The organism is Rahnella contaminans (assembly GCF_011065485.1).
GTDB classification, from domain to species: Bacteria; Pseudomonadota; Gammaproteobacteria; order Enterobacterales; family Enterobacteriaceae; genus Rahnella; species Rahnella contaminans.
This window is the reverse complement of the sequence record NZ_JAADJS010000002.1, coordinates 864,223-1,094,908: the sequence shown is the minus strand read 5'-3', so window position 1 is coordinate 1,094,908 and position 230,686 is coordinate 864,223. Positions and strand designations below refer to the sequence as shown.

223 protein-coding genes, 13 tRNA genes, 2 other RNA genes, 1 pseudogene and 1 riboswitch (2 of these 240 running past the window's edge) are annotated in these 230,686 nt (G+C 53.8%); of the genes and pseudogenes, 107 read left to right on the top strand and 132 right to left on the bottom strand.

All coding sequences use genetic code 11. From position 1 onward, the window contains the following. Window positions 1-374 carry the 3' portion of a YceI family protein gene (locus GW579_RS14295; RefSeq protein ID WP_152325586.1) on the top strand. 205 nt of this gene lie to the left of the window's left edge, so the window shows 374 of its 579 coding nt (coding positions 206-579); the start codon falls outside the window, past its left edge; the stop codon is at window positions 372-374. A 71-nt stretch (window positions 375-445) separates the two neighbouring features. On the opposite strand, the gene trhO is transcribed toward GW579_RS14295, so the two are convergent. Further along, window positions 446-1,501 carry an oxygen-dependent tRNA uridine(34) hydroxylase TrhO gene (gene trhO / locus GW579_RS14290; RefSeq protein ID WP_101077224.1) on the bottom strand — a complete coding sequence of 352 codons (1,056 nt, stop codon included), beginning with the start codon at window positions 1,499-1,501 and terminating at the stop codon, window positions 446-448. A gap of 231 nt (window positions 1,502-1,732) precedes the next feature. On the opposite strand from trhO, the gene GW579_RS14285 reads away from it, so the two are divergent. The 4 genes from GW579_RS14285 (at window position 1,733) to mdtG (ending at window position 6,279) form a co-directional block, all read left to right on the top strand. Further along, complete coding sequence (locus GW579_RS14285; protein WP_165059603.1) at window positions 1,733-2,830, top strand: NADH:flavin oxidoreductase/NADH oxidase; 1,098 nt, start codon at window positions 1,733-1,735, stop codon at window positions 2,828-2,830. A gap of 350 nt (window positions 2,831-3,180) precedes the next feature. Beyond that, a complete protein-coding gene (locus tag GW579_RS14280) occupies window positions 3,181-4,116 on the top strand; it encodes a Kdo(2)-lipid IV(A) acyltransferase (RefSeq protein ID WP_152325584.1) in 936 nt (311 codons plus the stop codon). A 199-nt stretch (window positions 4,117-4,315) separates the two neighbouring features. Continuing rightward, complete coding sequence (locus tag GW579_RS14275; RefSeq protein WP_152325583.1) at window positions 4,316-4,750, top strand: DoxX family protein; 435 nt, start codon at window positions 4,316-4,318, stop codon at window positions 4,748-4,750. A 290-nt stretch (window positions 4,751-5,040) separates the two neighbouring features. After that, complete coding sequence (mdtG, locus tag GW579_RS14270) at window positions 5,041-6,279, top strand: multidrug efflux MFS transporter MdtG (protein WP_165059601.1); 1,239 nt, start codon at window positions 5,041-5,043, stop codon at window positions 6,277-6,279. Window positions 6,280-6,302: 23 nt separating this feature from the next. Here the strand turns inward: mdtG and GW579_RS14265 are convergent, their stop codons facing one another. After that, window positions 6,303-6,659 carry a hypothetical protein gene (locus tag GW579_RS14265; protein ID WP_152325581.1) on the bottom strand — a complete coding sequence of 119 codons (357 nt, stop codon included), beginning with the start codon at window positions 6,657-6,659 and terminating at the stop codon, window positions 6,303-6,305. A gap of 131 nt (window positions 6,660-6,790) precedes the next feature. After that, the gene (locus tag GW579_RS14260) at window positions 6,791-7,189 is read right to left on the bottom strand and encodes a VOC family protein (RefSeq protein WP_165059599.1); all 399 of its coding nucleotides are present in this window, start codon (window positions 7,187-7,189) and stop codon (window positions 6,791-6,793) included. A gap of 226 nt (window positions 7,190-7,415) precedes the next feature. Between GW579_RS14260 and GW579_RS14255 the strand changes: the two genes are divergently transcribed. After that, on the top strand, window positions 7,416-7,823 hold the full coding sequence (locus tag GW579_RS14255; protein ID WP_152325579.1) for a MysB family protein: 408 nt from the start codon (window positions 7,416-7,418) through the stop codon (window positions 7,821-7,823). A 15-nt stretch (window positions 7,824-7,838) separates the two neighbouring features. Here GW579_RS14255 and GW579_RS14250 read toward each other — a convergent pair whose 3' ends face one another. The 3 genes from GW579_RS14250 to GW579_RS14240 all read right to left on the bottom strand — a co-directional run bounded on the left by GW579_RS14250 (window position 7,839) and on the right by GW579_RS14240 (window position 12,431). Further along, window positions 7,839-8,084: a YceK/YidQ family lipoprotein gene (locus GW579_RS14250; RefSeq protein ID WP_165059597.1), complete on the bottom strand. Its 246-nt coding sequence runs from the start codon at window positions 8,082-8,084 to the stop codon at window positions 7,839-7,841. A 236-nt stretch (window positions 8,085-8,320) separates the two neighbouring features. After that, a complete protein-coding gene (mdoH, locus tag GW579_RS14245; RefSeq protein ID WP_165059595.1) occupies window positions 8,321-10,903 on the bottom strand; it encodes a glucans biosynthesis glucosyltransferase MdoH in 2,583 nt (860 codons plus the stop codon). After that, window positions 10,896-12,431: a glucan biosynthesis protein G gene (locus GW579_RS14240; RefSeq protein ID WP_152325576.1), complete on the bottom strand. Its 1,536-nt coding sequence runs from the start codon at window positions 12,429-12,431 to the stop codon at window positions 10,896-10,898. The genes mdoH and GW579_RS14240 overlap by 8 nt, the downstream gene beginning before the upstream one ends. Window positions 12,432-12,760: 329 nt before the next feature. Between GW579_RS14240 and mdoC the strand changes: the two genes are divergently transcribed. Next, window positions 12,761-13,945, top strand: a complete 1,185-nt coding sequence (gene mdoC, locus GW579_RS14235) for a glucans biosynthesis protein MdoC (RefSeq protein ID WP_165059593.1) — start codon at window positions 12,761-12,763, stop codon at window positions 13,943-13,945. 99 nt (window positions 13,946-14,044) lie between these two features. On the opposite strand, the gene GW579_RS14230 is transcribed toward mdoC, so the two are convergent. Beyond that, the gene (locus tag GW579_RS14230; protein ID WP_165059591.1) at window positions 14,045-15,079 is read right to left on the bottom strand and encodes an HlyD family secretion protein; all 1,035 of its coding nucleotides are present in this window, start codon (window positions 15,077-15,079) and stop codon (window positions 14,045-14,047) included. Window positions 15,080-15,137: 58 nt separating this feature from the next. After that, window positions 15,138-16,748 carry an MFS transporter gene (locus GW579_RS14225; protein ID WP_165059590.1) on the bottom strand — a complete coding sequence of 537 codons (1,611 nt, stop codon included), beginning with the start codon at window positions 16,746-16,748 and terminating at the stop codon, window positions 15,138-15,140. 255 nt (window positions 16,749-17,003) lie between these two features. On the opposite strand from GW579_RS14225, the gene GW579_RS14220 reads away from it, so the two are divergent. Together GW579_RS14220 and GW579_RS14215 are read left to right on the top strand one after the other, a co-directional pair. Continuing rightward, window positions 17,004-17,768, top strand: coding sequence for an IclR family transcriptional regulator (locus tag GW579_RS14220; RefSeq protein ID WP_165059740.1), 765 nt, complete (start codon window positions 17,004-17,006; stop codon window positions 17,766-17,768). Window positions 17,769-17,806: 38 nt separating this feature from the next. Beyond that, entirely contained in the window at window positions 17,807-18,253 is a 447-nt protein-coding gene (locus tag GW579_RS14215) for a universal stress protein (RefSeq protein WP_152325572.1), read from the top strand. A 73-nt stretch (window positions 18,254-18,326) separates the two neighbouring features. On the opposite strand, the gene GW579_RS14210 is transcribed toward GW579_RS14215, so the two are convergent. The 3 genes from GW579_RS14210 to GW579_RS23900 form a co-directional block, all read right to left on the bottom strand. Then, window positions 18,327-18,620: a hypothetical protein gene (locus tag GW579_RS14210; RefSeq protein WP_338105846.1), complete on the bottom strand. Its 294-nt coding sequence runs from the start codon at window positions 18,618-18,620 to the stop codon at window positions 18,327-18,329. A 393-nt stretch (window positions 18,621-19,013) separates the two neighbouring features. Then, on the bottom strand, window positions 19,014-19,355 hold the full coding sequence (locus GW579_RS14205; protein WP_152325571.1) for a DUF2502 domain-containing protein: 342 nt from the start codon (window positions 19,353-19,355) through the stop codon (window positions 19,014-19,016). Window positions 19,356-19,606: 251 nt separating this feature from the next. After that, a complete protein-coding gene (locus GW579_RS23900; protein ID WP_013576285.1) occupies window positions 19,607-19,738 on the bottom strand; it encodes a hypothetical protein in 132 nt (43 codons plus the stop codon). A gap of 213 nt (window positions 19,739-19,951) precedes the next feature. On the opposite strand from GW579_RS23900, the gene GW579_RS14200 reads away from it, so the two are divergent. After that, a complete protein-coding gene (locus GW579_RS14200) occupies window positions 19,952-20,164 on the top strand; it encodes a YccJ family protein (RefSeq protein ID WP_152325570.1) in 213 nt (70 codons plus the stop codon). Between the two features lie 70 nt (window positions 20,165-20,234). Here the strand turns inward: GW579_RS14200 and GW579_RS14195 are convergent, their stop codons facing one another. From GW579_RS14195 to GW579_RS14185, 3 genes are all read right to left on the bottom strand, one after another. Further along, window positions 20,235-20,498 (bottom strand): hypothetical protein, encoded by a 264-nt coding sequence (locus GW579_RS14195; RefSeq protein ID WP_226790063.1) that lies wholly within the window; start codon window positions 20,496-20,498, stop codon window positions 20,235-20,237. A 48-nt stretch (window positions 20,499-20,546) separates the two neighbouring features. Then, a complete protein-coding gene (locus tag GW579_RS14190; protein WP_152325569.1) occupies window positions 20,547-20,822 on the bottom strand; it encodes a hypothetical protein in 276 nt (91 codons plus the stop codon). Window positions 20,823-20,950: 128 nt separating this feature from the next. Next, on the bottom strand, window positions 20,951-21,457 hold the full coding sequence (locus GW579_RS14185; protein ID WP_165059588.1) for a YlaC family protein: 507 nt from the start codon (window positions 21,455-21,457) through the stop codon (window positions 20,951-20,953). A gap of 183 nt (window positions 21,458-21,640) precedes the next feature. Here GW579_RS14185 and GW579_RS14180 point away from each other — a divergent pair, with 183 nt between their 5' ends. Then, window positions 21,641-22,117 (top strand): GyrI-like domain-containing protein, encoded by a 477-nt coding sequence (locus GW579_RS14180; protein WP_152325567.1) that lies wholly within the window; start codon window positions 21,641-21,643, stop codon window positions 22,115-22,117. Window positions 22,118-22,122: 5 nt separating this feature from the next. On the opposite strand, the gene deoR is transcribed toward GW579_RS14180, so the two are convergent. Both deoR and GW579_RS14170 read right to left on the bottom strand, forming a co-directional pair. Beyond that, complete coding sequence (deoR, locus tag GW579_RS14175) at window positions 22,123-22,887, bottom strand: DNA-binding transcriptional repressor DeoR (protein ID WP_165059586.1); 765 nt, start codon at window positions 22,885-22,887, stop codon at window positions 22,123-22,125. Window positions 22,888-22,971: 84 nt separating this feature from the next. Next, entirely contained in the window at window positions 22,972-23,631 is a 660-nt protein-coding gene (locus tag GW579_RS14170) for a metallophosphoesterase (protein ID WP_152325565.1), read from the bottom strand. Window positions 23,632-23,857: 226 nt separating this feature from the next. Here GW579_RS14170 and GW579_RS14165 point away from each other — a divergent pair, with 226 nt between their 5' ends. Next, window positions 23,858-24,124 carry a hypothetical protein gene (locus GW579_RS14165; RefSeq protein ID WP_152325564.1) on the top strand — a complete coding sequence of 89 codons (267 nt, stop codon included), beginning with the start codon at window positions 23,858-23,860 and terminating at the stop codon, window positions 24,122-24,124. Window positions 24,125-24,309: 185 nt separating this feature from the next. Here the strand turns inward: GW579_RS14165 and GW579_RS14160 are convergent. The 6 genes from GW579_RS14160 to uvrY all read right to left on the bottom strand — a co-directional run bounded on the left by GW579_RS14160 (window position 24,310) and on the right by uvrY (window position 27,851). After that, window positions 24,310-24,395, bottom strand: a tRNA-Leu gene (locus GW579_RS14160). A gap of 11 nt (window positions 24,396-24,406) precedes the next feature. After that, a tRNA-Cys gene (locus GW579_RS14155) sits at window positions 24,407-24,480 on the bottom strand. 58 nt (window positions 24,481-24,538) lie between these two features. Then, window positions 24,539-24,614: transfer RNA gene (locus GW579_RS14150), tRNA-Gly, on the bottom strand. Between the two features lie 147 nt (window positions 24,615-24,761). Further along, entirely contained in the window at window positions 24,762-25,310 is a 549-nt protein-coding gene (gene pgsA, locus GW579_RS14145; protein WP_152325563.1) for a CDP-diacylglycerol--glycerol-3-phosphate 3-phosphatidyltransferase, read from the bottom strand. Between the two features lie 56 nt (window positions 25,311-25,366). Beyond that, window positions 25,367-27,202, bottom strand: a complete 1,836-nt coding sequence (uvrC, locus tag GW579_RS14140) for an excinuclease ABC subunit UvrC (protein ID WP_152325562.1) — start codon at window positions 27,200-27,202, stop codon at window positions 25,367-25,369. Beyond that, the gene (uvrY, locus tag GW579_RS14135) at window positions 27,195-27,851 is read right to left on the bottom strand and encodes a UvrY/SirA/GacA family response regulator transcription factor (protein WP_152326324.1); all 657 of its coding nucleotides are present in this window, start codon (window positions 27,849-27,851) and stop codon (window positions 27,195-27,197) included. Before uvrY ends, uvrC begins: the two co-directional genes overlap by 8 nt. Window positions 27,852-28,627: 776 nt before the next feature. On the opposite strand from uvrY, the gene GW579_RS14130 reads away from it, so the two are divergent. The 3 genes from GW579_RS14130 (at window position 28,628) to GW579_RS14120 (ending at window position 29,919) form a co-directional block, all read left to right on the top strand. Then, on the top strand, window positions 28,628-28,852 hold the full coding sequence (locus GW579_RS14130) for a DUF2594 family protein (protein WP_015697982.1): 225 nt from the start codon (window positions 28,628-28,630) through the stop codon (window positions 28,850-28,852). Window positions 28,853-28,968: 116 nt separating this feature from the next. Next, window positions 28,969-29,139 (top strand): hypothetical protein, encoded by a 171-nt coding sequence (locus GW579_RS14125; protein ID WP_165059584.1) that lies wholly within the window; start codon window positions 28,969-28,971, stop codon window positions 29,137-29,139. 3 nt (window positions 29,140-29,142) lie between these two features. Beyond that, entirely contained in the window at window positions 29,143-29,919 is a 777-nt protein-coding gene (locus tag GW579_RS14120; RefSeq protein ID WP_152325561.1) for an AraC family transcriptional regulator, read from the top strand. Here GW579_RS14120 and leuA read toward each other — a convergent pair. Further along, window positions 29,888-31,558, bottom strand: a complete 1,671-nt coding sequence (gene leuA, locus GW579_RS14115) for a 2-isopropylmalate synthase (protein ID WP_165059582.1) — start codon at window positions 31,556-31,558, stop codon at window positions 29,888-29,890. The two genes, GW579_RS14120 and leuA, sit on opposite strands and share 32 nt — an antisense overlap. A 192-nt stretch (window positions 31,559-31,750) precedes the next feature. Between leuA and GW579_RS14110 the strand changes: the two genes are divergently transcribed. Further along, on the top strand, window positions 31,751-33,517 hold the full coding sequence (locus GW579_RS14110; RefSeq protein WP_165059580.1) for a sensor domain-containing phosphodiesterase: 1,767 nt from the start codon (window positions 31,751-31,753) through the stop codon (window positions 33,515-33,517). Window positions 33,518-33,585: 68 nt separating this feature from the next. On the opposite strand, the gene GW579_RS14105 is transcribed toward GW579_RS14110, so the two are convergent. Continuing rightward, entirely contained in the window at window positions 33,586-33,999 is a 414-nt protein-coding gene (locus tag GW579_RS14105) for a hypothetical protein (protein WP_152325558.1), read from the bottom strand. A 416-nt stretch (window positions 34,000-34,415) separates the two neighbouring features. Continuing rightward, window positions 34,416-34,491, bottom strand: a tRNA-Lys gene (locus GW579_RS14100). A gap of 373 nt (window positions 34,492-34,864) precedes the next feature. On the opposite strand from GW579_RS14100, the gene cycA reads away from it, so the two are divergent. Beyond that, window positions 34,865-36,265: a D-serine/D-alanine/glycine transporter gene (gene cycA, locus GW579_RS14095; protein WP_152325557.1), complete on the top strand. Its 1,401-nt coding sequence runs from the start codon at window positions 34,865-34,867 to the stop codon at window positions 36,263-36,265. Between the two features lie 53 nt (window positions 36,266-36,318). Here the strand turns inward: cycA and GW579_RS14090 are convergent, their stop codons facing one another. Together GW579_RS14090 and rutR are read right to left on the bottom strand one after the other, a co-directional pair. Beyond that, window positions 36,319-37,308, bottom strand: a complete 990-nt coding sequence (locus GW579_RS14090; protein ID WP_165059578.1) for a metal-dependent hydrolase — start codon at window positions 37,306-37,308, stop codon at window positions 36,319-36,321. A 10-nt stretch (window positions 37,309-37,318) separates the two neighbouring features. Then, the gene (gene rutR / locus GW579_RS14085) at window positions 37,319-37,999 is read right to left on the bottom strand and encodes an HTH-type transcriptional regulator RutR (RefSeq protein WP_193333132.1); all 681 of its coding nucleotides are present in this window, start codon (window positions 37,997-37,999) and stop codon (window positions 37,319-37,321) included. A gap of 407 nt (window positions 38,000-38,406) precedes the next feature. Here rutR and rutA point away from each other — a divergent pair, with 407 nt between their 5' ends. The 13 genes from rutA to GW579_RS14020 all read left to right on the top strand — a co-directional run bounded on the left by rutA (window position 38,407) and on the right by GW579_RS14020 (window position 51,852). Then, window positions 38,407-39,498 (top strand): pyrimidine utilization protein A, encoded by a 1,092-nt coding sequence (gene rutA, locus GW579_RS14080; protein WP_152325554.1) that lies wholly within the window; start codon window positions 38,407-38,409, stop codon window positions 39,496-39,498. Then, a complete protein-coding gene (rutB, locus tag GW579_RS14075; protein WP_152325553.1) occupies window positions 39,498-40,265 on the top strand; it encodes a pyrimidine utilization protein B in 768 nt (255 codons plus the stop codon). Before rutA ends, rutB begins: the two co-directional genes overlap by 1 nt. A gap of 26 nt (window positions 40,266-40,291) precedes the next feature. Further along, window positions 40,292-40,678 (top strand): pyrimidine utilization protein C, encoded by a 387-nt coding sequence (rutC, locus tag GW579_RS14070; RefSeq protein WP_152325552.1) that lies wholly within the window; start codon window positions 40,292-40,294, stop codon window positions 40,676-40,678. Window positions 40,679-40,719: 41 nt separating this feature from the next. Continuing rightward, window positions 40,720-41,559, top strand: coding sequence for a pyrimidine utilization protein D (rutD, locus tag GW579_RS14065; protein ID WP_165059576.1), 840 nt, complete (start codon window positions 40,720-40,722; stop codon window positions 41,557-41,559). Beyond that, on the top strand, window positions 41,544-42,062 hold the full coding sequence (gene rutF, locus GW579_RS14060; RefSeq protein WP_152325550.1) for an NADH-dependent FMN reductase RutF: 519 nt from the start codon (window positions 41,544-41,546) through the stop codon (window positions 42,060-42,062). Before rutD ends, rutF begins: the two co-directional genes overlap by 16 nt. Window positions 42,063-42,087: 25 nt before the next feature. Continuing rightward, window positions 42,088-43,443: a pyrimidine utilization transport protein G gene (rutG, locus tag GW579_RS14055; protein WP_165059574.1), complete on the top strand. Its 1,356-nt coding sequence runs from the start codon at window positions 42,088-42,090 to the stop codon at window positions 43,441-43,443. Between the two features lie 249 nt (window positions 43,444-43,692). Beyond that, window positions 43,693-45,333, top strand: coding sequence for a TIGR04028 family ABC transporter substrate-binding protein (locus GW579_RS14050; RefSeq protein ID WP_152325548.1), 1,641 nt, complete (start codon window positions 43,693-43,695; stop codon window positions 45,331-45,333). 16 nt (window positions 45,334-45,349) lie between these two features. Next, window positions 45,350-46,309: an ABC transporter permease gene (locus GW579_RS14045; RefSeq protein WP_101077266.1), complete on the top strand. Its 960-nt coding sequence runs from the start codon at window positions 45,350-45,352 to the stop codon at window positions 46,307-46,309. After that, window positions 46,306-47,169, top strand: coding sequence for an ABC transporter permease (locus GW579_RS14040; RefSeq protein WP_165059573.1), 864 nt, complete (start codon window positions 46,306-46,308; stop codon window positions 47,167-47,169). Before GW579_RS14045 ends, GW579_RS14040 begins: the two co-directional genes overlap by 4 nt. Next, the gene (locus tag GW579_RS14035) at window positions 47,166-48,785 is read left to right on the top strand and encodes a dipeptide ABC transporter ATP-binding protein (protein WP_165059571.1); all 1,620 of its coding nucleotides are present in this window, start codon (window positions 47,166-47,168) and stop codon (window positions 48,783-48,785) included. The genes GW579_RS14040 and GW579_RS14035 overlap by 4 nt, the downstream gene beginning before the upstream one ends. 31 nt (window positions 48,786-48,816) lie before the next feature. After that, a complete protein-coding gene (locus GW579_RS14030) occupies window positions 48,817-49,893 on the top strand; it encodes a putative FMN-dependent luciferase-like monooxygenase (RefSeq protein ID WP_152325545.1) in 1,077 nt (358 codons plus the stop codon). Next, window positions 49,890-50,999, top strand: coding sequence for an alkylhydroperoxidase domain protein (locus GW579_RS14025; protein ID WP_165059570.1), 1,110 nt, complete (start codon window positions 49,890-49,892; stop codon window positions 50,997-50,999). Before GW579_RS14030 ends, GW579_RS14025 begins: the two co-directional genes overlap by 4 nt. Next, on the top strand, window positions 50,992-51,852 hold the full coding sequence (locus GW579_RS14020; protein WP_165059568.1) for a VOC family protein: 861 nt from the start codon (window positions 50,992-50,994) through the stop codon (window positions 51,850-51,852). The genes GW579_RS14025 and GW579_RS14020 overlap by 8 nt, the downstream gene beginning before the upstream one ends. An 852-nt stretch (window positions 51,853-52,704) precedes the next feature. On the opposite strand, the gene GW579_RS14015 is transcribed toward GW579_RS14020, so the two are convergent. Genes GW579_RS14015 through GW579_RS14005 form a run of 3 tightly spaced genes read right to left on the bottom strand, consistent with a single transcriptional unit; the run spans window position 52,705 to window position 54,963 of the window. Next, window positions 52,705-53,640, bottom strand: coding sequence for a phosphatidate cytidylyltransferase (locus tag GW579_RS14015; protein ID WP_152325542.1), 936 nt, complete (start codon window positions 53,638-53,640; stop codon window positions 52,705-52,707). Next, window positions 53,637-54,287, bottom strand: coding sequence for a lysophospholipid acyltransferase family protein (locus GW579_RS14010; protein WP_152325541.1), 651 nt, complete (start codon window positions 54,285-54,287; stop codon window positions 53,637-53,639). Before GW579_RS14010 ends, GW579_RS14015 begins: the two co-directional genes overlap by 4 nt. Next, entirely contained in the window at window positions 54,271-54,963 is a 693-nt protein-coding gene (locus GW579_RS14005; protein WP_165059566.1) for a CDP-alcohol phosphatidyltransferase family protein, read from the bottom strand. The genes GW579_RS14010 and GW579_RS14005 overlap by 17 nt, the downstream gene beginning before the upstream one ends. 294 nt (window positions 54,964-55,257) lie before the next feature. Between GW579_RS14005 and GW579_RS14000 the strand changes: the two genes are divergently transcribed. Both GW579_RS14000 and GW579_RS13995 read left to right on the top strand, forming a co-directional pair. Then, on the top strand, window positions 55,258-56,739 hold the full coding sequence (locus GW579_RS14000) for a sugar ABC transporter ATP-binding protein (protein WP_152326323.1): 1,482 nt from the start codon (window positions 55,258-55,260) through the stop codon (window positions 56,737-56,739). An 11-nt stretch (window positions 56,740-56,750) separates the two neighbouring features. Continuing rightward, window positions 56,751-57,746, top strand: coding sequence for an ABC transporter permease (locus tag GW579_RS13995; protein ID WP_152326322.1), 996 nt, complete (start codon window positions 56,751-56,753; stop codon window positions 57,744-57,746). A gap of 589 nt (window positions 57,747-58,335) precedes the next feature. On the opposite strand, the gene GW579_RS13990 is transcribed toward GW579_RS13995, so the two are convergent. Next, window positions 58,336-58,872 (bottom strand): GNAT family N-acetyltransferase, encoded by a 537-nt coding sequence (locus GW579_RS13990; RefSeq protein WP_165059563.1) that lies wholly within the window; start codon window positions 58,870-58,872, stop codon window positions 58,336-58,338. A 24-nt stretch (window positions 58,873-58,896) separates the two neighbouring features. Beyond that, window positions 58,897-59,466, bottom strand: coding sequence for a helix-turn-helix domain-containing protein (locus GW579_RS13985; RefSeq protein WP_152325538.1), 570 nt, complete (start codon window positions 59,464-59,466; stop codon window positions 58,897-58,899). 178 nt (window positions 59,467-59,644) lie between these two features. On the opposite strand from GW579_RS13985, the gene GW579_RS13980 reads away from it, so the two are divergent. From GW579_RS13980 to GW579_RS13940, 9 genes are read left to right on the top strand one after another with little or no spacing between them, the layout of a single operon-like run. Next, on the top strand, window positions 59,645-60,499 hold the full coding sequence (locus GW579_RS13980) for a MerR family transcriptional regulator (RefSeq protein WP_165059561.1): 855 nt from the start codon (window positions 59,645-59,647) through the stop codon (window positions 60,497-60,499). Then, entirely contained in the window at window positions 60,499-60,951 is a 453-nt protein-coding gene (locus GW579_RS13975) for a nuclear transport factor 2 family protein (protein WP_165059559.1), read from the top strand. Before GW579_RS13980 ends, GW579_RS13975 begins: the two co-directional genes overlap by 1 nt. After that, window positions 60,951-61,667 (top strand): SDR family NAD(P)-dependent oxidoreductase, encoded by a 717-nt coding sequence (locus GW579_RS13970; protein WP_165059558.1) that lies wholly within the window; start codon window positions 60,951-60,953, stop codon window positions 61,665-61,667. Before GW579_RS13975 ends, GW579_RS13970 begins: the two co-directional genes overlap by 1 nt. Window positions 61,668-61,674: 7 nt before the next feature. Further along, the gene (locus GW579_RS13965; protein WP_193333130.1) at window positions 61,675-63,024 is read left to right on the top strand and encodes an FAD-dependent oxidoreductase; all 1,350 of its coding nucleotides are present in this window, start codon (window positions 61,675-61,677) and stop codon (window positions 63,022-63,024) included. Beyond that, window positions 63,021-63,737: a DUF1365 domain-containing protein gene (locus GW579_RS13960; RefSeq protein WP_152325533.1), complete on the top strand. Its 717-nt coding sequence runs from the start codon at window positions 63,021-63,023 to the stop codon at window positions 63,735-63,737. The genes GW579_RS13965 and GW579_RS13960 overlap by 4 nt, the downstream gene beginning before the upstream one ends. 2 nt (window positions 63,738-63,739) lie before the next feature. Then, window positions 63,740-64,972 carry an SAM-dependent methyltransferase gene (locus tag GW579_RS13955; protein WP_152325532.1) on the top strand — a complete coding sequence of 411 codons (1,233 nt, stop codon included), beginning with the start codon at window positions 63,740-63,742 and terminating at the stop codon, window positions 64,970-64,972. Next, the gene (locus GW579_RS13950) at window positions 64,969-65,463 is read left to right on the top strand and encodes a DUF2878 domain-containing protein (RefSeq protein ID WP_165059556.1); all 495 of its coding nucleotides are present in this window, start codon (window positions 64,969-64,971) and stop codon (window positions 65,461-65,463) included. The genes GW579_RS13955 and GW579_RS13950 overlap by 4 nt, the downstream gene beginning before the upstream one ends. Then, window positions 65,463-65,990 carry a chalcone isomerase family protein gene (locus tag GW579_RS13945; RefSeq protein ID WP_152325530.1) on the top strand — a complete coding sequence of 176 codons (528 nt, stop codon included), beginning with the start codon at window positions 65,463-65,465 and terminating at the stop codon, window positions 65,988-65,990. The genes GW579_RS13950 and GW579_RS13945 overlap by 1 nt, the downstream gene beginning before the upstream one ends. A 22-nt stretch (window positions 65,991-66,012) precedes the next feature. Then, window positions 66,013-66,549 carry a DUF3833 domain-containing protein gene (locus GW579_RS13940; RefSeq protein WP_152325529.1) on the top strand — a complete coding sequence of 179 codons (537 nt, stop codon included), beginning with the start codon at window positions 66,013-66,015 and terminating at the stop codon, window positions 66,547-66,549. 5 nt (window positions 66,550-66,554) lie between these two features. Here the strand turns inward: GW579_RS13940 and yedA are convergent, their stop codons facing one another. Continuing rightward, complete coding sequence (gene yedA / locus GW579_RS13935; protein WP_152325528.1) at window positions 66,555-67,472, bottom strand: drug/metabolite exporter YedA; 918 nt, start codon at window positions 67,470-67,472, stop codon at window positions 66,555-66,557. A gap of 224 nt (window positions 67,473-67,696) precedes the next feature. Between yedA and GW579_RS23925 the strand changes: the two are divergent. After that, a pseudogene (locus tag GW579_RS23925) lies at window positions 67,697-67,798 on the top strand (hypothetical protein); the annotation flags it as partial. 63 nt (window positions 67,799-67,861) lie between these two features. Here GW579_RS23925 and GW579_RS13925 read toward each other — a convergent pair. From GW579_RS13925 to osmF, 4 genes are read right to left on the bottom strand one after another with little or no spacing between them, the layout of a single operon-like run. Next, window positions 67,862-68,632, bottom strand: coding sequence for an ABC transporter permease (locus tag GW579_RS13925; RefSeq protein WP_165059552.1), 771 nt, complete (start codon window positions 68,630-68,632; stop codon window positions 67,862-67,864). Beyond that, window positions 68,629-69,573 carry an ABC transporter ATP-binding protein gene (locus GW579_RS13920; RefSeq protein WP_152325526.1) on the bottom strand — a complete coding sequence of 315 codons (945 nt, stop codon included), beginning with the start codon at window positions 69,571-69,573 and terminating at the stop codon, window positions 68,629-68,631. The genes GW579_RS13925 and GW579_RS13920 overlap by 4 nt, the downstream gene beginning before the upstream one ends. Then, entirely contained in the window at window positions 69,570-70,739 is a 1,170-nt protein-coding gene (locus GW579_RS13915) for an ABC transporter permease (RefSeq protein ID WP_165059550.1), read from the bottom strand. The genes GW579_RS13920 and GW579_RS13915 overlap by 4 nt, the downstream gene beginning before the upstream one ends. 60 nt (window positions 70,740-70,799) lie before the next feature. Then, a complete protein-coding gene (osmF, locus tag GW579_RS13910) occupies window positions 70,800-71,738 on the bottom strand; it encodes a glycine betaine ABC transporter substrate-binding protein OsmF (protein ID WP_152325524.1) in 939 nt (312 codons plus the stop codon). 236 nt (window positions 71,739-71,974) lie between these two features. Here osmF and GW579_RS13905 point away from each other — a divergent pair, with 236 nt between their 5' ends. Both GW579_RS13905 and GW579_RS13900 read left to right on the top strand, forming a co-directional pair. Next, window positions 71,975-73,039 (top strand): NAD(P)-dependent alcohol dehydrogenase, encoded by a 1,065-nt coding sequence (locus tag GW579_RS13905; RefSeq protein WP_152325523.1) that lies wholly within the window; start codon window positions 71,975-71,977, stop codon window positions 73,037-73,039. 115 nt (window positions 73,040-73,154) lie between these two features. Then, window positions 73,155-74,651 carry an MFS transporter gene (locus GW579_RS13900; RefSeq protein ID WP_165059549.1) on the top strand — a complete coding sequence of 499 codons (1,497 nt, stop codon included), beginning with the start codon at window positions 73,155-73,157 and terminating at the stop codon, window positions 74,649-74,651. 186 nt (window positions 74,652-74,837) lie between these two features. Here GW579_RS13900 and GW579_RS13895 read toward each other — a convergent pair whose 3' ends face one another. Continuing rightward, window positions 74,838-75,944, bottom strand: coding sequence for a suppressor of fused domain protein (locus GW579_RS13895; RefSeq protein ID WP_152325521.1), 1,107 nt, complete (start codon window positions 75,942-75,944; stop codon window positions 74,838-74,840). Window positions 75,945-76,101: 157 nt separating this feature from the next. Next, window positions 76,102-76,998 carry a LysR family transcriptional regulator gene (locus GW579_RS13890; protein WP_152325520.1) on the bottom strand — a complete coding sequence of 299 codons (897 nt, stop codon included), beginning with the start codon at window positions 76,996-76,998 and terminating at the stop codon, window positions 76,102-76,104. A gap of 345 nt (window positions 76,999-77,343) precedes the next feature. Between GW579_RS13890 and GW579_RS13885 the strand changes: the two genes are divergently transcribed. The 3 genes from GW579_RS13885 to abgT all read left to right on the top strand — a co-directional run bounded on the left by GW579_RS13885 (window position 77,344) and on the right by abgT (window position 81,730). Then, a complete protein-coding gene (locus tag GW579_RS13885; protein ID WP_165059547.1) occupies window positions 77,344-78,660 on the top strand; it encodes an amidohydrolase in 1,317 nt (438 codons plus the stop codon). Further along, the gene (locus tag GW579_RS13880) at window positions 78,660-80,114 is read left to right on the top strand and encodes a M20 family metallopeptidase (protein ID WP_165059545.1); all 1,455 of its coding nucleotides are present in this window, start codon (window positions 78,660-78,662) and stop codon (window positions 80,112-80,114) included. Before GW579_RS13885 ends, GW579_RS13880 begins: the two co-directional genes overlap by 1 nt. A 92-nt stretch (window positions 80,115-80,206) precedes the next feature. Then, a complete protein-coding gene (abgT, locus tag GW579_RS13875; RefSeq protein ID WP_165059543.1) occupies window positions 80,207-81,730 on the top strand; it encodes a p-aminobenzoyl-glutamate transporter in 1,524 nt (507 codons plus the stop codon). Window positions 81,731-81,732: 2 nt separating this feature from the next. On the opposite strand, the gene GW579_RS13870 is transcribed toward abgT, so the two are convergent. Further along, entirely contained in the window at window positions 81,733-82,620 is an 888-nt protein-coding gene (locus GW579_RS13870) for an oxygenase MpaB family protein (protein ID WP_165059541.1), read from the bottom strand. 3 nt (window positions 82,621-82,623) lie between these two features. Then, a complete protein-coding gene (locus GW579_RS13865) occupies window positions 82,624-83,283 on the bottom strand; it encodes a TetR/AcrR family transcriptional regulator (protein WP_165059540.1) in 660 nt (219 codons plus the stop codon). A 202-nt stretch (window positions 83,284-83,485) separates the two neighbouring features. On the opposite strand from GW579_RS13865, the gene GW579_RS13860 reads away from it, so the two are divergent. The 4 genes from GW579_RS13860 to bhsA (GW579_RS13845) all read left to right on the top strand — a co-directional run bounded on the left by GW579_RS13860 (window position 83,486) and on the right by bhsA (GW579_RS13845) (window position 85,249). Next, window positions 83,486-83,743, top strand: coding sequence for a hypothetical protein (locus GW579_RS13860; protein WP_152325514.1), 258 nt, complete (start codon window positions 83,486-83,488; stop codon window positions 83,741-83,743). A 415-nt stretch (window positions 83,744-84,158) separates the two neighbouring features. Beyond that, window positions 84,159-84,416, top strand: a complete 258-nt coding sequence (gene bhsA / locus GW579_RS13855; protein WP_165059538.1) for a multiple stress resistance protein BhsA — start codon at window positions 84,159-84,161, stop codon at window positions 84,414-84,416. Between the two features lie 167 nt (window positions 84,417-84,583). Then, the gene (gene bhsA / locus GW579_RS13850) at window positions 84,584-84,841 is read left to right on the top strand and encodes a multiple stress resistance protein BhsA (protein ID WP_013576350.1); all 258 of its coding nucleotides are present in this window, start codon (window positions 84,584-84,586) and stop codon (window positions 84,839-84,841) included. Between the two features lie 150 nt (window positions 84,842-84,991). Further along, a complete protein-coding gene (gene bhsA, locus GW579_RS13845) occupies window positions 84,992-85,249 on the top strand; it encodes a multiple stress resistance protein BhsA (protein ID WP_152325512.1) in 258 nt (85 codons plus the stop codon). 131 nt (window positions 85,250-85,380) lie between these two features. Here bhsA (GW579_RS13845) and ddlA read toward each other — a convergent pair whose 3' ends face one another. Both ddlA and GW579_RS13835 read right to left on the bottom strand, forming a co-directional pair. Next, window positions 85,381-86,478: a D-alanine--D-alanine ligase gene (gene ddlA, locus GW579_RS13840; protein ID WP_165059536.1), complete on the bottom strand. Its 1,098-nt coding sequence runs from the start codon at window positions 86,476-86,478 to the stop codon at window positions 85,381-85,383. A gap of 52 nt (window positions 86,479-86,530) precedes the next feature. Next, window positions 86,531-86,860, bottom strand: a complete 330-nt coding sequence (locus tag GW579_RS13835) for a DHCW motif cupin fold protein (RefSeq protein WP_165059534.1) — start codon at window positions 86,858-86,860, stop codon at window positions 86,531-86,533. Window positions 86,861-87,220: 360 nt separating this feature from the next. On the opposite strand from GW579_RS13835, the gene GW579_RS13830 reads away from it, so the two are divergent. Together GW579_RS13830 and GW579_RS13825 are read left to right on the top strand one after the other, a co-directional pair. After that, window positions 87,221-88,600, top strand: coding sequence for an NAD-dependent succinate-semialdehyde dehydrogenase (locus GW579_RS13830; protein ID WP_152325509.1), 1,380 nt, complete (start codon window positions 87,221-87,223; stop codon window positions 88,598-88,600). A gap of 157 nt (window positions 88,601-88,757) precedes the next feature. Further along, complete coding sequence (locus GW579_RS13825) at window positions 88,758-89,879, top strand: ribosomal protein uL16 3-hydroxylase (RefSeq protein ID WP_165059532.1); 1,122 nt, start codon at window positions 88,758-88,760, stop codon at window positions 89,877-89,879. 76 nt (window positions 89,880-89,955) lie between these two features. Here the strand turns inward: GW579_RS13825 and phnE (GW579_RS13820) are convergent, their stop codons facing one another. The 4 genes from phnE (GW579_RS13820) to phnC all read right to left on the bottom strand — a co-directional run bounded on the left by phnE (GW579_RS13820) (window position 89,956) and on the right by phnC (window position 93,690). After that, window positions 89,956-90,879 (bottom strand): phosphonate ABC transporter, permease protein PhnE, encoded by a 924-nt coding sequence (phnE, locus tag GW579_RS13820; protein WP_152325507.1) that lies wholly within the window; start codon window positions 90,877-90,879, stop codon window positions 89,956-89,958. After that, window positions 90,879-91,742 carry a phosphonate ABC transporter, permease protein PhnE gene (gene phnE, locus GW579_RS13815; RefSeq protein ID WP_165059530.1) on the bottom strand — a complete coding sequence of 288 codons (864 nt, stop codon included), beginning with the start codon at window positions 91,740-91,742 and terminating at the stop codon, window positions 90,879-90,881. Before phnE (GW579_RS13815) ends, phnE (GW579_RS13820) begins: the two co-directional genes overlap by 1 nt. A gap of 67 nt (window positions 91,743-91,809) precedes the next feature. Next, window positions 91,810-92,742 (bottom strand): phosphonate ABC transporter substrate-binding protein, encoded by a 933-nt coding sequence (gene phnD / locus GW579_RS13810; RefSeq protein WP_015698041.1) that lies wholly within the window; start codon window positions 92,740-92,742, stop codon window positions 91,810-91,812. Window positions 92,743-92,856: 114 nt separating this feature from the next. Continuing rightward, window positions 92,857-93,690, bottom strand: a complete 834-nt coding sequence (gene phnC, locus GW579_RS13805) for a phosphonate ABC transporter ATP-binding protein (RefSeq protein WP_165059528.1) — start codon at window positions 93,688-93,690, stop codon at window positions 92,857-92,859. Between the two features lie 206 nt (window positions 93,691-93,896). On the opposite strand from phnC, the gene dld reads away from it, so the two are divergent. Next, window positions 93,897-95,588 carry a D-lactate dehydrogenase gene (dld, locus tag GW579_RS13800; RefSeq protein WP_165059526.1) on the top strand — a complete coding sequence of 564 codons (1,692 nt, stop codon included), beginning with the start codon at window positions 93,897-93,899 and terminating at the stop codon, window positions 95,586-95,588. 76 nt (window positions 95,589-95,664) lie between these two features. Here dld and GW579_RS13795 read toward each other — a convergent pair whose 3' ends face one another. The 5 genes from GW579_RS13795 to GW579_RS13775 form a co-directional block, all read right to left on the bottom strand. Next, window positions 95,665-96,255 carry a Yip1 family protein gene (locus GW579_RS13795; protein WP_152325503.1) on the bottom strand — a complete coding sequence of 197 codons (591 nt, stop codon included), beginning with the start codon at window positions 96,253-96,255 and terminating at the stop codon, window positions 95,665-95,667. Window positions 96,256-96,454: 199 nt separating this feature from the next. Further along, on the bottom strand, window positions 96,455-97,111 hold the full coding sequence (locus GW579_RS13790) for a hypothetical protein (RefSeq protein WP_235937370.1): 657 nt from the start codon (window positions 97,109-97,111) through the stop codon (window positions 96,455-96,457). Between the two features lie 228 nt (window positions 97,112-97,339). After that, window positions 97,340-98,647 carry a c-type cytochrome gene (locus tag GW579_RS13785; protein ID WP_165059524.1) on the bottom strand — a complete coding sequence of 436 codons (1,308 nt, stop codon included), beginning with the start codon at window positions 98,645-98,647 and terminating at the stop codon, window positions 97,340-97,342. A gap of 2 nt (window positions 98,648-98,649) precedes the next feature. After that, window positions 98,650-100,422, bottom strand: a complete 1,773-nt coding sequence (locus tag GW579_RS13780; RefSeq protein WP_152325501.1) for a GMC family oxidoreductase — start codon at window positions 100,420-100,422, stop codon at window positions 98,650-98,652. Window positions 100,423-100,477: 55 nt separating this feature from the next. Then, window positions 100,478-101,197 carry a gluconate 2-dehydrogenase subunit 3 family protein gene (locus tag GW579_RS13775; protein ID WP_152325500.1) on the bottom strand — a complete coding sequence of 240 codons (720 nt, stop codon included), beginning with the start codon at window positions 101,195-101,197 and terminating at the stop codon, window positions 100,478-100,480. Window positions 101,198-101,463: 266 nt separating this feature from the next. On the opposite strand from GW579_RS13775, the gene GW579_RS13770 reads away from it, so the two are divergent. Together GW579_RS13770 and GW579_RS24020 are read left to right on the top strand one after the other, a co-directional pair. Beyond that, entirely contained in the window at window positions 101,464-102,096 is a 633-nt protein-coding gene (locus GW579_RS13770) for an aspartate/glutamate racemase family protein (RefSeq protein ID WP_165059522.1), read from the top strand. A gap of 108 nt (window positions 102,097-102,204) precedes the next feature. Continuing rightward, window positions 102,205-102,288, top strand: a complete 84-nt coding sequence (locus tag GW579_RS24020) for a small membrane protein YohP (RefSeq protein WP_019105993.1) — start codon at window positions 102,205-102,207, stop codon at window positions 102,286-102,288. Window positions 102,289-102,449: 161 nt separating this feature from the next. On the opposite strand, the gene pbpG is transcribed toward GW579_RS24020, so the two are convergent. The 4 genes from pbpG to GW579_RS13750 form a co-directional block, all read right to left on the bottom strand. Continuing rightward, the gene (gene pbpG / locus GW579_RS13765) at window positions 102,450-103,388 is read right to left on the bottom strand and encodes a D-alanyl-D-alanine endopeptidase (RefSeq protein WP_193333123.1); all 939 of its coding nucleotides are present in this window, start codon (window positions 103,386-103,388) and stop codon (window positions 102,450-102,452) included. 240 nt (window positions 103,389-103,628) lie between these two features. After that, window positions 103,629-104,054 carry a VOC family protein gene (locus GW579_RS13760; RefSeq protein WP_152325497.1) on the bottom strand — a complete coding sequence of 142 codons (426 nt, stop codon included), beginning with the start codon at window positions 104,052-104,054 and terminating at the stop codon, window positions 103,629-103,631. Between the two features lie 51 nt (window positions 104,055-104,105). Next, window positions 104,106-105,035, bottom strand: a complete 930-nt coding sequence (dusC, locus tag GW579_RS13755) for a tRNA dihydrouridine(16) synthase DusC (protein WP_152325496.1) — start codon at window positions 105,033-105,035, stop codon at window positions 104,106-104,108. Window positions 105,036-105,093: 58 nt separating this feature from the next. Continuing rightward, complete coding sequence (locus GW579_RS13750) at window positions 105,094-106,539, bottom strand: MFS transporter (RefSeq protein WP_152325495.1); 1,446 nt, start codon at window positions 106,537-106,539, stop codon at window positions 105,094-105,096. A gap of 120 nt (window positions 106,540-106,659) precedes the next feature. On the opposite strand from GW579_RS13750, the gene GW579_RS13745 reads away from it, so the two are divergent. Next, window positions 106,660-107,307: a helix-turn-helix transcriptional regulator gene (locus GW579_RS13745; RefSeq protein ID WP_165059520.1), complete on the top strand. Its 648-nt coding sequence runs from the start codon at window positions 106,660-106,662 to the stop codon at window positions 107,305-107,307. A gap of 63 nt (window positions 107,308-107,370) precedes the next feature. On the opposite strand, the gene rhlE is transcribed toward GW579_RS13745, so the two are convergent. Beyond that, the gene (gene rhlE / locus GW579_RS13740) at window positions 107,371-108,780 is read right to left on the bottom strand and encodes an ATP-dependent RNA helicase RhlE (protein WP_152325493.1); all 1,410 of its coding nucleotides are present in this window, start codon (window positions 108,778-108,780) and stop codon (window positions 107,371-107,373) included. Window positions 108,781-109,157: 377 nt separating this feature from the next. Here rhlE and GW579_RS13735 point away from each other — a divergent pair, with 377 nt between their 5' ends. Then, window positions 109,158-110,360, top strand: coding sequence for a multidrug efflux MFS transporter (locus GW579_RS13735; RefSeq protein WP_152325492.1), 1,203 nt, complete (start codon window positions 109,158-109,160; stop codon window positions 110,358-110,360). Between the two features lie 104 nt (window positions 110,361-110,464). Here GW579_RS13735 and GW579_RS13730 read toward each other — a convergent pair whose 3' ends face one another. The 6 genes from GW579_RS13730 to moaA all read right to left on the bottom strand — a co-directional run bounded on the left by GW579_RS13730 (window position 110,465) and on the right by moaA (window position 114,026). Beyond that, window positions 110,465-111,175 carry a Bax inhibitor-1/YccA family protein gene (locus tag GW579_RS13730; RefSeq protein ID WP_013576373.1) on the bottom strand — a complete coding sequence of 237 codons (711 nt, stop codon included), beginning with the start codon at window positions 111,173-111,175 and terminating at the stop codon, window positions 110,465-110,467. A gap of 118 nt (window positions 111,176-111,293) precedes the next feature. Continuing rightward, window positions 111,294-111,746 carry a molybdopterin synthase catalytic subunit MoaE gene (moaE, locus tag GW579_RS13725; protein WP_152325490.1) on the bottom strand — a complete coding sequence of 151 codons (453 nt, stop codon included), beginning with the start codon at window positions 111,744-111,746 and terminating at the stop codon, window positions 111,294-111,296. A gap of 1 nt (window position 111,747) precedes the next feature. Beyond that, window positions 111,748-111,993: a molybdopterin synthase sulfur carrier subunit gene (moaD, locus tag GW579_RS13720; RefSeq protein ID WP_165059518.1), complete on the bottom strand. Its 246-nt coding sequence runs from the start codon at window positions 111,991-111,993 to the stop codon at window positions 111,748-111,750. Next, entirely contained in the window at window positions 111,990-112,493 is a 504-nt protein-coding gene (moaC, locus tag GW579_RS13715) for a cyclic pyranopterin monophosphate synthase MoaC (protein ID WP_165059516.1), read from the bottom strand. Before moaC ends, moaD begins: the two co-directional genes overlap by 4 nt. Window positions 112,494-112,495: 2 nt before the next feature. Next, on the bottom strand, window positions 112,496-113,008 hold the full coding sequence (moaB, locus tag GW579_RS13710) for a molybdenum cofactor biosynthesis protein B (protein WP_101077326.1): 513 nt from the start codon (window positions 113,006-113,008) through the stop codon (window positions 112,496-112,498). 31 nt (window positions 113,009-113,039) lie between these two features. Next, window positions 113,040-114,026, bottom strand: a complete 987-nt coding sequence (moaA, locus tag GW579_RS13705) for a GTP 3',8-cyclase MoaA (protein ID WP_165059514.1) — start codon at window positions 114,024-114,026, stop codon at window positions 113,040-113,042. Then, window positions 114,016-114,173: riboswitch (molybdenum cofactor riboswitch) on the bottom strand. (Overlaps the previous gene by 11 nt.) Before the next feature lie 296 nt (window positions 114,174-114,469). On the opposite strand from moaA, the gene GW579_RS13700 reads away from it, so the two are divergent. After that, complete coding sequence (locus GW579_RS13700; protein ID WP_152325486.1) at window positions 114,470-115,378, top strand: gluconeogenesis factor YvcK family protein; 909 nt, start codon at window positions 114,470-114,472, stop codon at window positions 115,376-115,378. A gap of 65 nt (window positions 115,379-115,443) precedes the next feature. On the opposite strand, the gene GW579_RS13695 is transcribed toward GW579_RS13700, so the two are convergent. Genes GW579_RS13695 through uvrB form a run of 3 tightly spaced genes read right to left on the bottom strand, consistent with a single transcriptional unit; the run spans window position 115,444 to window position 118,436 of the window. Then, the gene (locus GW579_RS13695; protein WP_152325485.1) at window positions 115,444-115,968 is read right to left on the bottom strand and encodes an isochorismatase family protein; all 525 of its coding nucleotides are present in this window, start codon (window positions 115,966-115,968) and stop codon (window positions 115,444-115,446) included. Window positions 115,969-116,008: 40 nt separating this feature from the next. After that, on the bottom strand, window positions 116,009-116,377 hold the full coding sequence (locus GW579_RS13690; protein WP_152325484.1) for a VF530 family protein: 369 nt from the start codon (window positions 116,375-116,377) through the stop codon (window positions 116,009-116,011). 52 nt (window positions 116,378-116,429) lie between these two features. Then, complete coding sequence (uvrB, locus tag GW579_RS13685; protein ID WP_152325483.1) at window positions 116,430-118,436, bottom strand: excinuclease ABC subunit UvrB; 2,007 nt, start codon at window positions 118,434-118,436, stop codon at window positions 116,430-116,432. 1,144 nt (window positions 118,437-119,580) lie between these two features. On the opposite strand from uvrB, the gene GW579_RS13680 reads away from it, so the two are divergent. Continuing rightward, window positions 119,581-120,291, top strand: coding sequence for an ABC transporter ATP-binding protein (locus GW579_RS13680; protein ID WP_165059512.1), 711 nt, complete (start codon window positions 119,581-119,583; stop codon window positions 120,289-120,291). A 9-nt stretch (window positions 120,292-120,300) separates the two neighbouring features. Here GW579_RS13680 and bioD read toward each other — a convergent pair whose 3' ends face one another. The 4 genes from bioD to bioB form a co-directional block, all read right to left on the bottom strand. Then, window positions 120,301-120,990 (bottom strand): dethiobiotin synthase, encoded by a 690-nt coding sequence (gene bioD / locus GW579_RS13675; protein WP_165059511.1) that lies wholly within the window; start codon window positions 120,988-120,990, stop codon window positions 120,301-120,303. A gap of 126 nt (window positions 120,991-121,116) precedes the next feature. Continuing rightward, window positions 121,117-121,908: a malonyl-ACP O-methyltransferase BioC gene (bioC, locus tag GW579_RS13670; protein ID WP_152325480.1), complete on the bottom strand. Its 792-nt coding sequence runs from the start codon at window positions 121,906-121,908 to the stop codon at window positions 121,117-121,119. Next, window positions 121,892-123,043 carry an 8-amino-7-oxononanoate synthase gene (gene bioF, locus GW579_RS13665; protein WP_165059510.1) on the bottom strand — a complete coding sequence of 384 codons (1,152 nt, stop codon included), beginning with the start codon at window positions 123,041-123,043 and terminating at the stop codon, window positions 121,892-121,894. The genes bioC and bioF overlap by 17 nt, the downstream gene beginning before the upstream one ends. A gap of 2 nt (window positions 123,044-123,045) precedes the next feature. Then, complete coding sequence (gene bioB / locus GW579_RS13660; protein ID WP_152325478.1) at window positions 123,046-124,083, bottom strand: biotin synthase BioB; 1,038 nt, start codon at window positions 124,081-124,083, stop codon at window positions 123,046-123,048. Window positions 124,084-124,219: 136 nt separating this feature from the next. Between bioB and bioA the strand changes: the two genes are divergently transcribed. After that, a complete protein-coding gene (gene bioA, locus GW579_RS13655) occupies window positions 124,220-125,488 on the top strand; it encodes an adenosylmethionine--8-amino-7-oxononanoate transaminase (protein ID WP_165059509.1) in 1,269 nt (422 codons plus the stop codon). Here bioA and GW579_RS13650 read toward each other — a convergent pair whose 3' ends face one another. Next, window positions 125,489-126,451 (bottom strand): LysR substrate-binding domain-containing protein, encoded by a 963-nt coding sequence (locus GW579_RS13650; RefSeq protein WP_152325476.1) that lies wholly within the window; start codon window positions 126,449-126,451, stop codon window positions 125,489-125,491. A 157-nt stretch (window positions 126,452-126,608) separates the two neighbouring features. Between GW579_RS13650 and GW579_RS13645 the strand changes: the two genes are divergently transcribed. Then, complete coding sequence (locus GW579_RS13645; RefSeq protein ID WP_152325475.1) at window positions 126,609-127,763, top strand: methionine aminotransferase; 1,155 nt, start codon at window positions 126,609-126,611, stop codon at window positions 127,761-127,763. A 35-nt stretch (window positions 127,764-127,798) separates the two neighbouring features. Further along, window positions 127,799-128,578, top strand: coding sequence for an ABC transporter substrate-binding protein (locus tag GW579_RS13640; protein WP_165059508.1), 780 nt, complete (start codon window positions 127,799-127,801; stop codon window positions 128,576-128,578). Window positions 128,579-128,643: 65 nt separating this feature from the next. On the opposite strand, the gene aphA is transcribed toward GW579_RS13640, so the two are convergent. Beyond that, a complete protein-coding gene (gene aphA, locus GW579_RS13635; protein ID WP_165059507.1) occupies window positions 128,644-129,357 on the bottom strand; it encodes an acid phosphatase AphA in 714 nt (237 codons plus the stop codon). 270 nt (window positions 129,358-129,627) lie between these two features. Here aphA and GW579_RS13630 point away from each other — a divergent pair, with 270 nt between their 5' ends. The 3 genes from GW579_RS13630 (at window position 129,628) to GW579_RS13620 (ending at window position 132,838) form a co-directional block, all read left to right on the top strand. Next, on the top strand, window positions 129,628-130,665 hold the full coding sequence (locus tag GW579_RS13630) for an NADP-dependent oxidoreductase (protein WP_152325472.1): 1,038 nt from the start codon (window positions 129,628-129,630) through the stop codon (window positions 130,663-130,665). Window positions 130,666-130,692: 27 nt separating this feature from the next. Further along, complete coding sequence (locus tag GW579_RS13625) at window positions 130,693-131,388, top strand: type 1 glutamine amidotransferase domain-containing protein (protein ID WP_165059506.1); 696 nt, start codon at window positions 130,693-130,695, stop codon at window positions 131,386-131,388. A gap of 169 nt (window positions 131,389-131,557) precedes the next feature. Continuing rightward, window positions 131,558-132,838: a putative acyl-CoA thioester hydrolase gene (locus tag GW579_RS13620; protein WP_165059505.1), complete on the top strand. Its 1,281-nt coding sequence runs from the start codon at window positions 131,558-131,560 to the stop codon at window positions 132,836-132,838. Between the two features lie 73 nt (window positions 132,839-132,911). Here GW579_RS13620 and GW579_RS13615 read toward each other — a convergent pair whose 3' ends face one another. Both GW579_RS13615 and pgl read right to left on the bottom strand, forming a co-directional pair. Further along, on the bottom strand, window positions 132,912-134,423 hold the full coding sequence (locus GW579_RS13615; protein ID WP_165059504.1) for a methyl-accepting chemotaxis protein: 1,512 nt from the start codon (window positions 134,421-134,423) through the stop codon (window positions 132,912-132,914). Between the two features lie 254 nt (window positions 134,424-134,677). Further along, a complete protein-coding gene (gene pgl, locus GW579_RS13610; protein ID WP_165059503.1) occupies window positions 134,678-135,679 on the bottom strand; it encodes a 6-phosphogluconolactonase in 1,002 nt (333 codons plus the stop codon). Between the two features lie 182 nt (window positions 135,680-135,861). Between pgl and GW579_RS13605 the strand changes: the two genes are divergently transcribed. Continuing rightward, on the top strand, window positions 135,862-136,683 hold the full coding sequence (locus GW579_RS13605) for a pyridoxal phosphatase (RefSeq protein WP_152325467.1): 822 nt from the start codon (window positions 135,862-135,864) through the stop codon (window positions 136,681-136,683). A 63-nt stretch (window positions 136,684-136,746) separates the two neighbouring features. Here the strand turns inward: GW579_RS13605 and GW579_RS13600 are convergent, their stop codons facing one another. Next, the gene (locus GW579_RS13600; RefSeq protein WP_152326320.1) at window positions 136,747-137,019 is read right to left on the bottom strand and encodes a helix-turn-helix domain-containing protein; all 273 of its coding nucleotides are present in this window, start codon (window positions 137,017-137,019) and stop codon (window positions 136,747-136,749) included. A gap of 143 nt (window positions 137,020-137,162) precedes the next feature. On the opposite strand from GW579_RS13600, the gene GW579_RS13595 reads away from it, so the two are divergent. After that, window positions 137,163-137,417 (top strand): helix-turn-helix domain-containing protein, encoded by a 255-nt coding sequence (locus GW579_RS13595; protein WP_152325466.1) that lies wholly within the window; start codon window positions 137,163-137,165, stop codon window positions 137,415-137,417. On the opposite strand, the gene modC is transcribed toward GW579_RS13595, so the two are convergent. The 4 genes from modC to GW579_RS13575 all read right to left on the bottom strand — a co-directional run bounded on the left by modC (window position 137,414) and on the right by GW579_RS13575 (window position 140,510). Then, window positions 137,414-138,475, bottom strand: a complete 1,062-nt coding sequence (gene modC, locus GW579_RS13590) for a molybdenum ABC transporter ATP-binding protein ModC (RefSeq protein ID WP_165059502.1) — start codon at window positions 138,473-138,475, stop codon at window positions 137,414-137,416. The two genes, GW579_RS13595 and modC, sit on opposite strands and share 4 nt — an antisense overlap. A gap of 1 nt (window position 138,476) precedes the next feature. After that, on the bottom strand, window positions 138,477-139,166 hold the full coding sequence (gene modB, locus GW579_RS13585; RefSeq protein WP_104922867.1) for a molybdate ABC transporter permease subunit: 690 nt from the start codon (window positions 139,164-139,166) through the stop codon (window positions 138,477-138,479). Between the two features lie 226 nt (window positions 139,167-139,392). Next, window positions 139,393-140,166 (bottom strand): molybdate ABC transporter substrate-binding protein, encoded by a 774-nt coding sequence (gene modA, locus GW579_RS13580; protein ID WP_165059500.1) that lies wholly within the window; start codon window positions 140,164-140,166, stop codon window positions 139,393-139,395. A gap of 185 nt (window positions 140,167-140,351) precedes the next feature. After that, window positions 140,352-140,510 carry an AcrZ family multidrug efflux pump-associated protein gene (locus GW579_RS13575; protein ID WP_152325463.1) on the bottom strand — a complete coding sequence of 53 codons (159 nt, stop codon included), beginning with the start codon at window positions 140,508-140,510 and terminating at the stop codon, window positions 140,352-140,354. A gap of 188 nt (window positions 140,511-140,698) precedes the next feature. Here GW579_RS13575 and modE point away from each other — a divergent pair, with 188 nt between their 5' ends. Both modE and modF read left to right on the top strand, forming a co-directional pair. Further along, window positions 140,699-141,481: a molybdenum-dependent transcriptional regulator gene (modE, locus tag GW579_RS13570; RefSeq protein ID WP_165059498.1), complete on the top strand. Its 783-nt coding sequence runs from the start codon at window positions 140,699-140,701 to the stop codon at window positions 141,479-141,481. 248 nt (window positions 141,482-141,729) lie between these two features. Further along, a complete protein-coding gene (modF, locus tag GW579_RS13565; RefSeq protein ID WP_165059496.1) occupies window positions 141,730-143,196 on the top strand; it encodes a molybdate ABC transporter ATP-binding protein ModF in 1,467 nt (488 codons plus the stop codon). Between the two features lie 36 nt (window positions 143,197-143,232). Here the strand turns inward: modF and GW579_RS13560 are convergent, their stop codons facing one another. Then, entirely contained in the window at window positions 143,233-143,997 is a 765-nt protein-coding gene (locus GW579_RS13560) for a hypothetical protein (RefSeq protein WP_165059495.1), read from the bottom strand. Window positions 143,998-144,134: 137 nt separating this feature from the next. Here GW579_RS13560 and GW579_RS13555 point away from each other — a divergent pair, with 137 nt between their 5' ends. From GW579_RS13555 to gpmA, 7 genes are all read left to right on the top strand, one after another. Beyond that, complete coding sequence (locus GW579_RS13555) at window positions 144,135-145,040, top strand: LysR substrate-binding domain-containing protein (protein ID WP_165059493.1); 906 nt, start codon at window positions 144,135-144,137, stop codon at window positions 145,038-145,040. 243 nt (window positions 145,041-145,283) lie between these two features. Beyond that, the gene (galE, locus tag GW579_RS13550) at window positions 145,284-146,300 is read left to right on the top strand and encodes a UDP-glucose 4-epimerase GalE (RefSeq protein ID WP_152325458.1); all 1,017 of its coding nucleotides are present in this window, start codon (window positions 145,284-145,286) and stop codon (window positions 146,298-146,300) included. Between the two features lie 19 nt (window positions 146,301-146,319). Beyond that, entirely contained in the window at window positions 146,320-147,372 is a 1,053-nt protein-coding gene (gene galT / locus GW579_RS13545) for a galactose-1-phosphate uridylyltransferase (protein WP_165059491.1), read from the top strand. After that, the gene (gene galK / locus GW579_RS13540; protein WP_165059489.1) at window positions 147,369-148,517 is read left to right on the top strand and encodes a galactokinase; all 1,149 of its coding nucleotides are present in this window, start codon (window positions 147,369-147,371) and stop codon (window positions 148,515-148,517) included. Before galT ends, galK begins: the two co-directional genes overlap by 4 nt. Then, window positions 148,511-149,557, top strand: coding sequence for a galactose-1-epimerase (galM, locus tag GW579_RS13535; RefSeq protein ID WP_165059487.1), 1,047 nt, complete (start codon window positions 148,511-148,513; stop codon window positions 149,555-149,557). The genes galK and galM overlap by 7 nt, the downstream gene beginning before the upstream one ends. Window positions 149,558-149,719: 162 nt before the next feature. Next, window positions 149,720-150,052 (top strand): PsiF family protein, encoded by a 333-nt coding sequence (locus GW579_RS13530; protein WP_152325454.1) that lies wholly within the window; start codon window positions 149,720-149,722, stop codon window positions 150,050-150,052. Window positions 150,053-150,257: 205 nt separating this feature from the next. Further along, window positions 150,258-151,010 (top strand): 2,3-diphosphoglycerate-dependent phosphoglycerate mutase, encoded by a 753-nt coding sequence (gpmA, locus tag GW579_RS13525; protein ID WP_152325453.1) that lies wholly within the window; start codon window positions 150,258-150,260, stop codon window positions 151,008-151,010. An 87-nt stretch (window positions 151,011-151,097) separates the two neighbouring features. On the opposite strand, the gene GW579_RS13520 is transcribed toward gpmA, so the two are convergent. Further along, window positions 151,098-151,316 carry a DUF7661 family protein gene (locus GW579_RS13520; protein WP_152325452.1) on the bottom strand — a complete coding sequence of 73 codons (219 nt, stop codon included), beginning with the start codon at window positions 151,314-151,316 and terminating at the stop codon, window positions 151,098-151,100. Between the two features lie 95 nt (window positions 151,317-151,411). Then, entirely contained in the window at window positions 151,412-152,464 is a 1,053-nt protein-coding gene (gene aroG, locus GW579_RS13515) for a 3-deoxy-7-phosphoheptulonate synthase AroG (RefSeq protein ID WP_152325451.1), read from the bottom strand. A 205-nt stretch (window positions 152,465-152,669) separates the two neighbouring features. On the opposite strand from aroG, the gene GW579_RS13510 reads away from it, so the two are divergent. Continuing rightward, window positions 152,670-153,011, top strand: a complete 342-nt coding sequence (locus tag GW579_RS13510) for a protein YbgS (RefSeq protein WP_165059485.1) — start codon at window positions 152,670-152,672, stop codon at window positions 153,009-153,011. A gap of 120 nt (window positions 153,012-153,131) precedes the next feature. Beyond that, entirely contained in the window at window positions 153,132-154,085 is a 954-nt protein-coding gene (zitB, locus tag GW579_RS13505) for a CDF family zinc transporter ZitB (RefSeq protein ID WP_165059483.1), read from the top strand. Window positions 154,086-154,146: 61 nt separating this feature from the next. On the opposite strand, the gene pnuC is transcribed toward zitB, so the two are convergent. The 26 genes from pnuC to sdhC form a co-directional block, all read right to left on the bottom strand. After that, on the bottom strand, window positions 154,147-154,869 hold the full coding sequence (gene pnuC / locus GW579_RS13500; RefSeq protein ID WP_165059732.1) for a nicotinamide riboside transporter PnuC: 723 nt from the start codon (window positions 154,867-154,869) through the stop codon (window positions 154,147-154,149). Window positions 154,870-154,910: 41 nt separating this feature from the next. Continuing rightward, entirely contained in the window at window positions 154,911-155,975 is a 1,065-nt protein-coding gene (gene nadA, locus GW579_RS13495) for a quinolinate synthase NadA (protein ID WP_165059481.1), read from the bottom strand. A 314-nt stretch (window positions 155,976-156,289) separates the two neighbouring features. Beyond that, a non-coding RNA gene (locus GW579_RS13490) (RtT sRNA) lies at window positions 156,290-156,410 on the bottom strand. Window positions 156,411-156,424: 14 nt separating this feature from the next. Beyond that, window positions 156,425-156,500 (bottom strand) — tRNA-Lys (locus GW579_RS13485). 46 nt (window positions 156,501-156,546) lie between these two features. Then, a non-coding RNA gene (locus GW579_RS13480) (RtT sRNA) lies at window positions 156,547-156,667 on the bottom strand. 15 nt (window positions 156,668-156,682) lie between these two features. Continuing rightward, window positions 156,683-156,758: transfer RNA gene (locus GW579_RS13475), tRNA-Lys, on the bottom strand. 86 nt (window positions 156,759-156,844) lie between these two features. Beyond that, window positions 156,845-156,920, bottom strand: a tRNA-Lys gene (locus GW579_RS13470). 197 nt (window positions 156,921-157,117) lie between these two features. Then, window positions 157,118-157,912, bottom strand: coding sequence for a cell division protein CpoB (gene cpoB / locus GW579_RS13465; protein WP_165059480.1), 795 nt, complete (start codon window positions 157,910-157,912; stop codon window positions 157,118-157,120). Window positions 157,913-157,921: 9 nt separating this feature from the next. Next, a complete protein-coding gene (pal, locus tag GW579_RS13460; RefSeq protein WP_152326499.1) occupies window positions 157,922-158,431 on the bottom strand; it encodes a peptidoglycan-associated lipoprotein Pal in 510 nt (169 codons plus the stop codon). 47 nt (window positions 158,432-158,478) lie between these two features. Continuing rightward, entirely contained in the window at window positions 158,479-159,771 is a 1,293-nt protein-coding gene (tolB, locus tag GW579_RS13455) for a Tol-Pal system beta propeller repeat protein TolB (RefSeq protein WP_104922885.1), read from the bottom strand. Between the two features lie 130 nt (window positions 159,772-159,901). Further along, entirely contained in the window at window positions 159,902-161,167 is a 1,266-nt protein-coding gene (gene tolA / locus GW579_RS13450; protein WP_165059478.1) for a cell envelope integrity protein TolA, read from the bottom strand. 115 nt (window positions 161,168-161,282) lie between these two features. After that, window positions 161,283-161,714, bottom strand: coding sequence for a colicin uptake protein TolR (gene tolR / locus GW579_RS13445; protein ID WP_165059476.1), 432 nt, complete (start codon window positions 161,712-161,714; stop codon window positions 161,283-161,285). Window positions 161,715-161,725: 11 nt separating this feature from the next. Further along, window positions 161,726-162,415, bottom strand: a complete 690-nt coding sequence (gene tolQ, locus GW579_RS13440) for a Tol-Pal system protein TolQ (RefSeq protein ID WP_013576430.1) — start codon at window positions 162,413-162,415, stop codon at window positions 161,726-161,728. Continuing rightward, complete coding sequence (gene ybgC, locus GW579_RS13435) at window positions 162,412-162,816, bottom strand: tol-pal system-associated acyl-CoA thioesterase (RefSeq protein WP_165059474.1); 405 nt, start codon at window positions 162,814-162,816, stop codon at window positions 162,412-162,414. The genes tolQ and ybgC overlap by 4 nt, the downstream gene beginning before the upstream one ends. A gap of 151 nt (window positions 162,817-162,967) precedes the next feature. Next, window positions 162,968-163,261, bottom strand: a complete 294-nt coding sequence (gene ybgE, locus GW579_RS13430; RefSeq protein ID WP_152326497.1) for a cyd operon protein YbgE — start codon at window positions 163,259-163,261, stop codon at window positions 162,968-162,970. 2 nt (window positions 163,262-163,263) lie between these two features. Further along, a complete protein-coding gene (cydX, locus tag GW579_RS13425; RefSeq protein ID WP_101077375.1) occupies window positions 163,264-163,377 on the bottom strand; it encodes a cytochrome bd-I oxidase subunit CydX in 114 nt (37 codons plus the stop codon). A 10-nt stretch (window positions 163,378-163,387) separates the two neighbouring features. Continuing rightward, window positions 163,388-164,527, bottom strand: a complete 1,140-nt coding sequence (cydB, locus tag GW579_RS13420; RefSeq protein WP_165059472.1) for a cytochrome d ubiquinol oxidase subunit II — start codon at window positions 164,525-164,527, stop codon at window positions 163,388-163,390. Window positions 164,528-164,542: 15 nt separating this feature from the next. Beyond that, window positions 164,543-166,111 (bottom strand): cytochrome ubiquinol oxidase subunit I, encoded by a 1,569-nt coding sequence (gene cydA, locus GW579_RS13415; RefSeq protein WP_165059470.1) that lies wholly within the window; start codon window positions 166,109-166,111, stop codon window positions 164,543-164,545. 720 nt (window positions 166,112-166,831) lie between these two features. Beyond that, window positions 166,832-167,704, bottom strand: coding sequence for a succinate--CoA ligase subunit alpha (gene sucD / locus GW579_RS13410; protein WP_101077378.1), 873 nt, complete (start codon window positions 167,702-167,704; stop codon window positions 166,832-166,834). Continuing rightward, the gene (gene sucC, locus GW579_RS13405; RefSeq protein WP_101077379.1) at window positions 167,704-168,870 is read right to left on the bottom strand and encodes an ADP-forming succinate--CoA ligase subunit beta; all 1,167 of its coding nucleotides are present in this window, start codon (window positions 168,868-168,870) and stop codon (window positions 167,704-167,706) included. Before sucC ends, sucD begins: the two co-directional genes overlap by 1 nt. A 96-nt stretch (window positions 168,871-168,966) precedes the next feature. Continuing rightward, window positions 168,967-170,196: a 2-oxoglutarate dehydrogenase complex dihydrolipoyllysine-residue succinyltransferase gene (gene odhB / locus GW579_RS13400; protein ID WP_101077380.1), complete on the bottom strand. Its 1,230-nt coding sequence runs from the start codon at window positions 170,194-170,196 to the stop codon at window positions 168,967-168,969. Between the two features lie 45 nt (window positions 170,197-170,241). Next, on the bottom strand, window positions 170,242-173,049 hold the full coding sequence (gene sucA / locus GW579_RS13395) for a 2-oxoglutarate dehydrogenase E1 component (RefSeq protein WP_152326493.1): 2,808 nt from the start codon (window positions 173,047-173,049) through the stop codon (window positions 170,242-170,244). A 392-nt stretch (window positions 173,050-173,441) separates the two neighbouring features. Beyond that, window positions 173,442-174,158, bottom strand: a complete 717-nt coding sequence (locus tag GW579_RS13390; protein WP_152326492.1) for a succinate dehydrogenase iron-sulfur subunit — start codon at window positions 174,156-174,158, stop codon at window positions 173,442-173,444. A gap of 19 nt (window positions 174,159-174,177) precedes the next feature. Then, window positions 174,178-175,944, bottom strand: coding sequence for a succinate dehydrogenase flavoprotein subunit (gene sdhA / locus GW579_RS13385; protein WP_152326491.1), 1,767 nt, complete (start codon window positions 175,942-175,944; stop codon window positions 174,178-174,180). 3 nt (window positions 175,945-175,947) lie between these two features. After that, window positions 175,948-176,295: a succinate dehydrogenase membrane anchor subunit gene (gene sdhD, locus GW579_RS13380; RefSeq protein ID WP_152326490.1), complete on the bottom strand. Its 348-nt coding sequence runs from the start codon at window positions 176,293-176,295 to the stop codon at window positions 175,948-175,950. Further along, window positions 176,289-176,678 (bottom strand): succinate dehydrogenase cytochrome b556 subunit, encoded by a 390-nt coding sequence (gene sdhC / locus GW579_RS13375; RefSeq protein WP_104922897.1) that lies wholly within the window; start codon window positions 176,676-176,678, stop codon window positions 176,289-176,291. The genes sdhD and sdhC overlap by 7 nt, the downstream gene beginning before the upstream one ends. Window positions 176,679-177,551: 873 nt before the next feature. On the opposite strand from sdhC, the gene GW579_RS13370 reads away from it, so the two are divergent. Then, a complete protein-coding gene (locus GW579_RS13370; protein WP_152326489.1) occupies window positions 177,552-178,835 on the top strand; it encodes a citrate synthase in 1,284 nt (427 codons plus the stop codon). A gap of 60 nt (window positions 178,836-178,895) precedes the next feature. Here GW579_RS13370 and nei read toward each other — a convergent pair whose 3' ends face one another. Genes nei through pxpB form a run of 5 tightly spaced genes read right to left on the bottom strand, consistent with a single transcriptional unit; the run spans window position 178,896 to window position 182,681 of the window. Beyond that, window positions 178,896-179,690, bottom strand: a complete 795-nt coding sequence (nei, locus tag GW579_RS13365; protein WP_165059469.1) for an endonuclease VIII — start codon at window positions 179,688-179,690, stop codon at window positions 178,896-178,898. Continuing rightward, on the bottom strand, window positions 179,690-180,340 hold the full coding sequence (gene pcp / locus GW579_RS13360; protein ID WP_165059467.1) for a pyroglutamyl-peptidase I: 651 nt from the start codon (window positions 180,338-180,340) through the stop codon (window positions 179,690-179,692). The genes nei and pcp overlap by 1 nt, the downstream gene beginning before the upstream one ends. A gap of 25 nt (window positions 180,341-180,365) precedes the next feature. Further along, window positions 180,366-181,103: a 5-oxoprolinase subunit PxpA gene (gene pxpA / locus GW579_RS13355; protein ID WP_165059465.1), complete on the bottom strand. Its 738-nt coding sequence runs from the start codon at window positions 181,101-181,103 to the stop codon at window positions 180,366-180,368. Further along, complete coding sequence (gene pxpC, locus GW579_RS13350; protein WP_165059463.1) at window positions 181,093-182,022, bottom strand: 5-oxoprolinase subunit PxpC; 930 nt, start codon at window positions 182,020-182,022, stop codon at window positions 181,093-181,095. The genes pxpA and pxpC overlap by 11 nt, the downstream gene beginning before the upstream one ends. Next, entirely contained in the window at window positions 182,016-182,681 is a 666-nt protein-coding gene (gene pxpB / locus GW579_RS13345) for a 5-oxoprolinase subunit PxpB (RefSeq protein ID WP_152326484.1), read from the bottom strand. The genes pxpC and pxpB overlap by 7 nt, the downstream gene beginning before the upstream one ends. Window positions 182,682-182,909: 228 nt before the next feature. On the opposite strand from pxpB, the gene GW579_RS13340 reads away from it, so the two are divergent. After that, a complete protein-coding gene (locus GW579_RS13340) occupies window positions 182,910-184,364 on the top strand; it encodes an MFS transporter (RefSeq protein WP_165059461.1) in 1,455 nt (484 codons plus the stop codon). On the opposite strand, the gene GW579_RS13335 is transcribed toward GW579_RS13340, so the two are convergent. Then, complete coding sequence (locus GW579_RS13335) at window positions 184,361-185,104, bottom strand: type 2 GTP cyclohydrolase I (RefSeq protein WP_152326482.1); 744 nt, start codon at window positions 185,102-185,104, stop codon at window positions 184,361-184,363. The two genes, GW579_RS13340 and GW579_RS13335, sit on opposite strands and share 4 nt — an antisense overlap. 120 nt (window positions 185,105-185,224) lie before the next feature. Between GW579_RS13335 and GW579_RS13330 the strand changes: the two genes are divergently transcribed. The 3 genes from GW579_RS13330 (at window position 185,225) to GW579_RS13320 (ending at window position 187,440) form a co-directional block, all read left to right on the top strand. Then, window positions 185,225-186,517, top strand: a complete 1,293-nt coding sequence (locus GW579_RS13330; protein WP_338105842.1) for an FAD-dependent oxidoreductase — start codon at window positions 185,225-185,227, stop codon at window positions 186,515-186,517. Continuing rightward, a complete protein-coding gene (locus GW579_RS13325; protein ID WP_165059458.1) occupies window positions 186,514-186,786 on the top strand; it encodes a ferredoxin family protein in 273 nt (90 codons plus the stop codon). Before GW579_RS13330 ends, GW579_RS13325 begins: the two co-directional genes overlap by 4 nt. 87 nt (window positions 186,787-186,873) lie before the next feature. Beyond that, complete coding sequence (locus GW579_RS13320; RefSeq protein ID WP_101075745.1) at window positions 186,874-187,440, top strand: glycerol-3-phosphate responsive antiterminator; 567 nt, start codon at window positions 186,874-186,876, stop codon at window positions 187,438-187,440. Here GW579_RS13320 and GW579_RS13315 read toward each other — a convergent pair. The 5 genes from GW579_RS13315 to GW579_RS13295 form a co-directional block, all read right to left on the bottom strand. Next, entirely contained in the window at window positions 187,437-188,396 is a 960-nt protein-coding gene (locus GW579_RS13315) for an electron transfer flavoprotein subunit alpha/FixB family protein (protein ID WP_165059456.1), read from the bottom strand. The genes GW579_RS13320 and GW579_RS13315 overlap by 4 nt on opposite strands. After that, window positions 188,396-189,175, bottom strand: coding sequence for a hypothetical protein (locus tag GW579_RS13310; RefSeq protein WP_165059455.1), 780 nt, complete (start codon window positions 189,173-189,175; stop codon window positions 188,396-188,398). Before GW579_RS13310 ends, GW579_RS13315 begins: the two co-directional genes overlap by 1 nt. Continuing rightward, window positions 189,172-190,521 carry an MFS transporter gene (locus tag GW579_RS13305; RefSeq protein WP_165059453.1) on the bottom strand — a complete coding sequence of 450 codons (1,350 nt, stop codon included), beginning with the start codon at window positions 190,519-190,521 and terminating at the stop codon, window positions 189,172-189,174. Before GW579_RS13305 ends, GW579_RS13310 begins: the two co-directional genes overlap by 4 nt. 137 nt (window positions 190,522-190,658) lie before the next feature. Further along, window positions 190,659-192,113, bottom strand: a complete 1,455-nt coding sequence (locus GW579_RS13300; protein WP_165059451.1) for an FAD-binding oxidoreductase — start codon at window positions 192,111-192,113, stop codon at window positions 190,659-190,661. A gap of 68 nt (window positions 192,114-192,181) precedes the next feature. After that, window positions 192,182-192,967 carry an SDR family oxidoreductase gene (locus tag GW579_RS13295; protein ID WP_165059449.1) on the bottom strand — a complete coding sequence of 262 codons (786 nt, stop codon included), beginning with the start codon at window positions 192,965-192,967 and terminating at the stop codon, window positions 192,182-192,184. Between the two features lie 319 nt (window positions 192,968-193,286). Here GW579_RS13295 and GW579_RS13290 point away from each other — a divergent pair, with 319 nt between their 5' ends. Both GW579_RS13290 and GW579_RS13285 read left to right on the top strand, forming a co-directional pair. Continuing rightward, window positions 193,287-194,576, top strand: coding sequence for an MFS transporter (locus GW579_RS13290; protein ID WP_165059447.1), 1,290 nt, complete (start codon window positions 193,287-193,289; stop codon window positions 194,574-194,576). Between the two features lie 13 nt (window positions 194,577-194,589). Further along, a complete protein-coding gene (locus GW579_RS13285) occupies window positions 194,590-196,053 on the top strand; it encodes an FGGY-family carbohydrate kinase (RefSeq protein WP_235937369.1) in 1,464 nt (487 codons plus the stop codon). A gap of 48 nt (window positions 196,054-196,101) precedes the next feature. On the opposite strand, the gene GW579_RS13280 is transcribed toward GW579_RS13285, so the two are convergent. The 4 genes from GW579_RS13280 to GW579_RS13265 all read right to left on the bottom strand — a co-directional run bounded on the left by GW579_RS13280 (window position 196,102) and on the right by GW579_RS13265 (window position 199,923). After that, window positions 196,102-197,085 carry an MBL fold metallo-hydrolase gene (locus GW579_RS13280; RefSeq protein ID WP_165059445.1) on the bottom strand — a complete coding sequence of 328 codons (984 nt, stop codon included), beginning with the start codon at window positions 197,083-197,085 and terminating at the stop codon, window positions 196,102-196,104. 35 nt (window positions 197,086-197,120) lie between these two features. Continuing rightward, entirely contained in the window at window positions 197,121-198,560 is a 1,440-nt protein-coding gene (gene phrB / locus GW579_RS13275) for a deoxyribodipyrimidine photo-lyase (RefSeq protein ID WP_165059443.1), read from the bottom strand. A 10-nt stretch (window positions 198,561-198,570) separates the two neighbouring features. Next, complete coding sequence (locus GW579_RS13270; protein WP_165059441.1) at window positions 198,571-199,524, bottom strand: YbgA family protein; 954 nt, start codon at window positions 199,522-199,524, stop codon at window positions 198,571-198,573. 192 nt (window positions 199,525-199,716) lie between these two features. Then, window positions 199,717-199,923 (bottom strand): YbfA family protein, encoded by a 207-nt coding sequence (locus GW579_RS13265; protein WP_095921190.1) that lies wholly within the window; start codon window positions 199,921-199,923, stop codon window positions 199,717-199,719. 297 nt (window positions 199,924-200,220) lie between these two features. On the opposite strand from GW579_RS13265, the gene GW579_RS23920 reads away from it, so the two are divergent. The 6 genes from GW579_RS23920 to kdpE are packed head-to-tail and all read left to right on the top strand — an operon-like array spanning window position 200,221 to window position 208,111. Next, entirely contained in the window at window positions 200,221-200,310 is a 90-nt protein-coding gene (locus GW579_RS23920) for a K(+)-transporting ATPase subunit F (RefSeq protein WP_101075733.1), read from the top strand. Then, on the top strand, window positions 200,311-201,999 hold the full coding sequence (kdpA, locus tag GW579_RS13255) for a potassium-transporting ATPase subunit KdpA (RefSeq protein WP_152326468.1): 1,689 nt from the start codon (window positions 200,311-200,313) through the stop codon (window positions 201,997-201,999). 43 nt (window positions 202,000-202,042) lie between these two features. Further along, window positions 202,043-204,109, top strand: coding sequence for a potassium-transporting ATPase subunit KdpB (gene kdpB, locus GW579_RS13250; RefSeq protein ID WP_152326467.1), 2,067 nt, complete (start codon window positions 202,043-202,045; stop codon window positions 204,107-204,109). A gap of 33 nt (window positions 204,110-204,142) precedes the next feature. Continuing rightward, the gene (gene kdpC / locus GW579_RS13245; RefSeq protein ID WP_193333154.1) at window positions 204,143-204,721 is read left to right on the top strand and encodes a potassium-transporting ATPase subunit KdpC; all 579 of its coding nucleotides are present in this window, start codon (window positions 204,143-204,145) and stop codon (window positions 204,719-204,721) included. Between the two features lie 7 nt (window positions 204,722-204,728). Beyond that, a complete protein-coding gene (gene kdpD / locus GW579_RS13240) occupies window positions 204,729-207,425 on the top strand; it encodes a two-component system sensor histidine kinase KdpD (protein ID WP_165059439.1) in 2,697 nt (898 codons plus the stop codon). Continuing rightward, window positions 207,422-208,111, top strand: a complete 690-nt coding sequence (gene kdpE / locus GW579_RS13235; protein WP_165059437.1) for a two-component system response regulator KdpE — start codon at window positions 207,422-207,424, stop codon at window positions 208,109-208,111. The genes kdpD and kdpE overlap by 4 nt, the downstream gene beginning before the upstream one ends. Here the strand turns inward: kdpE and GW579_RS13230 are convergent. The 3 genes from GW579_RS13230 to seqA form a co-directional block, all read right to left on the bottom strand. Continuing rightward, the gene (locus tag GW579_RS13230) at window positions 208,101-208,817 is read right to left on the bottom strand and encodes a PadR family transcriptional regulator (protein ID WP_165059435.1); all 717 of its coding nucleotides are present in this window, start codon (window positions 208,815-208,817) and stop codon (window positions 208,101-208,103) included. The two genes, kdpE and GW579_RS13230, sit on opposite strands and share 11 nt — an antisense overlap. Before the next feature lie 171 nt (window positions 208,818-208,988). Then, entirely contained in the window at window positions 208,989-210,632 is a 1,644-nt protein-coding gene (gene pgm, locus GW579_RS13225) for a phosphoglucomutase (alpha-D-glucose-1,6-bisphosphate-dependent) (protein ID WP_165059433.1), read from the bottom strand. A gap of 25 nt (window positions 210,633-210,657) precedes the next feature. Further along, complete coding sequence (gene seqA, locus GW579_RS13220; RefSeq protein ID WP_152326461.1) at window positions 210,658-211,212, bottom strand: replication initiation negative regulator SeqA; 555 nt, start codon at window positions 211,210-211,212, stop codon at window positions 210,658-210,660. A gap of 233 nt (window positions 211,213-211,445) precedes the next feature. Here seqA and ybfF point away from each other — a divergent pair, with 233 nt between their 5' ends. Both ybfF and ybfE read left to right on the top strand, forming a co-directional pair. Beyond that, complete coding sequence (gene ybfF / locus GW579_RS13215) at window positions 211,446-212,234, top strand: esterase (protein ID WP_152326504.1); 789 nt, start codon at window positions 211,446-211,448, stop codon at window positions 212,232-212,234. 255 nt (window positions 212,235-212,489) lie between these two features. Then, complete coding sequence (gene ybfE / locus GW579_RS13210) at window positions 212,490-212,771, top strand: LexA regulated protein (protein WP_104924773.1); 282 nt, start codon at window positions 212,490-212,492, stop codon at window positions 212,769-212,771. 65 nt (window positions 212,772-212,836) lie between these two features. Here ybfE and GW579_RS13205 read toward each other — a convergent pair whose 3' ends face one another. Next, window positions 212,837-214,501 (bottom strand): methyl-accepting chemotaxis protein, encoded by a 1,665-nt coding sequence (locus tag GW579_RS13205; RefSeq protein ID WP_165059431.1) that lies wholly within the window; start codon window positions 214,499-214,501, stop codon window positions 212,837-212,839. A 410-nt stretch (window positions 214,502-214,911) separates the two neighbouring features. On the opposite strand from GW579_RS13205, the gene fldA reads away from it, so the two are divergent. Further along, window positions 214,912-215,439, top strand: coding sequence for a flavodoxin FldA (gene fldA / locus GW579_RS13200; protein ID WP_095921178.1), 528 nt, complete (start codon window positions 214,912-214,914; stop codon window positions 215,437-215,439). A gap of 316 nt (window positions 215,440-215,755) precedes the next feature. After that, the gene (gene fur, locus GW579_RS13195; RefSeq protein ID WP_152326459.1) at window positions 215,756-216,211 is read left to right on the top strand and encodes a ferric iron uptake transcriptional regulator; all 456 of its coding nucleotides are present in this window, start codon (window positions 215,756-215,758) and stop codon (window positions 216,209-216,211) included. Window positions 216,212-216,351: 140 nt separating this feature from the next. On the opposite strand, the gene chiQ is transcribed toward fur, so the two are convergent. The 4 genes from chiQ to nagE form a co-directional block, all read right to left on the bottom strand. Continuing rightward, entirely contained in the window at window positions 216,352-216,693 is a 342-nt protein-coding gene (chiQ, locus tag GW579_RS13190) for a ChiQ/YbfN family lipoprotein (RefSeq protein ID WP_165059728.1), read from the bottom strand. 13 nt (window positions 216,694-216,706) lie between these two features. Continuing rightward, on the bottom strand, window positions 216,707-218,119 hold the full coding sequence (chiP, locus tag GW579_RS13185) for a chitoporin ChiP (protein ID WP_165059726.1): 1,413 nt from the start codon (window positions 218,117-218,119) through the stop codon (window positions 216,707-216,709). Between the two features lie 468 nt (window positions 218,120-218,587). Next, entirely contained in the window at window positions 218,588-220,258 is a 1,671-nt protein-coding gene (gene glnS / locus GW579_RS13180; protein ID WP_152326456.1) for a glutamine--tRNA ligase, read from the bottom strand. Window positions 220,259-220,449: 191 nt separating this feature from the next. Continuing rightward, window positions 220,450-222,396 carry a PTS N-acetyl glucosamine transporter subunit IIABC gene (nagE, locus tag GW579_RS13175; protein WP_165059429.1) on the bottom strand — a complete coding sequence of 649 codons (1,947 nt, stop codon included), beginning with the start codon at window positions 222,394-222,396 and terminating at the stop codon, window positions 220,450-220,452. Window positions 222,397-222,869: 473 nt separating this feature from the next. Between nagE and nagB the strand changes: the two genes are divergently transcribed. The 11 genes from nagB to GW579_RS13120 all read left to right on the top strand — a co-directional run bounded on the left by nagB (window position 222,870) and on the right by GW579_RS13120 (window position 229,963). Continuing rightward, complete coding sequence (gene nagB, locus GW579_RS13170; protein ID WP_152326454.1) at window positions 222,870-223,670, top strand: glucosamine-6-phosphate deaminase; 801 nt, start codon at window positions 222,870-222,872, stop codon at window positions 223,668-223,670. Between the two features lie 149 nt (window positions 223,671-223,819). After that, window positions 223,820-224,959, top strand: coding sequence for an N-acetylglucosamine-6-phosphate deacetylase (nagA, locus tag GW579_RS13165; RefSeq protein WP_165059724.1), 1,140 nt, complete (start codon window positions 223,820-223,822; stop codon window positions 224,957-224,959). Window positions 224,960-224,979: 20 nt separating this feature from the next. Further along, on the top strand, window positions 224,980-226,203 hold the full coding sequence (gene nagC / locus GW579_RS13160) for a DNA-binding transcriptional regulator NagC (RefSeq protein ID WP_152326453.1): 1,224 nt from the start codon (window positions 224,980-224,982) through the stop codon (window positions 226,201-226,203). 58 nt (window positions 226,204-226,261) lie between these two features. Further along, entirely contained in the window at window positions 226,262-227,014 is a 753-nt protein-coding gene (locus GW579_RS13155) for an HAD-IIA family hydrolase (RefSeq protein WP_152326452.1), read from the top strand. A gap of 362 nt (window positions 227,015-227,376) precedes the next feature. Beyond that, window positions 227,377-229,041, top strand: a complete 1,665-nt coding sequence (gene asnB / locus GW579_RS13150; RefSeq protein WP_152326451.1) for an asparagine synthase B — start codon at window positions 227,377-227,379, stop codon at window positions 229,039-229,041. A 227-nt stretch (window positions 229,042-229,268) separates the two neighbouring features. After that, window positions 229,269-229,345: transfer RNA gene (locus GW579_RS13145), tRNA-Met, on the top strand. Window positions 229,346-229,353: 8 nt separating this feature from the next. Then, window positions 229,354-229,438: transfer RNA gene (locus tag GW579_RS13140), tRNA-Leu, on the top strand. 23 nt (window positions 229,439-229,461) lie between these two features. After that, a tRNA-Gln gene (locus tag GW579_RS13135) sits at window positions 229,462-229,536 on the top strand. Window positions 229,537-229,600: 64 nt separating this feature from the next. Next, a tRNA-Gln gene (locus tag GW579_RS13130) sits at window positions 229,601-229,675 on the top strand. A 92-nt stretch (window positions 229,676-229,767) separates the two neighbouring features. Further along, window positions 229,768-229,844 (top strand) — tRNA-Met (locus GW579_RS13125). A gap of 44 nt (window positions 229,845-229,888) precedes the next feature. Further along, window positions 229,889-229,963, top strand: a tRNA-Gln gene (locus GW579_RS13120). Window positions 229,964-230,069: 106 nt separating this feature from the next. Here the strand turns inward: GW579_RS13120 and ubiF are convergent. After that, window positions 230,070-230,686, bottom strand: partial view of a 3-demethoxyubiquinol 3-hydroxylase gene (ubiF, locus tag GW579_RS13115; RefSeq protein ID WP_165059427.1) — the 3' portion only. Its footprint extends 568 nt past the window's final position; only the last 617 of its 1,185 coding nucleotides appear in the window; the start codon falls outside the window, past its right edge — the gene reads right to left on this strand; the stop codon is at window positions 230,070-230,072.

Below are 230,686 nucleotides of genomic sequence, written 5' to 3'. Positions count from 1 at the left end.
CGGATAAAGTAAACGTGAGCATCAACACCACCAGCGTGTTCACGAACCATGCCGAGCGTGATAAACACCTGCGCAGCGCGGAATTCCTCAATGTGAGCAAGCATCCGCAGGCCACGTTTAAATCCACGTCGGTGAAAAAAGAGGGGGATAACCTGGCCGTTACCGGTGATTTCACCCTGAATGGCGTGACGAAACCGTTAACCCTTCAGGCGAAATTGCTGGGTCAGGGTAAGGATCCGTGGGGCGGTTATCGCGCCGGGTTTGAAGCCGCAGGCACGATTGCGCTGAAAGATTACGGGATCACCACCGATCTCGGCCCTGCTTCGCAGGATGTTGAGCTGATCATTTCCGTGGAAGGCGTGCAGGAGAAGTAATCCGTATCGCCAAAACAAAAGGCCCTGACGGTATTAAATCGTCAGGGCCTTTATTACGACGGATCGGCAGTTCAGTCGTTTTCCGGTGCCGGAATGTGCATGGTTGTTTGCAACAGCCCTTTGGACTTGTTGAAAATCTTGATCCCATTTTCACGGCCAGCACGCAGCGCACGCTGTTCTTCAACCGGCAGTTTCAGCTCAGTCATACAGATTTCGCTGCAACAACCGTCGAACTTCGCCGCACAGGTCGGGCACTGAATGAACAGCAAATGGCAGCCGTCATTTTTACAGTTGGTATGGTTATCACACGCCGCGCCACACTGGTGACAATGCGCGATCACATCGTCAGAAATGCGTTCGCCCATGCGCTCATCAAAGACGAAGTTTTTACCTTTGAATTTAACCGGCAAACCCTGCTCTTTCGCTCGGCGCGCATATTCGATAATGCCGCCTTCCACGTGATACACGTTTTTAAAACCGTTATGCAGCATGTAGGCGCTGGCTTTTTCACAGCGAATACCGCCGGTGCAGTACATGACGATTTTCTTGTCTTTGTCTTCTTTCAGCATATCAACGGCCATGGGCAGCTGATCGCGGAAAGTGTCAGACGGGACTTCAATCGCTTTATCGAAATGCCCCACTTCATATTCGTAGTGGTTACGCATATCGACAAACAGCGTGTCCGGGTCGTCAATCATGGCGTTGACCTGCTCGGCTTTCAGGTACTCACCGATATTCGACGGATCGAACGACTCATCATCGATGCCGTCCGCCACAATACGGTCACGCACTTTCAGACGCAGAACCCAGAAGGATTTGCCGTCATCTTCCAGCGCCACGTTCAGGCGGATGTTATCCAGCGCCGGATGGCTGGAAAACAGCTCGGTTTTGAACGCGTCAAACTGGCTTTGCGGAACGCTGATCTGCGCGTTAATCCCTTCTTTTGCCACGTAAATACGGCCAAACACATTCAGGCGAGTCAGGCTGATATACAGGGCATCGCGAAAAGCTTTCGGATCTTCGAGCTGGAAATACTTATAAAAAGAAACAGTCGTGCGGGGCTCGGTTTCAGCCAACATGCGCGCTCTGAGTTCCTCATTAGAAATACGGTTATGTAACACTGGCATGGTGTACGTTCCTGTCTTTCAGGGGGATTTAATTATTGGAAACCAATTAGCTACTTTTGAAGCGGCAAGATTATACATTAAAGCAACACGGACGACATCTTCCGTTGCAAATTCATGATAAGAAAAACACCTGCTGCGCCTTGCCTTTTCTCTAAATGCGGTAACCTATTCTCAGATGTTATCCATACTTGTGATCTATCCACCACACTGATTTTTTAAAGGGCAGGAAACATGAGCAAGCTTTTTGAACCGATTTCTCTGGGCGGCCTGACGCTCCCTAACCGCATTGTTATCGCACCAATGTGCCAGTATTCCTCCGACGAGGGGAAAGCGACTTCGTGGCACCACGCGCATCTCGGGCAATTGTCATTTTCCGGTGCCGGTTTGCTGATCCTCGAAGCCACAGCGGTGGAAGCCGCCGGGCGCATTTCTGCGCAGGATTTAGGGCTGTGGGATGATGAAACCGAAGCCGCGCTGAAAGGACTGGTCGACGGCCTGCGCGAAAACAGCAACATTCCTCTCGGCTTGCAGCTCGGCCACGCTGGACGCAAAGCCTCTCACGCCGCACCGTGGAAAGGGGGTGCGCAAATACCTCAGTCCGCCGGTGGCTGGCAAACCGTCGCACCTTCCGCTCTTCCTTTTGCCGAAGGAACGGAAGCGCCCGTCGCGCTTTCTGCTGAACGCATCAGCGAACTGAAAAAAGCGTACGTGGATAGCGTACGGCGCGCCGACCGCCTCGGGTTCGATCTGCTGGAACTGCACGGTGCGCACGGTTATCTCCTGCACCAGTTCCTGTCCCCGCTTTCCAACCAGCGCACCGATCAGTACGGCGGTTCTCTGGAAAACCGTATGCGCCTGCTGCTGGAAATCTTCCAGGAAATTCGCGCGGCCTTCCCGGCTGATAAACCCATCGGCGTGCGTATTTCCGCCACCGACTGGGTAGAAGGAGGTTGGGATCTGGAGCAATCTGTCGAACTCGCCAAAGCACTGGATAAGCTGGGTTGCAGCTATATTCATGTGTCCAGCGGCGGCCTGAGCCAGCACCAGAAAATCACCGTGGGGCCAAATTATCAGGTGCCCTTCGCTGACAGCATTAAACAGCACGTCAAAATGCCGGTGATCGCCGTTGGCTTAATCACTGAACCGGAACAGGCCGAAGCCATTGTCGGCACCGGACAGGCAGACATGATCGCACTGGCGCGCGGTATTTTGTATAACCCACGCTGGCCGTGGCACGCCGCTGCCAAACTCGGGGCAAAAGTTTACGCACCGAAACAATACTGGCGCAGCGAGCCTCATAGCGTGAAAGGATTATTCCTGCCGGAATAATACCGGGCAGTTTAATAAACGTGATCACGGACAGCCCCCGGGCTGTCCGTTTCATTGACAAAAAGCCATTCTCTGCGGATATTTGATTCGAAGACTCATGGAGAAAACAGCTGAATTGTTCATAAATAAATCACATTGTTTTTCATTCATGCAGTCCATAAGTTAAATGAGGTATTAGTGCCGTGAATTTTCACCTAATACCAAAAAAGTGCCACACTATGTCACTTTGCTACTAAAAATAACGGATAACACGCGCTCCATATCGGAATGTGGACGTATTTCTGTAGCGGGCTGCTGCATTAGACAGAGCTTATAAACTTTCTACTTCGATCCATTGACGCAGAGATTCTATGACTCAGGTACCTACCTTTAATCGTTCGTTATTGCATCCACGCTACTGGATCACCTGGATAGGTCTGGGGTTGTTGTACGCGCTGGTCTTATTACCTTATCCGGTCATTTACCGCATCGGTACCGGGCTTGGGCGCTTCTCAATGCGCTTTCTGAAACGTCGCTACAAAATCGCCCAGCGTAATATCGAACTGTGTTTCCCCGACATGCATCCTGAACAGCGGGAAGACATGGTCGTGAAAAATTTCGAATCAGTTGGCATGGGTTTATTTGAAACCGGCATGGCCTGGTTCTGGCCTGACTGGCGTATTGAACGCTGGTTTAAAGTCAGCGGTCTGGAACACATACAGCGCGCCCGCGATAACAAACAAGGCGTGCTGCTAATTGGCGTTCATTTCCTGACGCTGGAACTGGGTGCGCGTATTTTCGGTATTCATAATCCGGGCGTCGGTGTTTATCGCCCGCATGACAATAAACTGATGGACTGGATCCAGACCAAAGGCCGCATGCGTTCAAATAAAGGGATGCTGGATCGCAAAGACCTGAAAGGAATGATCCGCAGCCTGAAACAAGGCGACATTATCTGGTACGCGCCGGATCACGACTACGGCCCGCGCGCCAGCGTGTTTGTACCCTTCTTTGCCGTGGATAAAGCCGCGACAACCACCGGCACCTATCTGCTGGCACGAATGGGCAAACCGGCCATCATTCCGTTTACACCGCGCCGTCTGGCTGGCGGAAAAGGCTACGAGATGATTATTCATCCGCAGGTCGCTGATTTCCCGCTGGATGATGAAGTGGTTGCCGCCGCGTACATGAACAAAGTGGTAGAAGACGAAATTCGTCAGGCGCCCGAGCAATACATGTGGCTGCATCGACGCTTCAAAACGCGTCCCCAGGGCGAGCCTTCGCTGTACAAAGCCCTCAGCGAATAAACTTAAAGGCCGGCTCAGCGCATCCTGAACCGGTTTTATTGATTTGCTTCGACAATTTTTTTGACAGACTTCTTCAAAGTTATCAGATTTTATCCTATCCGGTTTAGGCCAATACTCTCCCCATGATTTCTCCACGTGATTACCCCCTCACTTCTTGGGAGCCGCGTGGCCACTTTGTGACCTTCAAAAGGAATACATTATGTTGGCTAAAATGAACACTGCTTTTACCCGCGTTACCGATCACCCTGACTTTGGTAAGTTACTGTTGCGTCTTACTTTCGGGATTTTGATTTTATTCCATGGCGTGGCGAAAATGGAAAATGGCGTGGGCTGGATTGCCAAAATGTTGCAGGCTGCTGGCTTACCGGGATTCATCGCTTATGGCGCATACATCGGTGAAGTAATTGCACCGGTTCTGATTATTCTGGGTATTTTTACCCGCCCTGCCGCGCTGGTGATGGCATTCAACATTTTAGTGGCAGTTTTGCTGGTGGTTGCGGGTAAATTCTTCACCGTGACCGACGTCGGCGCCTGGGGTCTGGAAGGCGAAGCATTGTACTTCTTTGGCGGGCTGGTGATTATGTTCCTGGGCAGCGGCCGTTATTCTGTGATGAAAAACGCAGCCCTGCGTTAAACCCTGTTTTTTGCTGTGTCTGTCTTTTGGTTTTTATTTTAATTCTGTGTCTGACGCGGCCGGCCTCATCGCTGGCCGTATTTTTTTGCATTTTCGCTCCTCAGTTGATCTCCTTCACCACACCTCTCGCGATAAAACGGTATTTTACTTTCGTTGTTACAGTTCATTAACATCATTGAAGTGGATGATAATTAGGCGCATAATTATCCAGCCAATTGATTGTTACTTGTGCTCTGCCTTGCTCCCATCTGTCATTCCAGAGCTAATCTGACCTCTTTTTTCGGTAATTTATGACTTCGGCATCTGAATCTGAAACCGCACCAGAACCCATAAACTGGAAACGAAATCTGTATGTTGCCTGGATTGGCTGCTTCCTTACCGGTGCCGCGTTCAGCCTGATCATGCCTTTCCTGCCGCTTTACGTCGAAACTCTGGGTGTCACCGGCCATGAATCCCTGAACATGTGGTCGGGTTTGGTTTTCAGTATTACCTTCCTGTTTTCCGCGATTGCTTCGCCCTTCTGGGGCGGCCTGGCTGACCGTAAAGGCCGTAAAATCATGCTGCTGCGCTCGGCGTTGGGCATGGCGATTGTCATGATGCTCATGGGCTTTGCGCAAAACATCTGGCAATTCTTAGTCCTTCGCGCGCTGCTGGGTTTGCTCGGCGGCTTTGTGCCGAATGCCAATGCGCTGATTGCCACACAAATTCCCCGCAATAAAAGCGGCTGGGCGCTGGGAACACTCTCCACAGGCGGCGTCAGCGGCGCACTGCTTGGCCCGCTGGTCGGCGGGTTACTGGCAGATAACTACGGTTTACGCCCGGTATTCTTCATCACCGCAGCCGTACTTTTTCTCTGTTTTGTGATGACGCTGTACTGCATCCGCGAACAGTTTGTCCCTGTAAATAAGAAAGACATGCTCAACCGCAAACAGGTTTTTGCCTCGCTGAAAAATCCCAAGCTGGTATTGTGCCTGTTCGTCACCACAATGATTATTCAGGTGGCGACCGGATCGATTGCGCCGATACTCACGCTTTACGTGCGTGAACTGGCCGGTAATACGCACAATCTGGCGTTTATCAGCGGGATGATTGCGTCGGTGCCCGGCGTGGCAGCACTGATGAGTGCGCCGAGGCTGGGAAAACTGGGGGACAGAATCGGGCCTGAAAGGATTTTGGTGGCCATGATGGGGTCATCCGTCCTCTTGCTAATCCCGATGGCATTCGTGCAAACGCCGCTTCAGTTAGGCATTTTACGTTTTCTTTTGGGGGCAACAGACGGCGCGCTGCTCCCGGCGGTGCAAACGCTGCTGATTTATAACTGCACCAATCAGGTGGCGGGAAGGGTCTTCAGCTATAACCAATCGTTCCGTGATGTCGGGAATGTCACCGGCCCTCTGCTGGGTGCGGCAGTTTCGGCAAGCTACGGGTTCCGAACGGTATTTTGCGTCACGGCGCTGGTGGTGATGTTTAATGCCGTTTATTCCTGGTGGTGTTTGCAACGCCGGCCGAGTCAGGCGATGGTCGATTAATTCCGGCCAGCGTGTAAAACACTTTACTTGGCTTTTTCTGCCTGCGGAGGCATCGGCAGGTGGTCAGGCACTTCGACAACCGCCAGACGGACTTCATAATGTTTGCCCGCCGTTGTCGCCGGAAGCACCGAAGTCAGTTTCTGAATTGTTTCCGTTGGATTATCGCTAGCCATGCTCGCACAGAATAGTGCGCCCGGATGGCAGAGCCCCATCATCACCGGTGGCGGAGGCAGCATGCCTTCATGGTCGGATGGCGGCATACCGTGCGGATATTCCATCGGCGGTTGTGGATGCGTACTGTCAGCCGCCATACCGGCGACACTGAAAAACAGGCCAAGACCACACAGCGGCATAAGCAAAGTACGGGAAAAAATCTTCATAACAGTAACCTTTTTCTTGAAAGTTCACCGTCACTCTACCCCCCAATTCTTCCCCGGGCTGGCGGTTTGCTAAACTTTTACCCTCTGCCACCGTCCTCTTTGCAAAGCTGAATCTCTTCTGACATTTCTCTCTACACGGTCCAGTCACGTGAAGCCAGCACCACGCGATAACCGTCTAAATCTTCAAACGTTTGACCATTTTCATCCCAGTACGGATTGTACGAAGGAACGGCAATAAATCCGGCTTGCAGCATCGCGTCACACTGCGTCTGCCATTGCGCATCCTCCGGGATATAAAACACCAACAGGCTATCCTGCGTTGGCGCGCGCCCGACGGTTGTTCCCCGGTGATGTGTAAATTCCAGGTGATAGTGATGATGCGGATGGCCGATCAGAACGCCATCAAAATTCTGATGGTCGCTGAAACCGCCGATCACCTCAAAGCCCAGTCCCTGACTGTACATCGCCGCAATCCGCTCCAGATTATCGGTCGGACGGGCAACCCTCAGCACTGCGTTTCGTGAAACCATAGCCGCCATAACTCCTTCAACTTACCGTGTTCCGGCATTAAGACTCAGAGAATAGCAGAAGAAAGGCGACCTGTTTTTTCATCTCAAAACTTGCATCCTGTCAGTTATCGACAACAATCATTTAATCAGAGTTTTCACTGTCAGATGGCTGTTACTTCTTCATTCCTAACGCTATTTACGATCAAGACTATTGATTATTTCCCCTTATTCAACTCAGGAGACAACAATGAGCATGTACGCAACGCTTGAAGAAGCTATTGATGCCGCCCGCGAAGAATTTCTCGAAGCCGCACAGGAAAGAGTTCAGAACGATGAAGAGCCCGTTCCGGATCAGTTCAACCTGCAAAAGTACATCATGCAGGATGGCGATGTGATGTGGCAGGCAGAATTTCTCAGCGATGAAGGCGACGCCATCGATGCGCTGACGTTTCGCAGCGGCGCGGCCGCGCAGGCTATCTTTGACGAAGATTACGATCAGATTGAACTCGAAGAAGAATGGCAGGAAGAAGCGACGCTGTATGAATGGGATGAAGGTGAATTCCAGCATGAGCCGCAGCTGGATACGGAAGAAGGCGAAGCCGCCGCCGAAGAGTGGGATGACGAGGACGATTATCCGGGACGGGATATCGACTAAACGTTTATAACAGATTTATTCGTAAGGCCCGTGGCGGGCGTCAATCGGCAACATGAAGGTATCGACAATCATGGACAGAGGGACATCAATAACAGTGACATACCGCCACGGGCTGTCACGTAAATCCCACTGCACGCCGGGATAATACTGGTTGCCATGCCCCTGCCCTGGCACGGTCCGGCTGATAATGCTGCCACAACCTGTGAGCGAGGTAGCTAGTAGCACCAGTACACATCCACGAAAAATTACGCGATTAATCACTTACCCAACCTGTCGATTCAAATCAAAAGAAGCTCTTTTTAAGCGCTGAACAGCGCGCTCAGAATAGCACGCGCGTCATGTTCCCTGATGTTAAGGGGACGTAAAACTTTATACGCTGCGGGCCTGAGAGTCACCTGTTGTCTTTGCGGCGTGATGGCCTGTGCGGGCCTGTGATCGTGAAGCAATAAAAAGGGCAGCATGTTTTCACATACTGCCCTTTCCGTCCGCTATTTAACTCAGGCGGATTTAACTTCCAGTGTCTGCGTCACAGGGAAAGCCTGCTCGTTACGCGGAAGCTGGTCGTAATAAGCTCCCCACGCCTGCTGATCGGGTTGCGTCCACACCGCGGAGTGTAAACGCGCCATCAGCACCGGATCGCTCAGCAAGACCAGACGGTCAGCTTTGCCCAAATCTTTTGGCCCGGTTTTCAGAGCCTGCTCTAGACGAGCCCGACGACCGTTTTCTACAGTTTCACGCAACAGATGACGGGATGTTGCCATCGCCGTAGCCAGTGCGTTGAAGCCCGGATCAAACACCGCATGCATAAAGCCGTTTTGCAGCTTACGTTCACGGTTCAGTGCCAGATATTCTTCAGTCGCAACCAGCTCGCGCGGCGGATCGTACTCTTCCGGGATCAGGAACAGCTTGGCTTTCTTACTCTTAATCCCCAGCGTTGCACGGCTCGACAGAACCGAAACAATCGGTGACAGGATCAGAGAGAAGACGATTGGCGCCAGCCACCACAGGAAGCGCAAGTCCAGCCATGCCATACCGGCAGCCCAGACGGCACCGAGCAGAAGCTGCGAACCATGGCGTTTAAATGCTTCACCCCACGGCGTGTCATCATCATCACGCTGCGGAGAGTTCCAGACCACTTCCCAGCCCAGGAATGCGCTGACCACGAAAACGGTGTGGAACAACATACGCACCGGTGCGAGCAGCACCGAGAACAGCATTTCCAGGAACATGGAAACCAGCAGACGGAATGCACCACCAAATTGCTTCGCTCCCTTCGCCCAGATCAGGACGATACTCAGCAGTTTTGGCAGGAACAACAGAACCATTGTTGTCGAGAACAGGGCAATTGCCAGCTCAGGACGCCATTGTGGCCATACCGGGAATAACTGCCGCGGTTGCAGGAAGTACGTCGGTTCCATCAACGTATGCACCACCTGTAATGCCGTGGACAACGCAAGGAACGTAAACCACAGCGGCGCAGAAAGGTAGGACATAACGCCGGTCAGGAAGACCGCACGGTGAACCGGGTGCATGCCTTTGACCAGGAACAGGCGGAAGTTCATCAGGTTACCGTGACACCAGCGACGGTCGCGTTTCAGCTCGTCGAGCAGGTTTGGCGGTAATTCTTCATAGCTACCCGGCAGGTCGTAAGCAATCCACACCCCCCAGCCTGCACGGCGCATCAGCGCAGCTTCCACAAAGTCGTGAGACATGATGGAACCGGCAAATGAACCTTCACCCGGCAACGGTGCAAGCGCACAGTGCTCGATGAACGGTTTCACGCGGATAATGGCGTTGTGCCCCCAGTAGTGAGATTCACCCAACTGCCAGAAGTGCAGACCGGCGGTAAACAGCGGGCCGTAAACACGTGTCGCAAACTGCTGGCAACGCGCATACAGCGTATCCATGCCCGACGCTTTTGGCGCAGACTGAATAATACCGGCGTTCGGATTCGCATCCATCAGACGAGCCAGACCGGTCAGACATTCGCCGCTCATGACGCTGTCCGCATCGAGGATAACCATGTAGGCATATTCCCCGCCCCAGCGACGGCACCAGTCATCAATGTTTCCGCTTTTACGCTTCACACGGCGACGGCGACGGCGATAGAAGATACGACCATGACCGTCTACGTCGCGGCATACTTCCATCCAGGCTTTCTGTTCAGCGACACAAATATCCGGATCGTAACTGTCACTCAACACGTAGATATCAAACTGATCCAAATCACCGGTAGCTTTAACAGATTCGTAAGTAGCACGCAGGCCCGCGAAAACGCGTTCCACGTCTTCGTTACAAATCGGCATGATCAGCGCAGTACGGTTATTCGGGTTCAGCGGCTCATCGCCATTAGTCGAGGCGGTGATGCTGTATTTGTCGCGCCCGATAAGCAATTGTAAAAAGCCCATCAGCGCGGTCCAGAAACCGGCCGAAACCCAACAGAACAGAATCGCAAACAACACCAGAATCCCGGTTTGCAACACGTACGGCAGCAATTGCAGAACCGACTGCAACCAGTCCTGATTCAGCATATCTGCGGGGTCGATCAGCGCCCACCCCTGATAAGGCAGGATGGTTTTCATGTACCAGGTTGCGATCGCCGTCTGAACCAGCATCAGAACCAGCAGGACATAACGACGAACCGAACCGGCATGACGCCAGCGCTTTTCTGACTCCGGCATATCGGCAACCGTATGACGCGAAGCCGCGCTGCGTCCCATCAGATTGTCCCAGAAACGCCCTACCGGGTTGGTACGCCAGACATCCGGGAACATACTTGAACGCTTCACTGGCGGCATTGCGCTGGCGATGGTGCGCCCTTCGTTGTCCACTTCGTCCAGAGAACCGTTGGCCAGCGCATCCGGCCAGCTTGCGCCGACGCGCGCTTTCACCGAGAGCAAAGGTGCATCCGGTTCAGGGGCATTAGCAGAGGCTGTCACATCACCGCCTAAGCGGTGATGTACGGTAGCAAAAGCCTGCTCATCTTCAGCGGGAAGCTGCTGAGTGAGCGCCGCTTTCTGATCATCAGTAAGCGGCAAAGCTTCTACATAATCATGAGTAGAGTGCGTTGACTTATTCATTTGCAGGCAGCTGATAGCTCCAGGTTTCACTCAGTGTTTTATCGCCATTAGCCAGAGAAGCGCGCATTTCGATCGCTTTCTTCGGATCTTTCACTTTCAGGCGCAGCGTCAGACGCCAGCCTTTGGTTACCGGATTATAGCGGACAGTGTTTTCAACCAGTTCACCGTTGTCACCCACGCTGACCTGAGACGCCACCGGAGTGTCGCTTTTCAGGGCTTTCAGATTTGGGCCGACAAAATCAACCAGGAAAGCCACGCTGCCGTCAGGTTCACGGATCAGATTCGACTGTTTCACATCACCGGTAGAACGCATGGTACGTTCAACCCACGCCAGATCAGGAGAATGTAATTTTTCTTCTTCACGGGTGAAATGCAGACGATAGTTCAGGCTCAGCGGTTTACCGGCATCCGGCAATTGTTCCGGCGTCCAGAATGCGACGATGTTGTCGTTGGTTTCGTCTGCGGTTGGAATTTCCACCAGCTCAACTTTACCTTTACCCCAGTCGCCTTTGGTCTCGACCCAGCCACTCGGACGCAGGTCGTAACGATCGTCGAGATCTTCAAAGTTTGAGAAGCTGCGACCCCGTTGCAGCAGACCGAAGCCTTTCGGGTTCTCCATGGAGAACTGGCTGACAGCAAGGTGTTTCGGATTGTTCAGCGGACGCCAGATCCATTCACCGTTACCTGCATGGATAGACAGACCATTGGAATCATGCAGCGCCGGACGATAGTTCATCACCGGAGAGGGCTGATTCGCGCCAAACAGGAACATGCTGGTCAGCGGAGCGATACCCAGTTTGCCGACTTTGTCACGCAGATAAACTTGTGACTGCACGTCAACGGTCGCTTCCTTGCCCGGATACACATCCAGACGATAAGCACCGGTCGCACGCGGCGAATCGAGCAAGGCATAAATGACTAAATGTTTTTCGTCTGGATTTGGACGTTCAATCCAGAACTCGCGGAAACGCGGGAATTCTTCGCCGGAAGCCAGCGCGGTGTCGATCGCCAGACCACGGGCAGACAAGCCATAAACCTGGCCTTTACCGATGACGCGGAAGTAGCTGGCACCCAGCACACTCATAATTTCATCATCTTTGTCTGCTTTATTGATCGGATAAAGCACTTTGAAGCCAGCAAAACCGAGGTTTTTGACTGAGTCAGCGTCATGTTTGACGTTGCCAAAGTTAAAGTAGTCCGGGCTGTATTTGATTTCTTTTACGGAGTCTGCCGTCACTTCGTTGATTTTTACCGGAGTGTCGAAGTACATCCCCTGATGGTAGAACTCAAGCTTGAAAGGCGTATTCAGGTTTTTCCAGTACGCTTTGTCATGATTGAACTGAATTTGTTGGTAATCTGCGAATTTAAGATCGCGGAATTGAGACGGAAGATTGCTTTTCGGCGCTTCGTAACCTTTATCGGCTAATGCCTTCGCTTGTTTGGCAACATCATCTATAGAAAAAGCCCAGGCAGATGAGGTGAACATGGTCATCAACACTGCGGCACTTAGCAAACGGACTTTGATCATACGTGACCCTATGGAAAAATTTTTATCCGACACTTTGTCTCCTATGCGCGCTTCAATCATTCACTGTAACTATTTTATGGGAAGTGTCAGGTTTCCGACAACTTGAGCAGTCGATGGTTCAGCCATTGATGAACCGTTTAAGCGCAACAGGGTACAAGGATATCAATTCGTTGAAACTCCGGCTATGGAAACTTGTCCTATAACAATGCATGTTTTAAGGTGAGAAACTAAACTAATGTCAACGACAGTCATTTTTGGTTACCTGAGAAATTAGCCCGAATACAAACTACGCTCTAAAATTAGGATGAGCCACATACAACGGATACGTAATGAAACCACAAAAACCACAACGTGAGTTTTTCCTGGACTCTATCCGCGCATATTTGATGCTGCTGGGTATTCCTTTCCATATATCATTGATTTACTCCAGTCATATCTGGGCGGTAAACAGTGCGGTGCCTTCGCACGGCCTGACAATTTTCAATGATATTATCCATGCCTTCCGGATGCAGGTTTTCTTTGTCATCTCCGGGTATTTTTCTTATATGCTGTATGAGCGCTACGACTCGCACCAGTGGCTCAAGGTACGTCTGGAGCGGGTTGCCATCCCGCTGGTAGCGGCCTTCCCGCTGATTACAATCCCGCAGCTCTATTTCCTGATGAAATTCACCAGTAAATTCTCAGACTGGGGAAATATGGATTTCTATCAAAAGATTAACATTACCGTCTGGGAATTAGTGTCCCATTTATGGTTCCTGTTAACGTTAGTTATTCTGACCAGTATTTGTTTTTACCTCTTCAAATTTATTAAAGAAATTAAGACTAGTCGTATTCAATTAATAAAAACCCGGACAAACACGTTAGGAAAACTCTCAATTGTATTTTTATTTATCGGCTTAATTTACGCCGCGTTTAACCGCGGGCTGTATCTTTTTGCACCTAATTTACTTTCCAACGGTGCGTTTAATTTCGTCGTGATGCAGACATTGTTTTATCTGCCATTTTTCATCATCGGCGCGTTTGCTTATAAATTCTCCTGGTTGAAAGAGCTGTTCCTGAAGCCTTCAGCAACTGCCGGCGTGGTGAGTATCTTCCTGTTCGCCGCTTACATGTTTAATCAGCACGTGAATACTCCGCAGCTGTACTCGATGGAAATCGACGCCATCATCACCACCCTGTTGGGGATCCTGATGGTTAATGTGGTGTTCTCATTCAGTCACTACCTCCTCAATTTCCAGGCGCCGTGGATTACTTATCTGGTGAACTCGTCGCTGTTTATCTATCTGATTCACCACCCGTTAACGCTGATTTACGGGGCATTTATCACGCCGAAGATCCACAGCGACTGGCTGGGTTTCTGGCTGGGTCTGGTGTTTGTATTCGGTATTGCGTTTATCTTGTACGAAGTACACAAACGCATTCCGATTCTGCGATTCCTGTTCTCGGGTAAACCGCAGCATCCGGCGAAGAAGGATTCATCGGACGCCACGCCACCGCAGAATCAGGCGTCCTGACGCTTCAGGTGAAGCGAAAACAAAAAGGGCCGTGCGGTTAAGCATGGCCCTTTTGCTTTCAGGCGGCTGATTTTTGACGCAAAGAAAGACAAACGAAAATCAGCGTGACGCAGTATCTATCGTCGGGATCACCGACATTCCGACTTTCAGCCGCTTCGCATCGGCCTGATCTTTATCCAGCACAATCTTCACCGCCAGACGCTGCACCACTTTGGTGTAGTTACCGGTTGCATTATCCGGTGAGATCGGCGAAAACGTGACACCCGTGGCCGGAGAAATACTGTCCACTGTCCCTTTCAGCGTCACGCCCGGCAATGCGTCGATTTTGATATCAACTGGCTGATTTTGCTGCACATCACCCAGCTGCGTTTCCAGATAATTCGCCACAATATAAGCATCGTGAAGCGGCACGACTGCCAGCACACGGGTTCCTGCGCTGACATAGCCGCCGATGCGCAGAGAACGCTGGCCGACCACGCCGTCAACCGGCGCCGTGATTTCTGTATAGGAAAGATTGAGTTTCGCCTGCGCCAGCGCGGTGGTAGCAGAATCAATCGCCGCTTTGGCCTGCGCCTGCTCCGCTTTCAGTACGTCAACCTGCTTTTCAGCGGCCTGCACGGCGGCCATATCACTTTGCTGGGAAGCCAGTTTTGAGCGCAAACTGGCATCTGATTCATCACGAGCATCCGCCGTGCCGGAGCCATTTTGCAGCAAACGTTTGTAACGGTCAGCACTCTGGCGTGCATACGCAATACTGGCAGAATCCGCATTCACCAAGGCCTGCGCCTGTAAAATAGTCTGCTGCTGTTTCGCAAGTTGCGCGTTCAGGCTGAGCATTTGCGCATTCGCCGTTTCGACGCTGGCCTGCGCGGTGAGCACGGCGTTGCGGTAATCGCGATCGTCAATTTTTGCCAGCACATCGCCCGCTTTAACACTCTGATTATCCTTAACATACACATCAGCAATCGTACCGGAAATCCGCGGTGCAACCAGTGTAGAGTCTGCCGACACAAAAGCGTCATCGGTTTCCGGTGCGCTCCCTGAAGACAACGTCCAGAAGGCAATCACAATCAGTAATACCACCACCACGGCGGCAACCAGCCAGCTCAGGCGGACAGGCGATGTTTTTATCATGATGATTTTCTCTCGTACTTTCTTATAGTGAAATTCATTCGTTCAGGTGATGCTTCATTCAGGGGCGTTTAACCAGAGACTGAGGCGGATAAGAGCGTTTGGGCAGGATTGAGGCCAGCACAATCAGCGCAAGCGCCAGGCCGATAATCAGCATGTAAATATCAGCCAGGCTCATAACCAGTGCCTGCTTCCTGACCAGCGTGGAAAACTGCGTAATGACTTCCGTTGAAATCGCAGAACCGTCAGTGTTCAGCGGTGCCAGAAAACTGCTGCCACCGCCATAAGGCTGGGAAAGCAGATAATTCACACCGCCAATGTGATTGAGTAAAACGTTAGAATGGAACTGCTCACGGTCGCTGACCATCACGCCCAGAAGGGCACTTCCCGCAATACTCCCCATTCCGCGCGTGGTATTAAACATCGCTGCGGCAAAAGGGCCCTCCTGCGGTTGAACGACGCTGGTTGCGCCCAGCAAAATGGGCAACACCGCCATCGGCTGGCCGAACGCCTGCATAATCTGAATCACATAAAAGTTATCACGCGCCCAGACGCTGGTGATATGCGTTCCCCAGTAACAGGAAACCCCCACCAGCCCCAGCCCGCAGGCCAGAACCCAGCGGCTGTCTACCCAACGAATAGTCAGGAAAAATGCCACCAGCGGAGCCAGAAGCAGCTGCGGCAAACCGATCGTCAGCGCCAGCGGCCCGACCTGCACCGCACGAAATCCCCCCACCTGCTGCATGAAACTCGCCGGTAATGCCGAGCCGGATAAAAACAGGAACATCAGCGCAAACAGCGTGATTAAACCGTGCGCCAGATTGTGGCGTTTCAGCATTTGCAATTTGAACAGCGGCAACGGGTGATGCCATTCGTTAACCAGAAAAATCGTTAGCAGCGCCAGCGAGGCGAAAAACATGACGGTAATCAGCGGCGAGTTGAACCAGTCCAGCCGTTCGCCCTGTTGAAGAACCAGCACCAGCAAGGAAATGCCGCTGCATCCCGTCACCATGCCGACAATATCCATCTGTTTAAATCGCTCAAAACGCTGCGGATCTTGTGGCAATCCGTAACCAATCAGCAAATACCCCAGCACACACGGTGGAATAACCTGCCAGAACACCCACTTCCAGCCGACATAATCGGTCCAGATGGCTGCCATGGAGGTCGCGATGTTCGGCCCAAAAGTAGCGGTCAGCGCATAAGCACTCAGCCCGTAAAGTTTGTACTGCGGCGGCATAAAGCGCAGCGCCGCCGTCATCAGCAAAGGCGGCATCGCCCCGCCAAACAGTCCCTGAACCGCACGCAGCGTAATAAACACCGGCAGGTTGGGTGAATACGGTAAAACGGCGGCGACCAGCAAAAAGCCCAACGTCACGAACAGCGTGAAGCGGCGCAGCGAAAACGTCACCGCCAGCCACGGAGCAATCATCATGGCCGCCACTTCCGCAGCCTGATAGGAGCCGATCAGCCATGAACCGGCATCATTACTGATACTTAAAGCGCCACGAACATCAGCCAAAGCAATATCCGTGACACGGTCGTTCAGGCCGGAGCAAAGTGCGACGATCAATACGCCCGCTAATCCGGTGACCAGCCTCGCGGTAAACGGCGGTGGTCCGGACATTCCGGCGCTGCTTGCGGCCGGTGCCTGTGCAATTGACTGATTCATAGTTGTACTCATTAACTTCGCCGCTTTATGGTGCGCCGATAGTGAGAAGGCAGGTCTGCGCCGGGAAGGCGCAGTTCAGTGAGCTATGTCACTCATATTTCGATGCAATGCACCGCATCGTGATACACGCCAAAATACTATAATACGGTACAGTGTATTGCAATGTGATTAGGAATTGTTTTTCACCGGTTCAGCCATTACATTGGCAAGACAAGGTGTTGGCGGATGACACCGGATAATGAAGAAGGAAAAAGAATGGCGCAGGATATTCCGGCAGACGAAGAGCGCAGCGGTGGGATCCAAGTGATCTCGCGGGCAGCATCGGTGCTTAACGCACTGGGCAAACATCCTCAGGGCATGAGCCTGGGAGCCATCGCGAATGATGTCGATCTTCCGCGCTCGACGGTTCAGCGCATCGTTGCAGCACTGGCAGAAGAAGGGCTGGTGCGTTCGGAAGGCAACGGCGGTGTCCGGCTCGGGCCGACGTTGCTGAAACTGGCGTCAACAGTACACACCGACATGATCGCCATTGCCACACCGTTTCTCCGTAATCTGAACGAAATTACCGGGGAGACCGTCGCCATTGGCCGCGCCAGCGGTCGTCAGATTACCAATATTCACTGCATTGTGTCGGAAAAAGAGTTACGCATTGTTCCCCGCGTGGGCCTGAATTTGCCGATATACAGCACTTCCTCAGGGCGTGCGCTGCTGGCGTTAAAAACCGATGAGGAAATTCGAATTATTGTCGGTGAAGTGCTGGAGCCGGCGACGAAAAATACCGTCGGCACGCTCGGCGCACTGCTCGATATCGTTGCCGACGTTCGCCGTAACGGTTACTCGATTGAAACGGGCGAAACGGTAGAAGGTGTATCCACTATTGCGATTGCCATCGACACGATTTTGGGGCGCTATTCAGTTTCCGTTCTGATTCCCACTCCGCGCCTTGAGGCTAAACAGGACGTGATCCGCACCGCTTTGCTTGAGTGCAAAGAAGCGCTGACCAGTGAAATTGGCAAGTAACACCGAACCTTAAAAATCAGGCTGTATAAGGAATACAAATGTTTGACGTCATTTTGTTAGCCGTAGATGGCTCCAGACAAACGGGATTTGTAGTGGATCTAAGCCGTCAGCTTGCCACCGGCCATAACTCAACGGTCTATGTCACCTGTTGCATCGATGAGTCTTATGCACTGGAAGAAAACGGGGATATGCCCGGCGAAATCATCGAATATCCTCCTGCGGAGGAAGAACAGACTACCGCCCGCGCCGTGGTCGGTCAGGCATTGAAAACGCTCGCAGAAGCAGGGATTCAGGCGAAAGGCAATATCATTGTCGGTAACGCCGGAGAAGCGCTGGCGGCAGAAGCCGTGAAAAGACAGGCGTCGGTCATTGTGATGGGCCACCGGCAGCTTTCAGCTTTTGGCCGCATCATCAAAGGTTCGGTCAGCGCAGAGGTTATCGCGCGATCGCCCTGCCCGGTGATGGTAGAAGTACGGGGAAACTGATTCTTCTGTCATCCGCACAAGTAAAAATGCAAAAAGCGCCCGAAGGCGCTTTTTTAATGTCGGGAAAGCAATACTATTTCGTATTCATCAATCCCATCAATTTTGCCCATTCCGTAATGTGTTCACGATAGAAAAAGGCAATATCAAATTCCAGCGAACATTCTTTGGAAGGCGTGACCGTTCCTAAACATGGATATTCCTGCGGACGGCATTCAAATAAAAACTCATCCATCTCTTCGTCGGTCAGCAACGTATCGCCTTCTATCTTATCCTGATAAAAATAGGCATCCAGCATCCAAAGACGGAACTCAAAATCGTTTTTAATCAGGCGCATAGCGGTAATCTCAGTAAATGACAAATAGCGCACCTGAGTAAAAATTCCATAACACTTCAATATGATATCAGGCACGCATTGCGTTCAGGCCTTCCATTGCTGATCTCATATAACAAGAAATTAACACAATAGTGACACTTAGCAAGCAGCACTTTCTCTGAAAAGTTTATGGGATAAGCGTTTATTGCTATTCCTCGCAATAATCGGTTTAAAATATAATTTTCATGAATGGTTTATATTTTAAATATTCAGCATGCGATTAATTTTGCAGGAAATTATCAGCAGCGGAGGTTTTAAAATGATTAAAAACGAAAGGAACAGAACTGACATTGGGGATGCTTTGCATCGCCACTGCCAGCCCTGTTCCCAAAATCTGTCGTTACTGTTCTTTCGTGTTCTGACTCTTAGCCGTTCTGTAAAACGTGATTACCAGCGGCCAGGAGGCGGGCCTTCACGCCAGTGCCCCGGAGGACCATCACGCCAGTAGCCGGGAGGCGGACCTTCATGCCAGTGCTCGTGATGCCAGTAGCGCGGCGGTGGCGGCGGAGCCGGTTCGTAATAAACCCAATGCCCGCGGCCTTCATCACGATAATGGTTATCCCACCAGCCTGGCGGACGCCAGTCACCACCGTCCCAGTAATATCCACGATTATCGCGGTCACCGACATGCAGTGACAACCCCGGCATATTAAGCCCTACCTCGACGTCTGCCTGTGCGATAGCGGGCAAAGTGAGCAAAACGGCGAGAACAAAAATTAGTTTTTTCATTGTGAACCTCACGACCTGCTTATCAGGTGGTGACAAAGTACCGCCAGCTATCTTCCTGTTCTATAGGAATTTATCCCAAAAAAAATGTCCTGACGTTATCCTTACAGTTGCGTCAGAAGCGATGTCGGGAGACTGCGATGCAACACTATGTCGGTAAAGGAGATTCAGCCAGAAGTGCCAGAATAGGAATAAATGACAGATACAAAAAAACCGCCGAAGCGGTTTTCTGTTTGCTGCTAAGTTGTGCAAAATCAGATTTTGCAGCCTTCGCAGTCGCTTTCGTCCTGAACGGCTTCAGGCACTTCTGCTGCTTTTTCAGCCGCTTTTACTTCAGCAGTTTCTAGTGCAGCATCAATGTCAAAATCAAAAATATCGTCGCTCATTCTCATCACCTTAATTGTTCAAAATCGCGTTCAGTATAAACGACAGTCCCCGCCCGGTGCCGGTTTTTTTGTGCCCTGCACCAGCACTAATCATGGAATTTCTGCCCTATCCTGCCTCACAGATTTGCATTAACCCCGCGCAGAAACCATAGTTAACCTGAATATGATGGTGTCATGGAGACACCGTTGCGCAAAAAATACGAGGAGAACCGGATGACGACGTCAAACATCAAAGCCTGGGCCAACACACGTGAAACCTCTCATGAAATCGCTGAAGCCATTTTCGAACTGGCTAAAAATGATGAGAAACTGGCGCAGAAAATTTGGGAAGAAGGCAGCGATGAAGTCTTGCCCATCGCGTTCGCAAAAACCAAGGACGACTATTTGTTCTGGGGTGAAGAGAAAATCGACAGGAAAAATGTCTGATCAGTAGCCCGGCCATTCGCCACGAAACCCTGGGACCTTCCCGGGGTTTTTGCGTTAGCCGGATGCGCCGTTAGCTGTCAAAACCAAAGCCCATTTTGTGTGCCCACTCAAATACCTGTTCTTTATAAAAGAATCGGGGTTCGCATACGCCAGGCTCACCGGGCGTCTGAATCATCACTGCGACGCAGGGATAAGCCACCGGACGCGCGTCAAAGATAAAATCTTCCACTTCCTGATCGGCAAACTCAGAGGTTTCGCCTACCGCGCTTGCCTGGAATATTTCGTCCATGATCCACTGGCGGTATTCAAATTCGTTACTGATAAATTTCATCATTCCCCCCTGTTCGGCTTTTACTTAACATGCGGTCAGGCCCGGATTTATTCAATGGTGCAGGGCATCGCCACCGCAGCAAGGGCACACTTCAGCGCGGGAAACCGACATTGCGGCGCTGCCGTCGCTGTCCCATTCCACACGTAAAGGTTTGCCATTATCGTTTTCGGCTTGGATAAAGCGATCAAAATGCATCGCCTGCCCGGTCATTGTTTCAGTCAGTAACAGTTCATCGCCAGCATAAATGCGCGCAGTCGCCTGTGCATCCTGTTTTTCACCGGAAATGATTTTGTGCAGATGATGAATAGTAAGTTTGATTCGTTCCACTGTCGCTCCTGTAACGGCTGGCATCATTTTTCGCATGTACGATTCATTCACGAAAATGATACCCAGCCACTATTTTATCAGAGCATGCAGGGTAACGTCATGGGCAGAAGCCATGTTTAAGGGCGCGATCAGTGAGCTAACTGTGCTGTTCTGGTGGGATCTTGCTGCTGATTTTCCAGACGAGCCAGATCGTATACATCATAAAAGTCGATCGAGCCTTTGTTACGTACGATCGATTCAATACGATTTTTGATGTGCGAACTTACGCTGCCGGCACTCAAAATTTGCTTAACTGCATCACCGGATAATTCACGGCTGAAATACCATTCGCCGTTATAGCAAACGCGAAGATCTAACACGCCGATATCTTCGTAACGGTAAACCGGTTTGATTTCGAGCAGCAGCATCGCCGACATAAACACCAGAAATGCGGTGAAGCCGATAAACCAGCCCATGCCCATGTACGGTGAAACATACATCACCACGCCGACGGCGATATAGCCGACCAGCATCGCCAGGCATAACCATGGATGGTTCACGAAGAACTCTCCATTAATGCGCGCCTTTCCGTCACGGCCTTCCTGACGATTGATCCGATCAATTTCACTGTTTAATACGTTTTTGATTACGTCCATCTCATAACCTCACTGCGTCACGACTATAATGCAATCTGATTACATAATTTTATCATGACAACTGTTATAGCGCGTAGAGCAGTTACCGTGAGTAAAACGGTGAACTGTTATAGATAAGCTTGGCATTGACGTTTTTACCCACATGGAAACCACCCAATCTATGTCAGATAAAAGGAGATCATCGTGGCATTATCAATCGTAGAAAGACCGGCCAAAAAGCTGGTGAGCTACCGGGTTGTCGGCCCTTATCAGCAGTCAATCCACAGCGGCTTTCAGCAACTGACCAAATGGGTTGCGCGGCATCATCAGCCGCGTACCGAATGGCTGACCTGGTTTCATGATAACCCTGATACCACGCCGGCAGAGGCTTTGCGGGCCGATCCTTCGGTTTGCGTTGCCGATAATTTTATTCTGGATGAAGCAGAAGGTCTGTCGCTGCAAACGTTGCCAGGAGGCACTTATGCGGCCTATCACACCACTATTGCCGACGGTGATTTTGAGAAAGCCTGGCGCGATTTTTATGCTCAGTTGCTGACCAGTGCGCACTACCGGCCGGACGGAAAAGCCTGTTTCGAACACTATCTCAGTGATGGTTCGAAAAGTGGCATCTGGGAAGTTGTACTTTATCAGTCTGTGGAGAAAATTCCCGCTATCCGCTAAAAGGCTCAGACCAGAAGCGGAATGTCAGACTGACTGCAAAAATCGAGATAAGCCCGCGGTGGCTCAGCGTCGCTGACCAGTACATTGAATCGGGCAAGAGGTGCGATTGCCGCCGGTCGCACCTGATCAAACTTAGTGCTGTCTGCCACCAGAACACTTTGCGCAGAACGCTCCATCGCCTGATGTTTCATCAGCAACTCATCAAAATTGTAGCAAGTGACGCCGTGTTCAATACTGACACCGGCCGCCGAAATAAAAGCTTTGGACGGACGGATATAATCCAGCTCACTGCTGCGCCCTAACGGGGTAAAAATACTGTTGCTGGATTTGAACGCGCCGCCACACAAAATCACTTCACAGTGAGGCTTTTCCTGCAATGCGAGAAAGGTATTGAGCGAATAGCAGATTGCCGTAAAAACGAGGGTTTCGGGAATGCTTTCGATGACGTAAGGCATTGTGGTGCCGCAATCAAAAAACACCGTGTCGTTCGTCTGAATCAGCCCCGCTGCGCGTGAGGCCAGGCGTTTTTTCTCCGCAACCTGACGCATTTTCTGTTCGCTGACGAAATAATGTGTCGCCGGGTTATTCTTAGGATCCATGACAATGTAGCCACCCAGCAAAATAACCGGCGCAGGTTCCACGTTAAGGTCACGGCGTATGGTCATTTCGGAAACATTGAGCAGTAAAGACGCTTCTTTCAGATGAATTTTGTCGGTCTTTTTTAATGCCAGCAACAAACGCTGGATCCTGTCTTCACGCTTATTTTCCATGGTGTTATCTCACGCCTTTCCCGTTCGCAGCCGCTCACTATACCTTTGCCGCGCAACCACCGCAAACCCGCCTGCAGCCTGATATTATTGCAATTGCCGTATCGTCAGATAACCACCAAAGACCGCGCCGGTATCAATATAAAACAGGTTCGCAAATTGCAGTGCAGGTTCAACCGGCGTATGTCCGAAATAGAAAGCATCAGCGCCGGATATCGGCCCGTAACGTCCGGCAAGCGCAGAGTTAATACGGTCGCGGTTCCAGATAGTTTCATAACTGTCGAGCGGCTTTCCGAAAACATATTCGTCCGAAACGTAATCCGCATGCGCAATGACGATGCGTTTTCCTTCGCGCGTGTTGAGTTCGAGAACGTGTGGCAATTTGTCTGCCTGCAAAATCAGCGCTTTTGCCTGCTCCTGAATCTCATCTTCCAGTGCGTAAAACCAGTCGCCGCCGTTACGCAGCCATCTTGAAACATTCTCTTCATGTATCGCGTCAATCGCCATCTGTTCGTGATTGCCGCGGACACAGGAAAACCACGGCTCATTGATCAGGCGCAGGCACCCGACACTGTCAGGGCCGCGATCGGCGAGATCGCCGACAGACAACAGTAAATCGCGTTGCGGATCGAACGCTATCTTTGCCAGTTCATGCCCGAGCAGGCTGAGACATCCGTGCAGATCCCCCACGACAAAAATGCGGTGGTAAAGCGAGCCATTGATACGCTGATACAAAGCAGGCGTCATACGAAACAGAAATCCATTTAAGCAGTGAATTCTTTAAGTGTAACGTATGAGAAGAAGGAGGAAAGAATGCGTGCGGCCGGGAGGAAAATTTTCACTGCCCGTCAGCGGTTTGAGCGCTCTTTACACGTAGTTGGCGCTGAAATCCACTGATAATTAAATTATCGTTAAGTAACTGCCGCCTTTTTGTGCTAGACTACTGCCCGCTCTAAGTAAAACCGGAGGTTTTATGAGTTCCACCGTTGTAAGCGCTCAAGACGAGTGTCCGTTGTGCCAAAGCACGAATAAAACGTCGGTGAATATGTCGGCGAAAATTGTCACTGTGACCTGCACTTCTTGCGGCCGTTACAGTATCTTCCGCAAAACTATGGAAGAAATTTCTATAGACCGGAAGAAGCGCGTTGCCCTGCAGGCGTTTTTTACCAGCCAGCCTAACTACCATCTGCCTTTATCTATCAGGGCACTGAGCAACACTGATTCACCGGGTGAATTTTAACCCTAAAAACGCCCCTCGGGGCTGTTTTAATTCCCTTATCTGCACTTACTCCCCTGCACGCCACACGAAAAAGCATCATTGTGCATTCTTGTGGCTTGCCGAATTTCAGGCATAAAAAAACCACCCGAAGGTGGCTATAACGACATTACTACTTTATTGCTTTTGATTATTCAGCTAATTTTCCATGGTACCCGGGACGAGACTTGAACTCGTACAGCCATAAGCCGAGGGATTTTAAATCCCTTGTGTCTACCGATTCCACCACCCGGGCTCCGGGAAAATTGGAGGCGCGTTCCGGAGTCGAACCGGACTAGGCGGATTTGCAATCCGCTACATAACCGCTTTGTTAACGCGCCTTAAATCTTACTACTTGTCTTGCACTTAAACCAATCCACGAACCAGTTTAAGAAAATTTGGAGCGGGAAACGAGACTCGAACTCGCGACCCCGACCTTGGCAAGGTCGTGCTCTACCAACTGAGCTATTCCCGCTTTAATCAGAACGTACTGATTTTTTTAACTATCTTCTGGCGCATGACTGGCTGCCTTCCGATGCGTTGCATTCTACTGACCTGACGGATTGAGTCAATAAAATTATCAGGTTCATGCGATCGTTTGACGTTTTTTACGTCAGTTTGATCAGGGTTCCAGCAAATCGTGGCGCGCAGCGTTCAAATACTGGAACATTGACCAGAAAGTCAGCACCGCAGCAATGTAAAGCGCAACCACACCGACACCCACCACGATGTTATCCGGACGCCACAATAACGCGACCAGAGACAACATTTGCGCCGTTGTCTTCACTTTACCAATCCAGGACACCGCAACGCTGCTCCGTTTACCAATTTCCGCCATCCACTCGCGCAGCGCCGAAATGATAATTTCACGTGCAATCATCGTCGCCGCCGGCAACGTAATCCACCATGAATGAAAGTATTCTGCGACCAGCACCAGCGCGATGGCAACCATCACTTTGTCTGCGACCGGATCCAGAAATGCACCAAAACGCGTTGTTTGCTTCAGGCGACGGGCAAGATAACCATCAAACCAGTCAGTCACCGCAGCAAAAACAAAAATCAGCGCGCAGGCCAGTGATGCCCAGGGATAAGGCAGATAGAAAGCCAGCACAAAGAACGGTATCAGTACAACGCGGAACAGGGTAAGGCACGTAGGTATATTAAATTGCATAGCGAAGGTAACTGTTTGTCCGGTGTGGATATTATGAGTATGTTGCTACATTGCCTTTAGTGTTTCAACGCATTATGAATCTTTTCTGCCAATGCGTTAGAAATACCCGGCACCTGTGCAATTTCCTCTACGCTGGCATTCAGTAATGGCTGAATGCCTCCCATGTATTTCAGTAAAACCTGACGCCGTTTTGGCCCGACGCCTTCAATTTCTTCCAGTGCACTGGTCGTACGCACTTTAGCGCGACGCTGACGGTGGCCGGTGATCGCATGATTGTGCGAGTCATCGCGGATGTGCTGAATCACATGCAATGCCGGAGAATCCGCCGGTAACGCAATGCCCTCACCTTCTGGTACGAAAAACAGCGTTTCGAGCCCGGCTTTGCGGTCGGCACCTTTCGCGATACCAATCAGCAGCGGTTTAGATTTATCCCACTCAACATTCAGCGAATCAAAAACATCGCGCGCCATGCCGAGCTGGCCTTTCCCGCCGTCAATAAAGATGACATCGGGAATTTTCTTTTCATCGAGCGCTTTACCATAACGGCGGTTCAGAACCTGAGCCATCGCCGCGTAATCATCGCCTGGCGTAATACCGGTAATGTTATAGCGGCGGTATTCCGAACGCACCGGGCCGTTGCCGTCAAAAACAACGCAGGAAGCGACCGTTTGCTCGCCCATAGTATGGCTGATGTCGAAGCATTCCATGCGGTTAATTTCGGCAAGATGGAGTGTTTTTGCCAATTCTGCCAGCCGCTGATGGATGGTGGATTGCTGCGCAAGCTTTGTTGTCAGCGCGGTGGACGCGTTGGTACGCGCCAGTTTCAGATAACGCGCGCGATCACCGCGAGGCTTACTTTGAATCTGAACTTTACGTCCGGCCATTTCACTGAGCGATTCCGCCAGCAAGTCTTTTTCTGGCAAGCTGAAATCCAGCAGAATTTCACCGGGAAGCGTACGCATCTGGCTCCCCTGCAAATAAAACTGCCCGACAAACGTCTGCACGACTTCGCCCAGATCGGTGCCGCCCGGCACTTTCGGATAATAGCTGCGGCTGCCAAGGACTTTACCCTGACGGATAAACAGCACATGAAGACAGGCCATTCCCGACTCAAAGGCCACGCCGATGACATCCAGATCTTCACTGTTGCCCGATACAAACTGACGTTCTGTGACGCGACGGACGGCCTGAATCTGATCGCGGATCCGCCCGGCATCTTCAAATCGCAAATCTTTGCTGGCTTCTTCCATACGGCTGACCAGCTGCGTCACAACCTGCTGATCTTTGCCCGACAGGAACAGACGCACGTAATCTACCTGATCGTTGTATTCCTGATCGCTGACCAGCCCTTTGACACACGGGCCCAGACAACGGCCAATCTGATATTGCAGACACGGACGTGAACGGTTGCTGTAAACACTGTTTTCACACTGTCGGATGGGGAAAAGTTTTTGCAACAGCGCCAGCGTTTCGCGAACAGCGTAAGAGTTAGGGAAAGGCCCGAAATATTCGCCTTTCGCATGCTTCGCGCCACGGTGAACGGTAATTCTCGGATGGTTGTCCGCGCTGAGGAAAATCAGCGGATACGACTTATCATCGCGCAGCAAAACGTTGTAGCGCGGCTGATACAGTTTGATGTAGTTGTGTTCAAGCAGCAGCGCTTCAGTTTCCGTATGCGTTACGGTGACATCGATTTGCGCGATATTTTTGACCAGCGTTTCCGTTTTACGACTGGAAACCTGGACGCGAAAATAGCTGGAAAGACGTTTTTTAAGGTCTTTGGCTTTACCTACATAGATTACGGTGCCGCTGGCGTCATACATCCTGTAGACGCCCGGCTGGCTGGTGACCGTTTTCAGAAAGGCTTTAGGGTCGAAACGCTCATCACTCACTGCCTGATAAAGTCTCCGCGTTGAACAAGCCGTGCCGGATAGCCAAATGGGTTAACTCAACATCGCCGCTAATATTTAATTTACTAAACATCCTATAACGATAACTGTTAACTGTCTTCGGGCTCAAGTTCAGCTGTTCTGAAATTTCATTCACCTTTTGCCCTTTGGTAATCATAAGCATGATCTGTAATTCACGCTCTGATAAGGAATCAAAAGGCGTTTCAGATTGGGGTTCAATCTGGCTGAGTGCCATTTGCTGAGCGATGTCAGACGCAATATAGCGCTGACCCGAATCAACCAGGCGGATAGCATTCACCACTTCCTGTGGCGCAGCCCCTTTACTCAGATAGCCCGAAGCCCCGGCCTGCATCACTTTGGCGGGTAACGGATTTTCGGTATAAATCGTCAGGATGATTATCTTGATGTCGGGCGAAAAACGAATGATTTTCTTCGTTGCTTCTAACCCGCCGATACCCGGCATGTTCATATCCATCAGGACAATATCAACATCGTTGGCGCGGCACCATTTGACGGCATCTTCACCGCACTGCGCTTCACCAACGACTTTGATGCCTTTGATATCTTCAAGAATGCGTCGGATCCCTGCGCGCACCAGTTCATGGTCATCAACAAGAAGAACGCTAATCAAAGAGAATTCTCCAAAAAATAAGGGCGACACACCGTCAGGTTCTTCAAGCCCGTCTTAACGTAATCATGTACGCTGAACATTAATAGTGTTCTCAGACCGCTTATAAACGAAGAGGAGGTGGCAATTAGAGGCCAGCATTAACAAACTCGCCCCACTACCGCTCATCGGCAGTGTTTTAAATCAGGAAGACGAAAGCATTATTATAGCCCGCGTATTTTACTCTATCATGCCGTCCTGACCAAGGAATGTCTGAAAAAAACTACTTTGCTGAATGTAAATGAGAAGTGCCATCACCTGTATTAATAATTCGTTAAAAAAACCTGTCTAATCAACGAAAAGGCTGATCAGAGGTCCGATGTTTTCAGCAGTAAAAAAATAATAACACCGGATTTTTCAGGTCTAAAACAGGCATTTTCTTAGACAGCTTATTTATCCGTCAACGTCGTTCTTTCATATATCTATGATATATCCGATTATTATTTTGGATAGCACGAATTGCTGATGGCTTATATGAATAAGTCTGCACATCTGCATGAAAGGTTCTCAGCTTGCTATTACGTTTAGTATTCTTTACGGCGCCCATAATATTCCGTATGAATAATCCTATTTGGCTGTTTTAACCGCAACAGGTCCGCGCTGCACTAAACCGTGCCAACTATGCTAAAATGCTGCCACTTTTCACCCTTCATAGCGGGTGAGTTCACTTTTTGCCCTGTTCTTTTTACCGTTCAGAATTCGGCGTGCTGCCTGCCAGCCTGTCTGAGGAGATTTAAATAATGAGTAATTGCGATTTTACGACTGAAGCAAACGTTGAAACACTGGCGACCGAAGTTGCCTGCCTGAAAGCCACGCTGACCCTGATTTTGAAAGCCATTGGCCAGGCTGATGCAGGTAAAGTCATGCTGAATATGGAACGTTTTGTGGCGCAGATGGAAGACGAGCAACAGGCTGAAGTCTTCAAAAACTCCCTGCAACAAATCAAATTCGCTTATCGCCAGTAAGAATATTTCGGAGCCTGCCGCCTGGCGGGCTCCGCGCTTTCCCCGCACGCCCCCCGGCTTTCGCCCTATATTCTGCTATAATAGAGCCCTGTATTCACATCATCAGGACAACCGTAATGAGCGAAAATAATAAAGAAAACAAAAGCAAGGCAGACGAAGTCCATGTCAGCGACGGACTGGCAGAACTGATTGAAGCGGCCGAGCAACTGACAGAAGAAGAGATTGAGAAAGCGGCTGAAGAAGCCAAAAAGGCCGTCGAAGACGCCAAGAAACAGAAACATCACTGATCAATGCACCGCAACTTCCTTGCACCTCATCAGGCCATCGCGCCGCTGGCCATTGATTATCAGCATGGTGATAGCGAAGCGGCACACAGCCACCACTGTTCGCAACTGATCCATACTTTATCTGGCGTTGTTGAGGTGAACACCGCGCTCGGCACCTGGATGGTTCCGCCGGGCCGCGGCGTCTGGCTGCCCGCAAACGTCGAACACAGCCTGCGTTTTATCGGTGGCGTAAAAGCCCGCACCTTATTTGTCGATCCCCTCGCCCGCGCCGATTTACCCGCGCAGTGTCAGGTGGTCCAGATTTCCCCCCTGCTCCGCGAACTGATTCTGACATCTCTGACGATCCCGCACGATTATCTGCCGGGCGGCCGTGATGAACGGATTATGGAGTTACTGCTCGACGAACTTCGGTTACTACCAACGTTGCCGCTTCATTTGCCCGAGCCCAAAGAACCGGAGTTGCTTGTGCTCAGCCAGCAAATTCGCGCCGATTTGTGTGCGTCATGGGAGCTTGAGGAAGTGGCTAAGCGTCTGGATATCAGCAGCCGGACACTCTCGCGCCGCTTTCAGCGCGAAACCGGGCTGCGTTTCAGTGACTGGGTCAGACAGGCAAAATTACTCGAAGCGATTAACCAGCTGGCAGCAGGTCTCTCGGTGATTGATGTCGCGCTGGCACTGGGCTATGACAGCCCGAGTGCATTCAGCGCGATGTTCCGCCGTTCCCTTGGCATTTCACCCAGCGAATATTTTAGTCAGACAGAATCCCGCCAGCCGCATTAAACAGCGCCTGCACGGAAGCACTGGAGACATCGCTGTCGATACCCACGCCGTAGCGGGTTTCACCATGACGCCCCTGACAACTCAGGTACGCAACGGCACGGCTGTGGCTCTGATGCCCTAACGTATGCTCGTGGTAATCGCCAATTTCCAGCTCCACGTCAAAACTGCGGCGCAGGGCATCGACCGCGCCGGACAACAGCCCGTTGCCGCTGCCGGCAATTTGCTGCTCTTCATTGCGGTAGCGGATGCGCGCACTGAAATGACAGACATTTTGCTCATCACTGCGGATATCGTAGCTCAGCAGTTTTACCACCGGTTGCTCGGTCAGTCCGTAACGCGCACGGAACAGCCGCCAGATATCGCTGGTGCTCATTTCCTTGCCATGCGTATCGGTTTCGCGCTGCACGGCTTTACTGAAATCTATTTGCAGGCCACGCGGCAGTTTCAGCCCGTGATTCTGTTCCAGCAACCAGGCCGCCCCGCTTTTGCCCGACTGGCTGTTCACGCGGATCACTGCCTCGTAACTGCACCCGACATCAGCAGGATCGAGCGGCAGATAAGGCACCCGCCAGACGTCACTGTCTGAGGTTTTCTGCGCCGCGAAGCCCTTTTTGATGGCATCCTGATGTGAACCGGAGAATGCGGTGAACACCAGTTCACCGGCATAAGGATGGCGCGGATGCACCGGCAGCTGATTACATTCCTCAACCGCTTCGACAATCGCCTGCAAATTACTGAAATCCAGTTCAGGGTTTACGCCCTGGGTATAGAGATTCAGCGCCAGCGTCACGATATCCACATTCCCGGTACGTTCGCCGTTCCCGAACAAACAACCTTCCACGCGATCGGCACCCGCCAGCATCGCCAGCTCGGCACACGCCACCCCGGTTCCGCGGTCATTATGCGGATGCACGCTGATGGAAACCTGCTGACGACGGCTGAAATGCCGGCAAAACCATTCAATCTGATCGGCGTAAATATTCGGCGTACTGACTTCCACGGTGGCCGGTAAGTTGATAATCATCGGACGCTCAGCGCAGGGCTCCCAGACATTCGCTACCGCTTCACAGACTTCCAGTGAAAACTCCAGCTCAGTAAAACAAAACGTTTCCGGGGAATATTCGAACGTCCATTGCGTCTGAGAATATTGTTCGCACAACTGGCGGATCTGCTGCGCACCACGGACAGCCAGCTCGCGGGTGGCGGCCTTATCCTGATTGAAGACCACTTCGCGGAAAACCGGCGCCGTAGCGTTATATAAATGTACGATGGCGCGCGGCACATCTTTCAGGGCTTCAAACGTGCGGGCAATCAGATCCGGGCGTGACGGCGTCAGCACCTGAATCACCACGTCGTCGGGGATCAGCTTGTCTTCAATCAACCCGCGCACGAAATCAAAATCGGTTTGTGATGCAGAGGGAAACGCCACTTCAATTTGCTTAAAACCACAGCGCACCAGCAGGTCAAAAAACTGGCGTTTACGTGCATTATCCATCGGTTCCGCAAGAGCCTGATTTCCGTCACGCAGATCACTTGAGCACCATTGCGGCGCTTTATCGAGCGTATTCCCCGGCCACTGGCGGTCCGGCAAATTCACCGGGGGGAACGGGCGATATTTCTGTGACGGGTCGTTTAACATACGAATCTCCTTAGGAATAAAGTGAGCGGCAATGCTCTGCGAATTCCATAGTACGCAAACGATATCCTTCTGCGCCTTGCTAACTGACAGCAACCCTCGCAAAACGGACAAAAAGAAAATGATAAATGAATCAGAGTCACGCTATAGTGCATAACTAAACGCGTCCAGTTCGGCGATCAGAGGTCGTACAGAATGAAAAGGGTTCTGAATCCAAACGAAAATAAACGGCTTGCGGCGCTGCAAAAACTCAAGATTGCGGACAGCAATCCGGATGAAGTGCTTGATCTGATTACCCGCCTGACTCAACAAATTTTCGATATTCCTATTTGCATCATTACTCTGGTTGACCAACACCGTCAGTGGTTTAAATCCAAAACTAATACAGCAACTCAGTACACCGCACGTGATATTGCGTTTTGTGATCACACCATCCGCTCTTCTTCGGTGATGGTCGTCAACGATGCCACAAAGGATCCGCGTTTCAGCGAGAATCCGCTGGTCACCGCCGATGAGGGAATGCGTTTCTACGCCGGTGCCCCGCTTATCACCCGCGATGGTTTTGCCGTCGGCAGCCTGTGTCTGGCCGACAAACAACCGAGAGATTTTTCCGTGCAGGAAGTGGAAATGCTCTCGGATCTCGCGGCTATCGTCATTGATATTATCGAATCGCGCAGCTCGGTGAGCTTTGTGGATATCGTTACGCGCCTGCCTAACCGCCAGCGGCTGATGGAAGATATCGCGCAACTGATCAAAACGCCGGATAACACGTCCTATCTGCTGATCCTGATTGATACGCTCGACACGCTTTATGCCTACGACATCGGGCGTTCAATTGGCATTCCGAAAGTCGAAAACATTCTTAAAGACGTCGGTGCTTTCCTGCGCAGTGAACTGAATGAAAACGACAAAGTTTACAGCCTGATGCTCGGCCGCTTTGCGCTGATCAAACGGCTCGATGAACAGCAGGAGATTTTCAATCAGCTGGAAATCGCCGCCGCTAAAATCCAGCGCAGCATTACCAGCGATATCCCGATCAATGTCCGCTTGCACGCAGGTTACACTGTCTTTTCGTCAACCTCTTCCTGCGCGGAAACCACCCTGCGTCAGGGTATGTCGTCCCTGCATGAAGCCATCAGCAATAATCAGCTGGTGATGCCGTATCAGCAGGAATCCGATGTTATCCAGCTACGTGCCTTCAATTTGCTTAATGATCTGATGGCGACCGTCGCGTCCTGCGAAGATTTTCATCTGCTTTATCAGCCAAAAATTCGTCTGGCTGACAAAAAATTCCAGGGCGTGGAAGCGCTGATCCGCTGGCGGCACCCGACACTCGGGGTCATTTCACCTTCAGAGTTCATTCCTCTGGCAGAAAAAACCCCGCTGATTACGCCGCTGACTAACTGGGTCATTACTCAGGCCGTAATGCAGATTGCCGAATGGCAAAAACGCGGCGCGCAGATCCAGGTTTCCATCAATCTGACGGCCAATAATCTGGTGGAACAGGATTTGGTTCAGCGCATCCATACCGCGCTAATCCTGCATCAGGTTTCCCCGTCGATGCTGGAAATCGAGTGTCTGGAAACCCAGACGCTGGTGAATAATCCGCACGCCGTCGCATCGCTGGATGCCCTGAGACAAATGGGTATCAGCATTGCGCTGGACGATTTCGGTTCCGGCTACAGCAACCTGAACTATCTGCAAAAAATTCCGGCGGATACGCTCAAGCTGGATCAGTCCCTGATTCAGGGCATCAGCAATGACAGCAAAAGCAAAGTGATCGTCAAATCGATGATTGAAATGGCGCATGCGCTGAGTTACCAGGTCGTTGCCGAAGGCGTGGAAGACAATGACACGCTGATGTGTCTGGAAGAACTGCGTTGTGATTCCGTGCAGGGCTTCTATTTTTCCCGCCCGCTGCATCACGATCAGATACTAGAATGGTCGAAACCGTACATCTGATATTCCCCGTGTAATCATTGCGAAAAATAGCCATAAAAAAACCCGCCGGAGCGGGTTTTTCATTTCGGTCATTCGCCGGTTTTCTGCCGGATATTGTAGGTTCCGAAGAAACTGCGGTCTGTTTCGAGACTGACAGGTTTCCCGTTCGCATCCACAGTAATCGAACCGGTCGTTTTGGTCAGTGCGCAGGCAAGACGAACGTCGATGGTTCGCATGCCGTTTGGCACATTTAAATCCACATACTGATTAAAGTGCAGCGACGCGACGGTCTGACCATCTAGAATCACGATCAGCGGACAGGTCTTTTCAAAAGGTATTACCGACCACTGCTCGATGCGGTGCAATCTGACATGCGTCTGGCCCGCCGGCGGTGTGGTGCTGGCATTGGCAAACGACGATTTGACCTGAAGTGTCGGCTCGTAAGGATTAGCTGCACACCCGGCTAAAAATAGAGCAGCCAAGGCCACCAGTGTTTTTTTCATCGTTATCTCCCTGAGTTTATGCACGAATAATAGCAGCGTGCGCGCATTTGTCCGACTCTTTTTAGGAGAGATTGTTACACCGTAAGCAGGCCGGGCAAAACAAAATCACACCCCAGATTGCAATGTTAAAGCATTGGGAAATTAATCCCGTGCCAAAGAAAGCCTGAATATTTCCTGTCAAAAAATGAAGTTCCTGAACCAGTAAAGTTAAACAGCCGCTCCAGAAAATTTATATCCCGCATTTCATCAAATTTAACCACAGTAAAACTAATCCGAACTCACTGATTAAATTTAAGGCAAAGCACAGCTTTATATTTCCGGAATTAGAACGAAATAATAATATTGCTGAATCAGGAAGATAAAACAGAAGGGAATGACGAAATAGGGGAATCACAACGCATTGATAACCAGGTTGTTGGTGGGTCGTGGCGGGTTCGAACCGCCGACCAATTGATTAAGAGTCAACTGCTCTACCGACTGAGCTAACGACCCAACGGGACGGATTATTCTCTTCTCAACGGATGATGTCAAACGCTTATCCCTACTTTTTTTACAGTTATTCTCAGTGATAATTGTGAAGCCCATCACAGTGAAAAACGGTATTATTCCCGTCGCTGTCACTGACATTTGATTAATTAACACTCAGTTATCCACGTTGTAAAAAATACGATACATTTTTTTCTGCGGCATTTTTCATGCCAGTTATAATAAATGCGCATATAACATTACTATTACACCGGTCATCCCGGCTGTCGTTCCAGTTAGGCTGACAAAAGAGCCATTGAGAGCTCAATTTACTGACATAAATAAATGCGATATGGCGGAGTTCATACGCAAAAAAGCAAAAAACAGGAATCAATACAACATGCAAGAAGAGTCAAAAATCCTCACTCAGTCAGAGGAAGAGAACGCAGAAGGCTTGCGGCGAAACCTCTCTAACCGCCATATTCAGCTTATCGCTATCGGCGGTGCCATCGGTACCGGCCTGTTTATGGGCTCAGGAAAAACCATCAGTCTCGCCGGTCCTTCCATCATTTTCGTGTATATGATCATCGGCTTTATGCTGTTTTTCGTGATGCGCGCGATGGGCGAACTGCTCCTTTCCAATCTTGAATACAAATCCTTCAGCGATTTTGCCGCCGACCTTCTCGGTCCGTGGGCCGGATATTTCACCGGCTGGACCTACTGGTTCTGCTGGGTCGTCACCGGTATCGCCGACGTCGTCGCCATCACCGCCTACGCGCAATTCTGGTTCCCCGGTCTTTCACAATGGATCGCCTCGCTGCTCTGCGTTCTGGTTCTTCTTAGCCTGAACCTTGCTACCGTCAAAATGTTTGGTGAGATGGAATTCTGGTTCGCGATGATCAAAATCGTCGCCATTGTCGGGCTGATTATTGCCGGACTGGTGATGGTTCTGACACATTTCCAGACCCCAACCGGCACCGTCGCGGCTTTCAGTAACCTGTGGAACGATGGCGGATTCTTCCCGAAAGGCGTCAGCGGATTCTTCGCCGGTTTCCAGATTGCGGTGTTTGCCTTTGTCGGGATTGAACTGGTGGGCACAACGGCTGCCGAGACGAAAGATCCGCAGAAATCGCTGCCACGCGCCATCAACGCAATCCCGCTGCGCATCATCATGTTCTACGTTTTCTCGCTGATCATGATTATGTCAGTTACACCGTGGAGCCACGTTGTTGCGGATAAAAGCCCGTTTGTTGAGCTGTTCGTTCTGGCCGGTCTGCCGGCTGCGGCGAGCATCATCAACTTTGTCGTGCTGACCTCTGCTGCTTCTTCCGCCAACAGCGGCGTGTTCTCCACCAGCCGCATGTTGTTTGGTCTGGCCCAGGAAGGCAATGCGCCGAAAGCGTTCGGCAAACTCTCTTCCCGCGCCGTGCCGTCTAACGGGCTGACCTTCTCCTGCATCTGCCTGCTTGGCGGTGTGGTGCTGATTTACCTGATCCCGAACGTGGTGACGGTCTTCACACTGGTCACCACCGTTTCTGCGATTCTGTTTATGTTCGTCTGGACCATCATCCTCTGCTCGTATCTGGTCTACCGTCGTAAACGTCCGCAACTTCACGAAGCGTCCATCTACAAAATGCCGCTCGGCAAAATCATGTGCTGGGTATGCATGGCGTTCTTCGCCTTCGTGCTGGTGCTGCTGACTTTGCAGGATGACACCCGTCAGGCGCTGATGGTTACGCCGCTCTGGTTCGTGATCCTCGGCATTGGCTACTGGCTGCGAAGCAGAAGCCGCCGCGCTTAACTGAACCGGTAATAGTAGAAAGGAGCCTTCACGGCTCCTTTTTCTTGGGTTGTTTACTCCACATCCAGCGCCGATCTGAACTGCCGCCACATTTTCACCGCTGAAGGTCTGGCCGAGACCACTTTGACCGGTAACTGAGGCGGTTCTCCGGCTTTCATCTCGCCAAGATCAAACACAAAGGTGTAATCCGGTTCCTGACCCATGCGTAAATCGCTCACCAGAATGTGGCCGCCCTGCTCTTTCACACTGAAAAATCCGTGACTAAACCACGCGACGCGGGCGAGAAACGCATTGTCTTTATGCGCTTCGTAAAGTGCTTCTCCGCGCGGATAAAAGCGGAAACGGATCGGGGAATCCGGGTGCAGCAGCGATGTAAAACCTTCGCCGTAGCTGTCTTTATTCATCACCACGACGCGCCACACCAGTGAGTTGAGCGGCGTCGGCGTCACCAGAACCTGTGTGCTTTCGATGTTCTGCCGCTGCAATTCTTCGCTGACGTGCACCGTCACCTGATGCTGCTCGATAACCGTGCAGACCAGATACAAACAGCTCACGCCCAGCAGCACATTATTCCACATAATCCCGCGTTGTTGCTCACGGTACAGCGCCAGCCCGACGCCGATGATCAGCGGCAAGGTATACAGCGGATCGACGATGAAAATGCTGCCGACCGCAAACGGATAATGCGTAAAAGGGATGCCCAGCTGTGTGCCGTAAACCGTCATTAAATCCAGCAACGGATGCGTGATCAGCGCCAGCCAGACCGTGCTGCACCAGCGTCTGAAGTGCTGCCCGGCGCTGAAAATTTTCGCCATCATCCAGGCGAGCAGCGGCGAAACCAGCGTGAGATACAACAACGCATGAGTGTCCGTGCGGTGCAGCGTCATATTGCTGATGGCGTCGCCGTGATCGTAGAAAACATCCAGATCCGGCAGCGTTCCGCAGACCGCGCCCGCCAGTGCGGATTTCCACACCGGCGTCCGCTTGCCCATCACCGCGATACCCACGGCGGCGCCCAAGACTAATTGTGAAACCGAATCCATCCTGACCTCTTCAAGCCCGAAGCTGTATGCCTTCGGTAATAATGCGCTGCACGTTGCTCACGGTCAGTTCGAAAAATTCAGGATCGTTGAGCGTTTTGCCGGTGATGGCTTCCACCTGCACACCAAAATCGGCGTAATGCTGGGTGGTTGCCCACAGCATAAAAATCAGCTGCATCGGGTCAACCGGCGCAATTAATTCATCTTTGATCCAGCCGCGGATCACATCCGATTTATCTTCCACCAGCGTTTTCAGGCTGCCGCCGAGTTCCTGTTTCAGCAGCGGCGCGCCCTGCACCATCTCCAGACAAAACAGTCGCGACGCCTGCGGATGATCGCGTGAAACACAGAGTTTCAGGCGGATATATTCACGTATCGCTTCCAGCGGATGCTGATCCCGTTGCAGCGCTTTCAGCGGTGCCAGCCAGATATCCAGCAGGCCTTTCAGCACGGCGATATACAGATCTTCTTTCGACGGGAAGTAATACAGCAGATTGGTTTTTGAGACATCGGCACGCTCAGCGACCTGATCCAGGCTGGTGCCGTGAATGCCGTACAGCGAGAAAAACTCCAGCGCGGCGGCCATGATATTGCCACGTTTGGCGGCGACCGCCCGCGAGCGGCGCGTCGGTGCTTTCACCCCGGTTTTGCGGGATTTGCTTTCCCCGGCGGCGGGCTGAGGAGGTTCGACCAATGGCTTCACAAGGATTTCCTGAGACAAACAGCAAGGGAGAAATCATAACAAATAGGGATAAACGCGACTATCGCTATAAGTCCGGTCAATTAAACAACAAATAAATAACCACAATAATTGTGTTATTTAACAAAAATGCACCATTTGCGGACATTCCTGCCTGATTTATGTGCAGTTTGTTTTGACCAAATGGTCTGAAACAGACCGTTTGCTCCACCACAAGTCAAAACACATTTTTAACTTATTGATAACCATAACTTTTAAAAAAGTGGCACTGCCCTTGCAATACTCACCCCGTTAGGAAATTTCAGCACGGTGCAATTCGGAACCCGCAGGACGCACTCAAGCCGCGCAGAGATTTTCGCAATCCCTTGTATTGAAAAATAAATCTTCAACTGAGGTGAGCTATGAAAATCGGTGTCTTCATTCCTATCGGCAACAACGGCTGGTTAATTTCTGAAACCGCGCCACAGTACAAACCGACTTTTGAACTGAACAAAACCATCGTGCAGAAGGCGGAACACTACCATTTTGACTTCGCGCTCTCGATGATCAAACTGCGCGGCTTCGGCGGTAAAACCGAATTCTGGGAACACAACATGGAGTCGTTCACGCTTATGGCGGGCCTTGCCGCCGTGACCTCCCGCATCCAGCTTTACGCCACCGCCGCCACGCTGGTGATGCCACCGGCAATTGTGGCGCGCATGGCCGCCACGATTGATTCCATCTCCAACGGTCGTTTCGGCGTGAACGTCGTCACCGGCTGGCAGAAACCGGAATACGAGCAAATGGGCATGTGGCCGGGCGACGACTATTTCAGCCGCCGTTATGACTATCTGACCGAATATGTCAGCGTCCTGCGCGACCTGTGGGGCACCGGCCACTGCACGCTCGACGGCGAATTCTTCAAGATGGACGACTGCCGTGTGAGCCCGCGCCCGCAGTCTGAAATGAAAGTGATCTGCGCCGGACAAAGCGACGCAGGCATGGCGTTCTCTGCTAAACACGCCGATTTCAACTTCTGTTTTGGCAAAGGCGTTAACACGCCAACCGCGTTTGCGCCGACCGCTGCACGCATGAAAACGGCGGCGGAAGCTGAAGGCCGCGATGTCTCCTCTTACGTTCTCTTTATGGTCATTGCGGATGAAACCGACGCCGCCGCCCGCGCCAAATGGGAACTGTATAAAGACGGTGCCGATGCCGGTGCGCTGGCGTGGCTCACCGACCAGAGCAGCAAAGATACCAAATCCGGTGCTGACACCAATGTCCGCCAGATGGCCGATCCCACGTCGGCGGTCAATATCAACATGGGTACGCTGGTCGGCTCCTACGCCAGCGTCGCCAGAATGCTTGATGAAATCGACACCGTGCCCGGCGCAGGTGGCGTGTTGCTGACCTTCGACGATTTCGTAGAAGGCATCGAAAACTTTGGCCGTTTCATCCAGCCATTAATGAAAACCCGCCAGCACATCGCAACGCAGCAGAAAGAGGTGGCCTGATGACTTTGTTTGAGAAACCCAAAGCGGTTGAAGAACTGAACGTGGTTCGCCGCGAGCCAAAAAACAGCGGTGAGGAAACCATTCTCACGGCCCGCCCGGAAGCCATTGCGTTTACGCCACAGCAAACGGCGCTGATTGTGGTGGATATGCAGAATGCGTACGCCTCGCAGGGCGGTTATCTGGATTTAGCCGGTTTTGACGTTTCCGCCACCGCACCGGTGATCGCCAACATCAAAGTGGCGATTGCCGCCGCGCGTGCCGCAGGCATCAAAGTGATCTTCTTCCAGAACGGCTGGGACAACCAGTACGTTGAGGCCGGGGGTGCCGGTTCGCCAAACTTCCACAAATCTAACGCGCTGAAAACCATGCGTAAACGCCCGGAGCTGATGGGCAAATTACTGGCAAAAGGCGACTGGGATTACGACCTGGTGGATGAACTCCGGCCACAGCCGGGCGACATCGTGCTGCCAAAACCGCGTTACAGCGGATTCTTCAACACCCAGCTCGACAGCTTGCTGCGCAGTTACGGCATTCACCATCTGGTGTTTACCGGCATCGCCACCAACGTGTGTGTGGAATCCACGCTGCGTGACGGTTTCTTCCTCGAATATTTCGGCGTGGTGCTTGAAGACGCCACCCATCAGGCTGGCCCGGAATTCGCGCAAAAAGCGGCGATTTATAACATCGAAACGTTCTTCGGCTGGGTCTCCAGCGTCCGCAACTTCTGCGACGCCGTGGGTTATGACGCTAAACAAAACGCCGCATAACGGCTTTATGAAGAGGAAATAGCAATATGCCTAAAAGTGCCATTATTCCGGCTGGCAGCGGCGTTCCGCTGGCACCGTTTGTTCCGGGAACGCTGGCCGACGGCGTGGTCTACGTCTCCGGCACACTGCCTTTTGATAAAGACAATAACGTCGTGCATCTGGGCGATGCCGCCGCGCAAACCCGCCATGTGCTGGAAACCATTAAAAGCGTGATTGAAACCGCAGGCGGCGCAATGGATGACGTCACCATGAATTCGATTTTCATTACCGACTGGGCGAATTACGCCGCCGTGAATCAGGTTTACGCTGAGTACTTTCCGGGCGAAAAACCGGCGCGGTTCTGCATTCAGTGCGGGCTGGTCAAACCGGGCGCGCTGATTGAAATCGCCACCATCGCGCACATCGGCAAGTAAAACGCCGGGATCCGTTCTCCTGAAGACCTTGAGGAAACATCATGTATTACAAGGTATTGGGTAAGAATAATGCAGACGCCGAAACCGTGGTGCTTTCCTCCGGCCTCGGCGGTTCAGGCAGTTTCTGGCAACCCCAGCTGGCGATGCTGAGCGAGCATTTTCGCGTCATCATTTATGACCAGCACGGAACCGGCGTCAGCAAAGGCACAGTGCCCGCTGGTTACCGGATGGAAGATATGGCCGATGAACTCGCCGGACTGCTCAACGAACTGGATATCACCCGCTGCCATCTGGTAGGTCACGCGCTCGGCGGTATTATTGGCCTGCATCTGGCACTGCGTTATCCCGCGCTGCTGCAAAGCCTGGTGGTGATCAACGGCTGGGCGAAGCTCGACAACCAGACGCGCCGGTGCTTTGAAGTCCGCCAGAATTTACTGCTCAACAGCGGCGTCGATGCCTACGTGCAGGCGCAACCGCTGTTTCTGTATCCGGGCGACTGGCTGTCGGCCAACGACGCATTACTTCAGGATGAGCGCCAGCATCAGGTGGCGCATTTTCAGGGAATGGAAAATCTGCTTCACCGTTTACAGGCGCTGATGAATTCCGATCTGACCCAAACGCTCGGGCAGGTCATCGCGCCCACGCTGGCGTTCAGCTGCAAAGATGATTTGCTGGTGCCGTGGATGCGTTCTGCCGATCTCGCCGAACGCCTGCCGAACGGTGAACACACACAAATGTTGTACGGCGGCCATGCTATGAGCGTGACCGACCCGGAAACGTTTAACCCGATTTTACTGGAATGGCTGCAACGGCACTCATCGCAAAAACCTGCCGCGCCTTCCCATCGCCTGCCCACGGAGACAACATGGCCGAAACATTAACCGCTACGCCAGCCGTTGAAAAACAAGCGTTTCGCGATGCGATGGCGCATCTCGGTTCCGCCGTTAACATTATCACCACTGACGGCCCCGGCGGTCGCGCGGGCTTTACCGCATCCGCCGTGTGCAGCGTCACCGACTCACCGCCGACCCTGCTCGTTTGCCTGAACCGCTCGGCGTCGGTGTATCCGGCATTTACCGAAAATCAGGTGCTGTGCGTCAATACGCTCGCCGACTGTCATGAATCGCTGTCGAATTTATTCGGCGGAAAAACGCCAATGGAACAACGCTTTGAGGCCGCCGAATGGTCATCCCTCTCCACCGGTTCTCCCATTCTCAGCGATGCGCTGGTCTCGTTTGATTGCAAAATCACGCAAGTCACCCGCGTCGGCACCCACGATATTTTGTTTTGCGAAGCCGTCGCGATCACCCGCAACGACGAACGCCACGGACTGGTGTATTTCGACCGCCGCTATCACCCGCTGATGCGGCAGTCAGCCTGTTAACTCAACCTGATTAGGGAATTGCAGCATGGCAAATACCAATACCTCCTGGTTTCCAAAGTGGCGTAAAAGAGAAGGCAATCTGGATGGCGCCGTTATTGCGCCAGACGAAAGGCTGCCGTTAGGGCCGACGGTGATTATGGGGCTGCAACATACCGTCGCCATGTTCGGCGCGACGGTATTAATGCCGCTGCTGATGGGGTTTGACGCCAACATGGCGATCCTGATGTCCGGCATCGGCACCCTGCTGTTTTTCCTGGTGGTCGGCGGACGCGTGCCGAGTTACCTCGGGTCGAGCGCGGCGTTTGTCGGGCTGGTGATTGCGGTGACCGGCTACAGCGGCCACGGCGCGAACCCGAATATCGGCGTCGCGCTCGGCGGGATTATTGCCTGCGGCGTCATTTATACGCTGATTGGTTTTGTGGTGATGGCCGTCGGTACGCGCTGGATTGAACGCCTGATGCCGCCGGTCGTGACCGGTGCTGTGGTGATGGCAATTGGTCTGAACCTCGCGCCGATTGCCATTAACAGCGTCTCCGCGTCGTCGTTTGACAGCTGGATGGCGGTGGTCACCGTGCTGTGTATTGGCTCAGTGGCCGTTTTCACCCGCGGGCTGGTGCAGCGTTTACTTCTGCTGCTCGGGCTGGTGGCGGCGTATCTGATTTATATGCTGGTCACAAACGTCATGGGGCTGGGCGCGCCGGTAGATTTCACCACCATCGCGCAGGCGCCGTGGTTTGGCCTGCCGACCATCACCACGCCGATGTTCAGCACCCACGCGATGCTGATGATTGCGCCGGTGGCCGTGATTCTGGTGGCGGAAAACCTTGGGCACATTAAAGCGGTCGCGGGCATGACCGGTAAAAATCTCGATCCATACATGGGCCGCGCGTTTGTCGGCGACGGGCTGGCGACATTACTGTCAGCCTCTGCGGGCGGAACCGGCGTGACAACCTACGCGGAAAACATCGGCGTCATGGCGGTCACAAAAATTTATTCCACGCTGATTTTCGTCGCTGCTGCCATTGTTGCCATTGTGTTGGGCTTTTCGCCCAAATTTGGTGCACTGATCCACACCATTCCCGGTCCGGCATTGGGCGGCGCGTCGATTGTGGTGTTCGGATTGATTGCCGTCGCCGGTGCGCGCATCTGGGTACAAAACCAGGTGGATCTGGGTCTTAACGGCAATCTCATCATGGTTGCGGTCACGCTGGTACTGGGCGCAGGCAACTTTACCCTGAGTCTGGGCGGCTTCAGCATGGGCGGTATCGGCACAGCAACGTTTGGCGCAATTTTGCTGAACGCTTTCCTCAGCCGCAGCAAACAGGTTAAAACGCAGCCGGAAATAAAAACTGGCACAGAAGCTGCATTAAAAGATCACTGACGACCTCAGTTTCTCCTTAGCTCATCATTTTTGATGATCGCCAGCGGTTATCCGGTCCACCCGTCCGGATTAGCCGCTGGTTTTTTTCTTTCTGCGCCTCACACATTCCCACATTGCAGCTAAGTAATGCGAAATTCCTTCGTTCACCTCCCCTTTAAATTGGTTTGTTATGGAACCAGCACTTTCGTTCTATATGAATAAAAAGTGATTCATCTGCCAGACATCGCCAAAAATAAAAAGGGTCTCACTATGCACATTCTTCGCCGGAAAAACGCGGTCACACGCGCCCTGGCTTTAGGGGTATTGATCACCAGTTCTTCCGCCGTTTTTGCCGCCGACGCAACACCGGTTAAGGGCGGAACACTGGTTTATCTTGAACAACAGGCGCACACCAATTTGTATCCTCCGGCCGGTGGTTTTTACCCAAACGGCGGCATCCTCAATCAGATCACCGACAAACTGACCTATCAGAACCCGCAGACGCTGGAAGTCGAACCGTGGATTGCTGAGTCCTGGAGCTTCAACGCCGACAAAACCGAATACACCTTCAAACTGCGTCCGGGCGTGACCTTCTCCGACGGCACGCCGCTTGATGCTAACGCCGTGGCGAAAAACTTCGACACCTACGGGCTGGGCAATAAAGAACGCCATCTGCCGGTTTCCGAAGTGATTAATAACTACGACCACAGCGAAGTGATTGACCCGCTGACCGTGAAGTTCTACTTCAAAAAATCCTCACCGGGCTTCCTGCAAGGCACGGCGACCATCGGCTCCGGGCTGGTATCACTGAGCACGCTGGATCGCAATTTTGATGCGCTGGGTGACGCGACGCACATCATCGGTTCCGGCCCGTTCGTCGTCAGCAAGGAAACGCTCGGTCGTGAAGTCGATCTGACGGCGCGCAAAGATTACAACTGGGGGCCGAAAAACCTCAAACAGCAGGGCCGCGCCAATCTCGACGGCATCAAAGTGATCGTCACCGGCGAAGACAGCGTGCGTATCGGCGCGCTGCTGGCCGGTCAGGCAGATTTCATCCGTCAGGTTCAGGCGTACGACGAGAAACAGGCCAAAGACCAGAACTTCCCGATTTATGCCGCGCCAACCAAAGGCGTGAACGACAGCATTTCGTTCCGTCCGGACAACGCGCTGGTGTCTGATCTCAAAGTCCGTCAGGCGCTGCTGCACGCCACCAACAGCAAACAGGTGGTCGATACGCTGTTCTCGCCAAACTATCCGCAGGCCACCTCCGTCATCGCCAAAACCGCCGCCGGTTACGTGGATCTGAGCAACAAACTGACTTATGACCCGACGCTGTCGAAAAAACTGCTGGATGAAGCAGGCTGGAAACCGGGCCCGAACGGCCTGCGCCAGAAAGATGGCAAAACGCTGTCGCTGACCATTTATGAATCCCTGCCGCAGCCGCAAAACAAAGAAGTCTTGCAGCTGGTTTCACAGCAGTGGAATCAGGTCGGCGCGAAGCTGAACATTCTGGCCGGTGACGCGGGCAGCCGCGTGGCGGACAACCTGGATCCTGAAAAAACTCCGGCGAACGTGGTGGAAGTCGGTCGCGCCGATCCGGACGTCATCAAAAGCTCCTTTTACCCGACCAACCGCGATGCGCTGCTGCAAAAAGGCGGCCTGAGCAGCAAGGTGAAAAGTTTCCGTGACGACAAACTGAACGACCTGCTGGTGGCGATTTCAGCTGAAGTGGATCCGAAAAAACGTCTGGCCCTGGCCGGTGACGTGCAGAACTACCTGCTCGATCAGGCTTACGTCATTCCGATTTTCGAAGAACCGCAGGTCTTTGCCGGTGCGCCTTATTTCAAAGGCGTGAGCTTCGAAGCCGTTGGCCGTCCGAGCTTCTACGGCGCATGGCTTGAAAAGCACTAACAGGCAGGAGTGAATCATGAACCGATACGTTAGCGGCCGGTTCGGGCAGGCTTTGTTGGTGTTGTGGGCGGCGTTTACCGTCTCTTTCATTCTCCTGCAAGTGCTGCCTGGCGATGCCATTCTGATTAAATTCCAGAACCCGGACATGGGGCTGAGCCCGGCGCAAATCGCGGATATGCGCGCGGCCTACGGCGCGGATGTGCCGCTGGTGCAGCAATATCTGCATACGCTGGGGAATTTCCTGCGCGGGGATCTGGGCTATTCGATTCAGGCTGGCGTACCGGTCACTGAATTACTCAGCAGCAACTTTCCGCCGACCTTGCGGCTGGCGCTGATGGGCTTCGCACTGGCCGCCGTGGTGGCCTTTGCGCTGGCGTTTATCTCCAGCCTGCTGCATTTCGGCTGGCTGAAAAACCTGTTGCAGTCGGTGCCGTCGCTGTTTATTTCCATTCCGACCTTCTGGCTCGGCATCGCTCTGATTCAGTTTTTCTCTTTCCATTTGCGCTGGATCCCGGTGATCAATCCGGGGGAATGGGTCGGGCTGATTTTACCGGTGGTGACGCTGGCCGTGCCGATTTCCGCACCGCTGGCGCAAATTCTTATCCGCAGCATTGATCAGGTGCAGACCCAGCCGTTCGTCGCCGTCGCCCGCGCCAAGGGGGCCAGCCGCAGCGGCGTGCTGTGGCGTCATGTGGCGCGCAACGCCCTGCTTCCGGTGCTAACTATCGCCGGTTTGCTGTTTGGCGAACTGATCGCCGGGGCGCTGATCACCGAAACGGTATTTGGCCTGAACGGCCTCGGGCAACTGACGCAGCAGGCGGTGAACAATCAGGACGTCGCGGTTTTACAGGCGATTGTGGTGATTTCCGCCGCCGCTTTTGTCGGCATCAATTTACTGGTTGATTTGCTTTATCCGCTGCTTGATCCGCGTCTTAAAGCTAACGCTTCGAAAAACTCAAAGGGAGCCACCGCATGAGCAGCTTACCGCTGGGTAAAAGCACTCTTTCCCTGCCCGCCACACAGCGCCGCCGCTGGAAACCGGCCCGTTTACAACCGGGGCTGATCATCGCCTGGCTGGTGATCGCGACCGTGATTTTATGGGCGGTCGCGCCCGGCTGGTTTACCGGTTACAGCGGCACCGAAGGCATCGCGGGCGCACAGCGTCTGGCTCCGCAGGCCGGTCACTGGCTGGGCACCGATCAGCTCGGCCGCGATGTGTACGCCCGCATCGTTTACGGCGCGTCGCATTCACTCTCCGGCGCACTGGTCGCCGTGGCGCTCGGGCTGGTGTTCGGCACCGCATTAGGGCTGGCAGCCGGTGCCAGCGGCGGCATTGTTGATGCAATTGTCATGCGCATCAACGACGTGTTGCTGTCGATTCCCGGCCTGCTGTTGTCGCTAAGCGTCATCATTTTGCTCGGCTTCGGCACGGTTCACGCGGCGATTGCCGTCGGGGTCACCTCCGTCGCCAACTTCGCCCGCCTCGCCCGCGCCGAAGTGGTATTGGTGCGCCACAGCGATTACGTCGAAGCGGCCTATGGCAGCGGCGGCACCTTCTTCTCGATCCTCTGGCGGCACATTCTGCCGAACTCGCTGACCTCGGTCATCGCCTTCTCGGCATTGCAATTTGGCAGTGCGATTCTGGCGATTTCCACCCTGAGTTTCCTCGGTTACGGCACACCGCCGCCAACGCCGGAATGGGGTTTACTGATTGCCGAAGGCCGTAACTACATTTCAACCGCCTGGTGGCTGACCACCTTCCCCGGCATCGTCGTGGTGCTGGTGGTGCTTTCCGCCAACCGCATCAGCCAGTCATTTCGCAGGAGAACGCGATGAGCACACAGGCAATTTTGAATAACCACGCCGCACCCGTTCTTGAGCTGGATAATCTGACGATTGCCTACGACGGCAAAGCTGTCGTCCACAACGTCTCATTTTCCATTAACGCCGGAGAAGTGCTGGCACTGGTGGGCGAATCCGGTTCCGGTAAAACCACTACCGCGCAGTCGATCATCGGCCTGCTGGCGGAGAACGGTCATATCGAACAGGGCGAAATCCGCCTGAACGGCACCGACATCAGCCAGTGGTCGCAGCGCCGCCTTGATGCCCTGCGCGGCGCACGCATCAGCCTGATCCCGCAGGACCCGACCAGTTCTCTGGATCCGGTGAAAACTATCGGTTCGCAGGTTGCCGAAATTCTGGATATCCACCAGCGTCTGCCGCGTATTCAGCGCGACGCACGCGTGGTGGAACTGCTGACCCGCGTCGGCCTTACGCACCCGGAACAGCGCGCGAAACAGTATCCGCACGAGCTTTCCGGTGGCATGAAACAGCGTGTGCTGATTGCGATTGCCATAGCGCTGCAACCGGCGCTGATCATTGCCGACGAACCGACCAGCGCACTCGACGTCACGGTGCAAAAACGCATTCTGGATTTGATTGACGATTTGCGCCGCGAATCCGGCACCGCCGTTTTGCTGGTCACGCACGATCTGGCGATTGCCGCCGAACGCGCCGACCGTTTACTGGTGTTCCGCCACGGCCAGGTGCAGGAACAGGGCGTGACGGCGGAAGTGCTGAACGCGCCGAAAAGCGATTACACCCGCCAGCTGTTTGCCGACGTTCCTGCCCTTTCCGGCCGACACCGCGCGCATATTGCCGCCGTCGCCGAACCGGTGCTGTTGGTCGAAAATGTCACCCATGATTTCTCCCTGGGCGGTAAACATCAGGCGGCATTCCGCGCCGTTGATAACGTTTCGTTCAGCATTCCGCGCGGCACCACGCATTCTCTGGTCGGCGAATCCGGCTCGGGTAAAACCACGCTGGCGCGCATTCTGCTCGGTTTTCAGAAACCGGACAGCGGCCGCGTATTGATCGACGGCGAAGACATCACGCGCCTCAAAGGCGAAGCGCTGCGTCAGGTACGCCGTAAAATTCAGCTGGTCTATCAGAACCCGTTCGCCTCGCTGGATCCGTCGCAGACCTTGTTCAGCGTGATTGAAGAACCGCTGCTGAACTTCGAAAAAATCCCGTCAGCCGTACGCCGTGAGCGCGTTCTGGATATCGCCCGCCGTGTGGCGCTGCCGGAAGAACTGCTGGGCCGCAAACCGCGTGAGCTTTCCGGCGGCCAGCGTCAGCGCGTGGCGATTGCGCGGGCGCTGATCCTCGAACCAAAAGTACTGGTACTCGACGAAGCGACCTCGGCGCTCGACGTCACCGTACAGGCGCAAATCCTGACCCTGCTCCGGGAGCTACAGGATTCACTCGGCCTGACCTATTTATTTATCTCGCATGATCTGGCGACCGTCCGGCAAATCTCCCACAGCGTCTCGGTGCTCAACCGCGGGCAACAGGTGGATTCCGGCAGCGTGGAAGACGTGTTTGCGCTGCCTTCCAGCGATTACACACGGCAGCTGATTGATGCGATCCCCGGCCGGCACCGCGCCGCCTGAGTCAGCACATGAAAAAGAAAAGAGGGACATTATGAGCAGCAAACGTCTTGGGTTTTTCACCCGACTTCTGGATAACACCAGCGCGCAGGAACGTTACCGGCTGGCGACCGAGCAAATTATTCACGCCGAGCAGCTGGGTTTCGACTCCGCGTGGGTCGCGCAGCACCATTTTCACGAAGCCGAAGGCGGCCTGCCCGCACCACTGGTCTTCCTTGCTCAGGTCGCGGCGCATACCCGCTTTATCCGTCTCGGCACCGGCGTGATTACGCTGCCGATGGAAAATGCGCTGCGCGTGGCAGAAGACACCGCCGTGCTGGATTTACTCTCCGGCGGACGGCTTGAAATCGGGCTGGGTTCCGGCGGCACGCCGTCGTCATTTCTGCCGTTCGGCTTTGAAAGCAGCGAGCGCGGTGCGGTGTTTAGCCATAATCTGCAAACCCTGCTGACCGCCTGGCGCGGCGAACCGCTGGCGGGCACCGATAACCGGTTGTATCCGGCGGCACCGCATCTGGAAAAACGCGTCTGGCAGGCCACATTCTCGGTTGACGGCGGCGCACGTGCCGGTAAATCCGGCGACGGGCTGATGCTTTCGCGCACCCAGCCACGCCCGGCGAATGCGCCAGACCTGCGTCTCGACGAATTGCAAAACCCGATTATCGATGCCTATCTCGACGCGCTGCCGGACGGCGTTGCGCCGCGCATCATGGGCTCACGCACGGCATTTGTGACCGAAAACGGCGACGAAGCCCGCGAACTGGCGCAAAAAGGTTTACGCCGTCAGGCCGAAAATCACCGTGCCGGCGGACAGATTGTGAACGGCGATACGCTGGATGATTACATCCGCACCTTCGACGTGCATCTTGGCACCGCGGAGCAGGTCACCGCCACGCTACAGGCCGACACCGCTCTGGCCCGCGTCACCGATCTGGCGTTTCAGGTGCATTCTATCGATCCGCCGCATCCTTACATTTTGCGTTCCATTGAACTGATTGCGCGTCACGTCGCGCCAGCCCTTGGCTGGGTTCGCCGCACGCCGCAGCGCCGTGTTTCCACCTCTTCCGCCGACCCTACGCTCTCAAAGGCTGCATTTACACAGGACAACTTATGACCACTTATTCGACTGATCTGCTGGAAAAACTGGCTGAAATCGCGCCGTCTTCTGAACTGAAACAGGCACGCGACACCCGCGACGCTGCGACCCGCCACGCGCAAGGCAGCTACGATGCGCTGTTTACCGAACAGGACGGCGTGGATTTCACGCTTGCCGAGCGTCTGCGTTTAGCGCAAAACGTCGCGCGCTGGCACGGCGATTCACAGCTCACCAATCACTATTCTGAGCGTTTGCAGGATTTGCCGGATATCGACGAAACCGCCCGTCTCGACGCCGCGCTGACTCACGGCGAACGCCTGAGCTTCAAACCCGCCAGCGCCACGCCTGCACATTTACAGGCACTGAAAAAAGCGGGCTGGTCGGTGGATGCCATCGTCACGATTTCGCAGCTGATTGCTTTCGTCAGTTTCCAGAGCCGCGCGCTGCGCAGCTACCGTCTGATTGGCGGCAAACCGGTGGAAAACGCCAGCAATAAACCGGTCGGCGCCGCGTTCTGGCGCACTGAACCGAATACCCACAGCGGCCGCGATGCACCGCAGGCATTCACGCAGGAAGAGCTTGGCTGGGAACCGTGGATCCCGTCCAAAAAGCTGGAGGAATTTGATGAAGCCCAGCAGGCGATTCTGGCGAAATTCGGTCATACCGATTCCGACTATTTCCGCCTTTTAGGCCGTAACCTGCCGGTGCTTGAACAACGTACGCTGACCGACAAAGGCATTTTCTACACCTCCGGCGGCCTGCTGCGCAAAGAGCGTGAACTGGCGGCCACCGTAGCGAGCAAAATCAACGGCTGTATTTACTGTGCGTCGGTGCATTCGCGTAAGGCCAGCCAGCTTTCCAAACAAACCGAAGACGTTCAGCGGCTGATCGACACCCCGCCGGGCGGCATTCTCAGCAAGGAACAATCCCCGCGCTGGCAGGCCGAAATTGATTTCGCCGCCGCGCTCTCCGCCACGCCGCCGGTCGCCTCGCCGGAACACATTAAGGCACTGCGCGATCAGGGTTTGAACGAACTGGAAATCGTCGATCTGGCGCAGTCTGCGGCGTTCTTCGCCTGGGCAAACCGCCTGATGTTAACGCTGGGAGAACCGTTTAATGACTGATTCACAGACTTCTCAACGCCCGGTTCCGCAGCTCGATCACGTAGTGATTAACGTCGCCGAACAGCTTAACGGTGCCGAGCAGCAGTTCCGTCGTCTCGGTTTCCAGCTCACACCGCGAGGCCATCACTCGCTCGGTTCCAGCAATCATCTGGCGATTTTCGGCGAAAACTATCTGGAACTGCTCGGCTTCGAACCGGGCAATGCGCATACGCGTAAAGATCTCTGGCAGGCTCCGCTCGGCCTCACCGGTCTGGTGTGGAAAACGCAGAATTCGAACGCCGTGTTTGATCATCTGCAACAGCAAAACATCGCGGGTTCAGCACCGGCAGAATTCTTTCGCCCCGTGGCGCTTAACGACGGCACCTCGCCCAATGCCCGGTTCCGCACGGTCCCGCTGGCCGCCGACCGCGTGCCCAATGGCCGCAGTTTCTTTTGCCAGCACCTGACCCCGGAACTGGTGTGGCGCACCGAGTGGCAAAACCACCCGAACGGCGTCGCGGACATCACCGGTTTTGTGATTTCCGCCGCCTCCCCCCAGGCCGCCGCGAAAGTGTACGGCGAACTGTTCGGCACAGAAGCCTTGCAGACTAGCGCTGAAGGCGTGACATTACGCGCCGGTCGCGCAACCGTCCGGTTTGTGACGCCACAACAGGCGCAGGCCGAGTTTGGGACCGTACCGGAGGGGGAAAACGGGAGTGCGCGGATGGTCGGGTTGGAATTTGCGACCCGGTCGCTGGATGCGGTGCGCAATAGCCTGCGCGTGGGGGAAATCTCGTTTAATGACTTAACCAGCCGGGTTTTGGTTCGCGCTGCGGATTCGCTGGGAGTGGCGGTTAGTTTTAGCGAAGAATAAATTCCAGGTCGTGGGCTCGCCGCCCAAACCCGCAAAACCTTGGGTTGCCGTTCAAAACTGCAAAACCTTGGGTTGCCGTTCAAAACTGCAAAACCTTGGGTTGCCGTTCAAAACTGCAAAACCTTGGGTTGCCGCTCAAAACTGCAAAACCTTGGGTTGCCACCCAAACCCGCAAGACCTTGGGCTCGCCGCCCAAACTGGCCCAAAGGGCGCGTTAACGCGCGCGCCCTCTGGACACCCGCGCTTTTCAACTGCGCGCTGCCGCTCGCTGGCTATGTTTCAGCAACTCCGGCTAGTGCCGCAAACGCCGCCGCTGCGCGGTACTTTCGCTTAGGGTTCGAACCTGCTCGGAAAAAAACCTCGCCGTTTCTCACCTCTCACTCAACGTCGTTTTGAAAGCGGCCGCAGTTTTCTAATTCGCAACCTCACCGCTGATTGTCATCAAAAAAATAAGCAGACGGTTTTACCAAAAGTTAAGTAAGAAAACAGAATGCCGTTGAATTTAGATAAGCCCCCAGCCGCTTTCAGAAAGCTTGCCGTGCGAAGAGTTTCGAGACCTGTGGCTCGAAACCGAGTAAGGGAACCGCGCAGCGGCAAGTTTTCGCGGCAATAACTGCGGCACCTGAAACATAGCCAGCGAGCGGCAGCGCGCAGTTAAAGAGCCCGGGATTCTCAAGGGTGGTGGCGATAGACCACCCTTGAGGCCGGTTTGGGTGGCAACCCAAGGTCTTGAAGTGTTTGGGCGGCGAGCCCAAGGTCTTGCGGTTTTGGGTGGCAACCCAAGGTCTTGCGGGTTTGGGTGGCAACCCAAGGTCTCGCAGTGTTTAGGCGGCGAGCCCAAATCCCTCCCCTTCAGGTGAAATAAAACCTGATCAGGTGAAAAAACACCGGTGCTGCAAAGCACAACGAATCAATGCGATCCATCATCCCACCGTGCCCCTCGATCATCGCGCCGAAATCCTTCACGCCGCGATCGCGCTTAATCGCCGACATACACAAGCCCCCGGCGAAGCCGAGTAAGGTGATGACCAGCGAAATCAGTGCGGCCTGCCACGGTGCGAACGGGGTGATCCACCACAGCAACGTCCCGACCAGCGTGGCGCTGAGGATCCCGCCGGCAAAGCCTTCAAGGGTTTTGTTCGGGCTCAGACGCGGCGCAATCGGGCGTTTGCCGAAAAGCTTGCCGAACACGTACTGCAACACATCGGAAATCTGCACCACAATCATCAGAAACAGCAGCAATTTGATGTTCTGGTTTTCATAGCCGGGAATGTTCAGCATCAGCAAGGCAGGCGCGTGGCTGATGCAGTACACCGCCAGCATCATGCTCCACTGAATTTTCGCGCTGCGTTCGAGGAAGTTGACCGTGTCTCCGGCCAGTGCCATGCGGGTTGGGATAAACAGAAACGCGTAGACCGGAATGAAGATCGCAAACGTGCCGTACCAGCGTTCGCCGACCAGCAAATATTGCAGCGGCAGCATAATGAAGAAACACCAGAACAGCGCTTCGTGGTCACCGCGCCGGGTGGGCGTCAGTGTGATGCATTCGCGCAAGGCCAGAAACGACATCACGGCAAACAGCAGCGTCGAGCCGACCGGGCCGAACCACATTGCCATCACCGATAAAATACACATCATCCACCAGGCGCGGATGCGGGCATTGAGGTTGGCGACGACCGGCGTATTACCTTTCACCAGCGCGATCAGATAGCCCAGAATGCTGGCAATCAGCAGCAGACCGAACAATCCGCACAGTAAATAAACTAACGATTTATCCTGAAAATTCATGGTGCCAGTGTCTCCAGAGCAGCCCGCGCACGAAGCAGAAATTCCGCTTTCTCTTCCCCTTCCCGGATACTTTCAACCGGTTCGCCAAACGTTGCCGAACACAGAATGGGCACCACCAGACGGGAGCCTTTCGGCAGCACACGGTTGAGGTTTTCGAGATAAACAGGCACCAGTTCGACATCCGGATTCATTTTCGCGAGATGCCAGATCCCGCTTTTGAACGCCGAGATTTCCTCGCCGTTACCACGGGTGCCCTCCGGGAAAATAATCAGCGACTGGCCTTTTTTCAGAGGGTCGTTCATCAGTTCCAGCGCATTGTTCGGCTGTTCAGACTGCTTTTCAGCAGGACGCCGTTTGATCAACACCGCGTTAAACACACGACGCGCAATGTAACGGCGCAATTTGGAAGAGAGCCAGTAATCAGCCGCCGCAACCGGACGAACCTGAGGACGCAGATGACCGGGCAGGCTGGCCCAAATCACCATACCGTCGAGATGGCTGGAGTGATTGGCGTAGTAAATGCGGGCCTGTTTTTCAGGTAAAGGTGCCAGCCAGCGGGCGCGGACGCCGGTCAGCAGGCGGCAAAGCCGTACCAGAAAACCGGCCACCAGCCGGCCATCCAGCGGTAATTTAGTGCGAGGTTCCATCGTTATCTCCCTCAGTTCCGGCCTTTTCATGCAGTTCACGCAAAATACGTGAACCGCGACGCCAGCAGGTCACCAGTGCGCCGAGCGTAATGATCACCAGACAACTCAGCAGCAGGAGTTGCCCCCACTGCGACGGCAGGAAAATCGCAATCACCGCGCCCGCACACAGAATCGCCATGCGGTGCTGTTTTGCCATCGGCCCGAGAAATTGCTGTTTCAGCCCGCAGGTTCCGCCCAGCAGACGCAAATACGCCGTCATCAGCGCCAGCAGCGCCGCAATCCAGCCCAGCGTGACGGCCTCCGGCATCGCCACCAGACCATAACCGACGCCCGCCAGAATCAGCGTATCGGAAACACGATCCGGTAATTCGTTGTAAACGGGTCCCGCCGGGCTGGCCATGCCGCCTTCCACCGCCACCATGCCGTCGAGCAGGTTACAGATGAGCCGCCCCTGAATCATCAGCGCCGCCAGCAGGAGAAGAAATCCACGCCCGAAAGCCGTTTCACAATAAAATGCCAGCAGAAAACACAGCCCGGACACCAGCGCAAAACCCATGCTGGCCACGGAAATCTGATTCGGCGTAATGCCTTTATTCTTTAACCAGACCGCGCTGTTTTTGGCCCAACGTTTATCCCGGGTGGCGATCGGCCGCCGGCCCTTGAGATCTAAGTCCATAAATAATATCCCTTTATTACTGAAAACTGATGACCCTGATTTCTATAAGCCTTTGTAAGGCATCCAGATAATAGTGAAGTTGCCTGCGCGGTGAAATGTTTTTGTTCAGCCCTCACCCTGAGACGTTCCTGGCCGCTTATGCCGGTTTGAGCATTCCTTAGATCTTTTAATTGGTTGATTAAATCACACAATATGTTAAAACTCTGCTACACCGCATTTTAGACGGCTAAACGTCTGAAGCTCCACATCCCCCGTTTAGAAGGCCAACGTCCAGTGACCGCTTCCCGTCTTGAGATGCGCAACATCTCGATTTCATTTGCCGGTTTTCCCGCGCTTCGCCAGGTAGATTTTACGCTGGAAGGCGGATCCGTCCATGCGCTGGTCGGTGCGAACGGCGCCGGAAAATCGACGCTGATGGCTGTGCTTTCCGGCACGCACGATCATTACACCGGGCAGATCACCATCGACGGCGAGCCGGTGAACATTAAACTCCCGCACCACGCGCGCGCTCACGGCATTCATCTGGTCCAGCAGGAAGTGGATGTCGCGCTGGTGCCGACGCTGAATGTCGCCGAAAACATCATGCTGGACCGGCTTTCCGAGCCCGGACATTTGCATAACTGGCCGCGTTTATACCGTCAGGCGCAGCGGCTGACCGAACAGCTTGGCCTCAACATCAGCCTGAAAGCCCGTATCGAAAACTGCACGCTGGCCGAGAAACAGCTGATTTTGCTGGCGCGCGCGTTGTCACATAAATGCCGTTTCCTGATCCTCGATGAACCGACCGCCCCGCTCGATCAGGCGGAAAGCGCCCGTCTGTTTGCACTGGTGCGTAAACTGAAAGACGCGGGCATGGCGGTGGTCTTTATCTCCCACCGCATTCATGAACTGCGCGAAATCTGCGACCGCATGACGGTGCTGCGCGACGGCCGTCTGGTCAGCGATGACAGCATGGACGGCCTGAGCAACGAGCAGATAATCGAGAAAATGATCGGCCATCAGCTCGATGATATTTATCCGCCACGCCGTCCGCCGCACAGCGGCGAAACGCTGCTGCGCATTCACGGCATGCACGACAAAGACAAACTGCGTGATATTTCACTGCGATTGCATCGCGGTGAGATCCTCGGCATTGCCGGGCTGGCCGGTGCCGGGAAAACCGAGCTGTGCAAAGCGTTGTTTGGCGCGACGCCCAGCCAGGTCGAAAGCGGTGAGCTGAACGGCAAACCGTGGAAGCCGAAAGAACCGCATCTTTCCGTCGAACAGGGTCTGGCATTAGTGCCGGAAGAACGGCGCAAGGAAGGGATTTTCATTGATGAAAATATCCCGATGAACCTCAGCGTCACCGCTGACGATTCGTTTTCGCGCTGGAGTATTTTCAGTAAACGCCAGTCGCTGTCGTGGGCGAAAGACATTATCAGCCGTTTAGGCATTCGCGCTTCCGGGCCGATGCAGAAGCTGGCGAGGCTTTCCGGTGGTAACCAGCAAAAAGTGGCTATCGGAAAATGGCTGCGCAGTGAGAGTCAGGTGTTGATTTTTGACGAACCGACCAAAGGCGTGGACATCAAGGCCAAAACGGACGTGTTCAGGCTGATTGACGGCCTGGCGCAACAGGGAAAAGGCATTATTTATGCTTCCGGTGAGTTCGCCGAACTGGTCGGTTTATGCGACCGCATTCTGGTGTTATGGGATGGCCGCATCGTGGCCGAACTGGACGCCGCAGACGTCGACGAAGAAACCTTATTAGTCTATTCAACCGGAGGAACACCCGCGTGAGCAAAGCCGTGGTGAGTAAAGAAAGTACATTGGCAGCGGGTCAGCCCTGGCGTCATCAGCTGTTCGAATTTTTGTATAAATGGGGCATGTTGCTGACCGTTGTGCTGCTGATCGCCGGTTTTGGCGTAGCCTCGGACAACTTCCTCGAACCGTCGAACATCATCAACATTCTGCGTTCCATCGCCATCGTGACGGTGATTGCCATCGGCGTATCGATTTCACTTTCGGTCGGCGGCTTTGATTTGTCGGTCGGTTCAACGGCGTCGCTCGCCAATGCGCTGGTGATTTCGATGTTCGTCTGGCACGGGTTTGGCACCACCGAAGCGATTCTGATCACGCTCGCGCTGTGTACGCTGGTGGGCCTGTTTAACGCCTTCCTGATTGTTATCCTGAAAATCCCCGACATGCTCGCCACCCTCGCCAGCCTGTTTGTGATTCAGGGCGCGGCGATGACCTACAGTTACGGCGGTTCCATCACGGAGAACATGCTTCTGCCAAGCGGCGACATGGCCGAAGGCACGGTACCCGCGGTATTCAGCCTGCTCGGTCAGGTGCCGGTGATTGTGATCGTGATGGCGGTCGTGACCATTGCGGTACAACTGTTTATGTCGCTGACCAAACATGGCCGCCGTATGTACGCCATCGGCGGCAACCCGCTGGCCGCGCGCCTCGCGGGGATCCGCACCGCGCGTTACCGCGTGATTGCGTACGTGATTTCTTCGGTTCTGGCGGGCGCAGGCGGCATTTTGCTGGCGTCACGTATCGGTTCTTCGCAGGTGAATGCCGGTGGCGGTTATCTGATGGACGCCGTTGCCGCCGCGTATATCGGTTTCTCGCTGGCCGGTTCCGGCAAGCCCAATGCGCTGGGAACCTTGCTGGGCGCAGTGATTCTGGGCGTGCTGTCAAACGGGCTGGTGATGCTGTCGGTGCCGTACTACGCGATGGATATTATCAAAGGGCTGGTGTTGGCGGTGGCGCTGGCGCTGACGTACATTCAGAAGAGATAGCGGAGGCCGCTGCTATATTTCGGCTTTTTTAAGGTCAACACCCTGGGTCAAGGTCGTGGGCTCGCCGCCCACACGGGCCCAAAGGGTTTTAAACGAAACCCTTTGGAATCCTGCGTTTTATTACTGCGCGCTCCGCTCGCTGGCTATGTTTCAGTTACCGCAGCGACAGGCTGGAAATCTTGCCGCTGTGCGGTTCCTTCTCTCGGTCCTGGAGCCTCTGGTCTCCAGGCCGCTCCGTTCAGCAAGATTTCTGAATCGCCCACACGATCTTAAATTCAAAGGCAGACTATTCTTCATTTTAGAAAAGTGTATTGGCGTGATCAAAAATGGCACCGAATGAACGGTTCGAGACCTTAGGCTCGAAGCCTGAAATTCGGGAATCGCGAAGCGATGACATTTTGCGCCACTCGCTAATGCCCCAGAACATGTCCGTCGTGCCCGCGATAGCGCGCAGTGAAAGAGCCCGGGGGGGTCTTGGGGGGTGGCGGCGATAGGCCGCCCCCCAAGTCGGTGTGGGCCGACGCCCACGACCTTGAATTTGAAGTTGAAGTTGAAGTTGAAGTTGAAGTTGAAGTTGGCTTTAAAGTATTTATGTGAGTACCTTAAACATCACACTCGTCGACTCCAGCACGCCTCCCGTCGACATTGCATACTGCGGAATGATCCCGCTCAGCGTAAACCCCTGATTTTCATAAAGCGTCTGCGCCGGACTGCCCGTAACGGTATCCAGCACCAGCAGGGTTTTGCTCTCTTCACGCGCCAGCGCTTCCACCGCATCCATCAGCTTTTTCGCCACGCCTTTACGGCGCCCTTCCGGATGGACCATCAGTTTCACCACGTCGCCGCGATGGAGGCCGTTGCCCGGTTGATCGACCACCAGCTGGACGGTGCCGATGATTTTTCCGGCTTCGCGGGCGACCAGAAGACGCTTTTCGCCACGCTCAAAAGCAGGCAATAATTTTTGCCAGAACGCCTGCGCCTGCACAAACCCGAACGGAAGAATGAACCCGATGCTTGCGCCGAGCGCCACCGACTGCATCAGGGTTTCTGCCAGCGCGTCCAGATCCGCCTCCGGCAATACGCCACCCTGCACTTCACTTATCACGACTTCTCTGCCGTTTTGCATAATGATGCTCCTGTTCTGTCAGATTTAAGGACGTGAAATCACAATGGCGTAGCGGGCATCCGCCGGGCCGGGAACGTGGAATGACGAGGTGCCGTGAAGATGGAAACGCAGGCAATCTCCGGCCTCAAGCCGGTAAGTGCGTGAAGCGAGCGTGAACTCCAGTATGCCTTCCAGCATCCAGATATGCTGCTCGAGGCCGTCCACCGGCGGGGAATCATACGAAATCGTGGCACCGGCTTTTAACGTGCCGGAGATCAGTTCGGCGCGAAAACCCGGTGCGGGCGGGGAAACCGAACGGCGCGCAAAACCGGTTTCGCGGTCATGCCACACCGGCTGCTGCGCGGCGCGGATAAGCTCCGGCGGGTTATCCTCCAGCGCCATCAGCAGACGCGAGGTGGTCAGCCCGTACGCAGCACTCAGTTTGCCCAGCAGCGACGCGGTCGGGCTGGTTTCTGCACGCTCCACGCGGGAAAGCGTTGCCCGGCTGATGCCCGTGCGTTGCGCCAGTTGTTCCAGCGACCAGCCCTGGCTGACGCGTAATTCTGCCAGCCGTTCGGCCAGACGCAGATCGTGACTGTCCTGCCCTTCTTCCATTTCGTTCCCCTTGAAAATTCTCAATACAGGGAAAATATCTCTCATTTGAGAAATGCGCAAGTTAAAATAATGTAAGCAGAAAGTATTAGCTAAGTTGTACAAAAATAATAAAGTTGTACAGCTTTCATATCAGGCGCTAGAGTTACGATAAGTTGGATGAATATTTTTGGATTTAACTATGTCTCTTTACAGCATCGGCGAAGTCGCCCGAATTTGTGGTATCAACCCGGTCACGCTTCGCGCATGGCAACGCCGCTATGGTTTGCTTAAACCGCAGCGCACCGAAGGCGGCCACCGCCTCTTTAACGATGATGATCTCGACACCATCCGCACCATTCTGGGCTGGATCAATCGCGGCATTCCCGTCGGCCAGGTGAAATCCCTGCTGGAAGGCAAAGTCGAGGCATTGCCCGGCGGCTGGTCGCAGGGCGAACACCGTCTTCTGACCGCGCTTCAGGACGGACGCAGCAACAAAGTGCGTCAGCTGATTATCGAACTGGGGCGGGAATATCCGGCGGCCTCGTTTGTGAATAATATTTTGCGCCCGTTGCGTGAGCGCCTGAGTTCCGGCGATTCACGGCTGCTCATGATGCGCAGCCAGCTCGACGGGCTGATCATCGAGCACGCCGTGATGTGTATGAATGCCGCACGTAAACGGCCGGGAACCCCGGCAACGCTGACCGGCTGGGGGCACACCGACAGCACCGAGCTGTGGCTTGAAGCCATTGTGCGTTGCGAAGAAGGTATGCAGGTTGAAATCCTGCCGGTTCCGCTGGATGAGCCACATCTGGAAAACCTCAGCGGCTCGCAAATATTGTTGTGGTCGGAAGGCAAGCTCACGCAGATCCAGCGCCAGCGCCTTCTGAACTGGGTGGAACAAGGGCTTTCGATCATTCTTCTGGGCAGCTCGGCGGTTATTCTCAGCGCCGGAGAAGACGAACCTCACGCAGAGTCTGAGCCGGCGCTTTTACCGCATGACGAAAGTCACACCATTCTTCAGATGGTGCCTTTGCGCAAAGAAGGAAAAAAATAATGATTAAACATTTTCCTGAGCCCGCCATTGCTCCCGACGTTTTGTCGCGGCTTTGCGAATTTTATCATCAGCTTGAGATGAGCCAGCTGCCGCAGCTTTCACGCATCTATCACCCGCATGTGGTGTTTATCGATCCGGTTTCGCATTACGACGGCGTGGACGCGCTCGAGCGCTATTTCTCGCAGTTGCTCAGGAAAGTGAATTATTGCCGCTTTGAAATTCAGCCCCCGCTGTTGCAAGGCGACGAAGCATCCCTGTTCTGGCAGATGGAGTTTTCCCATCCTGCCCTGAAAAAAGGCCAGCCGATGTTTCTCCACGGCGCGAGCCATATCCGCCTGCACGATAACCGCGTCATTTATCAGCGTGATTATTACGACCTCGGCGCGATGCTGTATGAGCATCTGCCGGTGCTCGGCGGCGCCGTCCGCGTAGTCAAAGCCAGGTTGAAATAATGCGCCGCGTTCTGATTACCGGTGCCAGTTCAGGTATCGGAAAACAGCTGGCACAGGATTACGCCGCCGAAGGCTGGGAAGTGACGGCGTGCGGTCGCAGCCTGGAAAAACTGATCAGTACGGCAGCCGCCAGTCCGCTGATTATTCCGCTGTGTTTTGATATCACCGATTTGACCGCCACGCGTCAGGCGTTACACGACGTACAGGCTGATTTAGTGATTCTGTGCGCCGGAACCTGTGAATACCTGGATAACGGCGTGGTGGAAGCCGAAAAAGTTGCCCGCGTGATGAACGCCAATTTCATCGGCCCGGTCAATTGCCTGGACGCCCTGCTGCCGGGTTTAGCAGCCGGAAGTCGCGTGGCGATCGTCGGTTCCACCGCCTGGCTTTTGCCCTTTTCGCGCAGTGAAGCGTATGGCGCATCGAAAGCCGCGCTGGCCTTTTTCGCACGTTCACTGAGCGTCGATCTGGCTCCGCGTCAGATTCACATTTCGCTGATCCAGCCGGGATTTGTGGAAACACCGCTGACGGCGCGAAACAATTTTCCGATGCCGATGATGGTGACCGTCACGCAGGCTTCTCAGCACATTCGAAAAAAACTGGCGCGCGGTGCCAGTGAAATTGCATTCCCGCCGCTTTTTGCCGGTTTCCTCAGGGTGGCATCTTTGCTGCCGGTGAGTCTGCAAAAATGGTTATGTCGGAAAATGGTGAAATGAAATGACAATAAAAGTGGCGATCGTGGGAAGCGGCATTTCGGGCCTGAGCTGTGCGTGGATGCTGGCGAAAAGCCAGCCCGGCTGCGAGATCACGGTTTTCGAATCGTCGGCAACGTTAGGCGGGCATACTGCCACACAGGACGTCATTTCAGACGGCAAAGCCTACGCCATCGACACCGGTTTTATTGTCTACAACTCGCGGACGTATCCGCATTTCATCGCCCTTTTGCGCGAGCTGGGCATTGAAGGCCAGCCGACGGAAATGAGTTTTTCCGTGCGCAATCCGGCCAGCAAGCTTGAATATAACGGGCATTCGCTCAACAGCCTGTTTGCCCAGCGCCGCAATCTGTTCAGGCCGCAATTCTGGCGCTTCATTTTCGAGATCCTGCGCTTTAATAAACTCTGCAAGGCGCGCCTGCTGAATCCACACAATGACGAAGATACACTGGCCGATTTGCTCGATCAAAATGGCTTTTCGCCGTTTTTCGCACTGCATTATGTGTTGCCGATGGGCGCGGCGATCTGGTCGTCCTCGCTGGGCGACATGGCGAATTTTCCGCTGTCGATGTTCCTGCGATTCTTTGATAACCACGGGCTGCTCGATGTGACAAATCGTCCGCAATGGAGGGTGGTGCCGGGCGGTTCGCGTGAATATATCCGCCGCTTACAGGCGCGGTTACCCGCCAGTGTGAAACTACTGACGGACGCTCCGGTGACTAAAGTCATCCGTTCTTCTTGCGGCGTGGTTGTGCATTACGCGCAGGGCGAAGCGCATTTCGATCAGGTGATTTTCGCCTGCCATTCGGATGAAGCACTGGCGATTTTGGGCGAACAGGCCACGGCCGATGAGCGCGACATTCTCGGTGAGCTGCCTTATCAGGCCAACGACGTGATTCTGCATACCGATACCCGCCTGCTGCCGCGTGAAAAACGTGCCTGGGCGAGCTGGAATTATCAGTTGCCGAATACCGTTAGTGACGCGCTGCGCGGGGATATGCGTGATGGCAATCCATCTAACACGCGCCGTGCCAGCGTGACGTACAACATGAACATTTTGCAGGGGCTGGACGCGCCGAAAACCTTCTGCGTTTCGCTCAATCCGCTCACGCCGGTTGACGGCAGCAAAGTCCTGTTCCGCGCGACCTATATGCATCCGGTGCTGAACGTCGCCAGCCATCATGCGCAGCAGCAGCGTTACCGGATCAACGGCGTCAACCGCACCTGGTTCTGCGGCGCTTACTGGTACAACGGTTTCCATGAAGACGGCGTCAACAGCGCCCGCGACGTGGCCGAACAGCTGACCCTGCAACTTGAACGCGAAGACACCGCCGGGCAGGCCGAACGGGAGGCGTCATGAACAGCACGTTGTACGTCGGTACCGTGCGCCACCGGCGGTTTACGCCGGTCGAACACCGTTTCGATTACGACATTTTCATGCCGCTGATTGATCTCGATGAGCTGGAACAACTGCCTGCACTCGGCGTAAAGCTGGAACGTTTTTCGCCGGCCAGCTTTCGCCGAAAAGATTATCTGGGCGGCGGAGACATCAAAACCAAAGCGCAGGAAAGAATTGCCGAACTGACCGGCGATCGCCCTGACGGACGGGTAATGTTGCTTTGTCAGTTATGTTATTTCGGCTGTTATTTCAATCCGGTCAATTTCTACTACCTTTATGATAAGACCGGAATTTTGCGCTGGATGCTGGCCGAGGTGCGGAACACGCCTTGGAATGAACGCCACACCTACGCCGTGCTGCCCGACGGTTCGCAGCCGGTCCCGAAAGCCTTCCATGTGTCGCCTTTTAATCCGATGGACATGGTCTATCACTGGCGTCTGACATCCCCGGGAAAAGAATTACATATCACTATCGAAAATCACCGTAAAGAACGGGAATTCGATGCTGCCCTGTCGCTGACTGCCCGCCCGCTGACCCGCGACGCGTTGCGCCAGCAATTATGGCGGCTGCCTCTCATGACCGCGAAAACCGCCCTGACGATTTACTGGCAGGCGGTAAAACTGTGGCTGAAACGGGCACCTGTTTATTCTCATCCTCCCGTTGATAAGGACTGACCATGAGCCAACCCGAAGTGCAATTCGCCCGCGAAGGGGCGATGAACCGGCGCAGCAAGGCTGCACGCGCACTGATTCTCGGCGTATTAAAAAATCTGAATGGCGCCGGGTTAACGCTGCGTGAACCGGGTGAAGATGCGGTCTTTTTTGGCGACGCGACAGCCCCTTTGCAGGGCGAAATTGAAGTTCACAATCTGCGGGCTTACCGGCGGGTTTTGCTCGGAGGAAGCATCGCGGCGGGCGAAAGTTTTATTGATGGCGACTGGACGACGCCCAATCTGACGGCGGTTCTGCAACTGCTGGCCGAAAACATGAAGCTGGTGGATAAAATCGAAGCGCGGCTGAGCTGGCTGAGCACGCCGCTGAACAGGCTGATTCACTTATTCCGCCGCAACAGCCCGACGCAGGCGCGCAAAAATATCTCCGCGCATTACGATCTCGGTAACGATTTTTATCAGGGCTTTCTGGATGAGCAAATGCTCTATTCATCTGCCTGGTATCAGACACCGCAGATGTCGCTGGAACAGGCGCAGGAAGCCAAAATGCGCCGCTTGTGCGAACAACTGCAACTGCATGCGGGCGATCATCTGCTGGAAATCGGTACCGGCTGGGGCGCGATGGCAGAGTTTGCCGCCCGTGAATACGGCTGCAAAGTGACGACCACCACTATTTCCCGCGAGCAGTTCCGCTACGCCAGCCAACGCATTGCGAATGCCGGGCTGAGCGACCGCGTGACGGTGTTATTTGAAGATTACCGCTCGCTCGACGGCCAGTACGACAAGCTGGTTTCCATCGAAATGATCGAAGCCGTCGGGAAACGCTACCTTTCCACCTTCTTCAAACGCTGCAATGCCCTGCTGAAACCACAGGGACGGCTGGCGATCCAGGCAATCACCATTGCCGATCAGCGTTACGCGACGTACAGCCGCAAAGTCGATTTTATTCAGCGCTACGTTTTTCCCGGCGGTTTTCTGCCGTCTATCACCGCCATGAATGAAACGATGACCCGTTATACCGGCCTGGTGGTGCGCGACTTGTTCGACATCGGTTTTGATTACGCCCGCACGCTGCACGAATGGCGCGAACGGGTACAGCGTTACTGGAATGCTCAACCGGACGGCGTTCAGGACGAACATTTCCGCCGCCTGTGGCTGTTTTACCTGTGCTACTGCGAGGCCGGATTCCGCGCCCGCACCATCAGCACCGTACAGCTTATCGCCGAGCGACGCGGATGAAATCGTGGCGGTTCTGGCTGCTGACGCTGGGCTTTGATGTCTGGTGGACACTGGCAGTCTGGGGACGCGACCAGTTTATCTTTTTTCTGCTGATCAGCAGTTTTCTGATGCTGGCGTTTACGCCTTCGCATCGACGTTTATGGGTGGCGGTCGTTTGCACGCTGGGCATCATGCTTGATTCGCTGTGGTGTATTTTTGGTCTGTTGGAATTTACAGATTCGCAGGCTGTTCCGCCGTGGATGATGGCGCTCTGGCTGGGGTTCAGCGCGTGGTGGCTGTGGCTGCTTGGCGTAATACGCCTTGCGTGGTACTGGCTGATCCCGCTCGGCGCGGTCAGCGGGCCGCTGGCGTATTTCCTCGGTATGCAGCTCGGCGCCATGCAGCTCATCGCCGCACCGGTTTACGTCTGGCTGGCGCTCGCCGCCGGATGGGCGGTTTTCCTGCCGCTGGTCAGTCTGCCGGTATTGTTCCGTAACACACGGAGAACCTGATGAAACGTTTTTTACTGCTGGCAATACCGCTGCTGTTTTCATTCTCTGCTATCGCCGCCACACCGTGGGATCACTGGCGGCAGGTGGGACGCGCCACGCTGAACTGGGGACCGTTTGAAGTTTACAACTCACAGCTGCTGACGCCGGAAGGCCATTATCAGGCGCAAAAATGGCCACAGGCGTTAGTGATCGACTATCTGCGCAGCATTGATCGCGAGGAACTGACCAAAGCCACGGAAGAGCAATGGCAGGCACTCGGACTGCTGGAACAGGCGCGGAAAAATGACTGGCTGAACCGCGTTGAAAAAATCTGGCCGGACGTCAGTAACGGCAGCGAAATCGTTTTTCTGGCTGATGAGAACGGTGGCCAGTTTTACAGCCGCGCGCCCAACAGCGTGCTGATTCAACCCATCGGCGAACCGTTCAACCCGGCGTTTCGCGACGCATTCCTGGCCATCTGGCTTTCACCCGCCACGCAATATCCTGATTTACGCAGCAAGCTCATCGGCGCGACGGCGTCCGATTAATGTTCATCCGACCGGAGGTTTTATGACTGCCCTGCGCAAAATGCTTCTTCCACTTCTGGCGGCCTGCGCGCTGCTGCTGACCAGTTGCAGTGCCAGTATCAAAGATTATGCGCAAGCGCAGCCAGCGCTGGATATCTTCACCTATTTTGCCGGTGATACCGTGGCATACGGCATGGTGCAGGATTACAGCCATAAACAGACCCGGCGTTTTACCGCCAAAATTCAGGGTGACGTGGTGGCGGATACGCTGACGCTGCACGAGGATTTTGTGTATGACGACGGCGAGAAACAGACCCGCGTCTGGCACATCCGGAAACTCGCAGATGGCCGTTATACCGGTACGGCGGGTGACATTATCGGCACCGCGACCGGGCAATCGGCCGGAAATGCGTTCAACTGGAAATATGTGATGGACGTTAAATCAGGCGGCAGCACGTACCGCCTGACCTTCGACGACTGGATTTATCAGCAGGACGAACAGCATCTGTTTAACGTCACATCGCTGAGAAAATTCGGCGTCGAAGTGGCGCGTGTGACGCTGTTCTTTGAGAAGAAGTGAGGGTGTTAAATCTTCACCTCTTTAATCACCGTTTTGCGGCGGCCGAAGACGAATTTGCCCAGCGTCACCAGCAGAACGGCGCAAAGAATTACGCCTAACGCTACCCATTCGACCGGCGAAAGGGATTCACCGGCGAAGCCGATACCCAGCAAAACCGCGACTATCGGGTTCACATAGGCATAACTGGTGGCGACGGCGGGACGCACGGTTTTCAGCAAAAACATATAGGCGCTGATAGCAATCATCGAGCCGAAAACCACCAGATAGCCCAGCGCCAGAAAGCCACTGAGCGTCGGCGCGGCCGACAGATGTTCACCGGTGAGTCGGCTGGCAACCAGCAATACCACACCCGCAATAATCATTTCTGCCGCACCGGCCATCAGGCCAACCGGAAGGGTCAGGCGCGAACTCCACACCGAACCAAACGCCCAGCTCAGCGAGGCCAGCAGGATCAGCGCCGCGCCCCACGGGTTTCCTTCCAGATTGCTGCCGGTATTGAGCAGCACAATACCAAACAGGCCGATCGCCACGCCGGTCCATTCCAGACGGCTGTTGGGCATTCCCCACAGACGGCTGAAGCACAGCGTAAACAGCGGAACCGTAGCGACCATCACCGCGGCAATGCCCGACGGCACCTGCATATGTTCGGCGACAGTCACCAGACCGTTACCGACGGAGAGCAGCAAGATGCCCACCGCACCGGCGGCCATCCACTGTTTCAGCGTCGGGACTTTATGCCCGCGCAGCAGCAAAAAGGTGAACATAATGCATCCGGCAACAAAGAAACGCAGCCCGGCCATCATCAGCGGCGGCCAGCTTTCCACGCCCACGCGGATCACGAAATAGGTAGAACCCCAGATAAAATACAACGCAAACAGTGCTGCGATTAATGGCAGCAGGGAACGGGTCACAGAGGCGGTCATAGGAATAACTTATTAGCGTGATAATAAAGGCAAACAGTTAACGCTATTGGCCCGATTACCGGCAAGGGAATCTGTGCGATCGCGTCAAAATGTTGCTAAAAAGTTTCTGCATATGACAAAAAATGAGAGGCATTGGCGGTTAACGTAATTAGCGCATGAATAGTGTGTTGCAGGAGGAGGTAAACAATTTATAATTCGTCGTTCAAATTTCCGAGGTACTGCACATGAATTCGCTAGGCAAAAAATTATTTATCGCACTGTTCGGCCTGATGGCAATTGGCGCAATTGGTGGCGTGATGGTCGCGGGTTATGCGGTGGTGATTCAGGACGACGCCAAACCGGTCAGCGATAGCGACGCCCCTTCCGTAGTTCCGGCGCCGTCTTCGACGTCAGCGCACTGATTCACCGCCAGACCGCTGCTGCCACCGTTGCAGCCAGCGGCTCCAGCGTTCAAACAGCATATCCACGCAAATCGCCAGCAGCGCGACAATCACCGCGCCCTGCAAAACATACGCCGTATTAAAGCCGCTCAGACCGATAATAATCGGCGACCCCAGGCTTGATGTCCCGACCGTTGACGCAATCGCCGCCGTCCCGATATTGATGATCACTGATGTGCGGATACCGGCAATGATCACCGGCGCGGCCAGCGGGATTTCGACCTTTCTCAGCATCTGCCAGCGGCTCATCCCGACGCCCTGCGCAATTTCGCGTGCCGACGCTGGCACCGATTCAATCCCGGCAATTGTGCCCTGCAAAATGGGCAGCAGGCCGTAAAGCACCAGCGCGATTATCGCCGGTTTTTCGCTAAACCCCATCACCGGCACCGCCACCGCCAGCACGGCGACCGGCGGAAAAGTCTGCCCCATCGCCACCAGCGTTTCGATCAGCGAGCGGAATTCCTTGCCCGCCGGACGCGTGACACCCACGCCCGCCGCCACGCCGATCACCACCGCAATCAGGCTGGAAACACCGACCAGCAAGAGGTGCGCTTCCACCAGCGAGGCGAAGCTTTCCTGCTGATACACCGGTCTGCTGAGCGCGGGAAACATCCAGTGAAACAGGCCGCCGAGCGACGTCATGCCGAAAATCAGCGCCAGCAAAAGCGCCAGTACCCAGATGAGAGGATCCGTGAGAACTCGCCGTAAGCCGTGTTTCATACAGCGTTCCCTGTCGTCGTCAGATCCGCAAAATGCAGCACACCGACCGGCTGCCCCTGCTCATCCACCACCGGCAGTTGCTGAACCTGTTGCGCGACAAATTTTGACAGCGCCTGGCTCAGGCTCATCGACGCCACCAGAGGTTTTTCATTACCGGCGTAATATTCGCCCTGACGTGTGCGCGAACCGACTTCCTGCAAGGACAGCAAACGAAGGCCCATATCGCTGCCGCCAAAGAAATCACGCACGAACGGCGTCGCCGGTTTGGTCAGCAATTCCAGCGGCGTACCCTGCTGCACCACCTGCCCGTCGTTGAGCAGCACGATGCGGTCAGCCAGCGCCAGCGCTTCGTCGATGTCGTGCGTCACCAGCACAATCGTGCGGTGCGAGAGTTTATGAATACGCGCCACTTCTTCCTGCAACGTCGCGCGCGTCACCGGATCGAGCGCGCCGAACGGTTCATCCATCAGCAGCACTTCCGGGTCTGATGCCAGCGCACGCGCCACGCCGACACGCTGCTGCTGCCCGCCGGAAAGCTGGTGCGGATAACGCGTGCGGAACTGTTTCGGATCCAGACTCAGCAGTTCGAGCAATTCGGTCACGCGGTCGCGGATTTTGGCCTTCGGCCATTTGAGTAACTGCGGTACGGTGGCGATGTTCTCTTCCACCGTCCAGTGCGGAAACAGGCCAATCGACTGAATGGCGTACCCCATCCGGCGGCGTAAATCCTGCGCGCGAAATTTTTCAATCGGTTCACCGGCAAAGAGAATTTCGCCGCGATCGTGCTCTTCCAGCCGGTTGATCATCTTCAGCGTGGTGGATTTCCCCGAGCCGGACGTCCCGATCAGCACGGTGAATTCGCCTTTGGCCATTTCCAGCGTCAGGTCACGCACGACCGCCTTGCCAGCGAAGTGTTTACTTACCTGCTTGAAATGAATCATCTGCGTGAGGTTTCCAGTATTGAGACTGCGAATTTAAAAATGCTGTCGACCACGACGGCCATCAGAACCGCGGGGATCACCCCGAGCAACACCAGATCCAGCGCGCTGCTTAACAGGCCCTGGAACATAATCGCCCCCAACCCGCCCGCGCCAATCAGCGCCGCGACCATCGCCATTCCGACGGTTTGCACCGCCACAATCCGGATGCCGGTGAGGATAACCGGCAGCGCAATCGGCATCTGGACGCGGAAAAAGACCTGCCCGCGGTTCATGCCCATACCGCGCGCGGATTCAATCACCGCTTCCGGCACGGAATCGAGCCCGGCAATCACGCCGCGCACCAGCGGCAACAGGGAGTAAAGCACCAGCGCGATAATTGCCGGGGCCAGCCCGATACCGCTGATCCCATGTTCGCCCAGCCACGGCAGCGCTTTTGCCAGCCCGGCCAGCGGCGCGAGCAGCAGGCCAAACAGCGCAATCGACGGCACGGTCTGAATAATATTGAGCACCGACAGCACCGGCCCGCGCCAGCGCACATGGCGGTGGCAGAGCAAACCGACCGGCAGGCCGATCAGCACCGCAGGCACCAGCGTGCCGAACAAAATCCCCAGATGCTGCCAGAGTGCGTCGTTAAAAACGTCTGAACGGTTGTCGTACTCTTTCAGCAGCGACAGCCCGGAAAGCTGGCCGTAAAACAGCAGCAAAACCACCGGGATCAGCATCTGGATATTGAGCAAAATGCGCAGGGTGTGATTGCGGGTAAAACGGGAAATGGCGTCGGAGGCAATCAGCAGACACAGCGCCGCTGCCGCCCAGAAACCGCCGCCGAGCGAGGTGCGCGCAATACTGTCTTCGTTGCCGCCGGTCAGTTGTACCGCGGTATATCCGGCCAGCCAGACCAGCGCCGCCAGGAGAATTTCTGCCAGCAACATCACCAGCAAATGGCTGCGGCCAAACAACGTAAGAAAAGCGCTCACCACCAGCAATATCACCGGCAGAAGCACGAAAAAGGTATAGCCGTGGAGCAACGAGGCCAGCGAAATGCCCTGCCCCGACACCAGGCGGTTAGGCGCATGGCTGAGAAAGGCCAGACCGGAACCGGACAGCAATAACAGGAAAACCAGCGTCAGCAATACGCGGTTTTTAACGGGTGAATGATGAGCCAAAACGTTACCTGATTTCAGTGAACACGGCCCGCAGGCCGCATTCAGGGCGTCACTGCCCGGTTATTTTTTAACGAAACCTTTGTCCTGCAAATATTTCGCCGCGACCTTTTTCGCATCCTGACCATCGACCGCAATTTTCGCGTTCAGCGTTTGCAGCGTTTTGGTATCGAGGGAAGCAAAGACCGGTTTCAGCAGATCAGGAATGTTCGGATGCGCTTTCAGCGCGGCTTCGCGGATGATTGGCGCAGGCGCATAAATGGGCTGCACACCTTTCGGATCTTCCAGCGTTTGCAGGCCGAGCGCGGCCACCGGGCCGTCGGTGCCATACGCCATCGCCGCGTTCACACCGGACGTTTTTTCCGCCGCCGCTTTTATAGTCACCGCCGTATCACCGCCCGCCAGCGACAACAGTTGTTGCTGATTCAGCTTGAAGCCGTAGGCATTTTCAAACGCCGGCAACGCATCCGGACGCTCAATAAACTCCGCCGATGCCGCCAGTTTGAAATCCCCGCCGCTGCTGATGAATTTGCCCAAATCGGCCAGCGATTTCAGGTCATGCGCACTCGCCACATCCTGACGCACCGCGATAGTCCAGGTGTTATTCGCCGGTGACGGATCAAGCCAGACAATCTTGTTCTGGTCGTAATCGAGTTTTTTCACTTTATCGAAACCGGCCTGCGCATTTTTCCACGCCGGATCTTTTTCATCGGAGAAGAAGAATGCGCCGTTACCTGTGTATTCCGGATAAATATCGATTTCCCCGGCGGTGATCGCACCGCGCACCACTTTGGTCGTCCCCAGCTGCAATTTATTGGTGGTGTGAATGCCGTTGGCTTCCAGAACCTGAATAATGATGTTACCTAGCAGGGAACCCTCGGTATCAATTTTCGAGCCGACACGAACGGCATCCTCTGCGGCCTGTGCGCTGAAACTCAATGCCGAAACCAGCGCCAGCGCTGCCATGGAAACGCCCCGTACTCGCCCAGTTGTTACAGTCATGTTCTATCCTCTTATCGGGTTATGTTGGTTTTTGTCGCCCGGCGACTGCTCTGTCTTTCTGCTTTCATCTGAATAAACAAGCTGCTAACAAGAATAGTCCAATTTCGCGCAGGGGAATGGATGGTGAGCCATAAAAGCAGGCAGCGGTAGCTGAGTAAAATGCAAAAATGTTCGAAGCTTATCCGGTAAAACACTGAGCCGGAATCTTCTGTTTTCCCTTTAATAAGGAGAGCCAGATGTCCGTTTATTCACCGAAAAGAACCGCACCACGCATGATTGAAGCCGCCGTGGTCAGTGATAACCATCAGCTCAAATTTGAAAAGTTGCGCCTGAGCGCGCCGCGCCGTAATGAGGTGGGTGTCCGCATCGTTGCCTGCGGAATTTGCCACACCGATATCAGTTTTTTCTCGCCGGGCGCTGTTTTGGGCCACGAAGGCGCGGGGATTGTCGAGCAGATCGGCAGCGCGGTGACGACGGTAAAACCGGGCGATCACGTTGTGCTGTCTTTTCAGTCATGCGGCCAGTGCGACGCCTGTTCCGCGCACCGCCCGGCAGACTGCGAACATTTTTCTACGCTGAACTTTGGCTTCTCCCGCCTTGATGGCAGCAGCGCTTACCCTCCGGGCATCAGCGGGCATTTTTTCGGGCAATCCTCATTTGCCAGTTACGCGCTGGTCACGGAACAAAATCTGGTGAAAGTCGGTAAATCGCTGCCACTCGCCACGCTGGCTCCGCTCGGCTGCGGCCTGCAAACCGGTGCGGGTACGGTAATGAATACGCTGAAAGTGAAAAAAAGCGATCGTCTGCTGGTCATTGGCACCGGTGCGGTAGGCATGGCGGCGGTGATGGCGGCAAAAATTGCTGGGGCAAAAGAGATTATCGCCCTCGATCAGCATCAGCACCGGCGGGATCTGGCGCTGGAACTGGGCGCGACAGAAGCCATGAAAACCGGAAAGGAGCGTAGTCTGCGCGAAACTCTGGATTACGTTATCGATACGGCGGGCGTTTCCGCGCTGGATAAACTCGGGCAGGACGCGCTGAAAGACGGCGGCACAATGGTACGGCTGACCGGTACGGGCGGGGCAACGCTTTCGCGCGGGAGGAAAATACTCAGCGTGATCCAGGGCGACTCCGTGGCGCAGGCGTTCATCCCAAAAATGATTACACTCTGGCAGGCCGGGCAATTTCCTTTCGACCGCCTGCTGCATTTTTACGACTTTCAGGATATCCGTCAGGCTATTGACGACGCCGCCTGCGGCAAGGTGATGAAGGCCGTTTTACGCTGGCCTGCGCAGGCTTAGATCACTTAGCTTTAACTTATAGCCATTTGTTTTTACGTATCGCTGAATCAGGACTTGTGACCGGCATCACCTCGCCTCTATGCTGGTTTTTTTGTCAAAAAGCGTAAACACAACAATGTCTGATTCAATTGCGGCCTCTCCCGCCGCCTCTTCAGGGGATTACAGCGCAGATTCTGCGTCTGACAAACCGGTGGTGATTCGTTCTGCTGCCGATATTACTCAGTTAGTGAACCGTGGCGCCGCGAAAATCAGCGACGCGCGCATCGTGATAGCTATCGCACTGGGCGGCGTTTTCCTCGACGCTTACGACCTCGGTGCGCTGGCCTTCGGGATGAAAGATATCACCCGCCAATTCGGCCTGACGCCTTCCGGCGCGGGCTTTGTCGCTTCCGCAATCACCTTCGGGGCGATTGTCGGCGCGCTTTTCGGCGGCTATCTGACCGACAAAATTGGCCGTTATCGTGTGTTCATGGCCGACATGTTCTTCTTTGTGATTGCCGCACTGGCCTGTGCCTTTGCGCCAAATGAATGGGTGCTTGGCGGCTCGCGCTTTGTGATGGGCCTCGGTGTCGGTATCGATTTACCGGTGGCGATGGCGTTTTTGGCGGAGTTCTCCAAACTTCAGGGGCGCGGCAATAAAGCCTCGCGCGTGGCGATGTGGTGCCCGACGTGGTACGCGGCGATCAGCGTTTCCTATCTGCTGGTTCTGCTGCTTTACGCGGTATTGCCGGCCACGCACACCGACTGGCTGTGGCGTTTAATCCTCGGTTTTGGCGCGGTGCCGGCGATTCTGATTATCGCGATACGCCACCGTTACATGAATGAATCGCCGGTCTGGGCGGCGAATCAGGGCGACCTGCAAAGTGCGGCGGCTATCCTGAGAAAATCCTATAACATCAATGCGGTTGTTGCCGATGATGCCGATAAAACGCCGCAGGTGAAAGTGCGCAAAGCGGCATGGCGGAATTACGGCACGCTGTTGCAGGGCATTTATCTGCGCCGCACCGTGCTGGCTACGGTGACCGCCGTCGCCTCGTCATTTGCCTACAACGCCGTGGCGTTCGGTCTGCCGGTAATTTTATCCAGCTTCCTGAAACAGTCGATGATCAGCACCATTTTGTTCTCGCTTGGCCTGAATCTGTGCTTCGCGTTTGTCGGCGGTCTGATTGCCGTGCGCTATGTCTCTAAATTTGGTGCATGGAAAATGACTTATGCCGGTTACGCCTGTCAGCTCATTGCGATGATCGGGCTGGCGCTGGTTGGCCGTCCGGCCGACGGCAGTGAAGCGGCAATTTCCATCGCCATGCTGGCATTGTTCCTGTTCGGCCAGGGATTCGGTCCGGGCTCGCACACCATGACATTCGCTTCGCTGAGCTACCCGACGTCGCTGCGCGGCATGGGTGTCGGTTTCAACCAGACGCTGATGCGCGCCAGTTCCACCCTTTCCCTGTTCCTGTTCCCGGTGCTTTCCGCCGCGTTAGGCACCGGCGTGTTTTGGGTGATCGCGTTAGCGCCGCTGGCAGGACTCATCGTGCTGACAGCGGTGCGGTGGGAACCGTCGGGGTATGACGTAGATGCTGAAGATTTTCAGCAGGAAATTAAACCAGTTTAGTTTTTGCCTTGCTCCTCCCCCTGCGAAGGGGGAGGTCGGGAGGGGGTTTTAAAAGCTAACGCCTTGTCTAAACAAACTTTAAATCTTGTTTTTGACCTTAATACCCCACCCCAACCCTCCCCTTCGCAGGGGAGGGAGCAGATCGGTATTCTTACTCATCTCTGTTAGAAAACTGAGAGAGTGACATCACATCACCGCACTCCTCGGCGCAAACACAAACCCGATTCCATTCTCGATCATCGCGGCGACCAGTTCAAATCCACCGTTCGGTTTCCCTTTTGCGTATTCCAGTTCACTGGTAAATATCGGGCTGACCCAGAACTGATTCACCGGGTCGCCGTAAATCTCAGGCAGGTCCATTTTATCGGCCGGTCCGCACAGTGCGGAGGAAATGACGTGGCCTTCGAAGCCCAGAGGTGCCATCGGAGACATCAGCGTGTGGCCTTCGCCGAGCCAGCTGAGCGTGGTCCACGGGATTTGCGCATAACCGGACAGCGCGCTCGCCATCTGCACGGCGTTTTCTTCGGTCACGTACTCTTTCCCGACGGAAAACGCCAGTTCAATGCGGCGATGCTTTTCGGCTTCATCGTTGAAAATGATGTCGATTTGGGGCATCGGGCGGATACTCATACCGACGGTGAAGAAGTAATAATTCTCATCGTCTTCGTGCTGGGAAATCGCCATCGGAGGCCAGCTGCCCTGGTTAATCAGGTAATATTTCAGCGAAGGGCCAAAGCGATCTTCGTAGGATTCGAGCAGTTTTCGCTGGATTTTCGGCCACGGATTGCTGAATTCATTTTGCCAGTCACGCCAGAAAAGACGGGTTTTTTCTGCCAGCTCACACTGCGTATTGGTCGAGGCAGACCCCAGCGGGAAGGTCAGCGGGTTCTGCGCGATGCACCCGGCGGAATAACACACCGAGTGATCGATATACAAACTCCAGCCGGGGATCACCGCCAGCAGCAAACCCTGATACCACAACGCCGCGCCGTCATCGCTTTCGTTCCACAGGATCTGAATCTGCGACGGATCCAGCGGCGCTTCGCCTTCCAGATTGCGGCAATAAGGCGCGGCCAGCAGCGGCGCGATGCCCTGTTCGGTGGCGGCGGTGTCATCGTGCAAAGGCGCAGGCACCAGATTACGCACCCAGCAGGCACGCATTTTCGGAAAGCGGTCACGCAGATCTTCCCGGGCGAAAATGTAGAAATACACCACGCGGTTGTCCTGTTCGACCAGCGCGGTCAGGGTTTGTTTGTCGTTACTGACTTCAGCAACAATGTCGGACTGGCGCATATGACCTCGGCAATATTAGGAAGCTTATTATTCCCTGTGATGGTCAGTGTAGAACGGATAAGCCAGCCCGATAACGGGCAATATTCCCAAAAATCCCCGATAAATCATCAAAACACGCGCTTTTTACGCGAATGCGGTTTGTTACCGGCAGAATTGATTACCGGCAATAAAGTCGGAACAGTTGTGCCAGATGTGCCGCCATCGGCGTCAGCGTGGTGTCACGCCGCTGAATGAGATAGAACGTCGCGGTCGGCAACGGCAGATCCAAATCGAGTGCCACCAGACTCTGGCCGATCACCGGATCGTTAATCACATCCACGGATAACACACTGAGGAAATCCGTTTTGGCAATCAGGCTGGTGCAGGACATAAACGTCTCGCAAATCACGCTGATATTCGGTTCCGCGTCCATCTCGCTAAACACTTCACTGAGCAGTTTGTAATAGCTTCCGCGCGGCGTCGGCATGGTCCAGTCGCAGTGAAGCAATTCTTTCATCGAACGCGCGTTTTGCATCGGGTGTCCGCGTCTGGCGACCACGCGGTACTCTTTATCCATCAGCTTTTCGTATAACAGTTCGTTATCAAAGGGACCCTGATAATAGGTGTTTACGGTAAAATCCAGCTCGCCCTGACGCAGTTCCGGGATCATCGACACCAGCTGGCCTTCTGCGATACGCACTTTCACATTGGGGAATTCCCGGTGAAAACGGTCGATCACCTCCGGCATTATGGTGCGCGCAATGCTGGCACCGACACCGATATTCACCCTGCCGCTGGTTCCGCCGAGGCGCTGGGCGATGTCTTCCTGCGCCACCCGCAGCTCTTCGAGAATCAGGCTCGCGCGTTTAAAAAACGCGTCACCACAATCGGTTAGCGTCACGCCCTGACGGCGGCGGACAAATAATCTCGCGCCCAGTCCTTCTTCCAGCTCTTTAATCGATTTGGTGAGCGCAGGCTGGGAAAGATTGAGCAGACGGCTGGCGGCGCGAATGCTGCCCTGTCGTGCCACTGACACAAACGCCCGCAGCTGATGCATTTTTATTTGTGATGGCATGAGATTCTTTGATAACCCCTGATTATCACTAAGAAGATTTTGGCATCTTATATGCCCTGATCGCTTTGTGTACATTGAAAAACACATAAGGCAGACGTTCGTCATAAAACGCTGACCGATACGACGGCAAAAATGCCGCGATGCAGTCCCTTCCGCCGGGCCTTTTCCTGCGGATTTTTCCTCCAAACGGCAACAAATTACGGGTTACTGGTTTGCGCTTCGCGCCTGCCGGTCTGGGTTTGTTGTGCCAGTTTTCGTGCTCCGGCGCGCACTCCCCCCAAACAAGATTTCCTCCTTTCTGCTTTTGGCAGAAAGCCTGCATATCTGTAAAAAAGAGAGTCCGTGATGGTTAATGAGATTTCTGAACACGTTGAACAGCTGTTCCCTGCCCTGCAAACACAACGTCGTGACCTGCATAAATATGCCGAATCCGGCTGGCTGGAATTTCGTACGTCCACGCTGGTGGCCGACCGGCTGGAGAAACTCGGGTACGCGCTGAAACTGGGCAAAGACGTTATCGATGCGGATTCGCGCATGGGTTTGCCTTCTGCCGCCGTGCTGGCCGAACACGAGCAACGCGCGCTGGAACAGGGCGCAATTGCCCGCTGGATGCCGCATTTTTCCGGCGGTTTCACCGGCATTGTTGCCACGCTGGAAACCGGACGTCCCGGCCCGGTGATGGGATTTCGCGTCGACATGGATGCGCTGGATTTAAACGAGGTGCTCGACGAGGCGCACCGTCCGTTCCGCGAAGGATTTGCTTCTGCCAATCACGGCATGATGCACGCCTGCGGCCACGACGGGCACACCACGATCGGTTTAGGCCTGGCGGAAGTGCTGATGCAGGCGCGCGATAAGCTTTGCGGCACGATCAAACTGATTTTCCAGCCTGCGGAAGAAGGCACGCGCGGCGCGAAATCCATGGTCGCGGCAGGCGTGGTCGATGACGTCGATTACTTCACCGCCGTCCATATCGGCACCGGCGTTCCGGCCAATCATATTGTCTGCGGCAACGACACGTTCATGGCGACCACCAAACTCGACGTGCGCTTCACCGGCGTGGCGTCGCATGCCGGTGGCAAACCGGAAGAAGGCCGCAACGCCCTGCTGGCAGCGGCGCAGGCCACGCTCGGTTTACACGCCATTCCCCGCCACAGCGGCGGCAGTTCACGGGTCAACGTCGGCGTATTGCAGGCAGGCACTGGCCGCAACGTAGTCGCCTCTTCCGCCATGATGAAAGTCGAAACGCGCGGTTCCACCAATGAGGTCAACGAATTCATTTATCAGCAGGCGCTGAAAGTGATTTCCGGCGCGGCCGAAATGCATCAGGTGAAATTCGACATCAAACTGATGGGCGCGGCGCAAAGCAGTAAACCAACGGCGGCGTGGGTCAATTACATCCATCAGCAGGCGGAAAAACTGGGTGAATTTGCAGAGATTATTGACCGTCAGGAAGGCGCGGCGGGATCTGAAGACGCGACGTACATGATGGAACGTGTGAAAGCGCGCGGCGGCGAAGCCTCTTACGTGATTTTCGGCACTGACCTGAGCGCAGGGCATCACAACGAGCTATTTGATTTCGATGAAAAAGTGATGATGCAGGGCATCAAAACGCTGGCCGCACTGGCGCTGAATATCGCTGAATTCAAAGGGGAAAACTGATGGCTGCTCAGCAAACGATTGTCAATTTCATCAGCGATTTTATCGATAACCAGCAACCGGCGCTGGCGGAAATCAGCGACGCTATCTGGGATCATCCGGAAACCCGTTTCGCCGAATCGTTCTCTTCAGCATTGCTGGCAGACAAACTGGAAGCCAGCGGATTTACGGTTGACCGCGGCGTCGGTGGCATGGAAACGGCGTTCATCGCCAGCTTCGGCAGTGGCAAACCGGTGATCGCCCTGCTCGGCGAATTCGACGCACTGGCCGGGCTGAGCCAGAAAGCCGGATGCAACACCGCGCAACCGCTGATCGAAAACGGTAACGGCCACGGCTGCGGGCATAATTTGCTCGGGACGGCGGCGCTCGGTGGCGCGCTGGCGGTAAAAGCCTGGATGGAACGCGAAAAGATTCAGGGCACGGTGCGGTTTTACGGCTGTCCGGGCGAAGAAGGCGGTTCCGGCAAAACGTTTATGGCCCGCGAAGGCCTGTTTGGTGACGTCGATGCCGCGCTGACGTGGCATCCGGAAACTTACAGCGGCATGTTCAGCAACCAGACGCTGGCCAATATTCAGGCGTCGTTCAGCTTCAAAGGCGTGTCCTCACACGCCGCTGCTGCGCCACATCTGGGCCGCAGTGCGCTGGACGCCGTGACGCTGATGAACACCGGTTCCAACTTCCTGCGTGAGCACATTATTCAGGAAGCGCGGCTGCATTACGCCATCACCAATGCGGGCGGTATCTCGCCGAACGTGGTGCAGGCCGATGCGGAAGTGTTATACCTGGTTCGCGCACCGCAGATGGATCAGGCGCAGGGGATTTTCGACCGCGTAGTAGATATCGCCAAAGGCGCGGCGCTGATGACCGGCACTACGATGTCGATGCGTTTTGATAAAGCCTGTTCCAATTACGTGCCGAACCGCACGCTGGAAAACGCGATGTATCAGTACGTTAAAGCATTTGGCGCACCGCAGTACACGGATGAAGAACAGGCGTTTGCGGCGTCAATTCGCGCCACGCTGACGGACGAGGATATCGATAACAATCTGCTGAACATCTCCCGCACCAGCGGCGCAGAAGGGATGGCATTTGCCGAAACGCTGCGCACGTCACCCCTGACCGACGCCGTTGCGCCTTATGCACCGAACAGCAATATTCTCTACGGCTCCACCGACGTCGGGGATGTCAGCTGGCTGGTGCCGACCGCTCAGTGTTTCAGCCCGTGCTTTGCGGTCGGTTCGCCGCTGCACACCTGGCAGATAGTATCGCAGGGGCGCACATCAATCGCACATAAAGGCATGTGTCTGGCGGCAAAAGTGATGTCCTCCACGGCCATCGAGCTGTTCACGAAGCCTGATTTACTCGCGGCATGCCAGAAAGAGCGAGACGTCCTGCGCGAACGCCGTCCGTATCACTGCCCTATTCCGGCGGGCGTAAAACCTTCGCCACTCAAATAAATCACGACGAGTAAACCGCCCGCTCATGCCCCGTTCCGGCAGAGACGGGCGGCATAAATATAAAAAAATCAAACACGACAGAGGGTTAAGAGATGAGTATTGAAGCACAAGACTCCGGCCAGAGCCCGGGAGGTTTTCTCCAGTGGGTAGAACGTGTAGGTAATAAAATTCCCAATCCGTTTTTGTTATTTGTTTATTTGATTGCCATTCTGATGGTCGCCAGCGCAGTGATTTCGTGGCTGAATATTACGGCGGTAAATCCGAGTAACGGCGAAGTTATCCACGTTAAAAATCTGCTGAGCGTGGAAGGTATCCAGTGGATTTTGCCGAACGTGATTAAGAATTTCAGCGGATTCACCCCGCTTGGCTCGATTCTGGCGCTGGTGATCGGCGCAGGTCTGGCGGAGCGCGTCGGGCTGCTGCAAAGCCTGATGTATAAAATGGCGTCGAAAGTGAACGCCCGTTATGCCAGCTATATGGTGATTTTTATCGCCTTCTTCAGCCACATTTCGTCCGACGCCGCACTGGTGGTGATGCCGCCGCTGGGCGCACTGATTTTCCTGGCTGTCGGGCGTCATCCGGTGGCCGGTTTGCTGGCGGCGATTGCCGGTGTGGGCTGCGGCTTTACGGCAAATCTGCTGATTGTGACCACGGACGTGCTGCTTTCCGGGCTGAGTACCGAAGCGGCAAAAGCGATTAATCCGGCGGTTCAGGTCAGCGTTATCGATAACTGGTATTTCATGGCTGCGTCAGTAATTTTACTGACGATTGTCGGGGCCATTCTGACCGACAAATTTGTCGAACCGCGTCTGCCGGTTTATCGCGGCGAACGTAACGAAGAGATGAAGAAGCTGACGCCGGAACAGAACCGCGGCCTGATGGCGAGCGGGATTGCGGCGCTGGTGTTCATCGGGCTGGTCGCGCTGCTGGTGATTCCGGAAGCCGCACCGCTGCGCAATCCGAAAACCGGCGGCATCATCCCGTCTCCGTTTATTCAGGGCATCGTACCGCTGATCATTTTGTTCTTCTTCGTGATTTCGGTGCCTTACGGCATGGTGACGAAGCAAATCCGCAGCGCCAGCGATGTGCCAGATTTGCTGGTTGATCCGATGAAGTCTATGGCCGGTTTTATCGTGATGGTGTTCCCGCTCTCCCAGTTTGTGGCGTTTTTCAACTGGAGCAATATGGGAAAATTTATGGCGATCGGGCTGACGGATGTGCTGGAAAATCTCGGTATGACCGGTATTCCGGCGTTCCTCGGGCTGATTTTCCTGTCGGCATTGCTGTGTATGTTTATCGCCAGCGGCTCGGCGATCTGGTCGATTCTGGCACCGATTTTCGTACCGATGTTTATGCTGCTGGGCTTCCATCCGGCATTCGCGCAGATCGTGTTCCGCGTCGCGGATTCCTCAGTGATCCCGCTGGCTCCGATGTCGCCGTTTGTACCGCTGTTCCTCGGATTCCTCCAGCGATACAACAAAGAGGCGAAACTCGGCACCTACTATTCGCTGGTGCTGCCGTACCCGATTGTATTTTTCGTGGTGTGGCTGCTGATGCTGGTTGGCTGGTATCTGCTGGGTTTACCGATCGGACCGGGCGTTTATCCGCATTTATAAGTTCAGGAAGGCAAGCGGCCCATGCGGCGCATCGCGCGATGCCATGAGCCGTTTCTGACCGCCCAGCGCAGGATGCCTGCGATGCGGCGGGTGCCAAAACGAATCGTTTTACGCTTAACCGGGGAAAGGGAAATCCCCAGTTGTTCCGCCGCCCAGCCGGGCAAAAGCTCGATACCGGCCTGAATCATCAGGCTGCCGACCGGTTTAGCCAGACGGCTTGGCGCAGGCGCATTACGCAATAACCGCACAACTTCCTGCGTTCTTTCATCGCAGCGCAACTGAGGCCGCATGGCTTGCAAATAGGCTTCTACCGCCGCAACGCTGTCGGGCACATTCACCGCCCCGAGGCTTTCTGCCACGCGGGCGAATTCCTGGTAATAGCGATCCTGTTCGGTTGAACTGAGTGAAGGATTGCGGTAACGCAGATGAGATTGCAGAAAGCTGTACGCTTCCGCGACGTGTACCCAGACCAGTAAATCCGGGTCGCTGGCAGCGTAAGGCGTGCCGTGCGCATCGGTGCCGGTCACGTGCAGATGAATGAATTTTACTTTTTCGATGAGCGCCGTGGCATCACGGGTCGGGGCAAATGTCGTTCCGGAAATAAACTGACTGGTGCGGCGCAGGCGGCCGAGCATGTCTTCGCGAAATGAGGAGTGATCCCAGACACCGGCGAGCGCCAGCGGGTGAAGCATTTGCAGCAGCAAGGCACTGACACCGCCGCAAAGCATCGAAGAAAAGTCTCCGTGAATTCGCCAGGTTACGCTTTCAGGGCCAAACAGCCCCGGATCGCCCGCAGGATTCTCGAAGTCTATACCGCCTAACGCCAGGCCCGAAATACTCAGCACCTGGCGTTCTATTCTCTTTCTTAATAACTGCCGAAAATCAGACATCCGTTAGTGCGCAGCAGTGATTTGCACGGTGTTTTTTGTCAGTTCCGGCCACAGGTTCATGACCACGTCGATCAGACGATTAAGCTCAGCCGCCGTTGCGCCATCGCGCGCCTGGACAGAGAAACCCTGAATGGTACAGGCGAGGTATTTCGCCAGCAGGGCACTGTCCGTCACCGCAGCCAGATTGTCGCTTTGTTTCTGTTTCTCGAAATATTCGAACAATGTCCGTTCCTGCGACAGATGGTGCTCACGCAGCATTTCGGCAATATCCGCGGAAGATGAAGACATCCCGGACGATGCGCTGATCATGAAGCAACCGCTCGGTGTATCACAGTCAGTAAACAGGTTTGCAATGGCACGCAAATACTGGTCAATAGCCTGCTCCACGGACAAATCAGGTCTGCTCAGCAGACAGCGTCCTTTTTCGTAGAAATTTTTAACGTAGTGCTCAACGGCTGCGCGGAAAAGCCCTTCTTTATTACCGAATTCGGCATACAAAGTTGGCGCTTTTGCACCGGTTGCTTCGACCAGATCAGCTAATGAAGTGGCCTCGTAACCATGGCGCCAGAATAAATTCAGGGCCTTGCTCAGAGCAGTTCCACGGTCGAACTGTTTTGGGCGACCGCGACTTTTCCGGACCAAAGCCGTCTGTTCAGTGCTCATACACCCTCCTTCCATCACCATTGTGATAATGGTTATAAAAATTGTTTTTAGAAATAACTTAACGATCATTATTAAAAATAGTTGCGCACAAGTCCAGCGGAGTTTATTATTTAATTATCGAGCGATAAGAAAATCACTCACACCCGCAAAGCTGCACAGCTATAAGCGCTTTATAAAAGCAAAATACCCAGGACGAAACATCATGAGTAACTTCAAAATCCTTCTTGCAGTTCTGGCATTAACCGCTGTACCGGTTGCCAATGTTGCCGCACAGCAGGTTATCATGATGCCAGTACAGAGTCAGGAAGTGGCGATGGTCAATGTGACCGGTGACAGTAACTTCTGTAACCCGGCAACCTGTACGAACAAAAAAGTCGCGCAGAGCCGTATTTCCACTTCTCCGTCTCAGCCACCTGCACCAATGACTTCAGGTCATAAACCGGCTTCCATTTACTACTAAGGAAACCGGCCCTGACGACAGAATGTCTGAGCAGGAATAACGATAAGGCGGCATTTGCTGCCTTATCTTTTTTCTAAGCCGACCCTAGTTTTAACACCCTCTCCCGCCGGAACCAACCATTAACTTAGCGATCATTAAAGATTCATTCAGCACAATATTGGATAAGCCCGAACTCCATCTTTCAGGTGAATCATTTTAAAAACATAAATTTAACAAAACAAAAACAACAATGCGCTTTGGTGTGATGTTCGTCACAGCACAATAAGTTAACGCTCATTAAAAAAACATCTTGCACAAACCCTCAACACCCCTTACCATTTACTTATCGAACGTTAAGTAATAAATAACGTTGACCGAATAACGGGGCTGACGAAAACGCCACTCCAAAAAAAATTAACGAACAGGAATACAAATCATGAAAACTATCGCAATGACAATCGCTGCTCTGACACTCGCTACCGCTTCTTTCTCTGCTCTGGCAGCCACTGAGGTTCAGTCCGCTCCGGCAGGTGAACAAACTATCGGGACTATCAGCGCTTCTTCAAACGGTAACCTGACGACTTTGCAGTCAAAACTGAATGCGAAAGCGACCGAAGCCGGTGCATCTTCATACCGCATCATCGGTGCTTCTGGTGAAAACCACCTGTACGGTACTGCTGAGCTGTACAAATAAGCACAACGACATTCGTTAGCAGATTGTTCCGCACAATTAGTTAACGATTAATAAATAAATAAGTTGCACAGAATGTGATCCAGGTCTAAGATTTAATTATCGAACGTTAACAAATAACGTCTGACCTAAACCACCTGCTGATAAACAGATTAAAACAGGAAGAAATCATGAAAAACATCACTATGACATTAGCTGCAATCGCCCTCGCTACCGCTTCATTCTCAACTCTGGCTGCGACTGAAGTTCAGTCTGCACCAGAAGGCCAACAGGCAATCGGTGTGGTAAGTGCTTCTTCAAGCAATGATTTGTCAAGCCTGCAAAACAAGCTGAACGCTAAAGCGAACGAAGCCGGTGCAAGTTCATACCGCATCATCGGTGCTTCTGGTGAAAACCACCTGTACGGTACTGCTGAGCTGTATAAATAAGCACGGAGTACGACTTGAAAAGGGTAAAGCGGCATTTAGTTAACGATTAATAAGCTAGATGTTGTATCGGACAGAAGACAGCTTTGCACATTAAATGAACGTTGATGACAACGCCTGGCAAAGCGCAATAAACGAATTGAGGAAACCATCATGAAAAACATTACTATGACTCTCGCCGCCATCGCACTGGCAACCGCATCATTCTCTACCCTGGCAGCGACTGAAGTTCAGTCCGCTCCGGCTGGTCAGCAGGCGATTGGTGTCGTCAGCGCGACTTCAGGTAACAGCCTGAGCAGCCTGCAGGACAAACTGAATGCTAAAGCCAGCGAAGCCGGTGCAAGTTCTTACCGTATCATCGGTGCGTCTGGTGACAACCACCTGTACGGTACAGCTGAACTGTACAAATAAGAGTCCTCAGCAGTAAGCAGAAGAGGCGGCGTTTGCCGCCTTTTTCGTGTCTGCGATTTGAGGAGACCTTTAAATTGATCCCGCCATACAGGGATTTCTCCCTGCTTTTCTTTTGCAGCACCTCTTACAAATCAGTTCGCTGAGCTTTTGAGCTGGTTATCCTGCTCGTGTTGCTCCAGCGCCAGTTCGATCAGACGCGTGATCAGATCACTGTAGTTTAAGCCGCTGGCCGCCCAGAGTTTCGGGTACATGCTGATGTTGGTAAAGCCCGGCAACGTATTAATTTCGTTGATAACGACGTCACCCTGTTCGGTCAGGAACACATCGACGCGCGCCATGCCCCGGCATTCCAGCACCTGAAATGCCCGCAATGCGATGGCACGAATGCGGTCATGCGTCTCCTGCGGCAAATCGGCGGGAACGGCAATCGATGCGCCGGCTTCATTAATGTACTTGGTGTCGTAGGAATAAAACTCGTCGTGCAGGATGACTTCGCCGCATACGCTGGCCTGCGGGTAATCGTTGCCAAGTACCGCGCATTCGATTTCACGGCCTTTAATCGCGGATTCGACCAGCACTTTATGATCGAAACTGAATGCTTTTTCCAGTGCAGTAATGAAACCTGTTTCGTTGCTCACTTTGCTGACGCCGACGGAAGAACCCTGATTGGCAGGCTTAATAAACAGCGGTAAGCCGAGCTGCTTAGAGACTTCAGCAAACGTATATTTCTGGCGATTCGCACGGGTCAGGGTGACAAAGGGTGCGACGGACAAACCGGCATCCCGCAGCAGACGCTTGGTCACATCTTTATCCATGCTTACAGCCGACCCCAACACGCCGGAACCGGCGAACGCAATGTTTGCCATGCGCAGCAGTCCCTGCAATGAACCATCTTCGCCCAGCGTTCCGTGAACAATCGGGAAGATGACGTCCACCTGCGACAATGCGCTGGCACTGTGCGTTTCAATCAGCTGATTTTCAGTTTGCCCCGGAATGAGCGCGACCTGATTATTCGAGCGGTTGAGGGCAATCAGTGACGGATTTTCAGCATTAATCAGGTAGTTACTGGCGTCATTAATATGCCACTCGCCTTTCTTATCGATGCCCAGCAAAGTCACGTCAAAGCGTTCTTTATCAATGGCATCCACAATATTTTTTGCTGATTGTAATGACACTTCGTGCTCTGCCGATTTGCCGCCAAAAATGATGCCTACCCGTAATTTACTCACCTGCTGCTCCTTGTCGCCAGCCTCACGCTGGCGGCGATTTTTCTGTGTACGACTAATCAACGACAAACAATTTAGCCCCGACGGGGGTTGAGGAACGGTGCGCTTCCGCGTTATCCGCCACCTGATAACTCATGCCCGGCGAGAGAGTAAAGGTGCGGCCATCTTCCAGGCGCGTGTGCAATTCCCCTTCCAGGCAAAACAGCACATGCCCTTTACTGCACCAGTGATCGGCCTCGTATCCTGCGGAATATTCGACGACCCGCACGCGGATATCGCCAAATTTTTGCGTACGCCACAGCGCCATACCAGTGTCGCCCGGATGTTGTGTCGGCGTTACGTCGCTCCAGTCAGTCGTGCAAAAAGGGATCGCATCAAGCTTCATGAGTTTCTCAATGTCGGAAAAGGAAGGAAAGCCAGCATAAAAGTGAGCGGTAAATTTATCAATCGCTTGCTGAAAACAATTCGAAAACCCTTTCGCCGCAAAGTTAAGTAAAGGCGATTGTTCTTAGAGACAGGCGGTAGCCCGCGGATGGCAAGGCCTGCGCGCAAGCCGCTAAAAAGCCCGAACCTCATGTGTTGCATGAGATGTCTGTGAGACAGAGTTCACGTTTTATCGACTATGCTTATTGGCAGTGAGATGAAACAAGCGTTAAGAAGCAGGCCAAAGGCAGTAAATCGAACGCACCTCAATTCCAACGCGCTGATGACATTATCCGGCGCGCCACAAAACAAGGAGCAACAGATGCCATATCAGACGATAAATCCTTTTAATAACAAGCTCATCAAAGAATATCAGACGCACAACGACAAGCAGGTTGAACAAGCCTTGTCCACCGCGCATGCCCTCTATAAATCCGACTGGGCACAGGGAGATATCAAACAGCGGATCAAAGTGCTGCATAAATTGTCCGAGCTGATGGCTTCCCGTGTCGATGAACTGGCAGAAGTGGTCAGTGTAGAGATGGGCAAACTCATTGGTCAGAGCCGTGGCGAAGTGCAGATTTGCGCCGATATTGCGAAATTCTATGCGGAAAACGCCGAGGAATTTCTCAAACCTGTGCCGTATAAATCTGACCTCGGCGAAGCCTGGGTCGAGCATCATCCGATTGGCGTAATCATGGCGGTCGAGCCGTGGAATTTCCCGTTCTACCAGCTGATGCGTGTGCTTGCGCCGAATCTCGCATCCGGTAACAGCGTGCTGGTAAAACACGCCAGTATCGTGCCGCATTGCGCAGAAACCTTTGAGAAGCTGGTTTCTGAAGCCGGTGCGCCAAAAGGTGCCTATACCAATCTGTTTATTTCTCAGGATCAGGTCGCATCGATCATTGATGACGATCGCGTTCAGGGCGTCGCACTGACCGGTTCGGAAAAAGCCGGGGCGATTGTGGCGGCGCGCGCAGCCGGGAAACTGAAAAAATCCACGCTCGAACTGGGCGGGAATGACGTCTTCGCGGTACTGGATGATGCCGATATTGATCACGCCGCCAAAGCCGGTGCTCAGGCGCGTGTTTCCAACGCCGGGCAGGTTTGTACTGCCGCCAAGCGCTTTATCATTCATGAAAAAGTGGCCGATGAATTCCTGAAAAAATTCACTGAACACTTCAAGGCACTGAAAATCGGCGATCCGCTGGATAAATCGACCACGCTGGGGCCATTGTCTTCAGCCGATGCGGTGAAAACGCTGAGCAAGCAGGTAGACGATGCCGTGAAGCACGGTGCAAAACTGCATTTCGGCGGCAAGAAAGTGACGGGGAATCCGGGCAACTTCTTCGAGCCAACGATCCTCACACACATCACGCGTGATAATCCGGCTTACTTCGAGGAGTTTTTCGGCCCGGTTGCGCAGGTTTATATCGTCAAAAACGACGAGGAACTGGTGAAACTGGCCAACGACTCGCACTACGGCCTCGGCGGTTCGGTATTCACGACCGATCTCAACCGCGCCCGTAAGCTGGCGAGCCAGATCGAAACCGGAATGGTATATGTTAACTCACCAACGGATACCGCCGCCGAGCTGCCATTCGGAGGGGTAAAACGCTCCGGTTTTGGCCGCGAGCTGTCAGATCTGGGGATCAAAGAGTTTGTGAACCAAAAACTGGTGGTGCTTGCCGCCAAGTCTTAATACCCGTTTGCACCGCCCCGTAACACTTCCCTCTCCGCCCGGAGAGGGAAATTCCCTCCCTCCGCCAGTCTTTTGTGATCCCTTGATTAATGACAAAGCGGCATACCCGCCAGCCTCTCTATAATCAGGCCCGTTTGTCTTCCCACTGGTAAATCACATGGCGTATGAACTCAATCTGGACTGGCCGGAATTTTTAGAAAAATACTGGCAGAAACAACCTGTTGTATTAAAAAAAGCATTTACAAACTTTGTCGATCCGATCACTCCCGATGAATTAGCCGGCCTTGCGATGGAACCTGAAGTGGACAGCCGTCTGGTGAGCCATAAAAATGGTGAATGGCAGGCGAGCAACGGTCCTTTTGAGCATTTCGACGGGCTGGGTGAAACCGGCTGGTCGTTGCTGGCACAGGCGGTGAACCACTGGCATCTGCCTGCGGCTGAACTGGTTCGTCCGTTCCGCGTGCTGCCAGACTGGCGCCTGGATGACCTGATGATCTCCTATTCCGTGCCCGGCGGTGGCGTTGGCCCGCATATCGATCAGTACGATGTGTTTATCATTCAGGGAATGGGCAGCCGTCGCTGGCGCGTGGGCGATGCTTTGCCGATGCGTCAGTTCTGCCCGCATCCGGCGTTGCTGCATGTCGATCCGTTTACGCCGATCATCGATGAAGATCTTGAGCCGGGCGACATTCTGTACATTCCGCCGGGCTTCCCGCACGACGGCTTCACCCATGAAACCGCCCTCAACTATTCCGTCGGTTTCCGTGGCCCGAATACCCGCGACTTTATCAGCAGCTTTGCCGACTACGCACTGGAAAATGATTTAGGTGGCGACCACTACAGCGACCCGGATTTAACGCTGCGCGATCATGTGGGCAAAGTAGAAGAATACGAGCTGGATCGCGTGCGCAATATGATGCATGACCTGATCAATCAGCCGGAAGCGTTCAGACAATGGTTCGGACGTTTTGCAACCACGCCGCGCCATGAGCTGGACATCGCCCCCGCCGAACCGCCATATGAAACGCACGAAATCGTGGATGCGCTGATGCAGGGCGACAGCCTGACCCGTCTGAGCGGTCTGCGTGTGCTGAACGTCGGCGACCGTTTCTTCGTCAACAGTGAAGCGCTGGAAACCGAGCAATATCAGGCAGCGGATGCACTTTGCCGTTTCACGCGGATCGGTAAAAAAGAGCTGGGCGATGCCGTGCAGGATCCGGCGTTCATGGCCGTGTTCACCGATCTGGTGAATCAGGGTTACTGGTATTTCGACGAGTAATATTTTTTGCTGCCCGGTTATGACAAAAGGCGGCATCCGGTGGATGCCGCCTTTTTAGTTTTAAGACCGCTCAGAATCAGGGCTTATACAATTCGACCGGCGGCTTCATTTTCCGCTCTTCCGGCACAAACAGATCAATCTCTTCGCCCAGAATATATTTGGCGCGCAGCATCGCTGAAATCTTATCCATCGTCATGACGATAGCCACCAGAATCAGCGTGATAAACATCACCACATCCCAGTTCCACAACCGCATATTTTCCGCATAAACCAGACCGATACCGCCCGCGCCCACAAAACCGAGAACGGCAGCAGAACGGGTGTTGGACTCAATCTGATACAGCGACAGCGCCAGGAACGTCGGGAAAGACTGCGTGAAAATACCAAAACGGTGCGTCTGTAGCGGAGATGCGCCCAGCGCACGCAGGCCGCGGCTGGGTGAACGTTCCACTGCTTCGTGGCCTTCAGCGTAAAGCTTGCCGAGTAAGCCTAAATCCTGCATCACAATTGCCAGCACGCCGGCCAGAGGCCCCATGCCGACAGCGCGGACAAATATCAGCCCCCAGATCGCCATATCCAGGCCGCGAAGTACGTCCAGAATGCGGCGGATCACCAGTGAAACCGGCCGGAGAACCGGCGTGGACATCACATTTCGCGCCGCAAGAAAAGACAGCGGCAGTGCGAGGAAAGAGGCGGTGACCGTCCCGGCAAACACAATCGCCAGCGTGATCGCAATCTGCGAGAAGTAGTACATAAACGGCCATTCGGAAACGTTATGCCACACGAACATGCGCAGGAAATAACGCCCGACTTCGCGGGTGCCGCGCACGACTTCGCTCCAAGGAATACCGAAATAGCTGAAGAAATAGACGTAATACAACACAATCACGACAGCCAGAATTGCCAGATAACGCAGGTAACGACGCTGCGCGGAAAACAGATGTGCGTGCTGCTGTTTCAGGCCAGCAATGACATGAGGTTCAAGCGCGTCAGTTAACATCAGAAAGTGCCCTCCACCACGCGTTTGCGTAATTTACCCGATAGATAATCCATCCCGGAAACCACCAGAATAATCAGCAGCAACGTCATGCTGACCTGGTCATAGCGGTCGAGCTTGATGGACGTCATCAGTTCCTGACCAATCCCGCCCGCGCCCACCAGGCCGAGGATGGTCGACTGGCGGAAATTAATTTCCAGACGCATAAAGCTGTAGGACAAAAAGATAGGTTTAACCTGTGGCCACATGGCAAAACGCATGCGCTGCAAGCGCCCTGCTCCGCAGGCTCTCAGGCCACGCACCGGTTTGTCCGACGCGGTTTCGATAGATTCGTAGAACAATTTTGTCAGGCTGCCGACGGTGTGTAAGGTCAGCGCGATAAAGCCCGGAATAGCCCCGACGCCAAAGGCCATTACGCACATCACGGCCCAGGCCAGTTCAGGCATGGTTCGCAGGAAAGCCACAAACGTGCGGATACTGAATTTCACCCATTTTGGGGAATCTGTATTACTGGCGGCAAGAAACGCCAGTACAATGGCCAGCGCGGTAGACAAAATCGTTGAAGACAATGCCAGCTGAATAGTTTCCCAAATCAGCGGTAACTGGATATTGAGACGGTATCCCCAGTAAGCCAGAGAACCTTCGGTGTGTCCGTCTGCGAATAATAATGACCAGTGCAGAACCGGAACCGTCTGACCGATATAATCAAAAAAGCTGGGAGCTGAAACAATAATAGTTTTCAGATTAAGTTCGGAAACATTGCCAGACCATAAATATAACAGCAGCATCAGCCCTGACCATATCAGCGCCTCGCGCTTTTGCTTACCGCGTATATTCTGGTAATAACGATTGAAGTCTTTATTCAAAATAATATTTCCGGTTTACATGGGGATTTTTTATTCCTCCCCCGTGAAAGGGGAGGAAGTCAGGGTATTAACGGCCACCCTTCGTCAATTCACGCTTCATATCAATAATCTGCTGATATTCAGCCAGAGACGTTTCGCCGATATGTTGTTTACCGCCAACGGCCTTCACGAAGCAGGCGTGATCGTCTTTATCCAGTTTCTTAATGGCTGAAACCAGTTTCGCTTTAAATGCCGGTGGCAAATCGCTGCGAACCAAAATCGGGCCGTTAGGAATTAACGGGGATTCCCAGATAATGCGGATTTTCTTCATCAGATCCGGATGGTCCATGCGGATCATGCGGTTGAACGCGCCGGAGGTATAGCCGGTTTCGCGATCGCCAATCATGGAAGCCCAGGTTACCGCGCCTTCAAACTGCCCGTTCAGCACGCCGAGGATATCCTGCTCGTGGCCGCCGGAAAAGGTCACGCTGGAGAAGAAGTTGTTGTATTTGTTATCCGTCGTACCGCCAAACTCTTTCTTGAAAGTCTGGTTCGGGATCAGGTAACCGGACGTGGAATCCGGATCAGCAAAGCCAAATGATTTGCCTTTCAGGTCAGACAGTTTCTGGTACGGGCTGTCCGCTTTTACGACAACAACGGAGTGATAACCGCGGGATTTGTCGGTGTCATCGATTACGATACCGACCAGATCTACCGCTTTCGGGTTATTAATATACACAGACGCGAAAGAAGAAGGCGACATGCTTAATACCATGTCGACTTTCTTGCCTAATAATCCCTGAATAACACCCGAGTAATCGGATGAATTACGCAGTTTGGTATCCACATTTAATTCTTTATCGAAGAAATCTTTTACACACTGATTATCGCCGATTTGCTGAGTGGCGTTCTGACCACCCAGAATACCTAAATTCAATTCTTTAGGCGCATCTTCTGCCATGCTGTGCATTGCGGTAAGGGAACCTGCAACAAAGACCGCCAGACGTAATAACTTCTTCATTTAATGATGACCTTGTGTAGATTGAGAGAAAGTGAAAATAAGTACGGCTAAAATTTATTTCCGAAATAAAATACGGACTTTATTTATTAAAACATTCGTTACAACGCGTCAGCATCAGGAATTAACGTCGTGTTCTTCGCCATATAACTGCTGCAAGATCCCGTCGGTTAACTGATCCGGATGACCATCAAAGATAATCTGCCCTTTCGCAATGCCGATCACGCGGGTGCAGTAATCTTTTACCAGTTCTACGGAATGCAGGTTAACCATCACCGCGATGTTCTCTTCGCTGACCTTTTTCAGGGCGTTCATGATACGCAGGGTATTTTTAGGATCCAGCGAGGCAACCGGTTCATCGGCCAGTAAAATTTTCGGGTTTTGCATCAGGGCGCGACAAATAGCGACACGCTGCATCTGACCCCCTGAGAGGTTTTCAGCACGTTGCAGCGCATGCGGCAACATGTGCAACCATTCCAGCAGGGAAATCGCGCGGGCGCGGTCTTCGTCATCGAACTGATTAAAGAAGGATTTAAACGTGGAAGTGTGACTCAGACGCCCCAGCAACACGTTGGTTAACACGTCCAGACGCGGAACCAGGCAGAAGTCCTGGAAAATCATGCCGCAGCCCGAACGCCAGCGACGCAACGCTTTGCCGGTCAGACCCGCCAGTTCCTGCTGCTCACCGTTTTCGTAATGACACACCACACTGCCGTCGGTTAACGGGATCGTGCCGTTAAGCACGTGCAGCAGAGTCGATTTCCCCGCACCGGAACGGCCAATGACCGCAACAAATTCACCGGCGTGAAGATCGAAATTGATGTCATTAAGAACACGCTGACCTGATTTATAGGATTTCACCAGGCCTTTCACGTCCAGCACTTTGTTCAGATGTTGCTGCCCGGCCTGAGGATATTCAGCCTGTGCCAGCTTAAGTTGAGCTTGCGCCATGATGCTGTCTCTCGGTTGCTTTCGTTATCTGGCGTTCATTAAGCGCGAGTTTTGTGACACATCAATGACGATTTAGTGGACAGCATATGACAAAAATGTAGCAACTTAAGAGAAATCCCTCGGTAATTATCCTGAATGATCTGTAGCCTGTTATGTGGCATTTAAGTCTATGATTGCAGAGCCTACGTCAAAAAAAGGAAGATGAAATGGATAATCAGTCACTCATCACCACGCTGAAAGAAATCGCCGGAAGCCGCCATGTCCTGACCGGCGACAGCAATACCGAGCGCTACCGCAAGGGGTTTCGCTCCGGCGGCGGCAAGGCGCTGGCGGTGGTATTCCCGCAGACATTGCTTCAACAATGGCAACTGCTTAAAGCCTGCATCGCGGCCGACAAAATTGTCATCATGCAGGCCGCCAATACGGGGCTGACCGAAGGTTCGACGCCGAGCGGCGACGATTATGACCGCGACATCGTCATTTTCAGCACCCTGAAACTCGATCAGATCCAGCTGCTCGACGGCGGCCATCAGGTGATCGGTTTCCCCGGCAGCACGTTGTATAAGCTCGAAAAAATTCTCAAGCCGTATAACCGCGAGCCACATTCGGTCATCGGTTCATCCTGCATTGGTGCCTCCGTCATCGGCGGGATATGCAACAACTCCGGCGGTTCACTGGTGAAACGTGGTCCGGCTTATACGGAAATGGCGTTGTATGCGCAGATTGATGCGCAGGGAGAACTCCGGCTGATAAACCATCTGGGGATCAATCTGGGTGAGACGCCGGAAGAGATTCTGACACGGCTGGAAAAAGGCGATTATCTCGAAGCTGATATTCTGCACGATCAGCGGCTGGCTTCGGACCATGATTACGCGGCGCGTGTCCGCGAAGTGGATGCCGATACGCCATCACGCTTTAACGCCGATGAGCGCCGTTTGTTTGAAGCCTCGGGCTGTGCCGGGAAGCTGGCGGTTTTCGCCGTCCGTCTCGATACTTTCCCGGCAGAAACCCAGCAGCAGGTTTTCTATATCGGCACTAATGACACAGAGGTTCTCACTGAGTTACGTCGTCAGATCCTGAGAGATTTTGCGAATCTTCCGGTGGCTGGCGAATACATGCACCGGGATATTTTCGATATCACCGAAGTGTACGGTAAAGATACGTTCCTGATGATCGACAAGCTCGGCACAGACAAAATGCCGGATATGTTTACCGCCAAAGGGAAGTTTGACGCACACGCCAGCAAGGTGCCTTTCCTGCCGAAACATTTCAGCGACCGCGTAATGCAGTGCCTGAGTAAAGCGCTGCCGAATCATTTACCGCCCCGCATGAAGCAATATCGTGACCGGTTTGAGCATCACTTATTGCTGAAAATGTCCGGCCCCGGAATTGATGAAGCCAGAACGTTTCTGACCCGTTTCTTCAGCGAAAATCAGGGTGATTTCTTTATCTGTTCCGCCGACGAAGGCAAAAAGGCGTTTCTGCACCGCTTCGCTGCGGCGGGTGCCGCCGTTCGTTATCACGCTGTGCATGAGAAAGAAGTGGAAGACATTCTGGCGCTGGATATCGCACTGCGCCGCAACGATCGCGACTGGTTTGAAACGTTGCCGGAGGATATTGATAACCAGCTGGTGGCAAAACTCTATTACGGCCATTTTATGTGCCACGTTTTCCATCAGGATTACATTGTCAAAAAAGGGGCGAACAGTAAGGCGCTGAAACACCGCATGCTCGAGTTGCTGGATGCCAAAGGTGCCGAATATCCGGCGGAACACAATGTCGGACATCTGTATATTGCAAAACCGCATCTGAAGGAATTTTACCGGCAGGCTGACCCGACCAACAGTTTTAACCCGGGGATCGGCAAAACCAGTAAGCTGAAAAACTGGCAGGAATAACGCGGTGAAGTGCTTCTGACCAACCCTCCCCTTTTCAGGGGAGGGATACTACGTCACTCCGACCTCATCTCATTGGTTAGAACAATTTGGTTCCATAACCCCACATCAGCACGGTCAGTGCGAGTAACAACTCAAGAACCAGAACCCCCATCGCCAGCGTTGAGCTGGAGAACAGGAACCCCTCGCGGTGGTCAATGTTGAGGAAGTTTGGAATACCGAGGTACAGCAGATATCCGCTGTAGCAAAGGCCAATCAGCCCGACAAACAGGCATAACCAGACCATCGGATAAAGCGCAACGATCCCGCTGAGGAACATCGGCGTGGCAACGTAACCGGCAAACACAATACAACTGTTGAGTGTCGGGCGGCTGTCATAACGACGCGCCATCCAGTAGATAATTCGCCCCATCAAAGCAACAGCGGCGAGCATCAGAACATAGAAGATTACAGCGATGTAGGACGCGGTGAACATGGAAACCATCAGCTTCTGGCCGTCACCGAAGTTCCAGCCCAGCTGCGTTGTCCCGATAAAGGAACAGACAACCGGAATCAGCGCCATCAGAAAAACATGGTGGGAATAAACATGTGAAACGGTTTCCCGTTCACGCTGGATTTGCTGCAATTCGGGACCCGGATGAGATAACAGTCCCCAGACATGATTACCCATGAAACACCCCCTTGTGCGCCGAAAGCCGCCAGCGGCGTACGATGATAAACCTTCGGGAATGCCCGTTTGATAAAGGTCACAAGGGCAACAAGAAGGTGGCAGCCTGTTTATATTATAGCCGTTATTAAGCGGTTTGCTGGCGGCACAACCCCCCTGTCGCAGAGGATGTTGATGCCGGAGAAAGGAATTTCCCTGAAGGTCAGTGGATATAGCATGCAGCGGTAAGCACCACACCAGCCAGTGCTACCATCATGCCCATGATCCAATGGGTCTGTTTTGTAATATAGATGTGGAAAATATCCTTGGTCACGTAATTCGACTGAATAACCGCCAGCTGCGACTCCACGGAATCAAATCGGGCATCCATTTTATCGAAACGCAGATCCATTTTGTCAAAGCGCTGGTCGACTTTCTCAAAGCGTTCATCTGCCAGGTCAAATTTCTTATCAATGAGAACAAAATGATCGTCAATTCGCACCAGATGCTCGTCGATCCTGACCAGATGTTTATCGATGCGAACAATACTTTCCTCCGTTTTCCCCACGCGAACACCGATATCTGTCACAGCATCGGTGAGCGTGACCATCTGGTGTTCGAGTTTTCCCACACGGAGATTGGTGTCCGTAACGACCTCTGTAAGCTGAACAACTTGCTGTTCAACCTTTCCCACCCGCAAATTGAGGCCTGCGATTTCCTCACCGGTTTTGATTCCCTGCTTTTCGATACTGTTGATCTGGCTTTGCAGTAACGCTTCCATAATCCATTCTCCCTTAAAGTCTTCCGGCATCGTCAGGGCACCGGGAAGATAGAGCATCGGGTTGGCTGGCCAGCAATCTGGCATCCTGAGCAGAAACATGATGTGTTGTCCCTCGCTTGAGCTAATCCTTGTTCAGGCATCCTTAATCTGCGGGCAGTCTGCACTGTATAAATAAACACCTCAAATCAATTTTTTTCTCGTTCAGGGCGTGATTATTGATGAATCTATGCCTTAGGGAATTGCATTGATAAAATGAATAAATACCAAATAAAAGAGCCGCTTACGCGGCTCCGTTACAGGGACTCCTGATAATACGCTCAGGTTTTTTTACGGTGCAGGGTTATGCAACGCCGCCGCGCCGTCCTGCGTTTTTCTGGCCTTCGCCACATCGTCTTTACTGACCGCTGGCGCCTGATTTCCCCACGCGTTGCGGATGTAAGTCGTGACATCGGCCATTTGCTGATCCGTCATTTTCCAGCCAAACTCCGGCATATCCGCGCTGGTCGGATTGCTGAGCGTCGCGGCACCCTGCGCACCGTTCATCAGCACATGCAGAATATTCGTCGGCTGGCTGGCCTGAACGCCGTTGTTGCCTTTCAGCGCGGGCACCATATTGCGTACACCTTCACCGGAATTCTGGTGACAGGCGGCGCAGTTATCAGCGTAGAGTTCCTTACCATTAGCCATTGAGGCATTCGCTGCGAAAGGTGCGGAGTTATCTTTGCTGCCCGGTAAGCTTTTCAGGTAAACCGCAATGGCATGAAGATCGGAGTCCGACAGGTGTTGCAGCGAATTTGTCACCGCTTCCGCCATCGGGCCGGAGGCCACGGTACGGGCGTTCGCGCCAGTTTTCAGGTACTGAACAATTTCATCGTTGCTCCAGTCGCCAAGCCCCTGACGGACATTCCCGGTGATTTCCGGCGCAAACCAGCCCTGAAGTTCTCCGCCCTGCAAATGCACCCCAAAGTTATCGCCCCCCAGCGGATTTTTCGCCGTATGACACGATGTGCAGTGCCCCAGCCCTTCCACCAGATACGCACCGCGGTTCCATTCTGCTGACTGTGCCGGATCGGCCTTAAACGGGGCGGTATCCAGGAACAACAGGTTCCAGCCAAACATCATCAGGCGGATGTTATACGGGAACGGCAGATCAGTTTTCGGGCCATCGTAATGCACGGCGGGCACGGTATTCAGGTACGCTTTGATGTCTTTCAGATCCTGATCGCTGACCTTGGCATAGACGTTATAAGGCATCGCCGGATAGAGGTTTTCCCCGTTGATCCCTTTGCCGTTACGCACCGCATTAATGAACTGCTGATCGGTCCAGCCGCCGATACCGGTTTCTTTATCAGGCGTGATATTGGTGGCGTAAATCGTGCCAAACGGCGTGTTCAGACCATAGCCTCCGGCAAACGGCTTGCCACCGCCCGGCGCGGTATGACAGGCCACACAATCCCCCGCCAGCGCCAGATATTTACCGCGTTCGATGGCCGTTTTACCGGTCATCGCCGCCGCTGCGGGTGCCTGAAATTCGCCGGACTGGCTGGCGTTGTACCCCATTTTCACACCGACAAACCCCAGCCCGCCGATGACGACCACACCGGCAATCACTGCTAACGTTTTTTTCATTCTCATGCTTAAACCCTCACCAGCGGACCAGGGGATTTCAGATATTGGGTTTTAATCGCTTCTGCCGCCCATAAAGTCAGCGCGCCCACCGTGCCGGTGGGGTTATAACCGCCGTTATTGGCAAACGCCGATGCGCCACACACAAAGACGTTATGTACATCCCAGCTTTGCAGATAGCGGTTCACCGCACTGGTTTTCGGGTTGTCGCCCATGCAGGCGCCGCCCGTGGTATGGGAAGAAAGGTTATCCATTGGCGAGAACGGTTTAGCCGTCGGTTCCTGACGCACAACGGTTTTTGCCCCCATCGCATGCGCGATTTCAACCGAGCGGTCAGCCATGAATTTCGCTGAGCGTTTGTCGTTTTCGATCCAGTCGAACGTCACGCGCAGCAGCGGCTGACCGTGGCGGTCTTTGTATTCCGGATCAAGATCGAGGAACACGTCGCGGTGCGGATAGCTGTTGCCCATACAATAAATATTGTTGTAGTTCTGGTAGCTGTGTTTGACGGCTTTTTTCCAGTCTGCGCCCCAGCGCGGTGTGCCCGGCGGTACGTTGTTGGAATAGCCGATCGGGCGTCCGTTAGTGGAATGCACCAGCGCAACGCCGCCGCCGATAAAGTCATGGCCGGTGTGATCGAAGTTATCGCCGTTGAAATCATCAATGGCCTGTGAAAGCGCACCTGCGCCGATGAACGGATTCATCATTTCGTCTTCGAAGAAGAAACCTGCGCCGGAAATAGTCTGGTACGCATAGTTACGCCCGACCACGCCTTCACCGGTTTTATGGTCGTAAGGCTGGCCGATGCCGGAAAGGAGCATCAGGCGGACGTTATCCATCTGGTAGGCAGAAATCACCACGATATCCGCCGGTTGCTCCCACACCACGCCGTCGCTGCCAATGAAGGTCACGCCGGTGGCAGTTTTGCCGTCCGGTGCTTTGTTGACGCGCAAGACTTCGGATTCGGTGATCACCGTAAAATTAGGGCGCTGCATTACCGCAGGCAAGATGCAGGCATTCGGGCTACTCTTCGACCAGTTGCCGCAGCCGAAGAATTCGCAGTAACCACAGTATGTGCACGGCGCCATGTTGACGCCCAGCGGGTTGGTGTACGCACCGGACGTATTGCCCGCAGGCACCGCAAACGGGTGATAGCCCATCTCGCGCGTGGCTTTGTCGAAAATCATCGACAGCTGGGTGCGCTTGAGCGGCGGCAGCGGATAATCCCGGCTGCGCGGGCCTTCGAAGACGTTGCCGCCTTCAATTTTTTCGCCTTTGATGTTACCGGCTTTCCCGGATGTCCCGGCGTAACGTTCAAATTTATCGTAGAACGGTTCGACGTCGTCAAATGTCACGCCCCAATCCTGAACCTGCATTCCTTCCAGGAATTTGTTTTTACCGTAGCGTTCAACCGTCTGGCTGTAGCTCTGGAAATCATACGGCAGGAAGCGCCAGGTCATGCCGTTCCAGTGCGTGCCCGCCCCGCCGACGTTCATCCCGAACTGGTAAGTATTAAACTCACGCAGCGGCAGCGCCTGCTGGATCGGGTTATTACGGAAGGTCAGGGTTTCTACCGCCGTAGGCTGCATAATCGCGCGACGGCTGACGAAGCGCAGTTCGTCGGTATCAATGGTGGTCGGGAAATCATTGCTGGTATCGCGCCATGAACCACGTTCAATGGCGACCACATTCAGGCCAGCCAGCGTCAGTTCATTGGCCATCAGCGAACCCGCCCAGCCGAGGCCGACAATCACTGCGTCGACCTTCTCTCTTTTATTGCTCATACGACATGTACTCCTGAAAATATCTCAATAATCAAAGCCCGTGCGTTGCCGGTTTTTATGATTTTTCGTATTGGGTCAGCATGCTGACGGGCTCGATATGCAGATCTTCACCACGGCGGTCGATGACATCGCGGAAGTCATACCGCGCGCCCGGGAAGCCAATCATTTTCCAGCCGGCCATGTCTTTATTGCCGCCATAAAGCGGGTCGGAGAAGAAGCCTTCGCGCATGTTCTGCACCAGCATATTGAAGAACAGCTGGCCGTTGACGCCGGTCAGCGGGATCTCGCCGGATTCCACGCGGCGCAGTAAATCGTCCTGCTGCTCGCCGGTCAGTTCGGTAAAGTTTTTACCCGCATTACGCGCTTTCGCCACGCTGTTCAGCGCGGCCAGCCCCAGCCTGTACCGTTCGGCAGGGGTATCTTTGTATTGCGGCCCGGCCTGCGGTAAACCGTCCTGGATCACCGGCCCGAGGCGGTAAGTCGTGACCGCGTTGCCATAATCGCCGCTCAGCTGACGGTCAAGAAATACCGCACAGCCCGCCTCTTTCCCGCCGATGCTCAGCTCATCAGCCGGAATAATCCGGTCAGCCAGCGTTTCAATCAGGCTGACTTCATCAGCGGTGAAGAACGTCCATTCCCCGGCAACCACCGGTTTTGGCGGACGAACCGAATGGATAATCCACGGCATGCCGCCGGAGAAAATTTTGGCTTTAACCTTTAAGGCGGTACTGAATAACAGCACCGCCATCGAGGTCAGAAAGTGTCTGCGTTTCACGATAATTCTCCTGTTTACGCACATTGAAAGGGGACTTACCCACATCAGATATGGGTTTATATTTGTGACGGAGATTATACGAAGATGTTAGATGAAAGTAAGATATTTCGAACCAAAAGGTACATATTTTATATATTTAAAATCAATGAGTTAATTATTCTGCATTGAGTTAGTACACTAATTAACAAATTTTTACAGGCAAAAAAGCCTCCACGGGAAGATAGAAACTCGCTAACGTAGCGTCATCACACTTTCCGGAGACGTCCATGCGCATCACTTGTTTACACACGGCAGACAGCAACATCGCGGTTTTTGAAAATGCAGCTCAGGAGCTGGGACTGAATAACCATACATTCCGCCATATTTCCCGCCCGGATTTACTGGCGGCCGCAGAACACGCTGGCGGGCTGACGCCGGAAATTCTTGAAGAAACCGCACAGATATTGCTCGCGCTGAGTCAGGACAGCGATCGCGTTTTACTCACCTGCTCAACGCTGGGCGCAGCCGCTGCGGCCGCCGCTGAAAGTACGCAGGTGCCAGTTTTGCGCGTTGATCAGGCGCTGGCCGAAGCCGCGATGAAAACCGCCGGAAAAGTGGTGGTGTTATGTGCGGTGGAAACCACGCTCGGCCCGACCAGGAAGCTGTTTGAGCAGACAGAAAAACACCCCGACGCCGCGCTGGAAATGCGCCTGGTAGCCGGAGCCTGGGACAAGTTTAAGCAGGGAGATCTGGCGGGATATTTGCAGACTGTCGCCGCAGCGGCCGACGCAGCCTATTTAGCTGGCGCAGCCGCAGTGGTGCTGGCTCAGGCATCGATGACCGGCGCGGCGCAGTTCACGCAAAGGGGCAAACCGCTCACCAGCCCGGAATGCGGCCTGAGAGCGGTCGTCGCGGTTTAAGACTGGCGGAAAAGCGCAAATGGCAGGATTGGCTATACTGAAAGCGGAATAATCATTGGCTTAGCCAACTTAGCTGATGACGACAAAAGGGTGTGATAAGGAGAAAACATGAAAATTATTCTGTGGATCATCGCCATCATCTTTATCGTTGGCTTACTGACCCTGACAGGGGTGTTTAAACTGATTTTCTAAAAATCGTCAGTCTGCGTATAAAACAAAAGTCCGGCACCTGCGCCGGACTTTTTAGTTTGAACAATCTTAATACCCTAAATAATTCGTGTCGCAGGAAGGCGGCAAGTAAAGGTTACCCGGATCACGGCCAATACACCTGCGGCATGAGGGTTAACGGGTATTTAATCGTCAGCTTCTTCTATCGATGGCTGAGATTTCTGCTGCTCTTTCTGCTTACGGTAGTTCTTGGCAATCTGCGGAACAGGCACGGTTTTTCCGGTTTCCATCCAGGTTCGCAGACGGTTCGCATCCGCAAAGGCGGTAAATTTCCCGAACGCGTCCATCACCACCAGCGTGACCGGTTTGCCGTTGATGGTAGTACGCATCGCCAGACAATGACCGGCAACGTCGGTATAACCAGTTTTGGTCAGCTGAATGCTCCACGACGGATTCATGATAAGATGGTTGGTATTGCGGAACGGCAGTGCGTAGGCCGGATGGCTGAACACCGCAGTTTTCTCAGCCGTGGTACTGAGCTGGCCGATCAGCGGATAGCGCTGCGAAGCCAGCAGCAATCGCGTTAAATCACGCGCCGTGGAAACGTTTCGCGGCGAAAGCCCGGTCGGCTCCACGTAATGGGTATGGGTCATGCCGAGGGATTTCGCTTTGGCATTCATCGCATTGATAAACGCCGAATAGCCCCCCGGATAATGCGCCGCCAGGCTGGCCGCCGCACGGTTTTCGGAAGACATCAGCGCCAGCTGAATCATCTGGCGGCGGGTAATTTCACTGTTGAGTTTCACGCGGGAAAACACACCACGCATTTCAGGCGTATTGCTGATATCAACGTTGATCACTTCATCCAGCGGCAGATTCGCATCCAGCGTCACCATCGCGGTCATCAGTTTGGTCAGGGAGGCAATCGGCCTCACTTCATCCGGATTTCGGGAATAAATCACTTCGTGGCTTTTAAGATCCACCACCATGGCGCTGCCTGAAGCAATTTGAACAATGGGAGCGACGGCCTGCTCATGTTTTGCAGCGAAGGCGGCAGGTGCAGACAACATGCCTGTATTTAAGGCTAATAAGCTCAGAACCAGAAGACGGATTTTCACATGCATTGCTCTGTATTTAAGAAAGTTGTCATGAAGTTATGTCGGAACAGCGGCGGGAATTATAAGTGACAGGAATAGTCTTAGCACTCGCAATTTTCAAATCTATTTGTCACAAAGTCTGTCACAACCACCCGCAGACCGTGCAATGGCGAGTTAGTGAACACTTGCGTAAGATTGAAGGGAGTTCAGACGACAACGGGCAGGGTTTTAGCTCCCTGCCCGTTTTTATTATTGATTATCCGGCAATTACTGATGGTCGATTAAATAACCGATTTCCTGCCCGTAGGAAAGTTCGAGCGTATTTCCATCCGGATCATCGAGAAAAGCCCAATAGCCGACAGGCGCGCCGGAATCTGTCGGTTCCTGACGCAAAACGCCCGCATCACGCGCTTCGGCAAGTTTGTTGTCCATCGCTTCTTTCGAGGCACAGGCAATACCGAGATGCCCGAACGGGCCGAGTTGAGTGTCGGTAGAATGCGGGTCTTCTGCCAGGACCAGGGCAAAGTGGCGGGTCATGTCGCTGAGCCAGGCAACAGGCCGGACGGGGGTGCCTTTTTCGCCGCGCCGGTGGATGACTTTCATTCCGGCAAATTGCTGATAGAAAGCGATACTGGCGTCGAGATCTTTAACGGCAAAAGCTATGTGACTCAGGCCGATGTCTTTATTGTCCATGATACTCCTCCATTTTTAAGCGTTGCCGCGTGGAGAAGTCATGGAATTCAGTCACCGGTTAATGCGTCCGGCAATTTCCTTCGACGTCTTCAGCACGCGCACTTCAGTAAATAACTCTGTCGCCTCTTCGTACTCTTTACGCAAATAACTCAGCCACTGTTTGATACGCGCTACGTGATACAAACCGGTATCACCCTGCTTTTCCAGACGGGTATATTTCTGCAACAGCGTCATCACGTCCGCCCACGGCATACGCGGTTCGTTGTACTTCACCACGCGGCTGAGATTGGGAATATTCAGCGCGCCGCGCCCGATCATGACGGCGTCACAGCCGGTGGTTTGCATACAGGCCTGAGCGCTGGCGTAATCCCAGATTTCACCGTTGGCAATCACAGGAATACTCAGCCGCTGACGGATTTCGCCAATCGCCTGCCAGTTAATCCGCTCAGGTTTGTAACCGTCTTCTTTGGTGCGCCCGTGCACGGTGAGCTCTGTCGCGCCCGCCTGTTGTACGGCGTCAGCGATTTCAAAACTGTGCTCCAGAGAATCCCAGCCCAGACGTACTTTTACCGTCACCGGCAAATGCGCTGGCACCGCGGCGCGCATGGCTTTAGCGCCCTGATAAATCAGCTCCGGGTCTTTGAGTAACGTGGCGCCCCCGCCGCTGCCGTTAACCATTTTCGACGGGCAGCCGCAGTTGAGATCGACGCCGTAAGAACCCAGTTCAGTGGCACGGGCGGCGTTTTCAGCCAGCCATTCGGGATACTGACCGAGAAGCTGCACACGAACCCGCGTGCCGGAAGGCGTGCGGCTGTCGTGTTCTAATTCCGGACACAGGCGATGGAAGACTTTGACGGGAAGCAGCTGATCCACCACACGCACAAACTCAGTGATACACAAATCGTAGTCGTTCACTTCGGTGAGAAGTTCACGAACCAGGGGATCAAGCACACCTTCCATCGGAGCCAGTAATACGCGCATCGCAGTTCAACCTTTAAAAATGACGCGCAAGATTACCGCATGGCCCGCCGCCGGGCAATTATCCCTGTGACAAATCGCGGCTCAGGTGTTCCGGCGCACTGCCACTGGCCTGCCGGGCTTTCACCGAACGCCAGGCAATCCACACCGCCAGAAACGCCGGAACAGCAAACAGCAGGAACATCCAGAAAGCGGCATTGGCAGCGCCCGCATCGCCCTGATTCACGCCGGAGAAATTAGCCACCGTTCCGGCCAGCGCGGCACCCAGCGCAGAGGCGAAAGACTGCACGACGGTGATCGACGCACCGGCTTTTTCGCGATCTTCCTCCGGAGCCTGTTGCAGGACGCGGGTCAGCAGGTGTGGCCAGCCCAGCCCGATGCCAAAACCGGCCAGCGTCAGCCCGAGCACTACCCCGCTGATATTCAGCCACGGCATTCCGAAAGCCACCGGCACGGTGAACAGCAATAGCAGCAAGCCGGCAGCCAGAATCAGCGGGCCGGAAACAATGGCGTTGTCGGCACGACGCCCCGTCCAGCCCGAGCTGGCGACTTCACTTAACGTCCAGCCCGCGGCGGCGGCGGCAGTAATATATCCGGCAGCCAGCGGTGTCTGGCCGTGCAAATGTTGCAGCAGATAAGGCACAAACAGCTCGCAGCCCAGGCCGATAATCAGCAACGACATCACCAGATACAGGCCATAAAGTGGCGATGAACGGCGCAGCGCGTTACGCGGCAACAGCCTGACATTGGCGGTAAACTCCCGGTGACGCAGGATAAGGATCATCACCACCGCAATCACAAAACCGAGCAGATTAATCAGCCCGTGCGAAGACAGGCTGCCCGCCGAAACCACCAGCACCGCGCCGGTCAGCAGCGCCAGTTGCATCAGCGGCAACGGTTCTTCCGGTTGTTTCTCCCGCTGAGATTTAGGCAGGATCCGCCAGACCCACAAGCCAAATAATGACGTGACCGGCAGAAGCAGACCAAATGCCCAGCGCCACGCGTGCAGCTCTGCAAAAATGCCGCCGACCGCCGGGCCGACCAGCGTCGCAATCCCCCACATGGCGGAGATCAGCGCCATCGCGCGGGGCCAGAGAGATTCTTTAAACAGAAGATTAATCATCGCGTAAGAAAGCGCGAACAGGAAACCGCCACCCAGCCCCTGCAAGGCGCGCCCGACAAGCAGCACCGGCATACTCGGCGCAACGGTACAAAGCGCAGCACCGGCGATGAAAATACCGGTCGCCATAAGATAACTGCCGCGCGGTCCGGCGGTTCGCATCAGCCGGGCAGAAAGCGCCGAGCCGAGAATCGAGCAGACGACGTAAAGCGTGGTGTTCCATGCGTACCACGCCAGCCCGCCGATATCCTGCACTACGGATGGCAAAATCGTAATCACGATGTAGCTGTTGGTGGCGTATAGCGCGACGCCGGCGCTCAGGGTGATGGCGCTTCCCCGGTTTTCCGCACTGAATAAATCCTTCCAGCCGCTCTGACTTTCCGACATTTCTCTTCGTCCCTTTGGTTTATGTTTTCCGCACATTGAAGCGCGTTGTGATTATGGTATGATTAAAACAAGAATTTACTTGGAATATGTTTTACCTAATCTAGAACCCGGCGAGGCGATATGTCAAGCAACGACTTGGAAAATAAAAATGACGTCCGGCAAAGCGTCGCTGAGCGCTTAATGACGCTGCTGAAAACCCGCGGGGAAATGCAGGCCAGCGATGCGGGTCATCTGCTGGGCACAACCGGCGAAGCGGCGCGGCAGCAATTTGTAAAGCTGGCTAAAGACGGTCTGGCTGAAGCGAAAGCCGTGTCACAGGGTGTCGGGCGGCCGGCGCAATACTGGCAACTCACCGCCAAAGGGCATGCGCACTTCCCCGACGCGCATGCTGATCTGACCGTACAACTTCTTCAGCTTATCCGCACGTCGCTGGGCGAATCCGCGCTGGATCAGCTGATTACATCGCGTGAAAGCCAGACGCTGGATAATTACCGGCAAGCGATGAAAGGCGCGAATTCGCTGGAAGAAAGGCTGCAACGGCTGACGGCAATCCGCACCCGCGAAGGGTATATGGCGGACTGGACATTGCAGAAAGACGGCAGTTATCTGTTTGTCGAAAACCACTGCCCGATTTGCGCCGCCGCAACGACCTGTCAGGGTTTTTGCCGCGCCGAGCGGGATGTCTTCCGTGATGTGCTGGAGGCGAACGTTGAACGCACCGAGCATATTTTACAGGGCGCGCGCCGCTGTGCGTATGTGATCCGTTAGCCGGATTTCAGGCGAAAAAAAACCGCCGGTTAAGGCGGTTTGATTGCAGAGCAGTGATGACAATTACTTATTGCCGCTGCCTGCATTTCCGGTACGGCGCTGGCCTGCATGCGCAGGACGCGAACGTGCCGGACGGTTTTCAGCTGAACCACGGTTATCTGAACCACGGTTTTCAGAGGTACCGCTGCGCTGACCGTTTCCGCCCTGACGCGGAGCACCGGAACGTGGAGCACCAGAGCGCGGTGCACCCGGACGCTGGCCCTGACGAGGCGCGCCACGACCGCCGCCGCCATTACCCTGACGACCATTGATGATCGGCTCAGCTTTGATGCTCGGGTCTGGCTCGTAACCTTCCAGCGCGATACGCGGGATTTCACGTTTCAGCAGACGCTCGATGTCACGCAGCAGTTTGTGTTCATCCACACACACCAGAGAAATCGCTTCACCGGTGGCTTCAGCACGACCGGTGCGGCCAATACGGTGAACGTAATCTTCCGGTACGTTTGGCAGTTCATAGTTCACAACGTGTGGCAGCTGATCGATATCCAGACCGCGCGCGGCGATGTCGGTGGCGACCAGAACACGGATTGAACCTGCTTTGAAATCGGCCAGCGCACGGGTACGCGCGCCCTGACTTTTGTTGCCGTGAATTGCTGCGGCAGTGATGCCGTCTTTATTCAGCTGTTCAGCAAGATGGTTCGCGCCGTGTTTGGTACGGTTGAACACCAGCACCTGTTTCCAGTCGCCTTCACCGATCATCTGAGACAGCAATTCTCTTTTACGTTTCTTATCAACAAAGTGGACGCTTTGTTCAATTTGCGCAGAAGCGGTGTTGCGACGGGCCACTTCAACAGAAGCAGGGTTGGTCAGCAACTTGCTCGCCAGACCTTTGATCTCATCAGAGAAGGTCGCGGAGAACAGCAGGTTCTGACGCTTCGCAGGCAGTTTCGCCAGCACGCGACGGATATCATGGATGAAGCCCATATCCAGCATGCGGTCAGCTTCATCAAGCACCAGGATTTCAACCTGAGATAAATCCACAGCACGCTGATGTTCCAGGTCCAGCAAACGACCCGGCGTTGCGATCAGCACATCCACACCACCGCGCAGTTTCATCATCTGCGGGTTGATGCTTACACCACCAAATACCACCAGCGAACGCAGGGTCAGGTATTTGCTGTAAGCCTGGACGTTTTCACCAATCTGCGCCGCCAGCTCACGGGTTGGGGTCAGGATCAGCGCACGAACCGGGCGACGTCCTTTGAATTGCGCGTTGGTATGGCTGAGCATGTTGAGCAGCGGCAGTGTAAAACCAGCGGTTTTACCGGTACCGGTCTGCGCACTCGCCATCAGGTCACGACCTTCAAGCACGACAGGAATAGCCTGACGCTGAATAGGCGTAGGTTCGCGATAGCCCTGTTCTTCAACAGCACGCAAAATTTCGGCACTTAAGCCGAGGGAATCAAATGACATATAAGGAAAAGCTCCAGTCCACTCTAACCCGAACGGGGTTCGGTGCAGTTTCAAGAGTGGATGATCAGACGAGGCAAATGAGGCATTACCACGAGGATTCGGCACAAACTGCAGTGCGCCAGTTGGGTGGATACTAGCACAAAACGCCGCCATGCGTGAAGTTATCTCCTTTTTGCCTGTAACTGACGGTTACAACGGCAGGATCGGGTCACAGTTTCAGGCCGCATAATCTGCCGCGATAATCCGAAACTTTGATACAGGATAATCAATTATAAAGCTGATGAATGGGTTCCCACTTTTTGCGTCCCACTTCACAGATTTGATTGCTATGCTTCGTTTCTCACACTCCTCTGTCCATAAGGCCATACCGCTGCAACATGGAAACCTGGAAAGTAAATTTAATCTCCGTCTGGCTCGGCTGTTTTTTTACCGGCATGGCGATGAGTCAGATCCTGCCTTTTTTACCGCTTTACATCGAACAACTGGGCGTGACCGATCACGCATCACTCAGTTTGTGGTCGGGTCTGGTTTTTAGCGGGACGTTTCTGGTTTCCGCTGTGGTTGCGCCGCTGTGGGGCAGCCTTGCTGACCGCAAAGGCCGCAAGCTGATGTTGTTACGCGCCGCGCTGGGCATGGCGATTGTCATGATGCTGCAGGGCTTTGCCACCAACGTCTGGCAGCTCTTCATTTTGCGTACGCTGATGGGGCTGACGTCCGGGTATATTCCCAATGCGATGGCGCTGGTCGCCTCACAGGTGCCGCGTGATAAAAGCGGCTGGGCACTGGGCACGTTATCCACCGGTCAGGTATCGGGCGTGATTATCGGCCCGCTGCTGGGTGGATTTATGGCCGACCATCTCGGCCTGCGCACGGTATTTTTCGTCACAAGCGGCATGTTGTTTATCAGCTTCCTGATCACGTTATTCCTGATCAAAGAACGCGTTGTTCCGGTCTCCAAAGCTAACCGTCTGAGCGGGAAAGCGGTCTTCACCACGTTGCCTTATCCGTGGCTTATCGTCAGCCTGTTCGTCACCACCATGATGATTCAGCTGGCGAACGGTTCTATCAGCCCGATCCTGACGCTGTTTATCCGCGAGCTTTCTTCCGATACCAGTAATATCGCCTTTATCAGCGGGGTGATTGCCGCCGTCCCGGGCGTTTCCGCGCTGATGGCCGCCCCGAAACTCGGCAAACTCGGTGACCGCATCGGCGCGCACCGGATACTTATCGCCGCGCTGGTATTTTGCTTTGTCCTTTTCTGCCTGATGGCGCTGATTAATACCCCGACGCAGCTGGGTATTCTGCGTTTCATGCTCGGTTTCGGCGATGGTGCATTGATGCCTGCGGTTCAGGCATTGCTGGTGAAATACAGCAGCGATCAGGTCACGGGCCGGATATTTGGATACAACCAGTCGTTTATGTATCTCGGTAATGTGGTCGGGCCGCTGATTGGTTCAAGTGCCTCAGCCCTGCTGGGGTTCCGGTGGGTATTTATCGTCACCGCGATCCTGGTGTTGTTCAATACGGTGCAGGTGTGGTGGAGTTTCCGGCAGGTGCCGACGGGAAGAGTGAGGGTTTGATTTGCTCTTCCCCTTCGCAGGAGAGGGAGTAAAAGACCTCACCATCCGGCATAAAAAAGGGACACTTCTCAGTGCCCCTCTCTCACATTTGAAATCAAAAATAATTACCGGCGGTTGCCGAAAATCCGCAACAACATCAGGAACAGGTTGATGAAATCCAGATACAACGTCAGTGCGCCAACGATGGAGTATTTGCGGAAGTTATCGCGATCATCAGCAGACAACTGCGCACCCATGTTTTTCAGCTTCTGCGTGTCATACGCGGTCAGGCCGACGAAGATCAGCACACCGGCGTAAGAAATGATGTTCGCGAGGCCAGAGCTTTTCAGCCACATGTTGACCAGCGATGCCAGAACCAGGCCAATCAGCGCCATGAACAACATGCTGCCGATACCTGTCAGGTCACGTTTGGTCACGTAGCCGTAAACACTCATCGCACCAAACATCCCGGCGGCGACAATGAAGGTGCCGAAAATCGAGTCACCGGTGTAGACCAGGAAAATACTGGAAAGCGTGAGCCCGGTCAGCGCCGAATAGAGCATGAAGAGGCCGGTAGCGACGGTGCCGCTCAGGCGGTTCACCATGCCGGAAATCACAAAGACCAGCGCCAGCTGAGCGATGATCAAACCGAAGAACGTAATCTGGCTGGAGAAAACGAAGCTCATGATTTTTTCAGAGCCGGAAGCATACCAGGCGACAAATGCGGTCAGCAGCAAGCCACAGAACATCCAGCCATACACTTGCGCCATGTACGCCTGAATGCCGGTATTCGCGCGTTCAACAATTGAACCGTTACTGCGTGGATATCGATCCATGATGATTACCCTTTTGCATGGAGGACGAAAAATGAGGCCAAAAAAGCCTCCCGATCTTCTAAGCGTATCACAGATAATGCGAAAAGCATGGGAGGTCTGCGTGCGGTTGAGCCGCTATTTACCAGCGCGCCGCCGCGACTTTATCGCTATCACGGGCATCAACCCAGCGGTCACCCTCTTCCGTCGCCTCGCGCTTCCAGAAAGGTGCACGCGTTTTCAGCTGATCCATAATAAATTCATTGGCTTCGAACGCCATTCCACGATGCGCACTGGTGACGCCGACAAAGACAATTTCATCGCCCGGATACATCGGCCCGACGCGGTGATAAACAGAAACACTTTGCAAAGGCCAGCGCGCACGCGCCTGCTCAACAATCTCCGCCAGCGCTTTTTCGGTCATGCCCGGATAGTGCTCCAGCGTCAGTGCCGTCACATGGCTGCCCAGATTGTGATTGCGCACTTTGCCGGTGAACGTCACTACCGCGCCGTCGGCGTCTGATTGCGCCAGCCAGTTGTACTCTTCGCCAACGTTAAACGGGGCGGCATCCACAATAATTTTTGTCCTGTCCATCTCAGCCCCCGGTCACTGGCGGGAAGAACGCCACTTCGTCGCCCGCTACCAGCGGATGCGCCATCGTGGTCAGCGTCTGGTTAACAGCCACCAGCAGTTTGCCGGATTCCAGCGCCAGTGCCCAGCGGTCACCGCGTCTGGTCAGGGAATTGCGCAAATCTTCCACGGTGGAAAAATCAGCCGGCAATTGCAGGCCGGACGTCCCGGTTAACTCACGGACCTGGGCGAAGAATAAAATGTCGATCATATTTCTACCTTACCTTCAGCCTTGCTTTCCGCCTTAAAGTCGCCTGATTTACCGCCGCTTTTTTCCAGCAGGCGGATCGGGCCGATCACCATATCTTTCTGTACCGCTTTGCACATGTCGTAAATGGTCAGCGCCGCTACAGAAGCTGCCGTCAGCGCTTCCATTTCCACACCGGTTTTGCCGCTCAGACGACAGCGGGATTCGATGCGCACACGGTGATGTTCCGGCTGAGCTTCCAGATTCACTTCCACTTTGGTCAGCAGTAACGGATGACACAGCGGGATTAAATCCCAGGTCTTTTTGGCTGCCTGAATCCCGGCGATACGCGCCGTGGCAAAGACATCACCTTTGTGGTGATTGCCGTTAATAATCATCGCCAGCGTGTCAGCGGCCATTTCTACAAACGCTTCTGCACGGGCTTCGCGAACCGTTTCGGCTTTACCGGAAACGTCCACCATGTGGGCATCACCGGAAGCATTAATGTGGGTTAATTCAGACATTCTTATTTCTTCAAATGTGGGGTGAAATTGCACGGTCCCTGACGGGCGTCGAGCTGTGCTTCAATGATATTTTCCCAGGCGGTCTGGCAGGCGCGGGTTGATCCCGGCATGGCAAAAATCACCGTCTGATTGGCAATACCGCCGATGGCGCGTGACTGAATGGTCGAGGTGCCGATATCTTCGAAAGACACCATACGGAACAGCTCGCCGAAACCTTCAATTTCACGGTCAAATAACGGCTTCAGGGCTTCCGGCGTATTGTTGCCCGCGTTAAATCCGGTACCGCCGTTGATCAGAATGGCCTGGATCTTTTCATCTGCAATCCACGCAGAAACCACGGCGCGAATGCTGTAAATGCTCTCTTTAACAATTTGCTGCGCCACAACGTGGTGGCCGCCTTCGGTCACGGCTTCTTTCAGGTAATGGCCGGAGGTATCTTCCGCGTCGGTGCGGCGGTCAGAAACCGTCATGATCGCCACAGATAACGGCAAAAATTCTTTGCTGGCTTTGCTCATCAGTTTGCTCCTTAAACGATTAATGCCGGACTCAGCCGCCGATAAACGACAGGTTCTGGGTTATTCCGGTATTGCCTTCATGCAGGAAGTGCGTTTGTTTTTTACGGCTGAGGCCGCCCTGGATCCTGTCCATCAAATCGTCCTGCTGCATGTCGTCGGCTAATAAATCGCGCAGCGGAATGCCCTGCTCGCCGAAAAGACACAAATGCAGATTGCCGATGGCTGAGACGCGCAGCCGGTTACAGCTGGCGCAGAAGTCTTTTTCGTACGGCATGATCAGACCGATTTCACCGAGATAATCCGGATGGCTGAATACCTGAGCCGGGCCGTCACTGCGGGAACGAATCTGTAACTGCCAGCCCTGACGCACCAGCTGTTCGCGCAGGACTTCGCCGGATACATGGTGTTTGCGGAACAGGTCGCCGCCGTCACCGGTTTCCATCAGTTCGATGAAACGCAGCTGAATCGGACGGGTTTTAATCCAGTCGAGGAAGGTGTTCAGACTGGCGTGATTCACATCGCGCATCAGCACGGTATTGACTTTGACCTTGCTGAAACCAGCGTCAAACGCGGCGTCAATGCCGGCCATCACATCGCGGAATTTATCCTGGCCGGTGATGGCGTGAAACTGGCGGGCATCAAGGCTGTCGACGCTGACGTTAATGTTTGTCAGCCCGGCATCACGCCATTTGCTGATATCACGCGCCATGCGGTAACCGTTGGTGGTCACGGCCAGCGTTTTAATTGAGGGGTTTTCGCGAACGGCGGCAATGATGTCGCAGAAGTCACGGCGCAGCGATGGTTCTCCACCGGTCAGGCGCACTTTTTCCGTTCCCAGATTGGCGAACGCGCGACTGACCCGACGGATTTCATCGAGCGAAAGAAAGCTTTTATTGCTGTGCCCGTGCGGCTTGTAACCGTCCGGCAGACAATAGGTGCAACGAAAATTGCACACGTCAGTGATCGACAGCCGCAAGTAATAAAACTTGCGGGCAAAAGCATCAGTAAGTTGAAGCACCTAAACACCTTTCCAAATACGGGAGATGCGGGCATTTCTGCCATGCACCCTGGTGACTGATTGTCACGGCCAGGGCTCCATATTGTTTCTGTGGGAACAACGTCAGAAAGGCAACTTAGGAACCAGGGCTAGGAGTTGATTCAACACGTTCATTGCAGAACGATGAAGAATTCGGGTAACGGACTACAGTTTAACGCTCTGAAGACCGGATCGCCAAGGTGGTTTTTCGTTATGCATTTTGATATATAACGATTTTTCACGACAAAAGAGAGCATTTTCAACGATAAAACCGCTTGATTTTGAAAGCGCTGAGAGTGCTGCGAAGGGATAACATCCTGTTGCAAAATTAGGTAAAATCTCCCGGCGACACAAGTCTCTGCAGCATCATTATTGTGCCCTGAGCACGCACTATTCTCACCTCTGGCCGCTTCACAAGGATCTTTATGCGCAATCGAACATTAGCTGACCTCGACCGGGTGGTGGCATTAGGCGGAGGGCACGGCTTGGGCCGCGTAATGTCTTCTCTTTCTTCGCTGGGCCCGCGTCTCACCGGCATTGTGACCACGACCGACAACGGCGGTTCAACCGGCCGTATCCGTCGTTCGGTGGGCGGCATCGCCTGGGGCGATATGCGCAACTGCCTCAACCAGCTGATCACCGAACCGAGCTTAGCCTCGGCGATGTTCGAATACCGCTTCAGCGGCCAGGGCGAACTGGACGGACACAATCTCGGCAACCTGATGCTGCGCGCACTGGATCACCTGACCGTCCGTCCGCTGGAAGCGATCAATCTGGTGCGCAGCCTGCTGAAAGTGGACGCTGAGCTGATTCCGATGTCCGAACAACCGGTAGATTTAGCCGCGATCGACGCGACCGGTCAGCGGGTTCACGGCGAAGTAAACGTCGATAAACTGACGCAAATACCGCGGGAATTACTGCTGGAGCCACAGGTTCCGGCCACACGCGAAGCGTTACACGCCATCGCCGAAGCGAACCTCATCCTGATTGGCCCCGGCAGTTTCTTTACCAGCCTGATGCCGCTGTTGCTAATGGAAGATCTCACCACCGCCCTGCGCCGCAGCCGTGCGCACATCGTATATATCGGGAATCTGGGGAAAGAGCTGAGCGTTGCTGCGGCGTCGCTGACCCTGGATGACAAACTGGATATGATCGAAAAGCGCATTGGCCGTCGCGCTGATGCCGCGATTGTCGGGCCGAAAGTGACGCTGGGCGAAAGTGCCAAAGCGCATCTGATTATTCAAAGCCCGCTGGAAGCCAGTGATATTCCGTATCGCCATGACCGCGATATGTTGCGGATGGCGGTAGAAGAAGCGCTGCAAAAGATGCTCTGATTTATCATTAGCAGAAATACGAAAGGCCGCGCAAAGCGGCCTTTTTGACGTTTGGGAAACCGAATTTACTGCCAGTCAGCCAGAATTTCTGCGGTGGTTTTTACTGTGACCGGATTGCCGGGCACGGATAATTCACGCCACACTTCGTTATGCTGACCAATCAGTTGCTGCGCGGTAACATGCGTACGGTCGCCGGTTGTATGCGCATCCGACGCAACGGTCACGGCATAACCTTTGCTGGCGGCGACTTTGATGGTCGTATCCACACAATAATCTGTCGCACAACCACAGACCGTAAAACGGGTCGTGTTCAGTTCCTGTAGTACCGCGTCCAGCGTGGTGCGATAGAAAGAATCACAGGCGGTTTTGGTGACAGAAATCGCTCCTTCGGGCTGATGTAGCTCAGGCAACACCTGCCAGAATTCGCTGCCTTCGGTCATTTCACCTTCAGCGTGCTGAATGAAGATGACGCGCCCTGCCCGGTCAATCAGCTGATTAATACGCTCAGCCCGTCCGCTGCGGTCATAACGCGGGGAAGCGAAAACGCCGTTTTGCATATCCACCACAATAAGAACATGTTGCTCTGACACGACTCTTTCCCTCAAATGAACACAATGAAATGCAAATGATTTACTTTTTCACCAGCGGATGATTATTCCACGGGCTGTCGGCGGCAGGTTTCACGGTACTGACTTTAGGCTTTTGCGGCTTTTCAGCGGAGAGCGGCGTGCGACGTTTGCTGCGCGTCATATCAGGGCGCAAATGGCCTTCGATAAAATCCAGATACAGCGTTTCCACTTCCTTACGCGCCCAGGGCGTGCGGCGCAGAAATTTCAGACTGGACTTGATGCTCGGATCGCTTTTGAAGCAGTTGATATTGACCTGCGAGGCCAGTGCGGGCCAGCCAAAATTATCCACCAGCGTTGTCAGCAGTTTTTCCAGCGTGACACCGTGCAACGGATCTTTCGCCGCTCCGGGATTTTGTGGTGTATCAGTCATTGGCTCGCTTTTCCTTATCAATTTTCAGGCCGCGCACTTTATCATTTTTCCCTTACGAAAGAGCAATAAACTGTTCACGCAGGGCGTGGAGTTCGTCACGTGTATTGGCCGCTTCTTCGAATTCCAGATTCTGGGCGTGCGCATACATCTTGCTTTCCAGCTCTTTAATGCGCTGTTCCAGCGCTTTAGGCGTAAGCGATTTGTAGGTTTGCGCCGCTTCGGCATCGCGCTTGTCTTTGTTCTTTTTGGTCTTCGGCTGGCCCAGTTGCAGGATATCGGAAATCTTCTTGTTCAGGCCCATCGGCGTAATGCCGTTTTCCAGGTTGTAAGCTTCCTGTTTCGCACGACGACGCTCCGTTTCACCGATAGCTTTGGCCATTGAATTCGTGATTCTATCGCCGTAAAGAATGGCTTTACCGTTGAGGTTACGCGCCGCACGACCAATGGTCTGGATAAGCGAACGTTCAGAACGCAGGAAACCCTCTTTGTCGGCATCAAGGATTGCCACCAGAGAAACTTCCGGCATATCCAGCCCTTCCCTCAGCAAGTTGATGCCCACCAGCACGTCGAATTCACCGAGACGCAAATCGCGAATGATCTCCACGCGCTCGACAGTATCGATATCAGAGTGCAGGTAACGCACCTTCTCGCCGTGTTCTTCCAGATACTCGGTCAAATCCTCGGCCATGCGTTTGGTCAGTGTGGTGACCAGCACACGCTCATTGATGGCAACGCGTTTGCGGATTTCAGACAGCAGATCGTCGACCTGCGTGGTCACCGGGCGCACTTCAATAATCGGATCCAGCAAGCCGGTCGGACGCACCACCTGATCCACCACATCGCCGCCGGATTTATCCAGCTCGTAAGCGCCTGGCGTGGCGGAAACATAAATCGTCTGCGGCGCCAGCGCTTCAAATTCTTCAAAACGCATCGGGCGGTTATCCAGCGCCGATGGCAGGCGGAAACCGTATTCCACCAGCGTTTCTTTACGCGAGCGATCACCTTTATACATCCCGCCGATTTGCGGAATGGTGACGTGGGATTCATCGACTATCAGCAAACCGTCGGCAGGCAGATAGTCAAACAGTGTCGGCGGCGGCTCGCCCGGCCCGCGCCCTGAAAGGTAGCGCGAATAGTTTTCGATACCCGAGCAATAACCCAGCTCATTCATCATTTCGAGATCAAACTGCGTACGCTGGCTGAGACGCTGTTCTTCGAGCAGTTTGTTGTTATCCAGCAACACCTTGCGGCGATCGGCCAGATCGACTTTGATCTCTTCCATCGCCTGCAAAATACGTTCACGCGGGGTGACGTAGTGCGTTTTCGGGTAAATGGTGAAACGCGGAACTTCGTGCTGCACCTGACCGGTCAGCGGATCGAAAAGGGAAAGCCGCTCGACTTCCTGATCGAAAAGCTCGATGCGCAGCGCCAGATCGTCCGATTCCGCCGGGAAGACGTCGATCACTTCGCCACGGACGCGGAAAGTACTGCGCTGGAAAACCTGATCATTGCGGGCATATTGCAGCTCGGCCAGACGGCGCACGATCGCGCGCTGATCGATAATCATCCCTTTGGTCAGGTGGAGCATCATTTTCAGATACAGATCCGGGTCGCCCAGACCGTAGATCGCCGAAACGGATGCCACCACGATGACGTCGCGGCGCTCAAGCAGCGCTTTGGTCGCGGAAAGTCGCATCTGCTCGATGTGTTCGTTCACCGAGGAATCTTTTTCGATAAACGTGTCTGAACTCGGGACATACGCTTCTGGCTGATAATAATCGTAGTAAGAAACAAAATATTCGACGGCGTTCTCCGGGAAGAACTCTTTCATTTCGCCATATAGCTGGGCCGCGAGGGTTTTATTGGGCGCGAGAACCATCGTCGGCCGGTTCAGGTCAGCAATCACGTTCGCGACGGTGAAGGTTTTACCGGAACCGGTAACGCCGAGTAACGTCTGGTGCGCCAGACCGTTCTCCAGCCCTTCTTCCAGACGGCGTATTGCCTCAGGCTGATCGCCTGATGGCTTAAATTCGGAATGCAGTTTGAACTCTTTACTCATGACGGGCTACCTGGCTGAAATGAAAACGCATAAGGCCGTACGAAAGGCGCTCACGGAAAAACAGTATGAAAGACTCCGCGAATTTTGCCAGCCTTGATTTTACCGCCCTATAGTACTGTATATAAAACCAGCCTCCAATCGATAAAAATCACCGGTGATTTAACAGGTTGCTTCATCTGCACTTTTTTAGGTTATTACGAAAAAGAATTCTCACCATCAGGTGACAATTATCCCCAAAATTTTTCATCCGTTAACTTTCTGACCACAGGTTGACGAATTCTGACACAACTATGACGAACGAATTACGGGCATATTGCTTTTAACTAACTCACTGATTATAAACAACATCATCAAAAAGCTGCGAATACGGGCAAAGTGAGCACAACCCGCGCCCCGACTCGTCTGTAGCATCTTTTCTTACTCTCATGCACATGGTTATCCACAGGAATAGTGGATAACTCTCAGCACGCCCCGTGCTGCGGGAGTTGGCAAAAAGTGCACTTCAGACGCCGGAGGGGGGATCAGCATCTTTTTTAGTTATTTTTTCCCTTTTTTCAGACTTTATTTATGCCTATTTTGCCTAGATTTCTGGTCGGATGTTTCTTGCAAAATCCAAAAGTGCATCTCATCAGGATTTTTTTGCTTCTTACTCCCCTTACGTTTGCACCAAAATCAGAGAGAGCGGCACTGGCAAAGTGCAGTTGCCCTTTTCCCGCGTCTGACCGGTTCTGTTAAAACCTGAGCAACACTAATGAATAATCCTAAATCGCCGTGCGCCCCGCTGTTAACACCCCTGTAACTTCTCTTTTCCCCGGCACTTTTACAAACTTGGCCTGAGAGTTGCAGTGTCACTGTAGGAAGCGTTTCCTGTAGCCGGAACCGCTTTTTTCACCTGAAAGTGAAATCTGATGATTACCCTGTTTTTTGCTAAGCAAAGTCATTTTTAGTGCAAGGAAAAAGCGGTTAACCCCATTTATCACTGGTTAATGGCTGTTTATCTGTAATTGATGCTGAGAGGTTGGCTGGTAATCAACGGGATTTAATTCTGTGTTACGGCGTTAACAGCGGAACATAAATGTCAGAAATGTGACAGTGGCGGTCAAAGCGAAGTTCAGCGGAATGCTCCGTGCGGGAGGGAGGTCTGATGTTAAGTGTAAAATCAGTTAATCAGTATTATGGGCAAAAACATATTCTGTGGGATATCAATCTCGAACTGTACCGCGGTCAATGTACGTGTCTGATCGGCCGAAATGGCGTGGGGAAAACCACGCTGGTGAACTGCATTATGGGCCATCTTCCGGTGAAAAGCGGGGCGATCTCCTGGCAGTCGCGCGACGAAGAGCCTCAGAGTTTGTTAAATCTGCCAGTGGAAAGACGTGCGCAAATCGGTATCGGTTATGTGCCACAGGGCCGGCAGATTTTTTCGCAGATGAGTGTCGATGAAAACCTGCAAATTGCCATGATGGCCAGCCGGAATAAGACGCGTCGCGTGCCTGAAGAGGTCTACGACCTGTTTCCGACGCTTAAGGAAATGGGAATGCGTAAAGCGGGAGAGCTCGATGAGAGCCAGCAGCAGCAACTGGCGATCAGCCGCGCGCTGGTTCAGGAGCCCGAACTTCTGATCCTCGACGAACCGACCGAACACACCAGCGCGTCAATGGCGGCGAATATGGGTAACATCATTCACCGCCTGAACCGTGACCTTGGTCTGACGCTGCTTCTGGTCGGGCATAAATTGCCGTTCATCCGCAGCGTCGCTGACCGGTTTTGTCTGGTGGACGGCGGGCGCAACGTAGCGCAAGGCACGCTGGCACAGCTTGACGAGACGTTAATCAAAAATTATCTGACGGTCTGACGTCGCGCTTCATTCACCACAAGAAAGCAGACGTTCGAGATCCAGATATTGCCCCAGATTTACGTCCAGACCGGCGATCAGGAACGGGATCTCGCCCAGCAGTGGCGCAGGCAACATACGCGTGAGCGTCTCCATGTATGCCGGATGATGCTTCCCCGTTTCCTGCACATCATTGGCAATCCAGCCCGCAAGATGCAACCCACTTTGCGCGATGGCCTGCGCCGTCAGCACGGCGTGATTGATGCAGCCCAGCCGCATTCCCACCACCAACACCACCGGCAGTTGCTCGGCAATCACCCAGTCCGCAAACGTGTAATCTGCGGTCAGCGGCGTGTACCAGCCACCCGCCCCTTCCACCACTACCCAGTCAGCCAGCGGTTCGAGATGGCGCAATCCGGCGGATAACACCTGCGGATCAATCGGGCGCTTTTCCAGCTCGCTGACGATATGCGGCGACGTCGGCTCGATAAACGTACAAGGATTCACTTCGTCATAACGCAGTCCGACGGTGCTGTAAGCCTGAAGCGCCAGCGCGTCGCTGTTGCGCGGCCCTTCTGCCGTCATTTCACTGCCTGATGCCACCGGTTTGTATCCGGCGGTTTTGTGTCCGGCGCGCGCTGCCGCCTGCAAAAATGCGGTTGTGGCAACGGTTTTTCCGACTTCTGTGTCGGTGCCGGTAATAAAGTATTTTTGTTTCATGATTTATTTTAATAAAAGCCTGGTGTTGGTTCTGGCTCCCTTCCCGCAATGACATCGGATTTTGCTCCTCCCCCTGCGAAGGGGAGGGAGCAGACCGTGCCTGTTTCAAACCTGGGAGGAGCTTTGTTAACGTGGGATAAGTTCTTCCACCTGCAAAATGCCGTAGACCAGCCGGTAGTTGAGCGGCAAAATGCCGTCGCGGCGGACGTAATGTTTTTCCAGCAATTGCAGACGCTCGCGCCCGCCCAGTCCGCCGAGGCGGCCATTTTTGATGTGCGTCGCGCCAATGCCTTTGAGCGAACGCATCAGCGACATCACGTCCGGGAATTCGGCGACGTGATCGCTGAAGGTCACTTCATGGCGATACGGCGCGCAGGCTTCGGCGATTTTGTCGGGCGTCAGGAACTGATTCACGTGACGACGGCCATCGACTTTCATCCACGCCGCGGCCAGCTCATTGAGCGAACCTTCGGCCAACGTGGAGAAAATCACCAATCCGCCGTTGCGGGTGACGCGATGCATTTCTTCCAGCGCACGCGGCAGCGCGTTACACCACTGCACTGCCAGATTGCTGAAACAGATATCAACCGAGTTATCAGCAAACGGTAAACGCTCGATATCCCCCGGCACGTATTCATCGGCGGAATCCAGCTCGCGGGCACGGCTCAGCATGCCTTCAGAGAGATCCAGCGCAATCACGTTTTTCCCCTGAGCGCGCCAGTAACGGCTGAAATAGCCCGTCCCGCAACCGGCGTCGACAACCGTTTTTCCAGCATTTTTCAGATAAGGTTCTGCCAGCGAAAGCAACGTTTCACCCACATCACGCTGCAATTGTGCGGCGTTTTCATAACTGACGGCGGCGCGACTGAACGCGTCGGCCACCGCTTGTTTATTCACTAATTCAGTGACTGCACCCATGAAGGGACTCCAGCAAAAAATCGATATCTTCCGGCCTGTGTGCCGCCGTCAGCGTAAGACGCAGCCGCGCGCTGCCCGGAGGCACCGTCGGCGGACGGATAGCACTGACCCACAACCCGCGTTCGCGCATTGTCGCCGCCAGATCTAAAGCAGGCTGATTTTCGCCTACGATCACCGGCTGGATTGCCGTTTGTGAAGCGGTCAGCCGGTAAGGCAATCCGGAAGCCCCGGCGCGGAAACGGGCAATATTGGCCGCCAGTTTATCACGCAGGCCGTCGTCCTGCCGGACTCGTGCCAGCGCGGCCTGTAACGCGCAAACCTGCGCCGCAGGCATCGCCGTGCTGTAAATAAGATGACGCGCGAACTGCACCAGATAATCCGCGGTAGCATCATCACACAACACCGCCGCGCCACTGCACCCGAAAGCTTTACCGAATGTGATCACCAGAAGCTCAGGCCGCACACCCTGCTGCCAGCAACTGCCGCGCCCTTCTTCACCCAGGACACCCACGCCGTGCGCGTCATCCACCATCAGCCAGCTATCGTGCGATTGCGCCAGACGATGCAGTTCCGCCAGAGGTGCACCGTCGCCGTCCATGCTGAATACCCCTTCGGTCACCACCAGCGTTTCACCGTCCACCGGTTTTTTCAGCAAGCGTTGCAGGGAATCCGGCTGATTGTGATGAAAGCGCCGCAGCTGCGAAGGCGCATGGGCAGCGGCTTCCAGCAAAGAAGCGTGACTGAGTTTATCCGCCAGCACGCGATCGTCGCCCTGCATCAGCGCGGCAAGAATGGCCTGATTTGCCGCAAAGCCGGAGATAAACAGCAGCGCGCGCGGATAGCCCTGCCACTGCGCCAGCTGCTGTTCGAATTCAGCGTGCACCACGCTGTAGCCGGTGACGTGCCCGGAACCGCCGCTGCCCACGCCGTATTTTTCAGCGCCCTTCTGCCACGCGGCAATGACGTCCGCGTCCTGACTCAGGCCGAGATAATCGTTACCGGAAAAATTCAGATACCGTTTGTCACCCTGTGTCAGAAACCGCGCGCTGCCACCGTTGTTAGGCTGACGCACACGAAAAGCCGCCGCTTCTTTGCGGGCGGCAACGGCATCGTTAATCCGCGTTTGCCAGCTCATGATCAGACGGCGGCGTTGTAGAACTGTGCGGTATCGGCATGAACCAGCTGTTCTGCCAGCGCGGCCTGTTGCTGGTTATCGCCCATTTCTGTTTCGAACACCTGCGGGTTCAGCCCCAGTTTGCCAAACAGAATGAGATCTTTATCTTCCGCCGGGTTAGGCGTGGTCAGCAGCTTGCAGCCGTAGAAAATGGAGTTGGCACCGGCCATAAAGCACATCGCCTGCGTCTGTTCGCTCATCTGTTCGCGACCGGCGGAAAGACGGACATACGACTGCGGCATCATGATGCGCGCCACGGCGATAGTGCGGATAAAATCAAACGGATCGACGTCGTCGTTATCGGCCAGCGGCGTGCCTTTCACTTTCACCAGCATGTTGATCGGCACGCTTTCCGGCGGCACCGGCAGGTTCGCCAGCTGCATCAGCAGACCGGCACGGTCTTTGACGGTTTCACCTAAACCAACAATCCCGCCGGAGCAGACTTTAATGCCCGCGCCGCGCACTTCCGACAGCGTATCCAGACGTTCCTGATAGCTGCGGGTGGTGATGATGCTGCCGTAAAATTCCGGCGAGGTATCCAGATTGTGGTTGTAGAAATCCAGACCGGCATGCGCCAGACGCTGCGCCTGCGAGGTGTTCAGCGTGCCGAGCGTCATACAGGTTTCCATCCCCAGTTCTTTCACGCCCTGCACCATTTGCTCGAGGTACGGCATGTCACGGTCGTGCGGGTTTTTCCACGCCGCGCCCATGCAGAAACGGGTTGAACCGGCGGCTTTCGCCTGACGGGCGGATTCAAGCACCTGCTCGACTTCCATCAGACGTTCAGATTCCAGCCCGGTTTTGTAACGGGAACTCTGCGGGCAGTATTTACAGTCTTCCGGACAGGCACCGGTTTTGATCGACAACAGCGTACTGACCTGAACCTGACGCGGATCGAAGTGCTGGCGGTGAACCTGCTGCGCTTCAAACATCAGTTCAAGAAAAGGTTTGGAAAACAGTGCCTGAGTTTTTTCAAGCGTCCATTGGGTGCGGGTAGTCATGCGACAACTCCAAAATAAATGTTTCGTGAACGTTTTTATGGTCGGTATACTGTCAACCATTCTCGATTCGTTTTAGTTTACGGTCAACGAGAATTACATTTTTTAGTTTACAATTTACCGCCCGCAGGAATCCTTTATGAGCCCCGCCGATATCGAATTCGACCAGCGCCACATCTGGCATCCGTACACATCCATGACCAAACCGCTGCCCGCATATCCGGTGGAATCGGCGTCCGGCGTGCTTTTACATCTGGCCGACGGGCGTGAACTGGTGGACGGCATGTCGTCCTGGTGGGCGGCGATCCACGGCTACAACCACCCGCAACTGAATCAGGCAGCGGTTGAGCAAATTGGCAAAATGTCGCACGTCATGTTCGGCGGCATCACGCATCCATCGGCTATCGCGCTGTCGCGCCGTCTGGTGGAAATGACGCCTGCCGGGCTGGAATGCGTGTTTCTGGCGGATTCAGGTTCGGTCGCGGTGGAAGTGGCGCTGAAAATGGCGATGCAATACTGGCAGGCGCGCGGCGAGAAACGTCAGACGCTGCTGACGCTGCGCAACGGCTATCACGGCGATACCTTCGGCGCGATGTCGGTCTGCGATCCGCAAAATTCGATGCACAGTTTGTATCAGGGATATCTGCCGCAGCATCTGTTTGCCGACGCGCCGCAGAGCCGTTTTGACGGCGAATGGGACGAAGCGGACATTGCGCCTTTCGCCAAAATGCTCGATGAAAACCACAGCAAAATTGCCGCAGTGATTTTAGAGCCGGTGGTTCAGGGCGCGGGCGGGATGCGGATTTACCATCCGCTGTATCTTAAACGGGTGCGTAACCTGTGCGATCAGTACGGCGTGCTGCTGATTGCCGATGAGATTGCCACCGGTTTTGGCCGCACCGGCAAGCTGTTTGCCTGTGACCATGCGAAGATTTCGCCGGATATTCTCTGCCTCGGCAAAGCGCTGACCGGCGGCTATATGACACTTTCCGCCACGCTGACCACGCGGCATGTCGCTGAAGTGATCAGCAACGGCGAAGCGGGTTGTTTCATGCACGGCCCGACGTTTATGGGCAATCCGCTGGCCTGCGCGGTCGCTAATGCCAGCCTGCGTTTATTGTCGGAAAACCGCTGGCAGGCGCAGGTGCTCAATATCGAGAAACAGCTGAAAAATGAATTACTGCCGCTGGCCGGACATCCGGCAGTGGCCGACGTGCGCGTGCTCGGCGCGATTGGCGTGGTGGAAATGCGCCAGCCGGTCAACATGGCGCAACTGCAAAAACATTTCGTGGAACAGGGCGTGTGGATCCGTCCGTTCGGCAAGCTGATTTACCTGATGCCGCCGTACATCATCACGCCGGAAGAACTCCGTAAACTGACCGGTGCCATTGCCAGCGCCCTCTATTGATCACACGGCGCTGACCAGCCGGTGCGATGTTGATAACAGCGCGCTCAGCTTTTCCCGGCTGAGACGCGCCTGTTCATTGAGAAAATCAATTGCCACTTTCAGCGCGGGCGTCGGGTTTTCCGGATACAACAACGTATAAGACGCGCCGCTCGCCACGCAAAGCGGAAACGGCGCAATCACCCTGCCCGCCTGCAAATCATCTTCAATTAACGTCAGATCGCCGATCGCCACGCCATAACCCTGAAGTGCCGAATTAATCGCCAGATCCAGCGTGTCGAAATGCTGTGATTTCTCCGAAGGCAACCCCTGCACGCCCTCTTCCCGCAGCCACAAAAGCCAGTCGCGGCGGTCGCGTGTCGGGTGCAGCAGCGTTTTATCCGCCAGATCGGCAACCGCAGTTTTCCCTTTATGGCGGGGCAAAAAATCCGGTGTACAGACCGGCGTCAGCACTTCGTCAAACAGATGATGCGCGCGGCGCTGCGATTCCGGTGGCCGCCCGAAAATCACGGCGGCATCAAAATGCTCATTGCTGAAATCCACGCCGTGCGCAATCGAGGCCGTCAGTTCGATGCGCATATCAGGCCGGTCGTTTTGCAGCTGGATCACGCGTGGCAATAACCAGCGCATCGAACATGTCGGGCATTTGATCCGCAGCGTATCCGGGTGTGAACCGACGCGTTTGAGCGCATCACCCATCAGCGACAGCGCCTGCTGTACGGGCGGTAATAGTTGCGCCCCGCGCGGGGTCAGCGTCAGCCCGCGGGCCTGACGTAAAAACAACGGATACCCCAGCGATGTTTCCAGCCCGGTTATCTGACGGCTGACCGCGCCCTGCGTAATGTGCAGCAACGTGGCGGCATGCGTCAGATTCAGGGTTTGTGCGACGACGGCAAAGGTTTTTAGCACGTTGAGCGACGGTAAATTCAGTGCATTCAGATACGACAGTTCAGGCGAAAGTGTCACGGAGCCCCCGGTAAATTCAGCATTTAGCCATGACGGCTGATCATGGCGAGTATGACAAATTTTCCATTGTCGGCACAGGCGAACTGCTGCTTAATCGTTAAACACCCGTTTTAACCTTCTCATGGCCGCCCGGCCTGTTTCCTTTGGGGAAAATGCTATGAAAAGCGCGATGTCGCCGCAGTCTAAATTACCGGATGTCGGCACCACTATTTTCACCGTGATTGGCCAACTGAGCGCCGAGCACAATGCCCTGAACTTATCGCAGGGCGCACCGAATTTCTCCTGCCAGCCTGCGCTTATCGACAGCGTTGCCAAAGCCATGCGCGACGGTCATAACCAGTATGCGCCGATGAGCGGCGTGGCCGCGCTGCGCCATGCACTTTCCGCCAAAGTTGAAGCGCTTTACGGTTGCCATTATGACGCCGACAGCGAAGTCACCGTGATTGCCAGCGCCAGCGAAGGCTTGTATTCCGCTATCAGCGCGCTGGTGCATCCGGGCGATGAAGTCATTTATTTCGAGCCGTCGTTTGACAGCTACGCGCCAATTGTCCGCTTACAGGGCGCAAAACCGGTGGCGATTGGCCTGTCGATGGAGGATTTCAGCATCGACTGGGATCAGGTCGCGAGCGCCATCAACAGCCGCACGCGCATGATCATCATCAACAGCCCGCACAACCCAACCGGCGCGATTTTCACTGATTTCGACATCGAACGTCTGACGGCGCTGACCACAGACACTGACATCGTGATTTTATCGGACGAAGTTTACGAGCACGTAGTTTTCGACGGCGAGCGCCACGAAAGCATGGCCTGCCATCCGCAGCTGGCCGGGCGCAGCGTCATTGTGTCGTCGTTCGGCAAGACCTATCACGTCACCGGTTGGCGCGTGGGCTACTGCCTGGCACCGGCGGAACTGATGGACGAAATCCGCAAAGTGCATCAGTTTATGGTGTTCTCCGCCGACACGCCGATGCAGGTTGCGTTTGCCGAAGCGCTGGCCGATCCGCAAAGCTATCTCGGTCTGGCGGATTTTTATCAGAAAAAACGCGATTTGCTGGCGGAAGCGCTGAGCGAATCCCGCTTTGAATTACTCCCAAGCCGTGGCAGTTTCTTTATGCTGGCGCGTTTTAGTCATTTCAGCCCGCTGACCGACGATGAATTTGTGCTGAGCCTGATCCGGGATCACCAGATTGCTACCATCCCGCTGTCGGCCTTTTACAGTAATAACAAACCCACCGGGCTTATCCGCCTGAGCTTTGCCAAAGATAACGACACGTTGTATGAAGGCGCACGCCGTCTGTGTCGCGTCTGAGCCTACTTTCTGATACCGCAGGGGAATTGTGAATAATGAAAAAATTGAAAATCGCATTGCTGTTAGGTTGTGCCGTGGCTTCTTTTTCTGCGCTGGCAGACGGTTCCACGCTGAAATTCGGTCTGGAAGCGCAGTATCCGCCGTTTGAATCCAAAAGCGCTACCGGCGAATTGCAGGGCTTTGATATTGATTTGGGTAATGCCGTTTGCGCCGCGGCCAGCGTGAAATGCGAATGGTACGACACCTCTTTCGATGGCCTGATTGCCGCCCTTCAGGCGCGTAAATTCGATGCAATCAACTCCGCCATGAACGTAACCGAAAAGCGTCGTCAGGCGATCGATTTCACCAACGTGATTTACCGCGTACCGACGAAGCTGATTGCCAAAAAAGATTCCGGCCTGTTGCCGACCGTTAATGCGCTGAAAGGCAAACATATCGGCGTGTTGCAGGGCTCGATTCAGGAAAGTTACGCGCAGGCGCACTGGGCACCGAAAGGCGTGGATATTGTTTCTTATCAGGATCAGAACCAGGTGTATCTGGACTTGTCCTCAGGGCGTCTGGACGGTACGTTAGTGCTGGCTCCGGCGGGCCAGAGCGGATTCCTGTCACGTCCTGATGGTAAAGATTACGGCTTTGTCGGCGACGCCGTGCGCGACGATAAAATCCTCGGCAGCGGCATTGCCTTCGGCCTGCGCAAAGGTGATGCCGCGCTGAAAGAAAAACTCGACACCGCTATCGCCAAAGTGCAGAACGACGGCGTAGTTAAGACGCTTTCGAAGAAATATTTCGGCGATATTGATGTGAGTGTGAAGTAATTATTTTCTGCGCCTCACCTGTATTCTGGTGAGGCGCAAATCCTGCCACAGCCTTTCTTTTCTTCTCAGTACTCAGAATTCACAATCACTTCTTCGCCAAAAATGCCGGCCTGCGGTAACGGTTTATAGCTGGAGTTTGACGCACGTAATACGCGGATGCCGCGCGCACCGGCGGCCTGTGCGGCGGTGATGTCGTTGTCCGAATCCCCGTAGAAAATCTTCATCTGCTTATCTTTCAGCCACTGCGTTTTGGTGTTCTGCCCGGCTTTGTCACCGGCAAAAATCACCGGATTTACTTTGTCTTGCGGGATCTGGAAATCATTCTGCAAGGTTTTGGTGACGGATTCGGTTTTGGTTTCACTGCGCCCGGTAACGAAATAAATACTGTCGCCGCGTTTGAGGTGCATGGCAATCAGGCTTTTCGCCACGTCTTTCGGCATGCTGAACTCGTCCCAGCCGTTATTCATTTTTTCCCAGAATTTCGGGTTTTTCAGATAGTCCTGTTTGCCCGGAGAAAACTCCAGTTGGCCGCGGTAAAAGCCCGGCGAAGAAAACAACACCGTGTCATCGATATCGAAACCCACCGCCAGCGGCGGACGGCCTTGCAGACTGTTTTCAATTTGCGCGACTGAAACCCAGTGAACCGGCGACTGTTGGGCGAGTTGTGCAACGTTAACGCCCGGATACAGCGGCGCGGGCGCAGCGTCTTTTGCCGTCGCCGTTTGGCCAAGGCTGAGCAGCAGGAAAACGGCACTGAGTGCCAGAGGTATTTTATGCATCGGGATCCCTTTTTTATGCTTATTAATCTGAAAGATAAAACGGAGCAAGTGGTCAAAAACCTTACCGAACATACCTGCGCCCTTAACAGACTTAAAGGGATTTCTCGGACAAAGTCATAGGAAAAGATGAGGGTCACAGTTTGGGGATAAAACGCATGACTCATAAGAACATGGCATAAACCGCTTCATGCGAAAACAACTTCGCGTCCTATACTTATTCCCAATTACGTCGACTTTTAACTCTCTTATATGAAACGGGAAGGTATTGGTATGTCTCAATCTCAGTCTGAAAACCGCCGCATCGTTCTGGCGTCCCGCCCTCATGGTAAACCTGTTGATGACAATTTCCGTCTGGAAAAAGCCCCGCTGCCCGTGGCCAAAGAAGGCCAGCTTTTGTTGCGCACCGTCTGGCTTTCTCTTGACCCTTACATGCGCGGGCGGATGTCCGACGCGCCTTCGTATGCCGCGCCGGTGCAAATCGGTGAAGTGATGACCGGCGGCGGGGTGTCCCGCGTGGTGGAATCCCACAGCCCGGATTTTAAGACCGGCGATCTCGTCGTGGGCAGAACCGGCTGGCAGGATTACGCCGTCGTGAACGCGGATGAAGTGAAAAAGCTGGAAGGCGCTGCGCTTAAGCAACCGTCTCTGGCATTGGGCGTGCTGGGGATGCCGGGCTTCACCGCGTTTATGGGGCTGCTGGATATCGGCGAACCGAAACCGGGCGAGACGCTGGTGGTCGCCGCAGCCACCGGGCCGGTCGGATCCCTGGTCGGACAAATCGGTAAAATCAAAGGCTGCCGCGTGGTGGGTATCGCCGGGGGTGAAGAGAAATGCCGCTACGCCGTGGAGCATTTCGGATTCGATGAATGCTTAGATCACCGCGCGCCGGATTTAGATCAACGTCTCAAAGCCGCCTGTCCTGACGGCATCGATGTTTATTTCGAAAATGTCGGCGGCGCGGTGTTTGACGCGGTTCTTCCGTTGCTCAATACCAAAGCCCGTATTCCGGTATGCGGTCTGGTTTCGCAATACAACGCCACCGGCCTGAAAGAAGGTCACGACCGCCTGTCACTGCTTGCCAGCACGATTTTGAGAAAGCGACTGCGCATGCAGGGATTCATTATTTTTGATGATTACGGCCATCGTTATCCGGAATTTGCAAAGCAGATGGGCGAATGGTTTGAAGCAGGGAAAGTGAAGTTCCGCGAAGATGTTGTTGAAGGGCTGGAAAACGCACCGCAGGCGTTCTTCGGTCTGCTTGAGGGTAAAAACTTTGGCAAACTGGTCGTTCGTGTCGGGCAGGATTGATCCCTGACTGCGTCCACAGGAGGTAACATGAAATTACTGATTGTATTGACATCGCACGATAAACTCGGCGAAACCGGCAAGAAAACCGGTTTCTGGCTGGAAGAATTCACCGCGCCGTATTACGAATTTCTGGACGCCGGTGCGACACTGACGCTGGCGTCGCCGAAAGGCGGGCAACCGCCGCTGGATCCGAAAAGCGATGAGCCGGATGCCCAGACTGAAACCACGGCGCGTTTTCGTCAGGATAAAAGCGCTCAACACGCGCTCGCCACAACGGAGAAACTGGCGGAGGTGAATGCTGCTGATTTCGACGCTATTTTTTATCCCGGCGGCCACGGCCCGTTGTGGGATCTGGCGGAAGACGCGCATTCGGTGGAGCTGATTAAGGCGTTCTGGACGGCAGGCAAACCGGTTTCCGCCGTTTGCCACGCGCCCGGCGTTTTGCGCAATGTGCTGCTTGACGATGGCACGCCGCTGGTCAAAGACAAACGCGTGACCGGGTTTAGCAACAGCGAAGAGGACGCCGTCGGGCTGACGGACATCGTGCCTTTCCTGGTGGAGGACGAGCTGAAAAAGCACGGCGGCGATTACAGCAAAGCCGCTGACTGGCGTCCGTACGTGGTCACCGACGGCAAGCTGATCACCGGGCAGAATCCGGCCTCGTCCAAAGCCGTCGCACAAGCCTTGCTGAAATTGCTGGGCGGCGCAGAGATCAGCAAATGATCTGACGCGGCTTGCGGCAAAGCATCACTGACAGTGATATACAGCTGATTCCTGTGGTATAAAAGACGCAGAAAAGGTGGTCAGTTTTACTGGCCGCCGTTTTTTTATTGCGGCAATGGCCGCGACATTGAAAAAAAGAATAACTTTCTTCATCAAGGAGTCAGTCACAGTGAAAATTTCCACCCTGTCACGCGCGTGCGCTATGTTGTCCGCCAGCCTGATTTTGGCGGCATGTAGCAGCAGCCATCAAGGCTTATCCAGCCAGGTTGCGCCGGGCACCGCGTCACTGCCCGTGTTATCAGCGGACGAAGCGGCCAACTTTACAGCGAAAAATTATCTGGCCTTTGGCGGCCCTTCTTTGCAGGTTCAGCAACAGGGCTGGTTCCCTAAACTGGCAAGCACTGACGCGGCGAAAACCAACTTTGTGGTTGGCCCGCAGTTAGGCACCGATGGCGCATCGTATTCCACCGTACAACAGGCGGTAAATGCCGCACTGGCCGTGCGTAACCACGGTGAGCGTATTTTCATTAAAATCCTGCCGGGCACTTACAACGGCGCGGTTTACATTCCGGCTGGCGCGCCGCCAGTGACCTTATTCGGGGCCGGTAACAGCTCTGCGGATGTCACGCTGACGCAAACGCTGGAAGCCTCTGCGGCACCAGCGGCGTACCGCGCAACCGTCAGCCCTAACGGCCAGTTCCTGCCGGGTGACCGCGCATTCTATATGTTCCAGAACTGTGCGAATCTGACGACCGAAACCATCGGCACAGGTTGTACGGCGACCGTCTGGTCACAAAGCAACGGCCTGCAAGTGCAGAACCTGACCATTGGTAACGCCCTGCTTGATACCGTTGACGGCGGCGATCATTCAGCCGTTGCTTTGCGTACCGACGGCGACAACGTGATTCTCGACAACGTCCGTCTGATTGGCCGCCAGAACACCTTTATGGTGAACACCGCCAACATCCACAACCAGACCGACAACAGCCGTTACAGCCGTGCTTACGTGCATAACAGCCTGATCGTTGGTGATGTGGATTACGTGTTTGGTCGTGCTAATGCCGTATTCGACCACGTTGAATTCCACACCGTCAGCAGCCGCGGCGTGAAACAGGCGTCCATCTTCGCACCGAATACGCCAGCCACAGCACCTTACGGTTTCCTGGTGATCGACAGCAATCTGACCGGCGACCGGGGTTTCGAGCAGGCAGCAAAAGCGAAAATGGGCCGCGCGTGGGATGCTAACGATGCCAGCAGCCAGCTGGTCATTCGCGACAGCAGCTTCGACAACAGCTACGACCAGATTAACCCGTGGGGCGACGCCGTCTTCTCCGGTCATCCGTTTGTGGGCAACGTGCCGAAAGATGAAAAACAGCAGCGTAACCTGAATGACACCAACTTCAACCGCCTGTGGCAGTACAACAATGTGCTGACTCAGCCTGCGAAGTAATTCAGTCTGACGCAATAAAAATGCCGCAGGAGGAAACTCCGGCGGCATTTTTTTTACCTGAAAATCTTACCGGTTATGCCCTTTCGTTGCCGAGACGGAATACCGATACCGTGCGTTCCAGATTCAGCGCCTGTTCATCGAGCGACGCCGCAGCACTGGCGGACTGCTGAACCAGCGCGGAGTTCTGCTGTGTCACGGTGTCCATTTCGGCCACGGCCAGCGCAATCTGGCTGATCCCCCGGCTTTGTTCATCCGACGCCGACGCAATCTCATGAATGATCTGCGTAACGTGACGGACGGAACCGACAATCTCTTCCATCGTATCGCCTGCTTTCTCCACCAGCGTTGAGCCGTTATTCACGTTGGTCACCGATTTGTCGATTAACCCTTCGATCTCTTTAGCGGCCTGCCCGCTGCGCTGCGCGAGGCTGCGCACTTCGCTGGCAACCACCGCAAAGCCGCGGCCCTGTTCACCGGCACGCGCCGCTTCAACGGCGGCATTCAGCGCCAGAATGTTGGTCTGAAAGGCAATGCTGTTGATGACGGTGGTGATTTCAGAAATTTGCTTCGAACTGACGGCAATCTCTTTCATCACGCCCACCATGTCGGTGACCAGTTTGCCGCCGCGTGCTGCCGTCACGGCCGCATCGGACGCCAGCTGGCTGGCCTGCGTGGCGTTATCGGCATTCTGTTTCACCGTCGAGGTGAGCTGCTCCATGCTGGCCGCCGTTTGCCCCAGCGCTGCCGCCTGTTCTTCAGTACGCGCCGACAAATCAATGTTACCCGCTGCAATCTCACTCGAGGCACGCGTGACCTGAGTCACCCCTTCCCGGATATCACCGATGATGCCGTGCAGGTTTTTATTCATGCCTTCAATCGCACGGGTCAGTTGCCCCACTTCGTCATGACTGTGGCTGGTGGCGTGCGTTGAGAGGTCGCCTGCGGCAATCCGTTCAGCGGTGGCAAGTGTGCGGCGCAGCGGAAGTGTCAGCCCGCGCGTCGTGCGCCAGGAAATCAGCACGCCCACGATCACCGTCGCGGCGATAATCGCCAGCATTTCCTGAATGGTTCGGGTGACTTCTTCGTGCAGGTTGCCCATTTCATGATCGAGCAGCGTATTGGATGCGGACGTCAGCGCCAGCCCGGCCTGCGCCAGCTGTGCGGTGACTTGTTGCAGATCACTGCCTGCCGGAGGATTAAGCGTTTGCTGCCAGCTTTCGCGGTAACGGCGGATGTTTTCAGGCATGGCGTCCACCAGAGGCTGATCTTCGGCATCCCAGGAATAGGCCGCGACCTGCGTCTGCCGGGCTTCGAGCTTATCCAGCGCCTGGCGGTTTTCCTCAACATATTTTGGGTCTTTGCTGGCCATATATGAAAGCCGGGAAAATTTTGCACCGCTGAGCAAATCGTTAACGGTTTTAAGCAGCGTGGCCTTTTCGGCGCGTTGGTTGATGCTGGTCAGATGATAAATACCCGACACAGCGATAAAGGATCCCAGCAACAGCACCAGTGCAAAACCGGCACCGAGTTTGCCAGCGATGGTGGCATGACGAACTTTGCCAGCGATCCCTGAAAGTACATTCATTTTCTTCTCCCTGATTTACAAATGGACTGACTCTGAAGTGGCAATGCCACCGAAGAATGAGTGAATAACGGGAGAGTTATCGACCGGCAATGATTAACATTTAGAGAGAAGTTAAAATATTTCTTATCAATCGCCCGAAAGGTTCAGGCAATAAAAAAGCCCCTTATTACAGGGGCTTGATCATTATTCCGTGGCGGTATTATTGAGATGTTAAAACATAAACATTAGACAATCTCACTAATACACCAGAGTGATTAATCAATTTCCAGAATGCTTACCCACATCGGCGCTTTGCCCACCGGGTAGGTTTTCAGCGTGGTCAGTTGGCCGTTTTGCGGATTGATTTTCGCCACTTCAATGGCATCGGATTTCTGGCCCGCCGTGATCACGTACTGGCCGGTGAAGTCGATATTGAAACCTCGCGGCTGAGTTTGCGTCGCATGGTGCCCTGTGAGCGTAAGCTCGCTGCCATCTTCGGAAACCGACAGAACAGAAATCAGGCTGGCCGTACGGTCTGAGGCGTAGAGGAATTTTCCGTCCGGCGTGATGTGCAAATCGGCCGCCCAGCAGGTGCCGGTAAAATCAGCCGGCATCACGCCGAGTGTCTGTACCTGACGATATTCGCCGGTGCCGACGTCTTTCTGGTACACATCAACGCTGCTGTTGAGCTCATTTACACAGTAGGCAAAGTGATGATTCGGGTGGAATGCCATGTGGCGCGGACCGGCACCTTCAGCTGTCCGCAGCTCGCTGGCGGTCTGATGTGGTGTCGCTTCGCCCTTCTGACTGAAATCGTACTGACGAATGCGGTCCTCTTTCAGCGCCGGGATCATCAGCAACTGATTGGTCGGGTCAATATTGGCAGAGTGCGGCGCCTGGATGTTTTCCAGAACCTGAACCGGTGCCAGCGCATGACCTTTTTCATCCAGCGGATGAATGCTGACGTTGTTGAAGCTGTAAGAAGCCGAGAACACAAAACGCCCCTGAAGGTCGATCCCCAGATGCGTCGGGCTGCCCGGCAGCGGAGCCATCGCGGCTTCTTCCAGTTTCCCTTCGTGGTCAATATGGTACGTCAGTACGCCAAACTCCGGGCGCACGCCGACATACAAACGATGACCGTCAGGATGGAGCACCATCGGCTGAACCTGTCCCGGCACTTCCACCGTTTGCAGCAGGCTCAGTTCACCATTATCCGCCAGATGAAAAGCGTGGATTTGCTGGCTATCAGGGCTGGCAACGTAGACGACTTGCTTCATCACATCTCCTTATTAAAAACCGAATGAGTGGGTAGACTTTTTAAAAGCGTAGCTCAGGTTAACACGATAACTCAACGCACTGGCGGCACTAAAGGTGCCGGATCCAAGGTTTAATTAGCAGGCTTAACACGGTAACATGATGATAATTTCTTCGATCCACCCACACTTACGATGGACTGCTCATGACTTATCGCATTATTGCGCTCGATCTCGACGGTACGCTGCTGGACCGTCAAAAACGTATTCTTCCTGAATCTCTTGCTGCGCTGGCCGATGCCCGCGCACAAGGCATTAAAGTGGTTGTCGTCACCGGTCGCCATCATGTGGCAATCCACCCGTTTTATCAGGCATTGGAGCTCGATACACCTGCTATCTGCTGTAACGGAACTTATTTGTATGATTATCAGGCACGTAAAGTATTAACTTCCGATCCGCTCGACAGCGTGAAAGCTAAAAAAGTCATCGACCTGCTGGATCATCACGGCATTCACGGCCTGCTGTATGTCGATGATGCGATGCTGTATCAGCAACCAAGCGGCCATGTGACCCGTTCGATTGCCTGGGGTCAGAGCCTGCCGGAACATCAGCGTCCGAACATCGTTCAGGTTAACAGCCTGCGAGAAGCCGCAGACGAGGCGCAGTCCATCTGGAAATTTGCCACGTCGCATCAGGATCTGGATGCGCTGCATACGTTTGCCGCGCAGGTGGAAAACGATCTGGGTCTGGCCTGCGAATGGTCGTGGCACGATCAGGTAGACGTGGCGAAAGGCGGCAACAGCAAGGGCCGTCGCTTACAGGAATGGGTCGAATCTCAGGGCATGAGCATGCAGGATGTGGTCGCGTTCGGCGATAACTACAATGACCTGAGTATGCTGGAAAATGTCGGTCTGGGCGTGGCGATGGGCAATGCGGCGGATGCGATAAAAGAACGCGCGGCACTGGTCATTGGTGACCACGAAACGCCGGGCATTGCAGACGTTATCCGCACGAAAGTCCTCAACTAATCCCTGCGTTTTTTCGCGCCTTCCCCTGCTACAGAGGAAGGCGTTTTTTCTGCCACAAAATCATCAGTCGGTCTTTAATTCGGGTTTGTTTTTTACGGGCCGTATGAAGCGCGGAATCGACCGCATCTGTGCATCAAAATACCGGCTCGGCCAGATAGCCGACGGCGGAACTCCCAGTGCTTTAGCGATAATCATTTCGCCCTTTGCCCACGGACGCGCCAGCGCATTTGCCAGCGTCGAGGAACCTAAACCGGCTTCCCGCGATACCGCCGCCAGCGTGGTTCTTTTCTTACGTAACCCGGCGATGATATCTGCCGGGTGCCAGTCATCTTCCATTCTCATCGTTCATCCTTTGTTGTCTGTACGGCATTCGGAAAAGTGAACTACACTTTCACTTTACGATGTCTAGTAACTCTAAACAACAATGATGTTAAGTAATGCTAAACATAACGTCAATACTCTTTTTGTGGTTATTGACGATGATCTCATACAGACTGAAATCTGCCCGAACAAAGGCGAAGCTGACGCAGGAAAAACTGGGCGTTATGGCGGGAATTGATGAAAGCACCGCACGTTCGCGGGTTTCACAATATGAAAACGGCACCTACAGTCCGAACTTTGACACCATGTGTCATTTCGCCCGCGTGCTGAATGTGCCGGAGTGTTATTTCTATATTATCGATGACAAATTCGCCGAAAAAGTTCTGGCGCTGTATCACGCGTCAAAAGCTTAACGGTTCACCGACACGCTTTTAATCTGCGCATACAGCCACTGGCCTGAACGAACCATCAGTTCATCGCGCGCCCAAGGCGTAATGCGTGCCCAGAGAATGTGATCGGCCATCGCCAGTTTCACTTCCACCTGATTGCCCACGTCCAGACATTCCAGCACTTTCGCGGGCAAAATATTGCGGATGCTGCTGTTGTTGGCGGTCGGTTGCAGCACCAGCGAAACGTCGGTGGAATTCACGCGCACGCGCAGCGGCGTGCCGGGCGCTTCTTCCACTTTACTGATCCATAAACGCTGGTCGCCAATCGCCAGCGCCGTCATTTCGTAACGCGGATGATGTTCCAGCACGCTGACGTTCAGCACGCTGCTCTGCTCTTCTTTCGGCAGCCACGGACGCATGACGTTGCTCGCCCACACTTCCTCCAGCGCACCCATCGCCAGCACTTTACCGGCATCCAGCACCATCACTTTTTCCGCCAGACGCAGAATCTCATCCAGGCTGTGCGTCACATACAAAATAGGAATGCTGACTTCCTGCGCCAGACGCTCCAGATAGGGCATCAGCTCGCGTTTACGTGGAAGATCCAGCGCCGCCAGCGGTTCGTCCATCAGCAGAATTTCCGGTGCGGTCAGCAGTGCACGGCCAATCGCCACGCGCTGTTTTTCGCCGCCTGATAACGTCAGCGGGAAACGGTCGAGCAAAGCGCCGATGCCCAGCAGACGGACGATGCTGTCGAACTGGCCGCGCATCGATGGCGCCATGCCATATTGCAGATTTCCCTGCACGCGATAATGCGGAAAGAGGCGCGCATCCTGAAAAACATACCCCACACGGCGTTTTTCCGGCGGCAGAAAAATGTTGTTCTGCGTGTCAGATAAAATTCGCCCGTTGAGCGCGATACGCCCTGAGTCCGGCCTGGTCAGCCCGCATATAGCGTTGATCAGGGACGTTTTGCCCGCGCCGGACAAACCGAAAATCGCGGTGATGCCCTGCGCTGGCAGTTCCTGTGAAATCTGTAAATCCAGGTCACCCAGCTTCTGGCTGAAATTGAGTTCAAGCATTTCAGCCTCCCAGCCGTATGCGGCTGCGTTTTGCCAGCCAGTCAGAGATCAGTAACGCCGCCAGAGACAGCAGGATCGCCAGTACGCAAAGCCGTGCGGCGGCACTTTCTGCGCCGGGGGTTTCAATCAGGGTATACATCGCCAGCGGAATGGTGCGCGTTTCCCCCGGAATATTGGAAACGAAGGTGATGGTCGCGCCAAATTCACCCAGTGAACGGGCGAAGGCCAGCACGATGCCGACGATAACGCCGGGCACCGAAAGCGGCAGCGTGATGGTGAAAAACACCCGCCACGGCGACGCACCGAGCGTCCGGGCAGCAAGTTCAAGTTTGGGATCGACGGCCTCGAGCGACTGGCGGATAGCCCGCACCATCAGCGGAAACGCAACAACAGCGGACGCCAGCACGGCCCCGTGCCAGCTAAAACTGAAACTGAAGCCGAACCAGTTATACAGCCACTGCCCCACCACGCCGCGTCGCCCCATCACCACCAGCAGCAAATAACCAATGACCACCGGCGGTAATACCAGCGGCAGATGGATAATACTGTCGAGCAGGGATTTGCCGGGGAAGCGGCAGCGGACCAAAATCCACGCCATCAGAATACCAAGCGGCAGACTGCAAACAACGGCCAGGCTCGAGACTTTCAAACTGAGAAGTACCGCCTGCCACTCATATTCACTCAACATCATGTCGGTTCATTTGTCCTGAATAAAATGTGAAGCCGCAAACATAAAATATCGGCAAAAAAGGTAAAGCCTTTAATCAGCCGCCACAGGGGACGCAAGATAGGGTGCTCGGGGCATTTTGTATTCGCGACATCAGGAAAGAATCAACGCTTTAGTATTACATAACAACGTGGAACAAATATAAAGTCATCCCCGGAGGGATGACTTCAGGGTTTCGGCGATTAACGGATCATCCGCGCGGTGTGAAACCGTATTTTCTGAAGATTTCAGCGGCCGCTGGCGTTTTCAAATAATCATAGAAACCGCTGACGGTCGCATTTTCGTGGCCTTTCACAATCGCCATCGGATATTCAACCGGCTTGTGGCTGGTTGCCGGGAAGATGCCAACCACTTTAACTTTTTTGCTGGCAACCGCATCAGAGCCATACACGATACCCAGTGGCGCTTCTTCACGTTCTACCAGCGCCATTGCCGCACGAACGTCGCTGGCGCGCGCCAGTTTAGGTTCCAGCGTGGTCCAGGCACCCAGTTTTTGCAGGGCTTCTTTAGCATAAATACCGGCCGGGACGTGGTCCGGATCGCCCACTGCCAGCCGGCTGTCGCCCAGCAGTTTGGTCCATTCGGTTTTTTCAGTAATATCGACTTTATCGATTTTGCTGCTTTTCGCAGAAATCAGCACCAGTTCGTTGCCCAGCAAGGTGTAACGGGTGTTATCAACGATTTCCTGCTTGCTGATGGCGTAGTCCATCCACTGCTGGTCGGCAGAGATGAACATATCCGCCGGTGCGCCCTGTTCAATCTGGCGCGCCAGCGTTGAAGAGGAAGCGAAAGAGGAGACAACCTGCACGCCCTTCTCTTTCTGATATTGCGTGGCGATATCCTGCAACGCATTGGTCAGCGACGCGGCGGCAAAGACCGTAATTTTTTCAGCAGCCTGAGCCTGAACGCCCAGACCGGCGACCATGACGGTAGCAGTTAACAATTTGCCCCATGAGGTTTTCATCAGTTTTCTTCTTCCTTATAAGTAGATGTTACGTTATGTAAGCACCAATATAACGTCGAAAAAAATGATGTCATCCGTTTTATCCCCGCGGACATTAAGAACCTGCGGTTTCTTGATCTCACCCTGAAAATAGAAAGCCCGGCACAATGGCCGGGCTCTTCGGAAAGCGGTTTAAACCCCTTAACTCATTTTACAATCGGGGTATTTCGGGACTCTTTAGAGTGGCCGACGTTGGAAATAACGTTGAAAATTTCGCCCAGTCCCCAGATCAAACCCAGGATAACCGCGATGAAAATCGGTACCATGATGGCAGCGAAAAGCAAACTTTCTAATAATTCTAACATGATAGCCTCACTTGACTGGCTGAACGGCCCGAAGGCGTTGTAGGACTTCGTGCTTGAAGTCAAAACGAAAAATCAATCTGTTGCGGATAATAACAGTACGGGACTGTGATTACTTTAGCATTTAGCCAACTTGCCTGCCTGTGGGTTTAACGGCGACAATGAATAATGATTCTAATAAGGACGCTGCAATGCAAGCCGAAATTCTCTTAACCCTTAAACTCCAGCAGCGATTGTTCGCCGATCCGCGCCGCATCGAATTGCTGCGACAGGTACGGCATACCGGCTCAATCAGTCAGGGCGCGAAGCTCGCGGGCATCAGCTATAAAAGCGCATGGGATGCTATCAATGAAATGAATCAGCTGGCAGACCAGACCCTGGTTGAACGCAGCACCGGCGGTAAAGGCGGAGGCGGTGCCGTGCTGACGCCTTACGGCGAACGCCTGATTCAGCTGTATGAACTGTTGGCGCAGATCCAGCAAAAAGCCTTTGATGTACTGAAAGAAGACTCCCTGCCGCTCGACAGCCTGCTTGCGGCGATTTCGCGTTTTTCACTGCAAACCAGCGCCCGCAATCAGTTTTTCGGCAACGTTATTGACCGTTCGCATGAGGTTGTTCAGCAGCATATCGACATCATGCTGGCCGACGGCAAAACGCAAATTCGTGCGGCGATCACCGAGCAAAGCGCCGACCGTCTGGCACTGACGCCGGGCAAAGAAGTGCTGGTGCTGATTAAAGCGCCGTGGATCACACTCGGCTATACGGCAGAAAATCCGCATAACGCGTTGCAGGGTGACGTCATCAGTATTCAGCGCGGTGAGAGTAACTGCGAGGTGCTGGTAAAATTACCCAGCAGCGAAACGTTGTGCGCCACGGTGCCCAACAGTGACGTTGACCGTCTGGCGTTGAAAACCGGCCAGAACGTCTTCGCACAGTTTGATGATGACAAGGTGATCCTCGCCACGCTGTGCTGAAAAGATAATAAAAATCAAAATCTTGCAGAATTAGCGTTAACATTTTGCAGAATTGTCAATTGACTTAAGAGAGTGCAGCGCTTATCCCTTAATTTATCAATCAAAATTCATTTCCCTAAATAATTCGAGTTTCAGGCAGGCGGCAACAGAGTAAATCCCGATGAGCTTACACGAGTAAGTGATTCGGGTGAGTGAACGTAGCCAACTCACATGCAACTTGGAGCAGGACGGGAAAAAGGGATAGCAGAATGTCGTTGCATATCTCGCAAGGCGTTTTTCGCCTCAGCGATACCCGAACCCTCACACTTTCCGAGCTCAGTATTCATGAGACCGACAGTTGGGCATTCGTCGGCTCGAATGGCAGCGGTAAATCAGCGCTGGCCCGCGCGCTGGCGGGCGATATCACCCTGCTGAAAGGAACCCGTGAAAACCGTTTTCCGCACATCGTTCGCCTGTCGTTTGAGCAACTCCAGAAACTGGTCGCCGATGAATGGCAACGCAATAACACCGATTTACTGAGTGAAGGGGAAGACGATACCGGCCGGACGACGGCGGAAATCATTCAGGAAGAAGTGCGCGATCCTGCCCGTTGCGCCGCCCTTGCCGCGCAGTTTGGAATCGAAAAATTACTCGATCGCCGGTTCAAATATTTATCCACCGGTGAAACCCGCAAGACGCTGCTGTGTCAGGTGCTGATGCAACGGCCAGATCTGCTGGTGCTTGACGAACCGTTCGACGGGCTCGACGTCAATGCCCGCGCGCAGCTGGCGCAGTTGCTGGACACCCTTTCCGGCGAAGGCCAGACAATGGTACTGGTGCTCAACCGCTTCGACGATATTCCGCCGTTTGTGCAAAACGTCGGTGTGCTGGCGGATTGTACGCTGGCCTCCGTCGGCCCGCGCGAACAGGTCATGGCTGATGCGCTGGTCGCACAACTGGCGCACAGCGAAAGCCTCAGTGGCATGGCAGTGCCGGAAGCAGAAGATCCGACAGTGCGCGTTACGCCGCCACAGGATTCTCCGCTGATCGCGTTGCGCGACGGCGTGGTGCAATACAACGATAAACCGATACTGCACAACTTAAGCTGGCAGGTTGATCACGGTCAGCACTGGCAGATCACCGGGCAGAATGGCGCAGGGAAATCGACGCTGCTCAGCCTGATCACAGGCGATCACGCGCAGGGTTACAGCAATGACCTGACGCTGTTTGGCCGCCGCCGCGGGAGCGGTGAAACCATCTGGGACATCAAGCGCCACATCGGTTATGTCAGCAGCAGCCTGCATCTGGATTACCGCGTCAGCACCAGCGTCCGCAACGTGATCACCTCTGGATTCTTCGATTCGATTGGCATTTATCAGGCGGTTTCTGATCGCCAGAGATTCCTCACAAATCAGTGGCTGGAATTGCTCGGCCTCGGCGGCAATGCCGGTGATACACCGTTCCACAGCCTGTCCTGGGGGCAACAACGTCTGGCACTGATTGCCCGCGCACTGGTGAAACATCCGGCGCTGCTGATCCTCGACGAGCCGTTGCAGGGTTTAGATCCGATAAACCGCCAGCTGGTGCGCCGTTTCGTCGATATTCTGATTGGTGAAGGTGACACCCAATTGCTGTTCGTTTCGCATCACGCGGAAGATGCGCCGGCGTGCATTACTCACCGCCTGAGTTTTATTCCTGAGGGCGAAATTTACCGTTATCAGATTGACGCGCTCTGATTTTTCACCCGCCTTCCGCTCCATGGAGGGCGGTTTTTACGCCTCGGCCATCAGCGCCACCACCATGCCCGCCAGGGCAAAAATCCCCAACAGTGTGAACCCGTTTTCCAGTCCCGCGTAGCCCGGATAAATCGTCACAATCATTGTCAGCAACGCCAGTGAAACCACGGTGCTGGCGATGAGTGCCACGCCGTTGAGCCATCGTCCCTGCGCCGCAATCACCTGCAACCTGATATTTCTGGCGTGATTCACCATCCCGAGCCCCAGACCGCTGAGGATCATCGCGGGCAGCGGCGCCAGCCAGAACGCGCAGCCTTCCGACATCACAGCAATCATCCCTGTTCCGGCGGCGACCAGCGTAAAGCCCAGAAGCAGGCGTTTATCGCGGGTGAATTCAGCCTGAAACTTTTCACCCAGCACATGGCCCGCCCGGACCATCAGCAAGATCAGGGCAATGCTCAGGAGGATTTGCAGCAGACCAAACCCGTAACTGTTTTTCAGCAGCCAGGCCAGCAGGAAGAAAGCCGGTACGCAAAGGGCGGCAAAGAAAACGCTGGTCCAGAGGCTTATCTGCAATTCGGTGCAAGCCCGCAAGGTCTGCGGCAAAAGCGGCTGCGGGTTATAACGCTCGCTGATCATAAACAACGTGAAAAATATAGCCGCCGCGCCCGCAAAGCTGTGCGTTAGCGGCGTGTCCAGCCCCTGATGCGCCACACCCAGCAGCGTCATGGTCAGTGACATAATAAACAAAGCGCCGAGCGAAAAGGCCAGCGCGGGCACCCGGAAATTAATGGCAGACATACAGAACTCCTTAATCGAAACCTTGCGATATCAGGATGAACGTTATTCATCCTCATCGTGTTGATAAAGGAGCTTACACCGCCTATTTTAGGAGACTCAAAGTCATAGATTTCAGCCACGGATGAAAATAACTCATCATGAAGAAAATCCGTTTACCGCCTCTGGGTTCACTGAAAGCGTTCGACGCGGTGGCGCAGCAGGCCAGCTTTAAACGCGCTGCCGAAGAAATCGGCGTCACGCCTACGGCGATCAGTCACCAGATCCGTGTTCTGGAAGAGGCGCTGGGCGCCGCCGTTTTTGAGCGCAGCGCCCGCGAGGTGAAACTGACCGCCGCCGGGCAAATTTTGCGGCAGGCCACGCGCCAGGCTTTTGCCGGTTTACAGGCTGCCGTGGAAGAAATTCATCACGCCGGATTACCCCCTGCGCTGACGCTGACGACCACCTCGAATTTTCTGACGCACTGGCTGGTTCCGCGGCTGGCAGATTTAAAGCAGGTGGCACCGGCCATGGATTTGCGGCTGCACACCGGCATTGAGCTGGTGGATTTAACGCGTAATACCGTGGATGTGGCGATCCGTTACAGCGAATCTGCCGATGAGTCGCTGGATTCCACACTGCTGTATCACGACACGTTTATACTGGTCTCCAGCCCGACGCTGGCGCTGAGAACCCCGGCAGACCTGAAGGACGTAACGCTGTTTCATGTGGAAAATCGTCACATTCCCCGCCCTTCACCCGACTGGGAAAACTGGCGTGCGCATTTCGGCCCGAAAGACCTCAACATCGACAACGGGTTGCGTTTTACCGACGAAACTCACGCCATTCAGGCGGCCATTGCCGGCCAGGGCGTGGCGATTGTCAGCAGTTTGCTGGCGCGGGATTTCATTGAAAAAGGCATCCTCACCGTTCCCTTCCCGCACCATCTCCCCGGTGCAAACTATTATCTGGTGACCACAAAAGAGAAAAGCGCACGCGACGATATCGGGATCCTGCGGAACTGGTTGCTGGATAAAATGTCGGCGTTCCCTCCGGCTGGAGTCTGAAAAATGAAGTAAAAGCCTGCCGCGGATAAATCACACCCCAAAATGTAAGCGATTACACTTAGCTATACATCTGGCTTCCGGCACGCTCCCGCAGGCTTTCTGTACGGCGCACAGCACCTGTATAGCGGCATTGAAAGGTGATAAACTGTTTGTGTAAGCGATTCCATTTTATTGGGGATGGATCACCTTTTTCAGCCTTGCAGCGTGTTATCGTTGCATCATGATATTCATTGAGGAGCGATTATGTACGTCTTAGTCACAGGTGGTAGCGGTTACATTGGTAGCCATACATGCGTGCAACTGATTGATGCGGGCTATACGCCAATCATTCTGGATAATCTTCACAACAGTAAAGTCAGCGTTCTGGAGCGCATCAATACGCTCACCGGCAAAACGCCGCTGTTCTATGAAGGTGATATCCGCGACCGCGTACTCCTCGATAAGATCTTCAGCGAACACCACATTCATTCCGTGATTCATTTCGCGGGCTGGAAAGCCGTCGGGGAGTCCGTCGCCAAACCGCTGGCGTATTACGATAACAACGTTTCCGGCACGCTGGTGCTGGTTGAAGCAATGCGCGCTGCGGGCGTTAAAAACCTGATTTTCAGCTCGTCCGCGACGGTGTATGGCGATCAGCCGAAAACCCCGTATGTCGAAGATTTCCCGACCGGCAACCCTTCCAGCCCTTATGGCCGCAGCAAGCTGATGGTCGAACAAATTCTCGAAGACGTGCAACGTGCTGAACCGGAGTGGAGCATTACCCTGCTGCGCTATTTCAACCCGGTTGGCGCGCATCCGTCTGGCCTGATGGGTGAAGATCCGCAGGGCGTGCCCAATAACCTGATGCCGTTTATTGCCCAAGTGGCCGTGGGTCGCCGCGAATCTGTGGCGGTATTCGGCAACGATTATCCGACGCCTGACGGCACCGGCGTTCGCGATTACATCCACGTAGTCGATCTGGCAGACGGCCATATCGCCGCAATGAAAACCCTGCACAACAAAGCGGGCGTACACATTTACAACCTCGGCGCAGGCTTCGGCCAGAGCGTGCTGGAAGTGATTGAGGCCTTCAGCAAAGCCTGTGGCAAACCGGTGAACTACAAGTTTGCACCACGCCGTGAGGGCGACCTGCCAGCCTACTGGGCTGACCCGACTAAAGCCGAGAAAGAACTCAACTGGAAAGTGACACGCACGCTGGAAGACATGGCCAATGATACCTGGCTGTGGCAATCGAAAAACCCGCAGGGCTACCCGGATTAAGGCAGACCAAGGAAAGTTTATGACGACGTTTAACCCGATTGATCATCCACATCGCCGCTACAATCCGCTGACCGATCAGTGGATTTTAGTGAGCCCGCACCGGGCCAAACGCCCGTGGCAGGGCCAGCAGGAAGCCGTTTCGCAAGAGGTTCTGCCTTCGCACGATCCGGACTGTTTCCTCTGCCCGGGCAATACCCGCGTAACGGGCGATGTGAACCCGAAATACACCGGCACTTTCGTGTTCACCAACGATTACGCGGCGCTGATGCCGGACACGCCGTTTGCGCCGGAAAACGATGACCCGCTGATGCGGGTCCAGAGCGCACGCGGCACCAGCCGGGTTATCTGTTTCTCGCCGGATCACAGCAAAACGCTGCCGCAGCTTTCCGTAGAAGCCCTGACGGAAATCGTCAGAACCTGGCAGGAGCAAAGCGCGGATTTAGGGAGAACCTACCCGTGGGTGCAGGTTTTTGAGAATAAAGGCGCGGCGATGGGATGCTCTAACCCGCATCCGCATGGCCAGATTTGGGCGAACAGTTTCCTGCCTAATGAAGCCGAGCGTGAAGACCGTCTGCAACGCACTTATCTCGACGAGCAAGGTTCGCCGATGCTGGTGGATTACGTGCAGCGCGAGCTGGCAGACGGCAGCCGCACGGTGGTGGAAACCGAACACTGGCTGGCCGTGGTGCCTTACTGGGCGGCGTGGCCGTTCGAAACGCTGCTGCTGCCAAAAGTTCACGTTAAGCGCATCACCGGGCTGACCGATGCCCAGCGCAGTGATTTAGCGCTGGCGCTGAAAAAACTGACCAGCCGCTATGACAATCTGTTCCAGTGCTCTTTCCCGTATTCCATGGGCTGGCACGGCGCGCCGTTTACCGAAGGCGACAACGAACACTGGCAGCTGCATGCCCATTTCTACCCGCCGTTGCTGCGTTCAGCCACGGTTCGCAAATTCATGGTCGGCTACGAAATGCTGGCTGAAACCCAACGCGACCTGACAGCCGAACAAGCCGCAGAGCGTCTGCGGGCGGTGAGTGATGTTCATTATCGTGAGGCCGGAGAAAAACAATGAAACTGAAAACCAAAACCCTGGAAATCTTTGCCGACAAATTCGGCTACCCTGCCACGATCACCATCAAAGCGCCGGGTCGCGTTAACCTGATTGGCGAACATACCGATTACAACGACGGTTTCGTTTTGCCTTGCGCCATCGATTATGAAACGGTGATCGCCTGCGCACAGCGCAACGACCGTTTGATCCGCGTGATCGCCGCCGATTACGACAACGAGGAAGATACCTTCTCTCTCGACGAACCGATCCTGCACAGCGACGCGCATCCGTGGGCCAACTACGTGCGTGGCGTGGTGAAACATCTGATGCTGCGTAATAAAGATTTCTCCGGCGCAGACATGGTGATCAGCGGCAACGTGCCTCAGGGCGCAGGGCTGAGTTCTTCTGCATCTCTGGAAGTCGCCGTCGGCCAGGCGCTGAAATCTCTTTATGATTTGCCGCTGGACGGCGTGGCGCTGGCACTGAACGGTCAGGAAGCAGAGAACCAGTTCGTCGGTTGCAACTGCGGGATTATGGATCAGCTCATTTCTGCTCTCGGCAAAGAAAACCATTCCCTGCTGATCGACTGCCGCTCACTGGAAACCCGCGCCGTGTCTATGCCGGAAAACGCAGCCGTGGTGATCATCAACTCCAACGTGAAACGCGGTCTGGTTGACAGCGAATACAACGCCCGTCGCGAGCAGTGCGAAGTGGCCGCCCGCTTCTTCGGTGTGAAAGCCTTGCGCGACGTAGACCCTGCCCTGTTCTTCTCCATTCAGGATGAACTGGATCCGGTGGTTGCACGCCGTGCACGTCACGTGATCACTGAAAACGATCGTACTCTGGCAGCGGCTGACGCACTGGCCAGCGGCGACCTGAAACGCATGGGCGAACTGATGGCGGAATCTCACGCCTCCATGCGCGATGATTTTGAAATCACCGTTCCGCAAATTGACAAACTGGTGGAGATCGTCAAAGAAGTGATTGGCGATAAAGGCGGCGTGCGCATGACTGGCGGCGGCTTCGGCGGCTGCATCGTGGCACTCGTTCCGACAGAGATGGTAGACAAAGTCCGTCACGCCGTTGAGCAGCAATATCACGCCTACAGCGGCCTGAAAGAAACCTTCTACGTTTGCACCGCTTCGGAGGGGGCTGGCATATGTTAAAACCTGAAAACACACAGCTGGCACCCGATGGCCAGCCGTTTGAACAGGTGACGCTACAGAATGCGGCGGGCGCAACCGCCACATTCATGGACTGGGGCGCGACCTGGTTATCCTTTACGCTGCCGCTGGCTGACGGCTCGACCCGCGAACTGCTCCTCGGCTGCCAGACACCGCACGACTATATGAATCAGAGCGCCTATCTTGGCGCGACCGTCGGGCGCTACGCCAACCGCATCGCCCGCTCGCAGTTTGAGATTGAAGGCAAACCACATCTGGTCGTCGCCAATCAGGGCGTACATCAGCTGCACGGCGGCCCGGAAGGTTTTCATGCGCGTCGCTGGAAAATTCTTGAGCGAAACGTGCAGAAGCTGACGTTCGGGCTGTTTTCAGCCGACGGCGATCAGGGTTATCCGGGCAATATGACGGCCAAAGTGCATTATCAGCTGACCGATGATAACCGTCTGGAAATCCGCTATGAAGCGACGGTGGATAAGCTGTGCCCGGTCAATCTGACCAATCACGCTTATTTCAATCTCGACGGCGAAGGCACCGACGCGCGCCAGCAAAAGCTGCAACTGTTTGCTGACCGTTTCCTGCCGGTCGACAGCGACGGTATTCCGTGCGCCGATCCGACGCCGGTTGAACATACCGGTATGGATTTCAACGCCGCAAAAACGCTGGCGAAAGATTTCCTCAAGGATCGCGATCAGCAACGGGTGAAAGGTTATGACCATGCGTATCTGCTCAACCGCTCGTGCAATACCGGCAGCAATCCGGCTGCGCATTTGTGGTCAGCCGATGGCAAAGTCAAAATGACGATGTTCACGTCGGCACCGGCAGTGCAGCTGTACAGCGGCAACTTCCTCGGTGGCACGCCAAACCGCAGCGGCGGCGAATATGCCAGCTACAGCGGCGTTGCGCTGGAAAGTGAATTCCTGCCGGACAGCCCGAACCACGCGACCTGGCCGCAGCCAAGCTGCTGGATTAAACCGGGTCAGACGTACAAATCCGCCACCACTTATCAGTTCTTCGCGCTGTAATCTTCCCGGGGCAGGCTCATCCCAACCTGCCCTTCACGCTTTCCCTTCTGCAAATTTGTGACTGATGACGCATCTGCGTCAGCACTTTTTCAGCTAAAGCCGCCTCCCGCATCTACGCTTAGAGAGTGTCCTGCGAAAAGGACGTTCAAAAAGGAGTTCGTTATGCGTTTACCCGTTGTGTTATCCCTGCTGGCGACCTTGTGTGCGGCGGGTTCTGCTCTGGCCGCGGATCCCGTAAAAGTGCCTTCCCCCGCTCAGACTGAGCAGCGCCAGAAAATGACCGACTGTAATCAGCAGGCCACCACACAATCGCTTAAGGGCGATGAGCGCAAAAAATTCATGAGCAACTGCCTGAAAGCCGAGGCCAAAACAGACGATAAAATGAACCCTCAGCAGAAAAAGATGAAAACCTGTAATGCTGATGCTGCGAAACAAGAACTTAAAGGCGACGCCCGCAAAACCTTCATGAGTACCTGCCTGAAAAAAGCCAGCTAATCCGCTGTCCTTTTGCACAAAACGCGCTGTCCGGGTGACCGTCTGCGCGTTTTGTTTTACATCGCCACAGCAAATTCGTTATGTTTAAGACAAACGGGCGTCACGCATAGGTTTCCTGAATACATTCAGATTGCCGATCGGGATGCCCAGACCCTATAATGATAACTGTTATCATTGAAAATTCAGTTAACTGAGGAGTTTAGCTATGGCTGTAACCAAGCTGGTGCTGGTAAGACACGGTGAAAGTGAGTGGAACAAAGAAAACCGTTTTACCGGTTGGCATGATGTTGAACTGTCCGACAAGGGCCGTACTGAAGCAAAAGCTGCGGGTCAGCTGCTGAAAGACGAAGGCTTCCAATTTGACTTCGCTTACACCTCTGTGCTGAAACGTGCCATCCATACTCTGTGGAGCGTTTTGGACGAACTGAACCAGCCATGGCTGCCGGTTGAGAAATCCTGGAAACTGAACGAACGTCATTACGGCGCGTTGCAGGGTCTGGACAAAGCTGAAACAGCACAGAAGTACGGCGACGAGCAAGTTAAACAATGGCGTCGTGGTTTTGCTGTGACTCCACCAGAACTGGATCGTGCTGATGAGCGCTTCCCTGGCCATGACCCGCGTTATGCCAAACTGAAACCTGAAGAGCTGCCAACCACAGAAAGCCTGGCGCTGACCATCGACCGCGTTATTCCTTACTGGACTGATGTCATCAAACCTCGCATCGAAAGCGGCGAGCGCGTGATTATTGCTGCGCACGGTAACTCCCTGCGTGCGCTGGTTAAATATTTGGATAACCTGAGCGAAGACGAAATCCTGGAACTGAACATCCCGACCGGTGTTCCACTGGTTTACGAATTCGACGAAAACTTCAAACCAATCAAACGTTATTATCTGGGCAATGCCGATGAAATCGCAGCGAAAGCCGCGGCCGTAGCAAACCAGGGTAAAGCGAAGTAATTAGCGGTTTCTGAGCTCATCAGAAATGCAAAAAAGGCATGCGAAAGCATGCCTTTTTAATGAGTCTGACCCGGCGCAAAACCAACATTACTCGATACGCCAGACGTCAGGATGCAATTCCGTCGCTGACTCGTGAAAAATATCGCCCAGCCAGCCGGGGATTTCCGCTTCAGTCATATCGTCAGGAATGATGATGTCGTAGAGGCGCGAGAATTTTCTCTCGGTCATCTCGGCACGAAAAACCTGCCAGCCCTCCGGCGTCTTTTTAACCCCCAGATACCGGCCAAAAACGTTATAAATCAGCATAGATATTCTCTTTTGGCATCACACGATGACAGCGTTCTTACAGCCATAAAACAGCCCCGCCTTAACGGGGCTCAGCTCAGAATTGCTGTGACGGATTAACCGCGACGCGCTTTGACTGCGTTCGCAAGGCTACGCAGCAACACTTCGGTATCTTCCCAGCCAATGCACGCATCGGTCACGCTCTGGCCGTAAACCAGTGGCTCGCCGCTGTCGAGACTCTGATTGCCTTCGACCAGATGGCTTTCAACCATCACGCCCATAATCGCCTGTTCGCCACCGGCAACCTGACCGCAAACATCTTCACAGACTTCCATCTGTTTTTTGAATTGTTTGCTGCTGTTGGCGTGGCTGAAGTCGATCATGATGCGGGCTGGCAGGCCGCCTTTTTTCAGGCCGTCTTTCACTTCCAGCACGTCCTGCGCGCTGTAGTTTGGTTTTTTGCCGCCGCGCAGAATGATGTGGCAGTCGTTGTTCCCGCTGGTGTTGACGATAGCGGAATGGCCCCATTTGGTCACAGACAGGAAACAGTGCGGCGCACCGGCTGCGTTAATCGCGTCGATCGCCACTTTGATGGTGCCGTCGGTGCCGTTTTTGAAACCTACGGGGCAGGATAAACCGGAGGAAAGCTCACGGTGAACCTGAGATTCTGTGGTACGTGCGCCAATCGCGCCCCAGCTCATCAAATCCGCCAGATATTGTGGCGTGATCATGTCCAGGAATTCACCCGCCGCAGGCAGACCGGTGTCGTTAATATCCAGTAACAATTTGCGGGCAATGCGCAAACCATCATTTATCTGGTAGCTGTTGTTCATGTGCGGGTCGTTGATCAGCCCTTTCCAGCCAACAGTCGTACGCGGTTTTTCGAAGTAAACGCGCATGACCACTTCCAGTTCGCCCTGCAATTCTTCGCGCATTTTCAGCAGACGTGCTGCGTACTCTTTAGCGGCTTTAGGATCGTTAATTGAGCAAGGGCCGATGACTACCAGAAGACGATCGTCGTTTCCTTTCAGTATCTTATGAATCGCATTGCGCGCATGAGACACCGTCTTTGCCGCTTTGTCAGTGGCGGGAAACTTTTCCAGCAACGCTACAGGTGGCAAAAGTTCCTTAATTTCTTTGATACGTAAATCGTCGTTTTGATAATTCATAACTGTTCCATTGGGTGTTCATAAGAGACAAAGCGAAACGCTGACCGCGTTCAATCTAGCCGGATTGGGTGTCGGTGTAAATCTACTTTTACACTTACGAATAGTCTCATTTTGATTTAAGACATAAATTCATTAGCTAAGCTTTTATCTCAATGGAGACACATTACCCACAGCGAACAACAACCCGAAAATGGAGATAAAGGTTATGAAGAAACTCGCCATTATTTTACTGTCCGCAACAATGGCCCTGGCTTCAGGTGCAGCTTTTGCAGAAGGCGCTGATACCGGTTCTAACAATGGTTCTGCTAATCAATCTGACAGCCCGGGTTCAGTGCAGAAAATCGCACCTAACGGGGTCGATAACAGCAAAATCAATGAAACAGATAAGCCCGTGAATGAAGTTCACAAAAAGAAACACACGTCGACCACCAAAGCACATAAAGATATGAGCAAAAAAACAGTCGACCACAAAAAAGCCATGTGTAAGGACGGTCGTTGCCCGGATCAGGTTCCTGGCACCAATCAGTCTAAAGCCACCGGTAACTAATTTTAAAAGTACATAAAGGAGGAACATTCGTTCCTCTTTTTCCTTTCTGCTCCCTGTCTTGCAACATGCCATGATTACGCTATTGTTTCCTCTCTGTTCATACTTTTTGCGAATATAACTATGTCTTCTTCCCTGTTACCGCAGGATAAAAATAGCCGACGTCTGTTGCTGGCTTTCCTTGTGACCGTGGTTTTTATGGTTGCGGAAGTCATTGGCGGGCTGATTTCTGGCTCTCTGGCTTTGCTGGCAGACGCCGGCCATATGCTGACGGATGCTGCTGCGTTACTGGTGGCATTAATGGCAGTGCGTTTTGCGAAACGTAAACCGAACTCACGCCATACTTTTGGCTATCTGCGCCTGACGACCATGGCGGCTTTCGTGAATGCCGCCGCGCTGTTAGTGATTGTGGTACTGATCGTATGGGAGGCCATCGCCCGTTTCTTCAATCCGCAGCCGGTGATGGGCACCACGATGCTGGTGATCGCTATTGCCGGGCTGTTTGCCAATATTCTGGCATTCTGGTTGCTGCATCAGGGGCAGGAAAAAGCCAACATCAACGTACGCGCTGCGGCGCTGCACGTGCTGGGCGATTTGCTGGGCTCAATAGGTGCGGTGGCGGCGGCGCTGATCATCATGTATACCGGCTGGACACCCATCGACCCGATTCTGTCGGTGCTGGTTTCATGTCTGGTGCTGAACAATGCCTGGCGGCTGTTACGTGAAAGTTTTCATGAGCTGCTGGAAGGGACGCCGGAAGAAATTGATATCGATAAATTGCGCCGTGACTTGTCGATGAGCATTCCTGAAGTTCGTAATGTTCATCACGTTCACGTCTGGCAGATTGGTGAGCAGCGCCTGATGACGCTGCATGTGCAGGTCGTCCCGCCGCACGATCACGATGCGTTGTTAGATCGCATTCAGCATCATTTGCTGGAGAAATGCCGTATTGGACATGCGACGATTCAGATGGAATACGGTCGCTGTGAAACGCCAGATTGCGGGATAAATGAAACTCCGGCGACCAGCGCCGGACACGACCATCATGGTCACAGCCACGCACACCATCATCACTGATTGTTCATAGATTGCAGCAAGCAAAACGCCTCCGCGATGGAGGCGTTTTGTTGAAGCGGATTCAGGCCGTTTGCAGTGGCTGCGAGCCGTTTTGCTTCGCGCTTTTGATCCATAGCCACGAACCGTTCAGCGCAATCAGCGTCAGCAGAACATATTCCAGCGCCATGGCATAAACGCCCTGATAGGCAAAAATCGCTACGCTGATGACATCAATCACTACCCACAGCAGCCAGTTTTCGACATATTTGCGCGTCATCAGCAGCATCGCGACAATCGACAACACCATCATGGATGAATCCCAGAACGGGAACGCATCGGGCTGAAGCTCTGGCATACTGACATTAAGCCCCAGCGCCTGCATCACATTCACCGCCACCAGTGTGAGCGCGGCAAATACGCGGTCGATGTTAAACGTCATCAGCAGAATTCCCGCGACACACACTGCGCCCCAGATGAGCGCTTTGCCACGAGGCAACCAGCGAATTTGCAACTCGGCTTGCTGATCGGCTGTCTGACGGCTCCACGCATACCAGCCATAAATGTTGGCAGCAAAGAAAAAGATCTGCAGCAACAGGCTGGCGTAAAGCTGGATCTGGAAGAAGATGATCGCAAACAAAGTGACGTTGATCAGACCGAACGCATAGTTGATCAGCTTTTCTTTGCTGGCATACCAGATGCAAAGCAGACCAAAAATGGTGCCAACGGCTTCGATCCATGACAGGTCATATCCGCCTTTTCCAAGAGGAATATGAACCAGAATATTGCTGGTACTGAAGAAATCCATCATCACGTCCTTCCCTTAATTGTTCTGAAAATGCCTTCGGCTTAAAGCGCTTTGATTTGCGCCCGTAATTTCAGCTGAGCCGCGAAATCCAGCATCCGGTTCAGCGGTATCAGTGATTTCACACGCAGCGCTTCATCGACTTCGATCGCATGTGCTACTCCACCATGCTCCAGCCCTTCAGCAATAGCTTTCAGGCCGTTCATCGCCATCCATGGGCAATGTGCGCAGGTACGGCAACTGGCGCCTTCACCAGCTGTCGGCGCTTCGAACAATTCTTTATCCGGACACGCCTGCTGCATTTTGTAAAAAATACCGCGATCCGTTGCCACAATAAGCTGTTTTTGCGGCAACGTTTTTGCGGCCTGAATCAGCTGGCTGGTGGAACCGACGGCATCCGCCATGTCGACGATCGCCTGAGGGGACTCAGGATGTACCAGTATGGCCGCATCCGGGTACAAACCTTTCATCCGGGTCAGCGCCTGGGTTTTAAACTCGTCATGGACGATACAGGCGCCCTGCCAGCAGAGTACATCCGCCCCGGTCTGCTTACGCACGTAATTTCCGAGATGACGATCCGGAGCCCAGATGATTTTTTCACCCAAACTATCGAGATATTCAATCAGTTCTACCGCAATGCTTGAAGTGACGACCCAGTCCGCCCGGGCTTTTACTGCCGCCGAGGTATTAGCGTAGACCACAACGGTGCGATCGGGGTGGCTGTCGCAGAAATCCGAGAATTCCTGTTCCGGGCAACCTAAGTCCAGAGAGCACTCCGCGTTGAGTGTCGGCATCAGAACCGTTTTTTCAGGGCTGAGGATTTTGGCCGTTTCCCCCATAAACCGGACACCCGCCACCAACAGCGTTGACGCCGGATGCTGGCTGCCGAAACGGGCCATCTCCAGTGAATCCGCGACGATACCGCCGGTTTCTTCTGCCAGCGCCTGAATTTCAGGGTCAGTGTAATAATGCGCGACCATAACGGCGTCGCGTTCTTTCAGCAGTTTCTTAATCTTCTCTTTATAGAAGGTCTTTTCGTCTGCATTCAGAACTGCGGGTTTAGGCGGGAAAGGATACACCGTCGCATTCAAATCCAAGGTTTCGCTCATACTCTTCATCTCATTCTGTCAGGCAATGCGCCTGAAGGCCGGGAGCCACAGCCGGTTTAACAGATTAAACCCACTGGTTTTGTATGCTAAACAAAATACCGTAAAAAACGAGGTAAGTCGTCCAAATTTTGTTCTTAAGGCTTTAAATGTTTACTGGACTTAAAAGAGAGGTGTATTGGGATTATGTGGATAAAGGCAGGTTAAGATAATGTGAGAAATACAGGGGTATGAATGCGAAAAAAGCGCCTAAAGGCGCTTTTTTCTGAATTTGATGAAGTAGACATCTTTGCAATTTAGATGGCTCACTTTAAAAGTGGTGGGCTGTGCTGGATTGATTCGGTCTGCTACCTCACCCTGCGGGCAACGCTGCGCGTTGTCGTCTCGCTTCGCTCGGCTCGAACCAATGGTTCTCATCCATCACTGCTTCACTACATACATCCACTTAAAGATGGTGGGCCGTGCTGGATTCGAACCAGCGACCAATTGATTAAAAGTCAACTGCTCTACCAACTGAGCTAACGGCCCATCTAAATGCTTTGTACTACTTATTCAGGACTAACCACTTAAAGAGTGGTGGGCCGTGCTGGATTGATTCGGTCTTTGACCTCACCCTGCGGGCAACGCTGCGCGTTGTCGTCTCGCTTCGCTCGGCTCGAACCAAGGGTTCTCATCCATCACTGCTTCACTACATACATCCACTTAAAGAGTGGTGGGCCGTGCTGGATTCGAACCAGCGACCAATTGATTAAAAGTCAACTGCTCTACCAACTGAGCTAACGGCCCTTCCTGAATACTTCTGACTGCCTTTGTGTCTTGCAGTTGGTGTGCAAGCCACTTTGCCTGTTTGTTTAGAGGGTACACTTTAAAAGTGGTGGGCCGTGCTGGATTCGAACCAGCGACCAATTGATTAAAAGTCAACTGCTCTACCAACTGAGCTAACGGCCCTTCTAAACCTACTGCAAATTGCCTAAATCTCTAACAGCGTTAGCCGTTTGGAGTTGTCTGGGCAACGGCGGCATATATTACTTATTTAACTTTTCAGTGCAACTTTAATTTTCACAAAGATGCTTAACTGCTGGACTTTCACACACTCAAGCCCAGAAAATGCACGATATGTACATTTTCCGGTCCTGAATGGGGAACTACTTCGCAGATAAACGTTTTTGAGCTTGTTTTGCCGCGTCGGTGTTTGGGTACTGTTTAATGACCTGCGCATAGACGGCTTTGGCTTTATCGGCCTGCCCTTTCTCCTGCATAATCACCCCAACTTTGAACATCGCGTCAGAACTTTTTGGAGACTTCGGATAGTTTTTGACCACAACTGCAAAATAATAAGCAGCGTCGTCTTTTTTACCCTTGTTGTAATACAACTGGCCTAACCAATAGTTGGCATTAGGCTGGTATGTAGAATCCGGGTATTTTTTTACGAAACTCTGAAAGGCAGCGATCGCCTCATCATACTGTTTCTTTTCCAGCGCCAGAGAAACAGCGGCGTTGTAGTCGCTGTTCACATCGCCTGTGCTTGCAGGGGCTTGTGCAGCACCTGCATCAGACGTGGCGGCCGCAGCATTACCAGACGCGTCGGCAGTGGCTGCTGCAGCGCCCGTACTGGCGGCTCCGGCGGCACCCTGACTCAGGCTGTCCATCTGGTTAAAAATCTGCTTCTGACGATCAGCAAGCTGACTCAACTGATACTGGTTCTCCTGGATTTGACCACGAAGAGTATCCATATCACGTTGGGAATCAGAAAGTTGTTGCTGGAGTTGAGTTAATAGCTGGCTGTGAGCGTTAGAAATACGCTCCAGAGAGGTGACCCGATCTTCTATCGAGCCTGAGCCGACATCACTGATTGGCGCTTGGGCAGTAGCGGCCCATGGGACCGCTACGCCAACCAGTAACGACAGACTCAACAGATGAGTTCTGAAGTTACTGCTCATACTATTCTCTTAGTAAACCAGTACGGCACGACGGTTTTTAGCGTAAGCCGCTTCGTCATGGCCCAGTACAGCTGGTTTTTCTTTACCGTAAGAAACGATAGAGATCTGGTCGGCAGAAACGCCTTTACCTTGCAGGTACATTTTAACAGCAGTAGCACGACGTTCGCCCAGGGCGATGTTGTACTCTGGAGTACCACGTTCGTCAGCATGACCTTCTACAGTCACTTTGTAAGACGGGTTGCTACGCAGGAATGCTGCGTGCGCGTCTAACATCTGAGCGAATTCTGAAGAAACATCGTATTTGTCCAGGCCAAAGTAAACGATGTTGTTTTTCTGCAGTTCTTGCATCTGCAGACGAGCTTGCTCTTCAGAAGACATGTTGCCGCTTTCTGCGCCAGTGCCAGAGTTCAGACCCATACCTGATTGGTCGTTGTCCGCGTTTTTGTGAGAACTACACGCAGCGACTGCCAGAACAGGCAATGCCAGCATCAGCCCTTTCAGCACTTTATTCAGTTGCATCTATTCGATCCTTTTATAATTTTTTGCCATACATAGTTTTCTATGCATTACAGATACGGCGACCAGGCAGGGAATTTGACCTGTCCATCAGTTGCCGGAAGACGCGCTTTGAAGCGCCCATCAGTCGATACCAGTTGCAATACAGAACCCAGTCCTTGAGAGGAGCTGTAGATAACCATAGTGCCGTTTGGTGCGAGGCTAGGCGTTTCATCCAGGAACGTGTCCGTCAATGTTTGAACGGCTCCCGTTGCCAGATCTTGTTTAGCGATGTGCTGTGTACCGCTGGCGCTGCTCACCATGACCAGGAATTTACCATCTGCACTGACGTCAGAGTCCTGATTCTGTGAGCCTTCCCATGTCAGACGCTGAGGCGCACCGCCATTAATATTAACTTTATATACCTGAGGACGACCGCCCTGATCCGACGTGAACGCCAGGTTCTGGCTGTCCGGGAACCAGGTTGGTTCAGTATTGTTGCTACGGCCATTAGTGACCTGAGAGATCTGACCTGAACCCAGGTTCATCACATACAGGTTAAGGCTACCATCTTTAGACAACGCGAATGCCAGTTTAGACCCGTCCGGAGAGAACGCCGGAGCACCGTTGTGGCGTGGGAAAGAGGCAATCTGTTTGATGGCACTGTTTGCCAGTGTCTGTACAACCAACGCTGAACGACCGCTTTCGAAGGTCACGTAAGCCAGTTTGCTACCGTCCGGAGACCAGGCCGGAGACATCAGAGGCTCTGGTGAACGGTGAACAACAAACTGATTGTAACCATCGTAATCCGCTACACGCAGTTCGTACGGGAATTTGCCGCCGTTAGTCTGCACGATGTAAGCAATACGGGTGCGGAATGCACCTTTAACACCGGTCAGTTTTTCGAAAACTTCATCACTGGCTGTATGGGCAGAATAACGCAACCATTGTTTGGTCACTTTATACTGGTTTTGTGCCAGCACGGTGCCCGGAGCACCAGAGGTGTCAACCAACTGGTAAGAAACAACGTAGCTGCCATCGGCTGCAGGCTGAACCTGACCGATAACAACGGCATCGATGCCCAAAGCAGTCCAGGCAGCAGGTGTGACTTCTGCCGCTGAAGTTGGCTGTTGTGGCATGCGCGATGCATCAATAGGGTTAAATTTACCACTGTTGCGTAAGTCAGCAGCAACAATACCGCCAACATCTTCAGGTGGAGTACCCGGGCCCGCCCATTTGAATGGCACAACGCCAATCGGACGAGCGGTATCTACGCCCTGAGTAATTTCAATGCGAACTTCTGCATGTACTACAGATGCCCACATCATCAAAAGGCCGAACGCTACTCGAAATGCCTGCTTCATTGTATCTCCCTTATCTGGACGTATCTGCCCGCGATAATTTAGCAGAATTTTAACAAACCAACGCATACAAAACTAGAATTACACCCTGCAATCTATCGTAAAATTCTGAAAAGAAATTATTTTCATCTTTCTACGGTTTAAAATCTATCGGAGCATTTTTAAATACTTCATAGACTGCTTCAGAAGGCGGTTTCGGGAATTTCGCCTGTCGGGCCGCGGCAAGCGCTGCCTGACAAAGTGCTGGATCCCCACCTTCTGCTGACACGCTGATAAGCGAGCCATCCGGGTTCATTTTAACGCGCAACGAACAGGTTTTACCCGCATACGATGACGCGTCATAGAATCTGCTCTCAATAGCCGCCTTTATCTGGCTGCCATAGTTTGCAATATCGGCACCGGATGCACCCGCCTTTTTCTGTGTTCCTTTACCTGCCGGAGCAGAAGCCCCACCGCCCGTTGAACCTTTCGGCGCATTTTTAGAATCGGCCAGCCCGTCAAATAAGTTATTGGCGTCAGCAGATTCTTTTGCGGCAGCGGCAGCGGCAGCGGCAGCGGCCGCTTTCTTATCGGCTGCGGCTTTCTTGGCAGCTGCAGCCGCTTCAGCTTTCTTCTCAGCGGCAGCGGCGGCTTTCGCGTCCGCCGCAGCTTTGGCGTCTGCATCAGCTTGCGCTTTCGCATCGGCGGCAGCCTGAGCTTTAGCCTCTGCGGCAGCTTGTTTCTTCGCCTCAGCAGCCGCTTCTTTCTTCGCGTCAGCCTCGGCCTGTTTTTTCGCGGCCGCAGCCGCTGCGGCGGCTTCAGCTTCAGCCTGTTTCTTAGCTTCGGCTGCGGCTTTTTTCTGTGCATCAGCCTGCGCTTTTGCAGCTTCTTTCGCTGCATCGGCCTTCGCCTGAGCCGCTTCTTTTGCCGCTTCAGCTTTCGCCTGTGCGGCAGCAGCTTCGGCCTGCTTCTGTTGTTCTTTCGCCTGCTCGGCAGCCTGCTGCGCTTGTTTCTGTTGTTCAGCGGCTTGTTTCTGCTGCTGAGCCTGTTCCTGCGCCTGCTGCTTCGCATCTTCCTGTGCCTGAAGACGCTCTTTCTCAAGTTCTTTCAGGTGTTGCTGTTCTGCGGCCTGTTTCTGCTGAAGCTCTTCAGCCTGTTGCTCTGATTTTTTCTGACGCGCTGCGGCAGCACGTTGGGAATCAGCCTGTTGCTGTTGCTGACGGTTGTACTGATCGACCACGGCACTGGGATCAACCATTACGGCCGAGATATCGCTACCGCCGCCGCCACCGCTCATGCTGGTATCTTCGTCCAGCGATCCCCAAATCAACAGGGCTATAATGATGATATGCAGAACGACCGAAACAATAACGGCGCGTTTGAGCTTATCGTTTTGTTCAGTTGCAGTTGCCTTTACCAAAATAGATTTCCCAAGACAGGATTACTAAAAACCCGGGATCCTGTAGCGCCTGACTTACTCTTTTAGCAAGCCAGCGAATGCCGGGTTTCAAATAAGTGTTACAAATTACCTATCCTCAGATAGGTTGTGTCATCAATCCGACTGACTTCACGCCAGCCTGATGCAGCATATTCAGCGCCTTGATGATTTCATCATAAGGCACATCTTTCGCGCCGCCGATCAGGAATACCGTCTTCGGATTGGCCTGAATACGGCTGGTCGCTTCTGCAATAACCTGTTGTTCAGGCAGTTGTTCCATACGCTGATGATCCACCACAATGGTGTATTGACCGACGCCTGAAACTTCAACAATCACAGGCGGGTTATCATCGCTGGACACTGTTTTAGAATCCGTCGCATCAGGTAAGTCAACTTCCACACTCTGGGTAATGATCGGTGCTGTCGCCATAAAAATCAGTAACAGAACCAGCAGTACGTCCAGCAGCGGAACGATGTTGATTTCCGACTTACCTTCGCGCCGGTTACGACGACCTCGTGTACGAGCCATACTCTCCCCCTTTAGTTACTGCTGGTTTCGCGAGAGAAAGCCTGACGGTGCAGGATAGCCGTGAATTCTTCCATGAAGTTATCGTAGTTTTGCTCAAGCTTATTCACACGCTGGTTAAGGCGGTTATACGCCATAACGGCCGGAATAGCGGCGAACAGACCAATCGCCGTAGCAATCAGTGCTTCTGCGATACCTGGAGCAACCATTTGCAGGGTCGCTTGTTTCACGGAACCTAAACCGATAAAGGCGTGCATGATCCCCCAGACCGTACCGAATAAACCGATATACGGGCTGATGGAACCGACGGTGCCAAGGAAAGGAATGTGTGTTTCAAGGGATTCGAGTTCACGGTTAAAGGAGATGCGCATTGCACGTGAAGACCCTTCAATCACCGCCTCTGGCGCGTGGCTGTTGGCACGGTGTAAACGGGCGAATTCTTTAAAACCAGAATGGAAGATTTGCTCTGCCCCGCTCAGGGTTTCGCGACGGCCCTGGCTTTCCTGATACAGACGGGAAAGCTCAATACCGGACCAGAATTTATCTTCGAACGCTTCTGCCTCGCGGGTGGCGGCATTCAGCACTTTCGTGCGTTGAATGATGATCGCCCAGGACGCGATAGAAAAGCACACCAGGACAAGCATAATCAGCTTGACCAGGATGCTGGCCTTCAAAAATAAATCAAGAATGTTCATGTCAGTCACTGCTTAAACTCCGCGACAATAGACTTAGGAAGCGCTCGGGGCTTCATTTGGTGTGGATCAATGCATGCAATCAACACTTCTGCAGAACTCAGAAGGTTTCCATGCGAATCAAGAATTCGTTGTGCAAAAGTAAGAGAAGCTCCGCGAATGGACGTAATCTCACTCTGAACATCCAGCAAGTCATCTAAGCGAGCTGGTGCAAAGTATTCGACCGTCATGCGGCGGACAGCAAAAGCGACGTGTTCTGCCAGCAACTGCTGCTGGTGAAAATTGCGTTGGCGCAACATCTCTGTGCGAGCCCTTTCAAAAAAGGCGACGTATCGGGCATGGTAGACCACACCTCCCGCGTCTGTGTCTTCGTAATAGACACGAACCGGCCATCGGAACAACGAATTACTCACTCTACATCCCGTAATGCAATTTGACGGCACTACTATACGCAAGAGAATTGGGGTTGGGAATGGGTTGCAATGCTGGAACGAAAATAATTATGGGCCGGAGCGGCCCATAGGAAGATTACTGTAAATCTGTGTATTTTTAAGACGATAAAAGTCAGCTGAAGAAGTAAAACAAACCCGCAGCCAGTGCAATCATCGCCAGTAACGGTGAAAAAAATGATTTCCACACCGAATTTCTCGGACGAAAACCCAGACCGTGAATAACACCGCTACAAACAGCCCATATCAGAATGAGCCCGTGCCACACTTCCAGCTGGCTGGTCGACGAAGCAAACATGCCCGGTTTCCAGAAAACACAACCGGCAAGCAGCAGCGACATCACAAGGGAAAGGGCCCGCAAGGGGCCCTTGTCTGTGACGGCGTAAACTTTATCCGCGATCACACTCATTGTTACTTCTCTTCTTTTGCAGCTTTGTTGGCTTCGCTGTGCTCAAGCGCCAGCGCGGTCATGATACCAAATGAGCAGGCCAGCAAGGTGCCGAGGATCCAGGCAAAATACCACATGGTTTTCTCCTTAATACAGCGAATGCTTGTTGTTCTCGATGTACGTTTTATCGAGGCGACCGAACATCTTGTAATACGCCCATGAGGTGTAAATCAGGATGATTGGCACAAAAATACACGCTACGACGGTCATCACTCTCAACGTCAGTAAGGTAGACGTTGCGTCCCACATGGTCAGGCTGACGTTAGGATCAGTGATTGACGGCATGACGAACGGGAACATAGTGATACCGGCCGTCAGGATCACACAGGCGATAGTCAGTGAGTTACTGACGAAAGCCAGAGCCGCTTTATTCAAACGGGAGAACAGGATTGTCAGCAGCGGCAGAATCACACCCAGTGCAGGAATAGCCCACAGAGCAGGGATCTTGTTGAAGTTAGCCAACCATGCGCCCGCTTCATGAGAAACCGTTTTGTGCAGCGGATTTGACGGGCCCGCGTGATCCAGTACGGAAGTCACGGTGAAGCCATCAATCCCTTTAACCAGCCAGATGCCCGCCAGCAGGAAGCAAACCATCATGATCAGCGCAGAAATCTGCGAGGCATTACGGGTACGCAGATGCAGTTCGCCGACAGTACGCATTTGCAGATACGTTGCGCCCTGCGTAATCAGCATGGTCAGGCTGACCAGACCGGCCAGAATACCAAACGGATTCAGCAGCTGAATCAGGTTACCGGTATAGAACAGACGCAGGTCGGTATCAATGTGGAACGGCACGCCCTGTAACAGGTTACCGAAGGCCACACCAAAGACCAGCGATGGCACGAAGCTACCAATGAAGATGCCCCAGTCCCACATTCCACGCCAGCGCGCGTTATCCAGTTTTGAACGGTAGTCAAAGCCCAGCGGACGGAAAAACAATGCGCACAGCACCAGAACCATCGCCGCATAAAAACCCGAGAACGCTGCCGCATAAACCATCGGCCACGCAGCAAATAACGCACCACCGGCGGTGATCAGCCAGACCTGGTTACCATCCCAGTGCGGGGCGATCGCATTGATCATGATCCGGCGATCTGTATCGGTTTTACCGATGATCCGTACCAGAATCCCCACACCCATATCAAATCCATCGGTGACCGCGAAGCCGATAAACAGCACGCCAATCAGCGCCCACCAAATGAACCGTAAACTTTCATAATCGAACATAGTCGGACTCCCTAATTACTGAGCTTGCTCAAGCGGGGCTGAAGGTTTTTCAAAATGATAGCGCCCTGTTTTCAGGCTGCTTGGCCCCAGGCGTACATATTTGAACATCAGGAACATCTCAGCGACCAGGAACAGGGTGTACAAGCCGCAGATCAGGATCATTGATGACAGCACATCACCGACGGTCAAAGAAGAGTGCGCAATGGCCGTTGGTAAGACCTCACCAATTGCCCATGGCTGACGGCCGTATTCCGCAACGAACCAGCCAGACTCAACCGCAATCCATGGCAGTGGCAGGCCAAACAACACGGCACGATGCAGCCAGCGTTTTTCGCCAATTTTGCCCCGGACCACTGCGAAGAATGACAATCCAATCAGAACCAGCATCAGGATGCCGCAGGCAACCATGATACGGAATGCGAAGTACAGAGGCAGAACGCGCGGAATAGAATCTTTCGTCGCTTTCTGGATTTGTGCGTCTGTCGCATCGGTCACTTTGTCGGTATAGCGTTTCAGCAACATACCGTAGCCCAAGTCTTGCTTGGTTTTTTCAAAGTCACTGCGAACGGTTGGATCAGTATTCCCTGCGCGTAACTCTTCCAGCAGGTTGTACGCTTTCATCCCGTTACGGATACGCACTTCGTGTTGCGCCATCAGGTCTCTCAGACCAGTCACCGGCGTATCCACAGAACGCGTTGCAATCAGGCCGAGCAGGTAAGGAATCTGAATGGAGTATTCATTTTCCATTTTGTCCTGATTTGGCAGGCCGAACAGCGTGAAGCTGGCCGGTGCAGGTTGGGTATCCCACTCTGCTTCGATTGCCGCCAGTTTGGTTTTCTGTACGTCACCCATTTCGTAACCGGATTCATCACCCAGCACGATAACAGACAGTACAGCCGCCAGACCAAAGCTTGCCGCGATCGCAAAAGAGCGTTTTGCAAAGCCCACATCGCGACCTTTCAGCAGGTAGTAAGAGCTGATAGCCAGAACGAACATCGCACCTGTCACATAACCGGATGCAACGGTGTGTACGAATTTAACCTGCGCAACCGGGTTCAGAACCAGTTCGGAGAAGCTGACCATTTCCATGCGCATGGTTTCGTAGTTGAAGGTAGAAGCAATCGGGTTTTGCATCCAGCCGTTCGCCACCAGGATCCACAAAGCAGACAAGTTTGAGCCAAGGGCAACAAACCAGGTAACCGCCATGTGCTGAACTTTAGACAGGCGATCCCAACCGAAGAAGAAGAGGCCGACTAGTGTTGATTCCAGGAAGAACGCCATCAAACCTTCAATCGCCAGAGGCGCACCGAAGATATCACCGACGTAATGTGAGAAATATGACCAGTTAGTCCCGAACTGGAATTCCATGGTTAAACCGGTAGCAACGCCAATTGCAAAGTTAATTGCAAAAAGCTTGCCCCAGAATTTGGTCATATCTTTATAGATTTGTTTGCCGGAAAGCACATACACCGTTTCCATAATTGCCAGTATAAACGCCATACCCAGCGTTAATGGGACAAATAGGAAATGGTACATGGCTGTTAAAGCAAACTGTAAACGCGACAGTTCAACGATATCAAACATCTTGACCCCTTGCTCCTCGGAGGAAGACCCCAAATTGCGATCTTTGACGAACCGGTTGCCGGAACGCCTCATGACTACCAGTATTTAAATGTGTGTAGAACAGAAATGCAGAGTTCAGCTGAGTGAAGCCGTTCAAGGCATTCTGATACCCGGAAAAGACGCGGCCAGCGAGCCTCTAAGAGGCTGATGAACGGGAAAATCTCGGGGAAAAGTAAACATACAAAAAACTGATGTTACAGGACCATTATGTTACGCCAGTAATCCCACACATTAAATAGGTTTTTTAGTGACCCAAAGCGGATTTCCGCGTACAGGTCAATTTAACGACAAAACAGTGCAAGTTGCCGTAATTGATCTGACGCAATTTAAGCCTATCTCATTGTTTATTTCTATAATATCTACATCAATTTCTGAAAAAATATTTCAGGATGTTAACCGTTGGTTTCACTGATCTTTAATGGTGTATTTATTGTTAATTTGTTGTGTTTTTATGGTTGTGCTAAATATCTAAATCGCTACCTTTTAAAACCCATTTATTAACTTTTTATTTCCAATGAACCTATCGTGCTCTGTTAATAAATATAGCTCATATCGGCGATTGTTAAATATTTAGCTTAAAAATAAAAAAGGCCACCCGAAGGTGGCCAACATGTCGAATCGTTAAGTCATATGAAATGACTCAGGTCACGCCGGAACATGGCCCGGCGCGACGGACAATACTTACTGTGGCAGAACGGATTTCACGGCTTCGCCGATATCGGCCAGGCTGCGAACAGTCTTCACGCCAGCAGCTTCCAGTGCTGCAAACTTCTCGTCAGCCGTGCCTTTACCACCGGCAATGATGGCGCCTGCGTGGCCCATACGTTTGCCTTTAGGCGCAGTCACACCCGCGATGTAGCCCACAACCGGTTTGGTTACGTGTGCTTTGATGTACGCAGCCGCTTCTTCTTCAGCATTCCCGCCGATTTCACCGATCATGACGATCACTTCAGTCTGCGGATCTTCCTGGAACAGTTTCAGGATATCGATGAAGTTAGAGCCCGGGATCGGGTCGCCGCCGATACCGACGCAGGTAGACTGACCGTAGCCGTAATCTGTAGTCTGTTTAACGGCTTCATAGGTCAGCGTACCAGAGCGTGAAACGATACCCACTTTGCCCGGCAGGTGAATATGGCCAGGCATGATGCCGATTTTGCATTCGCCAGGGGTGATCACGCCCGGGCAGTTTGGCCCGATCATCACGGCATCGCTTTGATCCAGTTTCACTTTAACCACCAGCATATCCAGCGTCGGGATGCCTTCTGTGATACAGATGATCAGTTTGATGCCTGCATCCAGCGCTTCCAGAATGGAATCTTTGCAGAATGGCGCGGGAACATAAATAACAGAAGCCGTCGCGCCGGTAGTCTCAACCGCTTCGCGAACGGTGTTGAACACTGGCAGACCCAGATGTTCGGTGCCGCCTTTGCCCGGCGTCACGCCGCCAACCATTTTTGTGCCGTAAGCGATGGCTTGTTCAGAGTGGAAAGTCCCCTGGCTACCGGTGAAACCCTGGCAGATAACTTTGGTGTTCTTGTTGATTAAAATCGACATTATTTCCCCTCCACTGCCGCGACAACTTGTTGAGCCGCATTCGTCAGGCTGGTCGCTGCAATGATGTTCAAACCGCTGTCTGCCAGTTTTTTGGCACCCAGCTCGGCATTGTTACCTTCAAGACGCACCACAACCGGCACGCTGACGCCCACTTCTTCCACCGCACCGATGATACCGTCGGCGATCAGGTCGCAACGAACGATACCGCCGAAGATGTTCACGAAGACGGCTTTCACTTTTTCATCGGACAGGATGATTTTGAAGGCTTCTGTTACGCGTTCTTTGGTCGCACCGCCGCCAACATCCAGGAAGTTAGCCGGTTCGCCACCGTGCAGTTTCACGATGTCCATGGTACCCATTGCCAGACCGGCACCGTTCACCATGCAACCGATATTGCCGTCAAGCGCAACGTAGTTCAGTTCCCACTGCGCTGCCTGAGATTCGCGGGCATCTTCCTGGCTGTAATCGCGCATTTCACGCAATTCTGGCTGACGGAACAAGGCGTTGCCGTCTGCGCCCAGTTTGCCGTCGAGGCAGATCAGGTCGCCAGCAGTGGTCACTACCAGCGGGTTGATTTCGATGAGCGCCAGGTCGCGTTCTAAGAAGATGTTCGCCAGGCCCATGAAGATCTTGGTGAACTGCTGAACCTGCTTACCGGTCAGACCCAGTTTGAATGCCAGTTCACGGCCCTGATAAGGCTGCGGACCTGCCAGCGGATCCAGTGCAACTTTGTGGATCAGGTGTGGCGTTTCTTCAGCCACTTTCTCGATTTCCACGCCGCCTTCAGTAGACGCCATGAACACCACGCGTCGTGAGCTGCGGTCTACCACAGCGCCGAGGTACAATTCTTTGTCGATGTCTGTCGCGGATTCAACCAGGATCTGGTTAACCGGCTGACCCAGTGCATCTGTCTGGTAAGTCACCAGACGTTTACCCAGCCAGTGTTCAGCGAAAGCACGAATTTCTTCTTTGCTTTTCACGACTTTCACGCCGCCCGCTTTACCGCGGCCACCGGCATGAACCTGACATTTTACCACCCACGGACCGGCACCGATTTTCGATGCAGCCTCTTCCGCTTCACGCGGCGTGGAACAGGCGAAGCCCGTTGGTGCTGGCAGGCCGTAGCGCAGGAACAGCTGTTTCGCCTGATACTCGTGTAAATTCATGATGTTCTATCCATTCTTTAGTAGGAAGGCTTATCAGGGCACAGCGGGCTGTGCCACAGATTTTTACGATCTCTATTTCTTTCGTTCCGCCGGGGACTAAACGTCCAGCAGCAGACGAGCCGGATCTTCCAGCATTTCTTTAATGGTCACCAGGAAGCCGACCGATTCCCGGCCATCAACCAGACGGTGATCGTAGGACAGTGCCAGATACATCATTGGCAAGATCACAACCTGACCGTTCACCGCCATCGGACGATCTTTAATGGCATGCATGCCCAGAATTGCACTCTGCGGTGGGTTGATAATCGGGGTCGACATCAGTGAGCCGAAGACGCCGCCGTTGGTCACAGTAAAGTTACCGCCGGTCAGTTCTTCCACTTTCAGTTTGCCGTCACGGCCTTTGATCGCCAGCTCTTTGATTTGCTTTTCGATGTCAGCCATACCCAGCGTATCCACATCGCGCAGAACCGGCGTTACCAGGCCGCGTGGCGTAGAAACGGCGATGCTCACGTCGAAATAGTTGTGGTAAACCACATCTTCGCCATCAATAGAGGCGTTCACTTCCGGGTAACGTTTCAGCGCTTCAACCACGGCTTTCAGATAGAAAGACATGAAGCCCAGGCGTACACCGTGACGTTTTTCGAAACCATCACCGTACTGCTTACGCAGATCCATGATTGGCTTCATGTTGATTTCGTTGAAGGTTGTCAGCATTGCGGTGCTGTTTTTCGCTTCAAGCAGACGCTCAGCAACACGCTTACGCAGACGGGTCATCGGGACGCGTTTTTCGCTGCGTGAACCCAGAGCCGGTGCGGCGCTGGTCGCGGCAGGAGCCGCGGCTGGTGCAGCCGCAGGTTTCGCGTCTTTGGCTTTCGCCAGGTGTTGCTCGACATCTTCACGGGTCAGACGACCACCGACACCGCTGCCTTTGATCGCGTTGGCATCCAGAGAATGCTCGGCAATCAGACGGCGGATTGCCGGGCTGAGTGCGTCGTTGCTTTCTTCTTCCAGAGCGGCGGTATGGCGTGCAGCAGGAGTCGCTTCTTTATCGGAGCTTTTCTCAGTGCTTGGCTTGCCGGAACTGTTACCCGGACGAATGCGCGCCAGAATCTGACGGGAAATGACCGTTGCGCCTTCATCTTCGATAATGCTGTCCAGAATACCGGCTTCACTTGCCGGCACTTCCAGAACCACTTTATCGGTTTCAATTTCTACCAGTACATCGTCACGCTCAACGCTGTCGCCCGGTTTTTTATGCCAGGTTGCAACCGTCGCATCTGCCACGGATTCAGGAAGGTCAGGGACCAGAATATCTACGCTACTCATTATAAATCCTTCTTATGTTCCATAGTGTTAACTCACGCCAACGCGTTATTTAACGTTCAGCGCATCGTTAACCAGATCTTGCTGTTGCTTCTGGTGAACGGACATGTAACCCACTGCCGGAGAAGCAGAGGCCGGACGTCCTGCGTAACGTAAAGAAGCCCCGAAAGGAATCACTTCACGGAAGTTGTGCTGGCTGCAATACCACGCGCCCTGATTCAGCGGCTCTTCCTGACACCAGACGAAATCATGAACGTGTGAGAATTTCTCAAGCACTTCCTGAATCGCTTTGTGCGGGAACGGGTACAGCTGCTCGATGCGGACAATCGCCACGTCGGTTTGCTCGTTTTTGCGACGCTGTTCCAGCAGGTCGTAGTACACCTTGCCTGAGCACATCACCACGCGCTTAACCTGTTTTGGATCCAGTTCGTCTACTTCACCAATCGCTGGCAGGAAGCTGCCGTTGGCCAGTTCATCGAGCGTAGAAACCGCCAGAGGATGACGCAACAGAGACTTCGGCGACATGACGATCAGAGGACGGCGCATACCACGCAGCGCCTGACGACGGATCATGTGGTAAACCTGCGCCGGGGTCGACGGGATACAAACCTGCATGTTTTGCTCAGCGCAAAGTTGCAGATACCGTTCCAGACGCGCGGAGGAGTGCTCCGGCCCCTGCCCTTCGTAACCGTGCGGCAGCAACATCACCAGACCACACATGCGGCCCCATTTCTGTTCGCCGGAGCTGATGAACTGGTCGATAACCACCTGCGCACCGTTGGCGAAATCGCCGAACTGCGCTTCCCAGATGGTCAGCGTACGCGGCTCAGCCGTGGCATAACCGTATTCAAACGCCAGCACCGCTTCTTCGGAAAGAACGGAATCCCATACGTTGAACTCGCCCTGGCTGTTATGGATATTAGCCAGCGGCACGTATACGGAACCATTTTTCTGATTGTGGATCACAGCATGACGGTGGAAGAAGGTGCCGCGACCGGTATCTTCACCCGACAGACGGATTGGAATACCTTCGTCTACCAGCGTAGCGTACGCCAGATTTTCCGCGCCGCCCCAGTCGAATTTCTTATTACCTTCGGCCATCTCGTTACGGTCGCCGTAAATCTTGGCAACGCGTGACTGCATTTCGATAGCATCCGGCACATGGCTGACGCGGCGCGCCAGTTCCTGCAGGCGTTTCAGCTCAACCTTGTTCGGGTAAGCTTCATCCCACTCGTGGTTCAGATACGGTGACCAGGTGAATGTGTGCATGTCATTCTGACGCCACTCTTCCACCACACACTCTCCCGCATCCAGCGCATCACGATACAAATTGACCATTTCCGTGGCATCTTCGAGACTGGCCACGTTTTGCTCGGTCAGAATGTCAGCATAAATTTTACGCGGCGTCGGGTGCTTCTTGATCTTGTTATACATCAGTGGCTGGGTTGCGCTCGGTTCGTCGGCCTCGTTATGGCCGTGGCGACGGTAGCAAACCAGATCGATCATGACGTCACGTTTAAAGGTGTTACGGAAATCCAATGCCAGGCGGGTCACGAAAGCCACCGCTTCAGGGTCATCGGCATTGACGTGGAAAATCGGCGCCTGCACCATTTTCGCGATATCAGTACAGTAATCGGTGGAACGCGCATCTTTCGGATTCGAGGTGGTAAAGCCCACCTGGTTATTGATGACGATACGCACGGTACCGCCCACTTCATAACCGCGTGCCAGCGACATGTTCAGGGTTTCCTGAACCACACCCTGACCGGTAATCGCCGCATCACCGTGAATGGTGATTGGCAGAACCATATTGCTGCGCGCTTCGTCCAGACGATCACGACGGGCACGAACAGAACCGATCACCACCGGGCTCACGATTTCCAGGTGCGACGGGTTAAACGCCAGCGCCAGGTGAACCATTCCGCCTTCGGTTTCCACATCGGACGAATAGCCCATGTGGTATTTCACGTCACCGGTGCCCAGATGTTCTTTATGTTTGCCGGAGAATTCGTCAAACAAGTCCTGAGGTTTTTTCCCCAGTACGTTGATCAGCACGTTCAGACGGCCACGGTGCGCCATACCCAGCACCACTTCACGCGTTCCGTTTTTGCCTGCATGACGGATCATGTCTTTGAGCATCGGAACCAGCGCATCGCCACCTTCAAGAGAGAAGCGTTTTGCACCGGGGAATTTCGCGCCCAGATAACGCTCCAGACCTTCTGCTGCGGTCAGTTCTTTCAGGAACGTTTTCTTCTCGTCATTGGTGAATTTCGCACGACCGGCCACGGATTCGACGCGCTGTTGGATCCAGCGTTTCTCTTCGGTGTTGGTGATGTGCATGTATTCCACACCAATGGAACCGCAATAGGTTTGCTTCAGGGCTTTATACAGCTCGCCGAGCTGCATGGTTTCCTTGCCAATGGCAAAAGAACCGACGTTGAAGGTTTCCTGGAAATCAGCTTCAGTCAGATGATGGAACGCAGGATCCAGATCCGGTACATCGTCCAGTTTCCACAGGCCGAGGGGATCAAGGTTCGCGTTCTGATGACCACGGAAGCGGAAGGCATTGATTAACTGCAACACCTTAACTTGCTTGGCATCCGTTTCAGGATCGCTGATGGAGGAATTGTAACGTGACGCATCTTTCGCCAGGCGGCGGAAGTAGTCGCGAGTTTGAGAATGGAGTTGCTCTGGTTTCACACCCACTGTTGGTAGCTGTTTAAAAATCGAACGCCAGCTATCGTCAACGGAACCAGGATCGGTTAAGTAGTCTTCATAGAGTTGTTCTATGTAAGACTGGTTCGCACCCGCCAGATAGGAGGAATCCAGCCAGGCCTTCATTGCGCCGTTCTGCATCGTGATCCCTTAAGCTTTGAAGCTTTAGTTTTCGCCGTGGTTAATAATATTGACCGTGATACACCGCGGTAAAACGGTTTTCCATACTAAAACAGTTCGTTGGTTGAGCGTTTGGCTCTTCAAGGAACCTTCAGAAATCCGCCAGATGCGTGACTGATTTTTGAAGTTGCCCTGCTTCTTTATCCCTTTTTTCCATCCCCCTGATTTTTACCCGGCTATCTTACTCCTGTCAGGCGCAACTTTGTTGCACTTGTTGCTACTTTGTTATTAAAAAATTACTTATTTGCTATCAAAGCCTCAGTTACGGCATTTGTAACTAAAGAAAGCGAAACCAAAAGCGGGTAAATAACAGCGGGAACCTGAGTTCCCGCTGATGGCATCACCTTATGAACTCAGGCGCCCCGCTGTAGCAGCATCGATTTGATATGGCCGATCGCTTTCGTCGGGTTCAAACCTTTAGGGCACACACTCACACAGTTCATGATGCTGTGGCAGCGGAATACGCTGAAAGCATCGTTCAGATCGTCGAGGCGCGGTTGCGTTTCGGTATCGCGGCTGTCGATGAGGAAACGGTAAGCGGCCAGAAGGCCAGCCGGACCGACAAATTTGTCCGGATTCCACCAGAACGAAGGACAGGAGGTTGAGCAGCAGGCGCAGAGAATACATTCGTATAATCCGTCGAGCTTTTCACGGTCATCCGGCATCTGCAAATGCTCACGCGCCGGAGGATTTTTCCCATCATTCAACAGGTAAGGCTTAATCTTCTCATACTGCTTATAGAATTGTCCCATGTCCACAACAAGGTCACGCACAACAGGCAACCCAGGCAACGGACGGATAACAATTTTCTTGTTGCCATTACGCAGCGTCGAAACCGGCGTGATACACGCCAGACCGTTTTTACCGTTCATGTTCACGCCGTCAGACCCGCAAACACCTTCACGGCATGAGCGGCGGAAAGCCAGCGTCGGATCCTGTTCTTTCAGCAAAATCAGCGCGTCGAGCAACATCATATCGCGCCCTTCTTTGGCTTCCAGCACGTAATCCTTCATGTACGGAACATCATCGACGTCCGGGTTGTAGCGATAAATCGAAAATTCAATTTTCATAATCTGTTTCCGCTCCGCCCTAGTAAGTACGCGCTTTCGGCGGGAACGCCGCGCGAAGCTTAGGCTGCATGTTCACCTCACGGCGGGTCATGCTTTCTGTTTCCGGCTGATACAGCGTATGGCACAGCCAGTTCGCATCATCACGTTCAGGGAAGTCGAAGCGGCTGTGAGCGCCACGGCTTTCTGTACGGTAGTTTGCGGAGACAGCCGTTGAGAACGCAGTTTCCATCAGGTTATCCAGCTCCAGACACTCCACGCGCTGGGTGTTGAATTCTGAGGAGGTATCATCCAGACGCGCGCTTTTCAGGCGTTCACGGATTACTTTCAGCTCTTCCAGACCTTTCGCCATCGCATCCCCTTCGCGGAAGACCGAGAAGTTATTCTGCATGCACGATTGCAGGTCTTTACGGATAGCCACCGGATCTTCACCCGAACGGGTGTTGTTCCAGCGGTTCAGACGCTCCAGAGACACATCGATATCGTCCTGAGACGCATCGCGGCTTGCGCCCTGCTCCTGAATGGATTCCTGCAAGTGCATACCGGCTGCACGGCCAAAGACCACCAGATCGAGCAGTGAGTTACCGCCGAGACGGTTGGCACCGTGAACGGAAACGCAGGCAATTTCGCCGACCGCGAACAGGCCGGGGATCACTTCATCCTGACCCTGTGCGTTCACACGCAGCGCCTGACCGGTCACTTTGGTCGGAATGCCGCCCATCATATAGTGGCAAGTTGGGATAACAGGGATCGGCTCTTTAACCGGATCGACGTGCGCAAAGGTACGCGACAATTCCAGAATACCCGGCAGACGGGATTCCAGAACGTCTTTACCCAGATGATCGAGTTTCAGTTTGGCGTGCGGGCCCCACGGACCTTCGCAGCCACGGCCTTCACGGATTTCGATCATGATGGAACGCGCCACCACGTCACGACCCGCCAGGTCTTTGGCATTTGGCGCATAACGTTCCATGAAACGTTCGCCGTCTTTATTGAGCAGATAACCACCTTCACCACGGCAGCCTTCTGTTACCAGAACGCCGGCACCGGCAATGCCGGTCGGGTGGAACTGCCACATTTCCATATCCTGCACCGGCACACCTGCACGCAATGCCATGCCCACGCCGTCGCCGGTATTAATGTGCGCATTGGTGGTGGACTGATAAATACGGCCTGCACCGCCGGTTGCCAGCACGGTCGCTTTGGCTTTGAAGTAAACAACTTCACCGGTTTCGATACAAATTGCGGTACACCCGACGATCGCGCCGTCCTGGTTTTTCACTAAATCCAGTGAATACCATTCGGAGAAAATCGTGGTGTGGTTTTTCAGGTTTTGCTGATACAGCGTGTGCAGCAAGGCGTGACCGGTACGGTCGGCTGCTGCCGCGGTACGTGCCGCCTGCTCGCCGCCGAAGTTCTTCGACTGGCCGCCAAACGGACGCTGATAAATACGGCCATCATCAAGACGGGAGAAAGGCAATCCCATGTGTTCGAGTTCCAGAATCGCTTCCGGCCCGGTTTTACACATATATTCAATGGCGTCCTGATCACCGATGTAGTCGGAACCTTTTACGGTGTCGTACATATGCCATTCCCAGTCATCCTCATGCGTGTTACCCAGCGCAACGGTAATACCGCCCTGAGCAGACACCGTATGGGAGCGGGTCGGGAAGACTTTGGAAATCAGGGCGCAGGACAGGCCCTGTTGTGAAATCTGTAACGCGGCACGCATACCGGCGCCACCTGCACCGATAACGACAGCATCAAACTCTCTGACTGGCAGATTCATTTACTACGCTCCCCAAACAACAATTGTTCCGTAAAGTAGGTAAACCACTAACGTGACGACGATGGCCAGTTGCAGCACCAGTCGGACAGCCAGCGGTTTGACATAGTCCGTTAACACCTGCCACATGCCGATCCACGCATGAATCAAAATCGACAGCAATGCCAGCAGTGTGAATACTTTCGTGATGGAGGAAGAGAAGAAGCCATGCCAGACATCAAAAGTCAGTTCCTGAGCCAGAACCACAAAGCCCAGAATATAAAGGATGTACAAGGTGAGGATGATCGCGGAAGCACGCAGTAACAGCCAGTCGTGCACACCATTGCGTCCCAATGCAGAAACGTTGCTTACCATACGAGGACTCCAGCCAGAATTGACAGCACGACGGTCAGACCGATTGCCACCTGGGCAGAACGGGTACCGGCAGCCAAACTCTCTTCGATATAGCCAAAATCCATCAGCAAGTGGCGGACGCCACCGCAAACGTGATAGGCCAGCGCAGTGAGTATTCCCCAAAAGATGAATTTGACGAAGAAGCTATTCATGATGGCCGCAGCCTGTGCAAACCCTTCAGGAGAAGAGAGAGACAAACCTAACAGCCAGAGGAGGATACCGACGGCGACGAAGGTTATTACGCCAGAGACTCGGTGTAAGATGGACGCTATCGCAGTAACGGGAAACCGGATCGTTTGCAGATCCAGATTGACAGGTCTTTGTTTTTTCACGGTTTTGCCCACACAGCTCTTATTATTTTACTTCCTCCGGCCCGGAGCAGTATGTCAGACAGCATCTATCCTTCGTTCTTTGCGCCGCTGGTGCGTTGGCTGCGTTTACTCACCCTAATCACTGACTGGAGTCAGCTCATAGGGACTCGTTCGCTTGCCGCCTTCCCGCAACGCAAATGACCTGGATATATCAGAGCTAAAAGCTCAACTTCTCCCGCGCTCAAACAACGACATCCGATGTGCTTAAACGGCGCGATAGTCAATTTTCAAAGCCGTAACGTAAAGGCCAGGAAAATGATGCTGGGTGCTCCTACTTCGGATTGCCCGGAGACCTTGTAGGAGTATAGGTTGATCACATTCTTATTACAATTGCCCTACAAATGCTTTATTCACATTTCTTTTAAACAGTGAGTTAGCTCTCATTTTCCATAAAAGGCACAAAATAAATTATCTAGTTTGACATTTGATCAACATTTCCATTACATATGAGCTATCCCTATAGGACTGTGATACTGAGCACATACCGGCTGACACCAACCGCACCAAAAAGGTGAAAGTCTCTGAAGAATCAGTGGATCACACAATCGTGATGCAGGGTCTTCCCTGTAGCCCCAAGTTATGCAAAAGTGGGGATTGTGTAAATCCTCATACTCTTCACAGGTACTGAGCGACAGAACAGTAATGATTTACCGAATCGTTAACAACGATGAAACGCCGCTTGTTGGTCACAGAGCAGTCTGAGACTGCAATTCGACTCAGCTCTACGTTCCCTCCCCATCCGATCGCAGAGTTAAGGCTGACAATAATAATGACCTTTCAAGGCGTCGCTTCCAGGCATTTCTGTTGTTACTGATTTTTAAAAATAAGGCGCTAAGGAGACTGTAAATGGCTGATAAGAAAGCGACACTTACCCTACAAGGTCACGACCCGATTGAACTGAGCGTGCTCACCGGCTCGCTGGGTCAGGATGAAATTGATATCCGTACCCTCGGTTCAAAAGGTCTTTTTACCTATGACCCCGGTTTCACCTCTACTGCATCCTGCGAATCCAAAATCACCTATATCGACGGTGACGAAGGTATTCTGTTACACCGCGGCTTCCCGATTGACCAGCTTGCGCAAGAGTCAACCTTCCTGGAAGTCAGCTACCTGTTGCTGAACGGTGAAGCGCCAACCCCGGAGCAGTTCGAAGAATTCAAAACCAATGTGACCCGTCACACTATGGTTCACGAGCAGATCACCCGCCTGTTCCACGGTTTCCGTCGTGACTCTCACCCGATGGCCGTACTGTGCGGCGTGACCGGCGCACTGGCGGCGTTTTATCACGACTCCATTGATGTCGAAAACGAACGTCACCGCGAAATCGCCGCTTACCGTCTGCTGTCCAAAATGCCGACCGTTGCCGCGATGTGTTACAAATATTCTATCGGCCAGCCGTTTGTGTATCCGCGCAACGACCTGTCTTATGCCGGTAACTTCCTGCACATGATGTTCTCCACGCCGTGTGAAGAATATAAAGTGAACCCGATTCTGGAACGCGCGATGGATCGTATTTTGATCCTGCACGCTGACCACGAGCAGAACGCGTCGACATCTACCGTGCGTACCGCCGGTTCTTCTGGCGCTAACCCGTTCGCCTGTATCGCAGCCGGTATCGCTTCCCTGTGGGGACCTGCGCACGGCGGCGCTAACGAAGCCGCGTTGAAAATGCTGGAAGAAATCAGCAGCGTGGATCACATCCCGGAATTCGTAAAACGTGCGAAAGACAAAAATGATTCTTTCCGCCTGATGGGCTTCGGTCACCGTGTTTACAAAAACTACGACCCGCGCGCCACAGTGATGCGTGAAACCTGTCATGAAGTGCTGAAAGAGCTGGATCTGAAAGACAACCTGCTGGAAGTAGCGATGGAGCTGGAACATATCGCGCTGAACGACCCGTACTTCATCGAGAAAAAACTGTATCCGAACGTCGATTTCTATTCAGGCATCATCCTGAAAGCCATGGGCATTCCGTCGTCCATGTTTACCGTGATCTTCGCGATGGCGCGTACCGTTGGCTGGATTGCTCACTGGAGCGAAATGCACCAGGACGGCATCAAAATCGCCCGTCCTCGTCAGCTTTACACCGGCTACGACAAACGCGATTTCCATTCTCAGCTGAAAAAATAAGTTCTGATTACTCAGACTTTAAAGGCTCCCGCGGGAGCCTTTTTCATTTCAACGTTTTCATCACACCTGACAAACCGGGCACCAGAAAAATGGCCGTGATGACACGCTGGATTTCGCTATCGGATCGCCGCAACGCTCGCAGGGTTTCCCCGTCCGCCCGAAAACTTTAAAACGAAACAGCGCACCGTGATGCACATTTTCATCCATTGTACCGCGCGTGGCGTAGGACAAACGCGCGACGGACAAACAGGCATCGGCCAGTGCATCCAGCTCTGCGTCATTCAGTTCATTCGGTTTATGGTCGGGCAGCAATTTTGCCAGCCACAGAATTTCCGCCCGCAGATAATTTCCTAATCCGGCCAGAAATGCCTGATCAAGCAACATCCCGCCGAGCTGACGGTTGCGGAATTTCGGCGAAAGTAACCGCTCACGAACCTGAGCGACGGTCAGGGTTTCATCCAGCACGTCCGGCCCGATACGTTGCAGGAACGGATGATTTTCAATTTCCGCCGTATCGTAAAGCCCGATCTCAGACGCGCTGTACAGCAAGATCGCCGCATCCGTGGTTTCGAGTTTTACCCGCAGCGAACGCTTGGTTTCCTTCGGGGTTTCACCGGCCTGAATAACCCGCCAGACGCCATAAAGCTGGTTGTGGCTGTAGAGCGTCAGGCCATTGGAAAAGTGCGTCAGCAACGCTTTTCCGCGGGTTTCAATCGCCGTAATTTTGGTACCACGTAATGCGGACTGGTAAGGCTTCAGATTAGGGAAAGCAAACCAGACATCCGTGAGCGGCTTGTTCACCACCGCAGCTGCCAGCAAATCGGCAGCGCGGCGGATTTCAGGACCTTCAGGCATCAGTGAGTCGCACCCTCGGCAATTTTCAAATCCTGCTCAGTATGCAGCGCGATAGCAATTGTCAGCTCAAGCGCATTCAGCACAGTGTGAACTGACATACTCGGCGCGCCCGGATGCTTCGCCGCCTGCTCCGGCAGATAAGGAATATGGATAAAACCGCCCTTCACCACTTTGCACGACGGCTGGGCAAGACGATGCAGCAGGCCATACATAATGTGATTACACACATAGGTGCCCGCCGTTTGCGAGACAGAAGCCGGAATACCGGATTCGCGTAACCCGTTCACAATGGTTTTGATCGGCAAGGTGGAGAAATACGCGGCTGGGCCGTCGGCGACAATCGTCTCATCCACCGGCTGATTGTTATCGTTATCAGGGATACGCGCATCGTTGATGTTTATCGCCACGCGTTCGATGCTGAAATCACTGCGACCGCCCGCCTGCCCGACGCAAATCACCATTTCCGGCTGCACTTCATCAATAGCGACATTCAGCGCGTCGATAGCTTTGCCAAACACGCACGGCAACTGGCGAACCACAATCTTCGCCCCGGACAACTCCAGATCGCCCAACTGCTTCACCACTTCCCAGGACGGATTAATTTTTTCACCATCAAACGGCTCAATACCGGTGACTAAGACTTTACGCATAGGTATTCCCCTGATTTTGCTGAAGTCAGCCTGCGCTGACCTGAATATCCCGCTCACCAAACGCTTCGCGCAGATGGCGCGCAAAGGTCAGTGCATGCTCACCATCACCGTGAAGACAAACGGTGTCGGCCTGCACCGGCACCCAGACGCCTTCGCGGCTGAGTACTTTCTGTTCCCGCACCATCGCCAGCGTCTGATCCAGCGCCAGTTCATCGCTCTCAATCATCGCATCCGGCTGGCTGCGCGGCACCAGCGTGCCGTTACTCTGATAACGCCGGTCGGCAAACACTTCCTGCCGCGTTTTCAGCCCGAGACGTTCACCGGCCCGGATAAGTTCGCTTCCCGCCAGCCCGACTAAACGAAGGGTCGGGTCAACGTCATACACTGCGCGGGCAATGGCATCCGCCAGCAGCGCGTCGCTTGCCGCCTGGTTGTACAACATGCCGTGCGGTTTTACATGCACCATTTTGCCGCCTTCGGCGCGGGTGATCGCAGCGAGTGCGCCGAGCTGATACACCACCTGCGCATACACAGTTTCCGGCGGAAGTTGCATGGCCGTCCGGCCAAAGTTCTCGCGATCCGGAAAGCTCGGATGCGCGCCAATCGCCACGCCGTATTTCAGCGCCCAGCGCACGGACTGCTGCATGGTTTGCGCGTCTCCGGCATGAAAACCGCAGGCGATATTCGCCGAACTGACGAGCTGTAAAAGCGCCTCGTCGTTGGCGCAGCCTTCACCCAGATCGGCATTCAGATCAACAACCATGCAGCCCCCGTTTCACCTGTTCAATAAATAATGTCTGTTCACGCAGCGCTTTCTGCGCTTCTTCCGGCGTGCATTTTACAAAGTGAATTGGCTCGCCAAGGCGGATTTGCGCCAGATTGTACAAATCGGCCTCGATTACACAGGCAATGCGCGGATAACCCCCGGTGGTCTGCGCATCGGCCATCAGCACAATCGGCTGACCACCGTGCGGAACCTGCACCACGCCGGGAAGCAGCCCGTGGGAAAGCAGCTCGCGGTCGGTTTCGCGTTTCAGCACATGCCCGTGAAGACGATATCCCATGCGGTTACTTTGCGGGCTGAGCTGCCAGGCGGCGCGCCAGAACTCTTCGCGCGACTTAGCGCTGAACTCCTGATATTCCGGCCCCGGCAAGGCACGAATGCGGTTGCCAAACAGCAGTTGTTTAATGCCGCCGGAATGCTTCGGCTGCCGGTATGAGTCGCCGGTGGGCAGTTGATCGCCGTCCTGCAACTGACGCCCCTCAAAACCGCCAAATCTGGCTTTCAGATCCGTACTGCGTGACCCCATGATTTCCGGCACATCAATACCACCGGAAATCGCCAGATAGCTGCGCATCCCGCGCGCGGGCATTTTCATGGTCAGAATCTGACCCGGCTTCACCGGATAGTTCCAGCCGGTCCAGATTTCTTTGCCGTCGAGCTGAGCATGGCAACCTGCGCCGGTCAGCGCAATCCACCCTTCGCGGTGAAACTCCGCGCTGAACTGGCCCAGCGTGATTTCCAGACCGGCGGCATTTTCGTCATTGCCGACCAGCAGATTGGCAATCCGCAACGCCGGTGTATCCAGCGCACCGGACTGGCTGACGCCCTGCCTGCGATAACCATTGCGCCCCAAATCCTGAACGGTGGTAAACATCCCTGCGCGTAAAACCTTCAACATACGCCCTCCTTTTGTGGCACGAACCGTACGCTGTCACCCGGCAGGAGCAATGTCGGAATTTCACGCAGCGGATCAAACATCACCAGCGGCGTTTGCCCGATCAGCTGCCAGCCACCCGGCGTAGCGAGCGGATAAATGCCGGTCTGGCTGCCGCCGATCCCGACCGAGCCTGCGGGAACAGAAAGACGCGGTTCGCCGTGGCGTGGCGTGGCGAGTTTCTCGGACATGCCGCCCAGATACGGGAAACCGGGCTGGAAACCCAGAAAATAGACGGTGTAATCAATGCCGGAATGCAGTGCCACAACGTCGCTCTCAGACATACCGGTGTGGCGCGCGACATTCCCGAGATCCGGCCCGTGCCCGCCGCCGTAAATCACAGGGATCTCAATTAAACGCGATTCAGGCACGATGGCCTCGCTCTCTTCCCACCAGGTTTGCAGGCGCTCAATCGCGTCCAGCGCAGAACTCTGGGCATCGGTCAGAAGAACGGTCAAATTATTCATGCCAGGAATGACTTCACGTACGCCGGGATAGGCAGCACGATCCTGCAAACGCTGGGTCAGCCCCCAGATCCGTTGCTGGCTTGCCAGCGACACCGGCGGTTCCAGTTCCAGCACTACTGCGCGTTCACCCAGCAGATAACATCGTGCTCGTTGCACTCAGGCACTCCTTAAAGAAAGGTTGTGGATCATCAGGTTATTCAGCAACTCAATGAATCGAAACTTACTCTCTGTTATGCGTGAAACTGACCGGACATGTCAACCTGTCCGCCCGTGCTTTCCCGACTTCAGGGTTTCCCCCGCCGCCTTCAACTGCTACTCTCAGAAATGTTGCTGTTTTTTTTAGCGTTTGGATAACGCTTTCGCCACAAATGAAAGGGAGACGTCGTGAAAAAGCCACTGGCCTTATTTTTTCCGCTCTACACCACCACATTACTGATGCTGTTGGGTTCCGGCCTGCTCACTACCTACATTTCCCTGCGCCTGTCGGCGATTAACGTCAGCGGCGCGATGATCGGTGCCATCATTGCGGCGAACTACATCGGGCTGGTGATCGGCGGCAAAGTCGGCCATATCCTGATCGCCCGCGTCGGGCACATCCGCGCCTACGTATCCTGTTCCGGGATTATCACCGCCGCCGTACTCGGTCACGGCCTGACCGACATTATCCCGGTCTGGGTGGTGCTGCGCCTGATCATCGGTCTGTGCATGATGGTGCAATATATGGTGCTGGAAAGCTGGCTCAACGATCAGGCCGAAGCGAACCAGCGCGGCGTGGTCTTCGGCTTTTATATGGTGGCGTCGTATCTCGGGATGTCGCTCGGTCAGGTCGTTCTGATGCTCAACAGCGATTTAGGCGTCAGCACACTGATCGTTATCGCGCTGTGTTTTGCGCTGTGTCTGGTGCCGATTGCATTAACCACGCGCACCAACGTCGGCCATATGTCTCCCGCGCCGATGGAGCTGAAATTCTTTATCCGTGCCATTCCCAAAGTACTGGCGATCACGCTGGTCATCGGCATGGTTGTCGGTTCGTTCTACGGTATGGCACCGATTTACACCAGTCAGCAATCGCTCACTACGCAGCAAACCGGTCTGTTTATGGCGCTGGCGATTTTCGCCGGGCTGCTGGCCCAGTTCCCGCTGAGCTGGCTGTCTGACCGCTATAACCGCAACATGCTGATGCGGATTAACGCCATTTTGCTGGCGCTGACGGCGCTGCCCCTGGCGCTGTTCAGCCATATCTCTTTCCCGCTGCTGCTCGGCATCGGTTTTATCGTCAGCCTGATGCAGTTCACGCTCTATCCGCTGGTGGTCGCGCTGGCGAATGACATGATTGAGCCGGAGCGGCGCGTTTCGCTTTCCGCCTGTTTGCTGATGGCATTTGGCGTCGGTGCCTGTATCGGGCCGTTAGCCGTTGGCGCGCTGATCCAGCCGCTGGGCGGCAATATTCTGTATGCCTTTTTCGCACTGTGCGGCGCAGGCATTGTGGCGTTAAGCCGTACGTCGAAGAAAGAAGAAGAAACGCAAATGGCGGTCGATGCACCCGTTCCGCACATCGCTATGCCGGACAGCCTGAGCAGTTCACCGCTGTCACCGGCGCTGAATCCGGCGTTTGACGAACAGATGATTCAGGACACCATGCCCGCCCCCGAAAACGTGGTTGAACCGGTTATCGGAGAGACAAACGAAGAACCCGTCGAGGAAGAAGAGGAAAGCAAATATCCACCGCAGGGTGCAGACCCTGAAGTGGATACCGGATTACAGCGGGCATTTACGCTGCTGGAAGACAGCGTTTCAGAAAATAGTGTTGCCGAAGAAACAACCGAAAAGAAAAATTAAGCCGGGTTATCGATGTCGATAAACATCACATCTAACCCGTGCTCATTTTGCAGCCATTCGCCCAGCGCTTTCACGCCGTAACGTTCTGTGGCGTGATGGCCTGCAGCGAAGAAATGCAGCCCCATCTCGCGTGCGATGTGAATGGTTTGCTCAGAAACCTCACCGCTGATAAACGCATCCACGCCAAATTCTGCCGCTTTCTGAATGTAGCCCTGACCACCGCCTGAACACCACGCCACACGACGGATTTCCGCCGGTGCATTTTGCGCACTGTGCAGCACACTGCGATCCAGAATTCTTTCGATGCGCTGACGGAATTCGTTGCCGCTAAGCGGCGTATCGAGCTCGCCATACGGCAGCAGCAACGCGATTTCACCCTGTACGGTAATGCCAAACAGTTTCGCCAGCTGCGCGTTATTGCCCAGCTCCGCGTGACCGTCGAGCGGCAAATGATAGGCGTACATATTGGTGTCAGTCGCCAGCAACGTTTTAAGACGGTTGCGTTTCATGCCGCGAATTTCAACCGGTTCGTCTTTCCAGAAATAACCGTGGTGAACCAGAATCGCATCGGCTTCAACAGCGATGGCGGCATCCAGCAGATCCTGAGAAGCCGTCACGCCGGTCACGATGCGCTGCACATTGCTGCGGCCTTCGACCTGCAAACCGTTCGGCGCATAATCTTTGTAGTTGCTGATATCCAGTTTCTGGTTAATCAGCTTTTCAAGCTGGAAATTGTTCATGGAGTTTCACTTATCTGTCATGGCGAATGCAGCAGATAATATACGACAACGCCAGTCCTGCTCAAAATCAATGACGGGAACTGCCGGATTGTTATTCTGGTTTCCTCACTTTTCAACGGATTGAAGAAGATGCAGGAAAATGATTGCGACGTCATCATCGTCGGCGGCGGAATAGCCGGTTGCACCAGTGCATTGCTGTTAGCCCGCGCGGGCCTTAGCGTTATTTTGCTGGAAAGAGGCGCACAGGCGGGAAGCAAAAACAGTTCCGGCGGGCGCATTTATACACATACCCTTTCACAAATCCTGCCCGATTTCGCGCAAAGCGCCCCGCTTGAACGCCGCGTAACGCAGGAAAGGCTCTCAATGCTGACAGGCGACAGCATGACAACGTTGGATCACCGGCAGACTGCTGACGCCGCATGCTCATGGACCGTATTGCGTGCGCGGTTTGATCCCTGGCTGATGGAACAGGCGCAGCTCGCCGGTGCGCAGTGCATTACGGATACGCAGGTCGAAGGGTTGATGAAGCAAGGCAACCGCGTGACCGGCGTCAGAATCGGCGATGACCAGCTGACTGCGCGCGCCGTTATTCTGGCGGAAGGGGCGAATTCGCTTCTGGCGCAACGGTGTCTCGCCTCGCCAAAACCCTCTGCGGAAAACATGGCAACGGGCGTAAAAGAGGTGCTCGCGCTGCCGCGTGAAAAGCTGGAAGAACGTTTCGGGCTGGAAGGCGATCAGGGCTGCGCATGGCTGTTTGCGGGGCAGCCGACCGCCGGAAAAGTCGGTGGCGGTTTTCTGTATACCCATCGAGACACCCTCTCGCTCGGTGTGGTCTGCAACCTTTCTCAGCTCAGCGATAGCGCGCGCAGCCTGCCGCAGATGCTCGACAACTTCAAACAACATCCCGCCCTGCGCCCGTTACTTAAACAGGCTGAAGTCATGGAATACAGCGCGCACATGATCCCCGAAGGCGGGCTGAATGCCCTGGCACCGCTGTCCGGCGATGGCTGGCTGGTTGCCGGTGACTGCGCCGGTTTTTGTCTGAATGCCGGGCACACGGTTCGCGGAATGGATCTGGCGATGATGTCTGCGCAGGCTGCGGCCGTAACGCTGATTCATGCGCACCGGAAAAGCGATTTCAGCGCCGCCTCACTTTCCCTATACCGCGAGCATTTGCAGCGCAGCGCGCTGTGGCCGCTGATGACGCAATACCGCCATTTGCCCGCCGATTTACTCCGTTCGCCGCAGGCTTTCAGCCGCTATCCGCAACTTTCCGCTGATCTGCTGCACAGTCTTTTTCACGTCGGCGAACAACCGTCCGTGCCGCTTCGCCGTTTACTCTGGCGTCATGCCCGCCGTGCCGGGTTGTGGCAGTTACTGAAAGACCTGCGTAAAGGAGCGCGTAGCCTGTGAACCTGAATGACAAACTCGCCAAAAATTACTATCAGCCGGAAAATACCGCCCACATCGTGGTGGCCGGCAACGCGCAGCAAAGTGCGCTGAAGATCCTGCTGAATGCCTGCCCGGCCGGGCTTTACCGGATGAACGAAACCGGAGAAATCACCTTTGATCCGAACGGCTGTCTTGAATGCGGCACCTGCCGCATTGTCTGCCACGACGAGGCGTTTTCCCTCTGGCGTTATCCGGCTGCCGGTTGCGGTGTGACATTTCGTTTCGGGTAAAACTCTGGGAGGTGGCGCGGGGTTGTAAACACGGAAAGCTGCTATGTTTTCAGCTGCATAACATTACATTTCAACGGAGCTTCTCCTGTGTCTATTTTGCAATTATTGAATCAACACCCGGTCATCGCCGCAGTGAAAGACACTGAAAGCCTGAACGCCGCCCTGCTGTCGGACTGCAAAATCATCTCGGTGCTGTACGGGAATATCTGCAATATCGGCGCGATTGTTCAGCGGATTAAAAAGGCTGAAAAATACGCGTTTATCCATGTCGATCTGCTGGACGGCACGTCCAATAAAGAGATCGTGATTAATTTTCTGAAAATCGTCACCACGGCAGATGGCATCATCAGCACCAAAGCCTCGATGATCAAAGCCGCGAAAGCGCAGGGATTTTTTGGTATTCACCGGATGTTTCTGCTCGACTCGATTTCATTTCACAACATCGATAAACAGGTGGCGCAGTCGAACCCGGATTGTGTGGAAATCTTGCCGGGCTGCATGCCGAAAGTGCTGGGCTGGGTATCGGAGAAAATCGATCTGCCGATTATTGCCGGCGGGCTGGTATGTGATTTAGAAGATGCAACCAGCGCGCTGAACGCCGGTGCCGTGGCCGTTTCCACCACCAACACCGGCGTCTGGCAGCTGAAATTCTAAACGCTGGTGCAGGAATAACACGCGGCGAGCGCAGACAAAACATCATCCAGATCGTCCACAATGCCGACGTCCGCCTGCGCAAAAATCGCGGCATGCGGGTCGGTATTGATTGCCACGATAAACTCACTGCGATCAATGCCTGCCATCAGCGCCGCGGCACCTGACGCTCCGGCCACGATGCACACGTCGGGCGCTGCGACCACGCCGGAAATCCCCACCATCCGCGACATTTCACACCAGGCATTCATCGCCACAGGACGGCTGCATCCCGGCTCTGCGTGGATTTGCCGGGCGAATGCCTCCAGCCGCCGCACTTGTTCCGCGCTGCCCGCTCCCTGCCCGATCACCAGAACGGCGGAGGCATTATGCAAACCGTTATCCGGCAGTTGCGGTTCCTGCTGAAAATCCACCAGCCAGCCAGCTGGCGCAGACGGCGCTGAAAAATCCGTTTCCTGGGCGTGAACTGGCGTGGTTCGCGCGGGTTTCCCGCCCGTTGCCGCCACCGAAATACACAGCGAAGAACCGTTCAGCGTTCGCGTCGCCCACATCCGGCTGCCGTACGCGGGCCTGACCACACGCCAGTGTGTTTCACTTCTTTCGGCTTTAACGACGCCGGTTCCACTGACACCACCGATCCGGAACGCCAGCCGTGTGGCCAGTTCGTCCGCCGCTTCACCGCTTGCGCACAGTAAAAGTTTTGCCGGACGCTGATCAAACAAAGCCGTCAGTGCCTCTAGCGCCGGTTCTGCCAGGCCGTTTTCGGGAAGCGAAATCCAGACGATATGCCGGACATCGCAGGCCATTTGCGGTAAAACATCCGGCTTATCTGCGTCATACAACAACCACATCTCGGCGGAACCGGATAACATCGGATTCGCGCGGAGAAAATCATTTTGCATCTGCGCCTGCGACAAAAATCCCCGCTGGCGGCAGTCAAGAATAATAGCGATGTTCATCAGTTTCCCCGCGATTTCAGGTAACCGGTATACAGCGTCAGGGCTTTGTCCGCCGGGCTGCCGCCTTCGATGATCATTGCACCGCGTCGCGCATTTCTCAGAGCCAGCGTAACGACCTGCACCGGCGGTAATTTCGCGAGCGATTCTGCCCGCAGGACATCAAGAGGTTTGCGCGCCGCCGCCAGTTTTTGTTTCAGCGTCGGAATACGCAACAGGCGATCCTGCGCAGCCTGCCCGGCGACCAGCACTACCGGCAGCCGCACAGTGAGTGTCTGCATCGCTTCCTGCGTTTTCCTGACGACGCGCAACAACGTTGGGTCTTCAGCGCGCCTGATATCGCAAACCTGCGTGATGCACGGCCAGCCCAGCATTTCCGCCAGCAGCGGCCCGGTTTGCCGGTTCTGCCCTTCACTGCTCTGCGGGCCTAAAATAATCACCCCGGTTTTTTCGTCCTGATGATGGAAACCGGCAATCAGCGCAGCGATGGCTTCGGGATGAAAACGCAGATCCTCAGCCGCTGCGTCAATGCGCACCGCACGCTGAAAATCCAGCGCCAGCAACGTTTTCAGCACCGGTGTGGTCTGTTCGCCGCCGACGGTGAGCAATCTCAGGCTGGCGTCGGTGAGGCTCAGGGCCATGTCTGCCGCGCTCTGGTCAAATCCGCTCAGCTGCCAGCGGGCGAAATCATAGGAAATGCCCTTTTGCTCAGCCGCCTGCCAGTCGCTGGCCGAAAGCATTGATAAATCCGGTTCCACTTTTACGCACACAACAATATTCACAGGCCATTTCCTTGTTTCGCCACGGTAAGCGGTGAAGACGCGCCGACCAGCGTCATTCCTTTAGTTTCCGGTGCCCAGAGAATCGAAATGACCGCGCCCAGCAGCAATATTCCCGCCAGCAGCAGCGTGGTGTTTTGGATCCCCAGCGTCAGCACGGAAACCGGCAGTAAACCGGTGCCGATAGCCGAACCGAAACGGCTCATCGACGTCGCAAATCCGACGCCCAGCGAGCGGATATCGGTGGGGAAACTCTCAGCCGGAAACACGCCGACCAGATTGCTGACCGCTGAAATAGCCAGTGTGAACAGGGCAAACAGAAAGAGCGTTAATCCGGCATAGCCTTCAGGAAGTACGCTCATCACAGCGAGACAAAACGTCAGCAAAAGGAACGAGCCAATCAGAAAGCCGCGTCGGGAGCAGGTCACCGTCAGGCCAATTCCGGCCAGCGAGCCCGCCACCAGCAAGGTATTGAGAAGCAAATCCGTGCTCAGGCCGGGCGTCAGGCCAATGAGGGCGATAATGGCGGGCAAAAATGTATAAATCGCAAAATACGGCACCACCAGACAGACAAAGAACAGGCTGTTAAACGCCGTCCGCCGCCAGTATCTGGCCGAAAAAAGGGTTTTAAGATGATGCGAAGTCGCCACGGCGATCTCATCGTTAAGCGTGACGTTCGGGCCAAAACAGCGCAGCACCACGCGATGCGCCGCTGCGAATTGCCCTTTTTGCATCAGCCAGCGCGGAGATTCCGGCGTGCCGATGCGCAGCAACATAATCAGAACCGCCGGGATCGCCGATGAGGCCAAAAGCCAGCGCCAGGCGTCCGGGCCGAAATCGGCCATCAGATGGCCGGTCAGCGTGGCGCTGACGTAGCCGAGCGTCCATATCACGCTGAAAGAACCGAGCAAAATGCCCCGGTGTTTACGCGGGGAAAACTCCGCCAGCATGGTGTGCCCGACGGAATAATCACCGCCCAGCCCGATACCCACCAGCACGCGTAGCCAGAACAACTGTTCCGGCGTCTGGGCAAAAAACTGACCAACAGAGGCCAGCGTGATGATGATAAAGCTGTAATTAAAGATTTTCTGGCGGCCAATATGATCGGATAACCATCCCAGAAACAGGCTGCCGATAAACAGGCCAAACAGCGCGGAACTGCCGATCAGCCCCTGCCAGAACGGCGTCAGCTGCATTTGCGGCGTGAGCTGAACCAGTGCAAAACCAATCATGCCGAGCACATAACCGTCTGTCAGATGCGCGCCGAACGTCAGCCCGGCCATTTTGATGTGAAAGGCGTTGAGCGGGATGTCATCCATACTGACCTGAACCGTTTTATCTGCGGCCATGTTTCGCTCCGTGTCGGGTGATGCTCATTATTCTTCCCTTTTAAGAAGGGAAAATGGGGGATGAACTCAAACTGCATAGCCGCCAGCCAAGCCCCCTCCTAACACCTCCCCCTTCACAGGGGGAGGTGTAAATCACATTATTTTTCAATCGGATAAATTGTACCCGCATTCATAATCCCTTTCGGGTCGTAAACGTCTTTCAGCGCCTTCAGAATGTAGTAGGCGCTGCCGTGCTCATCTTTGGTCCAGTGCGTGCGGTGTTTGCCGATGCCGTGGTGATGTACCATCGAGCCGCCCTGTTTGATGGTTTCCTCGACAATGATTTTGTTCAGCGGATTGTGGTACTTGTTGATTTCCTCTTCCGGCTTGCAGTCCATCACGTTGTAATCGTAGACAAAATACATGTTGGTGCCGTTGATGTAGCTGTGTGAGGAGTGACCGCCGAGCATGGTGATATCATCCGCGTGCGGGAATTCATCGCGAATGCGGCGAATGACATTTTCATAAATAGTGTGAATACTCGACCAGTCGCCGGAGACTTCCGTGGTGAAGCCCATGTTATTGGTCTTCAGGATTTGCTCACGCTCTGCGGCCACTTTTTCCGGGCCCCAGTTCAGGTGGTTAAACCAGCGTTCGATGAGCGCGCTGTCCACTTTCTGACATTCCGGATGCTGCGCCACAATCCCTTCGATGCCTGCACCAGTCGCCCGCGCAATGCCCGGCGTCCCTTCGGCCATGAAGATCAGCACGCATTTACCGTCAGCGAAATGCGTAAAATGCTGGCTGCCGTCTTCGGCGTCATACAGACGGGCAATGGACGGACGATAACCGTCAACCATCACTTCACGCAGAATGTCGAAACCGGTCTGCATGTTTTCCAGCGTATAACCGTAGAACAGATTATTTTCCGGCATGTATTTGAAAATTTTTACCGTCACTTCAGTGATATAGCACAGCGCACCTTCGTTACCGATAATCACATGGCGGATATCCGGCCCGGCCGCCCGGCGTGGCACGTTTTTGATGCGGGTGATTTTTCCGTCCGGGAACACCGCTTCCAGCCCGACCACCATGTCTTCAATGGCACCATACAGCGTGGAAAACTGCCCGATGCTGCGCGTGGCTACCAGGCCGCCCATCTGCGCCAGCGGCTTGGACTGCGGCGAATGTCCGGTGGTGTAACCCTGCGCACGCAGCTGATTTTCCAGCACTTCCAGCGGCACGCCGCACTGCGCCGTCGCCTGCATATTGCGGATATCGATTTTGACAATTTTATTCAGACCGGAACCGTCGAGCACCACCGAGTTTTTCACCACGGTTTCCAGCCCGCCTTCAGTGGCGGATGCGCCGGTACGCGGCACGCAGTTAATTTCGTGTTTATTCAGAAACGCCAGCACGTCGGATACCTGCTGCGTGTTGTGCAGCTTCACGACCGCCGCAGGCAGTGGCAGCGTGAAAACGTTATGAATATCGGCATACTTACGGAAGCGATCGACGCTGTTTTTCTTCAGCACTTCCTCATCGGTAATGACCTGCGCCGGACCGACGATCTCTTTTAAATGATCAACAATGGCTTCACGGGATAACGACATAAATAATCCTTATTTCTTCAGTAAATTTAAATCAGACTCAGGAACCACCCTGAATACGCATAACAAAATTAACGGACTAAATAACCGCCATCGACAACCACAAGGTGTCCGTTAACATAATTTGACGCGCGACTGGCTAAGAAGACCATTGTCCCCATTAAATCCTGGGTTTCTCCCCAGCGGTTTGCCGGAATGTGATCTAATACGCGCTGATTGGTGACCGGGTTTTTCCGGGTTTCAACCGTAATATCGGTGGCGTAATATCCTGGCGCAATCCCGTTGACCTGAATGTTATATTGCCCAAGTTCATCGCAATACGCTTTGGTAAAGCCGGCCAGCGCATGTTTTGTGGCGGAATAAGCCGGAGACCATTGCCCGCCCAGATATGAGAACAGCGAACAAATATTAATAATTTTCCCTTCATTTTTAGGGATCATGATTTTCGCGGCTTCATGGCTTAATTCGAACGCCGCGGTCAGATTTATATTAATCATCGGATCCCAGTCTTCACGACCAAAATCCAGCACTTTATTGAGCTTACAGATCCCAGCGTTGTTGACCAGAATATCCACCGTGCCGAAGGTTTTCAGACATTGCTCAATCACACGCGCCGGCGCGCCTTTTTCGGTGATGTCTACCTGCATAAACTCAACGCGACTTCCTTGCAATTCAATCAGTTCACGCGTTTCGCCTTTGTCCATAATGAAACTCGGAATAAACAAATTGGCTCCGGCCTTGGCCAGTGCGACCGAAAAGGCCTGGCCCAAACCACTATTTCCGCCAGTGACGATGGCCGTTTTTCCTTTCAGAGAGAAGAAATCCAGTGAAAACTCATTCAGCGCGTTCAACGACATGGTGAAGCTCCTGACCTGAAAAAATCCAAAAAAAAAGAGAAAAGCAATCTTCCCCGGAAATAAAGGGAAGCTACTTTTCTCATCGGCTCTAGTAACTGGCTTTAAGGTGTACCATGTTTAATTAGCCGGATTCCGTGAGCAGACTCACAAAAAACTCGTTTAATAATTCTGTGAGATTTCTCACGGTAAATTAATATTGCGGCATGCTATTACTATTCTCAGTTACCAGAGATCAAGAGAAAAGTAACTTCCCTCCTGCGGGGAAGTCTGCTTTTCTCTTTTTTTTTGCCTTAATCCGCTAAAAATACAGGGCAGCAATATGGAACCTTCTAATTTTCGTCGCTGGCTGACGCTGGCAATAATAAGTATCAGCGGCGGTGTCAGTTTTGATCTGGCTTACTTACGTTATATCTACCAAATACCCATGGCAAAGTTCATGGGATTTTCCAATACCGAAATAGGGTTAATTATGAGCACATTCGGTATTACGGCGATTATTTTATATGCACCCAGCGGAATTATTGCCGATAAATTCTCACACAAAAAAATGATGAGTTTTGCCATGATCGTCACCGGCCTGCTGGGCTTATTAATGGCCGTCTATCCGCCATTCTGGGTGATGATCGTCATTCAGGTGGCGTTCGCCATTACCACGATTTTAATGCTGTGGTCCGTTTCCATAAAAGCCGCGTCGTTGCTCGGAAATCACGAGGAACAGGGCAAAATTATGGGCTGGATGGAAGGCCTGCGCGGCGTCGGCGTCATGGCGCTGGCGGTCTTTACGATGTGGGTCTTTTCCCTGTTCGCCCCGGAAAATCCGGCCAGCCTGAAAGCCGTGATCCTGATTTACAGCGGCGTTTATATCCTGCTGGGCGTGCTGTGCTGGTTCTTCGTGCAGGACGGTTTTACGGTACGCAGCGACGAGAGCGGCACGCAAAAGTTCAGCCTGAAAGACATCACTTCGGTGCTGAAAATCAGTACCACCTGGTATTGCAGCCTGATCATTTTCGGCGTTTACACCATCTACGCGATCCTCAGCTATTCCACCAACTATCTGACGGAAATGTATGGCATGACGCTGGTCGCCGCCAGCTATATGGGCATCGTCATCAACAAGATTTTCCGCGCACTGTGCGGCCCGCTGGGTGGCATTATCACCACTTATACCCGGCTGAAATCCCCGACCCGTGCCGTCCAGCTATTGTCACTCGTGAGCATTATCACGCTGGTCGTTTTGCTGATAACCAACGCGCATCCCTCATCCGTCTTCATTGGCATCGGGCTTATTTTGCTGCTGGCGTTCGCCTGTTACGCTTCGCGCGGGTTGTATTTTGCCTGCATCGGCGAAGCCCGCACGCCGAAATACATCATGGGAACCACGGTCGGGATTTGCTCAGTGATTGGCTTTCTGCCAGACGTGTTTGTTTATCCGCTGGTCGGCCACTGGCAGGACACGCTGCCCGCCGCCGTGGCCTATCGCAACATGTGGCTGCTCGGCCTGGCGGCCACGGCCATGGTGCTCATTTTTACAGCATTACTGATCAGAAATATCCGCAGCCACGCCGTTCCGGCCGGGACCGCAAAGCAGCCAACACAGGAATTCATCTAACGGAGCGTTAAATATGGACAGCTTTTCAATGAACAAAAAATATCTGATGGGCGTGGATGTCGGTACACAAAGTGCAAAAGTGGTGATTTTCGATACGGAAGGCAACGTCATTTGCGAAGGCAAACAGGCGTTGCGAAAACTGGATATCTCCGCGCCGCTGCTGGCTGAACACCCGGACGATGACCTGTGGGATTCCCTGAAAGTCGCCTTCGGCAAAGTCATGGACAACTTCCATGCGCAGGGCGGCGACGCGAGCCAGATTCTGGCGATGGGCGTGTGCGTCATCCGCTGCTGCCGCGTGCTGCTCAAAGGCAACGGCGAGCTGGCGTGGCCGGTGATCAACTGGATGGATAAGCGCCTGAATAAACCTTATCAGCCACTTGAGTGCTACGGCGAGGTGAAATATGTCACGACGACATCCGGCTACATCACTCACCGCCTGACCGGCGAATTTAAAGATACCTGCGCCAATTACATCGGCTGGTGGCCGATGGACAATGACATGCTGGACTGGAGCACCGATCCTGCGCAATGGGAAAGCTGCAACCTGAGCCGCAGTCAGGTTTTCGATGTGGTGAAACCCGGTGAGATGCTCGGCTATCTGAGTGAAAAAGCCGCGCGCCAGATTGGCCTGCCCGCCGGGATCCCGGTGATTGCTACCGCGCACGACAAAGCCGTCGAGGCGCTGGGCGCAGGCACGCTCGAACCGGGTATCGCACTGATTTCGTTGGGCACCTACATTGGCGCGATGGTTCACGGCCACGAAAACGTCAAAAATGCGCAAAACTTCTGGCCGTTCCAGGCGTCAGTTCCGGGGCATTATTTGTATGAATGTATGGGCGTGCGCCGCGGAATGTGGACCATCAGCTGGTTCCACGACCAGTTTGGTGCCGCCGCGCTGGCCGATGCGCAGGAGAAAGACCTGAGCATCGAAGAATTACTCAACCGTGAAGCGACGAAAATTCCGGCAGGCTGCGAAGGATTGCTGACGGTTCACGACTGGGCACCGCCGTCAGAAGCCGAGTTCCGCAAAGGCGCGATGATAGGATTTGACGGACGCCATACCCGCGCACATATGTACCGCTCAATGCTCGAAGGCATCGCGTTTACCATGAAAAATCATATGGATAAGATGGCGGACGAACTGGGCATACCGTTCAAAGGCCTGATTATTTCCGGCGGCGGCGCAAACAGTGATTTATTCATGCAAATCTTCGCCGACGTGTTTGGCGTACCGACCCGACGTAATCTGATGAAAGGCTCGGCCGCCGTCGGGTGCGCGGTCAACGCCGGAATGGCCGCGGGTGTATTTGACAGCTACGAAAAAGCGACCGAAAAGATGGTGCGGATGGGTGAACATTTCACGCCCGACGGGAAAAATCATCAGCTTTATAACGCACTGAATGCAGACGTTTATCAGAAAATGAATATCTATTTAGATCCGCTGTTGCAGGCGCTGAGCCCGCGGGTGGATTAACGCGATACAGCTCAGAGGGAAACGGCCGTTTCCCTCTTTTTTATCCCCCTATTCCAGCGTCAGTCTGTCACCCTGCTGCATCCGGACAAACTTCAGACCCAGATTATTGCCTTTCTCAAGCTGCGCCATGATCTCTTTTTCGGGATCGGCACCGGCTTTCAGGCTGGGTTTGACGTGGCTGATAATTACCGTCAGCCCGTTCAGCGAACCTTCGCCACCGGCGTATTGTTGCAGGTAGCCAAGTTCTTTGAGCAACCAGTCTGGCGTCAGATGTCCGAAAAGTTTGCTGTCGGGCACGCCGTCCGGATACGACGTTTCGATGATTATCCCTTTCAGGCGTTTCGCTTTGATCTCTTCGCCGAGAACGCGCCAGGTGGCGTCGAGGTTTTTCGATTTCTCCACTTCATCCGGACCGGTATCACCGAAGAAAGCAAACGACTCTTTATTGCGGCTGATCAGAATCATGCTCGATGGCGTGCCGCCATGGCTAAGCGGGAAGATGCGGCCATCAAGGCCGGTCAGCCCCAGCGAGAAACGCTGATCGGGGCGTTGCAGATTCAGGCGGTACGTGCCGATGCGCAGGCCGCTGCCGGAATCCGTGAAATTCGGCCAGACGCGACCATTGAAGTAATGCTGACGCAATGTGCCGATAGTGTCGGCGGTGCCGTAAATCGGCTTTTTCGTGTCTTCCGGCGAGCTGATAATCAGCCCGGCCAGATGGTCGAGATGACCATGACTGATAAAATAACCGCCAATCAGATTACGGAAGACCGCGCCCTGCGGCGTCAGCGGGGCGGCGTTTTCTGCCGTCACCTCGGGGAAACTCCCCTTCTCCAGTGCCTTGCGGATCCCCGGTAAAACCGAACCGGCATCCAGCCCGAGATACAGTTTCTGGTCATCGCTGCGCACCAGATACGACGTCAGATTGCCCTCTTCGACGCCGCCGTTAACCCCGAGGGCGATGACATCAAAGCCCGCGGCTGCCGGGTTAATCCAGCAGCCAATCATCAGCGCCAGCAGGTATTTTTTCATCACATCGCTCCTTGTCGTGGTGAGCCTCGATAAGGTCAGCCCTCAGGCTGACTGCGCTTTTTCGCCGCCTCAAACGCCGCCAGCGTGTCCTTGCGGGCACGGGCGTGATCGATAACCGGCAGCGGATAGTCTAGCACGCGATGCTGTTTTTCAGCCCAACGATGCGGTTGATGAATGTCTCGTTCCGGCACATCCGCCAGTTCCGGCAGCCAGGCCTTGATAAAGCGTCCGGCTTTATCGAACCGTTCGCCCTGTGTGGTCGGGTTGAAAATGCGGAAATACGGTGCGGCGTCGGTACCGGTGGAAGCGCCCCACTGCCAGCCGCCATTGTTAGCGGCAAGGTCGCCGTCGAGCAGTTGCGACATAAAATAGCGCTCGCCTTCGCGCCAGTTGATCAGTAAATCTTTCACCAGGAAACTGGCGACAATCATCCGAAGACGGTTGTGCATCCAGCCAGTGGAATTTAGCTGGCGCATCGCCGCATCCACAATCGGATAGCCGGTTTTACCGTTTTTCCACGCCTGCAAATCGTCCGGCGCATCGCGCCAGCGCACGCTGTCAGTCCATTCAACAAAAGGCTGATGTTTGCATAGCTTCGGCCAGGCGACGATCAGATGGCGGTAAAACTCGCGCCACACCAGTTCGTTCAGCCACCCGAATGCGCCGCCGTCGGTTTTTTCCAGCACGTCGGGGCATTCCGTGCGCAGACGGTTAAGGCACTGACGCGGCGAAAGCACGCCAATCGCCAGATAAGGCGACAACGAACTGGTGCCGTCGATGGCCGGTAAATCGCGCTGTTCGAGATAATCCTGCACCTGCTCGCGGCAAAAACTGCGCAACTGATTCCGGGCGGCTTCCTCGCCGATTGCAAAATCATCGCCGATGGCCGCCAGCGGATAATCAAACGGCATCAGTTTATGCATCACCGGTTTTTCTACGTTTTCACGCGCCTGCGGCGCAGGCAGGGAACGGCTGTCAGACTCCGTCAGCCGCGCCAAAAAAGCCCGGCGGAACGGCGTGTAAACCTTGTACATTTCGTCGTTACCGGTGGTGACAGATCCCGGTGGCAACAGCAGGCTGTCATCAAAAGCGTGGCACATGACGGTATCGCTGACCGCTTTTTCCAGCGCCAGATCTCGCTGACGCTCGTTGATTTCATACTGTTTGTTGTAGAAAAGCGCATCAACCTTTTCACTGGCGCAAAAATCTTTCAGCCAGCTCACGCTGTCAGCAAAATCATCACACTGATGGTAATGCAGCGCAATACCGCGCTCTGCCAGGGAATGCTGTAATGCCTGAAGGTGCTGGTAGATAAACGTCGCCTGACGCGGCGCCATCTCGTGCTGTTTCCACTGCTCCGGCGTGGCAATAAATATCGCGATCACGCGCGCCTGCGGATCCTCACAGGCGGCGTGTAATGCACGGTTATCGGTAATGCGCAGATCGTTGCGGAACCAGACTAAATGCGTGGTCATAACTGTCCTTCTAATGTCCGTATCGTAAGCATAAGGCTTCAGGATAGGGCTCAAAATAACGCTGGCCCGAAAGGTAGGCGTCGGGATATTCCGACATGTAATGTTTCAGTAACGTGATGGGCGCGAGAAGCGGCTGCACGCCCTGACGGTAACGGTCGATCAGTCCCGCCAGTTCCTGGCGCTGTGACGAATTCAGCTGTTTACGGAAATAGCCCTGAACGTGCATCAGCACATTGGTGTGATTGCGCCGCGTGGCTTTGTGCTGCAACAGATTCATCAGGCGCTGGCGGTATTCAAGAAAGTATTCATCGAGGGAATCCCACTCCGCCATCGCGGCGACAAAACGCCCGAGCTCACGGTATTCCGGCTGCGAATGGGCCAGCAGGGAAAGTTTGTAGCGGCTGTGAAACGCCATCAGTTTGCCGCGTGTCAGGCCGCTTTCACGCAGCTGATTCAGCTCAAACAACGTGAAAACGCGTTCAACGAAATTCTCGCGCAGGACGGGATCATTCAACCTGCCGTCTTCTTCCACCGGCAGCCACGGATGCTGTTTCATCAGCTCCGCGGTAAAAATTCCGGTGCCGCTTTTCTTTGCATCCTTGCCGTTGGCGCTGTAAACCCGCACGCGTTCCATGCCGCAGCTTGGGGATTTCGCGCAAACGATATAGCCACACAGGTGCGTCATAGGCGCGACACGTTTTTCAGAATAGCTCTGCATTTTGCCGGTGATATCGACGGTTTCGTCATTGCTGAAACGCATCGCAACGCCGTCATCCCTTCTGACCAGTCGCAGTGCCGGACGCGGCGTCGGCAGACCAACCGCCATTTCAGGGCAAACCGGTTCGAAGCGAACATAAGGCGCGAGTTGCTCTACCGCAAATGCGAAACGCTTGTGGCCGCCATCGAAACGGACGTTGTCACCCAGCAGGCATGCGCTGATACCAATAGGAATTGTTTTCGTCATTGTCAGCTCCCGGCGTTGAAGGAAGAAATGGGAGTGTCAGCAGATCATCACCCTCATGTATAACCTTATCATAAGTTATACATAAAAATAATGTTGTACAGGTTTCTAAAAAGGACAATAAAAAACCCCATTGGGAAACGGGGTTTCTGGCTCCTCCCCCCTGCGAAGGGGGAGGACGGGAGGGGAGCTAAATCAGTAGAAATCCTGGGTCGCCATTTCAGCATGACTCAGCCACACCGGCTTATCGCTGGTTTTCATCCAGACACGGTGTAAATAGCTGTAAAAACGGGCGCGGTCAGCGCGAAACAACATGACCGGCAGGGCCAGCACACCGGCTGCGATAACAAAAGCGCGGCGGGCCAGTATGCGGGTCATTGTGTACGGCGTGTATTCATTCATGGCGTTGCTCCTGTATCTATTTTTCGGAAACTGTAAGTTGCGAAAAATTTTACTGCAACCGGTGAAATTTTACTACTCATCTGACCACTTTGAAGTGTAAATTTTCGCCATTTTTTGGCTATCGCTGTAATTTAGTTACAAAATGGTTAAATAAATACGCATGTAAAGTTTCTTTTGGGTTTCATTTTTGCGCATTTTTATACTTTTTTTACACCGCGATGCCCTTTCTTTTCAGGATCTTTTCCTGCCTTTTCTTATTCTCCTCCCAACATAAAAACACACCTGTGGAGGTGGATTGTGACTGTTGGCGTAATCTGCGGCGCATTGCTGGTTCTCCTGCTGCTCGGCTATCTGGTTTATGCCCTGCTGAATGCGGAGGATTTTTAAATGGCCGCAACCGGATTCTTAATGATTGCCAGTTTTATGCTGGTGCTTTTGCTGCTGGCAAAACCACTGGGTAACTTTATTGCTCAACTGATTGAAGGACAGCCCGGCGCATTTTTACAGCGCATCGAATACGGCGTATTACGCACTTCCGGCAGCCGCGAGGCTGAGATGAACTGGTGGCAGTACGCGCTGGCGATCATGGTATTCAACATTCTGGGGATTATTGTCCTGACCGCCATGCTGATGGCGCAGGGCGTTTTACCGATGAACCCGCAGCATTTCGGCGGGATGTCCTGGGATCTGGCGTTTAACACCTCCGTCAGTTTCGTGACCAACACCAACTGGCAGGCGTACAGCGGCGAAAATACGCTGAGCTATCTCAGCCAGATGGTCGGTTTAACGGTACAAAACTTCCTTTCTGCCGCCACGGGTATCGCCGTTGCCTTTGCGCTGATCCGCGCTTTTGCACGCCCTTCCGCGCAAACCATCGGTAACGCCTGGACGGATTTATGGCGCATCACAATCTATCTGCTGCTGCCGGTGTCGTTCCTGCTGGCGCTGTTCTTCGTCAGTCAGGGCGTGATTCAAAACTTTGAAGCGTATCAGCACATCACCACACTGGAAGGCTTGCAGCAGACGCTGCCGATGGGGCCGGTGGCCTCTCAGGAAGCCATCAAAATGCTGGGGACCAACGGTGGCGGTTTCTTCGGTGCAAACTCCGCGCATCCGTTTGAGAACCCGACGGCGCTGACCAACATGGCGCAGATGCTGGCGATTTTCATCATCCCTTGTGCGCTGTGTTTTGCTTTTGGTCGCGTGGTCGGTGACAACCGCCAGGGCAACGCGCTGGTCTGGGCGATGTCGGTGATTTTCGTCGTCTCAGTGGTAGTGGTGATGTACGCAGAGCTCAAAGGCAATCCGCACTTCACGATGCTTGGCGCTAACAGCAACATCAACATGGAAGGGAAGGAAAGCCGCTTCGGCATTCTGGCGTCGGCGATGTATGCGGTCGTCACGACGGCGGCCTCCTGCGGCGCGGTTAACGCCATGCACGATTCTTTCACTGCACTCGGCGGCATGGTGCCAATGTGGCTGATGCAAATCGGTGAAGTGGTGTTCGGCGGTGTGGGCTCCGGGCTGTACGGCATGCTGCTGTTTGTGCTGCTAACGGTGTTTATCGCCGGGCTGATGATTGGCCGCACGCCGGAATATCTCGGCAAGAAAATCGACGTTTACGACATGAAGATGACCGCGCTGGCGATCCTCGTGACACCTACGCTCGTGCTGCTCGGCACCGCGCTGGCACTGGTCACCGATGCCGGTCGCGCGGGGATCGCAAACCCCGGTGCGCACGGGTTCAGCGAAGTGCTTTACGCCGTGTCTTCTGCCGCCAATAACAACGGCAGCGCGTTTGCAGGGCTGAGCGTCAATACGCCGTTCTACAACCTGTTGCTGGCGGTATGCATGTTCTTCGGACGCTTTGGCGTGATCCTTCCGGTACTGGCTATCGCCGGTTCGCTGGTAGCGAAAAAACGTCAGAAAGCCGGCAATGGCACACTGCCGACGTCCGGTCCGCTGTTTATCGGCCTGCTGGTCGGCACCGTGTTGCTGGTCGGTGCGCTGACCTTTATTCCGGCGCTGGCGCTGGGGCCGGTCGCAGAACATTTGCAGGTTTGGTCAGCACAGTAATGCTGCGTAATTCGTTGAATTAATGAATATAGAGATTAATAAAATGAGCCGTAAACAACGTGCATTATTTGAACCTCAACTGATCCGCACCGCCCTGCTGGATTCAGTGAAAAAACTGGATCCGCGCGTTCAGTGGCGCAACCCGGTGATGTTCGTGGTGTATCTGGGCAGTATTCTCACCACGCTTATCTGGCTGGCGATTCTGTCACACCACACCGACGGCAGCGCCGCTTTTACCGGCAGTGTGTCGCTGTGGCTGTGGTTCACCGTGCTGTTTGCTAACTTCGCCGAAGCGCTGGCGGAAGGCCGCAGTAAGGCGCAGGCGCAGAGCCTGAAAGGCGTGCAGAAAACCAGCTGGGCGAAGAAGATTTACGAACCGCGCCCGGAATCACCGGTGATAAAAGTCGCGGCCGATACGCTGCGCAAAGGCGATTATGTGCTGATCGAAGCCGGAGACACCGTGCCGTGCGATGGGGAAGTGCTGATCGGCGGCGCGTCCGTCGATGAAAGTGCCATCACCGGGGAATCCGCACCGGTGATCCGCGAATCCGGCGGGGACTTTTCGTCCGTCACCGGCGGGACACGCGTGTTGTCCGACTGGCTGGTGGTCGAGTGTTCGGCCAATCCCGGTGATACTTTCCTTGACCGCATGATTGCCATGGTCGAAGGCGCGAAACGTCGCAAAACCCCTAACGAAGTGGCGCTGACCATTTTGCTGGTGGCGCTGACGCTGGTGTTCGTGCTGGCAACCGCCACGCTGTATCCGTTCTCGCTGTTCAGCGTGGACGCCAGTCACGCCGGTATTCCGGTCACCGTCACCGTTCTGGTCGCCCTGCTGGTGTGTCTGATCCCGACCACCATCGGCGGTTTGCTGTCAGCTATCGGCGTTGCGGGGATGAGCCGCATGCTGGAAGCCAACGTTATTGCCACCAGTGGCCGTGCGGTGGAAGCCGCCGGTGACGTGGATGTGCTGCTGCTGGATAAAACCGGCACCATTACGCTGGGTAACCGCCAGGCATCGCAGTTTCTGCCCGCGCCTCAGGTGACGGAACAGGAACTGGCCGATGCCGCACAGTTATCGTCGCTGGCCGATGAAACACCGGAAGGCCGCAGTATCGTGGTGCTGGCGAAACAACGCTTTAACCTGCGCGAGCGCGATATTCATTCACTGAATGCGACCTTTGTGCCGTTCTCTGCGCAAACCCGCATGAGCGGCGTGAACGTCGGCGACCGGAATATCCGTAAAGGTGCGGTGGACGCCATCCGCCGCCATGTGGAATCCAACGGCGGTACGTTCCCGAAAGCCGTTGACGGGCTGGTGGAAAACGTGGCGCGTAAAGGCGGCACGCCGCTGGTCGTCGCAGAAGGTGCGAAGGTGCTGGGCGTGGTGGAGCTGAAGGATATCGTTAAAGGCGGTATCAAGGAACGCTTTGCCGAGCTGCGCAAAATGGGTATCAAAACGGTGATGATCACCGGGGATAACCGTCTGACCGCCGCCGCGATCGCCGCTGAAGCGGGTGTCGATGATTTCCTGGCCGAGGCCACGCCGGAAGCCAAACTGGCGCTGATCCGCCAGTATCAGTCGGAAGGCCGTTTAGTCGCGATGACCGGCGACGGGACCAACGACGCCCCGGCGCTGGCGCAAGCTGACGTGGCGGTGGCCATGAACTCCGGTACGCAAGCGGCGAAAGAAGCCGGGAACATGGTGGATCTGGATTCCAACCCGACCAAACTGATTGAAGTAGTGCATATCGGTAAGCAAATGCTGATGACGCGCGGTTCGCTGACCACATTCAGTATCGCCAACGACGTCGCGAAATACTTTGCGATTATCCCGGCAGCCTTTGCGGCGACCTACCCGCAGCTGAACGCGCTGAACGTGATGCATCTGACCTCGCCGTCGTCAGCCATTATGTCTGCGGTTATTTTCAACGCCCTGGTGATTGTGTTTCTGATCCCGCTGGCGCTGAAAGGCGTGAGCTATAAAGCCATGAGCGCCGCATCGCTGTTGCGCCGTAATCTGTGGATTTATGGCGTCGGCGGCCTGCTGGTGCCGTTTGTCGGTATCAAACTGATTGACGTGATCCTGACCGTTTTACATCTGAGCTGATTTTTGAGGAAGACCATTATGTCCGTTAAAAGAATGTCCTATGTCCGCCCGGCTCTGGTGATGACGGTTCTGCTGACGCTGGCGACCGGCGTCGCTTATCCGCTGCTGACCACCGGCGTTTCAGAGCTGGTATTCCGCGCGCAGGCGACAGGTTCGCTGATGAAAGACAGCAGCAACAAAATGATTGGCTCAGAACTGATCGGGCAAAATTTTACCCGCAATGATTATTTCTGGGGACGTCCGTCCGCCACCTCTGACTCGCCGTATAATCCGATGGCGTCCGCAGGCAGTAATCTGGCGGCCAGTAATCCTGCACTGGATCAGGCGGTGAAAGACCGTGTGGCGGCGCTGCGTAAGGCTAATCCGCTAAGTCCTGCGGCTGTGCCGGTGGATCTGGTGACCGCCAGCGCCAGCGGTTTAGATCCGCAAATTTCGGTGGAAGCCGCCCAATGGCAGGCACCACGCATTGCGGCTGCGCGGGGTCTGCCACTGGCGCAAGTGAATAAATTGATTGATGATAATACATCATCACCGCTGATTGGTTTCCTCGGCCCCGACGTCGTTAACGTACTCGGTCTGAATCAGGCACTGGATGAACTGAAATCTCAATAAGGAAAATATGACTGACGATCGCCCTGATCCAGACAGCCTGCTGGCGCTCGCTAACGAGAAGCCGCGCGGGCAACTGAAAGTCTTTTTCGGCGCCTGTGCGGGCGTCGGGAAAACGTTTGCCATGTTGCAGGAAGCGCAGCGTCTGCGCGCCACCGGTCTCGACGTGCTGGTCGGCGTGGTGGAAACCCACGGAAGGCAGGAAACGCAGGCGCTGCTGCCGGGGCTTTCTCTGTTACCGCCAAAACGCATTCACCACCGCGGCCGTCAGGTTTACGAATTTGACCTCGACGCCGCGCTGGCCCGCCGCCCTGCCCTGATCCTGATGGACGAACTGGCGCACAGTAATGCCGCCGGTTCGCGCCATCCAAAGCGCTGGCAGGACGTCGAAGAACTTCTCGATGCCGGTATCGACGTGTTTACCACGGTGAACGTTCAGCATCTCGAAAGCCTGAACGACGTGGTCAGCGGCGTGACCGGCATTATTATTCGTGAAACGGTGCCCGACCGTTTATTTGATGACGCCAGCGAAGTGGTGCTGGTGGATTTACCGCCCGACTCCCTGCGCCAGCGCCTGAAAGAAGGCAAAGTTTATATCCCCGGTCAGGCCGAACGCGCCATCGAACATTTCTTCCGCAAAGGCAATCTGATTGCCCTGCGCGAGCTTTCCCTGCGTCGCACCGCCGATCGCGTGGACGATCAGATGCGCGAATACCGCGACGATCAGGGCGTCAGCCGCGTCTGGCATACCCGCGATGCGTTGCTGCTGTGCATTGGTCACGACGGCGGCAACGAGAAGCTAGTTCGCGTCGCGTCACGTCTGGCGGCGCGTCTGGGCTGCGTTTGGCATGCGGTATATGTCGAAACCCCGCGCCTGCACCGTTTGCCGGAAAGCCAGCGCCGCGCGATTTTGCATGCGCTGAAACTGGCGCAGGAGCTCGGCGCGGAAACCGCCACGCTGGCCGATCCGCAGGAAGAAAAGGCCATTCTGCGTTACGCCCGCGAGCATCGTCTGGGCAAAGTGATGACCGGCCGCCGTCGCGAGAAACGCTGGAAATTCGGCCCGAGCTTTGCCGATAAACTGGCGGAGATCGGGCCCGATCTCGATCTGATTGTCGTCGGTCTGGAAGACACCCCGAATAATTCGTCGCGAAAAGAGCAGGATCCCCGGACATTCGTTGACCGCTTCAGCCGCCAGATCCGCGGGTGTGCGCTGGCCGTCGCGCTGTGCGCCATCATTACGGTGCTTTCGCAATGGCTGGTGCCCGCGTTCGATCAGGCCAACCTGGTGATGGTGTATCTGCTTGGCGTGGTGATCGTGGCGCTGTTTTATGGCCGCTGGCCCTCGGTGCTGGCGGCGGTAATCAACGTCGTCAGCTTTGATCTGTTTTTCGTGCAACCGCGCGGGTCGCTGGCCGTCACAGACGCGCAATATCTGGTGACGTTCGGCGTCATGCTGATCGTCGGGATTTTGATCGGGAATCTCACTGCCGGTGTGCGTTATCAGGCGCGCATCGCCCGTCACCGTGAAAAGCGCGCGCAGCATCTTTATGAGATGTCCAAAGGGCTGAGCCAGTCGCTGACACCGGAAGCGATCGCGCAAACCAGCCGCCACTTTATTTCCTCCAGCCTGAACGCCAAAACGGCCATTTTGCTGCCCGATGAATACGGTGAACTGGTGCAACCGGCCGGTGAAATCACCTCGATTGTGGTGGACGACGCCATTGCCCGCTGGAGTTTCGATAAAAAACTGCCCGCCGGTGCCGGGACCGATACGTTGCCCGGCGTGCCGTATCAGCTTCTGCCGCTGGTGGCCTCGGGCGAATCGCGCGGTTTGCTGGCGGTTGAGCCGCCGAATATCCGTCAGCTTCTGGTGCCGGAACAACAGCGGCTTTTGCAGACATTTACGGTGCTGATCGCCAACGCCCTTGAGCGTCTGCATCTTGCGGCCAGCGCGGAAACATCACGTCTGGAAACAGAGCGTGAGCAACTGCGTAACTCGCTGCTGTCCGCGCTTTCCCACGATTTACGCACCCCGCTCACCGTGCTGTTTGGACAGGCGGAAATCCTGACGCTGGATCTGGCCTCCGAAGGCTCGAAACATGCGCCACAGGCCAGCCAGATCCGCCAGCAAGTGCTGAGCACCACGCGACTGGTGAACAATCTGCTGGATATGGCGCGCATTCAGTCCGGCGGATTTAATCTGCGCAAAGAGTGGCAGTCGGTGGAGGAAATCACCGGCAGTGCCCTGCGGATGCTGGAACCGGTGCTGGCACATGACCATATTGAAATCGATTTGCCTTCCGAAATGGTGCTGGTCAATTGTGATGCAAGCCTGATCGAACGGGTGCTGATCAATCTGCTGGAAAATGCCCATAAATATGCCGGTGTCGGTGCCACCATCGGCATCAGAGCGTTACCGCTCGGCGACTGGCTGGAGATCGAAGTCTGGGATAATGGTCCGGGAATTCCGGAAGGCGCGGAGCATGCGATTTTCGAAAAATTCGCCCGCGGAAATAAAGAGTCAGCCATTCCCGGCGTGGGTTTGGGATTAGCGATTTGTCGTGCCATTATTGAAGTACACGACGGACGGATTTGGGCTGAAAATGGCCCGGACGGCGGCGCGCGTTTCCGCTTCAGGCTGCCGCTGGAAGCAGTGCCTGACATGGAAACGGATATGGACACAGACATCGACGAGGCAACGTGAGCGCATCCCCGGTAAATATTTTAATTGTGGAAGACGAGAAAGAAATCCGCCGCTTTGTGCGCACAGCGCTTGAGGGGGAAGGTTTACGGGTATTTGAAAGTGAGACACTGCAACGCGGGCTGATTGAGGCCGGAACCCGTAAACCGGATCTGATTATTCTCGATCTCGGTTTACCGGACGGTGACGGCCTGACCTATATCCGCGATTTGCGCCACTGGAGCGCCATCCCGATTATTGTGCTGTCGGCACGCACCAGCGAAGAAGATAAGATTGCGGCGCTGGATGCCGGTGCCGATGATTTCCTCACAAAACCGTTTGGCGTCGGTGAACTGCTGGCGCGGGTTCGCGTCGCGTTACGACGTCATGCGGGCAGTTCGCAGGAAAGCCCGCTGGTAACGTTTGCTGATGTGACGGTGGATTTGATCAACCGGCGCGTACAGCGCAACGGTGAAGATTGTCATCTGACGCCGATTGAGTTTCGCCTGCTGGCTGAACTGCTGGCAAACAGCGGCAAAGTCATTACTCAGCGTCAGTTACTGAGCCATGTGTGGGGCCCGAATTACGTCGAACACAGTCATTATCTGCGCATCTACATGGGGCATTTACGCCAGAAACTGGAGGCCGACGCCACCCGGCCGCGTCATTTACTGACCGAGACCGGCGTGGGCTATCGTTTTATGCCTTAGGTTCATCAGTCTCCGGTTTAGCATCGCCGAATTCGGCTTCCAGACTTTCAGCCGCCTGTTGCAAAATTGCATTCACCCGCACAACCTGCTCCGGCGTCAAATCCGCACGCATCATGTTTGTGCGCAGCGCATGACGCAGACGGTGCATAGATTCATGAATGCCTTCTGCCAGATTGTTTTCAGGCGGACGCTGTGCGCCAGCCAGACGGGCAAAAATCGCATCTACCGCAGCCTGATGTTGCGCCAGTTCCACTTTCCCGGCTTCGGTAATCTGATAGCTTTTACGACCATTGCCGGTGGCGACAGGCTCGAGGAAATCCTGTTCTTCCAGCAGGGTCAGCGTCGGGTAAATCACGCCAGGGCTTGGCACGTAAAGACCTGACGACGCTTCTTCAATCGCCTTGATCAGCTCATAACCGTGACTCGGTTTCTTCGCCACCAGCGCCAGCAGTACACGGCGCAAATCACCGTGTTCAAACAAACGATGTACACCGCGATCGCCACGCCCCCCGCGACGACCTTCGCCACGTCCGCGACGTTCACGCCCTTCCTCACCGCGTTCTTCACCACGATGGCGGCCATCGCGGCGCAACATGTGACGTTCGCTGTGATCGCTGCGTTCTGATTCATGACGGCAATGACCGCGATGCCCTTCTTCCCGGCAACCATGACCGCGATGGCGCCCTTCAAACATTTTGCTAAACATAATTTATGTCCTATTTAGATATATCGATTTATTTCGATATATCTAAATTAGATCGGATTTCAGAAACTGGCAAGCCCAAAAATGCATTTAGATATATCTTTTTATGTCTGAAACGCAGGCAAAAAAAAAGCGCTGAATAATCAGCGCTTTTGATGAGATGAAGAAAGGGACTTATTTCGCGTCGGCCAGCACCTTGCTGACGATTTCTACCGCTTCTTTCTCGATTTGTTCGCGGTGTTCAGCACCGAGGAAGCTTTCACAATAGATTTTGTAAGCTTCTTCTGTACCGGACGGACGTGCCGCAAACCAGCCGTTTTTGGTCATCACTTTCAGGCCGCCGATTGACGCGCCGTTACCCGGAGCGTTGGTCAGACGGGCAGTGATCGGGTCACCGGCCAGCGTGTCAGCTTTCACCTGTTCAGGAGAAAGTTTAGACAGCGCGGCTTTCTGCGCGTGAGTCGCAGGTGCCTGAATACGGTTGTAGCTTGGCGCGCCGAAACGGGCAGCCAGTTCGTTGTAATGTTCCTGCGGGTTTTTACCGGTCACGGCGGTGATTTCCGCGGCCAGCAGGCACATGATGATCCCGTCTTTGTCGGTAGACCACGGTGTGCCGTTGAAACGCAGGAAAGAAGCCCCTGCACTTTCTTCGCCACCAAAACCGAAGCTGCCGTCAAACAGGCCATCCACGAACCATTTGAAACCCACCGGGACTTCGACCAGTTTACGGCCTAAGTCTTCAACAACGCGGTCGACCATCGCACTGGAAACCAGCGTTTTGCCAACGGCGACGTCTTTGCCCCACTGCGGACGATGCTGGAACAGGTACTGAATCGCCACCGCCAGATAATGGTTCGGGTTCATCAGACCGGCAGGCGTCACGATACCGTGGCGGTCATAATCCGGGTCGTTTGCAAAGGCCAGATCGAATTTATCACGCAGCGCCAGCAGGCCGGCCATTGCGGATTCAGACGAGCAGTCCATGCGGATCACACCGTCGTGGTCGAGATGCATGAAGCGGAAAGTCTGATCGACTTCATCGTTAACCAGCGTCAGATCCAGTTTGTAATGCTCTGCGATACGCTTCCAGTATTCGATACCGGAACCGCCGAGCGGATCCACACCGAGTTTCAGGCCCGCTTTCTGAATCGCGGCCATATCGACGATGTCGGTCAGCCCTTCAATAAACGGCTGAACCAGATCCTGCGCCACCAGATGGCCACTTTTCCACGCCAGATCCAGAGACTGACGCTTGACGCCTGCGAGCTTAGCCGCCAGCAATGCGTTAGCGCGTTTCTCAATCACGGAGGTCAGATTGGTATCTGCCGGGCCGCCGTTGGTCGGGTTGTATTTGATACCGCCATCTTCCGGTGGGTTGTGCGAAGGCGTGATGACAATGCCATCCGCCAGCGCGCCGCCGTTGAGATTGTGCGTCAGGATAGCGTGAGACACCGCCGGAGTCGGGGTGAAACCGTTATTTTCCTGCACAATGACATCTACGCCATTCGCCGTCAGCACTTCCAGCACAGAGATAAACGCCGGTTCGGACAGGGCGTGGGTGTCTTTCCCCACATAGCACGGGCCGGTTGTGCCCTGCTCTTTACGCACTTCAGCAATCGCCTGCGCAATCGCCAGAATATGCGCTTCATTAAAGCTGTGACGCAACGAACTGCCGCGGTGACCGGACGTACCGAATTTCACGGCATGGGCCGGGTTTTGCGGGTCCGGTTGCAGAACGTAATACTGTGACGTTAACTGCGCCACATTAATCAAATCGCTTTGCTGAGCAGGTTGCCCTGCACGGGGGTGATTAGCCACTGGCGCTTCTCCCTTACGCTGAAATTTAGAGGGTGCCGCACACTTTGTCAGTCAGTTCCGCCGGGAACTGCATGAGCTGCATGATGTGTTCGATCATGCTGCGTTTGCGACCTGTGTTGGTGTTAGTAATAACCCAATACGGCGTTCCGGGAACGTGTTTAGGCTTGGTATGAATGCCGTTTTGCAGCAGGGTTTGCTGGTCGCCGGCAAAATAGGTACGCGTGCGGCCATGAAGTGAATCGGTCGCAGCGGCAAATTCTTTTGGGTTCAGGCAATACAAGGTCGACAGGATCAGCATAAAGCGGTTAACCGCTTTGGTCTGCTCTGCATATTCGTCAGACAGTAACAGTTCGCGAACGGCGCGGACTTTATCACGCGACGTCGGCGCGGCGGCGGCAACAGGTTTTTCCTGTGCGACGGTCCCGGCAATAACGGCGGATGTTACTGGCGCGGCAGGAGCGGTCTGGCCAGCAGTAAATTTCAACATACGGCGCAAAATATCAGACGCACTTTCACCGATTGCTTGCGTGTGGCTGGCAATGTAGCGGTAGAGTTCTTCGTCAACCTCAATAGTTTTCATCTTTATCCAGTACTGTTTTTTCTACTAAATTCATTCAAAAGGATTATACAAATTTCTACGCGTTTACGAACAGGTGAATTGCGTCGCTAAGCAAAAAGCAGATTACTTCCCGTTTTCGCTGCGTTCGCCTTCTGTTCCACGTTGTCAAATCCCACTCAGGCATCTGGCAGAAACTTTCTGTTTTAAAAAAATCATCCGCTACTCATGATAACCTAATGAGATTGTTTATCTGTATGAACTTCGCCATGAAATTACATTATCGCCTGCAAGAACCTGAAGTCGCTGGCAGCGATGCGCTGCCGGTTCTCCTGATCCACGGACTGTTCGGAACCCTTGATAATCTGGGCGTTCTCGCCCGCGACCTGAAACAACAGCATAGAGTGTTGCAGGTTGATTTGCGTAATCACGGGCAATCCGGGCGTTCGCCGGAGATGTCTTACGCCGCGATGGCGCAGGATTTAATGGAAACGTTAGATGAAGTCGGTTTCCAAAAATTCATCGTAATCGGCCATTCCATGGGCGGGAAAGCGGCTATGGCGCTGACGGCGCTGATTCCCGACAGAATTGAGAAGCTCATCGCCATTGATATCGCGCCAGTGGATTATCACGTGCGCCGTCACGATGAGATTTTTGCTGCGATTAATGCCGTCACCGGGGCCGGATTGCGCGACCGTACCTCCGCTACCGAATGTATGCGTGAGTATATAAAGGAAGACGGGGTGATTCAGTTTCTGCTGAAATCCTTCCAGCAGGGAGAATGGCGCTTCAATGTGCCGGTTCTGCTGAACGAGTATGCCAAAATTGTCGGCTGGGAAGAGGTTCCGGCGTGGGATCGTCCGGCGCTGTTCATCCGTGGCGGGGATTCGCCTTATGTGCAGGATGCGTATCGCGAAGATATTGGCCGCCAGTTCCCGCAGGCAAAAGCCTATGTAGTCGCCGGAGCCGGTCATTGGGTGCACGCAGAAAAACCCGACGCCGTCCTGCGCGCTGTGCATCGTTTCATCGATTCGCCGTCGGTTTAACATCCTGGGGATAAATTGTGCAAAAAGTCTGCACAACTTCGAAAGTTAACGCGAAATCAGGGCAATCAGGCGTTGTGAACCCCAGGCGCGCCAGTGTATGATTGCGCGCTATAATTTTGCCGCCCCGTTTTACTCGAAGTGAGTTACGGGGGGTAAATTGGGTCAGGGTTTCTTAGCCCGAAATGTGTGAAACGCTCGTCAGGAATCGGCTTGCCGTTTTCCGATGTAAAAACTTCCCTGGTTGTACCGCTACCTATGGCAAAAGAACAACTGGATCGCACGACGATTGATCTGTTCGCAGATGACCGCCGTCCGGGGCGTCCAAAAACTAATCCGCTTTCCCGTGATGAACAGCTCAGGATCAACAAGCGCAACCAGTTACGCCGCGATAAAGCGAGCGGTCTGCGTCGCGTAGAGCTGAAAATGAACGCCGATGCTGTTGATACCCTCAATAAGCTGGCAGAAGAACGCAATATCAGTCGTAGCGAACTGATTGAAGAGATGTTGCTGTCGCATCTTAACGGTCAGGAAGGCTGATAAAAAAGCGGATAACCACCCGGTTATCCGCCTGTTTTCTTTCCTTTTACGCCTTAACTCTCATCTCAGAACGTTTCCCAGTTTGCACTGCTTTTCGATGTCATTACACCGGTTGCAGGCCGTAACAACGGCTGAGAAACCACGCTGGCGGGTCGTTTTCCGACATTCGTGATGCTGTCTTTGAGTTTGAACGTCGCGACGGCGTTGTTCAGCAATGCAGCCTGCTCTTCCAGCGAAACCGCCGCGTGTGAAGCCTGTTCCACCAGTGCGGCGTTCTGCTGCGTTACGCTGTCCATTTGTGTGACTGCTACCGCAACCTGGCTGATGCCTTTGCTTTGCTCATCAGACGCCGAAGCGATTTCCGCCATAATATCCGTGACATGCGTGATTGAACGCACCACTTCGTCCATTGTCTGACCGGCGTTTTCCACCAGTTTTGAACCGCTGTCGACGCGGGAAACGGATTCACTGATCAGTGATTCGATTTCTTTCGCCGCCTGCGCACTGCGCTGGGCCAGATTTCGGACTTCACTGGCAACCACCGCGAATCCACGCCCCTGTTCGCCTGCGCGCGCGGCTTCTACCGCGGCATTCAGCGCCAGAATGTTGGTCTGGAAGGCAATGCTGTTAATAACCGAGGTGATCTCTGCAATTTTCTTCGAGCTGCCGGAGATATCTTTCATGGTGCTGACGACGTCAGCCACAATGTTACCGCCTTTTTGCGCGGTAGAAGACGCTTCCATCACCAGCTGGCTCGCGTGATGCGCGTTGTCTGCGTTGTGTTTTACCGTTGCCGTCAGTTCTTCCATACTGGCTGCCGTTTCTTCCAGAGCAGATGCCTGTTCTTCGGTTCGGGAAGACAAATCATTATTCCCGGCAGAGATTTCGGACGCGCCCTGATAGATGTGGTTGGTACAGTTGCGGATGGTCTGAACGGTATTTTCCAGACTGGACTGCATAACGTTGAGCAACGGGATCAGTTTACCCGCGCAGTTTTTGCCGAACTCTTCCAGATAATGCGTCAGGTCGCCGCTGGCAATTACGGCGAAATGATCGCGGATTTTATCCAGCGGTTTCACCAGTGCCATCACCAGATAACGGTCGGTCAGCAGCAAAATAAGCAGGCCGAGAGAAAAAGCCGTCAGCAGAATAACTTTGCTGTAATAAGTCAGATGGTTTGATTTGGTCTGCGCCGCCTCGAAATCGACCGCAATTTGCCCGCTGACTTTCGTCATTGAGGCACCAAAATTGCGGCTCAGCGCTGGAACGGTATCGTTCGCCAGCTGATTATAGGCATCGAAATTTTTGCCGATGGCCGCTGAATATAACGGCGTAACGCCTTGCGCGACCAGACTTTCCCAACTGGAGACCAGTTCCTGAACTGACGCTTCATCTAATCCCGGATGCGGAGCCGTTTTGAAACTCGCCAGCGCCTGTGACAGACCATCGAGTGACTGTTTTGCCGTATCAAAAATTTCCTGCCCTTTTGACGGATCCGCCTGGAGCTGCCCCACGGCACGACTTAAACGTGTCACGGTACGAAAGTACTGATCATTTCCTTTATTGATCAGCGCCATATTGTTGACCAGTTCGGTACTGTTTTGGGTGTTCTGAGTCAGCGTATTCAGGGAGGTGACGGTGTAAATAGACACACTCGCCCACATGACGCAAAAAATGCCCAGAATCGTTAATAATGCGGCCCTGATGGTAATATTTTTTAAAAACTGCACGATATGCCTCTCTCGAAACAGGACTGTTTCTGGTCTGAGGATTGACGGGGATGCGGAGAATCAAGACAGGTAGCCAGCAGGCGTTTGCCCCCGGACATGTTTGAACACCTCTCCGGGCATCGATTTCTTTATTATGTTGAGATTCCTCTCGCATCATCTATCGGCGTTCAACGGGCAAACTTAAGGAGTGGCGGGAATTATTTCTTAATTTTGCTTTTGCCCTCAATAAGTTTGAGGTTATTAAAAGCACACGAAGGCGATAACACTTAAAAAGATTGCCCGATAAACTTATTCACCAGTTAAGAAGGCGAGCTGAAACATATTCTCCGCCGCGCGAGTTTGCTATCATCTGCGTTATTATTGCCTGCAATGCAGAGCACTTCATTAAGAACAAGAGGTTAGGTAATCTTATGGCCGTAGTAGGTATCTTCTTTGGATCCGATACAGGTAACACCGAAAACATCGCGAAAATGATCCAGAAGCAATTGGGTAAAGATGTTGCAGAGGTGCATGACATTGCGAAGAGCAGCAAAGAGGATCTGGAAAAATTCGATATTTTGCTGATCGGTATTCCAACCTGGTATTACGGTGAAGCGCAGTGTGACTGGGACGACTTTTTCCCGACGCTGGAAGAGATAGATTTCGAAGGTAAGCTGGTTGCGCTGTTTGGCTGCGGCGACCAGGAAGACTATGCCGAATACTTCTGTGATGCGCTGGGTACTGTGCGTGACATCATCGAGCCACGCGGCGCGGTGATCGTGGGTCACTGGCCAACTGAAGGCTATCACTTCGAAGCTTCAAAAGGTCTGGCTGATGATAAGCACTTCATCGGGCTGGCAATTGACGAAGATCGTCAGCCGGAACTGACCAACGAACGTGTTGATGCATGGGTCAAACAGATCACAGAAGAACTGAGCCTTTCAGAAATTATTGGCTAAAAACCCTGTTGGCCCTGAGGATTTATTCTACAATTGAAGGGCCAAACTATTACTGAAATTAACAATTTAACCGCTACAAAATTGTAACTTTCGGTGGTATCAAGGTACACTGAGTTCATCTGTTTTTTCTATCGATCAAGTCGTTGCATTATTGAATGTGACAGGCATTTTGTGATCCTTATTAACAGGCTACGTTTTTGAGAATCGGCACACTTCCCTTAAACGAAGAATCCTTAAACGACAAATTTTTGTGCCGCCGATGCCACAGGCTGCATGCCTCAACTTGATTAGCACATAGTAACAGGACTGAATCCGCATGACTGACAACAACACCGCACTGAAGAAAGCCGGCTTAAAAGTCACGCTTCCGCGCCTCAAAATCCTGGAAGTGCTGCAAGCGCCGGAAGGTCATCACGTTAGTGCGGAAGATCTTTATAAGCAACTGATTGATATGGGCGAAGAAATTGGTCTGGCCACGGTTTACCGTGTTCTTAACCAGTTTGATGATGCCGGTATCGTCACCCGTCATAACTTCGAAGGCGGCAAGTCTGTTTTCGAACTGACTCAGCAACATCATCATGATCACCTGATCTGCCTTGATTGCGGCCGCGTTATTGAATTCCGCGACGAATACATTGAAGGCCGTCAGCGTGAGATTGCGAAGAAACACGGTATTAAACTGACCAACCACAGTCTGTATCTGTACGGACACTGTGAAGCGGGCGATTGCCGCGAAGATGAATCTTTGCACAATGACAAACCTGCGCAGTAATCTGCACGGTCAGTCCGAATAAATTAACCGCTGAAAGGCGGTTTTTTTATGTCTGTGTTCCAGGATGAGAGTTAAAACGCAAAACCCCGGCAAGCCGGGGTTTTGCGTTCTATGATGATGCTTGTTTCAGATCCCTGCTTTTAGTTAACCGGATTAGGTGCGTTACTGGCTTTGATTTCCTGCCAGATCTTGCCGCAATCCGCCGCATACGCCTGCCCGTCACCGGTCTTACGCGCCGTCAGACAGCGCTGGTAGTCCACCACGCGAACCGTTTCCTGTTCCGCAAATTTCTGGTGGGCTTTTTCCTGTTTGAGCTTGTTCAGCAATACCTGACAGGAGGCCAGTTTGTCCGGATTGCCTTCTGCCGAATTAATACACGCGCTGTATGCCTCACGCGTTTTAGAAATCTGAGCCTGATCCGCGGTTGGCGCACAACCTGCCAGCACAACGGAGGAAACCACAATCATCAGTAATTTTTTCATCGACATAGCGACCTCAGAAAATAGTGAATGGAGCGATAACGATGAATTTCACGTCTTTTTCATCCTGGAAAATGTTGCCGTACCCGCCGCCCCAGCTCGGGATATCCGAGTGGTTGTCGTACTGGGTGTAATGCAGTTTGAACAGCGTACCTTTCGCGCGCCCTTCCTGAATGGTGTACAGCGCATCAAGGCTCCAGGCACTTTCTTTCAGGCGCTGGCTCTGATCATAGATTGGATTGGTACTCGGTTTGGCATCCCACGCGTAAACATAAGAACCGCCCACTGCGAAGCCCGGCAGATCCCATTTCGCCAGATCGTAAAGTACGCCTGCGTACACCGCTTTTTCGCCGTTGGCGTTGAAGTCAGAACGGTTGTCCCACCACACATCAAGACGTCCGTTAGAAGAAGAATACGTCGGGGTCATGCGTTGTAAAAAATAACCCTGATTCCCCTCAGCTTTGACCATCGTCCCTTCCAGACGCCAGTTGAACTGGCCGGTGGTGTAACCGAAAGTCAGTGCCTGCAACCAGGCCAGACCGTCATACAGGCTGTTCGGATCGTTCTGGTTGCTGATACGATCTTCCGCACCATAGAACTGGTAGCTGGTGGTGAGCGGATTGCCCATCAGATCAATTTTGTACGACGCTTTGGCGAAGTACTGATCGACGTAACTTTCTGCCTGACCGAATGCCGCTTCCAGTACGAGATCATTTTTGAAGTCGTATTTCGCACCCAGCGAGTGGATATAGGAAACACCGGTTTTCTTGTCGTTCTGGCGGAAATCATCCATCTCCAGATGCCACGGCGATTTGTATTCATCTGCCCACATGTAGGAGAAACTCAGTTCGCCCGGATCGCCAAAATCATGTTTATACCCGGCTTCGGCACCGCGATAGGTACCCGGCATAAAGCTCCAGTGCGGGGCGATCAGCGTTTGTCCGGTGGGCTGAATGTAACCAGCATGGCCCCAGAATCCGCCGTATTTGAATTTACCGGCCGCTTTGTAGAGGCTGACGCCACCTTTATCGCCGGAATAGTCTTCGTCATACGCATGGTTTTTGGAGGAGAACGCGATTTCGTTCGGATGACCGCTGTCGCTGGCTTCGGCTAATTCGATCGCGGTAAATGCGGCGACGTCGATACCGAACATGTCCCAGGCATAGCCGGAAGAGAAATCAAGGTTCAGGTTGGCGGTCGCGTGCGAAAGGTTGGTGGCGTATTTATCGTAATCGGGGTTATTCACCGTGACTTTTGTGCCGTCAGGGCGGGTTTCTTCTTTGGTTTTGTTCAAATCTTTGCGGTCGCGTTCGCGCTGCCAGTAATACACACCGCCGGTCAGCGTCGAATCATCAATAAAGCCAGCCGCTCTGGCCTCTTCAGGGAACATCATTCCGCCGCCCAACAAAGTGCCAGCCAGCGTGTACATCACAGGTTTCAGGTAAGCCGATCCCCTGCCCCTGTTAAGGTGCTTGTGCATAGAAATTCCTCATTTTGACTAAAAAAACGTGCAAAACCCAAACGGGTATTAAAAGCGGCCGCCAGAGGCGTAACCGTATAAAGCAGGATTAAGAGTATTTTTCGCGACGCGAATTATCAATGGGTAATTAAACCCTGATAGCTGAAGTATGACAAAGTGCACATAAAGATGAAAAAGTGTAACAAACGAGGAATGCGAAGGTTTAAATCAGTGGACTCTGACAATCGATAACTAAAACAGATAATTAAGTAAAAACCGTATTGACTTAAACGTTTCAGCACTCTGATATTCGGAAAGGAAAGTCCTAAAAAGCAAACATGAAAAATGCATTAATTCGCGCTGAAAAAGAAAATTCCGTGAATTTCTGACGTAAAAAAACGCAGCCGGAGCTGCGTTTAACAATCGTTCATCGGTGACTTACGCGACGGGTTTTGATTCCCAGGTATCACGCAGGCCAACGGTACGGTTGAAGACCAGATTTTCAGCGCTGGAATAGTGGCTGTCAGCACAGAAGTAACCTTCACGTTCAAACTGCAGGCTGATTTCAGCCTGTGCAGCCACCAGAGAAGGCTCAACGAAACCGTGCGCGATCACCAGGGATTCCGGGTTGATCGTGGTCAGGAAATCTTCTGCCTGGCCAGGATTCGCGACGCTGAACAGACGGTCATACAGACGGAATTCCGCCGGTTTGCCTTCAGACGCAGAAACCCAGTGGATCACGCCTTTCACCTTGCGGCCATCGGCCGGATCTTTGCTCAGCGTTTCGATATCGTAAGAACAGAAGATCGTCGTCACATTGCCTTCGGCATCTTTTTCAATGCGTTCCGCTTTGATGACATACGCATTGCGCAGACGAACTTCTTTGCCCAGCACCAGACGTTTGTATTGCTTGTTCGCTTCTTCGCGGAAATCAGCCTGATCGATATAAATCTCACGGGTGAACGGCACTTCGCGCGTCCCCATCTCCGGTTTGCTCGGATGATTAGGCATTTTCACCATTTGCACATCTTCACCGGTAAAGTTCTCAATGATCACTTTAACCGGATTGATGACAGCCATGGCGCGCGGCGCATTTTCGTTCAGATCGTCACGGATACAAGATTCCAGCGCCATCATTTCGACATTGTTATCTTGCTTGGTCACGCCGATACGACGACAGAATTCACGGATAGACGCAGCAGTGTAACCACGGCGACGCAGACCGGAAACGGTCGGCATACGCGGGTCATCCCAGCCTTCGACGATCTTATCCGTCACCAGCAGGTTCAGCTTACGCTTGGACATGATGGAATATTCGAGATTCAGACGGGAGAACTCGTACTGACGCGGGTGGCAAGGGATGGTGATGTTATCGAGAACCCAGTCATACAGACGACGGTTGTCCTGGAATTCCAGCGTACACAACGAATGGGTGATCCCTTCCAGCGCATCGGAAATGCAGTGGGTGAAATCATACATCGGGTAGATGCACCATTTTTTGCCAGTCTGATGGTGTTCCGCAAACTTAATACGGTAGATAACCGGATCGCGCATCACAAAGAATGGCGAAGCCATATCGATTTTTGCACGCAGACACGCCGCGCCTTCAGCGAATTCACCGTTGCGCATTTTTTCGAACAGCGCGATGTTTTCTTCTACGCTGCGATCGCGGTACGGGCTGTTTTTGCCCGGAGACGTCAGTGAGCCACGGTATTCGCGGATTTCATCCGGAGACAATTCGTCAACGTAAGCCAGACCTTTGTTGATCAGCTCCAGCGCGTAGCCGTGCAGTTGATCGAAGTAGTCGGAAGAATAGTGAATATCACCGCTCCAGTCGAAACCTAACCACTGGACGTCGTGTTTGATCGACTCAACGAATTCGATGTCTTCTTTTGCCGGGTTGGTATCGTCAAAACGCAGGTTGCACTGCCCCTGATAGTCTTGCGCAATACCGAAGTTCAGGCAGATAGACTTCGCATGGCCGATATGCAGATAACCATTAGGCTCGGGCGGGAAACGGGTATGAACGGTATTGTGTTTCCCGGTCGCCAGATCTTCATCAATAATCTGACGGATAAAATTTGTTGGGCGGGCTTCAGCCTCACTCATTGTGCAATTCCTCTACGCAACATTGACTCTACAGATAACCTGTTATGTTCCAACAAGCCACGTCGGGAAACAACCGTTACTTGCATAAAATCGTGGTTATCTGCATACCGCGTGTCCGTAAACAATAAAAAGCGGGAAGAGATTGCTCTCTTCCCGCTAAGACTTAACTCAACTGAATCAGCGTCAGGAAATTATTTACCCTGAATCTCAAACAGTTTGGTCTGACCGGCTACGACTGAACCGCTGGCCAGTGAAATCACACCGGTGTAATCATCGATGTTGCTGACCACAACCGGGCTAATCATTGAGCGCGCGTTAGCGTTCAGGTAAGCCAGATCCAGTTCCAGTACAGGCTGACCGGCAGTGACCGTTGCGCCTTCTTCAACCAGGCGGGTAAAGCCCTGGCCGTTGAGTGCAACGGTGTCGATGCCCATGTGCACCACGATTTCAGCACCGGAAGTGGTTTCCAGGCAGAACGCGTGGTTAGTGTTGAAGATTTTCACCACGGTACCCGCAGCCGGAGCGACAACTGTTTTCTCCGTCGGACGAATCGCGACACCATCGCCTACCGCTTTGCTGGCGAAGGCTTCGTCTGGCACCTGATCCAGCGCCACGATGTCACCGGTAACCGGAGCCACCAGCGTTTCAACGACCGCTTTAACGCTGTTTGGTACAGCCTGCGGAGCCGCTTTCACAACCACGGGGGCTGCTGCGCTGCCTGCCGCAACCGGACCACGCGCCATCACTTTCTTCATTGCATCAGCCAGAGATTCCGCTTTTGCACCGACGATAACCTGAATGCTTTGTTTGTTCAGACGAACAATACCGGACGCACCCAGACGTTTGCAGGCTGCATCATCAACAGTACCAGCATCTTTCACGTTCAGACGCAGGCGGGTAATACAGGCATCAATACCTTTGAAGTTATCAGAACCGCCCAGCGCACTGATGTAGCTCACGGCCAGCTGGTTCAGACCTTCTTCAGTATTGCTGTTCGCTTCCGGTTCACCGATATGGTCGGCGTCGTCTTCACGGCCCGGCGTTTTCAGGTTGAACATGCGGATAATTACGCTGAACAGTACGAAGTAGATGACGAAGAACACAACGCCCATCACCAGCAACATCCAGACGTTTTTACTTGCCGCCGGCAGGTTGTACATCAACGCGTAGTCAATCGCACCCGCAGAGAAGGAGAAGCCAGCATGAATACCCAGCGCAGTTGCAACGTACAGGCTGATCCCGGTCAGGATGGCGTGGACTAAATACAACAACGGAGCAAGGAACATGAACAGGAATTCTAACGGCTCGGTCACACCGGTCAGGAATGCAGTCACCGCAACGGAGACCAGCATACCGCCCACCAGTGGACGACGTTCTTTCGGTGCGGCGAAGTACATTGCGCATGCTGCGCCTGGCAGACCAAACATCATGATTGGGAAGAAGCCGGACATGAACATCCCTGCGGTGCCGTCACCCGCGTAGAAGCGGTTGATGTCGCCGTGGAATACTGTGCCTGCTGCGTTGGTGAAGTCACCAATCTGGAACCATGCGATAGTGTTCAGAACCTGATGCAGACCGGTTGGGATCAGCAGACGGTTTACGAAACCGAAGATACCCGCACCGAATGCGCCTGCGCCTACGATCCACTCACCACCGGCGCGGATTGCATCCTGCACCGGAGGCCAGACGTAACCGAAGATCGCGGCCAGAATCAGACAGAAGAAGCCTGTTGCGATAGGAACAAAACGTTTCCCACCGAAGAAGCTCAGGAAATCAGGAAGTTTGATATCAGACCAGCGGTTGTAAACCATACCGCCGACCAGACCGGTGATGATACCTGCCAGAACGCCCATATTGACGGCCGGGTTGATGGTAATCATCGCCTTGGTCAGAATGAAATAACCAATACCACCCGCCAGTGCCGCAGCACCCGCGTTATCTTTAGACCAGCTTGATGCCACACCAATAGCAAAAATCAGGGCCAGGTTATCGAAGATTCCGCCACCGGCTTGCGCGATGAACGGCATATTAAGAAGATCAGGCTGACCGAAACGCAGCAGTAACGCAGCGACAGGTAGCACGGCTATCGGCAGCTGAAGTGCTCTGCCTAAACGCTGAAAGAATCCAAGAATATTCACATTTCCCCCTATCCGCCGCCAGGCGAATCACCTAAGTAGTTTAATTAGTATGGTTACTACCTTTACTCACTTACCGTTCCGATTTAACCAACTGCTTTGCGAGTGTAAAAAGATTATTTCGTATCGCAAATTAAAACCTCTATTTTTGTGATAATTATCACCAAAAAGAGGTCATAACATGCCATCAGGCTGGTCAACACACAAAACTTATTTTATCATTAAAAAAATCTAGACGGCATTGTGCCAGCCACAAACCGTCACGGTGGTTTACGCTTAACATGACCGCCCTGAACCAAAACAGCTTTGACTTCCTTATCCGGAGTCACTGGGTTACAGGCAGGCGGCAATCGAAAAATCCGTTGCGCTTACTCCGTTAAGCCAGGCAGAGATTCGAAAGCAGCCAACACCCCTGCAACGTCAAGGACAAAGGATATACACAGTATATTCAATATTCTGAAACTAAGAGGTACGTGATGAGACTTATTCCTTTAAACACCACCACTGAAGTTGGCAAATGGGCAGCACGTCATATCGTTGAGCGTATTAACGCCTTCAAACCCACTGCCGACCGCCCGTTCATTTTGGGCTTACCTACCGGTGGCACACCACTCGAAGCTTACAAACATTTAATCGCCATGCATAAAGCAGGCCAAGTTAGCTTTAAGAACGTGGTTACTTTCAATATGGACGAATATGTTGGCTTACCTCAGGAACACCCTGAGAGCTATCATACGTTCATGTACAAAAACTTCTTTGATCACGTTGATATTCCACGCGAAAATATCAATCTGCTGAATGGTAATGCGCCAGACGTCAACGAAGAATGCCGTCAGTACGAAGCAAAAATTAAGTCTTACGGTAAAATTCACCTGTTCATGGGTGGCGTGGGCAACGACGGTCACATTGCCTTTAACGAACCGGCATCTTCACTGGCTTCACGCACCCGTATCAAAACCCTGACACACGAAACCCGCATCGCGAACTCCCGTTTCTTCGACAATGACGTATCTCAGGTGCCAAAATACGCCCTGACCGTTGGCGTAGGCACACTGCTTGATGCAGAAGAAGTGATGATTCTGGTCACCGGCCACGCGAAGGCGCAAGCGCTTGAAGCGGCCGTCGAGGGAAACATTAACCACATGTGGACCATCAGTTGCCTGCAATTGCATGCAAAAGCCGTTATGGTGTGTGACGAGCCGTCCACCATGGAACTGAAAGTCAAAACTGTTAAATATTTCCGCGAGTTAGAAGCGGAAAATATGAAAAACCTTTAACAAAATTTATGCCCAAAGCCAGTCGCGTTGCAGCAAGGCGGCAACGACGCGAATCTCCGGAAGTTTACTGAAGTAAGTGAGCGGAGTGAGTGAGGCAGCCAACGCAGCAGCAGCGTGACTGGAGAAGGGCAAGCGAACGAGGGGGCATGATGTACGCTTTGATTAACGGCCGGATCTATACCGGCCACGACGTTCTGGATAACCATGCGGTCGTGATTGCCGATGGCAAAATCGAACGTGTCTGCGCGGTCAGCGAGCTGCCGGACAATGTGGAAACCCGCGATCTGGACGGTGCCATTCTTGCCCCCGGATTTATCGACCTGCAACTTAACGGTTGTGGCGGCGTGCAGTTCAACGATTCACTGGAAGCGATTTCCGTAGAAACGTTAGAAATCATGCAGAAAGCCAACGAAAAATCCGGCTGTACCAGTTTCTTACCTACGCTGATCACCTGTAGCGATGACTACATGAAGCACGGCGTCAGCGTAATGCGCACGTATCTGGAAAAATATCCGAATCAGGCGCTGGGTCTGCATCTTGAAGGCCCGTATCTGAGCCCGTTGAAAAAAGGCACCCACAATCCGGCCTTTATCCGTAAGCCCGACGACGCCATGATTGATTTTCTGTGTGAAAACGCCGATGTCATCACACAGCTGACGCTTGCACCGGAACAGGTTGAAGCCCGCTATATCCGTCAGCTGCGCGCTGCCGGTATTGTGATTTCCGCAGGCCATTCCAATTCGACGTATGCCGAAGCCCGCGCGGGTTTTGCGGCCGGTATCACCTTCGCAACGCACCTTTATAATGCAATGCCAGCGATTACAGGTCGTCAGCCTGGCCTTATTGGTGCAATCTTCGATACACCGGAAGTGTATACCGGTGTGATTGCCGACGGTTTGCATGTCGATTACGCCAATATTCGCAACGCGAAAAAGCTCAAAGGCGAGAAACTGGTGCTGGTCACCGACGCCACTGCGCCAGCGGGTGCCAATATTGATGAGTTCATTTTTGCCGGTAAAACAATATACTACCGTGACGGACTCTGTGTGGACGAAAACGGAACACTGAGCGGCTCTGCGCTGACCATGATCGAAGCAGTTCAAAACAGCGTTGAACATGTCGGCATTGCACTGGATGAAACGTTGCGTATGGCATCGCTTTATCCGGCCCGCGCGATTGGCCTCGACGGCCAGCTGGGTAGCATTGAAGCAGGCAAAGTCGCCAACCTCACCGCGTTCACTCATGATTTTAAAATCACAAAAACTATCGTTAATGGTGACGAAGTTTAATTGAGCGGATAACAGCATTGATGACAACTGGCGGACAGCAGGCACAAATCGGCAACGTTGATCTGGTTAAGCAGTTAAACGGCGCGGCGGTTTACCGCCTGATTGACCAACAAGGGCCCATTTCGCGCATTCAAATCGCCGACATGAGCCAGTTAGCGCCCGCCAGTGTCACCAAAATTACCCGACAGTTACTCGAGCGCGGGCTGATCAAAGAAGTGGATCAGCAGGCTTCCACCGGGGGTCGCCGCGCTATTTCGATCATCACCGAAACCCGTCCTTTTCATACCATCGCCGTTCGTCTTGGCCGACATGACGCGACCATCACGCTCTACGATCTCAGCGCCAAGTCACTGGCCGAACAACATTATTCCCTGCCCGAACGCACTCAGGAAACGCTTGAGAACGCCTTATTTGAGGCAATCGCGCAATTTATCGAGCTGAATCAGCGTAAAATCCGCGAACTGATTGCCATTTCTGTCATCCTTCCAGGCCTGGTCGATCCGAATAAAGGCATCGTCCGCTATATGCCGCATATCAGCGTCGGTGCGTGGAAATTAGTCGATGCGCTGGAAGCCAGATTCAAAGTCACCAGCTTTGTCGGCCACGATATCCGCAGTCTGGCCCTCGCCGAGCACTATTTCGGGGCAACCCGCGACTGTCAGGACTCCATTTTGGTTCGTCTTCACCGCGGTACCGGCGCAGGAATTATCGTTAACGGCCAGATTTTCCTCGGCAGCAACGGCAACGTGGGTGAAATCGGCCACATTCAGATCGATCCCCTGGGCGAACGGTGCCATTGCGGCAACTTCGGCTGCCTGGAAACAGTCGCCGCGAATGCCGCTATCGAAAACCGTGTACGCCATCTGCTCACGCAGGGTTACGCCAGTAAACTCAGTCTGAACGATTGCTCAATTTCCGCTATCTGCAAAGCCGCCAATCGCCATGATGCGCTGGCCACTGAAGTGATTGAGCATGTGGGCCGTCAGCTTGGCAAAGGCGTTTCCATTGCGATCAACCTGTTTAATCCGCAAAAAGTGGTGATTGCCGGTGAAATTACCGAAGCGGATAAAGTCCTGCTGCCGGCCATCCAAAACTGCATTAATGCTCAGGTTTTGAAAGATTTCCGCCGTAATCTACCGGTTGTGACTTCCGCGCTTAATCATCAGTCCGCGATTGGTGCATTTGCGCTGGTCAAACGGGCTATGCTGAATGGCGTTCTGTTGCAGCGTCTGATGGAAAATTAAGGCGTGCTATAGTAATTGGCTGCCAGGAATGGGGCTGAAAAATGTGGGTTTGGAAATCATGACAATTAAGAATGTAATCTGTGACATTGATGGCGTGCTGTTGCACGACAACACAGCTGTACCCGGCGCCGATCGCTTTCTGGCCCGAATTCAGGAACAGGGAATGCCTCTGGTCATTCTCACCAACTACCCTTCCCAGACAGCGCAGGATCTGGCAAACCGCTTCAGCGCTGCCGGTCTTGAAGTGCCGGAAAGCGCGTTCTTCACGTCCGCGATGGCGACAGCTGATTTCCTGAAACGTCAGGAAGGTAAAAAAGCCTACGTCGTTGGCGAAGGCGCTCTGATTCACGAGCTGTATAAAGCGGGTTTTACCATCACAGATATCAATCCTGATTTTGTGATCGTCGGCGAAACGCGTTCGTACAACTGGGACATGATTCATAAAGCGGCGTATTTCGTGGCGAATGGCGCGCGCTTTATTGCGACAAACCCGGACAATCACGGCCACGGTTTTGTTCCAGCCTGTGGCGCGTTATGCGCACCTATCGAAAAAATTACCGGACGCCAGCCGTTTTACGTCGGCAAGCCGAGCCCGTGGATTATCCGCTCGGCGCTCAATAAAATGCAGGCGCATTCCGAAGAAACGGTCATTGTGGGCGACAATCTGCGAACAGATATTCTGGCCGGTTTTCAGGCGGGTCTGGAAACTATTCTGGTGCTGACCGGTGTTTCTACCCTCAATGATATTGAGGGAATGCCGTTCCGTCCGACCTGGATTTACCCTTCCGTTGCCGATATCGACGTGATTTAACAGACACTCATAAATATATGAAAACGAGCCCGGATTGGTATCCCGGCTCGTTTTTTTTCGTCCTGCTGTTTGATTTTCATTCACTTTTCTCTTTTTTTGAATCCTCCTCAATTTTCTGCGATTAAATTAATAATCCGCTAATGAAAATGCCATAAAACTCCCGATTCGTTAAAGATTACCTGCACTCAACCAACTATTTATCAGAAGAGCGTTAAACCACTTGCACAACACAGGGGTTTTGACGCATTTTCATAGTCAGCAACGCAACAAAGCCTGACTAAAACTGAAAGAACGGCAACGTTGATCCTCATTCGCAAACATAAAAATGACAGCCAGAGAAACGTCGTTAGGGAGATAGAAATATGTGTTCAATTTTCGGTGTGCTCGATATCAAAACTGACTCCGTCGAGCTGCGCAAAAAAGCGCTGGAACTCTCGCGCCTGATGCGTCACCGCGGGCCTGACTGGTCCGGCGTGTTCGCCAGCGACAAAGCGATTCTGTCGCATGAGCGTCTGTCGATTGTCGACGTGAACAACGGCGCACAGCCTTTGTACAACGCAGCACATACCCACGTTCTGGCTGTAAACGGCGAAATCTACAACCATCAGGCTCTGCGCGCTGAATTGGGCGATAAGTATGAGTTCCAGACCGCGTCTGACTGCGAAGTGATTCTTGCGCTGTATCAGGAAAAAGGCCCTGAATTCCTCGATGAACTGCAAGGCATGTTCGCCTTCATTCTCTATGACACAGAAAAAGACGCGTACCTGATTGGCCGCGACCATCTGGGCATCATCCCGCTGTATATGGGTTACGACGAACACGGCAACATGTACGTGGCGTCTGAAATGAAAGCGCTGGTGCCGGTTTGCCGCACCATCAAAGAATTCCCGGCAGGCAGCTACCTGTGGAGCCAGGAAGGCGAAATCCGTGAATATTACCAGCGTGACTGGTTCGATTTCGAAAACGTCAAAGACAACGTCACTGACGCTGCGGCGCTGAAAGATGCGCTGGAAGAATCGGTGAAAAGTCACCTGATGTCTGACGTGCCTTACGGCGTGCTGCTGTCCGGTGGTCTGGATTCTTCCGTGATTTCAGCAATTACCAAGAAATTTGCCGGTCGCCGCATTGAGGATAAAGATCAGAGCGAAGCGTGGTGGCCACAGCTGCACTCCTTTGCGGTCGGTCTGGAAGGTTCTCCGGATCTGCGCGCTGCTCAGGAAGTCGCAAACCATTTAGGCACCGTGCACCATGAAATCCACTTCACCGTGCAGGAAGGTCTGGACGCTATCCGTGACGTGATTTATCACATCGAAACTTACGACGTGACCACCATTCGTGCGTCAACGCCGATGTATCTGATGTCCCGTAAAATCAAAGCGATGGGCATCAAGATGGTGTTGTCCGGCGAAGGTGCTGACGAAGTCCTGGGCGGTTACCTGTACTTCCATAAAGCGCCGAACGCGAAAGAATTCCACGAAGAAACCGTGCGTAAATTGCTGGCCCTGCACATGTATGACTGTGCCCGTGCCAATAAAGCGATGTCCGCCTGGGGCGTTGAAGCCCGCGTACCGTTCCTGGATAAAAAATTCCTCGACGTCGCAATGCGCATCAACCCGAAAGACAAAATGTGCGGCAACGGCAAAATGGAAAAACATATCCTGCGCGAATGTTTTGAGTCTTATTTGCCACACAGCGTGGCATGGCGCCAGAAAGAACAGTTCTCGGACGGCGTAGGTTACAGCTGGATCGATACGTTAAAAGAAGTCGCGTCTCAGCAGATTACCGATCAACAGCTCGAAACTGCGCATTTCCGTTTCCCGTACAACACGCCGACGTCAAAAGAAGGCTACCTGTACCGCACCATTTTCGAAGAACTGTTCCCGGTTCCAAGCGCGGCTGAATGTGTTCCTGGCGGCCCGTCAGTGGCCTGTTCTTCAGCGAAAGCCATCGAATGGGATGAAGCGTTCAAAAACATGGATGACCCTTCTGGCCGTGCGGTTGGCGTTCACCAGTCAGCGTATAAATAAGCCTTTACCGGTTATTTTCCATGAAGCAAGCGGGCCTTTTCAGGCCCGTTTTTTTATGGGTAAAGCCAGTAAAAATAATGTCTTTTGCCCAATTAATCACCAGAGTGGTTATAAGCCAGACAAATGGACGCTCTCACGCCTTTTTCTCCAAAAAAGGTGTTGACGCAAAACGGTCATATACGCATAATGCGCCCCGCAACGCCGATGAAGGTAGCGCGAAAAAAGAGGGCTACGTAGCTCAGTTGGTTAGAGCACATCACTCATAATGATGGGGTCACAGGTTCGAATCCCGTCGTAGCCACCATCTTTTTTGCGGGAGTGGCGAAATTGGTAGACGCACTAGATTTAGGTTCTAGCGCCGCAAGGTGTGCGAGTTCAAGTCTCGCCTCCCGCACCATTTCATCGAGTCGGCAGCACAGTTGGGGTATCGCCAAGCGGTAAGGCACTGGTTTTTGATACCAGCATTCCCAGGTTCGAATCCTGGTACCCCAGCCATTTTCTTACCTTCGCATCTCTGATGTGAATGTGAGAAAAAACCAATTTGAAGAAGTTGTACTGTTGGGGTATCGCCAAGCGGTAAGGCACTGGTTTTTGATACCAGCATACCCTGGTTCGAATCCAGGTACCCCAGCCATACTTCTTTCTGTATAATTGGTAAGCACTTGAAATTTATTATTAAGTTAGTTAAATTAGTGCTTGAAGTTTTGAAGTAAGTCAGTAGAATTTGGCTACGTAGCTCAGCTGGTTAGAGCACATCACTCATAATGATGGGGTCACAGGTTCAAATCCCGTCGTAGCCACCATTTTACTTGCAGTGCACTGCTCAAAAGGTAGTGAGTTTTAAAATTGGGGTGTCGCCAAGCGGTAAGGCTCTGGTTTCTGATACCAGCATACCCAGGTTCGAATCCTGGCACCCCAGCCACATTAAGAAAGCCCGCCTCGTGCGGGCTTTTTGCTATCTGTCGGTAGAGTCAGACTCAAAAAAAGGGCAAGCCGACATTCATCCGGCCAGCCCCTCTCTCACTTCATTAAATGCCTAATGCGTATTTCAGCGCTTTGGTTTTCAGTGCGCCTGCACGCTGTGCCGTCATCAGTGCCAGATTTCTCAATGCTTTGACGGGCGCCAGATCGTTACTGAACGCGGTATAGAACAAATCCATACCGCTTTGCATCAGCAGATTATCCAGGCGACGCTGACGCTGATAGCGCAGCAGCACTTTCTCGCTGCTCCACGCTTCATCGTGGTCACGCGCTTTTTCCAGCACCGAAAGCAATGCTTCTACGTCGCGATAACCCAGATTCACGCCCTGCCCGGCCAGCGGATTGATCGTATGCGCTGCATCGCCCACCAGCGCCAGCCCCGGCAGGACATAACGCTGCGCATGGCGGCGAACCAGCGGGAACGCGCCCGCTGCTGTTGCATTGATTTTTCCAAGGCGTGGTGGGAAGGCCTGCATAATCTCCGCCATCAGCTGTTTCATGTTCAGCGTTTTCAGATAACGGATGCGCTGCGGGCTGTCGTACCACACCAGCGATGCCTGATTGCCAAACAACGGCAGAAATGCGCGCGGGCCGGAAGGGAAAAACTGCTGCCAGGTGACATCCTGATCCGGCGTTTCGGTTTCAACGTTAATCAGCATACAGT

Coding starts and splice junctions, on each gene's coding strand:
- GW579_RS14000 (WP_152326323.1), top strand. CDS start 55,258: ATGCGCAACATCTCGATTTCATTTGCCGGTTTTCCCGCGCTTCGCCAG.
- GW579_RS13315 (WP_165059456.1), bottom strand. CDS start 188,396: ATGAACATCGCTATTATTCTTGACTGCCGCCAGCGGGGATTTTTGTCG.
- GW579_RS14170 (WP_152325565.1), bottom strand. CDS start 23,631: ATGACGCCTGCTTTGTATCAGCGTATCAATGGCTCGCTTTACCACCGC.
- GW579_RS13835 (WP_165059534.1), bottom strand. CDS start 86,860: ATGAAGCTTGATGCGATCCCTTTTTGCACGACTGACTGGAGCGACGTA.
- uvrB (WP_152325483.1), bottom strand. CDS start 118,436: ATGAGTAAAGAGTTCAAACTGCATTCCGAATTTAAGCCATCAGGCGAT.
- GW579_RS13760 (WP_152325497.1), bottom strand. CDS start 104,054: ATGGACAATAAAGACATCGGCCTGAGTCACATAGCTTTTGCCGTTAAA.
- rutF (WP_152325550.1), top strand. CDS start 41,544: ATGGCCGAAACATTAACCGCTACGCCAGCCGTTGAAAAACAAGCGTTT.
- GW579_RS13390 (WP_152326492.1), bottom strand. CDS start 174,158: ATGAAAATTGAATTTTCGATTTATCGCTACAACCCGGACGTCGATGAT.
- GW579_RS13510 (WP_165059485.1), top strand. CDS start 152,670: ATGAAGAAACTCGCCATTATTTTACTGTCCGCAACAATGGCCCTGGCT.
- GW579_RS13285 (WP_235937369.1), top strand. CDS start 194,590: ATGGACAGCTTTTCAATGAACAAAAAATATCTGATGGGCGTGGATGTC.
- GW579_RS13230 (WP_165059435.1), bottom strand. CDS start 208,817: ATGTTTAGCAAAATGTTTGAAGGGCGCCATCGCGGTCATGGTTGCCGG.
- GW579_RS13925 (WP_165059552.1), bottom strand. CDS start 68,632: ATGAAACACGGCTTACGGCGAGTTCTCACGGATCCTCTCATCTGGGTA.
- moaC (WP_165059516.1), bottom strand. CDS start 112,493: ATGTCTGAATTAACCCACATTAATGCTTCCGGTGATGCCCACATGGTG.
- GW579_RS13780 (WP_152325501.1), bottom strand. CDS start 100,422: ATGAGCAATAAAAGAGAGAAGGTCGACGCAGTGATTGTCGGCCTCGGC.
- rutG (WP_165059574.1), top strand. CDS start 42,088: ATGGCAAATACCAATACCTCCTGGTTTCCAAAGTGGCGTAAAAGAGAA.
- GW579_RS13300 (WP_165059451.1), bottom strand. CDS start 192,113: ATGTCGTTATCCCGTGAAGCCATTGTTGATCATTTAAAAGAGATCGTC.
- kdpA (WP_152326468.1), top strand. CDS start 200,311: ATGGCCGCAACCGGATTCTTAATGATTGCCAGTTTTATGCTGGTGCTT.
- aroG (WP_152325451.1), bottom strand. CDS start 152,464: ATGAATTATCAAAACGACGATTTACGTATCAAAGAAATTAAGGAACTT.
- GW579_RS14255 (WP_152325579.1), top strand. CDS start 7,416: ATGAGCATGTACGCAACGCTTGAAGAAGCTATTGATGCCGCCCGCGAA.
- rutB (WP_152325553.1), top strand. CDS start 39,498: ATGACTTTGTTTGAGAAACCCAAAGCGGTTGAAGAACTGAACGTGGTT.
- ybfF (WP_152326504.1), top strand. CDS start 211,446: ATGAACTTCGCCATGAAATTACATTATCGCCTGCAAGAACCTGAAGTC.
- pxpA (WP_165059465.1), bottom strand. CDS start 181,103: ATGGTTGTTGATCTGAATGCCGATCTGGGTGAAGGCTGCGCCAACGAC.
- GW579_RS14220 (WP_165059740.1), top strand. CDS start 17,004: ATGGCGCAGGATATTCCGGCAGACGAAGAGCGCAGCGGTGGGATCCAA.
- GW579_RS14005 (WP_165059566.1), bottom strand. CDS start 54,963: ATGGACTTAGATCTCAAGGGCCGGCGGCCGATCGCCACCCGGGATAAA.
- GW579_RS13690 (WP_152325484.1), bottom strand. CDS start 116,377: ATGACTGATACACCACAAAATCCCGGAGCGGCGAAAGATCCGTTGCAC.
- leuA (WP_165059582.1), bottom strand. CDS start 31,558: ATGTTAAACGACCCGTCACAGAAATATCGCCCGTTCCCCCCGGTGAAT.
- GW579_RS13895 (WP_152325521.1), bottom strand. CDS start 75,944: ATGCGCCAGTCCGACATTGTTGCTGAAGTCAGTAACGACAAACAAACC.
- moaE (WP_152325490.1), bottom strand. CDS start 111,746: ATGGACAGGACAAAAATTATTGTGGATGCCGCCCCGTTTAACGTTGGC.
- GW579_RS14225 (WP_165059590.1), bottom strand. CDS start 16,748: ATGAATCAGTCAATTGCACAGGCACCGGCCGCAAGCAGCGCCGGAATG.
- GW579_RS13630 (WP_152325472.1), top strand. CDS start 129,628: ATGTCTCAATCTCAGTCTGAAAACCGCCGCATCGTTCTGGCGTCCCGC.
- kdpC (WP_193333154.1), top strand. CDS start 204,143: ATGTCCTATGTCCGCCCGGCTCTGGTGATGACGGTTCTGCTGACGCTG.
- aphA (WP_165059507.1), bottom strand. CDS start 129,357: ATGCATAAAATACCTCTGGCACTCAGTGCCGTTTTCCTGCTGCTCAGC.
- GW579_RS13975 (WP_165059559.1), top strand. CDS start 60,499: ATGATTAAACATTTTCCTGAGCCCGCCATTGCTCCCGACGTTTTGTCG.
- fldA (WP_095921178.1), top strand. CDS start 214,912: ATGGCCGTAGTAGGTATCTTCTTTGGATCCGATACAGGTAACACCGAA.
- GW579_RS13785 (WP_165059524.1), bottom strand. CDS start 98,647: ATGAGAATGAAAAAAACGTTAGCAGTGATTGCCGGTGTGGTCGTCATC.
- GW579_RS13940 (WP_152325529.1), top strand. CDS start 66,013: ATGACTGCCCTGCGCAAAATGCTTCTTCCACTTCTGGCGGCCTGCGCG.
- GW579_RS13730 (WP_013576373.1), bottom strand. CDS start 111,175: ATGGATCGATATCCACGCAGTAACGGTTCAATTGTTGAACGCGCGAAT.
- phnE (WP_152325507.1), bottom strand. CDS start 90,879: ATGTTAACTGACGCGCTTGAACCTCATGTCATTGCTGGCCTGAAACAG.
- GW579_RS14110 (WP_165059580.1), top strand. CDS start 31,751: ATGAAAAGGGTTCTGAATCCAAACGAAAATAAACGGCTTGCGGCGCTG.
- pal (WP_152326499.1), bottom strand. CDS start 158,431: ATGCAACTGAATAAAGTGCTGAAAGGGCTGATGCTGGCATTGCCTGTT.
- phnD (WP_015698041.1), bottom strand. CDS start 92,742: ATGAAGAAGTTATTACGTCTGGCGGTCTTTGTTGCAGGTTCCCTTACC.
- dusC (WP_152325496.1), bottom strand. CDS start 105,035: ATGCGCGTATTACTGGCTCCGATGGAAGGTGTGCTTGATCCCCTGGTT.
- GW579_RS13770 (WP_165059522.1), top strand. CDS start 101,464: ATGCGCATCACTTGTTTACACACGGCAGACAGCAACATCGCGGTTTTT.
- GW579_RS13555 (WP_165059493.1), top strand. CDS start 144,135: ATGAAGAAAATCCGTTTACCGCCTCTGGGTTCACTGAAAGCGTTCGAC.
- GW579_RS14260 (WP_165059599.1), bottom strand. CDS start 7,189: ATGGTTTCACGAAACGCAGTGCTGAGGGTTGCCCGTCCGACCGATAAT.
- GW579_RS13795 (WP_152325503.1), bottom strand. CDS start 96,255: ATGGGTAATCATGTCTGGGGACTGTTATCTCATCCGGGTCCCGAATTG.
- GW579_RS14200 (WP_152325570.1), top strand. CDS start 19,952: ATGACGACGTCAAACATCAAAGCCTGGGCCAACACACGTGAAACCTCT.
- chiQ (WP_165059728.1), bottom strand. CDS start 216,693: ATGAAAAAATTACTGATGATTGTGGTTTCCTCCGTTGTGCTGGCAGGT.
- GW579_RS14130 (WP_015697982.1), top strand. CDS start 28,628: ATGAGTAATTGCGATTTTACGACTGAAGCAAACGTTGAAACACTGGCG.
- galE (WP_152325458.1), top strand. CDS start 145,284: ATGTACGTCTTAGTCACAGGTGGTAGCGGTTACATTGGTAGCCATACA.
- bhsA (WP_165059538.1), top strand. CDS start 84,159: ATGAAAACTATCGCAATGACAATCGCTGCTCTGACACTCGCTACCGCT.
- modC (WP_165059502.1), bottom strand. CDS start 138,475: ATGCTTGAACTCAATTTCAGCCAGAAGCTGGGTGACCTGGATTTACAG.
- GW579_RS13985 (WP_152325538.1), bottom strand. CDS start 59,466: ATGGAAGAAGGGCAGGACAGTCACGATCTGCGTCTGGCCGAACGGCTG.
- cycA (WP_152325557.1), top strand. CDS start 34,865: ATGCAAGAAGAGTCAAAAATCCTCACTCAGTCAGAGGAAGAGAACGCA.
- GW579_RS13825 (WP_165059532.1), top strand. CDS start 88,758: ATGGCGTATGAACTCAATCTGGACTGGCCGGAATTTTTAGAAAAATAC.
- bioC (WP_152325480.1), bottom strand. CDS start 121,908: ATGGGTGCAGTCACTGAATTAGTGAATAAACAAGCGGTGGCCGACGCG.
- GW579_RS13990 (WP_165059563.1), bottom strand. CDS start 58,872: ATGCAAAACGGCAGAGAAGTCGTGATAAGTGAAGTGCAGGGTGGCGTA.
- pbpG (WP_193333123.1), bottom strand. CDS start 103,388: ATGCATGTGAAAATCCGTCTTCTGGTTCTGAGCTTATTAGCCTTAAAT.
- GW579_RS13270 (WP_165059441.1), bottom strand. CDS start 199,524: ATGACGAAAACAATTCCTATTGGTATCAGCGCATGCCTGCTGGGTGAC.
- GW579_RS13900 (WP_165059549.1), top strand. CDS start 73,155: ATGTCTGATTCAATTGCGGCCTCTCCCGCCGCCTCTTCAGGGGATTAC.
- phnC (WP_165059528.1), bottom strand. CDS start 93,690: ATGGCGCAAGCTCAACTTAAGCTGGCACAGGCTGAATATCCTCAGGCC.
- GW579_RS13885 (WP_165059547.1), top strand. CDS start 77,344: ATGGTTAATGAGATTTCTGAACACGTTGAACAGCTGTTCCCTGCCCTG.
- GW579_RS13750 (WP_152325495.1), bottom strand. CDS start 106,539: ATGTCGGAAAGTCAGAGCGGCTGGAAGGATTTATTCAGTGCGGAAAAC.
- GW579_RS14285 (WP_165059603.1), top strand. CDS start 1,733: ATGAGCAAGCTTTTTGAACCGATTTCTCTGGGCGGCCTGACGCTCCCT.
- GW579_RS13305 (WP_165059453.1), bottom strand. CDS start 190,521: ATGGCCGCAGATAAAACGGTTCAGGTCAGTATGGATGACATCCCGCTC.
- GW579_RS13155 (WP_152326452.1), top strand. CDS start 226,262: ATGACAATTAAGAATGTAATCTGTGACATTGATGGCGTGCTGTTGCAC.
- GW579_RS13880 (WP_165059545.1), top strand. CDS start 78,660: ATGGCTGCTCAGCAAACGATTGTCAATTTCATCAGCGATTTTATCGAT.
- GW579_RS13625 (WP_165059506.1), top strand. CDS start 130,693: ATGAAATTACTGATTGTATTGACATCGCACGATAAACTCGGCGAAACC.
- rutC (WP_152325552.1), top strand. CDS start 40,292: ATGCCTAAAAGTGCCATTATTCCGGCTGGCAGCGGCGTTCCGCTGGCA.
- sucA (WP_152326493.1), bottom strand. CDS start 173,049: ATGCAGAACGGCGCAATGAAGGCCTGGCTGGATTCCTCCTATCTGGCG.
- cpoB (WP_165059480.1), bottom strand. CDS start 157,912: ATGAGCAGTAACTTCAGAACTCATCTGTTGAGTCTGTCGTTACTGGTT.
- pnuC (WP_165059732.1), bottom strand. CDS start 154,869: ATGGATTTCTTCAGTACCAGCAATATTCTGGTTCATATTCCTCTTGGA.
- GW579_RS14090 (WP_165059578.1), bottom strand. CDS start 37,308: ATGGATTCGGTTTCACAATTAGTCTTGGGCGCCGCCGTGGGTATCGCG.
- sucC (WP_101077379.1), bottom strand. CDS start 168,870: ATGAATTTACACGAGTATCAGGCGAAACAGCTGTTCCTGCGCTACGGC.
- modB (WP_104922867.1), bottom strand. CDS start 139,166: ATGATGTTGAGTGAATATGAGTGGCAGGCGGTACTTCTCAGTTTGAAA.
- odhB (WP_101077380.1), bottom strand. CDS start 170,196: ATGAGTAGCGTAGATATTCTGGTCCCTGACCTTCCTGAATCCGTGGCA.
- asnB (WP_152326451.1), top strand. CDS start 227,377: ATGTGTTCAATTTTCGGTGTGCTCGATATCAAAACTGACTCCGTCGAG.
- kdpD (WP_165059439.1), top strand. CDS start 204,729: ATGACTGACGATCGCCCTGATCCAGACAGCCTGCTGGCGCTCGCTAAC.
- GW579_RS13265 (WP_095921190.1), bottom strand. CDS start 199,923: ATGAATGAATACACGCCGTACACAATGACCCGCATACTGGCCCGCCGC.
- GW579_RS13980 (WP_165059561.1), top strand. CDS start 59,645: ATGTCTCTTTACAGCATCGGCGAAGTCGCCCGAATTTGTGGTATCAAC.
- pgsA (WP_152325563.1), bottom strand. CDS start 25,310: ATGCAATTTAATATACCTACGTGCCTTACCCTGTTCCGCGTTGTACTG.
- GW579_RS13560 (WP_165059495.1), bottom strand. CDS start 143,997: ATGTCTGCCATTAATTTCCGGGTGCCCGCGCTGGCCTTTTCGCTCGGC.
- cydA (WP_165059470.1), bottom strand. CDS start 166,111: ATGTTTGATATCGTTGAACTGTCGCGTTTACAGTTTGCTTTAACAGCC.
- cydX (WP_101077375.1), bottom strand. CDS start 163,377: ATGTGGTATTTTGCCTGGATCCTCGGCACCTTGCTGGCCTGCTCATTT.
- GW579_RS13950 (WP_165059556.1), top strand. CDS start 64,969: ATGAAATCGTGGCGGTTCTGGCTGCTGACGCTGGGCTTTGATGTCTGG.
- GW579_RS13645 (WP_152325475.1), top strand. CDS start 126,609: ATGAAAAGCGCGATGTCGCCGCAGTCTAAATTACCGGATGTCGGCACC.
- bioF (WP_165059510.1), bottom strand. CDS start 123,043: ATGAGCTGGCAAACGCGGATTAACGATGCCGTTGCCGCCCGCAAAGAA.
- GW579_RS13860 (WP_152325514.1), top strand. CDS start 83,486: ATGAGTAACTTCAAAATCCTTCTTGCAGTTCTGGCATTAACCGCTGTA.
- osmF (WP_152325524.1), bottom strand. CDS start 71,738: ATGACTGTAACAACTGGGCGAGTACGGGGCGTTTCCATGGCAGCGCTG.
- pcp (WP_165059467.1), bottom strand. CDS start 180,340: ATGCGTAAAGTCTTAGTCACCGGTATTGAGCCGTTTGATGGTGAAAAA.
- GW579_RS14240 (WP_152325576.1), bottom strand. CDS start 12,431: ATGATCAAAGTCCGTTTGCTAAGTGCCGCAGTGTTGATGACCATGTTC.
- bhsA (WP_013576350.1), top strand. CDS start 84,584: ATGAAAAACATCACTATGACATTAGCTGCAATCGCCCTCGCTACCGCT.
- GW579_RS14125 (WP_165059584.1), top strand. CDS start 28,969: ATGAGCGAAAATAATAAAGAAAACAAAAGCAAGGCAGACGAAGTCCAT.
- GW579_RS13960 (WP_152325533.1), top strand. CDS start 63,021: ATGAACAGCACGTTGTACGTCGGTACCGTGCGCCACCGGCGGTTTACG.
- GW579_RS14010 (WP_152325541.1), bottom strand. CDS start 54,287: ATGGAACCTCGCACTAAATTACCGCTGGATGGCCGGCTGGTGGCCGGT.
- GW579_RS13890 (WP_152325520.1), bottom strand. CDS start 76,998: ATGCCATCACAAATAAAAATGCATCAGCTGCGGGCGTTTGTGTCAGTG.
- GW579_RS14195 (WP_226790063.1), bottom strand. CDS start 20,498: ATGATGAAATTTATCAGTAACGAATTTGAATACCGCCAGTGGATCATG.
- trhO (WP_101077224.1), bottom strand. CDS start 1,501: ATGCCAGTGTTACATAACCGTATTTCTAATGAGGAACTCAGAGCGCGC.
- sucD (WP_101077378.1), bottom strand. CDS start 167,704: ATGTCGATTTTAATCAACAAGAACACCAAAGTTATCTGCCAGGGTTTC.
- GW579_RS24020 (WP_019105993.1), top strand. CDS start 102,205: ATGAAAATTATTCTGTGGATCATCGCCATCATCTTTATCGTTGGCTTA.
- pxpC (WP_165059463.1), bottom strand. CDS start 182,022: ATGTTGAAGGTTTTACGCGCAGGGATGTTTACCACCGTTCAGGATTTG.
- GW579_RS14120 (WP_152325561.1), top strand. CDS start 29,143: ATGCACCGCAACTTCCTTGCACCTCATCAGGCCATCGCGCCGCTGGCC.
- deoR (WP_165059586.1), bottom strand. CDS start 22,887: ATGGAAAATAAGCGTGAAGACAGGATCCAGCGTTTGTTGCTGGCATTA.
- cydB (WP_165059472.1), bottom strand. CDS start 164,527: ATGTTCGATTATGAAAGTTTACGGTTCATTTGGTGGGCGCTGATTGGC.
- bhsA (WP_152325512.1), top strand. CDS start 84,992: ATGAAAAACATTACTATGACTCTCGCCGCCATCGCACTGGCAACCGCA.
- tolB (WP_104922885.1), bottom strand. CDS start 159,771: ATGAAGCAGGCATTTCGAGTAGCGTTCGGCCTTTTGATGATGTGGGCA.
- GW579_RS13290 (WP_165059447.1), top strand. CDS start 193,287: ATGGAACCTTCTAATTTTCGTCGCTGGCTGACGCTGGCAATAATAAGT.
- GW579_RS14040 (WP_165059573.1), top strand. CDS start 46,306: ATGAGCAGCTTACCGCTGGGTAAAAGCACTCTTTCCCTGCCCGCCACA.
- sdhA (WP_152326491.1), bottom strand. CDS start 175,944: ATGAATCTGCCAGTCAGAGAGTTTGATGCTGTCGTTATCGGTGCAGGT.
- GW579_RS13575 (WP_152325463.1), bottom strand. CDS start 140,510: ATGTTAGAATTATTAGAAAGTTTGCTTTTCGCTGCCATCATGGTACCG.
- GW579_RS13605 (WP_152325467.1), top strand. CDS start 135,862: ATGACTTATCGCATTATTGCGCTCGATCTCGACGGTACGCTGCTGGAC.
- GW579_RS13530 (WP_152325454.1), top strand. CDS start 149,720: ATGCGTTTACCCGTTGTGTTATCCCTGCTGGCGACCTTGTGTGCGGCG.
- GW579_RS14230 (WP_165059591.1), bottom strand. CDS start 15,079: ATGATAAAAACATCGCCTGTCCGCCTGAGCTGGCTGGTTGCCGCCGTG.
- GW579_RS13790 (WP_235937370.1), bottom strand. CDS start 97,111: ATGTTTCTGCTCAGGATGCCAGATTGCTGGCCAGCCAACCCGATGCTC.
- GW579_RS13920 (WP_152325526.1), bottom strand. CDS start 69,573: ATGATTCATTTCAAGCAGGTAAGTAAACACTTCGCTGGCAAGGCGGTC.
- mdoC (WP_165059593.1), top strand. CDS start 12,761: ATGAAACCACAAAAACCACAACGTGAGTTTTTCCTGGACTCTATCCGC.
- sdhD (WP_152326490.1), bottom strand. CDS start 176,295: ATGGTAAGCAACGTTTCTGCATTGGGACGCAATGGTGTGCACGACTGG.
- glnS (WP_152326456.1), bottom strand. CDS start 220,258: ATGAGTGAGGCTGAAGCCCGCCCAACAAATTTTATCCGTCAGATTATT.
- rutD (WP_165059576.1), top strand. CDS start 40,720: ATGTATTACAAGGTATTGGGTAAGAATAATGCAGACGCCGAAACCGTG.
- ybfE (WP_104924773.1), top strand. CDS start 212,490: ATGGCAAAAGAACAACTGGATCGCACGACGATTGATCTGTTCGCAGAT.
- nagC (WP_152326453.1), top strand. CDS start 224,980: ATGACAACTGGCGGACAGCAGGCACAAATCGGCAACGTTGATCTGGTT.
- GW579_RS13615 (WP_165059504.1), bottom strand. CDS start 134,423: ATGAATGTACTTTCAGGGATCGCTGGCAAAGTTCGTCATGCCACCATC.
- nagA (WP_165059724.1), top strand. CDS start 223,820: ATGTACGCTTTGATTAACGGCCGGATCTATACCGGCCACGACGTTCTG.
- GW579_RS13520 (WP_152325452.1), bottom strand. CDS start 151,316: ATGCTGATTTATAACGTTTTTGGCCGGTATCTGGGGGTTAAAAAGACG.
- GW579_RS13295 (WP_165059449.1), bottom strand. CDS start 192,967: ATGTCGTTGAACGCGCTGAATGAGTTTTCACTGGATTTCTTCTCTCTG.
- GW579_RS14275 (WP_152325583.1), top strand. CDS start 4,316: ATGTTGGCTAAAATGAACACTGCTTTTACCCGCGTTACCGATCACCCT.
- GW579_RS14035 (WP_165059571.1), top strand. CDS start 47,166: ATGAGCACACAGGCAATTTTGAATAACCACGCCGCACCCGTTCTTGAG.
- chiP (WP_165059726.1), bottom strand. CDS start 218,119: ATGTACACGCTGGCTGGCACTTTGTTGGGCGGCGGAATGATGTTCCCT.
- phrB (WP_165059443.1), bottom strand. CDS start 198,560: ATGACCACGCATTTAGTCTGGTTCCGCAACGATCTGCGCATTACCGAT.
- mdtG (WP_165059601.1), top strand. CDS start 5,041: ATGACTTCGGCATCTGAATCTGAAACCGCACCAGAACCCATAAACTGG.
- modF (WP_165059496.1), top strand. CDS start 141,730: ATGTCGTTGCATATCTCGCAAGGCGTTTTTCGCCTCAGCGATACCCGA.
- GW579_RS13600 (WP_152326320.1), bottom strand. CDS start 137,019: ATGGAAGATGACTGGCACCCGGCAGATATCATCGCCGGGTTACGTAAG.
- GW579_RS13280 (WP_165059445.1), bottom strand. CDS start 197,085: ATGAAAAAATACCTGCTGGCGCTGATGATTGGCTGCTGGATTAACCCG.
- galK (WP_165059489.1), top strand. CDS start 147,369: ATGAAACTGAAAACCAAAACCCTGGAAATCTTTGCCGACAAATTCGGC.
- GW579_RS14280 (WP_152325584.1), top strand. CDS start 3,181: ATGACTCAGGTACCTACCTTTAATCGTTCGTTATTGCATCCACGCTAC.
- yedA (WP_152325528.1), bottom strand. CDS start 67,472: ATGACCGCCTCTGTGACCCGTTCCCTGCTGCCATTAATCGCAGCACTG.
- bioB (WP_152325478.1), bottom strand. CDS start 124,083: ATGACTACCCGCACCCAATGGACGCTTGAAAAAACTCAGGCACTGTTT.
- nagB (WP_152326454.1), top strand. CDS start 222,870: ATGAGACTTATTCCTTTAAACACCACCACTGAAGTTGGCAAATGGGCA.
- GW579_RS13335 (WP_152326482.1), bottom strand. CDS start 185,104: ATGAACAATTTCCAGCTTGAAAAGCTGATTAACCAGAAACTGGATATC.
- nei (WP_165059469.1), bottom strand. CDS start 179,690: ATGCCTGAAGGTCCTGAAATCCGCCGCGCTGCCGATTTGCTGGCAGCT.
- seqA (WP_152326461.1), bottom strand. CDS start 211,212: ATGAAAACTATTGAGGTTGACGAAGAACTCTACCGCTACATTGCCAGC.
- gpmA (WP_152325453.1), top strand. CDS start 150,258: ATGGCTGTAACCAAGCTGGTGCTGGTAAGACACGGTGAAAGTGAGTGG.
- GW579_RS14185 (WP_165059588.1), bottom strand. CDS start 21,457: ATGGACGTAATCAAAAACGTATTAAACAGTGAAATTGATCGGATCAAT.
- mdoH (WP_165059595.1), bottom strand. CDS start 10,903: ATGAATAAGTCAACGCACTCTACTCATGATTATGTAGAAGCTTTGCCG.
- GW579_RS14025 (WP_165059570.1), top strand. CDS start 49,890: ATGACCACTTATTCGACTGATCTGCTGGAAAAACTGGCTGAAATCGCG.
- galM (WP_165059487.1), top strand. CDS start 148,511: ATGTTAAAACCTGAAAACACACAGCTGGCACCCGATGGCCAGCCGTTT.
- fur (WP_152326459.1), top strand. CDS start 215,756: ATGACTGACAACAACACCGCACTGAAGAAAGCCGGCTTAAAAGTCACG.
- GW579_RS13745 (WP_165059520.1), top strand. CDS start 106,660: ATGTCAAGCAACGACTTGGAAAATAAAAATGACGTCCGGCAAAGCGTC.
- GW579_RS14030 (WP_152325545.1), top strand. CDS start 48,817: ATGAGCAGCAAACGTCTTGGGTTTTTCACCCGACTTCTGGATAACACC.
- tolR (WP_165059476.1), bottom strand. CDS start 161,714: ATGGCTCGTACACGAGGTCGTCGTAACCGGCGCGAAGGTAAGTCGGAA.
- GW579_RS13680 (WP_165059512.1), top strand. CDS start 119,581: ATGTTAAGTGTAAAATCAGTTAATCAGTATTATGGGCAAAAACATATT.
- GW579_RS14045 (WP_101077266.1), top strand. CDS start 45,350: ATGAACCGATACGTTAGCGGCCGGTTCGGGCAGGCTTTGTTGGTGTTG.
- GW579_RS14015 (WP_152325542.1), bottom strand. CDS start 53,640: ATGAATTTTCAGGATAAATCGTTAGTTTATTTACTGTGCGGATTGTTC.
- GW579_RS14105 (WP_152325558.1), bottom strand. CDS start 33,999: ATGAAAAAAACACTGGTGGCCTTGGCTGCTCTATTTTTAGCCGGGTGT.
- GW579_RS13595 (WP_152325466.1), top strand. CDS start 137,163: ATGATCTCATACAGACTGAAATCTGCCCGAACAAAGGCGAAGCTGACG.
- GW579_RS14165 (WP_152325564.1), top strand. CDS start 23,858: ATGAGTTCCACCGTTGTAAGCGCTCAAGACGAGTGTCCGTTGTGCCAA.
- zitB (WP_165059483.1), top strand. CDS start 153,132: ATGTCTTCTTCCCTGTTACCGCAGGATAAAAATAGCCGACGTCTGTTG.
- kdpB (WP_152326467.1), top strand. CDS start 202,043: ATGAGCCGTAAACAACGTGCATTATTTGAACCTCAACTGATCCGCACC.
- nadA (WP_165059481.1), bottom strand. CDS start 155,975: ATGAGCGAAACCTTGGATTTGAATGCGACGGTGTATCCTTTCCCGCCT.
- galT (WP_165059491.1), top strand. CDS start 146,320: ATGACGACGTTTAACCCGATTGATCATCCACATCGCCGCTACAATCCG.
- moaD (WP_165059518.1), bottom strand. CDS start 111,993: ATGATCGACATTTTATTCTTCGCCCAGGTCCGTGAGTTAACCGGGACG.
- GW579_RS13830 (WP_152325509.1), top strand. CDS start 87,221: ATGCCATATCAGACGATAAATCCTTTTAATAACAAGCTCATCAAAGAA.
- abgT (WP_165059543.1), top strand. CDS start 80,207: ATGAGTATTGAAGCACAAGACTCCGGCCAGAGCCCGGGAGGTTTTCTC.
- GW579_RS14215 (WP_152325572.1), top strand. CDS start 17,807: ATGTTTGACGTCATTTTGTTAGCCGTAGATGGCTCCAGACAAACGGGA.
- pgl (WP_165059503.1), bottom strand. CDS start 135,679: ATGAAGCAAGTCGTCTACGTTGCCAGCCCTGATAGCCAGCAAATCCAC.
- moaB (WP_101077326.1), bottom strand. CDS start 113,008: ATGAGCAAAGCCAGCAAAGAATTTTTGCCGTTATCTGTGGCGATCATG.
- GW579_RS13945 (WP_152325530.1), top strand. CDS start 65,463: ATGAAACGTTTTTTACTGCTGGCAATACCGCTGCTGTTTTCATTCTCT.
- GW579_RS13870 (WP_165059541.1), bottom strand. CDS start 82,620: ATGTCTGATTTTCGGCAGTTATTAAGAAAGAGAATAGAACGCCAGGTG.
- ybgE (WP_152326497.1), bottom strand. CDS start 163,261: ATGAGTGTGATCGCGGATAAAGTTTACGCCGTCACAGACAAGGGCCCC.
- GW579_RS13640 (WP_165059508.1), top strand. CDS start 127,799: ATGAAAAAATTGAAAATCGCATTGCTGTTAGGTTGTGCCGTGGCTTCT.
- bioD (WP_165059511.1), bottom strand. CDS start 120,990: ATGAAACAAAAATACTTTATTACCGGCACCGACACAGAAGTCGGAAAA.
- GW579_RS13970 (WP_165059558.1), top strand. CDS start 60,951: ATGCGCCGCGTTCTGATTACCGGTGCCAGTTCAGGTATCGGAAAACAG.
- GW579_RS13735 (WP_152325492.1), top strand. CDS start 109,158: ATGGAAACCTGGAAAGTAAATTTAATCTCCGTCTGGCTCGGCTGTTTT.
- bioA (WP_165059509.1), top strand. CDS start 124,220: ATGAGCCCCGCCGATATCGAATTCGACCAGCGCCACATCTGGCATCCG.
- dld (WP_165059526.1), top strand. CDS start 93,897: ATGGATAATCAGTCACTCATCACCACGCTGAAAGAAATCGCCGGAAGC.
- GW579_RS13700 (WP_152325486.1), top strand. CDS start 114,470: ATGCGCAATCGAACATTAGCTGACCTCGACCGGGTGGTGGCATTAGGC.
- GW579_RS13905 (WP_152325523.1), top strand. CDS start 71,975: ATGTCCGTTTATTCACCGAAAAGAACCGCACCACGCATGATTGAAGCC.
- GW579_RS23900 (WP_013576285.1), bottom strand. CDS start 19,738: ATGAGCGACGATATTTTTGATTTTGACATTGATGCTGCACTAGAAACT.
- GW579_RS13865 (WP_165059540.1), bottom strand. CDS start 83,283: ATGAGCACTGAACAGACGGCTTTGGTCCGGAAAAGTCGCGGTCGCCCA.
- modA (WP_165059500.1), bottom strand. CDS start 140,166: ATGAAAACCTCATGGGGCAAATTGTTAACTGCTACCGTCATGGTCGCC.
- modE (WP_165059498.1), top strand. CDS start 140,699: ATGCAAGCCGAAATTCTCTTAACCCTTAAACTCCAGCAGCGATTGTTC.
- GW579_RS14265 (WP_152325581.1), bottom strand. CDS start 6,659: ATGAAGATTTTTTCCCGTACTTTGCTTATGCCGCTGTGTGGTCTTGGC.
- rutA (WP_152325554.1), top strand. CDS start 38,407: ATGAAAATCGGTGTCTTCATTCCTATCGGCAACAACGGCTGGTTAATT.
- GW579_RS14050 (WP_152325548.1), top strand. CDS start 43,693: ATGCACATTCTTCGCCGGAAAAACGCGGTCACACGCGCCCTGGCTTTA.
- GW579_RS14020 (WP_165059568.1), top strand. CDS start 50,992: ATGACTGATTCACAGACTTCTCAACGCCCGGTTCCGCAGCTCGATCAC.
- GW579_RS14205 (WP_152325571.1), bottom strand. CDS start 19,355: ATGAAAAAACTAATTTTTGTTCTCGCCGTTTTGCTCACTTTGCCCGCT.
- GW579_RS13955 (WP_152325532.1), top strand. CDS start 63,740: ATGAGCCAACCCGAAGTGCAATTCGCCCGCGAAGGGGCGATGAACCGG.
- rhlE (WP_152325493.1), bottom strand. CDS start 108,780: ATGTCATTTGATTCCCTCGGCTTAAGTGCCGAAATTTTGCGTGCTGTT.
- GW579_RS13370 (WP_152326489.1), top strand. CDS start 177,552: ATGGCTGATAAGAAAGCGACACTTACCCTACAAGGTCACGACCCGATT.